The organism is Microtetraspora malaysiensis, from assembly GCF_050947145.1.
GTDB lineage: Bacteria > Actinomycetota > Actinomycetes > Streptosporangiales > Streptosporangiaceae > Microtetraspora_A > Microtetraspora_A malaysiensis.
In genome coordinates this window covers 5,589,747-5,820,432 of sequence record NZ_CP191998.1, presented here as the reverse complement: position 1 = coordinate 5,820,432, position 230,686 = coordinate 5,589,747, and the positions used below count along the sequence as shown (strand labels likewise).

At 69.3% G+C, this 230,686-nt stretch carries 201 protein-coding genes, 1 tRNA gene and 9 pseudogenes (2 of these 211 only partly in view); 104 read left to right on the top strand and 107 right to left on the bottom strand.

Annotation, left to right across the window (positions count from 1 at the left end; genetic code table 11):
* A protein-coding gene (locus tag ACQP1V_RS27450) for a hypothetical protein (protein WP_433412974.1) crosses the window boundary here: on the top strand, positions 1-1,429 show its 3' portion. The gene continues 416 nt to the left of window position 1, outside the view; 1,429 of the gene's 1,845 nt are visible here — the last part of the coding sequence; its start codon lies off the left edge, out of view; it ends in the stop codon at positions 1,427-1,429.
* A 140-nt stretch (positions 1,430-1,569) separates the two neighbouring features.
* Here ACQP1V_RS27450 and ACQP1V_RS27445 read toward each other — a convergent pair whose 3' ends face one another.
* A complete protein-coding gene (locus ACQP1V_RS27445; RefSeq protein ID WP_433412973.1) occupies positions 1,570-1,887 on the bottom strand; it encodes a hypothetical protein in 318 nt (105 codons plus the stop codon).
* A 56-nt stretch (positions 1,888-1,943) separates the two neighbouring features.
* Positions 1,944-2,201, bottom strand: coding sequence for a hypothetical protein (locus ACQP1V_RS27440; RefSeq protein ID WP_433412972.1), 258 nt, complete (start codon positions 2,199-2,201; stop codon positions 1,944-1,946).
* A gap of 88 nt (positions 2,202-2,289) precedes the next feature.
* On the opposite strand from ACQP1V_RS27440, the pseudogene ACQP1V_RS27435 reads away from it, so the two are divergent.
* Positions 2,290-3,293: pseudogene (locus ACQP1V_RS27435) on the top strand (IS5 family transposase).
* A gap of 219 nt (positions 3,294-3,512) precedes the next feature.
* Here the strand turns inward: ACQP1V_RS27435 and ACQP1V_RS27430 are convergent.
* From ACQP1V_RS27430 to ACQP1V_RS27420, 3 genes and pseudogenes are all read right to left on the bottom strand, one after another.
* On the bottom strand, positions 3,513-3,953 hold the full coding sequence (locus ACQP1V_RS27430; protein WP_433412971.1) for a hypothetical protein: 441 nt from the start codon (positions 3,951-3,953) through the stop codon (positions 3,513-3,515).
* 113 nt (positions 3,954-4,066) lie between these two features.
* Positions 4,067-5,524 (bottom strand): hypothetical protein, encoded by a 1,458-nt coding sequence (locus ACQP1V_RS27425; RefSeq protein WP_433412970.1) that lies wholly within the window; start codon positions 5,522-5,524, stop codon positions 4,067-4,069.
* A gap of 369 nt (positions 5,525-5,893) precedes the next feature.
* Positions 5,894-6,876, bottom strand: a pseudogene (locus ACQP1V_RS27420) (IS5 family transposase).
* Between the two features lie 534 nt (positions 6,877-7,410).
* Here ACQP1V_RS27420 and ACQP1V_RS27415 point away from each other — a divergent pair.
* The 3 genes from ACQP1V_RS27415 to ACQP1V_RS27405 all read left to right on the top strand — a co-directional run bounded on the left by ACQP1V_RS27415 (position 7,411) and on the right by ACQP1V_RS27405 (position 12,102).
* Positions 7,411-10,332 (top strand): protein kinase domain-containing protein, encoded by a 2,922-nt coding sequence (locus tag ACQP1V_RS27415; RefSeq protein ID WP_433412969.1) that lies wholly within the window; start codon positions 7,411-7,413, stop codon positions 10,330-10,332.
* Positions 10,333-10,632: 300 nt separating this feature from the next.
* Positions 10,633-10,950 carry a hypothetical protein gene (locus tag ACQP1V_RS27410; protein WP_433412968.1) on the top strand — a complete coding sequence of 106 codons (318 nt, stop codon included), beginning with the start codon at positions 10,633-10,635 and terminating at the stop codon, positions 10,948-10,950.
* 300 nt (positions 10,951-11,250) lie between these two features.
* Positions 11,251-12,102, top strand: coding sequence for a hypothetical protein (locus ACQP1V_RS27405; protein ID WP_433412967.1), 852 nt, complete (start codon positions 11,251-11,253; stop codon positions 12,100-12,102).
* Between the two features lie 134 nt (positions 12,103-12,236).
* On the opposite strand, the gene ACQP1V_RS27400 is transcribed toward ACQP1V_RS27405, so the two are convergent.
* Entirely contained in the window at positions 12,237-13,187 is a 951-nt protein-coding gene (locus ACQP1V_RS27400) for a hypothetical protein (RefSeq protein WP_433412966.1), read from the bottom strand.
* A 125-nt stretch (positions 13,188-13,312) separates the two neighbouring features.
* Between ACQP1V_RS27400 and ACQP1V_RS27395 the strand changes: the two genes are divergently transcribed.
* Together ACQP1V_RS27395 and ACQP1V_RS27390 are read left to right on the top strand one after the other, a co-directional pair.
* Positions 13,313-13,555: a hypothetical protein gene (locus ACQP1V_RS27395; protein WP_433412965.1), complete on the top strand. Its 243-nt coding sequence runs from the start codon at positions 13,313-13,315 to the stop codon at positions 13,553-13,555.
* Between the two features lie 535 nt (positions 13,556-14,090).
* Positions 14,091-14,696, top strand: coding sequence for a hypothetical protein (locus ACQP1V_RS27390; protein WP_433412964.1), 606 nt, complete (start codon positions 14,091-14,093; stop codon positions 14,694-14,696).
* Between the two features lie 131 nt (positions 14,697-14,827).
* On the opposite strand, the gene ACQP1V_RS27385 is transcribed toward ACQP1V_RS27390, so the two are convergent.
* Positions 14,828-18,565, bottom strand: a complete 3,738-nt coding sequence (locus ACQP1V_RS27385; protein ID WP_433412963.1) for a hypothetical protein — start codon at positions 18,563-18,565, stop codon at positions 14,828-14,830.
* A gap of 202 nt (positions 18,566-18,767) precedes the next feature.
* On the opposite strand from ACQP1V_RS27385, the gene ACQP1V_RS27380 reads away from it, so the two are divergent.
* Together ACQP1V_RS27380 and ACQP1V_RS27375 are read left to right on the top strand one after the other, a co-directional pair.
* Positions 18,768-19,199, top strand: a complete 432-nt coding sequence (locus ACQP1V_RS27380; protein ID WP_433412962.1) for a hypothetical protein — start codon at positions 18,768-18,770, stop codon at positions 19,197-19,199.
* 511 nt (positions 19,200-19,710) lie between these two features.
* Positions 19,711-20,079: a hypothetical protein gene (locus tag ACQP1V_RS27375; RefSeq protein ID WP_433412961.1), complete on the top strand. Its 369-nt coding sequence runs from the start codon at positions 19,711-19,713 to the stop codon at positions 20,077-20,079.
* A 179-nt stretch (positions 20,080-20,258) separates the two neighbouring features.
* Here the strand turns inward: ACQP1V_RS27375 and ACQP1V_RS27370 are convergent, their stop codons facing one another.
* Positions 20,259-21,548, bottom strand: coding sequence for an IS256 family transposase (locus tag ACQP1V_RS27370; protein WP_433412960.1), 1,290 nt, complete (start codon positions 21,546-21,548; stop codon positions 20,259-20,261).
* Positions 21,549-21,871: 323 nt separating this feature from the next.
* Between ACQP1V_RS27370 and ACQP1V_RS27365 the strand changes: the two genes are divergently transcribed.
* Positions 21,872-22,162 (top strand): hypothetical protein, encoded by a 291-nt coding sequence (locus ACQP1V_RS27365; RefSeq protein ID WP_433412959.1) that lies wholly within the window; start codon positions 21,872-21,874, stop codon positions 22,160-22,162.
* 217 nt (positions 22,163-22,379) lie between these two features.
* Here the strand turns inward: ACQP1V_RS27365 and ACQP1V_RS27360 are convergent, their stop codons facing one another.
* Positions 22,380-23,153, bottom strand: coding sequence for a nuclease-related domain-containing protein (locus ACQP1V_RS27360; protein WP_433412958.1), 774 nt, complete (start codon positions 23,151-23,153; stop codon positions 22,380-22,382).
* Between the two features lie 38 nt (positions 23,154-23,191).
* Here ACQP1V_RS27360 and ACQP1V_RS27355 point away from each other — a divergent pair, with 38 nt between their 5' ends.
* Entirely contained in the window at positions 23,192-23,359 is a 168-nt protein-coding gene (locus ACQP1V_RS27355) for a hypothetical protein (protein WP_433412957.1), read from the top strand.
* Between the two features lie 398 nt (positions 23,360-23,757).
* Here ACQP1V_RS27355 and ACQP1V_RS27350 read toward each other — a convergent pair whose 3' ends face one another.
* Positions 23,758-24,270, bottom strand: a complete 513-nt coding sequence (locus ACQP1V_RS27350) for an NUDIX domain-containing protein (RefSeq protein ID WP_433412956.1) — start codon at positions 24,268-24,270, stop codon at positions 23,758-23,760.
* Positions 24,271-25,756: 1,486 nt separating this feature from the next.
* Here ACQP1V_RS27350 and ACQP1V_RS27345 point away from each other — a divergent pair.
* On the top strand, positions 25,757-26,029 hold the full coding sequence (locus tag ACQP1V_RS27345) for a hypothetical protein (RefSeq protein WP_433412955.1): 273 nt from the start codon (positions 25,757-25,759) through the stop codon (positions 26,027-26,029).
* 431 nt (positions 26,030-26,460) lie between these two features.
* Positions 26,461-26,727, top strand: coding sequence for a hypothetical protein (locus tag ACQP1V_RS27340; protein ID WP_433412954.1), 267 nt, complete (start codon positions 26,461-26,463; stop codon positions 26,725-26,727).
* 473 nt (positions 26,728-27,200) lie between these two features.
* Here the strand turns inward: ACQP1V_RS27340 and ACQP1V_RS27335 are convergent, their stop codons facing one another.
* Positions 27,201-28,289 (bottom strand): serine hydrolase domain-containing protein, encoded by a 1,089-nt coding sequence (locus tag ACQP1V_RS27335; RefSeq protein WP_433412953.1) that lies wholly within the window; start codon positions 28,287-28,289, stop codon positions 27,201-27,203.
* A gap of 191 nt (positions 28,290-28,480) precedes the next feature.
* On the opposite strand from ACQP1V_RS27335, the gene ACQP1V_RS27330 reads away from it, so the two are divergent.
* Positions 28,481-29,278: a helix-turn-helix domain-containing protein gene (locus tag ACQP1V_RS27330; protein WP_433412952.1), complete on the top strand. Its 798-nt coding sequence runs from the start codon at positions 28,481-28,483 to the stop codon at positions 29,276-29,278.
* Here ACQP1V_RS27330 and ACQP1V_RS27325 read toward each other — a convergent pair.
* Positions 29,271-29,630, bottom strand: a complete 360-nt coding sequence (locus ACQP1V_RS27325) for a DUF4345 domain-containing protein (protein ID WP_387412101.1) — start codon at positions 29,628-29,630, stop codon at positions 29,271-29,273. The genes ACQP1V_RS27330 and ACQP1V_RS27325 overlap by 8 nt on opposite strands.
* Positions 29,631-30,157: 527 nt before the next feature.
* Entirely contained in the window at positions 30,158-30,316 is a 159-nt protein-coding gene (locus tag ACQP1V_RS27320; protein ID WP_387412098.1) for a hypothetical protein, read from the bottom strand.
* Positions 30,317-31,425: 1,109 nt separating this feature from the next.
* Between ACQP1V_RS27320 and ACQP1V_RS27315 the strand changes: the two genes are divergently transcribed.
* Positions 31,426-31,668, top strand: coding sequence for a hypothetical protein (locus ACQP1V_RS27315; protein ID WP_433412951.1), 243 nt, complete (start codon positions 31,426-31,428; stop codon positions 31,666-31,668).
* A gap of 269 nt (positions 31,669-31,937) precedes the next feature.
* Here the strand turns inward: ACQP1V_RS27315 and ACQP1V_RS27310 are convergent, their stop codons facing one another.
* Positions 31,938-33,827, bottom strand: a complete 1,890-nt coding sequence (locus tag ACQP1V_RS27310; protein ID WP_433412950.1) for a S9 family peptidase — start codon at positions 33,825-33,827, stop codon at positions 31,938-31,940.
* Between the two features lie 154 nt (positions 33,828-33,981).
* Between ACQP1V_RS27310 and ACQP1V_RS27305 the strand changes: the two genes are divergently transcribed.
* The gene (locus tag ACQP1V_RS27305) at positions 33,982-34,167 is read left to right on the top strand and encodes a hypothetical protein (protein ID WP_433412949.1); all 186 of its coding nucleotides are present in this window, start codon (positions 33,982-33,984) and stop codon (positions 34,165-34,167) included.
* Positions 34,168-34,283: 116 nt separating this feature from the next.
* Here ACQP1V_RS27305 and ACQP1V_RS27300 read toward each other — a convergent pair whose 3' ends face one another.
* Positions 34,284-34,499 carry a hypothetical protein gene (locus ACQP1V_RS27300; RefSeq protein WP_433412948.1) on the bottom strand — a complete coding sequence of 72 codons (216 nt, stop codon included), beginning with the start codon at positions 34,497-34,499 and terminating at the stop codon, positions 34,284-34,286.
* A gap of 185 nt (positions 34,500-34,684) precedes the next feature.
* Positions 34,685-34,946: pseudogene (locus ACQP1V_RS27295) on the bottom strand (transposase); the annotation flags it as partial.
* Positions 34,947-35,035: 89 nt separating this feature from the next.
* Here ACQP1V_RS27295 and ACQP1V_RS27290 point away from each other — a divergent pair.
* The 3 genes from ACQP1V_RS27290 (at position 35,036) to ACQP1V_RS27280 (ending at position 37,366) form a co-directional block, all read left to right on the top strand.
* Complete coding sequence (locus ACQP1V_RS27290; protein ID WP_433412947.1) at positions 35,036-35,440, top strand: helix-turn-helix domain-containing protein; 405 nt, start codon at positions 35,036-35,038, stop codon at positions 35,438-35,440.
* Positions 35,424-36,170 (top strand): transposase, encoded by a 747-nt coding sequence (locus tag ACQP1V_RS27285; protein ID WP_433412946.1) that lies wholly within the window; start codon positions 35,424-35,426, stop codon positions 36,168-36,170. The genes ACQP1V_RS27290 and ACQP1V_RS27285 overlap by 17 nt, the downstream gene beginning before the upstream one ends.
* A gap of 137 nt (positions 36,171-36,307) precedes the next feature.
* Positions 36,308-37,366: an IS630 family transposase gene (locus tag ACQP1V_RS27280; RefSeq protein WP_433425953.1), complete on the top strand. Its 1,059-nt coding sequence runs from the start codon at positions 36,308-36,310 to the stop codon at positions 37,364-37,366.
* Here ACQP1V_RS27280 and ACQP1V_RS27275 read toward each other — a convergent pair.
* Positions 37,363-37,863: pseudogene (locus ACQP1V_RS27275) on the bottom strand (IS701 family transposase); the annotation flags it as partial. The gene ACQP1V_RS27280 and the pseudogene ACQP1V_RS27275 sit on opposite strands and share 4 nt — an antisense overlap.
* A gap of 213 nt (positions 37,864-38,076) precedes the next feature.
* On the opposite strand from ACQP1V_RS27275, the gene ACQP1V_RS27270 reads away from it, so the two are divergent.
* Positions 38,077-38,409, top strand: a complete 333-nt coding sequence (locus ACQP1V_RS27270) for a type II toxin-antitoxin system PemK/MazF family toxin (protein WP_433412945.1) — start codon at positions 38,077-38,079, stop codon at positions 38,407-38,409.
* 115 nt (positions 38,410-38,524) lie between these two features.
* Here the strand turns inward: ACQP1V_RS27270 and ACQP1V_RS27265 are convergent, their stop codons facing one another.
* The 5 genes from ACQP1V_RS27265 to ACQP1V_RS27245 form a co-directional block, all read right to left on the bottom strand.
* Positions 38,525-39,520, bottom strand: coding sequence for a LacI family DNA-binding transcriptional regulator (locus ACQP1V_RS27265; RefSeq protein ID WP_387412093.1), 996 nt, complete (start codon positions 39,518-39,520; stop codon positions 38,525-38,527).
* Positions 39,517-40,977, bottom strand: coding sequence for a GH1 family beta-glucosidase (locus tag ACQP1V_RS27260; protein ID WP_433412944.1), 1,461 nt, complete (start codon positions 40,975-40,977; stop codon positions 39,517-39,519). The genes ACQP1V_RS27265 and ACQP1V_RS27260 overlap by 4 nt, the downstream gene beginning before the upstream one ends.
* Positions 40,974-41,795, bottom strand: coding sequence for a carbohydrate ABC transporter permease (locus tag ACQP1V_RS27255; RefSeq protein ID WP_387412091.1), 822 nt, complete (start codon positions 41,793-41,795; stop codon positions 40,974-40,976). The genes ACQP1V_RS27260 and ACQP1V_RS27255 overlap by 4 nt, the downstream gene beginning before the upstream one ends.
* A gap of 60 nt (positions 41,796-41,855) precedes the next feature.
* Positions 41,856-42,854: a carbohydrate ABC transporter permease gene (locus ACQP1V_RS27250; protein ID WP_433412943.1), complete on the bottom strand. Its 999-nt coding sequence runs from the start codon at positions 42,852-42,854 to the stop codon at positions 41,856-41,858.
* 125 nt (positions 42,855-42,979) lie between these two features.
* Entirely contained in the window at positions 42,980-44,287 is a 1,308-nt protein-coding gene (locus tag ACQP1V_RS27245; RefSeq protein WP_433412942.1) for an ABC transporter substrate-binding protein, read from the bottom strand.
* 589 nt (positions 44,288-44,876) lie between these two features.
* On the opposite strand from ACQP1V_RS27245, the gene ACQP1V_RS27240 reads away from it, so the two are divergent.
* The 5 genes and pseudogenes from ACQP1V_RS27240 to ACQP1V_RS27220 form a co-directional block, all read left to right on the top strand.
* Complete coding sequence (locus ACQP1V_RS27240) at positions 44,877-45,101, top strand: hypothetical protein (RefSeq protein WP_433412941.1); 225 nt, start codon at positions 44,877-44,879, stop codon at positions 45,099-45,101.
* A 329-nt stretch (positions 45,102-45,430) separates the two neighbouring features.
* Positions 45,431-46,606, top strand: a complete 1,176-nt coding sequence (locus tag ACQP1V_RS27235) for a COG4705 family protein (protein ID WP_433412940.1) — start codon at positions 45,431-45,433, stop codon at positions 46,604-46,606.
* Positions 46,607-46,665: 59 nt separating this feature from the next.
* A complete protein-coding gene (locus ACQP1V_RS27230) occupies positions 46,666-47,097 on the top strand; it encodes a BlaI/MecI/CopY family transcriptional regulator (RefSeq protein WP_433412939.1) in 432 nt (143 codons plus the stop codon).
* A gap of 3 nt (positions 47,098-47,100) precedes the next feature.
* Positions 47,101-48,156 (top strand): M48 family metalloprotease, encoded by a 1,056-nt coding sequence (locus ACQP1V_RS27225; protein ID WP_433412938.1) that lies wholly within the window; start codon positions 47,101-47,103, stop codon positions 48,154-48,156.
* Positions 48,157-48,223: 67 nt separating this feature from the next.
* Positions 48,224-48,409: pseudogene (locus tag ACQP1V_RS27220) on the top strand (fumarylacetoacetate hydrolase family protein); the annotation flags it as partial.
* 45 nt (positions 48,410-48,454) lie between these two features.
* Here the strand turns inward: ACQP1V_RS27220 and ACQP1V_RS27215 are convergent.
* Positions 48,455-48,916: a GFA family protein gene (locus ACQP1V_RS27215; protein ID WP_433412937.1), complete on the bottom strand. Its 462-nt coding sequence runs from the start codon at positions 48,914-48,916 to the stop codon at positions 48,455-48,457.
* A gap of 980 nt (positions 48,917-49,896) precedes the next feature.
* Here ACQP1V_RS27215 and ACQP1V_RS27210 point away from each other — a divergent pair.
* The 8 genes from ACQP1V_RS27210 (at position 49,897) to ACQP1V_RS27175 (ending at position 60,606) form a co-directional block, all read left to right on the top strand.
* Positions 49,897-50,388 carry a hypothetical protein gene (locus tag ACQP1V_RS27210; protein ID WP_433412936.1) on the top strand — a complete coding sequence of 164 codons (492 nt, stop codon included), beginning with the start codon at positions 49,897-49,899 and terminating at the stop codon, positions 50,386-50,388.
* 3 nt (positions 50,389-50,391) lie between these two features.
* Positions 50,392-53,268, top strand: a complete 2,877-nt coding sequence (locus ACQP1V_RS27205) for a M48 family metallopeptidase (protein WP_433412935.1) — start codon at positions 50,392-50,394, stop codon at positions 53,266-53,268.
* 224 nt (positions 53,269-53,492) lie between these two features.
* Entirely contained in the window at positions 53,493-54,107 is a 615-nt protein-coding gene (locus tag ACQP1V_RS27200; RefSeq protein ID WP_387412070.1) for a TetR/AcrR family transcriptional regulator, read from the top strand.
* Positions 54,108-54,276: 169 nt separating this feature from the next.
* Complete coding sequence (locus ACQP1V_RS27195; protein WP_433412934.1) at positions 54,277-55,137, top strand: alpha/beta fold hydrolase; 861 nt, start codon at positions 54,277-54,279, stop codon at positions 55,135-55,137.
* Between the two features lie 294 nt (positions 55,138-55,431).
* The gene (locus tag ACQP1V_RS27190) at positions 55,432-56,850 is read left to right on the top strand and encodes a S41 family peptidase (protein ID WP_433412933.1); all 1,419 of its coding nucleotides are present in this window, start codon (positions 55,432-55,434) and stop codon (positions 56,848-56,850) included.
* Positions 56,851-56,969: 119 nt separating this feature from the next.
* Positions 56,970-58,268: a sensor histidine kinase gene (locus tag ACQP1V_RS27185; RefSeq protein WP_433412932.1), complete on the top strand. Its 1,299-nt coding sequence runs from the start codon at positions 56,970-56,972 to the stop codon at positions 58,266-58,268.
* Complete coding sequence (locus ACQP1V_RS27180; protein WP_387412065.1) at positions 58,265-58,921, top strand: response regulator; 657 nt, start codon at positions 58,265-58,267, stop codon at positions 58,919-58,921. Before ACQP1V_RS27185 ends, ACQP1V_RS27180 begins: the two co-directional genes overlap by 4 nt.
* A 467-nt stretch (positions 58,922-59,388) precedes the next feature.
* A complete protein-coding gene (locus tag ACQP1V_RS27175) occupies positions 59,389-60,606 on the top strand; it encodes a DUF4041 domain-containing protein (RefSeq protein WP_433412929.1) in 1,218 nt (405 codons plus the stop codon).
* A 288-nt stretch (positions 60,607-60,894) separates the two neighbouring features.
* Here the strand turns inward: ACQP1V_RS27175 and ACQP1V_RS27170 are convergent, their stop codons facing one another.
* The gene (locus ACQP1V_RS27170) at positions 60,895-61,419 is read right to left on the bottom strand and encodes a hypothetical protein (RefSeq protein ID WP_433412927.1); all 525 of its coding nucleotides are present in this window, start codon (positions 61,417-61,419) and stop codon (positions 60,895-60,897) included.
* Positions 61,420-61,629: 210 nt separating this feature from the next.
* Between ACQP1V_RS27170 and ACQP1V_RS27165 the strand changes: the two genes are divergently transcribed.
* Positions 61,630-62,646 (top strand): PP2C family protein-serine/threonine phosphatase, encoded by a 1,017-nt coding sequence (locus ACQP1V_RS27165; protein WP_433412925.1) that lies wholly within the window; start codon positions 61,630-61,632, stop codon positions 62,644-62,646.
* Positions 62,647-62,704: 58 nt separating this feature from the next.
* On the opposite strand, the gene ACQP1V_RS27160 is transcribed toward ACQP1V_RS27165, so the two are convergent.
* The 10 genes from ACQP1V_RS27160 to ACQP1V_RS27115 form a co-directional block, all read right to left on the bottom strand.
* Positions 62,705-63,568, bottom strand: a complete 864-nt coding sequence (locus ACQP1V_RS27160; RefSeq protein ID WP_433412923.1) for an amidohydrolase family protein — start codon at positions 63,566-63,568, stop codon at positions 62,705-62,707.
* A complete protein-coding gene (locus ACQP1V_RS27155) occupies positions 63,565-64,542 on the bottom strand; it encodes an aldo/keto reductase (RefSeq protein ID WP_433412921.1) in 978 nt (325 codons plus the stop codon). The genes ACQP1V_RS27160 and ACQP1V_RS27155 overlap by 4 nt, the downstream gene beginning before the upstream one ends.
* 72 nt (positions 64,543-64,614) lie before the next feature.
* Entirely contained in the window at positions 64,615-65,361 is a 747-nt protein-coding gene (locus ACQP1V_RS27150) for an SDR family NAD(P)-dependent oxidoreductase (protein WP_433412919.1), read from the bottom strand.
* Positions 65,358-66,644: an L-fuconate dehydratase gene (locus ACQP1V_RS27145; protein ID WP_433412917.1), complete on the bottom strand. Its 1,287-nt coding sequence runs from the start codon at positions 66,642-66,644 to the stop codon at positions 65,358-65,360. Before ACQP1V_RS27145 ends, ACQP1V_RS27150 begins: the two co-directional genes overlap by 4 nt.
* Positions 66,641-67,510 carry a fumarylacetoacetate hydrolase family protein gene (locus ACQP1V_RS27140; protein WP_433412915.1) on the bottom strand — a complete coding sequence of 290 codons (870 nt, stop codon included), beginning with the start codon at positions 67,508-67,510 and terminating at the stop codon, positions 66,641-66,643. The genes ACQP1V_RS27145 and ACQP1V_RS27140 overlap by 4 nt, the downstream gene beginning before the upstream one ends.
* A 149-nt stretch (positions 67,511-67,659) precedes the next feature.
* Positions 67,660-68,331 carry a FadR/GntR family transcriptional regulator gene (locus ACQP1V_RS27135; RefSeq protein WP_387412049.1) on the bottom strand — a complete coding sequence of 224 codons (672 nt, stop codon included), beginning with the start codon at positions 68,329-68,331 and terminating at the stop codon, positions 67,660-67,662.
* Between the two features lie 109 nt (positions 68,332-68,440).
* Entirely contained in the window at positions 68,441-69,688 is a 1,248-nt protein-coding gene (locus ACQP1V_RS27130; protein ID WP_433412913.1) for an RNA polymerase sigma factor, read from the bottom strand.
* Positions 69,685-70,074 carry a YciI family protein gene (locus ACQP1V_RS27125; RefSeq protein ID WP_433412911.1) on the bottom strand — a complete coding sequence of 130 codons (390 nt, stop codon included), beginning with the start codon at positions 70,072-70,074 and terminating at the stop codon, positions 69,685-69,687. Before ACQP1V_RS27125 ends, ACQP1V_RS27130 begins: the two co-directional genes overlap by 4 nt.
* Positions 70,071-70,487, bottom strand: coding sequence for a hypothetical protein (locus ACQP1V_RS27120; RefSeq protein ID WP_387412046.1), 417 nt, complete (start codon positions 70,485-70,487; stop codon positions 70,071-70,073). Before ACQP1V_RS27120 ends, ACQP1V_RS27125 begins: the two co-directional genes overlap by 4 nt.
* Before the next feature lie 32 nt (positions 70,488-70,519).
* A complete protein-coding gene (locus ACQP1V_RS27115; RefSeq protein ID WP_433412909.1) occupies positions 70,520-70,936 on the bottom strand; it encodes a DoxX family protein in 417 nt (138 codons plus the stop codon).
* Between ACQP1V_RS27115 and ACQP1V_RS27110 the strand changes: the two genes are divergently transcribed.
* The 3 genes from ACQP1V_RS27110 (at position 70,930) to ACQP1V_RS27100 (ending at position 74,742) form a co-directional block, all read left to right on the top strand.
* The gene (locus ACQP1V_RS27110) at positions 70,930-71,709 is read left to right on the top strand and encodes an alpha-L-fucosidase (RefSeq protein ID WP_433412907.1); all 780 of its coding nucleotides are present in this window, start codon (positions 70,930-70,932) and stop codon (positions 71,707-71,709) included. The genes ACQP1V_RS27115 and ACQP1V_RS27110 overlap by 7 nt on opposite strands.
* Positions 71,709-73,400, top strand: a complete 1,692-nt coding sequence (locus tag ACQP1V_RS27105) for an aldehyde ferredoxin oxidoreductase C-terminal domain-containing protein (protein ID WP_433412905.1) — start codon at positions 71,709-71,711, stop codon at positions 73,398-73,400. The genes ACQP1V_RS27110 and ACQP1V_RS27105 overlap by 1 nt, the downstream gene beginning before the upstream one ends.
* Before the next feature lie 427 nt (positions 73,401-73,827).
* Positions 73,828-74,742: a GNAT family N-acetyltransferase gene (locus tag ACQP1V_RS27100; protein ID WP_433412903.1), complete on the top strand. Its 915-nt coding sequence runs from the start codon at positions 73,828-73,830 to the stop codon at positions 74,740-74,742.
* 312 nt (positions 74,743-75,054) lie between these two features.
* Here the strand turns inward: ACQP1V_RS27100 and ACQP1V_RS27095 are convergent, their stop codons facing one another.
* Complete coding sequence (locus ACQP1V_RS27095) at positions 75,055-75,264, bottom strand: transposase (RefSeq protein WP_433412901.1); 210 nt, start codon at positions 75,262-75,264, stop codon at positions 75,055-75,057.
* A gap of 72 nt (positions 75,265-75,336) precedes the next feature.
* On the opposite strand from ACQP1V_RS27095, the pseudogene ACQP1V_RS27090 reads away from it, so the two are divergent.
* Positions 75,337-76,487: pseudogene (locus ACQP1V_RS27090) on the top strand (RNA-guided endonuclease InsQ/TnpB family protein).
* Between the two features lie 302 nt (positions 76,488-76,789).
* Positions 76,790-77,200, top strand: a complete 411-nt coding sequence (locus tag ACQP1V_RS27085) for a hypothetical protein (RefSeq protein WP_218001952.1) — start codon at positions 76,790-76,792, stop codon at positions 77,198-77,200.
* A 161-nt stretch (positions 77,201-77,361) separates the two neighbouring features.
* Here the strand turns inward: ACQP1V_RS27085 and ACQP1V_RS27080 are convergent, their stop codons facing one another.
* Positions 77,362-78,474, bottom strand: coding sequence for a serine hydrolase domain-containing protein (locus tag ACQP1V_RS27080; RefSeq protein WP_433412899.1), 1,113 nt, complete (start codon positions 78,472-78,474; stop codon positions 77,362-77,364).
* A 272-nt stretch (positions 78,475-78,746) separates the two neighbouring features.
* Between ACQP1V_RS27080 and ACQP1V_RS27075 the strand changes: the two genes are divergently transcribed.
* The 6 genes from ACQP1V_RS27075 to ACQP1V_RS27050 all read left to right on the top strand — a co-directional run bounded on the left by ACQP1V_RS27075 (position 78,747) and on the right by ACQP1V_RS27050 (position 82,242).
* Positions 78,747-78,962: a hypothetical protein gene (locus ACQP1V_RS27075; RefSeq protein WP_433412897.1), complete on the top strand. Its 216-nt coding sequence runs from the start codon at positions 78,747-78,749 to the stop codon at positions 78,960-78,962.
* Positions 78,963-79,242: 280 nt separating this feature from the next.
* A complete protein-coding gene (locus ACQP1V_RS27070; protein WP_433412895.1) occupies positions 79,243-79,752 on the top strand; it encodes a hypothetical protein in 510 nt (169 codons plus the stop codon).
* A gap of 365 nt (positions 79,753-80,117) precedes the next feature.
* On the top strand, positions 80,118-80,759 hold the full coding sequence (locus tag ACQP1V_RS27065; protein ID WP_433412894.1) for a hypothetical protein: 642 nt from the start codon (positions 80,118-80,120) through the stop codon (positions 80,757-80,759).
* Positions 80,760-81,000: 241 nt separating this feature from the next.
* Positions 81,001-81,222: a hypothetical protein gene (locus ACQP1V_RS27060; RefSeq protein ID WP_433412892.1), complete on the top strand. Its 222-nt coding sequence runs from the start codon at positions 81,001-81,003 to the stop codon at positions 81,220-81,222.
* Between the two features lie 105 nt (positions 81,223-81,327).
* Complete coding sequence (locus ACQP1V_RS27055) at positions 81,328-81,696, top strand: ADP-ribosylation/crystallin J1 (protein WP_433425951.1); 369 nt, start codon at positions 81,328-81,330, stop codon at positions 81,694-81,696.
* A gap of 105 nt (positions 81,697-81,801) precedes the next feature.
* On the top strand, positions 81,802-82,242 hold the full coding sequence (locus ACQP1V_RS27050) for an NUDIX hydrolase (protein WP_433412890.1): 441 nt from the start codon (positions 81,802-81,804) through the stop codon (positions 82,240-82,242).
* Positions 82,243-82,370: 128 nt separating this feature from the next.
* Here ACQP1V_RS27050 and ACQP1V_RS27045 read toward each other — a convergent pair whose 3' ends face one another.
* The 5 genes from ACQP1V_RS27045 to ACQP1V_RS27025 all read right to left on the bottom strand — a co-directional run bounded on the left by ACQP1V_RS27045 (position 82,371) and on the right by ACQP1V_RS27025 (position 88,941).
* Positions 82,371-83,393 (bottom strand): ABC transporter permease, encoded by a 1,023-nt coding sequence (locus ACQP1V_RS27045; protein ID WP_433412888.1) that lies wholly within the window; start codon positions 83,391-83,393, stop codon positions 82,371-82,373.
* Positions 83,390-84,871, bottom strand: a complete 1,482-nt coding sequence (locus ACQP1V_RS27040; RefSeq protein WP_433412886.1) for a sugar ABC transporter ATP-binding protein — start codon at positions 84,869-84,871, stop codon at positions 83,390-83,392. The genes ACQP1V_RS27045 and ACQP1V_RS27040 overlap by 4 nt, the downstream gene beginning before the upstream one ends.
* Positions 84,868-85,872, bottom strand: coding sequence for a sugar ABC transporter substrate-binding protein (locus tag ACQP1V_RS27035; protein WP_433412884.1), 1,005 nt, complete (start codon positions 85,870-85,872; stop codon positions 84,868-84,870). Before ACQP1V_RS27035 ends, ACQP1V_RS27040 begins: the two co-directional genes overlap by 4 nt.
* Before the next feature lie 72 nt (positions 85,873-85,944).
* A complete protein-coding gene (locus ACQP1V_RS27030) occupies positions 85,945-86,679 on the bottom strand; it encodes an SDR family NAD(P)-dependent oxidoreductase (protein ID WP_433412882.1) in 735 nt (244 codons plus the stop codon).
* A 780-nt stretch (positions 86,680-87,459) separates the two neighbouring features.
* Positions 87,460-88,941, bottom strand: a complete 1,482-nt coding sequence (locus ACQP1V_RS27025; protein ID WP_433412880.1) for a hypothetical protein — start codon at positions 88,939-88,941, stop codon at positions 87,460-87,462.
* 294 nt (positions 88,942-89,235) lie between these two features.
* Between ACQP1V_RS27025 and ACQP1V_RS27020 the strand changes: the two genes are divergently transcribed.
* Both ACQP1V_RS27020 and ACQP1V_RS27015 read left to right on the top strand, forming a co-directional pair.
* Positions 89,236-89,568, top strand: coding sequence for a hypothetical protein (locus ACQP1V_RS27020; protein ID WP_433412878.1), 333 nt, complete (start codon positions 89,236-89,238; stop codon positions 89,566-89,568).
* The gene (locus tag ACQP1V_RS27015) at positions 89,565-90,008 is read left to right on the top strand and encodes a MerR family transcriptional regulator (RefSeq protein WP_433412876.1); all 444 of its coding nucleotides are present in this window, start codon (positions 89,565-89,567) and stop codon (positions 90,006-90,008) included. Before ACQP1V_RS27020 ends, ACQP1V_RS27015 begins: the two co-directional genes overlap by 4 nt.
* Positions 90,009-90,187: 179 nt before the next feature.
* Here ACQP1V_RS27015 and ACQP1V_RS27010 read toward each other — a convergent pair whose 3' ends face one another.
* Positions 90,188-90,961 carry a PspA/IM30 family protein gene (locus ACQP1V_RS27010; protein ID WP_433412874.1) on the bottom strand — a complete coding sequence of 258 codons (774 nt, stop codon included), beginning with the start codon at positions 90,959-90,961 and terminating at the stop codon, positions 90,188-90,190.
* A 667-nt stretch (positions 90,962-91,628) separates the two neighbouring features.
* Between ACQP1V_RS27010 and ACQP1V_RS27005 the strand changes: the two genes are divergently transcribed.
* Entirely contained in the window at positions 91,629-92,516 is an 888-nt protein-coding gene (locus ACQP1V_RS27005) for a universal stress protein (RefSeq protein ID WP_433412872.1), read from the top strand.
* A gap of 226 nt (positions 92,517-92,742) precedes the next feature.
* A complete protein-coding gene (locus tag ACQP1V_RS27000) occupies positions 92,743-93,660 on the top strand; it encodes a universal stress protein (RefSeq protein ID WP_433412870.1) in 918 nt (305 codons plus the stop codon).
* Between the two features lie 42 nt (positions 93,661-93,702).
* On the opposite strand, the pseudogene ACQP1V_RS26995 reads toward ACQP1V_RS27000, so the two are convergent.
* Positions 93,703-93,867, bottom strand: a pseudogene (locus ACQP1V_RS26995) (transposase); the annotation flags it as partial.
* Between the two features lie 113 nt (positions 93,868-93,980).
* Between ACQP1V_RS26995 and ACQP1V_RS26990 the strand changes: the two are divergent.
* On the top strand, positions 93,981-94,562 hold the full coding sequence (locus ACQP1V_RS26990) for a hypothetical protein (protein ID WP_433426143.1): 582 nt from the start codon (positions 93,981-93,983) through the stop codon (positions 94,560-94,562).
* An 18-nt stretch (positions 94,563-94,580) separates the two neighbouring features.
* Here ACQP1V_RS26990 and ACQP1V_RS26985 read toward each other — a convergent pair.
* From ACQP1V_RS26985 to ACQP1V_RS26970, 4 genes and pseudogenes are all read right to left on the bottom strand, one after another.
* A pseudogene (locus tag ACQP1V_RS26985) lies at positions 94,581-94,757 on the bottom strand (IS701 family transposase); the annotation flags it as partial.
* A 146-nt stretch (positions 94,758-94,903) separates the two neighbouring features.
* Positions 94,904-96,625 (bottom strand): ABC transporter ATP-binding protein, encoded by a 1,722-nt coding sequence (locus ACQP1V_RS26980; RefSeq protein ID WP_433412867.1) that lies wholly within the window; start codon positions 96,623-96,625, stop codon positions 94,904-94,906.
* A 104-nt stretch (positions 96,626-96,729) separates the two neighbouring features.
* Positions 96,730-98,592, bottom strand: a complete 1,863-nt coding sequence (locus ACQP1V_RS26975) for an ABC transporter ATP-binding protein (protein WP_433412865.1) — start codon at positions 98,590-98,592, stop codon at positions 96,730-96,732.
* 221 nt (positions 98,593-98,813) lie between these two features.
* Positions 98,814-99,758 carry a helix-turn-helix transcriptional regulator gene (locus ACQP1V_RS26970; protein ID WP_433412863.1) on the bottom strand — a complete coding sequence of 315 codons (945 nt, stop codon included), beginning with the start codon at positions 99,756-99,758 and terminating at the stop codon, positions 98,814-98,816.
* 86 nt (positions 99,759-99,844) lie between these two features.
* Between ACQP1V_RS26970 and ACQP1V_RS26965 the strand changes: the two genes are divergently transcribed.
* Together ACQP1V_RS26965 and ACQP1V_RS26960 are read left to right on the top strand one after the other, a co-directional pair.
* On the top strand, positions 99,845-100,543 hold the full coding sequence (locus ACQP1V_RS26965; protein WP_433412861.1) for an alpha/beta fold hydrolase: 699 nt from the start codon (positions 99,845-99,847) through the stop codon (positions 100,541-100,543).
* Positions 100,540-101,622 (top strand): epoxide hydrolase family protein, encoded by a 1,083-nt coding sequence (locus ACQP1V_RS26960; protein WP_433412859.1) that lies wholly within the window; start codon positions 100,540-100,542, stop codon positions 101,620-101,622. Before ACQP1V_RS26965 ends, ACQP1V_RS26960 begins: the two co-directional genes overlap by 4 nt.
* A 39-nt stretch (positions 101,623-101,661) precedes the next feature.
* On the opposite strand, the gene ACQP1V_RS26955 is transcribed toward ACQP1V_RS26960, so the two are convergent.
* From ACQP1V_RS26955 to ACQP1V_RS26935, 5 genes are read right to left on the bottom strand one after another with little or no spacing between them, the layout of a single operon-like run.
* Entirely contained in the window at positions 101,662-104,262 is a 2,601-nt protein-coding gene (locus ACQP1V_RS26955) for a family 78 glycoside hydrolase catalytic domain (RefSeq protein WP_433412857.1), read from the bottom strand.
* A gap of 14 nt (positions 104,263-104,276) precedes the next feature.
* Entirely contained in the window at positions 104,277-105,266 is a 990-nt protein-coding gene (locus tag ACQP1V_RS26950; protein WP_387412008.1) for a serine hydrolase domain-containing protein, read from the bottom strand.
* Complete coding sequence (locus ACQP1V_RS26945) at positions 105,263-106,081, bottom strand: carbohydrate ABC transporter permease (RefSeq protein WP_067137241.1); 819 nt, start codon at positions 106,079-106,081, stop codon at positions 105,263-105,265. The genes ACQP1V_RS26950 and ACQP1V_RS26945 overlap by 4 nt, the downstream gene beginning before the upstream one ends.
* Positions 106,078-106,932, bottom strand: a complete 855-nt coding sequence (locus ACQP1V_RS26940) for a carbohydrate ABC transporter permease (RefSeq protein WP_387412007.1) — start codon at positions 106,930-106,932, stop codon at positions 106,078-106,080. Before ACQP1V_RS26940 ends, ACQP1V_RS26945 begins: the two co-directional genes overlap by 4 nt.
* Positions 106,926-108,215 (bottom strand): ABC transporter substrate-binding protein, encoded by a 1,290-nt coding sequence (locus ACQP1V_RS26935; RefSeq protein WP_433412855.1) that lies wholly within the window; start codon positions 108,213-108,215, stop codon positions 106,926-106,928. Before ACQP1V_RS26935 ends, ACQP1V_RS26940 begins: the two co-directional genes overlap by 7 nt.
* Positions 108,216-108,382: 167 nt before the next feature.
* Here ACQP1V_RS26935 and ACQP1V_RS26930 point away from each other — a divergent pair, with 167 nt between their 5' ends.
* From ACQP1V_RS26930 to ACQP1V_RS26920, 3 genes are all read left to right on the top strand, one after another.
* Positions 108,383-109,393, top strand: coding sequence for a LacI family DNA-binding transcriptional regulator (locus tag ACQP1V_RS26930; RefSeq protein ID WP_363946801.1), 1,011 nt, complete (start codon positions 108,383-108,385; stop codon positions 109,391-109,393).
* A gap of 69 nt (positions 109,394-109,462) precedes the next feature.
* Positions 109,463-111,043 carry a hypothetical protein gene (locus tag ACQP1V_RS26925; RefSeq protein WP_433412853.1) on the top strand — a complete coding sequence of 527 codons (1,581 nt, stop codon included), beginning with the start codon at positions 109,463-109,465 and terminating at the stop codon, positions 111,041-111,043.
* Between the two features lie 20 nt (positions 111,044-111,063).
* Entirely contained in the window at positions 111,064-112,950 is a 1,887-nt protein-coding gene (locus ACQP1V_RS26920) for a hypothetical protein (protein ID WP_433412851.1), read from the top strand.
* On the opposite strand, the gene ACQP1V_RS26915 is transcribed toward ACQP1V_RS26920, so the two are convergent.
* Positions 112,920-113,606: a TetR/AcrR family transcriptional regulator gene (locus tag ACQP1V_RS26915; protein WP_433412849.1), complete on the bottom strand. Its 687-nt coding sequence runs from the start codon at positions 113,604-113,606 to the stop codon at positions 112,920-112,922. The genes ACQP1V_RS26920 and ACQP1V_RS26915 overlap by 31 nt on opposite strands.
* Positions 113,607-113,672: 66 nt before the next feature.
* On the opposite strand from ACQP1V_RS26915, the gene ACQP1V_RS26910 reads away from it, so the two are divergent.
* The 7 genes from ACQP1V_RS26910 (at position 113,673) to ACQP1V_RS26880 (ending at position 123,716) form a co-directional block, all read left to right on the top strand.
* The gene (locus ACQP1V_RS26910) at positions 113,673-114,530 is read left to right on the top strand and encodes an alpha/beta hydrolase (protein ID WP_433412847.1); all 858 of its coding nucleotides are present in this window, start codon (positions 113,673-113,675) and stop codon (positions 114,528-114,530) included.
* A 9-nt stretch (positions 114,531-114,539) separates the two neighbouring features.
* The gene (locus ACQP1V_RS26905) at positions 114,540-115,793 is read left to right on the top strand and encodes an ABC transporter substrate-binding protein (RefSeq protein ID WP_433412845.1); all 1,254 of its coding nucleotides are present in this window, start codon (positions 114,540-114,542) and stop codon (positions 115,791-115,793) included.
* The gene (locus ACQP1V_RS26900) at positions 115,790-116,671 is read left to right on the top strand and encodes a carbohydrate ABC transporter permease (RefSeq protein ID WP_433412843.1); all 882 of its coding nucleotides are present in this window, start codon (positions 115,790-115,792) and stop codon (positions 116,669-116,671) included. The genes ACQP1V_RS26905 and ACQP1V_RS26900 overlap by 4 nt, the downstream gene beginning before the upstream one ends.
* Positions 116,668-117,477, top strand: a complete 810-nt coding sequence (locus ACQP1V_RS26895) for a carbohydrate ABC transporter permease (RefSeq protein WP_433412841.1) — start codon at positions 116,668-116,670, stop codon at positions 117,475-117,477. Before ACQP1V_RS26900 ends, ACQP1V_RS26895 begins: the two co-directional genes overlap by 4 nt.
* Positions 117,478-117,485: 8 nt before the next feature.
* On the top strand, positions 117,486-118,796 hold the full coding sequence (locus ACQP1V_RS26890; protein WP_433412840.1) for a M28 family metallopeptidase: 1,311 nt from the start codon (positions 117,486-117,488) through the stop codon (positions 118,794-118,796).
* Entirely contained in the window at positions 118,793-120,151 is a 1,359-nt protein-coding gene (locus ACQP1V_RS26885; protein WP_433412838.1) for a carboxylesterase/lipase family protein, read from the top strand. The genes ACQP1V_RS26890 and ACQP1V_RS26885 overlap by 4 nt, the downstream gene beginning before the upstream one ends.
* A gap of 163 nt (positions 120,152-120,314) precedes the next feature.
* Positions 120,315-123,716 carry a BTAD domain-containing putative transcriptional regulator gene (locus tag ACQP1V_RS26880; protein ID WP_433412836.1) on the top strand — a complete coding sequence of 1,134 codons (3,402 nt, stop codon included), beginning with the start codon at positions 120,315-120,317 and terminating at the stop codon, positions 123,714-123,716.
* 84 nt (positions 123,717-123,800) lie between these two features.
* Here ACQP1V_RS26880 and ACQP1V_RS26875 read toward each other — a convergent pair whose 3' ends face one another.
* The 3 genes from ACQP1V_RS26875 to ACQP1V_RS26865 form a co-directional block, all read right to left on the bottom strand.
* Positions 123,801-124,427: a hemerythrin domain-containing protein gene (locus ACQP1V_RS26875; RefSeq protein WP_433412835.1), complete on the bottom strand. Its 627-nt coding sequence runs from the start codon at positions 124,425-124,427 to the stop codon at positions 123,801-123,803.
* Between the two features lie 190 nt (positions 124,428-124,617).
* The gene (locus tag ACQP1V_RS26870; RefSeq protein WP_433412833.1) at positions 124,618-125,625 is read right to left on the bottom strand and encodes a LacI family DNA-binding transcriptional regulator; all 1,008 of its coding nucleotides are present in this window, start codon (positions 125,623-125,625) and stop codon (positions 124,618-124,620) included.
* A 181-nt stretch (positions 125,626-125,806) separates the two neighbouring features.
* Positions 125,807-125,992 (bottom strand): hypothetical protein, encoded by a 186-nt coding sequence (locus ACQP1V_RS26865; RefSeq protein WP_387411982.1) that lies wholly within the window; start codon positions 125,990-125,992, stop codon positions 125,807-125,809.
* Here ACQP1V_RS26865 and rhaI point away from each other — a divergent pair.
* The 5 genes from rhaI (at position 125,985) to ACQP1V_RS26840 (ending at position 135,019) form a co-directional block, all read left to right on the top strand.
* Positions 125,985-127,151, top strand: a complete 1,167-nt coding sequence (gene rhaI / locus ACQP1V_RS26860; RefSeq protein ID WP_433412831.1) for an L-rhamnose isomerase — start codon at positions 125,985-125,987, stop codon at positions 127,149-127,151. The two genes, ACQP1V_RS26865 and rhaI, sit on opposite strands and share 8 nt — an antisense overlap.
* 170 nt (positions 127,152-127,321) lie before the next feature.
* Positions 127,322-129,376, top strand: coding sequence for a bifunctional aldolase/short-chain dehydrogenase (locus tag ACQP1V_RS26855; protein ID WP_433412829.1), 2,055 nt, complete (start codon positions 127,322-127,324; stop codon positions 129,374-129,376).
* Positions 129,373-130,800 carry a rhamnulokinase gene (locus tag ACQP1V_RS26850; RefSeq protein WP_433412827.1) on the top strand — a complete coding sequence of 476 codons (1,428 nt, stop codon included), beginning with the start codon at positions 129,373-129,375 and terminating at the stop codon, positions 130,798-130,800. Before ACQP1V_RS26855 ends, ACQP1V_RS26850 begins: the two co-directional genes overlap by 4 nt.
* Positions 130,801-131,275: 475 nt before the next feature.
* A complete protein-coding gene (locus ACQP1V_RS26845) occupies positions 131,276-132,736 on the top strand; it encodes a benzaldehyde dehydrogenase (protein WP_433412825.1) in 1,461 nt (486 codons plus the stop codon).
* 30 nt (positions 132,737-132,766) lie between these two features.
* A complete protein-coding gene (locus ACQP1V_RS26840; protein WP_433412823.1) occupies positions 132,767-135,019 on the top strand; it encodes a glycoside hydrolase family 3 C-terminal domain-containing protein in 2,253 nt (750 codons plus the stop codon).
* 258 nt (positions 135,020-135,277) lie between these two features.
* On the opposite strand, the gene ACQP1V_RS26835 is transcribed toward ACQP1V_RS26840, so the two are convergent.
* Positions 135,278-135,634, bottom strand: a complete 357-nt coding sequence (locus ACQP1V_RS26835) for a DUF4440 domain-containing protein (protein WP_433412821.1) — start codon at positions 135,632-135,634, stop codon at positions 135,278-135,280.
* Positions 135,631-136,476 (bottom strand): SDR family oxidoreductase, encoded by an 846-nt coding sequence (locus tag ACQP1V_RS26830; RefSeq protein WP_433412819.1) that lies wholly within the window; start codon positions 136,474-136,476, stop codon positions 135,631-135,633. The genes ACQP1V_RS26835 and ACQP1V_RS26830 overlap by 4 nt, the downstream gene beginning before the upstream one ends.
* Before the next feature lie 71 nt (positions 136,477-136,547).
* Between ACQP1V_RS26830 and ACQP1V_RS26825 the strand changes: the two genes are divergently transcribed.
* The 3 genes from ACQP1V_RS26825 to ACQP1V_RS26815 all read left to right on the top strand — a co-directional run bounded on the left by ACQP1V_RS26825 (position 136,548) and on the right by ACQP1V_RS26815 (position 140,910).
* Positions 136,548-137,513 (top strand): AraC family transcriptional regulator, encoded by a 966-nt coding sequence (locus tag ACQP1V_RS26825; RefSeq protein ID WP_433412817.1) that lies wholly within the window; start codon positions 136,548-136,550, stop codon positions 137,511-137,513.
* Between the two features lie 281 nt (positions 137,514-137,794).
* Complete coding sequence (locus tag ACQP1V_RS26820; protein WP_433412815.1) at positions 137,795-139,879, top strand: prolyl oligopeptidase family serine peptidase; 2,085 nt, start codon at positions 137,795-137,797, stop codon at positions 139,877-139,879.
* A gap of 536 nt (positions 139,880-140,415) precedes the next feature.
* Positions 140,416-140,910 carry a cupin domain-containing protein gene (locus ACQP1V_RS26815; RefSeq protein WP_433412813.1) on the top strand — a complete coding sequence of 165 codons (495 nt, stop codon included), beginning with the start codon at positions 140,416-140,418 and terminating at the stop codon, positions 140,908-140,910.
* A 262-nt stretch (positions 140,911-141,172) separates the two neighbouring features.
* Here the strand turns inward: ACQP1V_RS26815 and ACQP1V_RS26810 are convergent, their stop codons facing one another.
* From ACQP1V_RS26810 to ACQP1V_RS26800, 3 genes are read right to left on the bottom strand one after another with little or no spacing between them, the layout of a single operon-like run.
* Complete coding sequence (locus ACQP1V_RS26810; RefSeq protein ID WP_433412811.1) at positions 141,173-142,069, bottom strand: hypothetical protein; 897 nt, start codon at positions 142,067-142,069, stop codon at positions 141,173-141,175.
* On the bottom strand, positions 142,066-143,106 hold the full coding sequence (locus tag ACQP1V_RS26805) for a CU044_5270 family protein (protein ID WP_433412809.1): 1,041 nt from the start codon (positions 143,104-143,106) through the stop codon (positions 142,066-142,068). Before ACQP1V_RS26805 ends, ACQP1V_RS26810 begins: the two co-directional genes overlap by 4 nt.
* A complete protein-coding gene (locus tag ACQP1V_RS26800) occupies positions 143,099-143,716 on the bottom strand; it encodes an RNA polymerase sigma factor (protein WP_433412807.1) in 618 nt (205 codons plus the stop codon). Before ACQP1V_RS26800 ends, ACQP1V_RS26805 begins: the two co-directional genes overlap by 8 nt.
* A gap of 270 nt (positions 143,717-143,986) precedes the next feature.
* On the opposite strand from ACQP1V_RS26800, the gene ACQP1V_RS26795 reads away from it, so the two are divergent.
* Together ACQP1V_RS26795 and ACQP1V_RS26790 are read left to right on the top strand one after the other, a co-directional pair.
* Positions 143,987-144,709 carry a DUF6461 domain-containing protein gene (locus ACQP1V_RS26795; RefSeq protein WP_433412805.1) on the top strand — a complete coding sequence of 241 codons (723 nt, stop codon included), beginning with the start codon at positions 143,987-143,989 and terminating at the stop codon, positions 144,707-144,709.
* A gap of 378 nt (positions 144,710-145,087) precedes the next feature.
* Complete coding sequence (locus ACQP1V_RS26790; RefSeq protein ID WP_433412803.1) at positions 145,088-147,469, top strand: 5'-nucleotidase C-terminal domain-containing protein; 2,382 nt, start codon at positions 145,088-145,090, stop codon at positions 147,467-147,469.
* A gap of 143 nt (positions 147,470-147,612) precedes the next feature.
* On the opposite strand, the gene ACQP1V_RS26785 is transcribed toward ACQP1V_RS26790, so the two are convergent.
* From ACQP1V_RS26785 to ACQP1V_RS26775, 3 genes are all read right to left on the bottom strand, one after another.
* Positions 147,613-148,584 carry a 1-aminocyclopropane-1-carboxylate deaminase/D-cysteine desulfhydrase gene (locus tag ACQP1V_RS26785; protein WP_433412801.1) on the bottom strand — a complete coding sequence of 324 codons (972 nt, stop codon included), beginning with the start codon at positions 148,582-148,584 and terminating at the stop codon, positions 147,613-147,615.
* Complete coding sequence (locus tag ACQP1V_RS26780; RefSeq protein WP_433412799.1) at positions 148,581-149,876, bottom strand: D-arabinono-1,4-lactone oxidase; 1,296 nt, start codon at positions 149,874-149,876, stop codon at positions 148,581-148,583. The genes ACQP1V_RS26785 and ACQP1V_RS26780 overlap by 4 nt, the downstream gene beginning before the upstream one ends.
* A 123-nt stretch (positions 149,877-149,999) precedes the next feature.
* Positions 150,000-150,977 carry a LysR substrate-binding domain-containing protein gene (locus ACQP1V_RS26775; protein WP_433412797.1) on the bottom strand — a complete coding sequence of 326 codons (978 nt, stop codon included), beginning with the start codon at positions 150,975-150,977 and terminating at the stop codon, positions 150,000-150,002.
* A gap of 173 nt (positions 150,978-151,150) precedes the next feature.
* Here ACQP1V_RS26775 and ACQP1V_RS26770 point away from each other — a divergent pair, with 173 nt between their 5' ends.
* A complete protein-coding gene (locus ACQP1V_RS26770) occupies positions 151,151-151,426 on the top strand; it encodes a transposase family protein (protein ID WP_433412795.1) in 276 nt (91 codons plus the stop codon).
* Here the strand turns inward: ACQP1V_RS26770 and ACQP1V_RS26765 are convergent.
* Both ACQP1V_RS26765 and ACQP1V_RS26760 read right to left on the bottom strand, forming a co-directional pair.
* A protein-coding gene (locus ACQP1V_RS26765) for an IS3 family transposase (RefSeq protein ID WP_433412153.1) occupies positions 151,401-152,587 on the bottom strand; the annotation gives its coding sequence in 2 pieces (ribosomal slippage) (positions 151,401-152,315 and positions 152,318-152,587; 1,185 coding nt in all). The two genes, ACQP1V_RS26770 and ACQP1V_RS26765, sit on opposite strands and share 26 nt — an antisense overlap.
* Before the next feature lie 36 nt (positions 152,588-152,623).
* Positions 152,624-154,429: a BTAD domain-containing putative transcriptional regulator gene (locus ACQP1V_RS26760; protein WP_433412793.1), complete on the bottom strand. Its 1,806-nt coding sequence runs from the start codon at positions 154,427-154,429 to the stop codon at positions 152,624-152,626.
* An 80-nt stretch (positions 154,430-154,509) separates the two neighbouring features.
* Here ACQP1V_RS26760 and ACQP1V_RS26755 point away from each other — a divergent pair, with 80 nt between their 5' ends.
* The 7 genes and pseudogenes from ACQP1V_RS26755 to ACQP1V_RS26725 all read left to right on the top strand — a co-directional run bounded on the left by ACQP1V_RS26755 (position 154,510) and on the right by ACQP1V_RS26725 (position 162,826).
* Positions 154,510-154,890 (top strand): hypothetical protein, encoded by a 381-nt coding sequence (locus tag ACQP1V_RS26755; protein WP_433412791.1) that lies wholly within the window; start codon positions 154,510-154,512, stop codon positions 154,888-154,890.
* Positions 154,862-156,048 (top strand): IS3 family transposase gene (locus ACQP1V_RS26750; RefSeq protein ID WP_433412153.1). Its coding sequence is split into 2 segments (ribosomal slippage): positions 154,862-155,131 and positions 155,134-156,048, totalling 1,185 coding nucleotides; the frame shifts between segments, so codons are not numbered across the junction. Before ACQP1V_RS26755 ends, ACQP1V_RS26750 begins: the two co-directional genes overlap by 29 nt.
* 150 nt (positions 156,049-156,198) lie before the next feature.
* Positions 156,199-156,336, top strand: a complete 138-nt coding sequence (locus ACQP1V_RS26745) for a hypothetical protein (RefSeq protein ID WP_433412789.1) — start codon at positions 156,199-156,201, stop codon at positions 156,334-156,336.
* 8 nt (positions 156,337-156,344) lie between these two features.
* On the top strand, positions 156,345-157,376 hold the full coding sequence (locus tag ACQP1V_RS26740) for a GNAT family N-acetyltransferase (RefSeq protein ID WP_433412787.1): 1,032 nt from the start codon (positions 156,345-156,347) through the stop codon (positions 157,374-157,376).
* A 371-nt stretch (positions 157,377-157,747) separates the two neighbouring features.
* Positions 157,748-158,137 carry a VOC family protein gene (locus ACQP1V_RS26735; protein ID WP_433412785.1) on the top strand — a complete coding sequence of 130 codons (390 nt, stop codon included), beginning with the start codon at positions 157,748-157,750 and terminating at the stop codon, positions 158,135-158,137.
* 111 nt (positions 158,138-158,248) lie between these two features.
* Positions 158,249-159,369, top strand: a pseudogene (locus tag ACQP1V_RS26730) (ATP-binding cassette domain-containing protein); the annotation flags it as partial.
* Positions 159,370-159,655: 286 nt separating this feature from the next.
* Positions 159,656-162,826, top strand: a complete 3,171-nt coding sequence (locus tag ACQP1V_RS26725; protein WP_433412783.1) for an amidohydrolase family protein — start codon at positions 159,656-159,658, stop codon at positions 162,824-162,826.
* A gap of 211 nt (positions 162,827-163,037) precedes the next feature.
* Here ACQP1V_RS26725 and ACQP1V_RS26720 read toward each other — a convergent pair whose 3' ends face one another.
* From ACQP1V_RS26720 to ACQP1V_RS26705, 4 genes are all read right to left on the bottom strand, one after another.
* A complete protein-coding gene (locus ACQP1V_RS26720) occupies positions 163,038-164,291 on the bottom strand; it encodes an MFS transporter (RefSeq protein WP_433412781.1) in 1,254 nt (417 codons plus the stop codon).
* Between the two features lie 516 nt (positions 164,292-164,807).
* Positions 164,808-165,089, bottom strand: a complete 282-nt coding sequence (locus ACQP1V_RS26715) for a hypothetical protein (protein ID WP_433412779.1) — start codon at positions 165,087-165,089, stop codon at positions 164,808-164,810.
* A 1,098-nt stretch (positions 165,090-166,187) separates the two neighbouring features.
* Positions 166,188-166,676, bottom strand: a complete 489-nt coding sequence (locus ACQP1V_RS26710; RefSeq protein WP_387411946.1) for an NUDIX domain-containing protein — start codon at positions 166,674-166,676, stop codon at positions 166,188-166,190.
* 141 nt (positions 166,677-166,817) lie between these two features.
* Positions 166,818-167,945: a serine hydrolase domain-containing protein gene (locus ACQP1V_RS26705; RefSeq protein WP_433412777.1), complete on the bottom strand. Its 1,128-nt coding sequence runs from the start codon at positions 167,943-167,945 to the stop codon at positions 166,818-166,820.
* 248 nt (positions 167,946-168,193) lie between these two features.
* On the opposite strand from ACQP1V_RS26705, the gene ACQP1V_RS26700 reads away from it, so the two are divergent.
* The 3 genes from ACQP1V_RS26700 to ACQP1V_RS26690 all read left to right on the top strand — a co-directional run bounded on the left by ACQP1V_RS26700 (position 168,194) and on the right by ACQP1V_RS26690 (position 171,422).
* On the top strand, positions 168,194-169,315 hold the full coding sequence (locus ACQP1V_RS26700; RefSeq protein ID WP_433412775.1) for a histidine kinase: 1,122 nt from the start codon (positions 168,194-168,196) through the stop codon (positions 169,313-169,315).
* Positions 169,303-169,947, top strand: a complete 645-nt coding sequence (locus tag ACQP1V_RS26695; RefSeq protein WP_387411940.1) for a LuxR C-terminal-related transcriptional regulator — start codon at positions 169,303-169,305, stop codon at positions 169,945-169,947. Before ACQP1V_RS26700 ends, ACQP1V_RS26695 begins: the two co-directional genes overlap by 13 nt.
* A 200-nt stretch (positions 169,948-170,147) precedes the next feature.
* Positions 170,148-171,422, top strand: coding sequence for a C39 family peptidase (locus ACQP1V_RS26690; RefSeq protein ID WP_433412773.1), 1,275 nt, complete (start codon positions 170,148-170,150; stop codon positions 171,420-171,422).
* Between the two features lie 155 nt (positions 171,423-171,577).
* Here ACQP1V_RS26690 and ACQP1V_RS26685 read toward each other — a convergent pair whose 3' ends face one another.
* The 10 genes from ACQP1V_RS26685 to ACQP1V_RS26640 all read right to left on the bottom strand — a co-directional run bounded on the left by ACQP1V_RS26685 (position 171,578) and on the right by ACQP1V_RS26640 (position 184,221).
* Positions 171,578-172,225 carry a YcnI family copper-binding membrane protein gene (locus ACQP1V_RS26685; protein ID WP_433412771.1) on the bottom strand — a complete coding sequence of 216 codons (648 nt, stop codon included), beginning with the start codon at positions 172,223-172,225 and terminating at the stop codon, positions 171,578-171,580.
* Positions 172,226-172,400: 175 nt separating this feature from the next.
* Positions 172,401-173,129 carry a hypothetical protein gene (locus ACQP1V_RS26680; protein WP_433412769.1) on the bottom strand — a complete coding sequence of 243 codons (729 nt, stop codon included), beginning with the start codon at positions 173,127-173,129 and terminating at the stop codon, positions 172,401-172,403.
* Between the two features lie 46 nt (positions 173,130-173,175).
* Positions 173,176-174,384, bottom strand: coding sequence for a branched-chain amino acid ABC transporter substrate-binding protein (locus tag ACQP1V_RS26675; RefSeq protein WP_433412767.1), 1,209 nt, complete (start codon positions 174,382-174,384; stop codon positions 173,176-173,178).
* A gap of 135 nt (positions 174,385-174,519) precedes the next feature.
* A complete protein-coding gene (locus ACQP1V_RS26670) occupies positions 174,520-176,367 on the bottom strand; it encodes an LVIVD repeat-containing protein (protein ID WP_433412765.1) in 1,848 nt (615 codons plus the stop codon).
* 66 nt (positions 176,368-176,433) lie between these two features.
* On the bottom strand, positions 176,434-177,198 hold the full coding sequence (locus tag ACQP1V_RS26665; RefSeq protein ID WP_433412763.1) for a hypothetical protein: 765 nt from the start codon (positions 177,196-177,198) through the stop codon (positions 176,434-176,436).
* Between the two features lie 16 nt (positions 177,199-177,214).
* Positions 177,215-179,059: a copper resistance CopC/CopD family protein gene (locus tag ACQP1V_RS26660; RefSeq protein ID WP_433412761.1), complete on the bottom strand. Its 1,845-nt coding sequence runs from the start codon at positions 179,057-179,059 to the stop codon at positions 177,215-177,217.
* Positions 179,056-180,231 (bottom strand): branched-chain amino acid ABC transporter substrate-binding protein, encoded by a 1,176-nt coding sequence (locus ACQP1V_RS26655; protein ID WP_433412759.1) that lies wholly within the window; start codon positions 180,229-180,231, stop codon positions 179,056-179,058. Before ACQP1V_RS26655 ends, ACQP1V_RS26660 begins: the two co-directional genes overlap by 4 nt.
* A gap of 83 nt (positions 180,232-180,314) precedes the next feature.
* On the bottom strand, positions 180,315-181,793 hold the full coding sequence (locus ACQP1V_RS26650; protein ID WP_433412757.1) for an LVIVD repeat-containing protein: 1,479 nt from the start codon (positions 181,791-181,793) through the stop codon (positions 180,315-180,317).
* A 347-nt stretch (positions 181,794-182,140) separates the two neighbouring features.
* The gene (locus ACQP1V_RS26645) at positions 182,141-183,241 is read right to left on the bottom strand and encodes a winged helix DNA-binding domain-containing protein (RefSeq protein ID WP_433412755.1); all 1,101 of its coding nucleotides are present in this window, start codon (positions 183,239-183,241) and stop codon (positions 182,141-182,143) included.
* The gene (locus tag ACQP1V_RS26640; protein WP_433412753.1) at positions 183,238-184,221 is read right to left on the bottom strand and encodes a zinc-binding dehydrogenase; all 984 of its coding nucleotides are present in this window, start codon (positions 184,219-184,221) and stop codon (positions 183,238-183,240) included. Before ACQP1V_RS26640 ends, ACQP1V_RS26645 begins: the two co-directional genes overlap by 4 nt.
* A 91-nt stretch (positions 184,222-184,312) precedes the next feature.
* On the opposite strand from ACQP1V_RS26640, the gene ACQP1V_RS26635 reads away from it, so the two are divergent.
* Positions 184,313-185,284, top strand: a complete 972-nt coding sequence (locus tag ACQP1V_RS26635; protein ID WP_433412751.1) for a helix-turn-helix transcriptional regulator — start codon at positions 184,313-184,315, stop codon at positions 185,282-185,284.
* A 33-nt stretch (positions 185,285-185,317) separates the two neighbouring features.
* On the opposite strand, the gene ACQP1V_RS26630 is transcribed toward ACQP1V_RS26635, so the two are convergent.
* A complete protein-coding gene (locus tag ACQP1V_RS26630; RefSeq protein WP_433412749.1) occupies positions 185,318-186,490 on the bottom strand; it encodes a pyridoxal phosphate-dependent aminotransferase in 1,173 nt (390 codons plus the stop codon).
* 109 nt (positions 186,491-186,599) lie between these two features.
* Here ACQP1V_RS26630 and ACQP1V_RS26625 point away from each other — a divergent pair, with 109 nt between their 5' ends.
* The gene (locus ACQP1V_RS26625; protein WP_433412747.1) at positions 186,600-187,373 is read left to right on the top strand and encodes a GntR family transcriptional regulator; all 774 of its coding nucleotides are present in this window, start codon (positions 186,600-186,602) and stop codon (positions 187,371-187,373) included.
* 92 nt (positions 187,374-187,465) lie between these two features.
* The gene (locus ACQP1V_RS26620; RefSeq protein WP_433412745.1) at positions 187,466-188,437 is read left to right on the top strand and encodes a helix-turn-helix domain-containing protein; all 972 of its coding nucleotides are present in this window, start codon (positions 187,466-187,468) and stop codon (positions 188,435-188,437) included.
* A 4-nt stretch (positions 188,438-188,441) separates the two neighbouring features.
* Here the strand turns inward: ACQP1V_RS26620 and ACQP1V_RS26615 are convergent, their stop codons facing one another.
* The 9 genes from ACQP1V_RS26615 to ACQP1V_RS26575 form a co-directional block, all read right to left on the bottom strand.
* Entirely contained in the window at positions 188,442-191,975 is a 3,534-nt protein-coding gene (locus ACQP1V_RS26615; protein WP_433412743.1) for a S8 family peptidase, read from the bottom strand.
* 332 nt (positions 191,976-192,307) lie between these two features.
* On the bottom strand, positions 192,308-193,810 hold the full coding sequence (locus ACQP1V_RS26610; RefSeq protein ID WP_433425949.1) for a CoA-acylating methylmalonate-semialdehyde dehydrogenase: 1,503 nt from the start codon (positions 193,808-193,810) through the stop codon (positions 192,308-192,310).
* A gap of 106 nt (positions 193,811-193,916) precedes the next feature.
* On the bottom strand, positions 193,917-194,711 hold the full coding sequence (locus tag ACQP1V_RS26605; RefSeq protein WP_387411916.1) for an SDR family NAD(P)-dependent oxidoreductase: 795 nt from the start codon (positions 194,709-194,711) through the stop codon (positions 193,917-193,919).
* Positions 194,708-195,892 carry a glycine C-acetyltransferase gene (locus tag ACQP1V_RS26600; RefSeq protein ID WP_433412740.1) on the bottom strand — a complete coding sequence of 395 codons (1,185 nt, stop codon included), beginning with the start codon at positions 195,890-195,892 and terminating at the stop codon, positions 194,708-194,710. Before ACQP1V_RS26600 ends, ACQP1V_RS26605 begins: the two co-directional genes overlap by 4 nt.
* Positions 195,889-196,443 (bottom strand): cysteine hydrolase family protein, encoded by a 555-nt coding sequence (locus tag ACQP1V_RS26595; RefSeq protein WP_433412738.1) that lies wholly within the window; start codon positions 196,441-196,443, stop codon positions 195,889-195,891. The genes ACQP1V_RS26600 and ACQP1V_RS26595 overlap by 4 nt, the downstream gene beginning before the upstream one ends.
* The gene (locus tag ACQP1V_RS26590; protein ID WP_433412736.1) at positions 196,440-197,768 is read right to left on the bottom strand and encodes an MFS transporter; all 1,329 of its coding nucleotides are present in this window, start codon (positions 197,766-197,768) and stop codon (positions 196,440-196,442) included. The genes ACQP1V_RS26595 and ACQP1V_RS26590 overlap by 4 nt, the downstream gene beginning before the upstream one ends.
* Before the next feature lie 103 nt (positions 197,769-197,871).
* Entirely contained in the window at positions 197,872-199,587 is a 1,716-nt protein-coding gene (locus ACQP1V_RS26585; RefSeq protein ID WP_433412734.1) for a hydantoinase B/oxoprolinase family protein, read from the bottom strand.
* Positions 199,584-201,662: a hydantoinase/oxoprolinase family protein gene (locus ACQP1V_RS26580; RefSeq protein ID WP_433412732.1), complete on the bottom strand. Its 2,079-nt coding sequence runs from the start codon at positions 201,660-201,662 to the stop codon at positions 199,584-199,586. The genes ACQP1V_RS26585 and ACQP1V_RS26580 overlap by 4 nt, the downstream gene beginning before the upstream one ends.
* Before the next feature lie 194 nt (positions 201,663-201,856).
* Positions 201,857-202,696, bottom strand: a complete 840-nt coding sequence (locus tag ACQP1V_RS26575; RefSeq protein WP_433412730.1) for a sulfite exporter TauE/SafE family protein — start codon at positions 202,694-202,696, stop codon at positions 201,857-201,859.
* Positions 202,697-202,782: 86 nt separating this feature from the next.
* Here ACQP1V_RS26575 and ACQP1V_RS26570 point away from each other — a divergent pair, with 86 nt between their 5' ends.
* Positions 202,783-203,544: an AraC family transcriptional regulator gene (locus ACQP1V_RS26570; protein WP_433412728.1), complete on the top strand. Its 762-nt coding sequence runs from the start codon at positions 202,783-202,785 to the stop codon at positions 203,542-203,544.
* A 37-nt stretch (positions 203,545-203,581) separates the two neighbouring features.
* Here the strand turns inward: ACQP1V_RS26570 and ACQP1V_RS26565 are convergent, their stop codons facing one another.
* Entirely contained in the window at positions 203,582-203,956 is a 375-nt protein-coding gene (locus ACQP1V_RS26565; protein ID WP_387411903.1) for a winged helix-turn-helix transcriptional regulator, read from the bottom strand.
* A 104-nt stretch (positions 203,957-204,060) separates the two neighbouring features.
* On the opposite strand from ACQP1V_RS26565, the gene ACQP1V_RS26560 reads away from it, so the two are divergent.
* The 4 genes from ACQP1V_RS26560 to ACQP1V_RS26545 all read left to right on the top strand — a co-directional run bounded on the left by ACQP1V_RS26560 (position 204,061) and on the right by ACQP1V_RS26545 (position 208,897).
* Complete coding sequence (locus ACQP1V_RS26560) at positions 204,061-205,569, top strand: FAD-dependent monooxygenase (RefSeq protein ID WP_433412725.1); 1,509 nt, start codon at positions 204,061-204,063, stop codon at positions 205,567-205,569.
* Positions 205,570-205,993: 424 nt separating this feature from the next.
* Complete coding sequence (locus tag ACQP1V_RS26555; protein ID WP_433412723.1) at positions 205,994-206,713, top strand: hypothetical protein; 720 nt, start codon at positions 205,994-205,996, stop codon at positions 206,711-206,713.
* A 104-nt stretch (positions 206,714-206,817) separates the two neighbouring features.
* A complete protein-coding gene (locus ACQP1V_RS26550) occupies positions 206,818-207,423 on the top strand; it encodes a DUF6596 domain-containing protein (protein WP_433412721.1) in 606 nt (201 codons plus the stop codon).
* Positions 207,424-207,640: 217 nt separating this feature from the next.
* Positions 207,641-208,897: a serine hydrolase domain-containing protein gene (locus ACQP1V_RS26545; protein WP_387411898.1), complete on the top strand. Its 1,257-nt coding sequence runs from the start codon at positions 207,641-207,643 to the stop codon at positions 208,895-208,897.
* 33 nt (positions 208,898-208,930) lie between these two features.
* Here the strand turns inward: ACQP1V_RS26545 and ACQP1V_RS26540 are convergent, their stop codons facing one another.
* The 3 genes from ACQP1V_RS26540 to ACQP1V_RS26530 all read right to left on the bottom strand — a co-directional run bounded on the left by ACQP1V_RS26540 (position 208,931) and on the right by ACQP1V_RS26530 (position 211,001).
* Positions 208,931-209,059, bottom strand: coding sequence for a hypothetical protein (locus ACQP1V_RS26540; protein WP_433412719.1), 129 nt, complete (start codon positions 209,057-209,059; stop codon positions 208,931-208,933).
* A gap of 65 nt (positions 209,060-209,124) precedes the next feature.
* Positions 209,125-209,793 (bottom strand): response regulator transcription factor, encoded by a 669-nt coding sequence (locus tag ACQP1V_RS26535; protein WP_433412717.1) that lies wholly within the window; start codon positions 209,791-209,793, stop codon positions 209,125-209,127.
* Positions 209,790-211,001, bottom strand: a complete 1,212-nt coding sequence (locus tag ACQP1V_RS26530; RefSeq protein ID WP_433412715.1) for a sensor histidine kinase — start codon at positions 210,999-211,001, stop codon at positions 209,790-209,792. Before ACQP1V_RS26530 ends, ACQP1V_RS26535 begins: the two co-directional genes overlap by 4 nt.
* Positions 211,002-211,194: 193 nt before the next feature.
* On the opposite strand from ACQP1V_RS26530, the gene ACQP1V_RS26525 reads away from it, so the two are divergent.
* A complete protein-coding gene (locus ACQP1V_RS26525) occupies positions 211,195-212,460 on the top strand; it encodes an alpha/beta hydrolase family protein (protein WP_433412713.1) in 1,266 nt (421 codons plus the stop codon).
* A gap of 281 nt (positions 212,461-212,741) precedes the next feature.
* Here ACQP1V_RS26525 and ACQP1V_RS26520 read toward each other — a convergent pair whose 3' ends face one another.
* From ACQP1V_RS26520 to ACQP1V_RS26495, 6 genes are all read right to left on the bottom strand, one after another.
* Positions 212,742-213,218 (bottom strand): hypothetical protein, encoded by a 477-nt coding sequence (locus ACQP1V_RS26520; RefSeq protein ID WP_433412711.1) that lies wholly within the window; start codon positions 213,216-213,218, stop codon positions 212,742-212,744.
* 105 nt (positions 213,219-213,323) lie between these two features.
* Entirely contained in the window at positions 213,324-213,500 is a 177-nt protein-coding gene (locus ACQP1V_RS26515; protein WP_432862985.1) for a hypothetical protein, read from the bottom strand.
* A gap of 33 nt (positions 213,501-213,533) precedes the next feature.
* Entirely contained in the window at positions 213,534-213,848 is a 315-nt protein-coding gene (locus ACQP1V_RS26510; protein ID WP_433412709.1) for a hypothetical protein, read from the bottom strand.
* Positions 213,845-214,432, bottom strand: a complete 588-nt coding sequence (locus tag ACQP1V_RS26505; protein WP_433412707.1) for a hypothetical protein — start codon at positions 214,430-214,432, stop codon at positions 213,845-213,847. Before ACQP1V_RS26505 ends, ACQP1V_RS26510 begins: the two co-directional genes overlap by 4 nt.
* A gap of 49 nt (positions 214,433-214,481) precedes the next feature.
* Positions 214,482-215,042, bottom strand: a complete 561-nt coding sequence (locus ACQP1V_RS26500) for a MauE/DoxX family redox-associated membrane protein (protein ID WP_433412705.1) — start codon at positions 215,040-215,042, stop codon at positions 214,482-214,484.
* On the bottom strand, positions 215,039-215,200 hold the full coding sequence (locus ACQP1V_RS26495) for a hypothetical protein (RefSeq protein ID WP_433412703.1): 162 nt from the start codon (positions 215,198-215,200) through the stop codon (positions 215,039-215,041). Before ACQP1V_RS26495 ends, ACQP1V_RS26500 begins: the two co-directional genes overlap by 4 nt.
* Before the next feature lie 517 nt (positions 215,201-215,717).
* Here ACQP1V_RS26495 and ACQP1V_RS26490 point away from each other — a divergent pair.
* A complete protein-coding gene (locus tag ACQP1V_RS26490; protein WP_433412701.1) occupies positions 215,718-216,053 on the top strand; it encodes a hypothetical protein in 336 nt (111 codons plus the stop codon).
* A 290-nt stretch (positions 216,054-216,343) separates the two neighbouring features.
* Here ACQP1V_RS26490 and selD read toward each other — a convergent pair whose 3' ends face one another.
* The 5 genes from selD to ACQP1V_RS26465 all read right to left on the bottom strand — a co-directional run bounded on the left by selD (position 216,344) and on the right by ACQP1V_RS26465 (position 221,823).
* A complete protein-coding gene (gene selD / locus ACQP1V_RS26485; protein WP_433412699.1) occupies positions 216,344-217,354 on the bottom strand; it encodes a selenide, water dikinase SelD in 1,011 nt (336 codons plus the stop codon).
* A gap of 12 nt (positions 217,355-217,366) precedes the next feature.
* A tRNA-Sec gene (locus tag ACQP1V_RS26480) sits at positions 217,367-217,460 on the bottom strand.
* A 23-nt stretch (positions 217,461-217,483) separates the two neighbouring features.
* Positions 217,484-219,232 carry a SelB domain-containing protein gene (locus tag ACQP1V_RS26475; protein WP_433412697.1) on the bottom strand — a complete coding sequence of 583 codons (1,749 nt, stop codon included), beginning with the start codon at positions 219,230-219,232 and terminating at the stop codon, positions 217,484-217,486.
* Positions 219,223-220,497 (bottom strand): L-seryl-tRNA(Sec) selenium transferase, encoded by a 1,275-nt coding sequence (gene selA, locus ACQP1V_RS26470; RefSeq protein WP_433412695.1) that lies wholly within the window; start codon positions 220,495-220,497, stop codon positions 219,223-219,225. Before selA ends, ACQP1V_RS26475 begins: the two co-directional genes overlap by 10 nt.
* Before the next feature lie 99 nt (positions 220,498-220,596).
* On the bottom strand, positions 220,597-221,823 hold the full coding sequence (locus ACQP1V_RS26465; protein WP_433412693.1) for an IS701 family transposase: 1,227 nt from the start codon (positions 221,821-221,823) through the stop codon (positions 220,597-220,599).
* 181 nt (positions 221,824-222,004) lie between these two features.
* Between ACQP1V_RS26465 and ACQP1V_RS26460 the strand changes: the two genes are divergently transcribed.
* From ACQP1V_RS26460 to ACQP1V_RS26410, 11 genes are all read left to right on the top strand, one after another.
* On the top strand, positions 222,005-222,754 hold the full coding sequence (locus ACQP1V_RS26460) for a hypothetical protein (protein ID WP_387411883.1): 750 nt from the start codon (positions 222,005-222,007) through the stop codon (positions 222,752-222,754).
* 1 nt (position 222,755) lies between these two features.
* Positions 222,756-223,262, top strand: coding sequence for a hypothetical protein (locus ACQP1V_RS26455; protein WP_433412691.1), 507 nt, complete (start codon positions 222,756-222,758; stop codon positions 223,260-223,262).
* Positions 223,259-223,771 carry a hypothetical protein gene (locus ACQP1V_RS26450; RefSeq protein WP_433412689.1) on the top strand — a complete coding sequence of 171 codons (513 nt, stop codon included), beginning with the start codon at positions 223,259-223,261 and terminating at the stop codon, positions 223,769-223,771. The genes ACQP1V_RS26455 and ACQP1V_RS26450 overlap by 4 nt, the downstream gene beginning before the upstream one ends.
* Positions 223,772-223,780: 9 nt before the next feature.
* Positions 223,781-223,951, top strand: coding sequence for a hypothetical protein (locus ACQP1V_RS26445; protein ID WP_433412687.1), 171 nt, complete (start codon positions 223,781-223,783; stop codon positions 223,949-223,951).
* A gap of 18 nt (positions 223,952-223,969) precedes the next feature.
* Positions 223,970-224,512 (top strand): hypothetical protein, encoded by a 543-nt coding sequence (locus ACQP1V_RS26440; RefSeq protein ID WP_433412685.1) that lies wholly within the window; start codon positions 223,970-223,972, stop codon positions 224,510-224,512.
* The gene (locus ACQP1V_RS26435) at positions 224,509-224,895 is read left to right on the top strand and encodes a MauE/DoxX family redox-associated membrane protein (RefSeq protein WP_387411875.1); all 387 of its coding nucleotides are present in this window, start codon (positions 224,509-224,511) and stop codon (positions 224,893-224,895) included. The genes ACQP1V_RS26440 and ACQP1V_RS26435 overlap by 4 nt, the downstream gene beginning before the upstream one ends.
* Before the next feature lie 71 nt (positions 224,896-224,966).
* A complete protein-coding gene (locus tag ACQP1V_RS26430; RefSeq protein ID WP_387411873.1) occupies positions 224,967-225,470 on the top strand; it encodes a SigE family RNA polymerase sigma factor in 504 nt (167 codons plus the stop codon).
* Complete coding sequence (locus tag ACQP1V_RS26425) at positions 225,467-226,570, top strand: hypothetical protein (RefSeq protein ID WP_387411871.1); 1,104 nt, start codon at positions 225,467-225,469, stop codon at positions 226,568-226,570. Before ACQP1V_RS26430 ends, ACQP1V_RS26425 begins: the two co-directional genes overlap by 4 nt.
* A gap of 75 nt (positions 226,571-226,645) precedes the next feature.
* On the top strand, positions 226,646-227,005 hold the full coding sequence (locus tag ACQP1V_RS26420; protein WP_433412682.1) for a hypothetical protein: 360 nt from the start codon (positions 226,646-226,648) through the stop codon (positions 227,003-227,005).
* Between the two features lie 456 nt (positions 227,006-227,461).
* The gene (locus tag ACQP1V_RS26415; protein WP_433412680.1) at positions 227,462-228,439 is read left to right on the top strand and encodes an alpha/beta hydrolase; all 978 of its coding nucleotides are present in this window, start codon (positions 227,462-227,464) and stop codon (positions 228,437-228,439) included.
* A gap of 45 nt (positions 228,440-228,484) precedes the next feature.
* Entirely contained in the window at positions 228,485-229,510 is a 1,026-nt protein-coding gene (locus ACQP1V_RS26410) for a helix-turn-helix domain-containing protein (protein ID WP_433412678.1), read from the top strand.
* A gap of 128 nt (positions 229,511-229,638) precedes the next feature.
* Here ACQP1V_RS26410 and ACQP1V_RS26405 read toward each other — a convergent pair whose 3' ends face one another.
* Positions 229,639-230,085, bottom strand: coding sequence for a hypothetical protein (locus tag ACQP1V_RS26405; protein WP_433412676.1), 447 nt, complete (start codon positions 230,083-230,085; stop codon positions 229,639-229,641).
* A 76-nt stretch (positions 230,086-230,161) separates the two neighbouring features.
* Positions 230,162-230,686: the final stretch of a TIGR03767 family metallophosphoesterase gene (locus tag ACQP1V_RS26400; protein WP_433412675.1), read on the bottom strand. 1,152 nt of this gene lie beyond the right edge of the window; the window shows 525 of its 1,677 coding nt (coding positions 1,153-1,677); its start codon lies beyond the right edge, outside the window — the gene reads right to left on this strand; its stop codon occupies positions 230,162-230,164.

Below are 230,686 nucleotides of genomic sequence, written 5' to 3'. Positions count from 1 at the left end.
GCCCGCCTTCTGGCAGGACGCGATCATCACCATCGCACCGACGGGAAGCTTCGGTGACTCCAACTATGAGCACTACACCATCGACGGCTACCGGCTGGCGCCCAAGACGAGCACCACCGGGCCGAAGACCCGCCATCCGATGCTGTCGTTTCTTAAGGCTCCGGTCGACGACGAGGAGTTCGCCGATCCTGACACCGTGCCAGTGGAGCATGCCGGCCTGTACGACGCCCCAGAGATCGCGCGGGTCATCGGCCGCCCCATCCCGATGTGGCTGGAGGGAAGTTGCACCCCGGCCGCCGTGCAGCGTATGGAGGCATTCGGCCAAGAAGCCACCTTCACCACTCCCGATACCACGACCGACTGGCCGGCCGTGCGTGACAAGTTCCATGCCGCCCGCGCCTGGGGCATGCCCGAAAACCACCCCCAGGCGTTCGCACAGCTGGCCCGTGACACCCTGGCCACCCTGGCGAACGTGCGCCAAGGCCACGCCGCCCAGCGCGACCGCGGCGACGGCTGGTACCTGGTCGCGCGCCCGGCCCGCCCGGACTGGCCCGTTGACCTGGAACAGGCCGCCCACCGAGCGGCCAAGGTCCCGGTGGATCTGGACGCCGCGGCCGCGGAACTGGTGGATCTGCGCCAGCAGGAGGCCGAAGCGCGCTACCCGGGAACGACAGGGGAGGCCCTCAGCGACGCGGTGCGCACCTTGGGCTCGCTGCTGTACCGGCAGCGGCCGGAGGTGGTCTTCACCGCCACCGTACGCGAACTGGTCACCGGCAGCGGACCCGTGGTGGAGCAGTGGCGCCGGACCCTCACCCCCGTCGGTGAGGACGAACTGGAGCGCCTTCGCTCGACTCGCCGCTTTGCCCGGCTGCTCACCAGCGACATCTCCCCCGAGTCTGAGGCCGAGTTCGGGGCCGTAGCCCAAGCCGATCAACAGGTTGCCGGGGTGTGGCGGGATCCAGTGGGCCGGTTGACGGTGGAGTTCACCCAGGAGGAAGGCGACGATGTTGGTCCGCGCTTCGCCACCGAATGGCCGACCGGCCAGCCCGACGGATGGAACGAGTACACCGTCATCGCCGCCGATCCCTCCAGCAACGGCGCGGTCTTCGCACTGACCCCCACCCCCGACGGCGAACTGCGCGCCGACCCCCTGCCCAACCCCGGCGGTGCGCCCCGCTACTCCTGGGGCTACAGCGGGACCGGGCCGACCACGCTCTACGGCGCGCTGGCGCGATGCGCCTTCGGCCAGTGGCACCGCCTCGATGACCAGGAGTGGATCGGACAGCCCTGGCTCAGCACCCGGGCCGACAGCGAACTGTGGCGCCTAATCAGCCAGACCGAGCAGGGAGCCTCTATCCGGCTGCCGTGGCCGCAGATCCAGGCGTGGGTGAGCGACGACCACCGGCGCGTCACGGCGCTCCGCAGGTAGGCCGGCCGCATCGGGGCCGGTCCGCGGGGAGGGCCCGGGACTATGACGGACAGAACGACGACATGAACCAGTTCTTCTAACCGATATTGGCGAACGCGCGAGCCCCCGATGAGGAAGCCAGGCAACTGCCAGCACCCGCGTCACTCCATCGGCGGCGGGGAGATGCGGGCGGCCAGTTCACTTGGGGTGTCGGTCGTGTCCTCGGGGAGCAGTTCGATGGCGCGGCGGAGGTGTAGCAGGGTGGTGTGGAAGGCGTTTGCCTGGTCGAGCTCAACCGGCCCGAGTGCCCCAGAGGAAGTGACCGCCGCCGACGGCCGCGTGGCCTCCCACCACCCTCCAGCCTCATCGGTATGGGCAATTGAGTTCGCCCAGTTCAGCGATGCCCTATTGGTCGGTGGGGAGGTGCCGGACGGCGTCTTCGAGGTCGGCATGGTGGCAATGCCAAAGGGGCCGGTCATACGTGACCGGCCCCTCCGCTGCCTGGCTACTCCTCGGGATCGGCGATTTCGGCGACCTAGACGCCGTCCAGCTCCAGCTCCGACCAGCGGCCAGCATCCAGAGTGAGGATGGCCGCGCCCTCCTGCCGCGCCAGCAGAGCCGTATGCACGTCCTCCCACAGCCGCTTGCCGCCCATCTCCGCGGCCGTGTGGCCGAGCTCGAGCGCGTCGTCGAACCCGACGAGCGGCCCGTACGCCCCGTGCTCTAGGCCGGCGATGCCCCGCACCGCCGGCAGATACTTCGCCTCCCCGCTGCCGCCCATCTCCGCGGCCACCGCCGACACCACTAGGGCGCGTATCGGATTGTGATCAATCTGCGTGATTCGCCCGGATAGCGAGGCCTGATCCGATAGGCCGTCTTGTGTGACGCGAGTCCAACTAACAGACGAAGAGTGGGAGTTCATCGAGCCTTACCTGCCAATCGGCGGGTTCGGCCCGTACCCCGAGCGGCTGCGACAGCAGTTCGAGGGCGTGATCTGGCGGTTCAAGACGGGCGCGCAGTGGCGGGAGATGCCGAAGGAGTTCGGCGCCTGGCCGACCGTCCACAACCGCTTCCGCCAGTGGCGGGACGCCGGCGTCTTCGAAGCCCTGCTGGAGGGCCTGATCGCGGAAGCCGCGAAACGCGGCAAGGTGGACTTGTCCCTCGTCAGCGTGGACTCCACCACCGCCCGGGCCCACCACGACGCTGCCGGGATGTATCTCGGCCAGGACGTCGTCACCGCCCTGGAGAAGGCCGCCGAACAGGAGGAGAAGGCCCGGCAAAAAGGGGCGGCCCGGAAGGACAAGAAGAGCAGAACGCCGAAAACGACCCAAAGCGGGAAGAACGGCGACGCATCCGGCGCCGGCACAAACTCCGACTGAAAGCTGCCCTGCTCGGACGATCGAGGGGCGGTCAGACCAGCAAGATCCACCTCGCCGCCGACCGCAAGTGCCGCCCGCTGGCGTTTGTCCTGACCGCGGGGCAGGCCGCGGACAGTCCCCAGTTCATCCCCGTGCTGGAGAAGATACGAGTCCGGGGGCCCGTCGGCCGTCCTCGCACCCGGCCCGACGCGGTTGCCGGGGACAAGGCCTACTCTTCCCGCGGCAGCCGCGCCTACCTGCGGAAACGCCGCATTCAGGCTGTCATCCCAGAAAAGAAGGACCAGGCCGCCAACCGGAAGAAGAAGGGCAGCAAGGGCGGTCGGCCCGTCAGCCACGACGCCGACCTCTACAAGGAGCGGAACACCGTCGAGCGCCTGATCAACAAGCTGAAGGCCTGGCGAGGTATCGCCACCCGCTATGACAAGACCCCTGAGAGCTACCTCGCCGGCCTCCACCTTCGCGCCGCGATGATCTGGATCAGAGACCTCACCAGGACCATCCCTTGATCACAACTGAATACGCGCCCTAGCGCCGGCACTACCAGCTGCAGCCCGCGCTCGTCCACCTCGAACAGCATCGTGATCAACGGCAGGTCGCCCCGCCTCTTCGCGATCACCTGATCCTCGAATGTGACAGGCGGCTGCCCGTCATTGGCGCTGTCGTACCAGTTCCCACAGCACGCCGGGGTTCGCTGCCGCCTGCCCAGTTACTGTCCGACTTTCGGATTAGCTGACCGGGCTAATGGGGTTCACCTGGAAGATCGCAGCATTGGATGATTCGGCAATACAGGCATCGGGGGGTGTCCAGCCGGGGGGAGGATGCTTCACCCAGTCGACGAACCCTCCGCCGATCCTCACCTCGGTTCCTTCGAGCAGTGCAAGCTCCTTGTAACGCAGGATCACGCCACGCCTACCATCCTTGATGATGGGACGGGTCTCGGGCGGCCAGACAAGAGCTACCGGCGAATCAGGCTGTCCTGATGCTTCTACTGCCAGGCATTTCGTTGAGGCGTTGTAAACCAGTTGGCCCAACAGAAGAGCTTGCATCGCTGGACCAGATCCGTCGTGTATGAGGATGCGGGGGTCTTGCCCTTCGAGGGTGACGTGACCAGACTTCGGCTCTTCTGGGGTGCCCGCGCACGCGGCCGTAATCGCGAGGGTGAACACTAGCGCTCCTCGCGTCAGAATTTTCACATGGCCTCCTCAAGCGCGACGCACGCGTCCGAGAAACCTTGAAGCCTCTCGGACGCGTGGATGACAGTCTATGTGGCGGTAAGCCTCTAGGTCCCTGGCGGAGCTGTCCACACCTCCCAAGTGGCGCCTATAGCGGAAGGAATGATAAAGGCGGGAGTGAAACAGGAGTTGACCTTTGTTCCGTCCTTGGTGGAGCAGGTGCCGAGGTGGATTCCCCAGGCCGTATTGCCCTTGTACCATGGCCCGCCGCTGTCGCCGTCAACGGTGATTGTCCTGTCCATGACGATCACCCCTGCCCTGCCCGGAAACGACCGGCCGACCTCCAGGATATTGGCGCAATCAGCTCTGTCCCGCTCCGCGCCGTAGTTGCAGATGTTCTGCCCCACGGCCGGGCTGGTACCGATGTCATAGGCGTATCGCGGCTGGTTGCTGTTGAAGTAGAAAGTTCTGGTGAGGGTGAAGCTGCCACTAGTCCACGATCCGATGTCGTAGGCCGAGGAATCGGTGGCGAACTTGCTCTGGGTGCAGCCTCCCTGCGTCGGGTGGTTGCAGTACTGTCTGCTGCTGCCAGTGCAGTGCTGAGCCGTCGTCGTCCGACGCTGGCTGGGATCGTTCGGGTAGTACTGGTTGATGATGTTGAATCCTGTCGTGCAACCAGAGAATTGTCCGCCGCCCCTCATATAGGTGTCCGTGGCCTGGGGGGTGACGCTGTCGCGCTCTGTGATGCGAAGAGCGATGCTGATCTTCTTGTTGGCTGGCTGGGCTGGTTGGAGCTGCGTCGTAATCGTCTGTTGCGCGACGGCGTCCCTCGGTATGACGCGGGGCTTGACGTCGATTGTGACGACGCCGGTTTCCGGGTCGTAGCCTCCTGAGAGCGTCTCCACGAGGTCACGCCGCGAGGCTACTTCGGCGTATGCCGCGTCGCGGGCCTGGTTCAGCTCTTCATCTGAGAATCCCTTGTTGCCTACCAGTTCAACGGTGACCGGCAGGGTCTTGGCGAGATCTATCGCCTCGGCGGGGATGTCGCCCTTGAATCCGATCTGCGCTTTGCGGCCGTCGTCAAGGACTGCCAAACCGGAGGTTTCGGCAGGGAAGAGTTCTTTGAGCTTCGTGCCGATCTCGTTCAGACGCGGCTGCCAGGCGATCGTTTCGATGGCCTCTTCGAGGGTGATCTTTTTGCTCTTGGCGGCGAGCTTCAGGTCCGTCAACTCGCTCAGCCAGAGGTCGTCGATCTTCATCTCAGGCTCGGCCGCCGGGTCCAACCCATCCTCTTTCGCCCGGGCGGTGACGCTTGGATCCATGGCGACCCTGTGGGTTACGTATTCGTCGATACCTTCGGCCAGGGTTCTCCCTGCCTGGGCAGCCGATCTCTTGATCGCTTCGAGGGCGGGTCGTTGCGGAACGGGCTGCTTCTCCTTGGGCAGCACGATGACCACCCTGTCGATCTCTTTGGCAAATGCCTGCGAGGGAACAGCAACGACAGACGCAGCCAGTAGGGCGGCAGCCGCAGTGATCAGGAGCTTGCCTCTTGCCGGTAACCGCATCGAACCTCCGCATGGGATCTGACAAACTTGTCTTGATCATGGTCAAGGGCTGGAATCCCAGACACAAGAAACACACGGAGACGGTGATAACTCCGTTATCTGGTAGCTCTCCTGACCCAATACACACAGGGACGCCTGACGGGATACCGGTCTGGCATCCCTTCGTGGAGACCGACGATCCGCGAACGGGCCCGGGCTCTCAGAGCCCGCGAGTGGGCGGCGTTCAAAGGACGACGAGTTTGACCTTGACCTCGACCTTGCCTTGAAGTGACGTGTGCCTCTGCTGGCAACTGCGGCTTGACACGCAGAACGCCCCGGACTCGACGTCCGGGGCGTTCTGCTGCTAGGGCCTGTGCGGAGTTCGGATCTTCAGGCAGGCCGGAGGCTTCGGATCCACAAGATGGCTCCACGTAGATGAAGGCCGGCCAGATAGCTTTCAGGGGTCTTGTCGAACCGGAAGGCCAGCCCACGCCAGTCCTTGATCCGGTTGATACAGCGCTCAACCGTGTTGCGCTCCTTGTAGAGATCCGCGTCATGGCTGACCGGGCGGCCGCCACGCGAGCCGCGTTTCTTGCGGTTGGCCGCCTGGTCCGCCTTCTCGGGGATCACCGCCCGGATGTGGCGTCGGCGCAGGTAGGCGCGGTTGGCGCGAGAGGAGTACGCCTTGTCGGCGGCCACCGCGTCCGGGCGGGTACGCGGGCGCCCGACGCGAATGCGGACCTTGATACGGGCCAGCACGGCGTGAAACTGCGGGCTGTCTCCGGCTTGGCCCGGGGTGAGGACGAAGGACAGAGGGCGGCAGCGCCGGTCGGCGGACAGGTGGACTTTGCTGGTCAGCCCACCCCGTGAGCGGCCCAGCTTGGCTGCCGTCAGCCGGATCCGGCGCCGCAGTCGTAATCGCCGCTGTTCGCCTCGCTCCTCGTCCCCGTCGTCGCCATCTTGGGGGTTTTGCCCCTTTGACGAAGCCCCTTTTCCTGCTCGGCGGCCTCCACCAGCGCCGTGACCAGCTCGCCGTCCAGGGCCATCCCGGCGGCGTGGTGGTGGGCACGGGCCGTGGTGGAGTCCACGCTGACCAGGCCGAGGTCGGCCTGCCCCTGGGCCGCGGCTTCGGCGATCACGGCCTGCATCAGGTGCTCGAAGACGCCCGCCGTCGCCCAGGAGCGGAACCTGTCATAGACGGTGGACCACGGCCCGTACTCGGCGGGCAGATCCCGCCACGGGCTGCCGGTGCGAAACCGCCACATCACGGCGTTGAACTGCTGTCGCAGGTTCGGGATCGGGCCTCGCTCACCCAGGGGCAGGTGAGGCTCGATCAAGGGCCATTCCTCGTCGGTGAGGTCTCCACGCGCCATGGCGATGGCCTATCAGCATCAGAGACCGAGGCGCAGGCGAATCCTTCTGATCTCAACTCCGTACAGCCCCTAGAGCCGTGGAGCCGCCTTGGGGGATCGACCCCCAGACCTACGCATTACGAGGAGTAATCGAGTCGTCCGCAAGCGTCCATGGATGACACGGGGACCTATTCGGAGGGGAGCCCCTGCCTCTGGGATTTCGTCCCTGTTCACCGCCATACAGGACCGTCGCTAGCACTACCGTTAGCAAGATCAGCGGGTCGTCATGCAGACCAACAGCGATCAGCCACGGTATCCCGATGCCAAGCAGACCCAGACCGCAGGGCCGCAGGCCCGAGTGTGTCCAGCGACGCGGTCTTCTCTGGTGCCGCGATTCGCTATGACGAGACGTGCGTCCCCGACCCGATCACGTGTGATCGAAGCCATCGCCGTGCGGCCCGGATGGGGAACTCGTTGGGATAACACCCAACAAAAGGTCGATAGCGTTCATCTAAATTGTCGATCATGTCCCCCTCGCATGGAAGGGCACGGCTTGTGGCAGAGCCATTGACATCGAGCGACCCGCGCCAGCTCGGCGCGTACTGGCTGGCCGGGCGGCTGGGCTCGGGCGGGCAGGGCGTGGTGTACGAGGGGTATGACGACGCGGGCGCAAGGGTCGCTGTCAAGGCGTTGCACGCGGAGTATGTGACCGATGCCTATCGCGACCAGCTGCGGCGGGAGGTCGCGGCACTGAGCCTGGTCGCGCCTTTCTGCACCGCGCGGATCATCTCCGCCGACCTCATCCACAACCCGCCCTACCTAGTCAGCGAGTACGTGGCAGGTCCCGATCTCCAGAGTCGGGTGGACAAGGACGGGCCGTATAAGCCGCAGGCGCTGCTCCGTCTGGCCATCGGAATCGCGACCGCGCTGTCCTCCATCCATCAAGCGGGCGTAATCCACCGCGACCTGAAACCTGCGAACGTCCTCATCGGACCCGATGGCCCGCGCGTCATCGACTTCGGCATCGCCCGGACCGAGGAGATGTCCCGCAGCGCGACCGGCCAGCTCAAGGGAACGCCGCGGTGGATGGCGCCTGAATTGTTCCGCGGCGAGCGCGCCACCCCGGCGGTCGACATCTGGGCGTGGGGTGCCATCGTCCTGTTCGCCGGAACCGGCACGCCCCCGTTCCACGGGGACAACCTGCCCCGTCTGGTCTACCAGGTTCTCAACCACAGGCCTGCCCTGGATCGGCTGCCCCCGCAGCTCCAGCCACTGGTCGCTCAGGCCCTTTCCCAGGACCCGGCTGCGCGGCCGACAGCCCCCGCGCTGCTGGCCTCCTTGATCGGCCTGCCAGCGAACGCCGTGAATGCCAGCGCTGCGCTGGAGGCAGGCCAGCGCGCCGCAGATCACGACGGAACCCGAGTGGACGGAACCAGGCCCGCACTCGGCGACGCGGCCGAGAAGGTCTTCGGGCGGCTCCCAGCTGGTCAGCAGGCGCTGGTTCCCCGGATACTCCTGCGGATGATCGCGGCGTTCCCGGACGCTCAGCACACGCTCCGCAAAGTCTCGTACCCGGAATTCCACGACGGCGAGCTCGACGAGCCGACCCTCCCAAAGATCCTCGACGTGCTCTGCGACGGCGGCCTGGTCACCCGCGACGACACGACCTTCACCCTCGCGACACCCGCCCTGATCCGTGCCTGGCCCCGCCTGCGGGCCTGGGTGGACGGCGACCGCTCCTCGCTCAACGCCCACCACGAGCTCGCTGACGCCGCACGCAACTGGAGCGACCACGGCCGCAAGAACGCCGACCTGCTCCAGGGCAGCCGGCTCGATCGAGCCATCGACTGGGCCGTCACCGGCCCCCGGCACCTGACGCTCAACGTCCTGGAACGCGCCTACCTCGATGCATCAGTGGCCGCCAGCCGCCGACGCCGCCGTGCCCGCACACTGGTGGGTGCAGCCCTTGCCGTTCTGCTGGTGGTGGCGACTACGACAGCAGGCGTGGCCGTCGCGCAAGGCAACACGTTGGCGGACAGAAACGCGACGGTCACCCGGCAACTCGAGGCTTCCGAAGCGTCCAGGATCGCGAATCTGGCGACAACGATGCGCCTGCTGGACCCGGTCGCGGCCAAGCGTCTGGCGATCGCTGCGGGGAGCCTGTCCCCGCACGGCATGGAGACTCGCAGCGCGCTGATGACGCTGCACAGCCAGTGGGAGAAGGAGAACTACCAGCCGCCGGGTGTCGACGGCTCGTGGAGGTGGGGCATGGACACGACTGGGCGCCTGGCCGTTTATGCGCGCACACCCGAGGTGAAGGTCGTCGACGTCGACGCCCGGAAAGTGGTATCGACGTTCACCATTGACGGGGGCGACGCCGACTGCGTGTCGGTCTCCGGCGACGGGCGGTACGCCGCGCTGACCCAGACGGCTCAGCCTGCCGGATCTATCGCCCGGGTCTGGGACCTGGCGGCTGGGAAACCGGTCGGCGCGAGCCACGACGTGTCATGCGGCGAGCTCACCGCCACCGGTAAGTACTTGTACGGTGCCGTCGCTGGCGGAACGAATGTGTGGGAGACCGCGTCGGGCCGAAGGGTGATGACCTTCGCGGACAGCGACCGCTTGGCCGCCACTCCCGATGAGACCTCTATCTACGTTTGGCCGTTCAAACGCGCCGCACTGGAACTGTGGGATCTCGGCACCGGCAAGATGGTCATGACGATGCGGATGGGAATCAAGGGAAAGGACATCGGGTGGTCTGTCGCAAGCCCGGATGGCCGGCGGCTCGCCTTCGTCCACCGGGTCGGTCGCGTTACCAAACTGGGGATCGTCACCATGGAGACGAAAGGAATCCGCTGGCGTGATCTCCCCAGGTCCACCGGACGGATCATTCCCAGCTTCAGCTCCGACGCCTCCTATGTTCAGGCCAAGGGTGCGGTGTTCGAAGCCGAGGACGGTGATTGGGGCCCGGTCCTGCGATATCCCAGCGACGACTGCTGGCACGATCGGAGGTTCGGCCCGGGAGGCAAAACCCTCAGATGCATCGACACCGAAGGCAAGATCAACGTCATCTCCGTCGACACGGTCCTCTACAAGGACCGAAAGACCACCGAATCCGACGCGTACGACACCGCGGCCAGCGCGGACGGCTCGACTTTCGTCGCCGGAGGTTCCGACTCCCTCGAGGTCTGGCACTCCATAGGCCGGACCAGGCGCGCCACGCTACCCATCCCCTACACCGCCAGAGACAACCTCTACGCCCTGGACGCCGACGGACGGCACCTGGCCAACTGCAGAAAGAACGGAGAGATCGAAGTCTGGGACACCGCCTCCGCCACCAAGAAGCTGGCACTGAACACGCGCAGAAAGTGGAACTCCAACGACGAAGCACCGACGGTCGCGGTCTCTCCGGACGGACGAACCCTCGCCGCCCTCTATGAGAGCCGCTACGGCGGGCCGAGCGAGCTACAACTCTAGGACCTGCCGTCTGGGACACTGCGCGCCACGGCCAGAGCCGAGGCGAAGCTCACCACAAGCACGGCAGGCTCTCCCGATCCCCGAATACTGTTCGGCCCCGACAACCGCAACGTCATCTCCACTCAGGCACAGGGCATCGTCGACGTCGCCACTGGAAAGAAGATCGCAGACCTGCGCGATCTCGTCGCCCCAGCCGCGATCAACCGGGGCGGCATCATTGCCGACAACCGCGGACCAACAATCGCCTTCTGGGATATCAAAACGCGCCAGCGCCTGTTTGACCTTCGACCCGGCACCCCGATGAGCGAACTGAAGTTCTCACCAGACGGAAAGCTACTCGCCGGCGCTGACGCACGCGGCCAGATCAGGGTCTGGGACACCACCTCCAGAAGACCCTTCGGCATCCCACTGGCCGGTTACCAAAACAGAGATCTCAGAGTCGTTACCTTCGTTGCCGACGGATCGGCTGTTCTGGGCATCGACGCAGACAGCCGCGTACGCATCCACCCGGTCGACAGCGCTGAGATCAAAGCCGCACTGTGCGCTGAAGTCGGGCCACTCTCCCAAGGCGATTGGCGGCACTACATGCCCAACCTCACCTACCGCAAAACCTGCTGAGTGACTCGAACGACGGGGTCCGATCGGTCGGCCACACGTCCTACCGAAGGCCGAAACCAGCGCATCACAACCGGTGTCGGGGTTCGTTACTGGGGACGCATACCCGAGGTCCCTTATCGCCTGGCGAGCTGATCGTCAGGGCCAGAAAGCTCGAAACGATCGTCAACGGCGTGGACAGGAGGCCGCCATCATCCCCCGTGCTGCTTCCTTCCGCACAACATGTGAAGGCGACTCGGACACCCTGCAGATGGCTTCAGTGGAGATCTCGGCACGCTGATGCCCGGCGACCCCATCGCGGCCGTGACCCGCAACGCCGACGGCATCGCCACCGCCCACCCCCTGGGCACCGCGATCCCGCTTGGCGACGCCGCGACCTCACCGCCGGCGGCCCGGGCGCTTGCCGCCGCCCTGCACGTGACCACCGCCCGCGCACCCAACACCCGTGATCCCCTCAGCGCAAGGAGAGCGGGCATGCCGTTAATCCCCAGAGCTTCACGATCCGCCGTGACGGCTTGCCGCAGCGGGGGTGCCGAGCACTGCCTCTGCGCGCGCCGTGAGGCCGATTGTCCCGCCCCATGCCTGGCCATGACTATCAGCGGGCGTGTATACCTGTCCCTGACAATCGGAAAGGATATTTGTCAAATGGGAAGTCGATTTACGGTTGTGGGTGCCTTAAGCATTGCGCTGGTCAGCGCTTTCACCATCCTTGGCCCGCCGGCGGCCGCTAACACCAACCCGTGCGGGGCCGGATACACGCTGCGGGAGACGATGCCCATCGACGAGATCGACACGATCGGCAGAACGGTTCGAAGCAAGCCAGTCGAGCCGATCGGTACGATCACGACATACAGTCTGGGCGCTGCGAAGTGCGCGTTCCTCAGCGTCAATCCCACCTGGAAGCGGGTCCCCGAGATAACGCAACTAACGGTGTATCTGATCTGGGGCAGCGGCTGGGGTAAGTCCAAGAAAGTCACCGCGTACCCGAAAGACTGGAGAGGACACACGTCGCCGTCTATCGGCCCGAGCCTCGGCCCTGTCAAGGCGACCATCAAGAGTGATTGCGCGGCCGTAGTCGCAGACGTCTGGCTCGACAAGTCAGCCACCACGGGTACCCGCTACAGGCCGCGCCAGCCCATCAGCGAGTGCTTCTAGAACGGCTTTCGATGCTGGGTGCAGAAATGCCCGGTAGGGAGTTGGTCTTCGTACCGGTTCGGGCGCACGGAAAGGCGGGGGTGCCGCCCGGCCAACCGCCGAACAGCTCAGGTACGCCAGGTGAGGGCGCTGTCCTATGCCGCGGTGGCCAGCCAGGTGGTCCAGGCGCGCTCGTCGGCATAAACCTCGGGAGTGATGCCGAGGGCAGCCAGTGCCCCGGGGTAGGCGCGGTTGTAGGTGGCGGCCCAGGCGATGGCTTGCCTCGGCGTGGCCAGGAGCCAGATCGCGGCAGTTTCGTCTAGATGCAGAGTGCTCAGGGCGGGCAGATCGGGGTCTTCCTCGAGACAGCCAGCGGCCAGGCCGCGGGCCAGCAGGCCGCGCCAGCAGGCCAGCAGCTGGATGGCCTCCTCACCGCGTACACGGACCTGGTGAGGATGCACCCGCAAGGGGAGCGCCGGCTGCTCGATGGTCGCCCAGATACCGGGCAAACCGGCCAGGCGGGCCGCAGTCAGCCGGTGGGCGCCGTTGTCATCCAGCGTGTAGAGCGGCCCCGCGGGCCCGGGGATGCGATTGACGCGGATGGGGTGGCCATCCAGGTTCCAAATCCGCAGCGCGTTCTCCGCGGAGGGGTCCAGTAAGGCGGTGAGCATAGCGGGCACGGTGCCGGGCCGATGGCTGGCGAAGTCGTTCCAGACCTGGCCCACACGAGCGACGGCGACTGGGTCGATCCAGCCGCAGGTGACCGTAGTACCTAGTCCGACCTCGTCAGAAGAGTTCGGGCAGATCTCGTGGAAGTGGTTGTAAGTGGACTCGAGAAGTCGGCCGAGGTCGGGCGCGGGCGGCTGGGAGGCGTTGAGCTCGTCGGTGCGCTGCCGCAGTAAGTCGGCCACCGTGGCCTGACCCGGCCAGGCTTGCTGCACCTGGCGCATATAGGCCGCGAACCGGGCCCGGTGCAGGTTGAGATAGTCGTGCCAGAGCCCTTCGAGCGCCTCGTGGGGACTGAGCCCACAGTCAGGGGCGTCGTCGGGATGGGGCGAGCTGCCGCCGTAGGGCAGGAGCTCCCAGGTGTCTCCGGAGTTGAGCATCGCCAGGTCGCCTCGATGGGACGAGAGGCGGGCACGCTCCAGGCACGCAGCAGCGCGGGGAGGGCATCGGGCACCGGAGCCCAGCCTCCGTAGCGGGGACCGAGCCGCCCGTCTTCGTCCTGCATGTGAGCCTCGAAGACGCCGTTGGGGTCATAGCGGGTGATCTGCCAGCACGCGGGGGGCAGGTGCGGATCCCGCCGGCGCTGGGCAAGATCATTGCGGCGGTGGGCGCGTGCGATCAGCTGATCGTTAAGGATTTGATGCTGGCGGCGCTGCGACGGCCGGAACGGGCCAGGCAAGTGGGGCAGCCGAGAGAGGCAAACACACTGATTTACGGTGCCGAGCTGGGAGGCTTCTGGCAACCCTAGGATGGCCCTCGGGCGCGGGGGACGGACAGGTTCGCTGGAGCATCGGACGAGCGAGCAGGCACCCGGTGTGGATCCTGTCGTCGCCGCTGACCAGCGCGAGTAGGAGCTGCCGCGTGGACGGGCGTTCCTGCGGGTCCTTCATGAGCGCGGCGGCGGCCAGCAATCGCACGGACTCGGGCAGCACGCTCAGGCACCACCGAAGACGAGCGGCGCCGAGTAAAGCGCCGCCCGGCGTCCGCAGGTGGACTGGATCTGGCTGCCTGATCAGCTGACGGCGCTCCTGAGGGGACCGGATCTCTCGGGCCTTTCTGTGAAACGTCGGTGATCGGCGGGTTGGGGGAGAGGATTCGGAGCCACCTCAACGCGTGAAGGAGATCGCTCCTACAGGGACGAGCGATAGTTGACGTATCCGGCACTCTTGTAGTCATGTGCCCGGCCTGCCTGGTGCACTGGGATGGACGCCCCGCCGGGTTCCGTCGCAGCCGACGCTCCCCGCGGTCAGGCGAGCCGACGATCCTGGCCGTCCCCGGAGACCTTGAGACGCTCGGAGGGGGCGCGTGCGTCTGCTACTACGGCGACCTGCGGGCCGTCCGCACTCAGCGGCGCCGGCTCTGCCGGCCCGTCCGGGATGCTGCTGCGCCGCCTGCCCAAATCCGAGGTCGTCGAGTTACTTACCGAGCAGACCGGATCGGCCGCCGACCTGGCCCGGGTCGCACGGTTCCGCATCGGCCGCACCCTCGCCGCGCTCCGCCGCCGGGCCGAGGTCCCCGCCGACGAGGACGGCCAGAGCTACGCCGCAGGGATGGCGGCCCGGGCCGCCGCGGCGGCCGCGCAGCACGAAGCCACTACGACCAGCCGGCACGCGGTTCGACGCGCGCTGGAGGAAGCCCGAGCGAGGACCGCTGCCCGAGATGGACGGGACAGAGCCGACAGTCGGAGCAACACCGTGGCCCCGCCACGGTGGGCCGCCGAGCCCGAGGAAGTGTTCGCGGCGACGCTCAGCGAGTCGACCCCGAGCCGTACGGGCGCCGGTTGGGACGAGCGTGCGTGGTTGGCCAACGCCGCGGCGTTCGCCCGAGCCGTTCAACATGGGCAACACCAGGACCAGGACCACGACGACGAGGGACGCCCGCGCCGGTGAACCATCCGGAAAGGCCAAGAGCCAGCCTCGCTGGCGGGGCAGGCTCCGGGATGGGGGAGGGGCCCGCCGGGAACGATCTTGCCTGGTAATGGTGCCAGGGGTGCCCGACAGGGCGCCGGCCGATCATCTCTTCATCGGGCGTTGCCATCACAGGTGGGCTGGTAGGGATAGCCGGGGAAGTAGGTGGCCCAGTTCTCAGGCGTGAGGCCGTTCCCTGCTCGCTGGCAGACGGTAGCGGCCGCGGCCGCTGGGGTGAGGTCGAATCGCTGGTAGGGGATGTGCCTGGCCGCGACGTAGAGGGCGTTGTCGTGCAGGGCCATGGCCAAGACGATGCCGCCGGGAGTGGCGATGGGGGCTCCCATGGGCTGCCGTGTTTCCGTGTCCCATAGCTGAATCGCGCCGTTGGCCATCCCGACGGCGAGCACGCGCGCATCCGGGGAGAAGGCGAGGGCCCTGACGTCCGCGGCCGAGGTCGTGGACGTGAGGGTGCCGAGGTAGCGTCGCACTTTGCCGTCCCACAGGGCGGTCTGCCCGCTCCACTTGCCGACGGCGAGGAAGCGTCCGTCGGGGCTGAAGGCCAGCGCGCTGGCCACACCGATTCTGCTTTCGCGGCGGATCGGCACTCCCGTGGCGAGATCGGCGATGTGCCCCTGCGAGCTGACCAGCAGTCGCTCGGTGGGGTCGACGGCGAGGTGGCCGCTGATGGCGGGCACGGTCGCGGAGACGCGACCCTTGGTCGGATCCCAGACGGTGGTCGTGTTGAGGGGGGAGGCGTCGTCGCCGAAAATTGTTGCGTTGATCAGCAGGCTGTTGCCCGCGAAGGCGAGGCCCTGTCCTCCCTCCTTCAGGGGAGGCGAGGTTGCGCTGACGCGTTGGCCGTCGAGATCCCACACCCATGCCCTGAACGGGGCCTGAGCGCCGTCGCCGTAGGCAAGCACCCGGCCGTCGCGCCGGAAGGCGGCGATGGTGAAGCATCCAAGCGGCCCTGGGCTGGCCGGGCAGGGCAGCGGCGGCGGGCCGGGCAGGCGCTGCCCGCTGGTGCCGTCGCGTAGCTCGACGCGGTTGCCGTACATGATGGCAAGGCGGCGGCCGTCGGGGCTGAAGGTCGCGTAGTGGGCGAATTCGTCTTGCCAGCCACTGTCGGCGACGGCGTTGAGTTGAAGCGTGCGGACCGTGGTCATCGTCGAGGAAATCGGACCGGCGAGTGCCCCGGCCAGGTAGCGGATTCGGTCGGCGGCTGGGTCGATCCTGAGGTCGAAGGCGAGCTCGCCGCCGAGCGGGTGTCGAAACAGTGGCTCGTCGGTCTTGCTCAACCGCCATACCAGGAGCTCATCCGTGCCGGCCGTGGCCAGGAAGGAGCCGTCCTGGCTGAATCCGACCTCATACACATCCGGCGCGGCGAGGGCGGTGGCCTCCTTGCCGTCGGGCAGGTGCCACAGCCGGACCCGCCCGTCTTCGGCCAGCAGCAGTCGTTGTCCGTCCGGGGCGAGGAACAGGCGTTCTTCCCGGCACTGACGGCCCGACAGCGTCGGAGCCCAGGACGCCGTGATCCTTTGGCCGTCGTCCAGGTTCCACAGCTGGATCGGCGCGCCGGGCACGCACAGCGCCATGACCTTGCCGTTCGCGCTGATCGTGGCGTCGGGAGCGTCGGTTTCAATGCCCTCCCGCCCTCGCATGCGTGCCACTGGGCGGACCTCTGTCCCGTGGTGCGGCCCGGACTTCTTTCGGGGGGTGCTCACCTGCAGGATCTTCTGCCGGGTGGCGAGGTCCCACACGCGGACGCGGTAGCGGGAGCCGTCCGCGTGGTAGACGATGACCTGTTCCCCGCTGCGGGTGACCTTGATGCCCAGGTTGGTGGTGTCCAACGGCGAGGGGTCGTGGTGGCCGGTGGTCATGTCCCACAGCGTCACCTTCGAGTTGATGGCGCGGAGATCCAGGAGGGGTAACCAGCGGGCGTCGCCCATGCCCGCGGCGGCGTCGGGTAACCGCCCAGCGGGGCCGGGAGCGGCGGAGATCGTTCGGCGGGTGTCCAGGTCCCAGCGGGTGATGTGGGAGGCGCCGACGCTGATGAGTGAGCGGCCGTCGGTGCTGAGCCAGCGCATGGTGGCTGGGGCGGGGTCTGGGTCGGTGAAGGTGTCCTGCTGGGGTTGCCGGCTTGCGGTCAGCAGGGCGGCGCGGGTCTCGGGGAGGTCGGCCAGGTGCCAGGCGGCCAGGCTGAGCTGCATCGCCAGGCGCGGGTCGGATTGGCGCAGGCTCTCGGCGGTGCCGCTGATCCTGCGGGCGTGCGCCTCGCGCTGCTGCCGGCTGCTGACGGTGTTCTGTTGCCAGGCCAGTGACGCTGCCACCAGCGCGAGGGTGACCACGACCGACAGGACCAAGGTGCGCAGTCGGCTCCTGCGGCGTGCGCTGTGGTGGGCGGCTGTGCTGGCTTGGAGGAAGGTCCGCTCTGTGGGGGTGAGCGTGTCGAGGCGTTCGGTGAGGTGCTCGCGGGCGGTGGCGAGTTGGAGTCCGCGGTAGAGGGTGCCGGGGTCGCGGGCGTGGTCCTGCCAGGTGGTGGCCGCCTCGGTGAGGCGGCGGTGGACGCGCAGGCGTTCCCGGTCTTCCTCCACCCAGGCGCGCAGGCGCGGCCAGGCGGTCAGCAGCGCCTCGTGGGCCAGGTCGGCGGTGTCGTCGTCCAGGGTGATCAGCCGGGCGGAGGCCAACCGCTCCAGCAGGACCGGACCAGGGTCCTCAGGGTCGACAGTGAGCAACTCGGCACGCCGCACCGGGCGGCGCGTGTCCTGAGCGCCTACCTCGCCCGGAGTGACCAGGCGCAGCAACAGCTCGCGCAACCGCTGCCGCTCGGTGGGCGTGAGGCCGGCGTAGAGGTCTTCGGCGGTGTTGGCGACGGCGCCGTGGATGCCCCCCGTGGCTTCGTAGTCCGCCAGCGTGAGCGCCTTGCCGTGGTGGCGCCGCCAGGTCTCCAGCAGCGCGTGCGACATCAGCGGCAGCCCGCCGGGCTCGCCCGCCACCTCCTCGATGATGGTGGCGGTCAGTTCGCGCTGGACGATCAGCCCGGCGGCCGCGGCCGGTTTGGTGATCGCCTCACGCAGTTCGGATCGGCTCATCGGGCCGACCGGAACCGTGGAGCCCCGGACGGCTTCCATCAGTGCGGGATGGCGCGCGCAGTGGTCGAAGAAGTCCGCGCGTACGGCCAGCACCACCCGACTGCCCTGATCGCCCTCGCCTGCGGCGACCAGGGCGTCGATGAACGCCCGCCGTTCGTCCGGGTCCTGGCACAGCGTGAACGTCTCCTCGAACTGATCGACCACGATCACCTCGTCCACGGCAGCCTCAGGCAGCACCGCCCGCGGGTGGGCACCCGGTGTCACCACCCGCACCGCGCGCGGCCGCAGCGACGGCACCAGCCCCGCACGCAACAGGGAGGACTTGCCGCAGCCCGACGGGCCCACCACCACGACCAGACGATGCGCGTCCGCCAGCTCGGCCACCCGGTCGACCACCACGGTCCGGCCGAAGAAGTACGCCTGATCGGCTGTTTCGAACCTGGCCAGCCCCCGATACGGCGCCCAGGCCGCGTCGCCGCCCGAGGCGGTCGCCTCACGGACGGCGGTGAGGGTTTCCTCCCAGCGGGTCCGCCACTGCTGGGTGTCCCCGTCGCACGCTTGCACGTAGGCCAGCGTGACCGGCAGGGTCGGCAATCTGTCTCCTGCGGCGGCCTGCGCCAGCGTGGCGGCCGAGCACGGCACCCGCGCCGCCATCGCGCGATAGGACGGGCCACCCGCCTGCCGGCGTAGCTTGCGCAGCTCCACGGCGAAGGCGGCTATCGGGCCGTCCGCCGGGTCGACCGGCCGTTCACGACGCCCCACACGATCCCCCATATCCCCGATATGCGGCAAAACCAGCACAACGTACCCAGCCCTGTGGGGGTGATCAAGTTTTGTTCAGGGGGCGAATCGGGGTTCCAGACAATCCACCAGCCACCAAGACTGGCCCCTGCCTGCCGTTACCTGTTCGGCGGGCCGGCCTTTCACGACCTGGGCTTGCTCAGGCAACGAACGAGGAGATCACATGCTGAGAAGGTTCATTCCGGCTGCCGTCGCTGCCATCTCTCTGGCAGGGCTGGCGTTCACGTCACCTGCGAGCGCGGCAAGCCTTCCCGATCGCATGTACGGCTGCGCGCGAGGCGACATCTGCATGTACTCGACAGCGGTCCCCTCCGAGGCAACGAAGATCGGGATTGGGCGGGGCGAGGACTGGGAGTCCAGCATGTCCAGCCCGTCGTACCGGCCCGTCCGCTCAGTGTTCAACTACGGATTCCCGGAGTATGAGGATCATGTCGCCCTCGGTACGCACACCATAGGCGACCAGTTCACGGGGACGGTTTGCATTCACCGAGCAGAAGACGGCAACCCCGCGGCCGGCATAAGGGCTTGGTCCTACGCGCAAGAAGTCTTCAAGATCGACTGGATCAACGCCTCGAAGTACCCCTGCAACGAGTAGTCGCCATCCACCTTTGTCCCGGTCTGACGAACCTGTGGAAGATCGTCCTCTCTGGTGGCGAGGGCCCTTCCTTGGAAGAGGTAGAGCGGGCCGTGGCCAGGCTGCTCACCGTCTCGCGCGGCCTGGTCCGTCGGCCCGGGATCGCCTGGAACGACTGTCCCGCCTGAGAGACCATCTTCGCGCTGGCCGGGACTCTGGTCGTACTTTGTGGGGCCCGCCTACGCCGACCCTGAGGGCTGCTGCTCCGGGATCGTCTTCAGCGGTTACGGGGACAAGCGCCGTGGCAGAGGCCAGCTGCGCGCGCGCCATCTTGCTGACCTCGACCTTGCGTGCGCTGCGAGCCGAATACCAGCCCAAGGTGGAGGGCCCTACGCGGCCAGCCTCCGGACCCACGCCCGGCCGCTGCGCGAGGCACTCGACCGGGCGAAAGAGATCAACCACTCCACACCCTGACTTCCGCGGCACAAAGTCGCGGATCGCCCTTTAGCGAGGGCTCACGAAGGAGAGATCCATGCGCAAGATCCATCTCGCAACTGTAGCCGTGGGCTTGGCGGTCGCCGCCTCTACCCTCTTGCCGACGGCGGCCAGCGCGGCTCCCGCCGCCAGTTGCGTGGTTCCCTGGAATTCCGGCGGGTGCACCACCAATACTGTGACGGCCTACAACGGCTTCATCAGTACGCAGATCCTGGTAGACGGCCTTGGCAACAACACCACCGGCCAGCTGTACGACGCGGTGAGCGGGGTCAAAGTCGGGCCCCAATACACCTGCACTAACGCTGGTCAAACCTGCGGAAACGTCACCCGGGGACTGTCCAGCCGCTACTACTTCAAGATCTGGTGCAGTGGCCTCTGCTCTTCCAGAGCGTCGGTTTACAACTAGCAGCCAGCGCCCATGAGCGAGCTTCGGAGGTCTTCGGAGCTCGCTCCACCGCGAGTTAGGTGAGCAACAGTTCTTGAACACCATGACGGCCACACTGGAGGCCGACGCCGACACGCTGCGTGCCATGGAGGCACGGGCCACAGGTTGAGCAATCGTCAAGACCTGTGGATCACGAGTTTCTAAGCAGCTGCCGGTGAGGGCTGATCGTCGGGACGTTCGACGAGCCTGCCGTTGATGAAGGTCGCCCCGGCACGTACCAGGGCGACGAGGTGGGGAGCGTTGACCGCGCGCCAGCGGGCCTGGGCCGACTCGATCAGCTTGAACGCCATGGCCAGCCCAGCCGCCCGGGACCCAGGGCCTTTGGTGACCTTGGTGCGGTGCCGGACCGTGGCGAACGTCGACTCAATCGGGTTGGTCGTGCGCAGATGCACCCAGTGCTCTGCGGGGAAGTCGTAGAACGCCAGCAACTCGTCCAGGTCGTCGACGACCTTGGCCACGGCCTTGCCGTACTTGGCGCCGTAGGCGGCCTGGAACTCCTTCACCGCCGCGTGGGCGTGGTCCTTGTCCTCGGCGTTCCAGATCTCCGCCAAGGCCTTCTTCGCCCCTGGCTGAGCGGATTTCGGTAGAGCCGCGAGCACGTTGGCGATCTTGTGGAACCAGCAGCGCTGAGCCCTGGCCTGCGGGAACACCTCACCCAGCGCAGCCCAGAACCCGAGCGCGCCGTCCCCGACTGCTAGGACCGGGGCGCGCATTCCCCGACGCTTGCAGTCACGCAGTAGATCGGCCCAGGATTCGGTCGACTCGCGGTAGCCGTCCGATAGCGCGATCAGCTCTTTTCGGCCGTCGGCGCGCACGCCGATCATCACGAGCAGGCACAGCCGCTGCTCTTCCAGACGGACGTTGACGTGGATGCCGTCGGCCCACAGGTAGACGTAGTCCACTTCGGATAGGTCGCGGGCGGCGAAGGCGCGCTGCTCGGCCTTCCACTGCTCGGTCAACCGGGTGATCACCGGTGCCGATAGCCCGGCGGACGAGCCGAGGAACTGCCCCAGCGCCGGGACGAAGTCCCCGCTGGACAGGCCGTGCAGGTAGAGCAGCGGCAGCACCTCGGTGACCTTCGGTGTCTTGCGTGCCCAGGGCGGCAGGATCGCGGAGGAGAATCGCTTGCGTTCGCCGGTGACCTCATCGGTGCGTTTGTCGTTGACGCGTGGCGCTTGGACCTCGATCGCGCCGGCTGCGGTGAGCACTTCCCGCGGCTGGTGGTAGCCGTTGCGCACGACCAGACGGTGCCCGGCCTCGTCGCGCTGGTCGGCGAAGGCGGCGATGTAGGCGTCGACCTCGGCTTTGAGTGCTTCGGCGAGCATCCGGCGGGCGCCTTCGCGGACGATCTCGTCGATCAGCGAGGAGGAGACGGGGCCATCAGCCGGACGGCGGTCGCCGCCGGCGGGGTCAGGGACTACGGTGAGCATCGGGTGTGCCTTCCCAGCCGACGTTGGCGCGTCGGCCATGCGTGAGAGACCTCAAACGATCACCGGGAAGGTACACCCCTTCCCGGCCGATCCACAGATCTCAAGCATTGCTCCACAGGTTCGCCGCTGACGTCTCCCGCGAACTGGGGTGCCGTTAAGAAACATGCGAGGAGCCGCCAAACCTGCTCTGAGCTGGGATTTCCTTCTTGCGGAGCGCCGTCAAGCTCCCGTGATGTGGTCACCCGGTACACGTGATCTACCCGTCCGTAATGTTGGGCGGTCGCGCGCGGATGTCAGGGGGTACGGAGCGTCCGCTGCTCAGCATGGACGAACTGGACGACCACTGGACGGTGCTCAGCGATGAGGCCGGTCTGGTCAACGCCAAACAGGAAAGCACGCGCCTGGCCTTCGCGCTGCTGCTGAAGTTCTATACGAAGCACGGACGCTTCCCGGCCGACGGAGCCGAGGCCGTGCACCAGGCGCTGTGGCGGCGCCCCGACGTGGCGGTGCTGGACCTGCACATGCCGTACGTCGACGTCGATGTAGTTGAGGATGTGCAGCGACTTGAAGATCCGGCCGTAGGCGGCGATCGTCAAGGTCGCGGAGCGGGCTGAGCGGCTGCAGGCCGAGCTCGACCGGATGCGGGCCGCCGAGGAGATCCTGGCGCGTGGCCGCCGGAAGGAGTGACCGCGAACGACGCCACTCACCTGTGACGGGTGGGCGGCGTTTCGTTGTGTCCGGGGGCGCGCGAGCAGACGTCCAGCCGAGGGCATTGCAATGTGAAGGTTGAGGATAGGTGGGGCGGTGCGGCGCCTGGGCGTCGCAAAGTGGCTATCCGGCCGCTTGGGTGTAGCGCGGGAACGCTCGGTCGAGAAGCGCGGCCAGCTCGACCGCCGCGCCGTGATCGAGCACCTCGGGCGCGTTGCGGATCCACCGCCGGATCTGACGCGCTCGAAGGAGCGTTGCGCCGCCCGCGGTGAGTGGGCCGCCCCAGCTCGGCAGCTTGGCGCCGTGAACGGCTACGAGCGCGTGAACATGGATCGGTCGGCTGATGTGTGTCAGCGCAGCGGTTACGGCGCTGTGCTCGTACTGCAGGGCCCGCACGGTGGATGTGGCCGGGCGGCCTCCGATCCAGAGCGCTCCGGCTCGGCCGGAGATGCGCGTACGGCGATGCCATGCCTTGCTGTCGATGACCCAGACGCCGGAGCGGCCGATCACGAGGTGGTCGATGTTGGCTCGGCTCCCGGGGATGGCGCGGTCGTGCATGACGATGTAGCCCTCGGCCGCCAGGGGTGCGAGGATCCGCCCGGTGCGGCGTTCGCCGCCAGCGCCTTTGCGCCAGGCTGACAAGCTGCCCCGCTGGTAGGTGTGGGCCCAGTCGCCAGCGGCGACGGCCGGCGCGGCGACTAGGCCTGCGCGCCAGTCGAGCAGGATGCCGAGCGGGAGCGCTGGAACGGCCGCCTTGACTGCGCGCCAGATGAGCCGGGCGCGGCGGTTCTGTGCGAGTTCCTCGCGGTACTGCAGGAGGGCTGAGGCGCCCGCGACGTCGTCGGCGCCGATGTGGGCGCGTGCCTGGCGGGTGAGGTGCTCGTGCGGGGTGGCCATGGGGCGACTCCGAGAGTGTGGGAGGACCATCACCGTACGTGCACGCTGACGGCGTCATCCAACTACAGTCCGGTGACCCTGGCTACGATGAGCACAACGCACACGCCGTCTCGCCCGAGGAGATGCGCGGTGACCGGGCGCAGGACGCCGCGCTCATCGCGCGCTGGGACGCCATGGCAGATCCCCTCGCCCGGCTCAGCGCCTGAGTCCCTGCTACCGACACCCCGCCGCCACGTCCCAGCATCGCCCACGTCGTGCTCGGCGCATTCTCCCAACGCGACAGCCGACCGCTCCGCCCAATACACAGGCGTTGAGCGAGCGGCCAGAGCCGCTTGAGAGCCACCGGGAGTTAACCGGCAGATGCCGTCGCAGCGCCATCTGCCGCCAGCAGGTCAGGCACGGGTTCGCGGCCAGGCCCCGCCCCGAGAAATGTTGGCGTGCGGTCGCTGCCCTGTCCGTCAGTCATCGACAAACACCGCGGCAATCGGCCTGGGGAGGACGGTCCATTGCGACCATGAGCTCGAACAGGTGAGACGCAGAGGAACAGGTGCGACTCAAACCCAATAACGGGGCTGTCCAGCATCAGGAGCAGCTGGACGTTGGCCTACAGACCGAGCTGCACCGGTCTGGCTGGAGCCCCGTCGGCGATCAGCGCTGTCAGTGGTGTCGCCAGGTCGCGCGGTGAGAACAACTCAGAACCACGGTAGTTGGCGATGTCCTGTGGCTTCCACCAGCGGAAGCCGTCGATGTTCTCAGCAGCGAGCTTGTCGTCGGACATTGCACCGCGGGGCTGAAATGACGGGGTGCGGACAAGGAAATAGTCATTGACCACGCCGTCGTAACCTGACGCGAGCCCGGGGGCAACAACCTGCTGGTGCCACACATGGGGCGGGTCGGAATCGACCGCCAGCCCTACCTCTTCATGTAGCTCGCGTCGCAGCGCGGCAAGCGGCGTCTCGTCGCGCTCGATGCCTCCACCGGGAGCCGCCCACACGACCACCGTGCCGGTCGGCTTTGGAATGGCGTGGCGGCACAACAGGATGCGGTCGCCCTCGTCGAGGACGATCTTGATGGGGGAGTGGTTCTCTGACCTGCGGCCCGGCGCGGTTTCGATCATCTTATGCCGCTTCGCGGTGGGTCGTGGCTGGCGGGATGATCAGGCTTCCACCTCAGCCAGCTACGGACTCGGGCTCCTGCTTGCGGCGACCATCCCGGAGCCGAGGCCCCCGCCGGAGGCGTTACAACCGTCCGCCTCGCGGTCAGCTCAGCTTTGGGCGAATTGGTAGACCTTGATTGGTAGATCAGGCACACTTGTCCTCCCCTATGTGGAGGGTCAAATGGTATTTGGGGCAGCAGAATTGCTGATTTTGTCGGTGCTCTGGGTCGTTCCAGCAGTGGTGTTGTTCTTCCTCATCTACTGGGCGGTTCGGCTGGCGATCAGGCATGAGACACGGAGGGATGACAAGTCCGTGTGAGGTCGCCGATCCGGAACTGATGAACTGACTGCGGAGCACAAGGCTCGACGGATTGGGGACGCGCGATCGTGACCAAGATCCTCCCGGGCGCCCCCGGGTACGACAAGATCCTCTTCGCGCAGCGCAGCACAGCCCCTGGCGGTACAGGTGGGTACATGAATCTCGCTGAGCGTATGGGCACCCAAAAGGTGTCGTTCGCCAGGCTAAACTGGTAACACAATGGGATTTTCGGCTGCCTCAAGGATGCTCATCTGCAGCGTACTACTCGCGGCCATGGGTGGGTGCGCCGACTCTGCAACCGGAGTCGGCACACCCGCAACCCCGTCGGGGGTCGATTATTCGGGCGGGACGGAGAAGCAAAGGTCGACGGTTTCGCGGTTCATCCGGGGCCTACGCGATCGACAGATTGATGGCATCACGCTTGGGGATCCGTCACGCCGCCCGCTTACTCCAGACCAAAGCAAGGCCGCAGCCTGGCTCATCAACCGCTTCGGGTCGGACGTCCACCGGCCTCTGCGTGTGGAGTTCCGGTCAGGCGACGTCATTGAGCGGTCATTCGCCTGCCTGTTCATGAGGAATGGCAGCGAGCGTCTGCTGTTGACGCTCTATCGACCAGATATCGGGGGTCCTCCAGAGTACATAGATGAGGACGATCCACCTTACTGGGAGATCTCGATTATCGAGTTCGCCGGCCTTGGCTGGGGATCCAAGCCGACCGGAACCGTTGCTCGGCACGGCTTCTGCGGAGACGGCCAATACGGGCCGTTCCCCGGTGTCGTCTACTGACTCGATGACTCAGCTTGATCTTTAACCTTTGCCCTCGGTGGCTGGTTGAGCTGGCCGGGGTTTTGGCGTTTTCCGGACAGCAGAGCGGCCCTGGCGTGACCATGTGCGTTGGTAAGCATTCGTCTCCTGCGCGATAAGTGACCCTGACGAGCTGTAGTCGGGTGATCTCGCCGGGAAGGGTGGTGCCGCGACATGACAGCGGCCCGAGCTGCTGGCGGCCGACCGGCCCCAGGCCGCATGCCCGGCCGCGAGGCGGCGCGGAGCGCCGCCGCCTTGATACCTGAAAGCACAATTCGGCAACATCCGATGTACAGGTCCGGATGGTGGTCGCATCATTGCGGTATGACGAACCTAAATGAGCGCGAGGTTCTCGAGTTTGGTTCCAAGCTTCTTTGGCTACTGGGTCGACTGGAAGATATATTCAGCAAGGGGCTATTTGCAGGCATCGCCCTTATGTTTGGCGCGGCGTTCTTGGTACAACTTGCAGCATGGGCGGCCGGATTGGACAGCAAGACGTTTCCTGATGGCATTTTTAAGTATCCCGGAAACTTGCCTTACCTAGGGTATGTCGGCGTAGGGCTGGTTGGACGAACAAGCGAAGAAATAGGCCGCTGAGAAAGCAGCAGCGGCGGCTGTGAAAGCAAAGGCAAAGCATGACGCAGACAATCCAGAATTCGCGGCGCGTTTCACAAATTGGTGTCCTAATTCTGATCTGGCTGACTGCTGGTCTGCCTTGGTAGCATGGCTGGAGTATTCGCCGTGGCCGAATCTATGGAATTTGGCCCACCTGCGACTAGAGGGAATCCCGAAAATCCGCAAAGCATTGCCACTGGGGCAAGGTTAAAAGCGCAGATTGGCGGAGAGGTTGCTGTATTCATGTTCCGGTCTGACGGCATAAGAATTTCAAGATGAACATGGACGACATATCGTTCAATTAGGGGGTCTGGATGAAAGTTCGATGCATCAAGATCATAAGTTCCACCACGGGTGAGGAGCTAGACTCCAGTCCCTGGTTGACTATTGGTAAAGAGTATACAGTTCTGTCGTTGCGGGCATCTCCGGATGGTCCGGTCAGGTTTCAGCTCGTAGGAGATTCTGATGATCGACCAGGTTTGTTCGATTCTGTGATGTTCGTTACTACTTCGAAAAGAATTCCTCCAAACTGGGTGGTGACGGTTGATGGTTCGGGGATAGTGGAACTGGCGCCTAGCCGATGGCTTTCGATCGGCTTTTGGGACGGATATTTTGACGATCTGCCGGTAGAGGTGGAAATATTTGAAGAGGAGAGGCGTATTATTGAGGAGAGTTCGTGATTGAGCCTTTATTCGCTTCTTTGGCCTGGATGCACCGCGTGATTTCTTGTGATCGATTCTCGATCCGTCTTCTCCGCGAGGGCCGTTGCGCCAGGTGAAGTGCTGTATCCCGGGCATGCGGGGGCGGCTGCGCGCGGATCGCAGCCTGCGCTGCGGTATTACGTGCTGAACGGCACCGACCACCGCAGTCATGATGAGCAGAACGCGGCGACCGGTACCTATGTGCGCTGGCGTAACGCCCGAGCCGAGCCCAAGACGAACTTCGCCGTCAGTTCGCCGATGAGAAGCTGGACCAGTTACCCGGCCAAGGTTGCCGCCACCTCTCCCCGAGGCACAACCCCTCGCGCAGCTCGTGCACCGCACCGCTCGGGATGAGCAGCTCGCCGGACTCGGCATCCTTACAAGCCGGCTGGTCGGGTCGCTGTCTGGATGCCTCGGGGCTGAGCTGAAGCGGCCCGCCTCGGCACCCGGGCTCAGCGGTCGCACATCGCGGCGATGAAGGCGTCGATCAGGTGCTGCCGCTTCCCAGGGGTGTCGGCGACGCCGGTGACGTAGACGGTGCCCGCATGCCCGGCCCGATCCCGCCCGCTGAGCACCGAAGCTCCCGGCATGTCGCCGCCGTGAAAATAGGCGTAGCCACAGCTCGACTTCATCTGGGTCACGCCGTAGCCGTAGCGGGCGCCTGCGGGCCAGCCGGCCTGCTCGACCGGCACCGTCCTGGCCATCATCGTGCCCAGCGGGGCCTTGCTCCAGAACCGGTTGAGGTCTTCGGGGGTGGAGATGAGGCCGCCGCTGGGTCCGAACTCATACGTGGGCAGCTGGTCGGTCAGATCCACCTCGCCATCCTGTGGATGGCCCGGGTGTACCCCGTAGGTGTGGGCGTGCGGGCCGCGGATGCCGTAGTCGCCCTTGGCCGGCCAGTACGTGTCCCGCATCCCGTACGGCTTGAGGATCAGGTCCCGGCTCGCCTCGCGGAAGTCCTTGCCGGTCACCGCGGTCGTGATCATTCCGGCGACCAGGTAGTTGGTGTTGGCGTAGGCGAACGATCCACGGGGCGTGGGCTTGAGCGTCAGCGCTACCTGCAGGTAGTCCGGAAACGGCTCCTTCCATGGGATCGCGTTGACGTACTCGGGCAGGCCGCTGGTCTGCTGTAGCAGCATCCGGACGGTGATCTTCCGCCCGTCGATCGCGGCGCCGTCGCCGGTGCCGCGCAGGACCCCGGGCAGGTAACGCTCCACCGTGGCGTCAAGGTCGATCTTCTTCTGGTCGACCAGCCGCAGCACGGTGGCGGCCATGATCGGCTTGCTCATGCTGGCGATCCGGAACCGGCCCTTGGGACCGATCATCGGCTGCTCGGTGTCCCGCTCCGCGGTGCCGGAACGCCGGGTCACGGTCGCACCGCCCGGACTTCGCACCTGACTCAACGCGCCCGCCATGCCGTCCTCGGTGGTGAGGAGGTCAAGGCGGGACTGCGGCGAGGGCGTTCCGGCGGCGGCCAAGGCGGGGGCGACAGGAGCAACGATCAGGGCCCCGGCGACCGCAGCGGCGAGTAATTTCGTCATGCCTTTAATGTGGCAGGAAGATCGCTCACGATCAGTCATGCGTGCATGTCTCTCGAAGTGGGGTATTCCCTACCATCGAGGTGGCGGAGGCCCCCTATGTGTCCAGCAGGGCGGAGCTGAGCGGGCAGCGGAGCGCACCGTATCCTCCTTTAAACGTTCTTGGATTTCCGCTCAGCCTGCAGGAGACATTGATGCCGGAGCTTCCACGAACCCGTCGCGCCGCGGGAGCCGTGGTGTGGCTGTTGCCGGGCCGCGCCCTGTACTCCGGGCCGTCCCTGCGGTTGGGACCGCACTCCGGCGCGGTCGCGTGCCTGGCCGTGGGCGTGGACGCGCCCTTCACCGTTCGCCTGGTGCCCGGTGGCGAACGGCGTGCGCGCACCGCGCTCGTCGCTCCTCGGGTACGTCACCAGCTCACGGCGTCCGGCGACCACATAGTGTTCCTCTACCTCGACCCTCGCTCGGCGGACGACCGGGCGTGCCGCACCAGCTTCACCAGCGGCGAGGAGAAGATCCTGGCCGAGCACCGGCACGAGGACGACCTCCTCGCCGGGGCGGCGGAGCTGTCCTCGCACGCTCCCGCCCTGCAGGTCACCGCCTGGATCACCAAGGCCATCGGCCACGCCACGACGTCGTACGCCGACCCGCGGATCACGGCCGCGACCCGACGGCTCATCGACGCTGGCCAGCCGCTGCCCGCCGCGCGGCTGGCCGCCGAGCTGGGGTTGTCGGAGTCACGCTTCCTACGGCTGTTCAGGGACGGCACGGGTACGTCGTACCGCCGCTACCGGCTGTGGTCGCAGATGCACCGGGCCGCGCGGGCGCTGGCGGCGGGACACAACCTCACCCGAGCGGCGGCCGACGGCTATTTCGCCAGCCCGTCCCACCTGAGCACCGCGTTCCAGGCCATGTTCGGCCTCAGGCCCAGCGCCCTGCTCTCCCAGGACCTGGCGATCCACTGCCTGGACCCGTCACCTGACGCCGTCATGTGACATTGGCCAGCAATGTGCTTCCGGCGGCGACCTCCACCCAGAAGTAGCACCAGACGGGATAGAACGCCGCCGGCCGCTCGACCGCCCGTCCCACCAACCGCCCAATGGCCATGCCCAGCAGGGACACGGCGACGGTGACGACCACACCTGTGCGCATCCCGCCCGCGTCGGCAAGCGACATCAGCAACAGTCCGCCGACAGCCACTCCGAAACCGCCGTACACCGCCCGGACCTCACTGCGCGCCTCGGACGAGTCGGCGATCATCCGGAACGGCCTGATCAGCGTTGCGGGCGCGACCAACCCGAACAGACCCATCCCGAGAAAGAAGACCGCCACCACGACGATCACCACAGCCTGCATGAAGACGCCCCCGAATCCCACGACAGTGAACGAGGCAGCCCAGCATGCCTTCGACGCTCCGCGCACGCTTTCACGAACCTGCCGCTCGATGTAAGACCAGCCAGCTCGTCGAACCGAGCGTGGCCGTCACGAACCGTCCGGCGTCCGGCAACGACGCCCTGATGCGCGTGCCCGTCGACAAGGGCACTGCGCACTGAACCGTAGCCATCGCAGATCCGGAACACCGCGATCGCGGCCACACCCACGGATGATGTCCCCTCGGGCGGCGTGACTCCAGCCTGGTGAAGCAAGCCCCGGACATGGGTCGTGACCGGGAAATGACGGCGGTCTGGCCGCTGGGCCGAGGGCACATCCAGGGCACATGACACCGTGCTCGGGTGCGAAATACCGAGAACCATCGAGACGACCAACGCCAGGTCATCGCGGTGGTTCGGGCGTCTTCCCAAGTCATGATCATGGGCTAATCGGACGACCACAAGTGATCCCGCCGCGGGCGAGGCCCTGGCCGCGCACGGGCATCACACCAGGTTTGCGCTTATAAATTTGATCAGTTCGGTGAGGATCCAGCATGCGAAGCCGGCGGCTACCAGTTGCATGCGGAGGCGGTCATTGAAGATAGCCAGGACCAGGCAGATGAAGCCCGCCAGGAGCAGGAGCAGCAAGACTAGGGTGAGCATGGACGGATCATGATCTGCGAATCAGCCGGAGGCAAGCGCCAGCGAATGCGAGGCCCAACCCGGGACGTCCGTCCGGGCTCGGCATGACTTAGCCCCGCGTCGAGCACAGCGCGGGCCTGGAACAGCGGGGTGCTGTGCAGCGATCCTGGGGACCATCCGGGGACCACACGTCATGCGCGTAGCCGAACAACCTTCACGTCGCTAAACGTCGTGCATGGCTGCCTGAAGGCCGTTGAGCTGAGAAAACGCCTACCCCTGCGTCCTGGGGGTCAAGGGTTCGTGCGCCGTCATCTCCCGTGCCATCAGTGCGCCGCGGCCGCGTACTCGCTACACCGTCGGCCGGCGACGCGACCGCCATGGCCTGGCTCGTCAGGATCCTCCCCGACCGGGTCCTCGACCGAATGATCCGAGCGCAGATGGGTCTGCGCTGAGTCTTCCTGCCGCTGGTCTCACGATGACGTGGGGCGCCATCTGGTCGTTTCAACCGTTGGCGTCTGCGGCTCTATCGGTAGTCGGGTCCGATGGACGGCGGCGCCGTGTTCACCCCGACGAGTGGCACGGGTGCTCAAGGCCCTCGCCGGACGCCTCCTTCGCGAATGTGGAGTCGGGCTCGTCCTTCATCGAGCGAATCACCGTGAACACGGGAACCCTGTCAGAACTTTGGGTCGGATTGGGCCGAACCGCAGGGGCTGCCCGCGGGTCCTACCTACTGTTCCCGCATCCGTTGGAGGTAGGAGTGCTGAAATACCGATGGGGCCTGGGGCTCTTGTCGGCCGCGGCCGCGGGGGCGTGCGTGCTGGGCGCGCTGTATTGGTCGCCTCGGTGGATAATGTCGGTCGCGCTGTGGTACGGCGCGGCAGCCTTCATTTGGCTGGGGTTGCGGACCGCGTTGGGCAAGGTCAGGCCCACACAGGGACAGGTCCCCCCGCCGTCGGCTCCAGCCGGAACCTCGCCGCCGGTAGGACCAAGGCGCCCGGGACAACCATGGCCCCCTGGGACGGCCGCGGGCCCGCCTCCTTCTCCTCCTCCTGCCGCCGGCGGCATACCGTACGGATTCGAAGGGCGCGCGCCGCTATCTCGGTCGGAGCAGGACGCTCTCCGGGAGAGTATTGGATTCCGCGAAAGGGATCGTGGGCGGCATACGCCGCGTCGTGATCGTGCTCAGCCTCGTCGTCCTGATACCGCTCATCTTGCTGATGGTCGTGATGGCGGTCGCCCTGTTCCTCAAGGGCGATGTCCTCGGTGGGGTCGTGTCTTCCGCGGTCGTCGTCTTCATGGTGTGGTACTGCGCGCGCCCGCTACTGGGAACCTGGGAGTGGGACACCCTGTTCGGTGAGCATGACGACGGATGAAGCCGGCCGGTGGCCCAGCGGCCGCGGCGCTGGCGAGGCCGCAGCGGGCACGGCCTCGCGAGAGGGGTCGTGGCCGCGATCCTGCTGCTCGCCTCTAGGGCAATGAGCAGCCTGGGCGCCACGGCCACCGCCGACAGCGCCCAGGCCTGGGTCCGGAGACCGGACGGATTCATGCTTCCGACCTGCGGAAACGTGAGGTACGTGCCGGTGTCTGTACGTCTCTCGTACGTGATCAAGCCGCGGAGTCAGGCCGTCCGGCGTGGTAACCCCTACAGGTGCCGTCCCCACCAGTCGAGGACGGCGTCGAAGCGGGCCACCCGATGGCTGGGAAGCCCTGAGCGGGACAACTCATGTCCCTCCCCCGGGAACAGCAGCAGCTCCGTCTCCACCCCCCGCAACTGAAGCTTGACGAACAACCGCTGCGCCTGCTCCACCGGGCACCGCCAGTCATGCTCCGAGTGGATGATCATAAACGGCTTGTCGATCTTGTCGGCATGCGTGAGAGGGCTCTGCTCCACCCAGCGCGCCGGGTCTTCGCCGTACAGGTCGCGCGCGAACGACCACCCGATGTCACTACTCCCGTGGAAACTGTCGATCGCGTTGACCGCGCGCTCGCTGATCGCCGCTTTGAACCGGTCGCCGTGGTGAGCAGCCATCCACGTGGTCATGAAGCCGCCGTGCGAGCCGCCGAGCACTCCGGCGCGGGAGGCGTCCAGGCCGCCGGTGGCCAGGGCGGCGTCGAACAGCGCCAGCAGGTCGAGGGCCGACAGGCGGCCGACGTCGCCGAAGATGTGCCGGCCGTGCGCCTGTCCGTAGCCGGAGGAGCCGCGAGGGTTGCCCATGACGACCGCGTAACCGGCCGAGGCGTAGATCTGGGCCTCGTCGAAGACGTGCCAGCCGTACTGCGCGAAGGGGCCACCGTGGATCATGAGGAGCACGGGGTGCGGCCCCTCGCCGGCAGGGCGGACGATCCAGCCGTGTACGGGGTAGCCGTCCGGGGCCGTGCCGGTGACCTCCTCGACGGGGAGTACGTCGAGGCCGGGACCGAAGGAGGTGAGGGTGATCTCCTTGTCCTGGTGGAGGGCGACCAGCTCGCCGGGGGTACGGGCGTCGGCGACGGCCACGACGGTGACGTCGGCGGCGTGGGCGACGGCGTCGACCTCGCGGGGGCCGTTGATCAGGACGGTGGGTTCCGCGCCCGTGTACGGCACGTGCAGCAGGTCCTTGGCGCCCCGGTTCTCCACGGTGACGAGCACGCCGTCGGCGGTGGGGACGTACGGGGTGACGGGGAGGTGGAAGCGTTCCTCGTCGGTGAGGCGGCGGGCCGCGCCGCCGGCGAGCGGCATCAGCCAGAGCCCGAAGTTCTTGGCGACCAGGTGGCGGCCTTCGGGGCCGGCGCCGGCGCCGAGGAAGCACAGGGCGTCGCCGTCCGGGGTGAAGCGCGGTGCGGCCACCGCCAGGTCGGTGGCGGTCACGCGGCGCAGGTCCGAACCGTCGGGGGCGCTCACCCACACGTCGTTGGTGAGCGTGCTGCCGCGCTCGTCATGGCGGGCGGCCACGAACGCCAGCAGCGCGCCGTCCGGGCTCCAGGTGACCCCGTCGTGGTCGAAGTCGCCCTCGGTGATCTGCGTGGCCGAGGGCTCCTCGGCGAAGGGGTCGACGACGAAGACGTGAGAGCGCCGGTCGAGGAAGAAGCCCAGGTTGTCCCGCCGGTACTTGAAGCCGGTGATACGGCGCGGCCGTTCCTTCTCCGGCTTGTTCTCGCCGTACCGGCCCTCCTCGGGCACACGCGCGACGAAGGCCAGCCGCCGCGAGTCGGGGCTCCACACCGGCTCGCTGACGCCGAGCGGCTCGTCGGTCACCTTCCGCGGCTCGCCGCCGCCGGTGGGCATAACGTAGAGCTGCGGCTTGGCGCCGTCGCCGCCGCGGACGAAGGCCAGCCAGGCGCCGTCGGGGGAGTATGCGGGCTCTCCGTCGCGCGGACCTCTCGTCAGCCGGCGCGGCTCGGCGGAGCCGTCCGTCGGGACCAGCCAGAGGCCGCCGCGGTACTCGTCGGCCTCGAGGTCGGGCCGGGTCACGGCGACGATCGCATACTTCCCGTCGGGCGAGATCGTCGGCGCGCCGAGAGCATGCAAAAGGGAGATATCCGCAGGTTTCATGCTTGAGACCCTAGCCGTAGTGCTTCAGCGGCCACAGCAGCGCGGAGATCACGGATTCCTGTGCGCCTGCGGACGGGGCGGACGGCGTTCGTCAGCAGGACCACGGTGAGGCCATGCGCGGGGGAGACGACGAACGAGGTGCCGGTGAAGCCGAATGGCCGCGGAGGAGTTCGAGCATCTGGCCGCTCTCGATGAGTCGCTGAGGGAGCTCCACGTGCCGGTGGACCAGCACCTGCGCCATCACGGTGTGCGGGTCGGTGAGTGGCGGGTGGCGACCCCTGAGGAACTGGAGGAGCCGCCCATTGTAGGAGCCCATGATCGGTACGTGTCTGGTACGTGATCACGGGCACATGCTTGCGGGCGCAACGAGCTTGAGCCCGTCATCGGCCTGCTGGCGCTGTGCGAGAGCGTACGGTCCCCGGCCGGGAGCCCCGGCTTGCGGTCGGCATCCGCTTCTCAGCGACCGATGGAGCGGGCGCTGCCCGGGGTCAGCAGTGGGGAGTCGAGGATGCGACGCTCGATGAAGCGGACGACTTCGTGCTCCGTGACGTCCGACCGTCGGACGAAGGAGTGCAGACGGCCGGCGGTGTCCGACAGTTCTTCGAGCTCACCGGACCTGGCCGGGACCTGTTGATCCCGATCCACGCGCTCGGGCAGTGGGCCCACCGGCACGCCGACACCGTGCTGGCCAATGCGATCGAGCCGGAATCCGACTCCGATGACCCCCGCTCCTGCCCTGAGGCATGATCAGCGCGCGAGCGCGTGGTGCCGACGCTCGTAGGTCAGGTGACCGGGTCGCGCAGCCAGAGTTTCTGTCGGTTGGCGGCCTGGTCCTTCTTGATGGCCGCTCGCGTGGCGGGCCCGGTGCCCCTTGGCGCCGGCCCCTGCCGATAGCTTCTGCCAGGCCCGCTTGGGCACCTTGGCGGCCAGGGCATCCGCTCGGAACTTCCCGGCCGCGGTGGTGACTTCGTGGGAGCAGGCGACGGCGAGCACGTAGGCGACCCCGCGCTCTTTCAGCGCGGACCGCAGTTTCGGGTTGCCGCCGTAGACCTCGTCCCCCGCCACCCAGTCCGCGCGGTGCCCGGAGTCAAGGAACCGGCCGATCATGCGGGCAGCTAGTGCCGCATCAGCTTGGGTTTGCCCTGTTTCGTGGTGACACGCCGATCAAGGTCCCACCACGGTCGGCGTGATCGCTTCACACTCTGCGTGTGGCTGAACGGGTTCGCGTACGTGAGATCGATGACGATGAAGGCAACCGGCTGCTGCGGATCGTACGGCGCGGCAGTGGGTCGGTGGTGACCTGGCGGCGGGCGCAGATGGTGCTCCTGTCGGCCCAGGGCATGCCTGTCGCAAAGATCGCGCAGGTCGCGTTCACCAGCGAAGACCGGGTCCGGGACGTGATCCATAACTTCAATACCGATGGATTCGACTCCCTGTACCCCAAGTACAAGGGCGGCCGGGCACCGACGTTCACGCTGCCGCAACGCCGTGAAATCAAGAAGATCGCCAAGTCCAAGCCTGCCGAGCACGGGTTGCCGTTCTCCCGGTGGAGCCTTGCCAAGCTGGCCGACTTCCTGGTCGCCGAGGGGGTGGTCGATGGACATCAGCCATGAGGGCCTGCGCGAGCTTCTACGTGCGGAAAGTGTCTCCTTTCAAGCCATAAAGACCTGGAAGGCCTCCCGCGACCCGGACTATGCGACCAAGAAGGCCCGCATCGAGCACCTGTATGCCATCGCCGACGGCGAGGTCGTCCCCGACCCCGGCGAACCCGCTGTGATCTTCTGCATGGACGAGTTCGGGCCGCTCAACCTGCAACCCCGCCCCGGCAGGCAGTGGACCGACGTCGGCGGCAAGGGCAAGGACCCCGACCGAGATCCGCGACCGCGGATGCGCGCCACCTACACCCGCACCCAAGGCGTACGGCACCTGTTCGCCGCGTTAGACGTGGGCAAGAACAAGATGTACGGGCACATCAAGAAACGCAAGCGACGCGGCGAGTTCCTTGAGTTCTGCCGCTACCTGCGCAGCCTTCACCCGGCCGAGGTTCGCATCGCGATCGTGTGTGACAACTTCAGCCCGCACCTGACGACCAAGAAGGACAAGCGAGTCGGCCAGTGGGCGGAGGCGAACAACGTCGAGATCGCCTACACGCCCACCAACTCCTCCTACCTGAACCGGATCGAGGCGCAGTTCACCGCGTTGCGCGAGTTCACCCTCAACGGCACCGACCATGCCAGCCACCGCGAGCAGGGCAGCATGATCCGCCGCTACATCGCCTGGCGTAACCGCAACGTCGATAACCCCCGCCTACGCCGGATCGTGAAGAGGGCAAACGTGGCCTGACACGGCACTAGTGGCCCGTCACCGAATCTTGGACGGGTAATTGATCTCCGGTGGTGAACCCGTCAGGCTGGCTACCTCTTCAACGTTGGGAGGTGGTCGTGGCTCGCCGACCGGAAGTGTTCGTCCGGCCGTTAACCATGGAGGAAGGCCGCAAGCTGCAACGGATCACGCGGAGCGCTAAAGATCCGGTCAAGCTGCGGCGGGCGATCGTGGTGATGATGTCCGGCCAGGGCCAAAGCGTCCCGGACATCACCTCGTTGATGCAGGTCAGCGACGACTACGTGCGGGATGTCATCCACGCCTTCAACGAGAAGGGGTTCGACGCGCTCGACCCAAAATGGAGCGGGGGCCGTCCGCGAGCGATCAGTAGCCAGGTGCGTGAGCACATCTGCCTGATCGCCAAGACGGTCCCCGCCGAATGGGGCATCACCGGACACTCCACCTGGAGCCTGCGCACCCTGGCCGAGCACCTCATCACTCGCGGGGTGGTGGCGGCGATCAGCCGCGAGCACCTGCGGCGGATCCTCCGTAAAGGCGGGGTGAGCTGGCAGACCACCACGACGTGGAAGTCCTCCACCGACCCGCACTTCATCGCCAAGATGCAGCGCGTCCTGGACCTCTACGATCACCCGCCCGCCGATGGGCGGGTGATCTGCGTCGATGAGTTCGGGCCGTTGAACCTGATGCCTCGAAAGGGCAAGCGGTGGCGGCCGGCGGGTTCACCGGCCCGGCTGCGTGCCACCTACAACCGCTACAACGGCGTCATGCACATGATCGCCGCGCTCGACCTGGCCACCGGCAAGCTGTACTACCGGATCCGCAAGCGCAAGCGCTGGCGCGAATACCTGTCGTTCCTCAAGACGTTGCGGGCCCGCTGGCCTGGCGAGAAGCTGTATGTGATCGCCGACAACTACTCGCCGCACAAGCATCCCCAGGTCCGCACCTGGGCTGCTGACAACGATGTTGAGCTGGTGTTCCTGCCGACCTACGGCTCCTGGTTGAACTGGATCGAATCAGAGTTCGCCGCGCTGCGCTACTACGCGCTGAACGGCACCGACCACCGCACCCATGACGAGCAAAACGCGGCGATCGGCGCTTACGTGCGCTGGCGCAACGCCCGAGCCGAGCCCAAGACCAACTTCGCTGCCAGCTCACCGATCAGAAGCTGGACGAGTTACCCGGCCAAGGTTGCGTGACGGGCCACTAGCTCCGGCTTGGTCGCGAAGACGGTGTCCTCGTCCAGGCCCGCAGCCCGGCAGCGGTCCGGGTCGCATGTCCACGAGCGCGGAATGTACAGCTCGCGGTCCACTGCCGCGTGTCCGCGGCGGCCCGCGTAGACGAGATAGACGGCGACCTGGGAGTTCTCGATCCTGCCAGCGGTGCCGGTGTACTGGCGCTGCACCCCGACGGTGTGCGTGCCCTTCTTCACGTCCCCGGTCTCGTCGACGACCAGGACCGCATCTGGGTCGTGCAGATGCTCCACCACGTACTCCCGTACGTCATCGCGTACCGCATCGGCATCCCCCTTGGCCCGGCCCAGCAGGTGCTGCATGCCATCAGGACTCGCCTCCCCGGCCCACTCTGCGATTGTCCAGCAGTTCTTCCGCGGCAGGTCCGCCAGCAGCCCGCGCACGAAGTCCCGCGCCCGAAGGCGTGGTTCGACCCGCGCGAACCTCGCCGCTATCCGGCCCATCAGACCCTCGAACGCCTCCTGCCACCGGGCCGGGTCTACGCTGTGAGCTGCGGCCACCGCATGATCTTCGTTTGTCCACACAGCTCACGATGATCATCGGTAGCCGCAGCCGTCTTCTCACCGGCCCTGACCAGCCAACATTACGATCTGTGCCTGGAGTAGGCGGCGGTCGAAGGGGCGACGCAGGCGCGCCGTCCCGTATCAGGAGGACATATGCGACGTGGCGAAGTCTGGTGGGCAGATTTCAACGAGCAGCGGGCAGTCGTACTGCTGTCGGGAGAAGAGGCGTCCGGTTTCTTGGCGATGCAGGTCGTCGCTCCCGCGGGCACCGATCTCAGTGGCGTGGCCGTTGAGGTGGCAGTAGGTGCCTCCGAAGGACTGCCTCTCGAAGGCGTCCTGAGAGTCGCACTTCCACGTCCCGACCTCATCCCTTGCACTTGGCTGGTCACCCTGGCCAGGGAAGACCTGATCGGGCAGGCGGGCGTCCTGCCGTCCGCGAAGCTCAGCGAGATCGAGGATGCCCTTCGTCTCGGTGGACTCAAGTAGGCAGAGAGGGATGGACGCCGCCGATGGCGCGGCCGGTCTCGTCGAGATGGTCAATGGTGGCCGCGCCATATCAGCGGCGCCCCCACTCACAAGATCACGATCTACGGCTGGAGTACTAGGCCGACTCGCGGACGACCAGTTCGGTGGGAAGGATCACCGGGTCGGCCGGGCCGCCCTCGAACAGGCCGAGCAGGAGTTTCACCATCGCCGCCGCCTGCTCGGTGAACGGGTGCCTGATCGTGGTCAGCGGGGGCTCGGTGAACTTCGCCGCTTCGATGTCGTCGAAGCCGACCACGGCCACGTCGTCGGGAACCCGCCGGCCCGCCTGCCGGAGCGACTGCAGCGCGCCGACGGCCATCAGGTCGTTGGCCACGAAAACCGCGTCGAGATCCGGATCGTCGCGGAGGAGCTGGCGCATGGCCACCGCGCCGGACTCGCGGGTGAAGTCGCCGACGGCCACGATGGAGCGGCGGTCGGACTCCCGCAGCATGTTGCGGTATCCGGTCAGCCGGTCCTGGCCGCCGATCATGTCCTGTGGCCCGGCGATCGTCGCGATGCGGCGCCGACCCTTGTCCAGCAGGTGCCGTACGGCCTTCTCGGCGCCGCCCACGTTGTCGTTGTCCACGTACGGCAGGGGCACGGGCACGGCGGGCCTGCCGTACGAGACGATCGGCACGGACATGCGGGAGATCGCGGCGGGCAGCGGGTCGGCGCCGTGCATGGAGATGAGCATGACGCCGTCCACGTGGCCGCCGGCGATGTAGCGCTCGATCCTCGCGTGGCTCTTGGGCGAACCCGCCAGCATCAGCACCACCTGCCGGTCGGCGGCCTCGAGCTCCAGGCTGGCCGACCGGATGACCGTGGAGAACATCGGGTCCTCCGAGAACACCCTGGTCGGCGGCTCGGAGACGACCAGGGCGATCGAGTCGGTCCGCTGGGTGACCAGGCTGCGCGCGGCCGAGTTGGGCACGTATCCCAGCTCGTCGACCGCGCGCAGCACGGCCTCTCTGATCTGCGGCGTCACCGTCGCCTGTCCGTTGACGACCCGGGAGACGGTCGCGCGCGACACCCCCGCCCGCGCGGCGACCGCCTCCAGCGTGGGTCGTTTCATCTGTCCCCCTGAGAGCCGTAGGAGAGGCCGTTGCGGCCGATGACCTCGCGGTACCACAGCGCGCTCTCCTTGGGAATGCGCCGCTGGGTCGCGAAGTCGACGTACACGATCCCGAACCTCTTGTGGTATCCGTACGCCCACTCGAAGTTGTCCAGCAGCGACCATACGAGATAACCGCGCAGATCCGCACCGGCCGATATCGCCGCGTGCGCGGCGCGCAGGTGCGCGTCGAGGTATCCGACCCGCTCCGGGTCGGATACCTGTCCGTCCCGGACGACGTCGTCGAAGGCGGCGCCGTTCTCGGTGACCAGCAGGCCAACCTCGGGATAGTCGCGGGACAGCCTGAGCAGGAGCGACTCCAGCCCGGCCGGATCGATGGGCCAGTCCATCGCCGTCGTCGGCCCGGCCGGCGGGTCGAACCGGACGCCCTCGGTGCCGGGGAACGCCGGGTTAGCGGGCTCGTCGGGGGCGGAGGAGACGAAGGACGGGTTGTAGTAGTTGATCCCGAGCAGCTCCAGAGGCTGCCGGATGATCTCCAGATCGCCGTCCCGGATGTGGTCGAGGCCGCCGTGCCGGGCGGCGATCTCCAGCACGTCCTCCGGGTAGCTCCCGCGCAGCGCGGGATCGAGGAACTGCCGGTTGAGCAGTCCGTCCACCGTGGCGATGGCGGGCGCGGCGTCGCCCGGCCCGATCACGGGGGCCAAGTTGAGGGTGAGCGCGATCTCGGCGGCGCCGGCCGTACGCAGCGCGGAGGCGGCCAGCCCGTGCCCGAGCAGCAGGTGGTGCGCGGCGCGGAAGGCGGCGGCCGGGCTCTGCCGTCCCGGCGCGTGCACGCCGGAGCCGTAGCCGAGGAAGGCCGCGACCCACGGCTCGTTCAGGGTCGTCCAGGTCCGGATCCGGTCGCCGAGCCGGTCGTGTACGGCCGTCGCGTAGTCGGCGAACCGGTACGCGACGTCCCGGGAGGTCCAGCCGCCGCAGTCCTCCAGCGCCTGCGGCAGGTCCCAGTGGTAGAGCGTCGGGTAGGGCGCGATGCCGTGCGCCAGGAGGTCGTCCACGAGCCGGTCGTAGAAGTCGAGCCCGCGCGGGTTGACCGGGCCGGAACCGGTGGGACGCACCCGCGGCCAGGCGACGGAGAAACGGTAGGCCGCCAGGCCGAGCCCGGCCATGAGCCGGACGTCCTCGGCGTAGCGATGGTAGTGGTCGCAGGCGACGTCCCCGGTGTGGCCGTCGGCGACCTTGCCCGGCACGCGGGAGAAGCTGTCCCAGATGGAGCGCCCTCTGCCGTCCTCGGCGGCGGCGCCCTCGATCTGGTACGCCGCGGTCGCGGCCCCCCAGACGAAGCCGTCGGGGAACGCCAGCCGCCCGCCGGGGCATTCGTCCGTCTCGCCGCGCGTGGTCCTGGCGGACGCCGCCGTCACAGGAGGTTCCCCGGGGTGCGCGGTGGTCGTGGCGCTCATCCTTTGACCGCTCCCTGCATGATTCCTCCGATGATCTGCTTGCCGAGAAGGACGAAGATGAGCACGAGTGGCAGCGTCGCCACCGCCGTCCCGGTCAGCCCGAGTGTGAAGTCGCGGACGTACCCGCTGGCGAGCTGGGACAGCGCGACCTGCACCGTCGGGTCGTCCGGGGTGAGGACGACCAGCGGCCAGAAGTAGTCGTTCCAGGCCGTCATGAAGGTCAGCATCCCGAGCACCGCGGCGGCGGGCCGCGCCGCCGGGACGACGATGTGCCGGAACAGCCGCCAGGTGCCGCAGCCGTCGATGCGCCCGGCCTCGAGCAGCTCGGTGGGAAGCGCGCGGCTGAGGTACTGCGTCATGAAGAACACGCCGAACGCGTTGACCAGCGCGGGCACGATCACGGCGTACAGCTTCCCCGTCCACTCCAGCTTGATCATCAGCATGTAGAGCGGGATGATGCCGAGCTGCGTCGGGACCATCATGGTCACCACGGTGAGCAGCAGCAGCGCGTTCCGTCCCCGGAAGCGCAGCTTCGCGAACGCGAAACCGGCCAGCGTGGAGAAGAACGTCACCGAGACGGTGATCGTGCCGGCCACCACGAACGAGTTGACCAGCGCCAGCGCGAACGGCGTGGTGTCGAAGACCCGCGACACGTTGGCGAGGAAGTTGCCGCCGGGCAGCAGTGGCGGCGGCATCTCGGCCAGCGCCGCGTTGTCGTGCGAGGCGACGATCACGCTCCAGTAGACGGGGAAGGCGGAGAAGAACGCCACCGCCACCAGCGTGAGATAGGTGAGCGGGTGCTTGCGCAGGGCTCTCATCCGCGCACCCCGGTTCCCGCGCGCATGAGGCGGCTTTCCTCGCATGCCGGACGACTTCCGTCACACATCGAGACCTCCGCGCATCCTGCGGACCACCAGGTAGTTGAATCCGACGACGAGTACCACGAGCAGGAACATCACCCACGCGGCGGCCGAGGCGTAGCCGAACTCGAAGCTCCGGAAGCCCTTCTCGTACAGGTAGAGCGCGAGCGTCTGGAACTGGCGGTCGGTGCCGCCCGTTGTCGCCGCGCCGTTGCTCACCTGGGCGCCGAACAGCAGCGGCTCGGCGATGATCTGCATCGAGCCGATCGTGGTGACGATGACCGTGAAGATGATCGTTGGGCGGATCATCGGGATCGTGATGCCCCAGAGCTGCCGGGCCGTCGAGGCCCCGTCGATGGTCGCGGCCTCGTAGATCTCCCGGGGTACGGCCTGCATCGCGGCCAGATAGATGAGCGCGTTGTACCCCGTCCAGCGCCACATGATCATGGTGGCGATGGCGACGTGTGAGCTTGCCACGTTCGCCTGCCAGTACACGCGGTCGATCCCGACGAGGTCCAGCAGCGCGTTGACCAGGCCGAAGTCGCGACCGAAGAGCTGGCTGAAGATCACCACGACGGCGACGACGCTGGTGACGTTCGGCAGCAGCAGGGTGATGCGGAACAACGTCTGCGCCCTGAGCGGCCGGTTCAGCAGGTGGGCGAGCACCAGCGCGAGCGCCAACTGGGGAACCGCGGACAGGACCCCGATCGACAGCGTGTTGAACGCCGCGTTCCAGAAGTAGCCGTCGGAGAACAGCTCCCGGTAGTTGTCCAGGCCGATGAACGGGTTCGCGCTGCTCAGCAGGTTCCAGTCGTGCAGCGAGACCCACGCCGTGTAGATCAGCGGGAAGACGCCGAAGGCGGCGAAGAGCAGGAAGAAGGGCGCGATGTAGGCGTAGGGGGAGACCAGCCGGTCCAGCCGGTGGCGCCACGGCGAGGTCGCCGCCCGCGTACGGCTCTCGCCCGGCGGCGGGTGCGGCGGGCTCTCGGCGGCCGGCGCCCGACGGACGACAGGCATCGGGAATCCTTTCGTTCCGAGTGTTACGAGTGTTCCGGCCCTCGGTTTCCGGTCGCTCCGGGACGGTGGGCCCCAGGTGCCACCCAGGGGATCGCCGGGCGGCGGAGGGGTCACCGGGCGCCTGGTTACTTGACGTTCTCGACGTCCTTGAGGACCTGGGCCCACGCCTGCTCGGGGGTCTGCTTGCCCTGCTCCACCCGGCCGAGGCCGTTGCCGATCGCCGTGCGCACGTCACCCTCCTTCGGGCCGAGGTGCTGTGGCTTGAGGTTCTTGGCGGCGTCGGAGTAGATCTTGCCGACGGGCGCGCCGTTGAAGAAGTCCTTGGTGAAGTTCTGGATGTCCGGCTGGTCGTACAGCGCCGGGATCGAGGGGAAGTTGCCGATCGCCTTGAAGACGGCCGCCTGACTGTCGGGCGACGTCAGGAAGTCGACCAGCTCGGCCGCCTCCTTGGGATGCTTGCTCTGCTTGGGAACGGTGAGATGCGTTCCGCCGGCGTTGCCCGCGCCGCCGGGAACGGTGGCGATGTCCCACTTGCCGGACGCGTTCTTGGCCTGGTCCTGGATGTACGCCGTCATCCAGGCCGGGCAGATGATCGTGGCGAACGAGCCCTTGGCGAATCCGGTGTTCCACTCGGGCGTCCACGCGCCGATCTTGGCGGACAGGTCGTCCTGGACCATCCGGATGGACAGGTCCCAGGCGTTCTTCACGTCCGGGTTGGTGGCCACGACGATGTTGTCCTGCGCGTCGTACACGCCGACGGGGGCCTGCGCGACGATCGCCCGCATGATCTCGCCGGGGCTGTCGAAGAACTTCGTGCCCTTGGGCGCGGAGGCGGTGAACTTCTTGCCGGTCTCGATGTACTGGTCCCAGGTGGGCCACAGCGCGGATACCTCGTCGCGTTCGGTGGGCAGCCCGGTCTTCTTGAACAGGTCGGTGCGGTAGCACATGGCCAGGCCGCCGACATCGGTGCCGAGTCCCACGACGGCCCCGTTGGGGGCGACGCCCTGCTGCCACTTCCAGTCGAGGTACTCGCCCTGGCGCTTGTCCAGGCCGTACTGCTTGAGGTCCTGGAACCGGTCGGGCTGAGCGGTGAACTGGCTGATGAAGCCGACCTCGATGCCCTCGACGTCCGCGGCGCCCGCGCCGGTGGCGAGGTGCGCGGCGAGGTTGGTGTGGTGGTCGGCGTAGGCCGCCTGGCGCTCCTCGATCTCGATGTTCGGGTGCGTCTTCCTGAACTCCTCGTACAGCGGCTTGAAGCCGAAGTCACCGAAGAGGCCGACGGTCAGCTTGATCTTCTCGGCCGGGGCGGCCGTGTCTCCGCTCGCGGGGGTGGATCCGCCACCGCCACTGCACGCGGTGACGGTCAGCAGCGTGGCGGCGACCATGGGGGCGAGCAGCCGGGGGAGTCGGCGGCCGGTGCGGGGGATGCCCATGAACCCTCCTCGGGTCCCGAGTTGACGATCATGAAGAGAGCGCTCTCGCACAAGATTCGGCCGCGCTTCTCGAAGCGTCAAGGGTTGGATCAGTAACGATCCCCGTTACCTGATCACGCCGTCACCGCGTGCGAGAGCGCTTCTATCTCGCGAAACCGCAGCTCTGGCGCGGAATGGCACGTCGCCCCGATGTCTCTCCGTGCCGAGAGTTGCCCTTGAGGTGGCGAGTCCGGTCCGTACGCCCCAGGGGCGGGCGGAGGGGGCACGGTCGCTCCATCCCTGACGGCGCCACGAGAAAGAGAGCGCTCTCCTGATCTTCGAGGAACATTCTCTTCCCGTTGACAGGCGGTTGCCGCGTATCTAGCGTCAACGGCGCTGAGCGCGCTTCCAGCCCGATCCCGGTCGCCCCACTTCGCGGACGTCGCTCCACCATGAGAAGCATCGTCAAGGAGGTCGGCAAAGCCATCCCCTGTCAGACCGCGGGCGGGAAGGCGGAGCGGTGCGGGCCGCCGGCCGGGGTGGACGGCTATCCAGGAAGGGGTCGGAGGAACGTCCTCTGGCATGGAGATGAGGGACTTGGGGAACGCTGGTGGCGGATCGCGGCCGGCAGGTAGTGGTCCAGCGGCATGCCGTCACGCCGCCCGATCCCAACGAGGGCGCCAAGGAGGACGAGCAGGGCCGGGAGGCCGAGGACGGCCGGGACGACAAGGGGCAGGAGGCCGGTTCGGAGGCCCAGGAAGGCAAGCAGGGCCAGGCGGGCGACCAGCACGAGCATGAGGGCAAAGGCGACGCCGGCGAGCCCGAGGACGGCTGAGCCAAGCGCCGGGCGCCCGAGACTCGCCGTGCTCGAGTGCCCGGCTCGGCCGCATGGGTGCCGACCGTACCGCCGGGCGGCAGACGCTCGGAATGTGGTTCGGGCTGTTCATCGGGCTTATCGCGGCGGCCGCGCCGCTGCTCGCCTGGCCATGTCGAAGGCTTCCGAACTCGCCCGATTGGACATCCCCCGCTTTCTACTATTCGTACGAGTAGTATCTACTGTGGCTGGTGCTCCTGGGGCGCCAGTGACGGTGTCCCTTTCCTGTCTGGAGCGTGCGCATGGTGTCCACCTCTACCCCACCTCGGCGACGGCAGATAGCAAACAAGGTGCCCCTGGTCACAGCGACCTTCTGGGTCATCAAGATCCTCTCGACGACGGTAGGCGAGACGTTCGCGGACTACCTCACGGTCAATGTCGGGCTCGGCCCGGTGCTGACCGATGGTCTGGTGTTCGTCGTCCTGGCGGCGGCTCTCATCCTGCAGGCGTCCTCCCGCCGCCACACCCCATGGATCTACTGGCTGTCCGTCGTCTTGGTGAGCATCTCGGGAACGCAGATCACCGACTTCCTCACGGACACGCTCGGGATCAGCCTGTACGTCAGCACGACGCTGTTCGCGGTGCTTTTGGCCGTGGTCTTCGCCGTCTGGTATCGGCAGGAGATGACGCTGTCGATCACCGCGATCAACACGCCTCGGCGGGAGGCGTTCTACTGGGCGGCAATTCTGACCACGTTCGCGCTCGGCACGGCGGCAGGCGACCTGGCCACCGAGGCGTTGAGCCTCGGATTCCGCAACGGAGCGCTGCTGTTCGGCGGCGCCTTCCTCGTCACGCTGGTGCTGTGGCGGGTCGAGGCCTGGCAGGTGCCGGCGTTCTGGGCCGCCTACATCCTGACCCGCCCGCTGGGCGCCGCGGTCGGTGACCTGCTGACCCAGGACCACTCGCTCGGTGGGTTCGGCCTGGGCGCGACCAGGACCAGCATGCTGTTCTTCGCCGTCATCGTCGTGCTGGTCGCCCGCGAGCAGGTTGCCGCGACCAGGGCACTCCGCGCGGGCGCGCCCGCCGAGGGCAAGTCGGGCAGGGCAAGCCTGGGCCGGCCGGCGGACCTGGTGTGGGCGGCCGCCGGCATCGTGGTCGTCGTCGGGATCGGCAGTTGGATGTCAGCAGGCGCCGCAGGCCAACCCGCCGGTTCCGCCGCGGCGGTGAAGCAGGCATCGAGTTCCAAGCTCGGGGACCTGTCCTCCTTCGCCGTCATCATCGACGATGTCAACGCGCTCACCGCCAAAGGGGACCTGGCCGGGGCGAAGGCTCGGATCAAAGACCTCGAGGTGGCCTGGGACGTCGCCGAGGCCGGCCTCAAGCCCCGCTCGCCGAATGATTGGCACGCTCTGGACGGTGCGATCGACGGGGCGCTGACCGCGTTGCGGGCCGACTCCCCGAGCCAGGCGCGATGTGGTGCGGCGATGAAGACCCTCGAGAAGACCCTGAAGCACCCGCAGGTCTGAGCCCACACCTCGCGACGGTCAAGCTACGATCGAGATCTGTAGTAGATCTGGGGGTGGGAATGACCGAGTCGCCGCGAAAGTCAGGCAGGCGCCCCCCGGGTGCCCTGGAGCAGGAGATCCTGGACTGCCTGACCGAGGCCGATCGACCGCTGACCCCCGGTGAGGTGCAAACCCAGCTAGGGGGCGAACTCGCCTACACCACCGTCATGACCACCCTCGCCCGGCTGCACAAGCGAGGGCTGGCCGAGCGCGAGCCCGCCGGCCGCGCCTACGCCTACCGGGTGGCCTCCGACGCCGAGGCGGCGCAGTCGATCGCCGTGGCCACGCAGATGAGCCGGCTGCTCGGGAAGGGCAGCGACCGTGCCGGTGTTCTTGCGCACTTCGTCGCCGACCTCGATCCCGAGGACGAGCAGCTGCTCACCGAGCTGCTGCTCGGCCTCGAAGACGGTCGCCAGGGGCGGGGCAGTGCCCGCCGGACAACGGGCGAGTGAGCGGTGGCGTGGCTGGTGTGGTCCCCGCTGGTGGCCAATCTCGTGCTCGGCCTTCTCGGTCCGTGGATCACGCGAACGCTGCCGCCCGGGATGGCTGTCCGGCTGGTCCCGATCGCGATGGTGGCCATGGCCATGGGCACGGGGACGGTGCTGACCACGCTCGGGTTCCTGTCATTCGCGCAGGTACCCGAGGTGGCGCGGCTCGGCAGCTGGTCCGCGAGCCGGCTCGGCGCCCACCAGCCGTGGCCGGTGGCGGCCGAGGCGACGGCTGGGATATGCGCCGCACTGCTGCTCGCCGCAGGTTTGCACACGACCGCGCGGGTGGTTCGCGAGCTGGTCAGAGTCGCGGGCACGGCCCGGCGACTGGTACCGGGCCCCGACGGGGTGGTCATCGTGCCCGGTGCCGTGCCGGACGCCTATACGCTTCCAGCCCTGCCCGGAACTCCCGCACGTGTTGTCGTGACGACCGCCATGCTGAGCGCTCTGGACGGTGAGGAAAGCCGTGTGCTGTTCGCCCACGAGGCAGCTCACGCCTCCGGCCGACACCACCTCTACATCCAAGTGGCGCACCTCGCCTCCGCGACCAACCCCCTCCTGCGCGCCACCGCCCGCACGGTGCGGTTCGCAGTCGAGCGAGCCGCCGATGAAGCCGCGGCGCGCCGGCTCGGCGACCGCCGGCTGGTCGCCCGCGCGCTGGCTCGTGCGGCACTTGCCAAGGCCGCCGCGCTGCGCGCCGATGACCTCGGCCAAGGATCCACCGGCACCTCCTCCGTCAGCCTGTCGGCCACCGGGGGACAGGTCGCCCAGCGTGCGGCCGCCCTGCTGGCACCGGCACCACGCCCGCGCCGCGCCATCGCCGCGGGACTGCTGGCGCTGACCACCATCACGCTCCTGGGCTCCTCGGTGGCAGTGGACCAACTCGACGATCGGCTCGACCAAGCCGAGCTGCCCGCGCCAGTTCTGTCATCCTCCCCATACGGGAGTTCTCAGACGATCCTGTCGGGTCTGTCGAAAATCCCACCTCAGTCAGGCAGGCGGCAGCGGACCCCAGCGGAATGATCAACATTGGAGGCGGGCGCGCTACCTCGACACACCTGAGCAGGCACTCGAGCACGTCGCGGGATACGTGGTCTCCAACGACGTGTCGGAGCGGGATTTCCAGATCGCCCATTCCGGCGGCCAGTGGTCCAAGGGAAAGAGCTGCGAGACCTTCAACCCTTTCGGGCCCTGGCTGGTCACCTCGGATGAGGTCGGGGACCCGCAGAAGCTGGGCCTGCGCTCGTGGGTGAACGGCGAGCCTCGCCGGGACTCCACCACCGCTGACATGATCTTCAGCGTGGCGTACCTGATCTGGCCCCTATCCCAGTACACCGTGTCTCGGGCGCGTCAGTCCGACGGGGCTGTTCTGGGTGTCGGGGACCTGGGGCAGCCAATGCACAGCGTTGTCGCGGAAGGACTGGTTGACCGGGACGAGGTCGGGGCCGCTGGTGTCGTCGAGGGCCGTGACGACGATGCCGAGATCCGGGACGTCGCTGTCGATCGCCGCGAGGCGGCTGCCGCAGTGGGGGCAGAAGCCGCGCTTGGCCTCGCCCTCGAACGTCTCGAACCAGGTCGGCTCGCTCTCGCCGGTCCAGGTGACATCCTTCGGGGCGAAGCCCGCCCACCACATCATCGGCCCGCCGCCGAGCTTCTGGCAGTGGGGGCAGCTGCACGTGTGAGGGTAGGCGGCCTTGCCCTTGACGGTGAAACGGATCCGTCCGCACAGGCATCCGCCGGAGCGTTCCTGGGTTGCGGCGACCGTGTCGGCGGTGCGATTCATCAGTTCATCTCCCGGGCACGGTGGGTGAGTTGAGCCCACCAGTGTGTCATCCCTTCGGCGATCGTCAGTTCAGGCGGGCGTACCGGACTTTGTTCGACATCATGTTCGGGCAAGAGTGCATCGGCGGAGAGGGAAATGTTCCAGATTGGCCGGAATGTCGATCCCTGGGGCTCCGGTGACGCGCCTGGCCGTAGTTGCGCCAATATGCCCCTAAACATCGACAATCGCGACAAACGCGCACCGGCTTGCGTTCACAGTCGCGCGTTTCTAGGGTTATTTCGCAAGGGTTAGTAGTTGCACCGATGCACTTCATCACGGGTTGTGTTTCACCGTCTCTTGATCTCGAGAGAGGGATCGCTCAACAGTGGTGTGGAGAGCGCTGAGGGCTCGGAGCTGACTGCGGCGATTCCGAGTCCTTCTACGAGGTAGGACGCCGGATCTGATCGTGGAGTCCAAGCGCTAAATACCTGTACAGCACATTTAGCGTCGCCAGTGCTTGCCTCCCGGGTAATCCGGACCCGGTGCCGACCGGCGGATCGCCAAGGTGACCTGCCACAACACCCGAGGAAGCGCATGAACAACAACCAAGGACTATGGGTGGCGGTCATCGTTACCGCCGGAGTCCTCGTCGCCATTTTGGAAGGACGTCCTCGCCTGGCCGGGAGGCGCACCCACGGCGCTCGCGATCCTTGTCGGAGCAACTGGTTCGCCGGCTTCGTTGGCCTTGATCTGGCGATCGCCAACTTTCTGACACGCCCGCAGTCGTAACATGCCGGGGGCGGTCGGATGTCAGGGACTATTGACCGCCGTACCCGCCCGCCACCATAGGGTGGGCGGGGCATGAATGGGAGCAAACGCCAGGTGTTGAAGCCCCGTCGGGCTGCTGCGTATCGGCAAGGCCACGTGCAATACGACGTATCGACGGGTTGCTCAATCGGCCTTTACTAGATGCAAAAGGTGCGTACTTCCAAGGAGGAGCGGTGGCGTTGGCCGCAGTGCGGGATGTCGTACGGGACGTGGTGGCGGAGCTTGCCCCCGAGGAGTTGCCGCTGGTGGACGGGTTGGCGGCGTACGACGACTCCGTCGTCGTACGGAAACTGCGCCGTTCCGGGCCACGACGTGAGCCGCTCGGCTTCAGCTGGGGCGAGGTCGTCGGTCTGATGACGCCGGTGGTCTGGCTGGTGCTTGACCAGGTGGCGGAGCGGCTCGCGGACGCCGCAGTCGAGCGTGCCGCCAGGAAAGCCAGAGGGCTGCGCCGCTGGCTCCGGCGCGGCCGCCGGGCGGCCGCCGCGACCATCCCGCCGCTGACCGAGGATCAGCTCGCGGCACTCCGCCAAGACATTCTTGACCAGCTGCAACGGGAATTGGAGGAACGGACTGCGGAGCAGATCGCCGACGCGATCGTCCGCAGGCTGGCCCGAGGAGCTGATCCAGGCCCCGCCGGCCCAGAGGGGCCGAGTCCGGCGAGCTAGCCGATGGAGAGCACCTCGCCCCGTATCGACGAGCGGGCGTTGGGAGCGGGCACGACGGTGCGGTTCGCGCTCCTGGTCGCCCTGCTGGTGGCCACCAGCAGCCTGATGGTGATCTACGTGACCATCGCGCTGTCCACGTACGACGGCTTCGGCTGTTCGCTGGCGGCCGGGGTAGCCCCGGACAGCGATCCGGCGTCGGCGGTGATAGCGAAACGCGCGGTCCAGTGGGAGGCATACTTCGCCTGCACCAAGCGCTATGCCCCGTCGCCGCCGTGGTGGGTACTGGCCGGCTGGTGGGCGATCTTGGCTCTGTTCACGGCCGCGCTGTTCTGGGCGTTGCCGGCGTGGAAGGCCCGCCGTAGTCGGGTGGTGCCGCTGGCCACGATGGACCTCGACGGCGAGATCGCGGGCACCGTGGCCGAGCTGTCCACGGTCGCGGGCCTGGCCCGTCCGCCCCGGGTGTTGGTCGATCCGGCCTCGGCGTCGGACGGGGCGGTCGTGTTCGGCCGATCCGGGCGGGCAACGGTGCGCCTGGACGGTGGCCTGATCGCCACGCGGAGGGCTGATCCGCGCCGGTTCCGGGCGATCCTGTTGCACGAATTCGCCCACATCGCCAACCGGGACGTGACCATCACCTACCTGACGGTGGCCATGTGGCGGGTGTACACCGTGGTCGCCCTTCCACCCTTTCTGGCCTGGTGCGCCTGGATGTTCCGGGGCGCCTCGGACTCGGTGGTGTGGTCCAGCGAGGCACCGATCGTCACTCGCGGCCTGCTGATCACCGGTCTGCTCACCGTACTGGTCTATCTGGCCCGGTCGGACGTGCTACGCAGCCGGGAGATCTATGCCGACCTCGCCGCCGTGCGCTGGGGCGCCGATCCGGCGGGCTGGTCTGCGGCCGGCCCCGCGCCGGTCATCGGCCCCGGGCGGCGCGCGCTGCGCTCGTTCGTCGAACTATGGCGGCTGCACCCGCGATGGGACACCCGGCAGACCGCGCTGACCAACCCCGCCGTGCTGTTCGGCGTACGCGCGCTTCCGCTGCTGCTGACCGGCATGACCGGGGCGATCGTGCACGCCCACATGATGTACGCCATCACCCAGTACATCCTGTTGACCCCGTGGATGCAGCACTTGGCGGCGCTGGTCTCGGCCGGTCTGGTCGCGGGCGTGGTGGGCATCGCGCTGTGGCGCGCCGTGGTGTTTGCGGCGCTGACCGGTCAGCCGGCTCCATCCAGCGCACGAGCGGGTCTGTGGCTCGGGCTCGGCATGGCGGCGGGCGGGTTGGCCGCAGGCCAAGGGACAGTCAACGATTGGCTGCCCGCCAGACCGTGGCTGCTGGCGCTCGTCGTGCTGGCCGGGATGGCGTTCACCTGGTGGCTGACCCGGTGCGCACAGTTGTGGGTGGCCGCCTGGCACGGCCGGTCGCTGCGGCCGGTGGCGCTGTTGAACGCGTCCACCGCGGCCCTGGCACTGTCACTCTGGTTGCTCTGGTGGCAGACCCAGGGGGTCGCGTTCGCGGCGGGGTGGTCGATCGACATCGCCGATGTCCGGGACTACATGGCGTCCTCCATGGTGGGCCGGGAATCGGACCCTCCGCCCGTGTCGTGGCTCGACGTCATCCTCGTCGCAATCATGACCGCGGCGGGCGCCGTGACCACCGCACCGCTCGCCCTGGTGGCGGTTGCCGGCCTGTGGGTCGTGCCGTTGCTGGCGTGGTTGCCACGCCCCGGCACCGGCCCACCCCGCTGGTTGCGCGCCGCGGCATCCGGCGACGGCGACGCCCCGCTCGGCCCGCCGCCCCCGGGCCTACGCCGGGTGCTCGTCCCGGTCCTGATCGGCGGCGCGTTCGGTTGCGCTGCGGCGGTGGCGTTGTTCGCCTGGCTGCACGCGCGCAAGCAGGTCGAGTCATCGCCCACCACCTTCCTGGTGACGACCCTGGCCGGAACGCTCCTGGTCTTGCTGGCCTCGGCTGCGCTGGCGGCGTACGCCGGTCGGACAGCGGTGCCCACGCACCGGCTGCCGGCCGCTCTGATCGGCGCGGGCGGCGCCACCCTGCTCAGCTTCGCGGCCATTGTCACGTTGCGCGCTGCCGATGGATGCGTGCCCGCGCTGGCCATCGACGCGGGGACATGCTCCTGGAACCCCGCCGTGGCGAAGCAACTGTTCGCCGGCGTCCTCGTTCCCGCCTCCCCGTTCACGGTGTTGGTGGCGGGCGTGATCGCCCTCCCCGGGGCGCGTACCGCGAGGCGGCCCGGACCGACGCAATCGACAGGACCGACGCGGCCGGGATCGCCGGCATCGACGGTGCTCGGCCGGGTCTGCGCGCTGGCCCTGGTCGCTGCCGCGCTGGCGGTGGCCACGGTGGCCGCCGTCCAGCGGTCGCCACAGGCATCCCGGCTACCCCCACCTGCGGAGGTCCAGCGGGTTGCCCGCAATGGGGCAGCCATGGTGGACGAGGATGCCCCGGTGTCGGCCCAGTCGAGAGCGTTGCAAGTGCAGGCGTGGCGCGATCGTGGCGGTGGCCGGCTGATGGACAGCTTCTACCACCATCGCCGCGAACTGTTCGCGATGGTCGCGGCCGAGGTCAACGCCGGGAAGAGCATCGCCGACCTCGACAGCGTCCGACCGCTGTGCCTCGACATCGCGAACGATGCCCGCGCCGCGTACCGCTTTTTCCGGGTCCCCGACTCCAAGGCCCAAGGACTGTGGGAAAGCTTCTACGAGAACGCCGTGCTGGGCGGGACGTACTGCCAGCGGTCCCTCGACGTGGACGACGCCGACAGGTTCAACGCCGCCATGCGCCGACTCGCCACCGCCCAGGACACCAGCCACGCCATCGATGACCGTATCGACGCTTTGATCCGTGCGGGCGGGCCGTGAGCCCCGGCAACTTGAGCCCGTCGGCGTCGCGTGCCGCGGTGAACAACTACTTGGCCACCGTCGCCACGGTTGACCTGGGTCTGCCGGATGACCCGGGTCCACACGACGGTGGCCAAGCGCATCACGGAGTCCGGCTCTCGGACTCCGCCGCATCACGACTGTTTCCTACCGGAACCCCGATATGTTAACCGTAGTTCCCGTTTTTCTCTCAGAGAGGTACGCCAGTGGCCGAGTCCGATGAGCTGGAATCGCTCATCTCCCAGGGGCGCAAACATGGGGTGCGCAAGCGCATCATCCTGTTGCAGGCTGCTCGGCTCTTCGTGGAGCGAGGTTACGCCGACACCGGAATCGACGACATAGGGGCCGCGGTGGGCATCACCGGGCCTGCGGTCTACCGGCACTTCCCCGGCAAGCAGGCCATCCTCCTCGCCCTGATCGAGCTGTCGCTGGAACGCCTGCGGGAGGGGACGCAAGCCGCGCTGGCCGACCAGGACCGGGAGCCGCAGGAGGCGCTGATCGCCCTGGTGGACTGGTTCTCCCGGTCTTCCGTCGAGAATCAGAATCTGACTTTGGTCATGCAGGCCGAGCTGCTGTGGCTGCCGGAGCAGGATCGGCGGCGGCTCAATCGCCAGATGCGGCAGCTACGTGAGGAGTGGGTCGGACTACTGATCGAGGTGCGGCCGGAGCTGTCCGACCTCGCGGCGCGAATCGCCGTCACATCCGTCATGGGGATGGTGACGTCGGTGCTCGCCGCTCGGCTGACCAATGACGCCCAAGCGCTGAGCGCGCACCTGCGGGCCCAGATGCTCGCCGTACTGCATGTGCCGGCTGGGCTCTGACGGCTCTGGTTCACGTAAAAAGTTAATATGCATATACTTTTTATGTGGAAGGGCGCTGTGGGAAGGAAGCGCGGACTCGGTGGACGGTCCGTGAGCGCTCGTCCTCGCGCGGGACGCCGTAGCGCCAGTCGTCGCAACTGGTCCGAGCCAGAACGAAGGGCAGAACACAATGGAACGCATAGTCGAGGCCAATGGGATCCGTCTGTGGTGCGAGACGTTCGGGGATCCGGCCGATCCTGCGCTGCTGCTCGTGATGGGTCTCGGTGCCCGAGGCGCCACCTGGCCCGATGAGCTCTGCCGGCTTCTCCAGGAGGGAGGGCGGTACGTCATCCGCTACGACAACCGGGACACCGGGCGGTCCAGCGGTGTTGATTTCGAGGCCAAGCCGTACACCATGATCGACCTTGCCCAGGACGCGGTCGGCTTGCTCGACGGCTTGGGCATCGCCGCGGCGGACGTGGCCGGCGCGTCGATGGGTGGCATGATCGCCCAGGAGATCGCGCTCGAACACGCTGACCGGCTGCGCAGCCTAACGGTCATCATGTCGAGCGCCGAGCCTCTCGATCCCGTGACCAACACCTTCCGGGGCACACAACGGGATCCACGGCTGGCCGCCTGGGACGCCGAGCAGATCGCCAATCCGCCCAGCACCCGAGAGGAGCACGTTGAGGCACATCTCAAGCTGGCTCGCATTCTCGCCGGACAGTTGACGGAGTTCGACGAGGCCGCCACGCGTGCGATCATCGAGCGGGAGATCGAAAGTGCCACCGATGCGGCGCCCGCCTCGAAGAACCACATCCTCGCGGCCTTCGCCTCTCGCGACCGCTCCGGGCTTGTCGGCTCGATCACTGCCCCGACTCTGGTGATTCACGGGTCGGACGATCCGATGGCGCCCATCGCCCATGGCGAGGCACTGGCAGCGGCGATTCCCAACAGCGAGTTCCTGCCCATCGAGGGAATGGGGCACGGGTTCCCGGCGCCGGTGCTTCCTCGTATCTCCGCCGCGATCCTCCGGCACATCGGGCGATAGCCAACCACCGTCGACCGCGGGATCGACCCGTGTACGGCAGGCCGTACATCCCCAATGTTCCGGTGGTAACGGTGGCGAAGCAACGTCAACGCCGGTCGCCGGCCCCCTCCACATTGGAAGCCGCAAAGAGAGATCAAGCAGGCACAGATCGTAGCCATGTCGACCGGCGTTTCCGCCGCGACCGCGAACCCCGGCCGGGCCGGCCCGCCGGATCGGGTCACTCCCAGGAGGGAGCCGCGGGATGGTCCCCCAGGGTGACGCCGGTTACGGGACCGTGTTCATACCGTCGGCGCCATGAAAAAGAGCGGAACACGAATCGCGGTCACGGTTCTGGCGGCCGTCACGGCTCTGGCGGCGGCGCCCGCCGCGACGGCGGTCGCGAGCGCGCGGGACGCCGCCCTGGACGGCGTGTGGCAGACCGACGGCTACGGCACGATCATCACCGTCCAGGGGGACCGGCTCCGGTACTTCGACACGACGGCGATCAGCTGCCTGGCGGGCGTCATGGCGGCCAAACGGAAGGGTGCCCCGGGGTCGTTCGTCGCCGACGACGGCTCCCGCCAGATGACGATCAGGCTCCAGGGCCGGCAGCGGGCACGGCTACGCTACGTGGGCGCCGTGGGGGAGATCGGCCTGCGCCGGCTGCCCGCCCTTCCCACCCGCTGTTCGGTGAAGGCCCCCGCCGCGGAACCGGTCAGGGTGTTCGACGTCTTCTGGACCACGTTCGCGGAGAACTACCCGTTCTTCGCGACGAAGGGCGTCGACTGGCAGGCGGTACGCGACCGGTACCGTCCCCGGATCGGCCCGAACACCACCGACGCCGAGCTGTTCGGTGTGCTGCGCGACATCCTCAAGGATCTCGGCGACGCCCACACCGCGCTGCGCGCCGGAAAGGACGAGTTCGCGAGGCCGCTGCGCCCCGGCACGAGACAGTTGGACGGCCTGCCGGCCTTCATGGCCCTGAACAAGCGGGTCCTCGATCTCGTGGAGAAGCACGATGTCAAGAAGCCGCTGACGACATGGGGCCGGGGCGTGATCGGGTACGCCGATTTGCCGGGCGGGATCGGCTACCTGCGGCTGGCCGCCTTCGACGGGTACGCCGACGGCGGCTTCGCGGCCAACGCGACGGAGCTGGACCGCGCGCTGGACGAGATCTTCACCCCCGACCGGACGTCGCGCCTGAAGGGCCTCGTCCTCGACGTCCGCCTCAACTTCGGCGGGTACGACGCCCTCGGCATCCAGCTCGCCTCCCGCCTCACCGGCCGGCCGTACACGGCCTACGCCAAGCAGGCGCGCAACGCCCCCTCCGACCCCACCCGGTTCACGCGGGCGCTGCCGACCTGGGTGCGTCCGGCCGCGGGTTCTCGCTACACCGGGCCGATCGCCCTGCTGACCAGCCCGTTGACCATCAGCGCCGGGGAGACGTTCAGCCAGGCCATGACGGCCCGCACCCCCGCCCCTCGGCGGATCGGGGACGCCACCCAGGGCGCGTTCTCCGACTTCCTCTGGCGCACGCTGCCCAACGGCTGGACCTTCGCCCTGCCCAACGAGCGGTTCCTCACCCGGCAGGGGACCAGCTTCGACCTCGCCGGCATCCCTCCGCAGGACCGGATCGCCGAAACGCTCAGCGACGAGGAGCTCGCCGCCGGCCGCGACGCCGCCTTCGATCGGGCGCTGGCCTACCTGCGCACGACCGGAAGATCCGGCCGGTGACCCGCGTCGCGGCTGCCCGGTACGCCCCGCGACGGCGAGGCGGCCTCCCGTCACAGGTGGACGCGAAGGTCGCCCATGAGGACGATGTGACCCGCCCGGCACGTCCATAGGCTGAGCAAATGATCCATCAGGAGCCGATCGCGAAGCCGGCGCCGCTCCTGCGGGCCGTGGCGCGGGCGTTGCTGCGGGCGGTCGTCACCGGCACGGCCGACCCGCCGCCTGCGCCGCGGCGTGGGCAGGTGCGGGTGCCGTGGCCGCGCGGCCGGCGGAGCGCCACCCTGGATCTCGTCCGGCTCGGCGACGCGGCGCTGGCGTTCGTGGCGTTCGCGGGCGGGGTCGCGTACATGGAGGGCCCCGCGGCCGCCGCGCGGTGGCCGCACGACGAGGCGTACCTCGTGATCATGTCGGCGACCTTCTCGCTGCCGCTGGTGCTGCGCGACCGGTGGCCGCTGGCGGCCTGGCGGTGCGCGCTGCTGGCGCTTGCGGCCGGCGCGGCGGTCGTCGGCGCGTTCCTCAACCCGCCGTACCCGCCGGGCGCGGCGATCGCCTGCCTGCTGGTGGCGTACTCCGTCGCGGTCCGCTGCGACGGCGCGATCGCGGCGGGGGTGTGGCTGGTCTCCTGCCTCACGGCGGTGGCCGTCGACGTCGGCACGGCGGTCCCCGCGGTGACCGGGATCACCGTCGCCGTGTTGTTCGGCCACAACGTACGGGCACGGCGGCTGGCGACCGGGAGGCTGGCCGAGGAGGAGCGGCGGGCCGAGGACGCTCTGGCCGCGCGGGCGGCGCTGGCCGAGCGAGCCAGGATCGCGCGCGAACTGCACGACGTGGTCGCCCACCACATGTCGGTGATCGCCATCCAGGCCGAGGCGGTCCCGCTGCGGGCGGGGGGCGACGCGGCCCGGCTGGCGCAGGGGCTCGCCGAGATCCGCGCGCTGTCGCTGAAGACGCTGGCCGAGATGCGCCAAGTCGTCGGCGTGCTGCGCGGCGCGGAGGGCGCGGACACCGCGCCCCAGCCCGGCCTCCACCAGCTCGACGAGCTGGTCGCGACCGCGTCCCGCGCCGGGGTGACCTTGAGGGTGTCCGGTTCGGGCGAACTGGGTGACCTGCCGGGCACGGTGGGGCTGACGGCGTACCGGATCGTGCAAGAGTCATTGAGCAACGCGATGCGGCACGGGTCGGGATCGGACGTCACCGCGGAGCTGGTCCGCGACGGCGACGAGCTGCGGATCCGCGTGGTCAACGGCCTGCCCGCCGATCTCGAAGGCACGCCGGGCGGACTCCCGGGGAAGCGGCCGGGCCACGGGCTGGCCGGCATGGGGGAGCGGGCGGCGATGCTCGGCGGCATGTTCCGTGCGGGCCGGATCGGCGCGGAGTTCGTCGTGACCGCGACCCTGCCGATCAAAGGGGACACCGGATGACCATCAGGGTGCTCGTCGCCGACGACCAGGGCATGGTGCGGACCGGGTTCACCGCGTTCCTGAGCGCGCAGCCGGACATCGACGTGGTGGGCGAGGCGGCCGACGGCGAGGAGGCCGTTCGCCGCGTCGCGGAACTCTCACCCGACGTGGTGCTCATGGACGTCAGGATGCCGGTGCTGGACGGCCTGCAGGCCACCCGGCGGATCCTGTCCTCCGGCGGCCGTCCCCCGAAGGTGCTGATCCTGACCACGTTCGACCTGGACGACTACGTGTACGAGGCCCTCCGGGCGGGCGCCAGCGGCTTCCTGCTGAAGGACGCCTCCGCCGGGCAGCTCGCCGAGGCGGTCCGGGTGGTCGCGGACGGCGAGGCCCTGCTCGCGCCCTCCGTCACCCGGCGGCTGATCTCCGAGTTCGCCCGGCTCGGCCCGCGCCGGCCCCGCGCCACCCTGGACGGGGTCACCGAACGCGAGGCGGAGGTGCTCACCCTGGTCGCCCACGGCCTGTCCAACCAGGAGATCGCCGAACGGCTCGTCCTGTCCGAGCAGACGGTGAAGACCCATGTGGGCCGGGTTCTGGCGAAGCTCGGCCTCCGCGACCGGGCCCAGGCGATCGTCCACGCGTACGAGACGGGCCTGGTGCGCCCGGGTGAGTGAACCCGGCGGCGTCGCCGGATTTCCGTGCTCGTAGCGGCCGGAGAATGGAACATCCCTGCAGGAGAACGTGAGTTTGCCGCTCTTGTCGGACGCTTGAGCGGTGCTCACGGTTTGATCACGGTTACATGCGGCCGTGGGGTGTATGTGCACCGCCGCCATCAGGCGGCCGTCCTCCTCCTCAGCCGGCATGACCAGCCGGGCTGACGCTAGGGAGGGCGCTGATGACGGAGTACCGGTTCAACACGCCGCCAGGGTGGCCGGTCCCACCTCCTGGATGGCGGCCTCCTCCAGGATGGCAACCGGACCCGGCCTGGCCTCCGCCCCCGGCGGGCTGGCAACTCTGGGTGGCCGACGCCCCACTCGCTCACACACCCGTTCCTCCTCCTGCTCCGGAACCGATCGGCCGTCATGCCGAGGCGGCCCGTGAGGCTCCCGTTGTTCCGGTTCCGGAACGTTCCGGCGGCGGGTTGTTCGGCGGCAAGAAGCGGCTGGAGGCGGAGAACGCCCAGCTACGGGAGTGGGTTGAGCGGCTCGGCGGCCTGGACGCGATGCAGATCACCGCCGTGACCGAGGCTCTGCGCGCGGAGCAGGCCCGGTTGCAAGGAGCGATCGAGGACGCGACCCGGCGGCTGCGGGAGATCGAGGCTCAGGTAGTGCAGACCGAGGACGTCGCACTGCTGCAGGAGGTCGGCGTCTATGAGTACCAGCATCCGCTGAGCGACGCGGTCGCGTACAAGGCGAAACTGGCCGAGGTCAAGGACCAGATCAAGAGCATGGCCCGCAGCGGGCGGGCTGTGCTGGGCGCGACGAACTGGACGGTCAACGGCTCGGCCGCCGAGGGGCGGCGCATGGTGCGGGACTTCTCCAAGCTGATGTTGCGCGCCTACAACGCCGAGGCCGACAACTGCGTGCGCACGATGCGGCCGTACAAGCTGCAGTCAGCCATCGACCGGCTGAAGAAGGCAGGCGATGCCATCGTCAAGCTCGGCAAGACGATGCACATCCACGTCAGCGACGACTACCACCGCTTACGGGTGTATGAGTTACAGCTGACCGCCGACTACCTGGCCAAGGTTGAAGAGGAAAAGGAACTCATCCGCGCCCAACGGGAGCGGCAGCGTGAGGAGGAGGCCGCGCGCCGGGAGTTCGAGCGCGAAAAGGCTCGCCTGCGCAAGGAGGAGTCCCACTACCGCACCGCGTTGGCCAAGCTGCTGGCGAACGGTGACACGGCGGGCGCGGGGGAGCTGAAAGCGAAGCTGGAGGAAATCGGCGCTGCGGTCGCCGATGTGGAGGCGCGCGAGGCGAACATCCGGGCCGGCTATGTGTATGTGATCTCCAACATCGGCGCTTTCGGGGAGAATGTCGTGAAGATCGGCATGACCCGGCGGCTGGAGCCGGAAGATCGGGTTCGAGAGCTGGGCGACGCCTCAGTGCCGTTCAGGTTCGACACCCACGCGCTGATCTTCAGCGAGGACGCGGTCTCCCTCGAAGGGCGCCTCCATGACGAGCTGTGCGAGCGGCGTGTGAACAAGGTCAACCTCCGCCGCGAGTTCTTCTACGCCACGCCCGCCGATGTACGCAGCCTGCTGGAGAAGATCGCCGGCCAGCACCTGCTGGAGTACCGCGACGTCCCGGAAGCGTTGGAATGGCGGCAGTCGGCACACGATGCCGCAGCGACCGCCTGAGGCCCGCAGGGCAGGCGTACCCGCATTCCGGCCGCTTCCAGCCAGCGGAGGAGCTCCTCTTTCATCCCACTCCGCCGCAGCAGTGCCCACATGCCGTCGCAGCGCCGCGCGAGGAGTCTCCGCCCATCGCCGCCTGCTGGCCTGCTCGGTGCGGCGCATCGCCGCCGAAGAGGCCGTACGGGTTCTGGCCGGGCAACCGGCGCGTTCCCCTGCCAACGGCATGACCGCCAGTTCCCGCCCGTGAAGGGGAGGTAGCGGGGGCAGGGCGTCCTGCCCCCGCTACGGCGGTCACTTCACGAGGTAGGCGTCGGAGAGGATCTGCTGGACGGAGTTGCGGTCCTTGTCCTTCGCCTCGACCTTGATCGAGATGCTGCCCGGGCCCTTGGGGTTGGGCACGTGCACCTTGTCGCCGGACAGCGCCGTGGCCGCTGCCCAGTGCGCGCCCTTGTCGTCGGAGATCCAGACTCCCTGCAGCGACGGCGACCTGCCGCCCTCGGGCGTGACGGTGAAGGTGAACGGCTTGCCGGCCTGGACTGTGTCGTTCTCCGGCAGTCTGAGCCCGTACTTGAGGCGGATCAGTGGCGCCTCGGCGCAGGGCTGCTTGTCACCCCACAGCACCGCGTCCAGGCAGGCCTGCGGGGCGCTGTCGGCTGTCGGGCGGGCGGAGTGGAATGTCCAGGCTTGCGGGCCAGGCTGGCCCGGCGGGCGGTGGACGTGGTTCGGGGATGCCTGTTTCTGCCCGTCGGCGCCCCTAGCAAGATCGTTCTCAGCCTCGTGCCACGACCTGCTGCGGGCTGCGGAACGCCTTCGCACGGCCATACTCCTGTGCTACCCCGCCTTCGGCACCCCAGCCCACTGGGCCGACCGGTTCGGTCCCCGCCGACCGAGCGGCTCGGCACAGCCCGGGCCATCACCGGGCTGAGGAAGCCACCGGACAGCCGTTGCGGCCGTTCCGCTCGCGCCATCGCGATCACCGTCGTCAACCTGGCCACACCCAGTCACCTGCACCTCGGGCCGCTCCTGGTGGCCGCGCCGGCGCTCGCCGCGGTGATCCTGGGGCGGTGGCTGACCGCGTTGACCGGTGTACTGGCCCTGGTCGGCCAGGTGGCCATCGGCGTCATTCTCAGGGACCTCTCCACGACGGACCGCATTGCGCAGATGGCCTCCGTGGTGCTGGTCTCCGTCTTTTCAGCGCTCCTTTCCGCTCTGCGTCAGCGGCAGGTGAGGGAGCTGACGCAGGTGCGCCAGGTCGCCGAGATCGCCCAGGGCCTGGTTCTACGCCCGCTGCCCCCACGGATCGGACCACTGCGTGTGGCCGCGGTGTACCTGGCGGCGGAGACCGAGATGCAGATCGGCGGCGACCTGTACGCGGTGGCCCGGACTACCTCCGGCACCAGGCTGATCGTTGGCGACGTCCGCGGCAAGGGCCTCACCGCCGTGGGCGACGCGGCGCTGCTGCTGGGTGCCTTCCGAGCGGCCGCGCATCTGCAAGCTGGCCTGGCGGAACTCGCCGCCCACCTGGAAGCGGGCGTTGCCTGGCACCTGGCCGAGTCCTGTGCGCACGAGCAGGCGGAGGAAGGCTTCATCACCGCGGTACTCATCGATATTCCCGACCGCACGCCCACGATCCGGATGGTCCACTGCGGCCACCCTCCACCGCTCCTGCTGCGGCGCAAGCAGATCACCGCACTCTGCGCCCGCAGCCCGGGCCCCCCTCTCGGCCTGCAACTGGGATTGCCCTGCCGCCAGGTCGACACCTTCGATTTCAAGGCCGGCGACATGCTCCTCGTGTACACCGACGGAGTCATTGAAGCCCGCAACTCCCAGGGCGTCTTCTACCCACTCGCCGAGCGCGCCGCCGCCTGGACCGGGAAACGCCCGCAAGTCCTCGTAGAGCACCTCCGCATGGATCTACTCGCATACGCCGGCGGACATCTGGGCGACGACGCCGCCGTGATCGCCATCGAACGCTCAGGTCCCGTCTCAGCTCCGCGGGAGGCACCCCACTACGGACGCCCGCCCGCGCCGTACCCGGATTGAGGGTCGTCGTCGCTCAGGGTCCACACCGTAAGCGAATCAAGACCTTGGTCAAGTGGGATCACCGCAGGTCAGAGGCTGGAGCCAGATCCAAGCGATACGTACGGATCGCGGTGCCGGCGGTGACGGCGGCCCGCTCGTCCGCCGACAGCTCCCGCAGGCAGGCGTCGAGCGTCCCCAGCGCCTCGGAGTAGGAGGCGACCAGCTCGCACACCGGCCAGTCGGAGCCGATCATGAGCCGTTCCGCGCCGAACAGTTCCAGGGCGGTGTCGACGTACGGCCGGACGAGGGAGACGTCCCACCCGGGTCCGGCCTCGACCAGCAGGCCGGACAGCTTCGCGACGACATTGCCGCAGGCGGCCAGGGGGGCGACGGCGGCACGCCACTCGGCGAACCCCTCCGCTCCCGCGCCGATCCGCGGTTTGCCGAGGTGGTCGAGGACGAAGACCGTGCCCGGGGTGGCGCGCGCCGCCTCGGCACACGCGGCCAGCTGCCGGACGTGGACGACGAGGTCGTAGGCCAGCCCCGTGCCGCCGATGGTGGCCATCGCCGCCCGCACGTCCGGGCGGGCGAGGTACTCCGGGTCGTCGACGCCCTGCAGCTGGTCGCGGACGCCGACCAGCGTGGCCCCGCCGGGCAGGTCGCGATAGGCCGCCAGGGTGGCGGGCAGGTCCGGGTCGGTCAGCGACGCCCACCCCACCACGCCCGCGATGCGGGGCGCCGTGGCGGCCAGCGCGAGGAACTCGGCGGTTTCCGCCGCGTCGCAGCGACCCGCCTCGACCAGCACGGTCGCCGTGACCCCCGCCGCCTCCAGCTGGGGCGTGAGATCGGCCAGGGTGTAGTCACGCCGGATCGGCGCCAGATCCGGCGCGGACAGCCATGGGTAGTCCGCGGTCCAAACGTGGTGGTGGGCGTCGACGATCACGGCGTCGGCACCTCCTCCGGCAGCAGGCCGTCCTTCTTCAGGTCGGCCCACAACGCGCCGGGGATGTCCCACTCGAACATCGCGATGTTGTCGGCGATCTGCCCGGGATCCTGCGCGCCGATCACGACGGCGGCGACGGCGGGGTGGCCCAGCGGGAACTGGATCGCCGCGGCCCGCAGGGGCACCCCGTGCCGCTCGCACACGGCCCGGATCGCCACGGCCCGCTCGACCAGCGCCGTACTGGCCGGGGCGTAGTCGTAGCGGGCACCCGGCTTCGGGTCGGCGAGGAGGCCCGAGTTGTACACCCCGGCGGCGATGATCGAGATGCCCCTCTCCAGGCACAGCGGCAGCAACTCGTCCTGCCCCGACTGATCCAGGAGGGTGTAGCGCCCGGCGAGCATGAAGCAGTCGAAGTCACCGGCCCGGGCGAGCTCCGTCAGCATGGCCGTCTGGTTCATGCCCGCGCCGACCGCGCCGACCTCTCCCCGGGCCCGCAACTCGGCCAGCGCCGGAAAGGCCCCGCTCACCGCCTCCGCGAAGTGGTCGTCGGGGTCGTGGATGTGGGCGATGTCGACCCGGTCTACACCCAATCGCCGCAGGCTCTCCGCGTGCGAGCGGAGTGCCCCCACGTAGGAGAAGTCGAAGACCGGGGCGAGATCGCTCGGCTCCGCCCAGAACTGCTGCCCGGCGTCTCCGCCTGGCACGAGCAGCCGGCCGACCTTGGTCGACAGCGCGAACTCCTCTCGCGGCTTGCCCGACAGCACCGCCCCGGCCCGGCGTTCGGAGAGCCCGTAGCCGTATAGCGGGGCGGTGTCGAAATAGCGCAGCCCGAGGTCCCAGGCCGCCTCGACCGTCGCCCGCGCGACCTCGTCCCCTACCGGGGTGAACAGGCCGCCGATCGGCGCGAGCCCGAGCCCGAGCCGAGTCACCTCTACATCGGTGCGCCCGAGTCGCACCCTCTCCGTCGCCTTCACGCAGCCTCCAGGGAACCGTGGATCAGGCGGTGCGGCACCGCCCGGCTCGATGACATCGACTCTCCCGCCGGGTTACGAGACGGGTCGCAGCCGCAGACCCTGCATGCCACCGTCCACGGCCAGCACCGTTCCCGTGGTCGCACCGGCGAGCGGACCGGCCAGGTAGGCGATGGCCGCCGCGACCTCCGCCGCCGTCACCAGCCGGCCCATCGGCTGGCGGGCGTCGAGCGCGGCGCGCTCGGCCTCCGGATCGTCGGCCGCGTCCAGCAGGCGGCCGACCCACGGGGTGTCGGCGGTCCCGGGGGTGACGCAGTTGACCCGGATCCCCTCACGCACGTGGTCGGCCGCCATGGCCAGGGTGAGCGAGAGCACCGCGCCCTTGGACGCGCTGTAGAGCGCCCGCTGCGGCAGTCCGGCGGTGGCCGCGATCGAGCAGGTGTTGACGATCGCCGCGTGCGAGGAACCGCGCAGGTACGGCAGGGCCGCCCGGGTGACCCGGACCATGCCGACCACGTTGACGTCCAGCACCCGGGCCCACTCGGCGTCGTTGTTGTCCTCGGCGGTGCCGACCGCGCCGATCCCGGCGTTGTTCACCAGGATGTCCAGGCCGCCCAGGGCGTCCGCCGCCGCGTCGACCGCGGCCCGCACGGCGGCGGCGTCGGTCACGTCCGCCGTCACGCCGACGAACGGACGGCCCGGCGGGTTGAGGTCCAGGCACGCCACCGAGGCTCCCCGGGCGGCCAGGAACTCGGCGGTCGCCAGGCCGATCCCGGAGCCGCCCCCGGTCACCAGCGCCTTCAGTCCGGCGAATTCGTTCATGAGGCCCTCCAGGCGAGGCCGTCCGGATAACTGAACCTCGCGATCGACTCGGGAAGCATCGTGGAGCTGAAGCCGGGGGACGACGGGGCGCGGTAGGCGCCGTCCTCGATCACGACGGGGTCGACGAAGTGCTCGTGCAGGTGGTCCACGTACTCGATCACCCGGTCCCGCTGCGTGCCGCTGACCGCCACGTAATCGAACATGGACAGGTGCTGGACCATCTCGCACAGGCCGACGCCGCCCGCGTGCGGGCAGACCGGTACGCCGAACTTCGCGGCGAGCAGCAGGATGGCGATGTTCTCGTTGACCCCGCCGACCCGCGCCGAGTCGATCTGGAGCACCGACAGCGCGCCGGCCTGCAGAAGCTGCTTGAAGACCACCCGGTTGGCCACGTGCTCGCCGGTGGCGACCTTGATCGGCGCGATGGCGCGGGCGACCGTGGCGTGGCCGAGCGCGTCGTCGGGGCTGGTGGGCTCCTCCACCCAGTACGGGTCGAACGGGGCCAGCTCGTTCACCCAGCGGATCGCCGGGCCCACGTCCCAGCGCTGGTTGGCGTCGACCGCGATCCGGAACCCTTCTCCGCAGACCTCCCGCGCGATCCGCATCCGCCGGACGTCGTCCCGCAGGTCGGCGCCGACCTTCAGCTTGATCTGCCGGAAGCCCTGCTCGACGGCCTCCTGGCAGAGCCGGCGCAGCTTGTCGTCGTCGTACCCGAGCCATCCGGGCGAGGTGGTGTACGCGGGATAGCCGGACGTCCGCAGCCGCTCGATCCGCTCGCGGCGGCCGGGCTCGGCGGCGCGCAGGATCTCGAGCGCCTCTTCCGGGGTGAGCGCGTCGGTCAGGTAGCGGAAGTCCACCAGGTCGACGATCCGCTCCGGCGGCAGCTCCCCGAGCAGCAGCCAGAGCGGCTTGCCCTCGATCTTGGCCGTGAGGTCCCAGAGCGCGTTGACCACTGCGGAGATCGCCATGTGCATGACGCCCTTCTCCGGCCCGAGCCAGCGGAGCTGGGAGTCATAGACCATCTCCCGATACAGGTCACCCAGATCCGTGACGTCGCGGCCCACCACGTACGGAGCGAGCGCCTGAATGGCGGCGGTCTGGATGTCGTTCCCCCGGCCGATGGTGAACGCGAAGCCGTGGCCCTCGTGCGGGCCGTCGGTCCGCAGCACGACGTACGCGGCCGAGTAATCGGGGTCGGGATTCATCGCATCCGAGCCGTCCAGCTCGCGCGAGGTTGGGAACCGGATATCGCGCGTTTCCAGCGCGGTGACGGTCACGCTCACGCCTGACCCACCGTCTGCCGCTGCCGGCCCAGGCCGTCGATCTCCAGCTCCATCACGTCGCCCGCGCGCAGGTACGGCGTGCCGGGCAGGCCGAGCGCCACTCCCGCCGGTGTGCCGGTGTTGATCACGTCACCCGGCTCCAGCACCATGAAGCGGCTCAGATAGCGGATCACCTCGGCCACGGGGAAGATCTGGTCCCTGGTGTTCCCGTCCTGGCGGAGGTCACCGTTGACCCAGAGCCGCAGGCCGAGGGCTCCGGGGTCGCCGACCTCGTCCGGGGTCACCAGCCAGGGGCCCAGCGGGTTGAACGTCTCGCACGACTTGCCCTTGTCCCACTGCCCGCCGCGCTCAAGCTGGAACTCCCGCTCGGACACGTCGTTGGAGATCGCGTACCCGGCGACGCAGGCCAGGGCCTCCTCGTCGGTCTCCACGTAGCGGGCCGTGCGCCCGATGACGACGGCCAACTCCACCTCCCAGTCGGTCTTCACGCTCTCCCGCGGGATGAGCACCTCGTCGTACGGACCGACCACGGTGTTCGGGGCCTTCATGAAAACGACGGGCTCGGCCGGGATCGCGGCGCCGGTCTCCTCGGCGTGGTCCCGATAGTTGAGCCCGATACAGACGATCTTGCCCGGACGAGCTACCGGGGGGCCAATACGCAGGTCCGTACCGCGTGTCAGGGCCTGGTCCGCGGGGTGCACAACGGGCAGGTCACCCCATTCGAGGGCCGATCTGATCCGGGCCATCCCTCCCGAGTCGAGGAAGGCGCCGTCGATCTCGCGCTCCCCGATGTCGCACAAGTTGCCGGCTCCGTCCAGCACCACCGGCCGTTCCTGCCCGACAGGCCCCACTCGCAGCAGCTTCACATCGCATCCCTGAAAGAAAGACATCGGATGTATGACTGGCAGATTGGGGTCACGAGCGCCTGATGTCAAGTTAAAATGGGGGTATACATCCGATCTCTTTTCCCGCGGGGGCGGGAGAGTGTCCGGACCGGCCGGCCCCTGCCGAGCGTTCAGAGCGCCCGGCGCAGCCACTCCTCGACCCCGGCCACGTGAACGGTGGCCCAGGCCCTGGCCACCTCGGGCTGGCGGGCGGCGATCGCGTCGCAGATCGCCGCATGCTGCTCCCGAGTCTTGGCGATGGCACCCTCCTGGGTGAGGCCACGCCAGACGCGCGCCCGGGTCGTCGGCCCGGACAGGCTCTCGACGAGCGAGCAGAGCACGGGGTTGCCGGACCCGGCGGCGATGTGCCGGTGGAACCGCAGGTCGTTGGCGACCAGTTCCTCGACGCTCGGCGCCTCCGGCAGCGAGGCGAGGATCTCTCGGAGTTCCTCGATCTCCTCGTCCGCCATGTGGATCGCGGCCAGCGCCGTCGCCGCGGGCTCCAGGATCTGCCGCACCTGCATGAACTGCAGCACCGTGTCGTCGCGGTGAAAGTCGACGACGAACGACATCGCGTCGAGCAGCAGCCGGGGTTCGAGACTGGTGACGTAGGTGCCGTCGCCCTGCCGCACGTCCAGGACGTTGATCAGGGCGAGCGCGCGAACCGCCTCCCGCAGCGAGTTGCGCGACAGGCCGAGCCGCTCGGCCAGCTCGGCCTCCTTCGGCAGCCGGTCGCCGGGCGCCAGCGCACCGGAAAGGATCATCTCCTTGATCCTGTCGATCGCCGCGTCCGTCACCGCCACGGAACCACGTCCTCCAGCTCGTGCGGCGGCTGGGCACCGCAGACATCGGATGTATCAGTGTAGAACCGCGTCCGACCTTCCGCCGCCCCGTGTCCTCCTCGACGGCGTGTCAGCGCATGTCCAGTCGGGCGGCGCGGGTCAGTAGGTAGCGGCGCTCGGGAAGGCTGGTCGTGAGCCGGGCCGCGGTACGGTACTCCGCGATCGCGGCCGTCTTCTCGCCGGCCTCCTCAAGCAGGTGCCCGCGCACCGCGTGCAGCCGGTGATGGCCGACCATCCGCTGGTCGCGGGCCACCGTCTCCAGGACGGCCAGTCCGGCCGCGGGGCCGCTCAGCATCGCCACCGCCACGGCGCGGTTCAACGTGACCACGGGGTTGTCGGCGAGCCGGTCGAGCACCTGGTACAGGGCGACGATCTGCGCCCAGTCGGTGTCTTCGAACCGTCCCGCCTCGGCGTGCACGGCGGCGATCGCGGCCTGCAACTGGTAAGGACCCGGCCGCTTGCGCGGCAACGCGGCGGTCAGCAGCGCGATGCCTTCATCGATCATCGCCCGGTTCCACCGGCCACGGTCCTGCTCCGCGAGCGGGACCAGTTCGCCGTCCTGGCCGGTGCGGGCCGGACGGCGGGCGTCGGTGAGCAGCATCTCGGCGAGCAACCCGCTCACCTCAGGCACATCAGGCAGCAGCCGGTGCACCATCCGGGCCAAGCGGATCGCCTCGGTACACAACTCGCCGCGATGCAGCGATTCGCCTGCCGTGGCGGTGTAGCCCTCGTTGAAGATGAGGTACAGCACATGTAGGACGACGTCGAGGCGACGTACGCGATCCCGGTCATCGGGCATCCGGAACCGGCCGCCCGCTTCCAGAATGCGTTTCTTGGCGCGGCTGATCCGCTGCGCGAGCGTCGCCTCGGGCAGCAGGAGCGCGCGGGCGATCTCGGCGGTGGTCAGGCCGCCGACAGCCCGCAGGGTGAGCGCGACCTGCGCGGGGGGATTCAGCGCTGGATGGCAGCACAGGAACAGCAGCAGCAGGGTGTCGTCGGAGTCCCCGGCGGGCGGTACGTCGGCCGCCGGTAACAGCAGGTCGGCGGGCAGCGCGCGGAACGCCTCTTGCTGCTCTCGTCGGCGGCGGGCCTGCTCGCTGCGCAGCAGGTCGGTCATGCGGCGGGTGGCGACGGTGGTGATCCAGCCCGGCGGGTTGTCCGGCAGTCCCTGGTCCGGCCACTGGGTCGCGGCCGCGAGCAGCGCCTCCTGAACGGCCTCCTCAGCGAGATCGAAGTGGCCGTAACGGCGGGTGAGCAGGGCGAGGACCTGCGGCGCGAGCTCGCGCAGCAGGTCCTCCATCCGCTGAGGTACGGTCACATCTCCCGGCCGGTGTCGTCCATGATCGGCCGCAGCTCCACCCGGCTCCGCACGATCGCGGCGAAGCGCGCGGCCAGCTCGACCGCCCGGTCGTGTGAGGCCACGTCGACGATCCCGAACCCGGCGAGTACCTCCTTGGCCTCGGCATGTGGTCCGTCGGAGGCGACGGGCCGTCCGTCGCGGATCTCCACCGTCATGGTGTGCGAGGGGTCGGCCAGCCCGAAACCGGTGACCATCTCGCCGGAGGATGCCAGGTCGGCGTAGAACTCCGACATGGCGCGGAAGTGCTCGGCGACCTCTTCTGGGGACCAGGTCGCCTCCTCGGCGCCGAGGCCGAGGGTGTCCCACGCCGACGCGTCGCCGAAGGTCATGATCATGTATTTCATCGTGCAGGTTCCTCCACCCGCGTCATGTTCGACTCGTAGCCTCCGCCCGGCCACTGCCAGGCACCGGTGTTGCGCCCGCCATCGGCGTCGAACCTGCCCACGAACTTGGCCGGGGAGTCGACGCCGCCGTACCAGATCGTCAAAGTATCGCCGACGAGCTCGTATACGTACTCGAGAATCTCCCCGTTCTCGCCGAAGAAGTGCGACCGCAACTGGCCGCTTTCGGCGTGGAAGCCGATGTACTCGACCCCGCGGGTGACCTCGTCATCGTTGACGAGGTCGACGTGCTGCACCAGGAAGCCGCCGCCGTCCATCCACTCGTAGCGGGCCGTACCCGACATGCCGGGTCCGTCGATGGCCCAGGTGCCGACGAGCGGCTCCAGGCTGCACAGATTGTTCGCTGTCGCGTTCATCGTGTTCTCCTGTGATGTGGAAGGTGCCGGGATCAGCGGTGGTCGCGCCGCATTACCGCGACCGCGGCCGCGAGCGTCAGGAGCAGCAGCGGCAGTGCCGGGCTGGTGCCGAGCACTGTGACGTTGGTGACGGTGGCGCCGATCATCAGCGCGGCAAGCCCGGCCGCGGCAGCGCGGGCCAGCCGCGGGAGGAGTAGTCCGGCGGCGCCCGCGAGCTCGAGTGCGCCGACGACGATCCGCAGCCACTGGCCGGCGCCGATCTCGGCGAACATGGCCGTCATCTGCGTGGCGCCGAACAGCTTCAGCACCCCGCCGGAAGCGAACTGCAGGGCGAGTGCGAGCTGGACGACCCAGGACAGTGCGGTACGGATGCGGCTGCGCCTCGAGGTAGCGGTCGTCGCGGCTGACATGGTGGTGGCGGTCACGGTGGCCTCCCTGGTGTGTGCCATGCTTCACCCCATCTGTCGGAGACGTACGGGCGGTCTCGACAAGTCAGCCAAAATTTCTTCAGCCTTCGCTGGGACGACGTCGAGGCCCGGCTCTGCCGCGGCGGTGGTGTCGGCGCTGCTCGACCCGGGAGCGGTCGTGCTGGGCGGCCGCTACGCGCGGCTGGCCCCGAGGACTACTTCGCCAGCTCCCGCTGGCCCCGCCGGACCGGCTCTGGGAGACCTGCCTCACCATGAACGAGTCGTGGGGGTACGTCACCGACGAGGAGTGGAAGGACGCCGGCGAGCTGCTGCGCACGCTGGTCGAGGCCGTGGCGATGGGCGGAAATCTGCTGCTCAACGTGGGACCCACCGGGATGGGGGAATTTCCCGCCGAGGCGACGGCCCGGCTCGAGGCGTTCGCGACCTGGATGGAGCGGCACGAGGAAAGCATCCGCGGCGTGCGGACGGGGCTGGAACTGTGGCAGTTTCCCGGGCCTTCCACGCGCCGCTCCCTTCCCGAGGGCGGGGAGCGGCTCTACCTGCACCTGGTCATGCGGCCCTACGAACGGCTGACCGTGCGCGGACGGGCGGCTCGCCTGGTCGGTGCTGCCCTGGCTCAAGGAGGTCCACTCCGGAACAGGGGACCCGCTCGGCGATCTGCGCGTGGAGATCCCGTCCGCCCTGCTGGACCCCATGTGCAGCGTCGTCGTGGTGGACCTCGGCTGAGGTCATACAGGACGATCGCCGGTACTGATTACCTGGTCATGTCTGAGCCGGAGGTGCTGGGAAAGTAATGGCGCTCTTCTCTGTCGATCTGGGTAGCGGGACCGTCCATCGTTCCGAGGAGAGCGGGGGCTCGATCCTTGGGCTCCGGCTGCTGCTGGAACGGACGCCCGGGGGGCTTGAGCCGTACGCGCCAGAGGCGCTGCTGTACGTCGCGGCAGGACCTCTGGGCGGTACGGCGGCGCCCGGCCTGGCCAAGGCCGTCTTCCTCGCGAAGTCGCCCCTCATGGGGATCGCCGGCGAATCACACGCGCTCGGACCGTTCGCGTCCGGGTTGCACAGAACGTCGCTGGCCATCACGGGCCGGGCCGAGGTGCTCTCATACCTGCTGGTCCGCGATGGCCGAATCTCCCTCCATCGGGCGCCCGACCTGCGCGGGCTGGGCGTCGCCGCGGTGACCGACATGCTCAGGCAGCGGTACGGCGACGCCGCTCACGTGGCCGCGATCGGACCGGCGGGCGAGAGCCTCGTCCGCTACGCGAGCGTGGTGACCGACTACGCCTTCCCCGCCATGAGATACGGCCTGGGAGCGGTGTTCGGCGCCAAGAACCTCAAGGCGATCGTCTGCGTGGGCTCACCACCTCCGGTCTCCGACCCCGCGGGGGTGGAGACGATCGCGCGCTTCTACCGGGAGGCGATCCCGCACAACCCGCTCACCGTCGTGCAGCACGACCCGCCGGGGTACGGCGCGTGGGCGGGTGCCAGGCTCGACCCCGGCTACGCGGCCGTGCGCAACTTCTCCTATACCGGCGACAGCACCCTCCGCCTGCCGACCGCCGCCTCCTACCTCGGCAGGGAGGTCGCGCTGACGGGCAACTGCCCCGGCTGCCCCACCGACTGCCTCAAGATCTACGGCCCAGGCAGAACGGGCGGACTCGGGCAGGAGGCGTTCCTCTCGCTCGGCTGGAACCTCGGCATCGACGACCTCGACGCGGTGCTGGAGGCCAACGCGCTCTGCAACGACCTCGGGCTCGACCAGGTATCGCTGGGTGGCACGCTCGCCTTCGCCATGGAGGCCGCACTTCCGCCCACGTTCGGCGACCCGCTTCCCGACCTGATCCACGCCATCGCGCACCGCAGCGGCAAGGCGGGCGACCTGCTCGCCGAGGGCTCCGCCAGGGCCGCCCGCACGCTCGGCGTATCGTGCGCGATGACGGTCAAAAGCGCCGAGATTCCACCCTTCGACCCGCGAATCCAGCCGGGAATCGGGCTCGGCTACGCCCTGTCGCCCAGCGGACCCCGCTACGACGCGCTGGAGCACGACCTCGACTTCGACCCAGAGCACGGCCTGCCGTACAGCTGGCCCCAGGCGGGCCTCATCGGTGTGGAACCCGCACCGGCCGGAGAGCTCAACGCGGAACGAGGCCGCAGAACGGCCCGTCTCCTGCGCCTGTGGAGCGCCTTCGACGCCCTGAACATCTGCGTCTTCGCCGCCGCCCCGACCAGGCCACTGACCATCGACTATGTGAACGCCCTGGTCACCGCCGTCTCCGGCCATCCCGTCGACCTGCTGCGAACGGGCCAGACGCGGCTGGACCTCATGCGCGCGTACGCCCAGCGGGAAGGCGGCGGTCCCGACACTCTGCCTGACCGCCTGCACGACGAGCCCGTGGCGGCCGGGCCGCACCAGGGCGCCGTCCTGTCGAGAGCGGGCTTCGCCGAGGCCCGCACGGCGTTCATGCACGAACTCGGGTGGAGCTAGGAAGTGTACGGAGTGTCAGCCTCGACCCTTGGCGCATCGGGAAGATCGTTCAGGCCGCACTCGTCCTGCTCAACCACGAGCACAACTGGACCATGTCAGCGTCACACAACGTGATCTTCAGTTACTGACAATGGCTCATTGACGCATTCAGCACGAGGCGGTGCCGACGCCCTCGGCAGCCTTGCTGTACCGAACATCGCCATGAATTCACACAGATCCTCAGCTGAACCCTGAAGGCTCGGCACTCGGCAAGGGGCCGCGAAAAGGGATTGATCGGACGTCCGCCGTGTGCTTAGGTCAGATCACGCCCTCGATCACGGAGGAGGTGAGAGCCATGTCGATCCGACCGTTCATGCGCTCCCTCCCCGCTCGGGCGTTCACGCGGGTCTGAACCGGGGAGCGCACATCTCCCCGAAGGAAGACTTCCATGACCGATCTGGTCGTCCGACCGCTCCACCCCGGCGAAGAACACCTGTTCCTGTCCCTGTCCGCCCCGGCCACAGTCGGCATGGCGTGGGCCGGCCGCGACTACCTGGAGACCGTGAAGGCCGCGCAGTACCGTCCCGAGTGGACCTGGGTGGCGCTGCGCGGCGGTGAGGTCGTCGGCAGGGCCGCCTGGTGGGGCGGCCCTGCTGACCGGCGGCCCTTGACCCTCGACTGGCTCGACTTCGGAACGGACATCGAGGTGGGGGCCGCGCTCCTGCGAGCCGCTCCGTTCACCGCCGACTACTGCCTCGTCCTGCCGCCAGGATGGCGGGAGGATCCCGAGGTTCGCGCCGCGGCAGACCTCCGCGTCGCGGCGGCCACACGGGCCGGCATGGAGCTGCTGGTCGAGCGTCTCAACTACCTCTGGACCCCTGCCGCGGGCCTGTCGCCGCGGCCGAGGCGGCTGGAGTTCCGGCCGGAACCGGACGACGAGGTGATCCTCGACGTGATCCGCCGGACGCATGTCGGCACCTTCGACGCCCACGCCCGGGCCGAGATGGCACGCGGAGGCGTGGACGCCTCGGCCAGAGACGAGCTGGAGTTCCTGCACTGGATGCCGTCCCCACGCACGTGGTGGCACCTGGCCTTCACCGGTGACGGGCGCCTGGTTGGTCTCGCGGTCCCCGGGCGGAACCATGCCCGCCCGACCATCGGTTACATCGGCGTCGTCCCCGAGCAGCGCGGCCACGGCTACGGGTACGACCTGCTGGCCGAGGCGACGCACATCCTGGCGGACGCCGGGGCCCTCGAGATCGGCGCGGACACCGACGTCGGCAACACCCCGATGGCCGCCGCCTTCGCCCGCGCCGGCTACCCCGTCGTCCAGGAGCGCGTGTTCCTCCGCCGCCCCTCCTAGAACGGCTTCCCCGTGCTGTACGGCCTCGCCGGGCCGTACAGCACGCCGCCGGGCGCCTCCCTCCGCGGCTCTCGTGTCATCACCGAGCTCGCGATCCGGCAGGCGAGTGAGCGCCATCCCGCTCTGGACGGCCTGCTGAATCGATACCGCCGACAGCAACCGCTACATGCGCGCCATCAACCACAGGTTGGGCTACGCGCCGACTCATCAGGCTTACGGGCTTGCAAATCGGTCTGATCTTCAGCGGTATATAGCGAGGAACCCCGGGCGTTGACGCCCGGGAGGAATCGCGTCCCTCTCCTCGCCCGGACGCTAGTCCGCCGGGTGGCCCCGAGGTGAGATCCCTCCGGGCCACCCGGCACGCTGGTCCGGGCGTTTCTGGTTCTCGATGTACTCCTTGATGATCGACAGTGAACCGTCGCCGCAGGACGCCGCGAAGTGCGACGGTGACCAGGAATGGCCGCCTCCGGCACTTGGTAGGGAAGACCGAATGCGTGTGGAGGCCGTAGACCTGTAGACCACACTGCGACGTCCGCGGATATCCGGATTCGGTTTCCATCACGGCGACATGAACCAACCGATAATGTGTTCGATGTGAAGCTGGTGGTGCAGGTGAGACTCCTGCCCACGCCCAAGCAGGCGGCGGCGCTGGAGGCGACCCTGCGCGCTTGCAACGACGCGGCGAACTTCGCCTCGGCGACCGCGTTCACGACCGGGGACCGGCGTGAGTACGCGTTGCGCAAGCACACCTACCGCGAGATGAAAGCACGCGGACTGGGGGCGCAAGCCGCCCAGCATGTGATCAAGAAGGTCGCCGATGCCTACAACCCTGAAAGCCAACGCACGGGCGGGGAACCTGGGACCGCAAGGCTGTGCGCGCCGCATCCGAGCCGAGAGCAAACCGATCGCCTTCCGCGCCGATGCCGCGCAGCCCGTTCGACAACCGGTGCCTGTCCTGGGACCACACCGCCCACACGGTGTCGATCTGGAGCACGACCGGCTGGCTGAAGAATGTCGCGTTCACCGGCTCACCCGGCCAACTCCAAACACTCGCGGAGTACCGGAAAGGCGAATCCGACCTGGTCCGCCGGGACGGCATGTGGTTTCTGTACGCGACCTGCGAGATCCCCGACGTCGTGATCACTGAGCCGGACGGGTTCGTAGGGGTGGATCTGGGGATCGCCAACATCGCCACCACCAGCGATGGCGCCCGCCACTGCGGCAAGGGCCTGAACGCGGTCCGCCACCGCAACCGGGAATTGCGCCGCAGGTTGCAGGCCAAGGCCACCAAGTCCGCCAAACGGCTGCTGAAGAAGCGCCGCCGCGCGGAGGCACGGTTCGCCGCCGACACCAACCACCGCATCGCCAAACGCATCGTGACCGAGGCAGAACGCACCGGACGCGGCATCGCCCTGGAAGATCTGGGCGGGATCCGTGACCGGGTACGGCTCCGCAAGCCCCAGCGGGTCACGCTGCATTCGTGGAGTTTCCACCAGCTCGGGTCGTTCATCGCTTACAAGGCGGCCCGGCACGGGGTCGCGGTGATCCATGTGGATCCGGCCTACACCTCCCAGACCTGCTCGGCCTGCGGGCACGTGGACAAGGCCAACCGGCCGAGCCAGGCAACCTTCTCCTGTACGTCGTGCGGCTTCGCTGAGCACGCCGACGTCAACGCAGCCCGCAACATCGCCTCGCGCGGTGTCACGGGCTGGGCAGTGAGTCACGCTGCCGACGACGCGGCCTGACCCGTACCCGCCAGGTACGGCGAGGAGCTGCAAGCTCGGCCCTTTCAGGGCCGAGAAGCTGACGGAAAACGGCTTCGACCTGGACGAGCGGCAGTCCGCGAGTGACCATGACTACCCCGTGATGACCGCCCTTAATGGCACGCTAATGGCACGGCGATCAGGCTCAGCGTGCCAGTGTCCATGGTTGTCCTCCGGATCGGTGACAGGCGTCCACGTGCTGATTGCTCGGCGCCGTCGGGGCGTTTCGTCTACTCTTGATCGCCACAGTGAAGATCATGAAGATAGTGAGGAGGCATCCCCGAATGGGCGGTATCAAGCGAAGCGCGACCCTCGCACTCGGCATGGCGGCCACGCTGGCGGCGTCCGTCGCTTTTACCAGTCCGGCCATGGCGGCGTCGTCGCCGATTGAGGCCTGCGGTGGCGGCAGCTACCACGTCATCGACAGCAAGGCGCTGGGTTCGTACGCCACCATTTACCTGCTCTACAACGGCTCCACTAACTGCGTGGTCACCTGGAAAAAGGGATCCTACGTGGGCAACAGCGCCTGGGTGCGTGCGGTGGTGCAGGCGTACGGCTCTCCGGGCGTGGTGGATGCGGATTACTACCACTATTACGCCGGCCCGGTAAAGGTCAAGGCGCCGGGCAAGTGCATCATGTGGGGCGGCTCCTACGGCAACCAGTGGTGGGAGAGCCCCTTCGAGCACTGCGGCTGACCCCAACGCCTCCTGGCATCCTGCTTGCAAATCGGCCTGATCGCCAAGGGGGGGCGGCCGCGACCTGGGCAGGGGCAGACCGCGAGTGACCGTGACTGCCCCCTGTTGACCGCCCTTGATGGCCCGACGATCACGTCCGTGATCGTCGGGCCATTAGCGGCTTAAGTCGCGGGGCAGAACACCGATTTGAGGGCGTTGGTGATGCGTTGGTCCGCGGTCATGCGCTCGTCATTGTCCATGGCCAGTGTCATGGACACGGCGAACTGTAGGCGGCCATCCGAGGATGTATAGGTCGAGGCGAAGAAGCCGGGGGCGCTGCCTCCACCTCCTGGGGCGAACTCGGGGTTGCCGGCGCACGGGCCGCCCGAGGGCTGCTGCGGCGGCATGCCAGGCGGCGGGTCGGTGAGCAGTCTGTTCAGGGACTCCGGCAGGAGCCTGCCCTGGCGGAGGGCGCGCTTGAAGGCGCTGACGTCGTGCGCGGTGGAGACCACGCCGCCGGCGCCGAGCATGGTGGTGGCGTTGATCTTGTCGGCATCGCGCAGCGTGCCCGTCTCGTCCGGGGCGTAGCCGTGCCCGTGCGGGCCCTTGATGCCCTCGGTCGCCTTTGTGGGCAGGTAGGTATCGCGCATTCCGAGCGCGGCGAAGAGGCTCCGGTTGAGTTCGGCCGCCAGTGACCTTCCGGACAGTTTCTCGATGATCATGCCGAGCAGGATGTAGTCGGTGTTGGAGTGGTTGAAGGTCCCGACCTCCACAGGACGAGGGTTCTTGCGCGAGGCCACCAGCAGGTCGGTCGGGCGGTAGTTACGCGTGGGGTCCATGGTGTCCGGGCCCATGTACTCGGGGATGCCCGAGGTCATCTCGATCAGGTTGAGTACCGTGATCTCGTCGGCCCGCTCCACCAGGTCCTTTTTCGCCACCTCCGGCAGGACCGTGCTGAGTTTGTCGTTCAGGCTCAGCTTGCCCTCCTTGACCAGTTGCAGCACCACGGCGGCGGTCATGCTCTTGGTCTGCGAGCCGATCCGGTAGCGGGCGTTCGATGGGATCGCGCCGCCCTTGCCGTCGAGCAGACGGGACCCGGACGATCCCTTCCCGACCCGCTTGCCGTCTACGTACACCTCGCCGATGGCGCCCACAACGTGGCCCGTCTTCACCAAATATTCCATCGCCTTCTGCACATCCCCGACCTTGACGGGGGCGGCAGATATCGAGGCGGCGGCGGGTGCGACCGCGCTCAGGACCAGCGCCGCGCACGCCAGCGAGGCGACGCCGGTCAATGTCGCTTGACGCAAAACCATGAAGTCTCCCTCTTCGAAGTCCGAATGCTCGGCTGTTGAGCCACAAGTTCTAGTGAGGGCAGAGCTAACTCGGCATAAACCCTCAGACCCCTACCTCAGCTACCTACGGCCCCGGATGGGGCACGACAGCGACCGGGCGGCGCTGATCTACCAGCACGCCACCCGCGACGCTGACCAGAAGATCGCCGACCGCCGATCAGGCCGACGCGACCATCACACTTCCTGACGGCACTCAGCGCTATGCCACCTTCATGACCCTCGAGGCCATCGCCGGGATCATGGATCGCTGGCAAGGTACGGGCGAATGCCTCAACGGCCGGTACTTCTGGTGCTCGGACCTGGTCATCATCCGCAAGCCTGGCTTCGTCTCGATGGCCGACGCCGTACGAGACATGATCGCGATTGGAGAGTTCGAAAGCACGTGCAGTGCGCTGCCAATCAACGACAACGATCAATATGCGGATTAAAAGCTCGGACGATCATAGTTCCAGACAGTGCAAACGCAGGTCAGCGGGCATAAGCGGTCCGGCCTGAACGGCCCTGGATCCCCTTGAACTGAAACCAAACTGCAACCCGCAACCGTACGTGGGCCTCCTTAGGACCGCCTGCCTGCAAAACGCGGCGGATTCATTCTCCGTGACTCACCGCCGTTACCCTTGATCACCGGTCCATCAGGCACGAAAGAACATCCTTGGGCCGGCCGGCAGCGGTATGGTCGTGCATCCGCACAGGAATTCGAGGGTTGATGTGTACAGCTTCTACGCGTTCGAGGGCTCGTTCTCGCAAGGCGGCGGTGGTTGGGAACATCTTGAGGTGTGCAGCAGTTTCCAGGAGCTTGACGCCTCGGTCGCCTACTACGTGCGTACGGGATCGTGGGCGGCTGGTGGTGCGTTCGTGATCAGGGTTTACCGTCATGGGAAACTGCTCGCTGAAAGGGGTTTGGATCCGTTCCTGACGGTGAAGGTCCCCGGGCTTACGGCGATGCAGTTCAGCGAGGATCTGCGGGCCAGTGGTGGTGTACCAGAGCCTGGCGGGCGATACGACGGCATGAACGAAGGCGGCATCTGGGAAGTCCTACCTCAAGATATGTATGAGCTTGCATTGGAATCTCCCGAGGACATCCAGGTAAGCATCGCCTGGGACGGCCTCGCTCTGCCGGAACTGGCCTCTCCAACGCTTCCGCCGGGAGTTAGGGTGATCCTCGACGGGCGTGAACTGGAGTACGGCCGCAACTCCACCTTGGACGGATGTATCTGATCCGCTCGAAGGGCCGTTGGTCACTGAGCCATTGCCGGTAATGGCTTGTTGCGCTGGGTGACGAGTGGGGGTGACGACGGACAGGTGATCAGAATGACATCTTTTCCAACATTCACTACGGGTTTATCATGACTGCCCTCAACTGGCCTTTGGATCTGATTCAGAGGGCTCCACGGTTAAATGGGCGACAGGACATAGGAGACAACATCTCCCAAGCCTTGGGAGTTGGCCTCTATCAAACCTTGGTTCAGGTGGGAGAGATCCGAGGGCTCTGACTGTGGGGGATGTCGTGAGCAAGATAAACGAATATATGCCCATTTACTGTCATGAAATGGCCGAACAAGTCAGGGGCTGTGGGAGATAGTGTGAGAGTTTGGAAGTCGTTCCTGGCCTTCGGCGCGACCGCCGCGGTGGTCCTGGTGTCCGTGCTGGCATTCACACGGGAGCCATCGGCAGTGGAGGCGTCCTTCGTGGCCGTGTCCGTGCCAGCGGAAAGGCTGCTCATCGGCGATCGTGACCTTCCCCGGCCCTCTTCGATATCTGATTCGGTCGCTGCCCTACAGGAAGACGTGACTGGGGATCACCGGCTTTCCCATTTCGGCGCCCGCGACGAGGTCATACGCTCCTGGGGGAGAACGCGTAAGGGCGACTCCGCGCTGATCGAGAGAATCCTGACCTACGAGACCCCGGAGGAGGCTCAGGCGGAGTTCGACGCCGCACCTCAGGGCAGGCAGTTCAACGACTCTGACCTGGGGCCGATAGGGCGCGAGGACATATCGGATCTACGCCTGAGAGCGCCGGCGGCCGCCGTTTCGTGTATCGGCGCCTCGCGTGTCCCCGCCGACACCTGCAGGCGCTGGGTGTTCAGAGGTCGTTATGCGCAGTTCATTGTAGAGCTGACCTTCAAGGACGCTATCGATGACGGAAAATGGTTAAACGCTCCAAGGGAAGCTTTTCTGGAAATCGCCCGCGCCTTGGACGCGCACATTGTCAATGTTCTGAGGTAAAATGACGAACTCGCCGAAATTAACCTCGATCTTTCGTGCCTATCTGGTGGCTGGCTGATCAGTTCGGCTGGAGTTTGAAATCGGGGCCGTGGTCAACCTGGCAGCCCGGCTGTCATGCCGGGTGGGCGGGGTTCCACGGGCCCGCAATGTGTACTTTCCTGGTCGTCGGGACGGCTTTGTGCTAGTCAGGTGAGAGCTTGGAACGGTGGCGGCCACCCCGGGGCGATCCATGATCCGGGCAATGATCATCGCAGATCTGGCCATGAGCCTCGCCCTCGACGGAGACAGTCTGGCTGACATCGCGATGCTGCGCTCCGAGCCCGAACTCTTCGGCCATGTGGCCGTCCACGCGTCGCAGGCGGCGTGGACGACATCGGGGGTGGGCGCCATCCGGGCGCTCCACAGGTCCGCGGCGATCTGCAGCTTCACGGCGGCGGCTTCGAGTCCCGTCACATCCAGATGATCGCTCAGCGGGATCGCGATCACGTCAGTGCGAGAGAAACCGTTCGCGGGCGCCCTGCCCGTTCATGGAGGATGACCGTCCAGTGAGAAGAGGGAGGCAGTGGCGATGGAGACGGCCGAGCTGACGACGTTGTGGCGACCGGCCGGGCCGGAGGAGCTTGAGCTGGTCGAGCGGTTGGGCTGGCGGGAGTGGCCGCCTCGCTTGCCCGAGCAGCCGATCTTCTATCCGGTGCTGAACGAGGACTATGCGATCAAGATCGCACGCGACTGGAACGTCCCGCACTCCGGTGTCGGGTACGTCACGCGTTTCCAGGTCGACAGCGCCTTCCTCGCCCGCTTTCCCGTACGGCAGGTGGGCGGCAGGGACATCCTCGAACTGTGGGTCCCCGCCGAGGAGTTGGCAGAGTTCAACGCCCATATCGTCGGGCTGATCGAAGTCGTGCACGAGTTCCGGCACAACGGCGAAGGTGCGTGACCGGCCACCGGGTCCCGCCTGCGCCACGGGCCAACTCCTCAACTCGTAGATACGTGTAGGGCCGAGGATAGCCAGCTGTGGAGGTCTGGGATGGATCATCCGAACATGCACTCGGTCAGTGTGTCCGGCGTGATCCTCGACGGGCATGGCCGGGCTCTGCTGATCCAGCGCCGCGACATCGGCCGCTGGGAGGCGCCCGGTGGGGTCCTGGAACGCGACGAGGACATCATCTCCGGCCTGCTACGCGAGGTCCGCGAAGAGACCGGCCTTGACGTGACCCCTCAGGCGATGACGGGCGTGTACAAGAACATGACCCGCGGCATCATCGCCCTCGTCTTCCGCTGCGAGGCCGTCGGCGGACAGTTGAGCGTGAACGATGAGGCCTGCGCGTTCCGCTGGGCCACCGCCGACGAGGTACGCGACCTGGCCGCCGAGGCCTACGCCGTCCGGGTCCTGGACGCCATCCAGCCCCTGTCATCGCCCGCTGTACGAGCCCACGATGGCGTCCGCATCATCATCGGTGACTGTGCTCCGTTTCCGAGGTGAACGACCAAGGGCCCTGATGTTGTGCGGCAGTCACACTGTCGTCCTCTCGCGGGGCAATGAGGACCGGAGCCTAGGTGGTCGCATCTTGGTCGCCGCGCCCCGGGCCGCGGCGGGCCGCGGGGCGGTCATCAGTCCTGCGCCTTCCCGCCGGCCACCCGGCTGATCATGAGGGCGACGAGGATGATGCCGCCGTAGACGAGCTGCTTCCACTCGCCCGGCACGCCCTTCAGCGTGAGGACGTTCTCGACCAGGCCGATGACCAGGACGCCGGTGAGCGCCCCGAGGACCGTGCCCTTGCCGCCGTCCATGCTGACGCCGCCGATGACGGACGCTGCGAACACCATGAAGATCCAGCCGACGCCCTGGTTGGCGCTGATGCCGCCGAGACGGCCGGTCTCCAGGACGCCCGCGAGCGCGGCGAGCGCGCCGCCGATGACGAACACCGTCCACAACACCCGGTCCACGCGGATGCCCGCCGCCCGCGCCGCGTCCGGGTTCCCGCCGATCGCGTACAGCGCGCGCCCCGCCCTGAAGTAGCGCAGCCCGACGATCCCGGCGGCGAACAGCACGGCGGCGATCCAGATCGACGCGGGCACGCCGAGCCAGGTGGCGCCGCCCAGATACATGATCGACTCTGGCAGCTCGAACAGGCTCTTGCCGCCGGTCAGGCCGAGGTGCAGCCCGTGGACCACGATCATCATGGCGAGCGTGACGACGAACGCCGAAAGCTGGAACTTGAGGATCAGGAAGCCGTTGAACGCGCCGATCGCGGCCCCGATGAGCAGGCACAGCGGGATCGCGAGCAGGCCCGAGCCGCCCGCCGTCGCCGGGGTCACCAGCACGGTGATGGCGGGAGCCATGCCGACGGTCGACTCGAGGGACAGGTCGAACTTGCCCGCGATGAGGATCATCGCCTCGGCCAGCACGACCAGGGCCAGCGCGGACTGCTGCTGGAGCACGTTCGTGAGGTTGCCCACGGTGAGGAACACCGGGTCCACGAACGCGCCCACCACCAGAAGGACGACGATGACCGGCACCAGCGTCAGGTCGCGGAAGCGGCCGAGCCGCAGCCCCGCGCCCGCGCGGAGACGTCCCGCCGGGGCCGCCGGCGGCGGCGGGGACGGTGTTGCCGAGGGGGTCGCTGTACTCACTCTTCCATGCCTTCCATCACGGCCACGAGCTGCTGGTCGGACCAGCCGCGCGGCACGTCCCTGACCACCCTGCCGTGGAACATCACCAGCACCCGGTCGCAGATCCGCAGGTCGTCGAGCTCGTCGGAGACCAGCAGTGCGCCGGCGCCCCGCCCGACCGCGTCCTCGACCGCGCCGAGCAGGGACTGTTTCGCCTTCACGTCGACCCCGGCGGTCGGGTTGATCACCACCAGCGCGGCGGGGGAGTCGGACAGCGCCCTGGCGAGCACGACCTTCTGTGCGTTGCCGCCGGACAGGTCGCCGACGGGCTGCTCCGGCCCCTCGGTCTTGATGTCCAGATCCTCGATCATCCGTACGGCGCGGGCCCGTCGCCGGGACGGGAACACGGTGCCGAACCTGCCGAGCTTGTGCGCGATCGGCAGGGTGGCGTTCTCGGCGATCGACAACAGCGGCACGAACCCCTCGCGGTGCCGATCCTGGGGGACGAACCCGAGACCCGCCCGCAGCGCGGACGGCACGTCCCCCGGCCTGACGGCGACGCCGTTGATCCTGATCGTGCCGCTGTCGGCCCGGCGGAGCCCGACCAGCGTCTCGGCCAGCCCGACCTTGCCGCTGCTGCCCGACCCGGCGAGGCCGACCAGTTCGCCCGCCCGCACGTCGAGCGCCACGTCCTGGTAGCGGTCCCGCAGGGACAGCCCGGCCGCGGAGATCGCGACCGAGTCGCCCGCCGTACGGGACCTGGGCTCGTAGGCGGCGGTGGCCTCGCCGGTCATCGCGGCGACCAGTTCGTCGTGCGGCAGCTCGGCCACCGGCCGGGTCAGGACGTGCCGGGCGTCGCGGAAGACCGTGACGCTCTGGCAGATCTCGTACACCTCGTCCAGGTGGTGGGAGATGTACATCATCGTGACGCCCTGCTCGCGCAGCGCGCGCATGCGCTCGAAGAGCCGCTCGATGGCCGGGCCGTCGAGCTGGGCGGTCGGCTCGTCGAGGATGATGAACCGCGCGCCGAACGACAGCGCGCGGGCGATCTCGACGAGCTGACGCTGCTCGACCCCGAGGTCGCCGGCGAGCGCGCCCGCGTCGACGTCCACGCCGTACCGTTCGAGGACCTCGCGGGCCTCGCGGCGCACGGCGCCCCAGCTGATGAGCCTGCCGGACGTCCGCTGCCGGTTGAGGAAGAGGTTCTCCGCGACGGTCAGCGTGGGGATGATCGTCGACTTCTGGTAGACGCAGGCGACCCGCCGCCGCCACGCGTCCCGGTCGGCGAGGGCGGGCGCCGCCTCTCCCGAGAACAGCACCTCGCCCTCGTCCGGAGCCTGCAGCCCGGTCAGGATCGACACCAGGGTGGACTTGCCCGCGCCGTTCCTGCCGAGGAGTGCGTGCGTCTCGCCCTCGGCGATGGAGATGCCCGCGCCGTTCAGCGCGACGGTGGGCCCGAACCGCTTGACGACGTTCCTGGCTTCGACGTGAACGCTCATTTGACCTGGTTGCCCCAGAGGTTCTGGTCGTCCACGTTGTCCTTGGTGACCAGGGGAGCGGGGAGCTGGTCCTCCAGGCCGTTCGGCAGCGAGATGATCGTGCTGTCGTGGTCGGTCGGGCCGGGCTGGAACGTCGTGCCCTCGGCGGCGGCCTTGGCGTAGAAGAGCGCGTACTTCGCGTACAGGTCGGCGGGCTGGGAGACAGTCGCGTCGATCTCGCCCTTGCGGATCGCGTCGAACTCCTGCGGGATGCCGTCGTTGGACACGACGAACACGTGCTTGGGGTCGTCCGGCTGGACGAGCAGGCCCTTGGCCTTGAGCACCTGCAGCGTCGGGGCCAGGTGGACGCCGCCCGCGTGCATGTACACGCCCCTGATGTCGGGATTCTGCTCCAGACGGGTCTGCAGCATGGACGCGGCCTTGCTGCCCTCCCACTCGGTCGGCTCGTCGAAGACGGTGATCCCGGGGAACTTCGTCTTCATGCACTCGCGGAACGCCTCGGCCCGGTCGCGGCCGTTGATCGAGCTGAGCGCGCCCATGAGCTGGACGACCTTGCCCTTGCCGCCGAGCTTCTCGCCGAGGAACTCGCACGCCTTGGTGCCGTACGCCTTGTTGTCGGCGCGTACGACCATGTAAACCTTGCCCTTGTCGGGGCGGGTGTCGACGGAGACGACCGGGATCTTCTTGTTCTCGAGCTGCTGGAGGGTGGAGGCGATGGCCCCGGTGTCCTGGGGGGCCATGACGATCACCTTGGCGCCCTGGCTGATCAGCGCCTGGGTGTTGGCGACCAGCTTGGCCACGTCGTTCTGCGAATTGGTCGGGTTCATCAGCTCGACCTTGAGCTCGCCCGCCATCTGCGGCACGTACTTGCTGTAGGAGTTCCAGAAGTCGGAGTCCGCCCGGGGGAAGTCGATGCCGACCTTCCCCCCCGAGGCCGTGCCACTGCCACCGCCCGTAGCGGCGTCGTCGCCGGCGGAGCCGCACGCGGTGATAATCGTCAAGAGGGCCGCTCCTGCGACCACGGGGCCGAACCTCATCGTTTCGCCTCTGCTTCCTCAGGGGGTGGGGGTGTTTCAGTTTCCGGGCCGGAGCCGGAGGCCGTGCATGCCGCCGTCGACGGCGAGGACGGTTCCGGTGGTGGAGCGGGCGTCGGGACCGGCCAGGTAGGCGATCGCCGCGGCCACCTCGTCGGCGGTGACCAGGCGGCCCATCGGCTGGCGGGCGGCCAGCGCGCGGCGCTCGGCCTCGGGGTCGGCCGCCGCCGACAGCAGCCGGCCGATCCACGGGGTGTCGGCGGTGCCCGGGGTGACGCAGTTGACGCGGATGCCCTCGCGCACGTGGTCGGCGGCCATGGCGAGCGTGAGCGACATCACCGCTCCCTTGCTCGCGCTGTAGAGGGCGCGTTGCGGCAGGCCGGCGGTCGCGGCGATCGAGCAGGTGTTGACGATCGACGCGTGCCCCGACGCGCGCAGGTACGGCAGCGCCGCCCGGGTCACCCGCACCATCCCGACCACGTTGACGTCGAGGACACGGGCCCATTCGCCGTCCGGGTTGTCCTCGACCGTGCCCTGCGCGCCGATGCCGGCGTTGTTGACCAGGACGTCCAGGCCGCCGAGCCGTTCCGCCGCCTCGGCGACGGCGGTGCGGACCGCCGCGTCGTCGGTGACGTCGGCGGTGACGCCGATGAACGGGTCGCCGGGCGGCGCGACGTCGAGGCAGGCCACCCGCCACCCGCGCGCGGCGAACGCGTGGGCGGTGGCCAGGCCGATGCCGGAGCCGCCTCCGGTGACGAGCGCCCTGAGCGTCATGACGTCACCACCGGCCTCTCCTGCCCGGCAGGTCCCACTCGCAGCAGCTTCACACCGCATCCCTCGATATGTACACAGCCATACATCGGATGTCTTGGTCGAGATGCTCATGTGTGCCGCGGGTTCGTGTCAATATTTAGGCACCAGGTAGCCCGATCTGTGATCTAGATATATGGCGAAATGTCCGGTTGATGCCATGGAATGCGGTCCGTGTATCCGATAACTGCTCGCACGGACCTCCGGTCGTGCGGTGGAAAACATCGGATGGCGAGCGTTGTTGCCTCCATGGTTCCGGTGTATGAACGGGACCGGAACGACGATCGTCGGAGGTCTCCGTGCATGTCCGTCGCCAGCGACGCTTGGCCCCCGCCCTGCGGGGACGTGGCCCTCGGGCCGGATGCGGCGAGGACCCGGCGGGCTACCGCTGCCGCGGCGTACGTCGTCGTCGCGGTCCACGAAGCAAGGTGGCAGCAGCCTCGGTGTCCCCCTGCGGGTTCTCTCCGTTGCCGTTGCGCGCAAGCAGGCCTCCTGCCAGCTCCCGTGTACGGCCGGCGCGTCGACATCGAGCCGGCCGTACGCCTCGGCCCAGGACCAGGTCGCGCCGCTGGGCAGCGGCAGGTGCTCCAGCTGGGTCCTGGCGAGCCCGTCCCACCCGGATATGACTTCCGCATGTTCGAACCCGCATGAGCGGAGGCTGTGGGGCTCTACCGCGCGGATCCCCACAGCCGCCGAGCCGGTCTGGGCGGAAGACCTTGATGCCGTTGTCGCCAGAACCGGAGCCTAGGTGGTCGCATCTCGGTCGCCGGGCTTCGGCTCCGCGCCGATGGGCAAACGGGGGGCGGCCCGCATGTCGGGGAAACCACGTCCGGGCGAGGCGAATGCCGTGATCAGCACGGTGAGCATGGGCAATCCGGCAGCGAGGACGGCGATCGGCGGCCATGGAACGACGAAGTCCGGACGAGGGGCGGGATCCCAGTCGAACGGGGCGGTCATAGGCCACACGAGCGTCAGGCCGATCAGGCATCCGGCGGCCACGCCCGGCACCGTTCCGCAGGCGGCGAGGAATGCCGTACGCGACGCGATGAGCCGGCGGGCCGACGAGCATGAGCGGGCGCCGACCCTCAGCAGCACGCGTCGCGACCGCGAACCGGACGGGGCCGGCCAGGTGGCGACCAGCGCGCCGCCGAGGGCGAGCAGGGCTGTCGCCGCGGCGAACGGGATCCATCCGGTCGGAGCCTGGAAACCCCGCTCAACGTAGACGGTCGCGTCGTCGCCGAGCCGGTCGGAGATCCGCTCCTGCTCGGCGGGCGACGTTCGATGGAGGGACGGGTCCACGATGAACTCGTCCGGCTCCGGCCGGAGGCCGAGGTTCTGGATGGCCTTCGCGGGCACGAAGACCCCCTCCACACCGGGGCCGGGTGCCTTGACGGTGATCGCCGGGAAGACCTTCCCCGTGAGCGACGAGCCGGTGACGGTGGGGGAGTACCGGAGCCCCACCGAGGTGGCGCCGATGTCGTCCGAAGTGATCATCACTGCCGTGCCCTCGTCGTACGGCGTGGCGGGGTCGGCCGTGAGGTAGCGGAGCAGAACCTGGTCACCGATGTGACTCCTGTAATCCCTGTACGGGCCGGGGACGTCGACATAGAGGAGACCGTTCGCCCGATAGCGGTCGATCAGCGGAACGGCGGGTAACTCCCGCTGGAGAGCGGCACGCGCGGCCGGGCCGCGCTCGGCGGTGAAGATCTTCACGCGGAGGGCGCCGGACCTGGCCTGCGGCACATATCCGGCTCTGTCCGTCGCCGTGACGCCGGAGGCGATGATCATCGTGGCGACGGTGACGGCGGTGCCCGTCATGGTGATCGCGACCCCGGCGGCGGTGCGGCCACGGCGATCGCTCAGGCGGTGGGTTGTCAGGCGAAGCGGTCCCGGCAGCCGCACGGTGTGCCGCTCGGCCGCCCGCAACAGCCATGGGACGAACGGGCCCAGTCCGAGTAGCAGGATCAGGCCGCCCAGCATGCCCGCCAGGGTGGTCATGACCGACCCGAAATCGTCATAGTGAACGTCTTCACGGGTAGCGAGCGCGGTGAGCGCGATCACCACCGTTCCGGCGACGCAGAGCCCTGCTCCCCGAGCCAGGTGGCGGCGGGAAACCGGCGACCGGCGGTCGCGAGGGGCCGAGCTCGCCGCCCACGCCACCGAGCCGCAGATGAACGCTAACGGGATGGCGAATATCACCGATAACACCCAGTCCGTCATGGTCATGTCCGTGATGGTAGTCAGTTGGACACCGGGCGGCCGGGTTCCCGGAGAGGTTCGTAGGAGGACGTGACGAGCTCGGTTTCGTACGCGTAGCAGGGCTCGAGCGTTCTCCGCTGCGGCTGCGGCTGCGGCTGCGGCTACGGCTACGGCCCGGCTGGCGCGCGGGCAATCATCCCGGAGCCGAGGCTCCCGCAGGAGGCGTGCTTTGGGGGTTGCATCCTGTACCCCGGTACGGGCTTACCGTCGGGCTGTAGGCCGCTCTGGCGAGAGACGGGCGGCGTGGCACCTGGAGGTCTCATGGAGTGGGCGCCGGCGGAATGCACTCTTCCGACCGAGGAGCGGCCGTTGCGGGTGGCGGAGTTCGACGAGCTGTTCGCCTTCGCTTTGTACGGCTTGGAGCGAGTGGGGCCGACTCATCTACGACTCATGCTGGACGGTGGGGCGCAGGTGGAGGAGACCGTACGTGACTTGACGGCTCGTGAGACGAGCTGCTGTTCGTTCTTCTCCTTCGGCCTGACGCCGGGGGTTGAGGGACTGGCCCTGGATATCGAGGTGCCGGCCGTGCATGCCCGGGTGCTGGATGGGCTGGCGGCTCGGGCGATGGCGGCGGCTCCCCAGGTGGCGTCGTGACTGCTGGGTGGTTACGTACCGGAGAGGTCGCCGAGGCGGCCGGGGTCAACGTTCAAACCCTGCGCTATTACCACCGGCGCGGGCTGCTGGAGGAGCCGCAGCGAAGCAATGGGGGGCACCGGCTGTATCCGCGGGAGACGGTGACCGTTCTTCGGGTGATCAAGGCGGCGCAACGGCTGGGCTTCACGCTGGACGAGGTCGCCGACCTGGTTGAGGCCGCTTCGCATCGTCACGGCCGCGACAGGGGTTTGCAGGTGAGGGCCACGGCCAAGCTCGCCGAGGTGGAACGGAAGATCGCCGACCTTGAGGCGATCCGTCAAACGCTGATCCAGGCGCTGGATGCCGGGTGCGATGACCTGGCGGCGTGCGCGGGCAGCCCGTGTTGTCCGTTGCCGTTCTCGGAGCTCGCGGGAGGGGAGCGGCATGTCGACGTCAAGTGATCGCGGTGGGTGTAGACGCCGTCATCGATCGCGTCATGAACAGCATCAAGATCGGGTAGCCCGGCACCAACACCACGACGAGTGCGGTGGCAGGAGGAGCCCCTGCCCGGACGGCCGCCGCCGCAATCACGATCGCGAACAGGACCAGGTGCTGTCTCCGCATTACTCCTCAGCTCCGATCAGGGGCTGTCCCTACCGCCCGCCTGCTTATCTGTGACCGGTTTGTCGGAGGGGGCCGACGGGGCGGGCGCCGCCTCCAGCTGCCGCTTCATCTGGGCGAGCTGCTCGTCGATGTCGCCTTGCGTGGAGATCTCCGCCAACTGTGTCTGCAGTTCGTCATGTCCGGCGAGCTGTGTGGCGTCCTCCAGGACGCCGGAGGCGAGGAGTTCGTCCAAGGCTCCGGCGCGGGCCTCCAGCTGAGCGGTTTTGTCTTGGGCGCGCTGGATGGCCAGTCCGATGTCTCCCATCTCCTCGGAGATGCCGGTGACGGATTCGCTGATCCGGGTCCGCGCCTCCGCCGCGGTGTAGCTCGCTTTGACCATCTCTTTGTGCGTACGGAACGCCTCCACCTTGGCCTGCAGTCGCTGGCTCGCCAGCGTGAGCCGTTCCTCCTCGGCCTGGAGCGAGGTGCGCTGGTTCTGCAGGTCGCTCAGCTGGGACAAGGCAGCCGCGCGACGGGTCAACGCCGTGCGAGCGATCTCCTCCCTCCCCGCGGACAGCGCCTGTTGCGCCTGCGCTTCCAGCTTGGTGGCGGAGTCCTGCATCTCGGTCAGCTGCAGCTCGACGCGCTTGCGACTTGTGGCCACGTCGGCCAGGCCCCGGCGAACCTTGTTCAACAGCTCCAGCTGTTGCGAGTAGGAGTAGTCGAGCATCTCCCGGGGATCTTCCGCGCTGTCCAGCGCTTTGTCCACCTTGGTACGAAACAGGGCCGCGATGCGGCGGGACAGACCCATCCCATTTCCCTCCTACGCGGATCGGCGGCTTCTCACCTGGCTTGTCGGCTACCGCTCGCCCCCGAGAAGAGGGCGACAAAGGTGCCGCTGCCGGCGCTCAGGCCGAGTGCCGCGACGACCACGCCCGCTTGGCCCAGGGGCCGACGAGCTCGCGGTAGGCGCAAGCCGTGACACCGACCTGCGAGCCCAGCGTTCTCTGCCCATTTATTCCTTTTCCTCACCTATGCTTCCTCGTCTGTGCGTGGGCGGCGTCCAGCCGAACGAGCATGTCCTCGACATTGGTCGACCCATCGGCAACCTCAGCGCTGCGACGATCTTCGCGACTCGCATCGCGTGCCGGAATCCGCCAGCACCTCCAGCTCATCCGGGTACGCCCGCGGCAGCGCCGAGGTGCTCATGCCCGCACGCCGCTGGGGCACGGTATGAGTCTCGCGACCGGCATTGCATCTTCCCTGGCCTGGTCGGAACGGCGAATCGCTCGCTTGCCGACGCGGTCGCGGCGGCCCTCTACGTACCTGATCCAGCCAAGGCCACCTGTGAACGATCACGTGATTGAGCTCCCGCTGCTTCTGGACGCGTGTCGAGGGGACCGTACGGTTGGAAGGCACTCACGACGTCAGCCGGGGGCGTATGCCCTCTTGGTTTCCGAGGCACTGGGGCATAGCTGATGGCCAACCCGATCGTTGTCGGCGCTGACGGCTCGCCGTCTGCGGCAGCCGCTGTGGAGTGGGCGGCTGACGAAGCGGTGCGCAAGGAGCTGCCGCTGAAAGTGGTGCACGCCGTCTATCACCTGCCGTACGTCGGAGCGACGCACGTGGTTCCCGGGCTGGAGGACGCCCTGACGCGCGCGGGCCGTCGGTTCCTCGAGGAGGCCGAACGGCTCGCGTGGGCCCGGCACCCCGATATGGACACATCTGTCGCACTGCTCGACGGGCCCCCCGGGCGCGTCCTGGCTGCTCAGTCCGCTCAGGCCTCCGAGCTTGTGGTCGGCGGCCGCGGCCGAGGCGGTTTCGTCGGGATGTTGCTCGGCTCGGTGAGCGCGTACGTCGCCGGCCACGCGGCCGCGCCTGTCGTCGTGGTGCGCCCTGACTACACGCCGATACGTGCTGAGGTGGTCGTCGGCATCGACGGATCGGCCGAGTGCGAGCCCGCGCTCGGCTACGCGTTCGAGCAGGCGCGGCTGCTGGGTTGCCCGCTACGTGCCGTGTACGGATGGCAGCTGCCTTCGGAGATCTCCAGCGGCTGGTTCGTCCGCGATTCCGAAGTCGTGCAGCGGATGCGGGATCGGCTCGTAATGGGCGCGCTCGCCACCTGGCGGGCGACGTACCCGGACGTACCCGCAGACGTCAAGGTGATCCACGATCATCCCGTCACGGCGCTGGTCGAGGCGTCCAGGGATGCGGCCCTGCTCGTGGTCGGCTCCCGTGGGCGCGGCGCGGTCGGCTCGGCGGTTCTCGGCTCCGTGAGCCGCGGCGTCCTGCACCACGCCCGGTGCCCTGTCGCGGTGGTGCGTCACCCACCCGCAGCGGACACCACGACTCCGGCGGTGCACTGACGGCACGAAACCGTCGAGTTGTACGAGGAGGGCAAGGACGTCCGACGCCATGGCGGGCGTTCGTTCAGGCGCCGCGCTGCCGGTGAGCGAGTACTGGGGGAGCTGATTGTGGGCAAGAGAATCGGGAATCACCAGCCGATATCTGGTTCCAGCTGTCGCGCGAACACTCCGATGGCCCTCTGGCGCGCGACGGCGTCACGAGCTTCTCCTGTGTGAGGAGGACGGGGTGTCCGCTGACCGTCATGATGCCGGCCCGCGTCTGGCCAAGCCCATCGTGGTCGGCGTGGACGGATCGGCACAAGCTCTACGCGCTGTGGACTGGGCCGCCGCCGAAGCCGGGCGCAGACGCCTGCCGTTGCGCATCGTGCACATCGCGGTCCGCTGGGAGTACAGCATCGCGATCCAGGAACCAGGCTTGGAGGCCCCACGGCCGCAGGCTGCGGGGCTGGAGGTCCTCGAGATCGCCGAGGAACGCGCCCGGACCTTCGCATCCGTCGATGTCAGTTGCCGGCTCGGCATCGGCCCCGTCCCCGCCACGCTCCTTCAGGAGACGGCCGACGCCGCCCTGCTGGTGCTGGGCCCGCATGGAACCGGAGCGTTTCCTCGACTACTGCTCGGCTCGGTGAGCCGCCAAGCGGCAGAACACGCCTCGTGCCCCGTCGTCATCGTGCCCCAGGAATCCGACACCCGACCCGGCCGATCGGGGATCATCGTCGGCATCGACGGCTCTGCCGCCTCCCTCGAGGCCGTGGGCTTCGCGTTCGAGGAGTCGTCCCTGCGCTCGGTCGGCCTGCGCGCCATCCACGCCTGGGATCACCCGGCTTACCCACCGGAGATGCGCGCCGCACGCTACGACACGACGGCGGTCGAACAGGAAGGTGCCAGGCTCCTCTCGGAGTCCCTGGCGGGATGGAAGGCCGAGTACCCCGACGTCCCAGTCGTCGAGCAGGTGGTCGAAGGCGCTCCTGTGCCGATTCTGGTCGACGCTTCCGGCAACGCGGAACTCCTCGTCGTCGGCGCCCGAGGGCGCGGCGGTTTCCCTGGGCTCCGCCTCGGCTCGATCAGCCATGCCGTCCTCCACCATGCAAAAGGGCCGGTGGCCGTCGTACGCGGTCCCCAGGCGACGTCGACCGCGGGAAAGTGATGATCAGCCGCTACCAGCGGTATCGGTGAAGATTTCGAACACTCCGAACTCCTTCGGCATCTCCCGCCACTGCGCGCCCGTCTTGAACCGCCAGATCACGCCCTCGAACTGCTGTCGCAGCCGCTCGGGGTACGGGCCGAACCCGCCGATTGGCAGGTAGGGCTCGATGAACTCCCACTCTTCGTCTGTCAGTTGGGCTCGCGTCACACAAGACGCCCTATCGGATCAGGCCTCGCTATCCGGGCGAATCCCGCAGATTGATCACAATCCGATACGCGCCCTAATGCTCGCCGCTGCCAGTGGATCTCTATGCTCCTAGCATGGACACGGCGGAGACCGTCCCCGACACCTGGCGGCCTGGGCGGGCGGTGGCGATCGTGCCTACGCTCGTCGCGGCCCTGGCGACCGTATGGGCAACGAGCGTTCCAGGTTGGTACCTGATGTGGCTGGCGTTGATCGCCAATGTCTGGGTCTTCATCGGTCTCATATGGCTGCTCACGTTGGGCCGCATGCTGTTCAGACGTGAACCTTTAGCGCGGTTGCGTCGCGAATGGCCGGTGTGGTCACTGCCGCCCCTGATCGTGCTGCTTGTTTGCGGCCTGCTCTACGTGGGTGCGCCCCTGGAGGCGCGCTTCGCCCTGTCACGCCCCGCCCTCGACGGCCGCGCCCAGGCCATCTCACACGGCACTCCACTGCCCGCAGACGACGAATGGATAGGACTGTTCCCGGTCGAACGGGCCGAGAGGATCCCTGGCGGAGTGCGCTTCGCCATCGACGGCACCGGGTTTCTCGGTACCACCGGATTCGCCTGGAGCCCTGAAGGCGAGCCGCCTGAGCCCGAGGGCGAGGACCTCTACGAACACTGGCACGGCCCCTGGTACCTCTGGAGCGAGTCCGACTAGGTACTCCAGTGGCACATATCGATCTTTGAGTCGTTGTCGCTGGTAGTGAGATCGACGGGCCTGAGCTTGATGCCGCCGTCGCCACCGAGACCAGTGGTGGATGTGGCATTTGCCCAGACTTGGCCGGGTCAGCAGTGCGAACAGGCGGCGGATCTCGTTGGCGGAGATCGGAATGGCGGGCGGGATCGGGGGCGGCGTCGGGTTCATCTATATTTCGCGGTCGAGAGCAGCCGCGACCTGTCGCGAACCGTCGGCTGAGCTGAACGCCACCGCGAGGAAGCCGGGGTCGCCGCCGGTGATGACCCCACCCGCATCTTGAAGATCGAATCCCATACTCGAAATCATTCCGGTGGGTTGCCCTTTCCTACCTGGACGTCATAGGCCTCCGCCTGCGCCGTGTAGAGCTCCGAGTAGCGGCCGCCTGATTCGAGCAGGTCTTCGTGGCTGCCCGACTCGATGATCCCTCCGTTTGCGATGACGAGCACGTGGTCGGTCATGCTCACCGTTGAGAATCGGTGCGATACGAGAACGGTGACCGCGCCTGTTCGAGCGGCGGCTTCGCGTGCGTGGTGCGCGAAGTTCTCGAACAGGTCGTGTTCGGCCTGGGGGTCGAGCGCTGCCGTGGGTTCGTCGAGAATGAGCAGCAGTGGTGCGGTGCGCATCATCCCGCGCGCGAGAGCGAGCCGCTGCCATTGTCCTCCGGACAGGCCGACGCCGCCGAAGATCGTGCCGAGCTGGGTGTCAAGGCCGTCGGGCAGTTTGCCGACAAGCTTCGCCGCGCCCGCGGCTTCAATCGCGCGGGTGATCGCGTGTGTGTCATCGAGCGCCGAGAGGTCACCCACGCCGATGGACTCCCGTACGGGCAGTTGCAAGCGGGCGAAGTCCTGGAACACGCCGCACGACGCGGCCGCCCACGACCGCGGATCGAGGTCGTTCAACGGCTGCCCGTCGGCGAGAATCCGCCCGGATGTGGGCTGGTAGAGACCTGTCAGGAGTTTCACGAGCGTTGACTTGCCCGCGCCGTTGATGCCGACCAGTCCGACGACCGATCCGGCGGGCAGATGCGTGCTGAGCGAACGCAGCACCGGCGCGTCGCCCTCGGCGTAGCCGAACGTGACGTTCTCCAGCGTGATGCCGTCGGCGAGCCGTTCGGGCGCGCGCGTCGCGATGTCATCGAACGTCGACACATAGTCGCGTAACCAGAGGTAGTGGACCGCGGCGCGTCCGGCCTCGGCTGCTCTGCCGTAGTTGTCGCGCAACGCCCACAGCTGCAGGCGCAACTGGGCGGCCAGGGAAACGACGAGCACCAGCGCACCCGTCCCGATCCGCCCCGCGATCACCTCGTTGGCGACCAGCGCCAACCCGCCGGCCAGGCCGAGCAGGTAGCACAGCCAGCCCCCCGCCTCCAGGAGGGCGCCGCGGATCAGCGCCTTGCGTTGGGCGCCGGTGACCTCACGCCACAGCCGGGAGGCCCGGGCCGACAGTTCGGGCCCTGACTCGCTGATCCGGATTTCCTTGGCGGCGTCCTGGTCGAGACACAGGCTGTGCAGGTTCGATTCGAGCCGGGTCGTCTCGGCGCACGCGTCATTGACCCGGCGCAGTGCGGACTGTCCGCGACTTGCGAGCAGCAGCAGCGGAAGCGTGGTCAGCCCGAGCAGCAGCAGGGCCGGGTGCACGAGTACGAGCAGCCAGACGTTCAGGCCGATCATCAGCACGCAGGTGCCGGTTTCCGCGATCGACCAGCCGTAGGAGGCCAGCGCCGCGCTGCCCTTGGCGGCGAGATAGACGCGGTTGAGGTAGTCGGCGCGCTCGAGGTGCTCGATCGTGGGGACGCGCGCCACGTAGCCGAGGACCTCCTGCGACAGTTCCACCTCGACCTTCTGCACGAGGTTCACGCGTAGGTGCGCCGCGACGCGGGTGGCGATGGTAGATGCGGCATGCGCGAACGCGACGACGATCACCGGAACGATCAGCCAGGTCAGGCCGGGGTCGTGGGCATGCCGGCGCAGTCCGTCGATGACCCAACGCTGGCTCTGGGCCACGCCCGCGCTGCCGAACGCCACACCGAAGAACACCACCGCGGTGACGATCGATCCTGCCCGGCTGACCTGCCATGACAGCCCGGCGAGATGGCGGATCAGCGCGATGGTCTGCCTTGTCCGGCGAATCATGCCTCTGCCTTCGCGAATCGTGCGGCCTGCAAGCGGAACAGCGCGGCGTAGCTGCCGTCCGCGTCCATCAGCTGCTCGTGTGTGCCGGACTCGGTGATCCGGCCGCCGTCGAGCACGACGATCCGATCCGCGCCGCGGACGTTGGACAGCCGATGGGAGATCAGGACGATCGACGCCCCGCCGGCCCCGGCGGTCACCCGGTCGTTGAACTCCTGCTCTGCTTCGACGTCGAGATGGGCGGTCGGCTCATCGAGGACGAGCACGTCACGTGCGTGAGCCGCGGCGAACAACGCACGGGCGATCGCCAGCTTCTGCCATTGCCCGCCGGACAGGTCGACGCCGTGCTCACCGCCGTGCCACAGCGCGGTGTCGATCCCATCGGGCAGTTCGGCGATGAACTGCTCGGCGCCGGCCGCCGCGATCGCGCCGTTGATGCCGGCGACGTCGCTGAGGTGTTCGGGTGCCGAGAAGGCCACGTTGTCGGCGACGGTCGTCCCGTAGTGGACGAAGTCCTGGAACAGTGCGGTCATCCGGGCACGCCACGCCTGGAGGTCGAGCTCACGAAGGTCGGCACCGTCGATCGTGATGCGCCCGGAATCGGGATGGTAGAGCCCGGCCAGCAGTTTCATCAGGGTCGTCTTGCCCGCGCCGTTGATGCCGACGACGGCCAGCGTCTCGCCGGGCGAAACCTCCAACGAGAGGTCGTCCAGAACGGGGCGGTCGGCTCCCCGGTAGGTGAAGGTGACGTTCTCGAAGCGCACGTGTGGCGGTCGACCGGTCGAGGCAGGGCAGCTGGAGTCGCGTGCCGGCGGCAGGTGCCGGGAGGTGACCCGATCGAGAGCGCGTACGGTCGCCACGCCGTAGTCGATGTCGAACGCCTCCTGACCGAGCCAGGACAGGCCCATGACGGCCCAGGCGGCGACCATGCAGCGCGCCACCGTCGCAGGGCTCTGCCCCGAAGCGCCGAGCACGATCAATGTGACGGCGGCGCTGGCGGCCGCGATGGTGAACGTCAGGCCTTGACGCCGCAGCACAAACGTACGGACCTCCCACAACGGACGATGCGCCGTGAGCTGCGCGTCTCGAAAACGGGTGAGCAGCCAATCCGCCAGCCCGAACAACCGCACGTCCTTGGCCGGTGCGGCCTCGCCGAGCAGCCCGGCGAAGTACTGCGCCTTGCGGTGCTCGCTCATCCGGACGTCGCTCATGGCCGACATCCACATCCACTGCCGGCGGGTGAGCATCCGCATCAGCAGAGACAGCACGAGCAGGCCGGCCGCGAGCAGCGGGAAGCGCATGGCGATGACCGCGGCCGCCGCCAGCCCGGCGACGACCTGGAAGAGGAGCGTCAGCTGGCCGACCGCCGCGTTGCCGGGAGATCGGGTCCGCCAGCCGAGTCCGAGGTCGCAGGCACGCTCGACGTCGTCACGGAACTCCGCATCGTCGAGGTGGCCGATTCCCTCCGGCGCCAGGGCGATCTCGCGCACCATTGAGCGCACCGCTCCGTCCACGCGACGCGCCGCGACGGCGGAGGGCAGCGCCAGCACGACCTGAGCTATGCGGTCGATCAGGACAATCCCCACCAACACCAGGAGCGGTCCCAGCACAGTGAACCGATGAGCGGATCCGACCGTCCCGACCAGCCAACCCGTCGAGACGGCGCTCAACGCGGTCGTCGCCACGCTGACCGCTTGCGGAGCGACCAGCGCCGCGATCGTCCCGCCGCCCGCGTGCCGCAACAATCGCAGCAGCTTGACCCGCTCGGCGGCCATTTCGCGAAGTGCGGACGGGCGGAAGGCGCCGAGCACGAATCGCGGATCAACCGGGCCGTCCGTCGCCATTGTGTTCTCGTTCGCCACGGCGGTTCTCCCATGGGTGGCCGATTCCACCGCCACCCCTTCAAGACCCATCGGACGGGTCGTGTCGTTGACCGAGTTCGCGGCGCCCAACGACGATCGCCCAGAATTCGTCCTGATCGACATGCGACCAGAAGCCGGTCACCAGCAAGATCAGATCTGATCTGATCAAATCAGAGGTCTGGGGTCAACGGACTTTCCGGGCGCCGCCCGTACGATGACAACTACGGTGCGACCTGAGAGCGGGCGACAGCCAGGGTGAGCGCGGTGACGTGCTCGGCGAGCGCCGTGACCAGCGCGGGCGGACTGCGGACGGTGAACGGCCAGGGCAGACCGGCGAGGATGCGCGCCATGGCCGGCAGGTTCTCCGCGCCGCTGACCAGGAGCACGCCGCCGCCGGGGCAGGCGTGCAGGTCGCCGAAGGTGGCCGGCAGCTGGTCGCGGGCGGTCCGCAGGTCGGTGTCGAGCCACACCTCGGTGCGGTGGGTCCAGGCGCCGAGCGTCAACGTGCGCAGCACGTGGGCGACGGGGTCGAAACCTTCGGGCGGAGTGAACCGGCCGAGCAGTTCGGTGGCCCCGCTGATCCTGTCCAGGCGGTACATGCGGATGGCGGCGCGGAGATGGTCGTGTCCGACCAGGTACCAGCGGCGTGCGTGCACGACGAGCCCGTACGGGTCCACCTCGCGTGCGCCGCGGGTGTGCTCGATCCGGACGGTGTGGCGGGCGTGGACGGCCGCGGCCAGCGTCAGCGCCAGGTGTGGTTCGGGGGTCAGCGGACCTGCCGTCGCCGAAGTGGCGGCGACCAACGCGGTGACGCGCCGGCGCAGCGACGCGGGCAGGACGCGGTTGAGCTTGACCAGCGCCCGGTCGGCCGGGCCGGGCTCGCCCGCCCGCTGATCCTTGCCGCTGGCCAGCGCGACCGCGACGGCGACCGCTTCGTCGTCGGTGAGCATCAGGGGTGGCAGGCGTACGCCGTAGGCCAGCCGGTAGCCGCCGTAGCGTCCGCGGACAGACTCGACGGGGATGTCCATGTCGCGCAGGGCGGTGATGTAGCGGCGGACGGCGCGGGCGTCGACGTCCAGGCGCCGGGCCAGTTCATCGGCGGGCACCAGGCCGCGCTCTTGCAGGATCTCCAGCAGTGCCAGGACGCGGGTCACGGGACGGGACACGGCCGCGATCCTAATGAGGGCAGAAAGCGTCCACAATCCTCCCTAGCCTTGCGCCGGTAAGAGATCGATTGAAAGGAGTCGACCCGATGTCGACCATCGTCCTTGTCGGCGGTTCGTTCCTCGGCGCATGGGCCTGGGAGCGCGTCACGCCGCTGCTGACCGCGTACGGGCACCAGGTGCACCCGCTGACACTCACCGGCTTCGGCGACCGCACGCATCTGGGCTCGCCGGACACGACGCTCACCACGCATGCCCGCGACATCACGGCCGCGATCGAGTACGCCGGGTTGCGCGAGGTGGTGCTCGTGGCGCACTCCTACGGCGGAGCCCCGGCCACGATCGCCGCCAACACGATTCCCGAACGAATCTCCCACGTGGTCTACCTCGCCGCGCTGCTGCCCGAGCCGGGCAAGAGCCTGTTCGACAGCACGCCCGCGCCCATCGTCGAAGCGATCATGGAAACCGTCCGGGGCGGGCGGATCCCGATGATGAGTGACGAGGTCATCGACGCCAACTTCGGCGCGCACGGGCTCACCTCCGAGGACCGGGCCTGGCTGCGGGCACGCGGCGCCGGCCAGCCCATCGGCACCTACCAGGACCCGGCGCCGGCCGACCTGCGCGCCGCGCAGGGGCTGCCCCGCACCTACATCGCATGCGCGGCCGATCCGGGCGGCCCACCCCGCCTGCCGGGCCTGGAAGTGATCACGCTGGACGCCGGGCACTGGCCGATGATCACTGAACCGGAGCTGCTGGCCCGGGCGCTGGACGAGGTGGCCCGGTCATGATGCGCCCGTACCTGGTTCAGATTCCGCAAGAGACCCTGGACGACCTGGCCGCCCGGCTGGCCGCGACCCGCTTCACCCGCCCGCTGCCCGGCCGCGACCTCGGCGTGCCCGCCGACCGCGTCCGGCGCCTGGTCGAGTACTGGCGCGACGGCTACGACTGGCGCGCCTGGGAGCGGCGGATCAACGTTTATCCGCAGTTCATGACCGAGATCGACGGGCTTGACGTGCACTTCCTGCACATCCGTTCGGCCCGACCGGACGCCCTGCCGCTCATTCTCACCCACGGCTGGCCCATGTCGGTCGTGGAGTTCCTTCCGCTGATCGACCGGTTGAGCGACGCCTTCCACCTCGTCATCCCCTCAGTGCCCGGCTTCGGGTTCTCCGGCGTACCGCGTGAGCCGGGCTGGAACCGCCACCGCGTCGCCGCGGCGTGGGCGGAGCTGATGCGCCGGCTCGGTTACGAGCGTTACGGCGCGCACGGCAACGACGTCGGCTCCATGATCTCCATCGAGCTCGGACGCCTGGACCCGCACCGCGTCGTCGGGGTGCACGTCACCCAGATCTTCTCCCTGCCCTCCGCCGATCCGGCGGAGCGCGCCCTGCTGGGACCGGACGACCGGGCGAAACTGGCCGCCCTGGAACGCTTCATGACCGGCCGGAGCGCCTACCTCAGCCTCCAGTCCACCCAGCCCCAGACCCTCGCGCACGCGCTCGCCGACTCCCCGGCCGGCCAGCTGGCCTGGAACCTGCAGCTGTTCGGTGACGCGGTGAGCGACGACTACATCCTCACCAACGCCGCCATCTACTGGCTGACCGACGCTGCTGGCAGCTCGGCCCTGATCGGCTATCACGGCAACAGGCCGCCTGCCGGGCCGTCATCGTTCCCGCTGGGCCTCGCCTGCTTCGCCGACGACTTCTTCCCCTCCATCCGCCCGCTCGCCGAACGCGACCACAGCGCCATCGTGCACTGGAACACCTACGACAAGGGCGGACACCATGCCGCGCAAGAGGAACCCCAGCTTCTCGCCGACGACCTTCGCACGTTCTTCACCGCCACACCCGAAGTCACCACTCGGTGACGAAAAGCCGACACGAGTGGTGACCGCAAGCCTCACTCCCTAACCCAGGTCGTCCCACTCCTGGAGTAGGTGGGCCGTGGCCGCCGCAGGGGCCGTGAACGACCAGCGGCCCGGCGGCAGGTTCAGGGCGCAGCCCCCGTCGGCCAGCCTGGTGGTCGGCAGCTGCTCGCTGAGGCCCATGAGGAAGGTGCCGTTGACGGCCATCCCGTCCCACGCGCCGCGCACGGGCAGCACCGCGCGGGCGGTCACGCCCTCCGGGACGGCGAACGTGAACTGGACCCCGTCGGGCCCGGCCCGCCAGCCCGACTCGACGGTCCCCGACGCGCTCTCGTAGCGGGCGTGCGCCTGGCGCAGCAGCGGGACGGGGCCGGGACGCAGCAGCAGCTCGCCGAAGCCGCCACCCGTCCCGCGCGGGTCGTCGCCCAGGCCCGCCACGTGCCGGAACAGCCAGTCGCCCACGCAGCCGTAGGCGTAGTGGTTGAAGGAGTTCATGGACGGTGTCTGCAGGCCGTGCCGGTGGTGCCAGGCGTCCCAGCGCTCCCACATGGTCGTCGCCCCGGCGCGGAGCTGGTAGCGCCAGGACGGATAACCTTCTTGGTTGAAGATCCGGCACGCCAGGTCGTGGTGGCCGGTCTCCGACAGCACGGGCAGCAGCAGGGGGGTGCCGACGAAGCCCGTCATGAGCCGGTGCCCGTCGGCGCGGACCAGCTCGGCCAGCGCCTGCGCCGACGCGGCCCGGTCCTCGGGCGGGACCAGGTCCCAGGCGAGGGCGACGGCGTAGCCGGTCTGCGTCTCGGTGTGCAGCCTCGGCCCGTTGAGGAAGGCCCGCTGGAAGGCGCCCGACACGCGGGTGAACGCCTCGCCGTACTCCGGCGCGTGCGGCTCGCCGAGCACGTCGGCCACGTGCGCGACCAGGCGGAGGCTGCGGGCGAGGGCGGCGGTGGCGATGAGGCTCTTGGGCGTCTCGACCGTGCCGGGGGCCAGCCAGTCGCCCAGGGCCCGGCCCGGTCTGATGTCGTCCTCGGCCTGGGCCAGGCAGTAGTCGGCCCACCGCCGCATCGGGTCGTACGCGCGGCGCAGCGTGCGGTCGTCGCCGTAGCGCCGCCACAGCAGCCACGGCACCTCGACCAGCGCGTCGGACCACACGGGGGAGTCGTATCCGTACTCGGGCAGGACCGGCGCGACATGCGGGACCGCGCCGTCGGCCCGCTGCCCGTCGATCAGCGTCGTCACCCAGCCGGACAGGAACGCCTGCGTGTGCCGCAGGAAGCTGAGCGTCGAGCCGAACACCGAGATGTCGGCCGTCCAGCCGGTCCGCTCGTCGCGCTGCGGGCAGTCGGTCGGCACGCTCACCAGATTGCCGTCCGCCGACGCGCCGATGTTGGCGACGAGTTGCCGTACGGCGGGATCGCTCACGGTCAGCGAGCCGGTGACGGCGAGTGCGGAGGACAGCAGCACCGCCTCCAGGTCGTCCGGCGTCAGCGCGCCCGGCCAGCCGGTGACCTCCGCGTAGCGGAACCCGTGCAGGGTGAACGCGGGCTCCACGACGTGCGATCCGGGGCCGAGGACGAACTCGTCACGCTGGTCCGCGGTGCGCAGGTTGTCGGTGTAGAGCCGCCCGGTCGCGGTCAGCTCCTCCCCGTGCCGCACCACGATCCGTACCGGGCCCGGCGCGTCGACGCGCAACCGTACGCGCCCGACGACGTTCCGCCCGAAGTCGGCCACCTGGACGCCCGGCGCGGGTTCGGTCACGGACACGGCGGGCGCCGTGCCGATCACCCGTACCGGGGGCGCGGGGTCGGCCTCCACCAGGATCTCCGAGGCGGCCGTCGTCTCGGCGGGTCCGGCCTGCGGGGAAGGGGCCTGGACGGTCTCGCCCATCACCAGGTCGGCGCGCGGGCGGCCGAGATCCCGCCAGGTCCAGGCCGCGTCCGTGGCGAACACGCGGCGGACCCCGTCGTCGTCCCGCACGAGCACCTGGGCGCTGGCGGCGGGCCGGTCGCCGTAGCGGCGCGGACCTCCGCCGGCGATGTGACCCGCGTACCAGCCGGGAGCGAGCCACAGCTCCAGCTCGTTCTCGCCGGGTACGAGCAACTCCGTGAGCTCCAGCAGCCGATAGCGCGTCCGGTGGCCGTAGTCGGTCCAGCCAGGGGCCAGCTCCTCCTCGCCCAGCCGTACTCCGTTGAGCAGCGCCCGGTAGACGCCCAGCGCGGTGGCGGCCAGCCAGGCGCGCCCGGGAGTGGGACTCCATGTGAACGACCCGCGCAGGCTCACCGCCGCCTGAGGGTCGCCCGCCAGCCAGGGGGCGTCCCACTCACCGCGCGCCCGCAGGCCCGTGGTGAACGCGCCGGTCGCGTACCCTTCCACACTCCACGTGTACGGCGTCAGCGGCGCCAGCCACTCATCCGGCACGTCCACGCCGTGCGATCCGGCAGGCACGGACGACCGCCCCACCTCGCGCCCGTCCGAGGACACCACCACGGTGGCATCCTTGGACAGCCGGGCGTCCCACGACAGCCGGGGCGACGGCTCGTCCACGCCCACCGGATCCGCCAGACCGCACGTCAGGCCCGCCCGTGAACCGGACGGGGCCGAACGGATGAACGGCGCCTGCGCGCCTGAGACCTGCACTCCGAGCACCCCCGAATCCCGGTTCACGCATCGAGCCCGGTGGTGAAGGCGTTGTGCAGACCGTCGACGTCGACGCCGAACAGGCTCGGCGCCATCACGTTGATCAGCAGCACGAAGCACGCGTCCTGCTCCGGGTACATCCACCACTGGCACCCCGAGGCGCCGCCGTGCCCGTACAGCCGCCGGTCGAGCAGCCCGGGAGCCGAGTGGCGCAGGTTCCAGGTGAGGCCCCAGTCCTGCCCGGCGTTGACCGGGTCGGGCTGCAGCTTGACCAGGCCCGTCGTCTGCGGGGTCGTCATGGCGGCCAGGGTGGTCGGGTGGATCAGCTTGCGGTCGCCGCGCAGCAGCGCCCCGCCCAGCGCCAGGAGGTCCTCGGCGCGGGAGAACAGCGCCCCCGCCGGGTGGCGGAGCCGTACGAACTTGTCGAAGTCGAAGCCGGGCCCGAGCAGTTCGAGGCCGTGGACCTCGGCCGCGTCGCACGCCGGGTCGAACGTGATCCGCCCGCCGCCCGGCACCAGCGTGTTCAGGTCGGAGTCGATCACGTCGGCCACGTCGCGGCCCGTGACGTCGCGGACCATCTCCGCGATCCCGGCGAAGGCCAGGTTGGAGTACTGGCTGAGCGTGCCTGCCTCGAACATCGACGGCGCGGTGACGAGGTGCTCCAGCAGGTCGTCGGGCGTGAGCGTCTGTTCGGCGATGCCGCTGGTGTGGGTGAGCAGGTGCCAGAGCGTCACGTCGGGCCGCGCGAAGTTCGGCAGTACGTCCCGCAGCGGGCGGCGCAGCGACAGCAGCCCGCGCTCGACCTGGCGCAGGGCGACCAGCCCCGTCAGCGGCTTGGTCACCGAGAACAGCGCGAAGTGGTCCTCGGTCCTGGTCTCGCGGCCGTCGTGCTCGCCGAACGCCTCCAGCACCTGGATCCCGTCGGAGGTGGCGGCGCCGAACACCGCGCACGGCAGCCGCCCCTCCTTGATCTCGCGCCTGACCCAGTCGAGCGCGATTTCGTGAGTGGTCATCCCTTGAGTGCACCTTCCGTAAGGCCGGCCAGGACGCGCTTCTGCGCGACGACGTACACCGCCACGAGGGGCAGCGTGGTGAGCAGGACGTGGGCGAAGACGAGGTTCCAGTTCAGGCTCTGCAAGGTGCCGGAGGCGAACTGGAACAGGCTCAGCGGCAGCGTGGCGTTCGCACTGCCCTGGAGCAGGAAGAGCGCGAAGAAGAAGTCGTTCCAGACGTTGATGATCAGGATCACGCCGCCGACGAACAGCACCGGCCGCAGCAGGGGCAGCAGGATGCGGACGAAGACCTGCGGGCGGGAGGCGCCGTCGATGGCGGCGGCGTCCTCCAGGTCGCGGGGGAACGCCCGGACGAATCCCGTCGCCAGGAAGATCACGATGCCCAGGCGGCAGCCGGTCATCGCCAGCACGTAGCCGAGCGAGCCGCCGTCCAGCGACAGGGCGCGCAGCAGGTAGACGGTCGGGATGATCGACGGCGGCAGCAGGATCGACAGCCCCATCACGAAGTAGGCCGCCTGCAGCCACCGCGACCGGCTGCGCCCGAACGCCCACGCCGCCGCCGCGCCGAGGAACACCACGGCCACCACGATCGGCACGGTCACCTTGAGGCTGTTGACCAGCCCCGTCAGGTAGCCGCCCCGGTCGAGCACGATGCCGTAGTTCTCGGCGATCGCCCACGTCCTGGGCAGGCCGAGGCCCAGCTCGGCGGCCTCGCCCGCGGGTTTGAACGAGTTGACGACCACGAGCCAGATGGGCACGAGCACCCACGGGATCGCGAAGAGCGTCAGCGCCGTGTACTTGAGGACCGCTCTCATCCCGCCACCTCCCTGCGCCGCAGCCACCAGACGAGGGGCACGGCGGTGGCGATCACCAGCAGCGTCACGGTGAACCCCAGCGCGCTGGCGGAGCCGAAGAAGCCCTGCCCCCACTGCTGGCGCATCACCACGTTCAGGGCCCGCGTGTGGTCGCCGGGCCCGCCGCCGGTGGTGGCGGCGATCACGTCGTACGCGCTGAGCGCGCCCACCAGCGTGACCGCCACGTTGAAGGTCAGCGCCGGGGCGAGCATCGGGAACACCACCCGCCGGAACCGGGTCCACGGCCCGGCCCCGTCGACGGTCGCCGACTCCAGCAGCGACTTCGGGATGGAGTTGAGGCCCGCGATGTAGACGAGGGTGATCAGCCCGCTCCACTTCCACGCGTCGATGAACGCGACCACCGCCAGCGCGGTGGACGGTTCGCCCAGCCACGCCCACTCGATGCCGAGGAAGGAGTTGACCGCCCCGTCGGGGGCGAGCAGCCCGCGCCAGATGTATCCGGCGGCCAGCGGCGAGATGAGCGTCGGCAGGAAGAACGCCGAGCGGAAGACGGTGTTGATCCGGCTGGTCCGCTGGAGGGCCAGGGCCAGCGAGAGGCTGACCGTGTTCTGGATCGCCATGCACAGGATCGCGTACAGCACGGTCACGGTGACCGCGTTGGCCAGCAGGTCCTGGTCGATCAGCGTGCGGAAGTTCTCCAGCCCGTTCCAGGTGATCTCGGCTCGGAAGCTCGTCCAGGAGGAGAACGCGAACCGGACGTTGAGCAGGAACGGGGCGAGGAAGAAGACCGTGACCAGCACGATCGCGGGCAGTGCCCAGGGCAGCCAGGCCGCCCTGTTCCGCATCACCATCCGGGCATCCCTGCCGCCTTGGCCGCCTGCTCGACCTGGCCCTGTAGCTGGGTCGCCGCCTTCTGCGGATCCTTCTGCCCGGCGATCAGCTCGGACATGAGCTGGGCCAGCCCGCCCATGCCGGGGATGTCGGAGTTGAAGGCGATGACCGCGCCGGTGTCGTACGCCTTCTTGACGTCCTGCAGCACGGACGAGACGCCCTGCGGGTTGGGCACGTCCTTGAACACGGGGAAGGTCTTGGACGCGTTGATGTACTCGGCGTAGGCCGGCCCGGTCATGAAGCGCACGAAGTCGAGCGACGCCTTCTCCCGCGCCGCGTCACCGGTCTTGGGCAGGTAGAACGTGCCGATCGGGCCGGGCGCGTAGGTCACGAGCGGCTTGTCGCTCGACAGGCCGACGAAGCCGACGGACTCGTCGACGGTCTTCTGGTCGCCGCCCGCGGCCGCGAGGAGGGCCGGGAGCATGTCGGAGTGCTGGGCGACCATGGCGGCCTTGCCGGTCACGAGGGCCTTCATGGAGTCCTCGAACTTGGCGGTGACGATGTCCTTGTTGAAGCAGCCGTCGGCCTGCAGCTTGGCGTAGGCGGTCAGGCCGGAGACGAAGGGCGAGCCCGCGTCGGCCAGCGTGCTGCTGTGGCCCGCGATGGCCTTGCCGTACGCGTTGGACTGGTTGGCGCCGGCCAGGTAGAGGATGGGCAGGATCTGCACCGGCCAGATCGACCCGCCCGACTCGAAGACCGGCGTGACCCCGGCGGCCTTGAGCTTGGGGCAGGTGGCGGCGAGCTCGGCGAAGTTCGTGGGCGGGGTCAGCCCGGCCGCGGTGAAGACCTTCTTGTTGTAGTAGAGGCCGAAGACCTGGGGGAAGCCGGTGATGGCGGCGTAGACCTTGCCGTTGACGGCCCCGGCGCTCTGGTAGAGGTCGCCGGACCTGGCGATGTACGCCTCGCCGGTCAGGTCGCGCAGGTTCTCGGCCGGGTTGAGGGCGAGCAGGCCGCTCACCGTCGCGTGGTACTCCAGGATGTCCGGGCGGTCGCCGGTGGCCCACTTGGTCTGGGTGGTGTCCTCGAAGCCGTCGGACGGGATCGATATGAGCTCGATCTTGTGGCCGGACTGCTTCTCGAACTTCTTGTACATCTCAAGCAGCGGCGCCGGGTCCGCGCTGTTGTGCCAAAGGGTCAGCTTCACCTGACCGGTGCCCTCCGGGGCGGACGACCCGCAGCCGGAGAGGGACAGGGCGAGGACGGCGCCGATCGCCGAGCCGAGCAGACGAGATGGTGCTCTCACGCCCGTGCTCCTGTTCATGTGAGGGGGTATTGTGTAGAACGTTCTCCATTGTTAGGGCACGAGAGAATCGCCCGTCAAGAGGTAGACCTGAGGATCAGTGACGGGCTAGCCTCCCTCTTCAGAAAAGCGTGTAGTTCGTTCTACGAAAACTCGATGAAGGACGGCGTGTGACGAGCGGACGGGTGACGATCGCCGATGTGGCCAGGCGGGCCGGGGTTTCCACGGCCGCCGTGTCCAAGGTGGTGCGCGGTGCCTACGGCGTGAGCGCGGAGATGCAGGCCAAGGTGACGCAGGCCATCGACGAGCTGGGCTACCGCCCGCACGCCGCGGCCCGCGCCCTGCGCGGACGCACCTACACCCTCGGCGTCATGCTCTCGGACACCCGCAACCCGTTCTTCCCCGACATCATCGAGGGCGTCACCGGCCGGCTGGGCGACACCGAGTACCAGGTGCTGCTCGGACCTGGCGGGATCGAGCCCAAGACGCAGGCCAGGATGACCGACGCCATGATCGACCGGAGCATGGACGGGCTCATCCTGATCTCGCCGGTCATGACGGACGCCGAACTCGCCGCCATCGCGACGGCCATCCCGGTCGTCGTGGTGGGTCGGCACGGCGGCGCCGCGGCCTACGACGCGGTCGTCGACGACGACGTGATGGGGGCGGGGCTCGTGGTCGACCACCTGGTCGGGCTCGGGCACACCCGGATCGCGCACATCACCCACCTGGAGCGGGCCCGCGCCCAGGGACTGCCGCACACGGTGCGCGCCGAAGGCTACCGCCAGGCGATGCGCGCCCACGGACTCGCCGACGACGTGCTGGCCACCTCCTTCACCGAGGAGGGCGGCTTCGAGGGCGCGCGGGAACTGCTCGCGCGCGACGACCGGCCCACCGCGATCTTCGCCGGGGCCGACATCGCGGCGCTCGGCGTGCTGCGCGCCGCCGACGAGGCGGGCCTGTCGGTGCCGGAGGACCTCTCCGTCGCCGGATACGACAACATCGGCATCGCCTCGCTCAAGCGCATCTCGCTCACCAGCGTCGACCAGGACGGGCACGTGATCGGGGCGACCGCCGCGCAACTGCTCGTCGAACGCATCGAGGGACGCTCACGATCGGTGACGTCGTCGGTGTCGCCCACGCTGATCGTCCGCGGAACCACCGGACCGCCTCGCCCCTGAGAAGCGACCGCACGTCGGGGGACTGTCGCGGACCACATATTGAAACGATTCAATGGAAGGACCCCCCACGTGAGACGACTCGCTCTCCTCGCGCTCCTCCTCCCGCTGGTCGCGCCCGCGCAACCGGCCTTCGCCCAGGCGGCCGCTCTGTCCTGCCCGGTCAGGGTCGACCCCGCCGCGTTCGCCTCCGAGGCCCGCCTGAGCACCCTGGCCCAGCGGCAGGAGGCGTTCGGCCCCAGGCCGACCGGCTCCGCCGCGCACGCCGACTACGTCGACTGGCTGGAGGACGAGATGGCGGCCATCCCCGGCCTCCAGTTCTCCTCCCTGCCCTACGCCATCGACCGCTGGGACAACCTCGGCACCGGCCTGACCGTCGGCGGTACGGCCGTGCAGGTGGCGGCCCCCGTGCCGTTCTCCTCCTCGACCGGCGCGGGCGGCGTCTCGGCGCCGCTCGTCCACCTGGCCGCAGGGACGAACATCACCGCGGCCAACGCCGCCGGGAAGATCGTCGTCAGGGACCTGCCGTGGACCAACGTGCCCAACCTGCTGTTCTATCCGCTCGGTCTCGGCTACTCCATGTACGACCCGGCCAACACGATCAACCTGCTCGGCTCGGAGTCGATGGAGGCCCCGGCCGCTGCCGACGCCGACCTCAAGGCGGCCGCCGCCGCGGGCGCGGTGGGCGTGATCGAGGTCAGCCAGCTCCCGCATGCCCAGATCCAGGGCATGTACGCGCCCTACGAGGGCCTGCCGTACAGCGTGCCGGGCGCGTACGTCGGCGCCGACCAGGGCAAGCAGATCAAGGACGCGCTGGCCGCCGGGCAGCCGGTCCAGGCCGCGCTGACCGTGAACGCCGCCTGGACGCCGACGACGACCCGCACCCTGCTCGCGACGCTTCCCGGCGGGAGCGCCCAGAAGATCGTCGTGGAGAGCCACACCGACGGCATGAGCCCGGTGTGGGACAACGGCCCGCTCACCATGATCGAGATGGCCCGCTACCTGTCGTCGCTACCGGTGGAGTGCCGTCCGCGCACCGTGCAGTTCGCGTTCGTGACCGGCCACCTCTACCAGCACCTGACCGGCCCCAACGTCCGCGAGGGCGGCGCGGGTCAGCTCGCCGCCCAGCTCGACGCCGAGTACGACCAGGGCGGGGTCTCCTCCGTCGTCGTGCTTGAGCACCTCGGCGCCAAGCGCTACGACGCGGTCGCCAGGCCGAACGGCCTGCCCGGCAAGCAGCTCGTCGCCAACCCCACCCTCACCGAACTGCTGATGGTCCCCGTCAGCGAGAGCACGCCGCTGCGCGAACTGGTCAAGGGCCACATCCAGTACCGGGACGTGAAGCGCACCGCGGTCCTCAAGGGCCTGTCGGCGGCGGATCTCACCACGGTTCCGCACCACTGCGGCTTCGGCGGCGAGGGCACGCCGTACAACCAGCACCTGCTGCCCGTCATCTCGCCCATCGCCTCGCCCAAGACGCTGTTCTCGCCGCAGTTCGGCACCGAGGCGATCGACCTGCCGGCGATGCGCAAGGCGTCGCTCGCCTTCACCGACGTCGTGCTCGGCCTCGGCCCGATGGCCCAGTCGGCCGTCGCGGGCGACGTGACCGCCATGCGCCAGCAGCGCGCCTCCGGCACGCCGGGGTGTGCGTGACCATCGACAGGAGGACGCTCGTGCGTCGGCACACCATCGCCGACGCCGGGTGTCCGCTCACCGTCGGCAACGGGGAGTTCGCCTTCACCGCCGACGCCACCGGGCTGCAGACCTTCGCGCCGCTTGGCACGCAGGCGCAGTGGGGCTGGCACACGATGCCCAACCCCAAGGGCCACGTGCTGGAGGACGCGTTCACCGACTACGACGGCGTCGGCTATCCGGACCTGTACCCGGCCACCGAAGCGGGCGGCTGGCTGCACGTGAACCCGCACCGCCTGCATCTCGGCCGGATCGGCCTCGACGTCGACGAGGCCGCCCCGCTCGGCCGGTCGGCGCAGACCCTCGACCTGTGGACCGGCACGCTGTCCAGCTCCTTCGAGCTGGGCGGCCTGTCGTACGAGGTGGAGACGGTCTGTCACCCCGAGCGCGACCTGCTGGCCATCCGTGTCGTGGGCGGCGCGGGGATCAGGATCGCCTTCCCCTACGCCAGCGACGGCTGGCACACCACCGCCGATTGGGACAAACCCGACAGGCACACCACCACGCACGCGCTCACGCGCACGCCGTACGGCTCGCGCTGCGACTTCACCCGCGTCCTGGACGCGGACCGATACCACGTGGCCGCCGAGTGGGCGGGGCCGGCGCGGCTCACGTCGCCCGGCGGTCACGTGTACCTGATCCAGGGCGACGAGCTGGAGCTCGTCGTCGAGTTCGCCCGCCACCCCGTCGGCGCCGCCCTCCCGTCCTTCTCCCAGGTCCGTACGGCCGCCGCCGCCCACTGGGAGAGGTTCTGGACGAGCGGGGGAGCGGTGAGCTTCGACGGCAGCACCGACCCGCGAGCGCCCGAGCTCGAACGCCGGGTCGTGCTCTCGCAGTACCTCACCGCGGTCAACTGCGCGGGTTCCACCCCGCCGCAGGAGACCGGGCTGGCCGTCAACTCCTGGAGCGGCAAGTTCCACCTGGAGATGCACTGGTGGCACGCCGCCCACTTCGCCCTGTGGGGCAGGCCCGAGCTGCTGGAGCGGAGCCTGCCGTGGTACCGCTCGATCCTGCCGCGGGCCAGGGCCACGGCCGCACGGCAGGGTTTCCGCGGCGCCCGCTGGCCCAAGCAGGTGGGGCCGGAGGGCAGGGAGAGCCCGAGCGAGATCGGCGCCTTCATCGTCTGGCAGCAGCCGCACCTGATCTACTTCGCCGAGCTGCTCCGCCGGATCCGCCCGGGGGCGCTGGAGGACTACCGGGACCTGGTGTTCGAGACGGCCGAGTTCATGGCCTCCTTCGCGGGCGGCGGGCATCTGGGGCCGCCGCTGGTCCCGGCGCAGGAGTCCTACTACGAGTCCAGGCGGCTGGTGCGCGATCCCACGTTCGAGCTGGCCTACTGGTGGTGGGGGCTGGAGACGGCCCAGCGGTGGCGGGGCCTGCTCGGCCGGGGCCCCGACCCGGAGTGGGCGCGGGTCCTGCACGGCCTGGCCCGGCCGCTGGTGCGCGACGGCGTCTACGCGGCCATCGGTGTGGAGCCGTACACGATCAGGACCGACCACCCCTCGATGACCGGCGCGCTCGGGTTCGTGCCGCCCACCCCGCTGATCGACCCCGAGACCATGCGGGCCACCCTGCACGACGTGCTCTCCAACTGGGATCTGGAGAGCACCTGGGGCTGGGACTATCCGATGCTCGCCATGTGCGCGGCCAGGCTCGGCGAGCCTGACACCGCCGTGGACGCGCTGCTGATGGACGCCCCGAAGAACACCTACCTGGCCAGCGGCCACAACCACCAGTGGCCCGGCCTGCTGCCCCTCTACCTGCCGGGCAACGGCGGCCTGCTGGCCGCCGTCGCCCACATGGCGGCGGAGGGGTGCTTCCCCGAAGGCTGGCTGGTTCAGGCGGAAGGGGTGGTCGGGATGCCGTGATCGGGGCCGGCGAGCAGGGCGACCGTGTAGTGGTACAAGTCGCCGGCCGACGACGTCAGAGTGGCGACGCGGCCCGCACGCACCTCCGAGGCGATGAACTCGGTGGTCCCGTAGACGATCAGGCGGGGCACCGCGGCGCGCAGCGGGGGCAGCGAGGGATCCTCCAGCCTGGCCCGCGCGGCCAGCGCCCCGAGCATGTCGAGGAAGGGCCGGTAGGCGGCGTCACGCTGCTCGACGGCCCGCTCGCCCGCCCTCGGCAACTCCACGAAGTACGCCTGCGCGTACTCCGGGCGCTCCTGCCACCACCGCAGGTAGGCGGCCATCCCCAGCCGGAGCGCCTCGCTCCAGCGGTCGCCCGCCCCCGACGCGGCCGCGTGGATCGAGTCGATCATCGCGGGCAGGTCGCGCTCGCATCCGGCGAGGAAGCACGCCTCCTTGTCGGCGAACTGGGCGTAGAAGGCGTTGCGCGAGACCCGCGCGGCGGCGATCACGTCCGGCACGCTCGTGGCGGCGTATCCACGCCTCGCGACGAGCCTCAGCATGGCCTCCACGAGGCGCTCTCGCTGGGAGCTGCGCACCGTGTCTGGGGAGAGTCCGTGCCGCCCCCTGGGCAGTGGCCGGGCCGCCGGAACTTCCTTCTGTTCATGTCTTGACATCGCCCACCGATCGTACTTCCCTCTCTTAGGAGACGTTCACGTCTCCAAATAACCTACGAGGTGACCATGGAGAACTTCACCCGTCGGCAGGCGTTGCGGGCAGGGGCGCTCGGCCTCATGTCGGCCGGATTCCTGTCGTGGACCACCGAGGCCAACGCCGCCTCCACCATCGAGACGATCTACAAGGCGCCGGGTCCGTGGCCGGTCGCCACCGGCACCTCGGGCGGCCACCGGCTCTACTACCCGCAGACCCTGGGCTCGGGCGGCGTCACCCACCCGATCGTCACATGGGGCAACGGCTCGTGGGCCACCCCCGACAACTATCCGGGGCTGCTCAACCACCTCGCCTCGTGGGGCTTCGCGGTGGTCGCCTCCACCAGCACGACCACGGGTACCGGCGCCGAGATCCTCGCCGCCGCCCAGCACCTCATCGGCCTCAACACCGACCCCGCCAGCGTCTTCCACGGCAAGCTGGACACCGCCCAGGTCGCCGCCGTCGGCCACTCCCAGGGCGCGGGCGGATCCATCAACGCGACCAACCACTCCGCCGGGCTGATCAAGACCGTCGTGCCGATCTCCGTGCCCGCGCAGTGGATGGCCAGCCCAGGAGACGAGTTCTCCGTCGCCGACCTGACCTGCCCGGTGCTCCTCCTCAGCGGCGCGAACGACTGGCTGATCTCCTCGGCCGCGACCGTGCAGGGCTACTACGACCAGGCCACCGCCGGAGCGGGCCGGGCGCTGCTCAAGGGCGCGGGGCACAACGACATCCAGAACACCGGCGGGGCCTTCCTCGGCTACGTGACCGCCTGGCTGAGGTACCGCCTCCAGGCCGACGCCCAGGCCCGCGGGGCGTTCGCCGGCAGCACCCCCGAGCTCCCCACCAACACCGCCTGGCAGAACCAGGCTCTCAAGAACCTCACCTAGGAGACCCCCATGGCGGATCTGACGCGGCGTGGGCTACTCGCCGTCGGCGCGCTCGCCCTGCTCGCCGGATGCGGCAAGGACCAGCCTCGGCAGCAGGCCGCGGACGGCAGGCCGAACGGCGAGGTCACCGTCTGGCTGCACGGCTCGCAGGACACCGGCCAGCAGTTCCAGGAGCTCGTGCACCGCTACATCGCCGAGTTCAAGGTCGACGTGAAGCTGCTCTACCTGCCCGTGGGCCAGCTCGACGCCAAACTGCTGACCGCCTTCAGCGGCGGCGCCCCGCCCGACGTCTTCAAGATCGGCCACTGGAGCTTCCCCGCGCACGCCAAGAAGAAGCGGCTCGCGCCCGTCGACACCAGGGCGCTCTCGCTCCAGGACTACGAGCCGGGCACGACCGCCCCGCTCACCTACCAGGACGTGCCCTACGGCGTGCCCATCGACTTCAACCCCTGCATGCTCTACTACCGCAAGGACCGGTTCGAGGAGGCCGGACTCGACCCCGACAAGCCCCCGGTGACCTGGGAGGAGGTCGCCGAGTACAGCGCCAAGCTCACCTCCAAGGACCGCAGGCGGGTCGGCCTGCAGTGGCTCTACGGCGACCCGCAGTGGGCCCTCATGATGCTGACCGCCCTCATCCAGGGCAAGGGCGGCGAGCTCGTCTCGGCGGGCGGCGCGAAGGCGTCGCTGGCCACCGAGCAGGGCCTCAACGCCCTGACGTACATGTCGGGGATCGGCAACCCCACGCTCTCCAACCCGCTGGGCGCGCTCGGCCTGTTCTACTCCGGCGAGGCCGCCATGGTCGTCAGCGGCGCCTTCCTCGGCCCGGCGCTGGAGAAACTGGGCAAGGACACGCTCACCTTCGGCAAGCAGTACGGCGTCGCGCCCATGCCCACCTGGGCCGGCGGCCCGCCCGTCGTTCCCGCCTACACCTGGGGCTGGGGCGTGGCCAAGGACTCGCCCAACCAGTTCACCGCCTGGCACCTCGTCAACTACCTGCAGGGCGCCCCGTCGGTGACCGCCAACCTCGACAACGGCATCATCATCCCGACCAAGGGCTGGCGCGACGCCGGGCCGCGCGGCAAGTCCGAGATCATGCAGATCGTCGCCGACAGCATCCCGCACGTCGACTTCGGCCCGATCATCCCCGGCACCCTCGAACTGGCGAAGGCCGCGGCCGGCGCCGTCGACTCCGTCGCCTACGGCAAGTCGACCCCCGCCCAGGCCGCGGCGACCTTCGACTCCACCGTGCGACTGGCCCTGTGAGCGTACTCGGCAGGGTCAGAGCCCGGCCCCAGGCCACGGCGGGCGTGGCGCTGACCCTCCCGGTGGCCGTCTTCTTCGTCGTGTTCTGGCTCGTCCCGTTCCTGGCCGCCATCTATCTCAGCTTCACCGACTACGAGATGGCAGGGACGCCCAACTGGATCGGCCTCGCCAACTACGAGCGCATGTTCGCCGACCCCGGCTTCCTCAACTCGGCGTGGATCACCGTCGTCTACACGGTCTGCACGGTCGTCCCGACGATCGTGCTGGCCCTGCTGGTGGCCGTGCCCCTGAGCAAGCCGGGACGGCTCAACCGCTGGCTCAGAGCGCTCGTCATGATTCCGGCCGTGATGCCGCTCGCCGCCACGTCCATGGTCTGGGTGATCATCTACTCCGACCGCGGCCTGGCCAACACCCTCCTCGGCCTGGTCGGGATCGATCCGCAGTCCTGGCTGACCAGCTCCGACCTGGCCATCTGGGCCCTGGTCGTGATGGTCGTCTGGAAGAGCATGGGGCTGTTCGTGATCATCCTGACCGCCGGGCTGCAGGCGCTGCCCGGCGAGGTGTACGAGGCCGCCGCCATCGACGGCTCAGGCGCGGTGACCACGTTCACCCGGATCACGCTCCCGCTGCTGCGCCGGACCCTGCTGTTCGTCCTGGTCATCTCGGTGGCCGGATCGATGCAGGCGTTCGTGCCCGCCTTCCTGCTCACCGGCGGCGGGCCCGCCGACGCCACCCAGGTGCTGCCGTACTACATCTGGGCCAACGCCTTCCCTTACGAGCACATGGGCTACGCCGCCGCGATGGGCATGGTGCTGCTCGCCGCCATGGTGATCGTCTCGGCGCTGCAGTTCGGGTTCCTGAAGGGAGGCGACGAATGAGAGCGGGAACGATCCTGCGCGCCGTCTGGCTGATCGCCGCGGTCGGGTTCATGCTGCTGCCGGTCTACGCCATGCTCGTCGTCGCCTCGGCGCCCGACGACACCGACCTGCGCGGGCTGGTCTTCAACGGCTTCCACCTGCCCGAGAACGTCGGGCAGCTGTTCGGCGAGGGCAACCTGCCCACCTACCTGCGCAACAGCCTCATCCTGTGCGTCGGCACCGGCGTCCTGGACGTGATCTTCTCGGCCGCCGCCGGATACGCGATGGCCCAGCTGTCCTTCCCCGGCCGCCGCGTCCTGTTCGCGCTGGTGATCGGCACGCTCGCGCTCACCCCGATGGTCCTGGTCATCCCCGTCTTCCTCATCGTGAAGGAGCTCGGCTGGGTCAACACCTTCCAGGGCATGATGGTGCCCGGCATGATCAGCGCGTTCGGCGTCTTCCTGGTGCGGCAGTTCGCCCTCGGCATTCCGAAGGAGCTGCTCATGGCCGCACGGGTCGACGGCGCGGGGGAGTTCCGCATCTTCGCGCGCATCGCCGCGCCGCTGCTCAAGCCCGCGCTCATCACCCTGTTCCTCGTGCATTTCCTGGCACAGTGGGACAACCTGCTGTGGCCGCTGATCGTGGCCAACGAGCAGGAGCTGTGGCCGTTGCCGGTGGGGTTGGCCAACTTCCAGAGCGAGGTCGGCATCACCTATCACCTGACCACCACCGCGGCACTGGTCACCGCCGTGCCGCCGTTCATCCTGATGGTGGCGCTGCAGCGCTACTACGTGGCGGGGCTCACCTTCGGAGGGCTGAAACGATGATCCCGGACATGATCCCCGACGCCGCGCGGATGATGGAGTGGATCGAGACGGTCACCTCGCGGGGCATCAGGCGTCCCGGCTACCCGGCCGACGACTGGACCGCCGCGTGGGCCGCCGAGCGCTTCACCGAGTTCGGGCTGCACGACGTACGGCTGGCGCCGGTCGAGCTGCCCGTCTGGCGGCCGGTGACGGCGGCCCTGGTGGTGCGCCTGGACGCCGACCCGTCGAGAGTCGTACGGGTGGCGGCGTCCGCCCTGCCGTACACCACGCCGAAGGCGATCGTGAGCGCGCCGGTCAGCCGCGAGGTCGTGCCGGGCGCGATCGTCGTGCCCGAGTACACCTTCACCGAGCTGCCGCAGTCCTACGTCAGGGACCTGGCGACGGCAGTGCACGACCCCGAGGGCGTCTTCGACGAGCTGGTCCAGACGCTGCCGTTCCAGCTCGACTACCTCGACATCATCCAGGGCGTCATGGACGGCGGCGCCGCCGCCTTCGCGGGGGCGCTGACCGGGGTGCCGTGGGAGACACGCGACTACTACGTGCCCTACGACGCCGTGCACCGCGACCTCCCGGCCGTCTGGCTGTCGGGCGGCGACTCGCGGCGGGTGCTCGACCTGGTCGACGAGGGCCCCTGCACGGGCACGCTCACCGTCGAGTCGGAGACGGGCCCGGCCGTCTCGCACAACGTGATCGGCACGCTCCCCGGCCGCTCCGACCAGTGGGTGATCATCGGCTCGCACCACGACGCGCCCTGGGCCTCGGCCGTCGAGGACGCCTCGGGGATCGCGCTGGTGCTCGCCGCCGCCCAGTACTGGGCCGGCGTGCCCGAGCGGGACCGGCCGCACAACCTGGTCTTCCTGCTGACCGCGGGTCACATGGCGCACGCCGCGGGCACCCGGGCCTTCATCGAGGAGAACCGCGGCCTGCTGGGCGACGTCGTACTCCAGCTCCACCTGGAGCACGCCGCCCGGCGGTGCGTGGCCGTGGACGACGAGCTGGTGCCCACCGGCGACCCCGAACCCGGCTGGTGGTTCACCACCAGGAAGCCGGAGCTGGAGAGCCTGGTGGCGGCGGCCCTCGTCGCGGAGGACCTGAGACGCTCGTTCGTGCTGCCGCCGGACGTGTTCTCCCCGATGCCGCCCACCGACGGGGCCTTCTTCCACCCCGAAGGGGTGCCGCTCGTGCACTTCCTGTCGGCTCCCATGTACCTGTTCGACTCGGCCGACACCCTCGACAAGGTGCACGAGGCCAGCCTTGAGCCGCTCACCCGGGCGGCGATCAGAATCGTCGAAGGGACGGCCGGATGGCGTCGCGCATGATCGTACGAACGACTGCCGGGCTGGTCGAGGGCAGGGCCGAGGAGGGCGTGCTCGCCTTCCTCGGCGTGCCGTACGCCGCCCCGCCCTTCGGCGAGCACCGTTTCGGCGCGCCCGTCCCGCCCCCCGCGTGGGACGGCGTACGGCCCGCCGTCACGCGGGGCCCGGCCGCCCCGCAGGCGGCCGGTGAGGACATCGGCCTGTACGCGCCCGACGTCTTCGAGGTCGGCGAGGACTGCCTCAACCTCGACGTGCGCACCCCTGAGACCGGCCCGGCCGGGCTTCCCGTCCTGGTCTGGATCCACGGCGGCGCGTTCTCCATCGGCGGCAACGGGGCGGCCTGGCACCAGGGCTCCCGCTTCGCCCGCGACGGCGTGGTCTGCGTGGCCATCAACTACCGGCTCGGCTTCGAGGGCTTCCTGGCCCTGGAGGACGCCCCGCTCAACCGGGGCGTCCTCGACTGGCTGGCCGCGCTGGAATGGGTACGCGACAACATCGCGGCCTTCGGCGGAGACCCCGGCAACGTGACCATCGCGGGGCAGTCGGCGGGCGCCGCCGCCGTCGCCACTCTGCTGACGATGCCCCGCGCCGAAGGGCTGTTCCGGCGCGCGATCGTGATGAGCGGCTCGGCCAACCTGGTCGCGACCGAGCAGGAGGCGCGCGACTACGCCAAGACGCTCGCCGCCCGGCTGGGGATCGACCCGACCAGGTCCGCCTTCGCCGGGCTGTCCCCCGAGGCGCTCGTCGCCGAACAGCCGCCGCCGCTGGCCGGCGACTCCGGCGGGCTGAACGAGTCGGTGCCGGTCAAGCCGGTCGTCGACGGCGACCTGATCCCGGCCGTCCCGCTGGCCGCCCTGCGCGCGGGCGCGAGCGGGCACGTTCCACTGCTGGTCGGCTGCACCTCCCAGGAGGCCGACGTGTTCGTCCGCCGCCTGGTCGCCGACCTCGACGAGGCCGCCGCGCAGGCCGTGCTCGACCACCTCGGCGTCCAGGCCGACGAACCCGGCCTCACGCCGGCCGAGCGCGTCGGACGCGCCTTCACCCAGCACCTGTTCACCCGGGAGACGCGCTGGATCCGCGAGGCCAGGCCCGCCTACGGCTACGAGTTCCGGTGGGAGTCGCCCGTCGAGAGCCCGGTCGGCGGCGGACGCGTGGGCGCGGTGCACAACCTCGACCTGCCCTTCGTCTTCGACGTGCTCGACGCGCCCGGGGTCGAACGCACCGCGGGGCCCGGCGCGCCGCAGGCCGTGGCCGACGCGATGCACGCCGCCTGGGTGCGCTTCGCCCGCACCGGCGACCCCGGCTGGCCACTCGGGCACACCATGGTCTTCGGTGCACCCACCGACCGGGGGTTGTGACCTGCGGTCCCACACGAGCGCGGTGGCGCCGCGTAGTCGCACGCGATAAACCCGGCGATGTCGGCGGTTATCCCGCGATAATGGTCGACGTGGAGGAGGTCAAGGTCGTCGTCGCCCATCACGAGCGCGCGACCCTGCGCGTCGGCGGCGTGTTCTGCCCGGCATGCGGGACGTCATGGTGAGGTTGCGGGTTCTCGGGCAGTGCCGTGCCGAGGTGGCGGGCCGCCCGGTCGACCTCGGCGCGTCGCTCCAGCGTGCCGTCATGACGAGGCTCGTCTGCGCCCAGGGGCATGTCGTCTCCACCGACCGGTTCATCGACGACCTCTGGCAGGAGCAGGCGCCGCCCCGGGCCCTGGCCGCGCTGCAGGTCTACATCTCCAACCTGCGGCGCGTCCTCGAACCCGGCCGGCCTCCCCGGAGCTCCACTCGGAGTCCTGACCGCGTGATCGTCAGCGCTCCGCCCGGGTACCGGCTGAACCTGGAGGCCGACGCCGTGGACGCGTGGCGGTTCCCCCGGCTGGTCGACGCCGCGGTCGCCGTGTTCAACGCGGGACGGCCCACCGAGGCCATGGAGACGCTCGACGAGGCGCTCAGGCTGTGGACCGGTCCGGCCTACGCCGAGTTCGCCGACGAGGAGTGGGCGGCCCCGGAGGTGTCCCGGCTCGACGAGATCCGCACCGTCGCCGTCGACTACCGTGCCGAGGCGGCGCTCGCTCTCGGCCGCCACGCCGAGATCGTGCCGGAGCTCGAACGTCACGTTTACACTCATCCGTTCCGCGAGAACGGCGTACGCCTGCTCGCCCTCGCCCTCTACCGGGCGGGACGCCAGGGGGAGGCGCTGGCCGTGATCCGCCGGACGCGGCACGGCCTGGCCGAGGAACTGGGCGTGGACCTCGGGCCCCACCTGCGCGCCCTGGAGGCGGACATCCTCGCCCAGGCCGACTCCCTCCGCCTGGACCCGGCCCGGATCCCGCCGGTCGTGTCCGCCGCTCCTGCGGCGTCGGCGGATCCGGCCGCTTCTGTCGCGTCCGCCGCTGGTTCCGTACCGGCTCCCGGCCCGGTCCGGTTCCCTCCCGCGCCCGCCGCCGACCCCGCGCCCATGATCGGCCGTACGGCGGAGCTCGACCGCCTGGTCGCCGCCGCCGCCCAGGCGCGGCACGGGCTCCGGGTGGCTTGGCTGGGCGGCGACGCGGGCTCGGGCAAGAGCACGCTGGCCGACGCGCTGGTAGGCAGGCTCGCGGCCGACGGCTGGCGGGCCGCGGTGGGCCGGTGCCCGGAGACCGTCGGCGGCGTGCCGCCCGCGTGGGCCTGGAGCGAGGTCCTGGGTCATCTCTCCATCGCCTCCCCGCCCACTCCGGAGGCCGTCGTACGGCTCGCGCCCCTCCTGGAGCCCGAGACCGACCAAACCGTCGGCCAGTTCTGGCTGGCCCAGGCGGCGGGGGAGTACCTGGAGGGCGTGCCCGGCCCCCTGCTGATCGTGATCGAGGACGTCCACCGCGCCGACGAGGAGACCCTCCAGCTGCTCCGGCACCTGGCGGTACGCCTCGCCCGGACGCCCGTCCTCGTGCTGCTGACCCACCGGCCCGCGGAGGCCGCCGTCGACCTGCTGACCACCCGGGCGGCCCTCGCCGTCCAGGCCGCCGAGAACGTGACGCTGGACGGCCTGACCGAGCAGGACGTGGCCCTGCTGCTACGGGAACGGTCCGGCATGGAGGTCGACCCGGCCACGGCCCGCACCGTCACCGAGCGGACCGGTGGCAACCCGCTGTTCGTGACCGAGATCGCGCGGCTGCTCGCCGTCGACGGGCCGGCCGCCGTTCACGCGTTGCCGCCCGGCGTTCGCGATCTGATCCGCAGGCGGGTGGCCCGCCTGCCCGCGACGGCCCAGCTGACGTTGCGCAACGCCGCCGTCCTCGGCCGGGATGCCGACGCCGACGTGCTGATCGCCATGTCCGGCGGCGACGAGGAGACCGTGCTCGATGGCCTGGAGGCAGGCGTGCTCTCCGGGCTGCTGACAGAGCCGCTGCCGGGTCACGTCCGCTTCGCCCACGCACTCGTACGCGAGACGTTGTACGAGGACATCCCCCGGCTTCGCCGTACCCGCCTGCACGGGAGGTCGCTTGCGGCGCTGGAGCGGCTCAGACCGGGAGACGTGGGGGCGCTCGGGCACCATGCCCTGGCCGCGGCGACCACCGCCACGGCGCGCAGAGCCACGGAGTACGCCGCGCGGGCGGCGGACACGGCGTCCGGTCTCTACGCGCACAAGGAGGCGGCCGCCCTGCTCCAGGGCGCGCTCGACGCGCTCGATCTCGCCGCGGGCCCCGATCTGGAAACCCGGGTGGATCTGCTGTGCCGCCTGGTCTCCGCGAAGGCCCACGCGGGGGACGTCGTGTCCGCCCTCGCGGCGCAGGCGACGGCGCTCTCACTCGCCCGCCGGACCACCGACCCGGTGCTCATCGCCCGTGCGGCCGCCGCGTTCGACGCGCCGGTCATCTGGACGATCCAGCTGGACCGGCAGCCCGACCAGGACGTCATACGGGCGGCCCATGAGGCGATGCCCGAGGAACCGGGGGAGGCGCGCTGCCGCGTCCTGGTGGCGCTGGCCCACCAGCTCGAAGGGAACGACCCCGAGCTTCTCGAGACGGTGAGCGCCGAAGCGCTGCGGATCGCCCGTGACCTGGACGATCCGCGGCTGCTCTGCATGGCGCTCAACGCCCGATACTGGGCCTGCGTCGAGCCGGGGCGGCGCGACGAACTGGAGCGGCTCGGCCAGGACCTGCTGGAGGCGTCGGCGTCCGGCGGCCTGCTCGGCTACCAGACGCTCGGCCACTTCGCCCTGTGCATGGTGGCGCTCGGCCGCAACGACTGGGCCGGGGCCCGGAGCCACGCCGACCGGGCGGTCGAGCTCTCCACGAGCGGCCAGCTCGGTCTCGCCCTCGGCATCCTCGCCGTCCTCGACGCCCTCCACTTCCTGCTCAGGGGAGACTTCGAACGGGCCGAGGCCGCCTACACCTCGGTGGCCGAGCGGATGGCCCAGGCGGGCGCCATCAACGCGGCTTCGTTCGGCGCGCTGGGCAGGTTGACGGTTCGCATGTGCTCCGGGCGCGGCCACGACTCGCTGGCCGAGATCGCCGCGTTGCGGGAGCGCGTCCCTGACCAGGTGGACGAGCACTACACCTACGCGCTGATCGCCGCGGGCCGCATCGAGGAAGCCAGGGAGGTGTGGCCGGCCGGGCGAGCACCGCGGCGGGACTACTACTGGCTGTTCATGATGGCGATCCGGGCGGCCAACGCGATCGCCCTCGGGGCCCGTGAAGTGGCCGGCGACTGCTACCGGCTGCTCCTGCCCTCCCGCGAAGAGCTGGCCGGGCTGCACAGCGGCTCGATCACGCTGTGGCCGGTCGCCCAGACGCTGGGGGAACTCGCGGAGCTCCTCGACGACCCGGAGGCCGCCGAAGGGCACTTTGCCGTCGCCGCCGAGGTGGCGGAGCGGGTCGGCTCCCCTCACTGGCGGGAGCGGGCCCTGCTCGCGCTGGCGTCCGTAACCGGCCGAGCCGTCCGCTGAGCCGCGTATCCAGCCGTTGCGGACCTCGGTTCGCGTACGCACGGGTGACCGGATCGGGGAGCGTCGTCCGGCCGGGCGACGGGGTCAGGCGGCGCCGAAGATCAGCCGCTGGCGTCGCCGGTGGCCGCCGCGCATCAGCGCGAGCAGCACCACGAGCACCGGTCCCGCGAGCTTGCGCAGCTCCGCCATCTCCGACGGCAGGGCGTACTGCTCGATCCGGGGCAGTTCGAAGGAGATCTTGCCGCCCTTCCTGGCCACCTTCTCCACCGCGTTCCAGTCCGCGGCGGAGATCTGCCGCTCGATGATGGGGAAGATCACGCGCTCCTCCTCCTCGATGTGCTCGTCGAGCAGGTCGGCCAGCCGGGCCAGGGGCTTGGCCGCCTGGGCCGGGTCGGCCATCGCCGCGCGGACCTCGTCCAGAAGGGGGTCCAGCTCGGAGTGGTCGTCGCTCAGGTCGGTGAGGTCCACCTCCGGGCCCGCCGACCGTACGAGCAGGGGCCAGAGCGCCTCGTCCTCGACGCTGTGGTGGTGGTGGATGCCGGCGCAGAGCTGGACGGTGAAGTCACGGATCGCCGCGGCGCGGCGCGCGTCGCAGGACTGCCGCCCCGCGGCGATCTCCTGAGTCACCTTGGCGAGGCGGCGCGCGTCGCCGCGCATGGCCCGGTGGGTGATGCGGAAGCCCAGCACGTTCGGGACATTCGGGGAAGTCATCGGATTCTCCTTGGTCGGTTTCCTGACCAAAGCGTGTACTGGGCCCCTTGGTGTTCTTTAGGGCTGCGCTTAAGCAGGGCTGCGCTTAAGCGGATCCACCGCGACCGGCCCGCTGTGTGGCCCGCGACCTAACTGCCCGCCGAGCACGCGGGAAGGCGAGACACCCGCGTGCATTGGAGTGGAGGTTGAATCAGGCTTGCGTTGAAGCTCGCTCCACGAGTTCGGGACGGAAGACGACTTGGCGGAGTTCTTTCATTCCGCGGCCTGACGCCTCCTGGAGCAGGAGATCGACCGCCGTCTGACCGAGCAGAGCAGCCGGCTGCCTGATCGATGTGAATGGCACGATCGCCGTGGCAGCGAAATCGATGTCGTCGTATCCGATCAGTGCCATGTCCTCCGGCACTCGTAGCTTTCCTCGCAGCATAAGCGCCTGCAACAGCCCCATCGCCAGCAGATCGTTGGCAGCGAACACCGCGTCGGGGCGCTCCGCCGGGGTTCTCGCTTGCAGGGCCTCGCCGGCGGTACGACCCTCCAACACCGTCGGGCTCTCAGTCGGAACCACCTCGATCGCCGCGCCCGCGACCTCGGCGACAGCGCGGCGAGCACCCTCAAGACGATCGGAGACTTGCCGGATGCCGAGTGGCCCGCCCACGAAAGCGATCCGGCGGCGGCCCCGCTCAAGCAAGTGCTGAGCGGCGAGGAACCCGCCGGCGACGTCGTCAACCGCCACTGAAGAGAAGCTGCGAGGAGGAGCCTGCCGGTCGACAAGCACGACCGGGGTACCGCGGCGGCGCAACCGCTCAAGCCTTGCGAGTTCCTCGTTGAGCGGCGTGATCAGCAAGCCGTGAACCCGCTGCTCCTCGAAGAGATCGAGATACGCCGCTTCTCGGGCGCTGTTCGCGCCGCTGTTGCCGAGCAGCACGGTCAGGCCTTCCGCGGCCGCACGCTCTTCGGCGCCACGGGCGACCTCGGTGAAGAAGGGGTTGCGCACGTCAAGTACCACCAACCCGATCGAACGACTTCTCCCGGCTCGCAACTGTCGAGCCGCGTCGTTCCGGACAAAGCCCAGTTCTTCGATCGCGGAGAGCACGCGTTCGACGGTCGCCGGGGCGACCTTGTCCGGGTGGTTCAGGACATTGGAGACGGTACCCACCGAGACTGACGCCGCGGCTGCGACATCGCGAACGCTCACCGTCATCAGTTCTCCCCTTGGCGCGTCAGCCTGGCCGCCGGCTTCTCGCTCGCCGCAAGCATCGCCGCGCACACCGCATTCTGAAGGCGGCGACCTCTCGGATCGCCGAGGTACTCCGAGAACATAGCGCGTCGCGACTGGCATGACTTGCTTGCACCCGGCCGTTGTAACTACGCTTTGAAACGATTCAATCGTACATCGCTCGCCTGCGACTGAGCCGAGACTCTCGGGCATGGGCGCGCTCGACGACGATCGGCCCGACCGGGGCGCCCGGCGCCTGACCGAGATCTTCCACCTCGAAGCCCAGTTCGCCGCGCTCGGCGACGAACCCGACCGCGGCATCCGACCGACAGAAAGAAGCGATCGTGACCACGCTCTCCCCAGACATCCTGGCCGAGCTCGAGCGGCAGGCCATCGAGTTGCCGAGCTGGGCGTTCGGCAACTCGGGCACCCGCTTCAAGGTCTTCTCGACGCCGGGCACGCCGCGCGACCCGTACGAGAAGATCGCGGATGCCGCGCAGGTGCACGCGTACACGGCCCTCGCGCCGACCGTGGCCCTGCACATCCCGTGGGACAGGGTCGACTCCTACGACGACCTGCGCCGGCACGCCGAGGACCTCGGCGTCGCGCTCGGCACGATCAACTCGAACACTTTCCAGGACGACGACTACAAGTTCGGCGCCCTCACCCACGAGGATCCGCGGGTTCGGCGGAAGGCGATCGACCACCACTTCGCGTGCATCGACGTCATGCACGCCACCGGCAGCCGCGACCTGAAGATCTGGCTCGCCGAGGGCTCGAACTACCCGGGTCAGGCCGACCTGCGCGGCCGTCAAGATCGCCTGCACGAGTCGCTGAGGACGATCTACGACCGGCTCGGCGACGGGCAGCGCCTCGTGCTCGAGTACAAGTTCTTCGAGCCGGCGTTCTACCACACCGACGTGCCCGACTGGGGCACGAGCTACGCCCAGGTCGCCGCGCTCGGCGACAAGGCCATGGTCTGCCTCGACACCGGCCACCACGCGCCCGGCACCAACATCGAGTTCATCGTCATGCAGCTGCTGCGCCTCGGCAAACTCGGCTCCTTCGACTTCAACTCGCGCTTCTACGCCGACGACGACCTCATCGTCGGCGCGGCCGACCCGTTCCAGCTGTTCCGTATCCTCTTCGAAGTCATCCGCGGCGGCGGCCTCAACCACCCCGACGTCGCGTTCATGCTCGACCAGTGCCACAACGTCGAGGACAAGATCCCCGGCCAGATCCGCTCGGTGCTCAACGTGCAGGAGATGACCGCGCGCGCCCTGCTCGTCGACCGCGAGGCCCTCGCCGCCGCCCAGCGCGGCGGCGACGTGCTCGAGGCGAACCGCGTCTTCATGGACGCGTTCCACACCGACGTGCGCCCGGCCCTCGCGGAGTGGCGCGAGTCGCGGGGCCTGCCCGCCGACCCGATGACGGCCTTCGCCGGGTCGGGCTACCTTGCCCGGACCGCCGATGAGCGCGTCGGCGGCACGCAGGCCGGCTGGGGCGCGTGAGCCCATCGAGTCGCCGAGACTCGACCGCTCCCGCCCGGAGCGCGTCGATCTCCGGAGACTCGTCGGAGATCGAGGGACTCTCCGACCCCCGGTACCACGACGGTCTCGACGCGGCCTGTCCGGCCGACGGGGGAACAGACCACCATCCGCCACACCGAAGGATCCCGCTCATGACGAACCAGGCAGCCGCCGACCTCATCGCGCGGTCGAACCGCCTCGGCGCCGACCCGAAGAACACGAACTACGCCGGCGGCAACACGTCGGCGAAGGGCACCGAGACCGACCCGGTTACCGGCGAGCCCGTCGAACTGCTCTGGGTGAAGGGCTCGGGCGGCGACCTCGGCACGCTCACCGAGGCCGGGCTCGCGGTGCTGCGCCTCGACCGGCTCCGCGACCTCGTGAAGGTGTACCCGGGCGTCGAGCGCGAGGACGAGATGGTCGCCGCGTTCGACCATTGCCTGTTCGGGCTGGGCGGGCCGCACGGCAGAGGTGGCGCCGCGCCGTCGATCGACACGGCCATGCACGGCCTCGTCGACGCCGCGCACGTCGACCACCTGCACCCGGATTCGGGCATCGCCATCGCGACCGCCGCCGCCGGCGAGGAGCTCACGAAGAGGATCTTCGGGGACCGGGTCGTATGGGTGCCATGGCGCCGCCCGGGCTTCCAGCTCGGCCTCGACATCGCGGAGATCAAGGCGAAGAACCCGCAGGCGGTCGGCTGCATCCTCGGCGGCCACGGCATCACCGCGTGGGGCGACACCTCCGAGGAGAGCGAGAGGAACTCGCTCTGGATCATCGACACCGCCGCGGCGTACCTCACCGAGCACGGCAAGCCGGAGCCGTTCGGCGCGGTCGTGCCGGGCTACGAGCCGCTGCCCGAGGCCGAGCGGCGCGCGAGGGCCGCCGCGCTCGCGCCGACGATCCGCGGGCTCGCGTCGCACGACAGGCCGCAGCTCGGCCACTTCACCGACAGCGAGGTGGTGCTCGAGTTTCTCTCCCGCGAGAAGCTGCGGCCGCTCGCGGCGCTCGGCACGAGCTGCCCCGACCACTTCCTGCGCACGAAGGTGAAGCCGCTCGTGCTCGACCTACCGGCGTCGGCGAGCGTCGAGGAGAGCATCGCGCGCCTCAAGGAGCTGCACGAGCAGTACCGCGCCGACTATCGGGCGTACTACGACGCCTACGCGACCGAGGACTCTCCCGCGATCCGCGGCGCCGACCCGGCGATCGTGCTCGTGCCCGGCGTCGGCATGTTCTCGTTCGGCAGGGACAAGCAGACCGCGCGCGTGGCCGGCGAGTTCTACGTGAACGCGATCAACGTGATGCGCGGCGCCGAGGCGCTGTCGACCTATGCCCCCATCTCCGACGAGGAGAAGTTCCGCATCGAGTACTGGGCGCTCGAAGAGGCCAAGCTGCAGCGCATGCCGAAGCCCAAGACGCACGCGACGCGCATCGCGCTCGTTACCGGCGCGGCCTCCGGCATCGGCAAGGCCGTCGCCACCCGGCTCGCGGCCGAGGGCGCCTGCGTCGTCGTCGCCGACCTCGACCTCGAGAAGGCGCAGGCGGCGGCGTCCGAGCTCGGCGGTACGGATGTCGCGATCGGCGTGCAGGCGAACGTGACGGACGCCGCGCAGGTGGGGGCCGCGATCAACGAGGCGGTGCTTGCCTTCGGCGGCCTCGACCTCGTGGTGAACAACGCCGGCCTCTCGCTGTCGAAGCCGCTTCTCGAGACCACCGAGGCCGACTGGGACCTGCAGCACGATGTCATGGCCAAGGGCTCGTTCCTCGTGTCGAAGGCTGCCGCGCGGGTGCTCATCGAGCAGGGCCTCGGCGGCGACATCGTCTACATCTCCTCGAAGAACTCGGTGTTCGCCGGCCCGAACAACATCGCCTACTCGGCGACGAAGGCCGACCAGGCCCACCAGGTGCGCCTGCTCGCGGTCGAGCTCGGCGAGCACGGCGTCAGGGTCAACGGCGTCAACCCCGACGGCGTCGTGCGCGGCTCGGGCATCTTCGCCTCGGGCTGGGGCGCCAACCGGGCGAAGACCTACGGCATCCCCGAGGAGGACCTCGGCAGGTTCTACGCCCAGCGCACGATCCTGAAGCGCGAGGTGCTGCCCGAGCACGTCGCGAACGCGGTGTTCGTGCTCACCGGCCCCGAGCTCAGCCACACCACCGGCCTGCACGTCCCGGTCGACGCGGGGGTCGCCACCGCGTTCCTGCGATGACCGCCGGGGCGGTCGCCGCGGTCGACCTTGGGGCCACGAGCGGCCGGGTCGTCGTCGGGCACGTCGACCAGGCGGCCGGCACGCTCCGGCTCGACCACGTCGCGCGGTTCCCGAACATTCCCGTGCGCCTGGCGTCGGGCCTGCACTGGGATCTCACGGGCCTGTACCGCGACCTCACGCGCGGGCTCGCGGACGCGTTCCGCCGCGAGCCCGGCGTCGCGTCGATCGGCGTGGACTCCTGGGCCGTCGACTACGCGCTGCTGCGCGGCGACCGCGTCCTCGGCGAGCCGTTCCACTACCGCGACGAACGCAACGAGGCCGCGGTCGAGGCAGTGCACGCGCGGGTGCCGTTCGAGGAGCTCTACCGCCGCAACGGCCTGCAGTTCCTGCCGTTCAACACCGTGTACCAGCTCGCGGCCGAGCGGACGGGCGGATGCCTCGGGCTCGCCGATTCACTCCTGCTCATCCCCGACCTCGTCGGCTTCCAGCTCACGGGCGCGAAGGTCGCCGAGCGCACCAACGCCTCGACGACCGGGCTGCTGGACGTCGAGACGGGCGGGTGGGACCGCGAGCTCGTCGAACGGCTCGGACTCGAGGCGTCCGTGCTGCCCCGCCTCGTCTCGCCGGGTACCTCGCTCGGCGGCCTGCGGCCCGGAGTCGCCGCCGAACTCGGCGCTCCCGCCGGGATGCAGGTCGTGGCCGTCGGCTCGCACGACACGGCCTCGGCGGTCGTGGCCGTGCCGATGCGCCCCGAGTCCGCCGCCTACATCTCTTGCGGCACCTGGGGCCTCGTCGGCGTCGAGCTCGAGCGGCCGGTGACCACGGACGCCGCGCGCGAGGCGAACTTCACGAACGAGGGCGGCGTCGACGGCCGGGTGCGCTTCCTGCACAACGTCATGGGGCTCTGGCTGCTGTCGGAGTCGGTGCGCTGGTGGGAGCGCGACGGGTCGTCGATCGACCTGCCCGAGCTTCTCGCACAGGCGGCCGCGGTCACGACCGCGGTGCCCGTGTTCGACGCGAACGACCCGCGGTTTCTCGCCCCGGGCGACCTGCCGGGGCGCATCGCGGAGTGGTGCGCCGAGCGCGGGGTCGCCGCGCCGCGGAGCCGCGCGGAGTTCGCCCGATCGATCGTCGAGAGCCTGGCCGAGGCGTTCGCGAGAGCCGTGCGCACGGCGTCGGCCCTCTCGGGCGTCGGCGTCGAGACGATCCACATCGTGGGCGGCGGCGCGCTCAACGCCCTGCTCTGCCAGCGCACGGCCGACCGCTCGGGCCTCCCGGTGCTCGCGGGACCCGTGGAGGCGACGGCCATCGGCAACGTGCTCGTGCAGGCCCGCTCCGCGGGCTTCGCCGAAGGCGGCCTCGAGGCACTCCGCTCGCTCGTCGCCCGGGCCTTCAGCCCGATGCGCCATGATCCGGCCGGCTGAACGCCGGCCGCGAAGAAGAAGGACGAAACATGGTGCGACGCCCGCTGCCGAAGACGAGCTGTCGCTCGCCCGCGCCAGGCAGGCGGATGGTCCCGGTGGCCGATCTGACCACGCGTACCGCGTCAAGATACCGCCACGACGGCTCTGACCTGTGGCTTGACGGGGTCCGTTCCCGCAGGGAAGATCACGTTTTGTGCTTGTCCGGAACCCGGCAATTTGATCGAGGCAGCTGAGCTGGGCTGATTCTGTGTCGGCTTCTCTGTCGTGTCCTGCCGTTCGGTCGGGTGACGGGTTCGGGTTTGCAGATCCATGCCGGGCCGGGCAGCGCGGAAGGGAGCAGGCGATCGAGGCAGTGCGGAAGTTCCTGGCCCGAATCGACCCCTGATCCACCCGCCTGGCCCCGGAACCTCGGCGGCCACCCACGACGCGGACGTCGTCCGCGGTACCCATCCCCACAGCAGGAAAGGACTTCGCGGTGTTTCTCGACGCGGCACAGTGGCAGGACAAGATCTTCATCGGCGGTTCGTGGCAGGCGGGCTCCGGCGGCAGCGCCGACGTGATCGAACCCGCAACGGGCGTTTCGCTCGGCCGGATCGGCCGGGCCGGCGTCGACGATCTGGCGCGGGCTGCCGAGAACGCCGCCGAGGCGCAGCGTGAGTGGGCCGCGACCCCGCATCCGGTCCGCGCCGCGGTGCTCCGGCGCGCCGGTCAGTTATGGGCCGAGCACGCCGACGACATCGCCTGGTGGAACATCCGTGAGGTCGGCGCCGTCCCCGGCATGGCGGGCTTCGCCGTGCACACCGCGGAACAGGAATGCTACGAGGCCGCCACGCTGCCCGGCCGCTCGTACGGAGAGGTGATCCCCAGCGAGCAGCCCCGGCTGTCCCTGGCGACCAGGGGGCCGGTCGGCGTGGTGGGCGTGATCTCGCCGTTCAACGTGCCGATCATCCTGGGCATCCGCTCGGTGGCGCCGGCCCTGGCGCTGGGCAACGCGGTGATCCTCAAGCCGGACCCGCGTACCGCCGTCACGGGCGGCGTCACGATAGCGCGCATCTTTGAAGAGGCCGGGCTGCCGCCGGGTGTGCTGCAGATGCTGCCCGGCGGGGCCGACGTCGGCGAGGCACTGGTCACGCACCCCCTGGTACGGGTCATCTCCTTCACCGGCTCCACCCCTGTGGGTCGCCACATCGGCGAGCTGGCCGGCCGCCACCTCAAGCGAGCCCACTTGGAGCTCGGCGGCAACTCGGCCCTGATCGTGCTGGACGACGCCGACCTGGACGCCGCGGTCAACCTGGCGGCCTGGGGGGCGTTCTTCCACCAGGGGCAGATCTGCATGACCACCGGCCGCCACCTGGTCCACGAGCGGCTCTACGACGACTTCGTCGAGCGGCTGGCCGTCAAGGCCCGGCAGCTCACCGCCGGAGACCCGGCCGGCGGCCAGGCCGCCCTCGGCCCGATCATCGACGCCGGGCAGCTCGACAAGATTCACAAGCTGGTCGTCGACAGCGTCGACCAGGGCGCGCGACTCGCCACCGGCGGCACCTACGACAACCTGTTCTACTCCGCCACCGTCCTGGCTGACGTCACCCCGGACACTCCGGCGTTCGCCCGGGAGGTCTTCGGCCCGGTCGCCCCCGTCGCCCGCTTCTCCAGCCTCGATGAGGCCGTCAAGCTGGCCACCGCCACTGAGTACGGCCTGTCGCTGGGCATCGTCACGCGCGACGCGATGAAGGGCTTGGAACTGGCGCAGCGGATCCCGACCGGCATCGTGCACATCAATGACCAGACGGTCAACGACGAGGCCAACGCCCCGTTCGGCGGCGTCGGCGCCTCCGGCACCGGCTCCCGCTTCGGTGGCGCGATGGCCAACATCGAGGCGTTCACCGAGACCCGCTGGATCACGATGCGCGGGCAGGCTCCCACCTACCCGTTCTGACCGGGGGCCGAGAGCAGAAAGGCAGACACCATGACCGACAACGCCACCGAGGTGAACGAGACACCGGCCGGCCTCACCCTGGAGGAGAAGGCGTCGCTGACCAGCGGCGCGGACTTCTGGACGACCAAGGCGATCGAGCGGGCCGGCGTCCCGTCGATCATGATGACCGACGGCCCGCACGGCCTGCGCAAGCAGCGCGGCGGAAACGACCATCTCGGCATCGCCGACAGCGTGCCCGCGACGTGTTTCCCGCCCGCGGCCGGCCTCGGCTCGTCCTTCGACCCGGAGCTGGCGCGGCGCGTCGGGGAGGCGCTGGGCGTGGAGTCGGCCATCGGGGACGTCGCCGTGCTCCTCGGACCGGGCGTCAACATCAAGCGGTCGCCGCTGTGCGGCCGCAACTTCGAGTACTTCTCCGAGGACCCGATCGTGTCCGGCGTCATGGGTGCGGCGCTCGTACGCGGGATCCAGTCCACGGGCGCGGGCGCGTCGCTGAAGCACTTCGCCGCGAACAACCAGGAAACCGACCGCATGCGCGTCTCCAGCGACGTCGATCCGCGACCGCTGCGCGAGATCTACCTGCGCGGCTTCCAGCGGGTGGTCGAGGACGCGCGGCCCTGGACGGTCATGTGCGCCTACAACCGGATCAACGGCGTGTACGCCTCGGAGAATCCGTGGTTGCTGACGCGGGTGCTGCGCGAGGAGTGGGGCTTCACCGGCCTCGTCGTCTCCGACTGGGGGGCGGTCGCCGACCGCGTGGCGAGCCTGAAGGCCGGGCTCGACCTGGAGATGCCCTCAAGCGGAGGCCGCACCGACGCCCAGGTGGTCGCCGCGGTGCGGGACGGCTCGCTCGACGAGGACACACTCGACACCGCCGCCGCCCGGGTACTCGACCTCGTACGAAAGGCGCAGGCCCGCCCCGCGGTCGCCGGGCCGCTCGACGTGGAGGCGCACCACGCGCTTGCCCGCGAGGCCGCCGGCCGATCGATCGTGCTGCTGAAGAACGACGGCGTGCTGCCCCTCGCCCGGGACACCCGCGTGGCCGTGATCGGCGCGTTCGCGGCGCGACCGCGCTACCAGGGCGCCGGATCGAGCCTGATCAACCCGACGCGGCTCGACACCGCCATCGACGAGATCCGCACGCTGTCGGCGGGCGAGGTGATGTACGCGGAGGGCTTCACGCTCGACGGCACGGGCGACGCCGCCGCGCTGCGGGACGAGGCCGTCGCCGCGGCCTCCTCGGCCGAGGTCGCCGTCGTCTTCCTCGGTCTGCCGGCCGCGGAGGAGTCCGAGGGGTACGACCGCGACCACATCGATCTGCCCGCCGCCCAGCTCCACCTGCTTGACGCTGTCGTCGCGGCCAACCCGCGCACCGTCGTCGTGCTGTCCAACGGCGGTGTGGTTGCGCTGCCGTTCCGCGACCGGGTGCCCACGATCGTTGAAGGCTGGCTCCTCGGTCAGGCCGGTGGCGGGGCCACCGCCGACGTGCTGTTCGGCGTCGTCAACCCCTCCGGCAAGCTGACCGAGACCATCCCGCTGCGCCTGGCGGACACCCCGTCGTACGGCAACTTCCCCGGCGAGTCCGGCCACGTGCGCTACGGAGAGGGACTGCTCGTGGGCTACCGCTGGTACGACGCGAGGTCGGTCGAGGTCGCCTACCCGTTCGGCCACGGCCTGTCGTACACGACGTTCCGCTACGGCGACGCCTCGGTCTCCGTCCGGGCCGACGGCGACGTCGCCGTCACCGTGCCCGTCACGAACACGGGCCAGGTCACGGGCCGGGAGGTCGTGCAGGTGTACACCTCCCTGCCCGGCTCGGCGGTCCAACGGGCTCCCCGGGAGCTCAAGGCATTCGCCTCGGTCGCGCTGGAGCCGGGCGAGACGGCGGTCGCCGAGCTGGTGGTGCGCCGCGCCGACCTCGCGTACTGGGACGTCCGTGTGGACCGCTGGATCGTCGAGGGCGGCGAGTACGTCGTCGAGGTCGCCGCGTCCAGCCGCGACGTGCGCTCGGCCGTCACCGTGGCCGTCACCGGCGACGACGTGCGCCTGCCGCTCACCATGGACTCCTCGATCGGCGAGCTGCTCGCCCACCCGGTCGCCGGGCCGATCGTACGGCAGGCGATGTCCGGCACGGACGGGGGCGGCGCGTCGATGATGGCCAATGACGAGGGACTGCGGAAGATACTCGAATCGTTCCCGATCGGCCGGCTCACGGCCTTCCCTGGCGCGCCCGTGTCGCGGGAGCAGATCGAGGGGCTCATCGCGATCGCGAACGCGCAGGGCTGACCGCCGCTCGTCGCCGGGACGACGGCCCCGGTCGTCGTCCCGGTCCGTTTGTCGCCTTGCTGGATCCAGGAGATCTCCCACTGCTCCGGCTCGACGAAACCGAGGAAGAGCGAGCGCAGCCGGGGCAGCCGGTGGGCGTGGGCGGCGAGCACCTCGGGGGCCTTACGCAGATTCTCTCCGGCGACCACGAGGGCCCGGATCTGAGAGCCGTCGACCCTGCGAAGCAGGTCCCTCAGTTCATCCGCGAACGCGCCGCCGTCACGGTAGCCAGGTCTCGTGCAGGTGTAACCACGTGGCGGCCTGGAGGATCACCGTGGACTGCCGGGTCCGATCCGGCTGGACCTCCTGGTAGGTGGCCACGAGGAGGGCGCCGTCGGAGGCGACGATCCGCACATGGCGGATCTCGACGGTCAGCCCCGGTGCCCTGCCGTAGAGTGCCTCGACCTCGGCGAGGACCTGGTCGCGGGAGAGCGTCTGGCCGTCGGGGGTGATGAGCGTGAAGCCGGGGGCGTGGGCGTCGGCGAAGTGGGCGAACTCCTCCCGCGCGGCGGCGCCGGTCAGCCAGCGTTCGATGACCTCGTGGTGGCGGACGATCTCCGCCTCGGCGCCGTTCACCGGGTCGCCCAGGGCTGGGCGGCGATCCAGGTGCGTAGCGGCGTCAGCCGTAGGCCCAGCAGATCGGCCACTGCGGGGTCGGCCGCGAACAGGTCGCGGTCGGCGGCGGCCCAGCGGTAGGTGGCCGCCACCACGGCGGCCGTCGGCGCGCCCAGCGCCATCGCCAGGCCCGACTCGAACTCGGCCAGATCCTGCGCGGAGTAGCGGGCGCCGAAGGCGGCCGCCAGCTCGTCGCCGGTCACCACGTCGGGCCCGCCGAGCTTCAGCATGGCGCCCTCCAGATCGTCACGCACGAGCGCGGCGTGCGTGGCGGCGCCCAGGTCGTCATGCGAAAGCCAGGGCACCGGCAGGTCGGCGGGCAGCGGGTAGCGCAGCACGCCCTCGGCCGCCAGCGGACCTGCCACCCACGACGCGGCCAGGTTGTCCAGGTAGACCGGCGGGCACAGCACCACGACCGGCAGACCGGCCGACTGCAGCGTCCGCACCGCCCACCGGCGCGTCTCGAAGGCCGCCACCTGCGTGGTGGCCTCGGGCAGCCGGTTGGCGGTGTTGAACACCAGCCGCCGCACCCCGGCCGCCAGCGCGGCGTCGCGCACATGGTGGACGTAATCGGCCACCGTGTCCGGCTCGTAGACCAGGGGCAGCGTCACCGAGGCGTGCGTCACCCCGGCGAAGGCCGCCTTCACCGCCCCGGCGTCGCCGAGGTCGCCGGCGACCGGCTCCACTCCGTGCGGCACTCGGCCGCTCCTGGTCAGGCCGCGCACCGTGTGCCCCTCGGCGACGAGCCGCCGCGCGACCGCGCCGCCCTGGGCGCCTGCCGCGCCGATCACAAGAAAGGTCATGCCGGACAGCCTCGACCGAATCCGCGATACGCTCGATAAAGCGAAATATCGGGTTATTTAAGGATCGTCCGGTGGATGGTGATCTGCTGAGCGCTCTGCTGGCCCCGCTGCGGCTGGAGGGAGTCTTCCACAGCCGCTGGCAGGCTGGGTCGCCCTGGGGCATCGCGGGCGAGGGCGAGGACTGCGCGCTGCTGCACTATGTGCACGAGGGCACCTGTGCCGTCGAGTTGCCCGGCGCCGAGCCTGTCCTGCTGCGCGCCGGGGACCTGGCCGTCTTCCCGCACGGCAGCGCCCACCGGCTGGGCGACCGGCCGGGGCGCCCCGCCGTGCCGCTCGCCGCTGTGCTACCCGAGCGGCCGCCGGGCGGCATGAGCACCGTCGAGCTCGGCGGGCCCGGCGAGCAGACCGTCCTGCTCTGCGGCGGGCTCCACTACGACCGGGCCGCCATCTCGCCGATCTACCGGGCGCTGCCGCCCATCCTGGTGCTCGACCAGGCCACGCTGGAAGGTCACGGGCTGCTCGGCGACACCCTCGGGCGACTGGCGGGCGAGTGGGACCTGGCCGAACCCGGCGCGACGCTGGTCGCCCTGCGCGCCTTCGAGCTGGTTTTCGTGCTGGCGCTGCGGGCCGCGGTGGGCGAGCTGGCCGAGGGCTCGCCGGTCCTGCGGGCGTTGCGTCACCCGGCGATCGGGACGGCGCTGCACGCCGTACAGACGAGGTTCGCCGAGTCCTGGACGGTGGAGTCACTGGCAGCACAGGCCGGGATGTCGCGCTCGGCGTTCGCGGCGACCTTCCGCGAGCTGGTCGGCGAGGCGCCGATCCGGCACCTGACCGCCCGCCGCATGCAGGAGGCCGCACGCCTGCTGAGCGAGACCATGCTCGCCCACAGCCGGATCAGCGAGCGCGTCGGCTACCACTCGACGGTCGGCTTCCACCTGGCCTTCCGCCAGTGGTACGGGACCACCCCTGGCGAGTACCGCCGCCGCTGGGCTCAGGACACCGCACTCAGAACAGTGGACGTGATGCGGGGAGCGTGATGCGGTCGCCGGCCTCGCGGCGGGCCTTCTCAGGGGCGCCGGTCGTAGCGGGCCGTCGTCGCCGCCGTGCTGTTGCACAGCCCGGCCGTAGCCCGGGCTAATCGAACTGGAGAAGGCAAGAAGTCGCAGGTCCCAGGCCACAGCAGCGCAGTCCGCGTCGATAGGGGCCCACCGGGAACTCAGGGGTCATTTCTTACATGGCCGTAAGGCGCGCCCGGCGGAGGGACGCGTGACCTAGTGCCCGACATGTCGCCGGATCTCCGGCCTATGATCATGCGCATATGAGCGACATCACCGAACCCCCGATCGCCCGGGTGGACGTCGTGCGCGAGACCCTCCACGGCATCACACTCGAGGACCCCTACCGGTGGATGGAAGCCGAAGGCGAGGAGTTCCACCACTGGCTGGACGGCCAGGCCAGGCACGCCCGCGAGCACCTGGACGCCCTGCCGCACCGCGCCGGCCTGCTGACCCGGATCCGCGAACTGGGCAGCGCGCTCACGCGGTACTTCGGCCTCGCGATGGCGGCCGACAGGGTCTTCGCCCTGGTACGCGAGCCGGACGCCCGCGTGCCGGTGCTGACGGTGACCGAGGCCGACGGAGCGAGCAGGCTCCTGTTCGACCCCGGCACGGTGCCCGGCGACGGGCACCACGCCATCGACTGGTACGTGCCCTCCCCCGACGGCCGCCACGTCGCCTGCGCCGTCTCCGCCTCCGGGTCGGAGAACAGCTCCATCCACGTGATCGACGCCGACTCCGGCGCCCTCCGGGAGACGATCCCGCCCACGACGCGCTTCGCCTTCCTGAGCTGGCTGGAGGACAGCCGGTCGTTCGTCTATCACCGCTACGCAGAGCAGCACCTCCTGGACAGCCGTACCTTCCTGCACCACCTGGGCGCCGACCCGGCACAGGACACGGTGGTGCTGGCCCGCGACCTCAACCCCCACATCGAGCTGACCCCGCGCGACCGGCCTTTCCTGGTGGTGCCGCCACACGGCGAGTGGATGCTGGCGATCATCTCCCACGAGGCGCTCAGCCCCTGGCCCTGGACCAGCGAGCAGCTGAGCGACTGCACGATATACGTGGCGCCGCGCGCCGGGCTGGCCGACCCGGCCACCTGCCCGTGGCGGAAGGTCGCGGACGTGGCCGACGGCGTGACCACCTTCGCCACCAGCCACGACACCCTCTACCTGGTCTCCCATCGGGACGCGCCGCGCTCCCGCGTGCTGGCCGTTCCGCTTGCCGCACCCGATCTGTCCCGAGCCCGGGTGGTCGTGCCCGCGGGCGAGCGCGTGGTGGAGTCGGTGCGGGTGGTGGGCGACCGGCTGCTGGTGCGCGATCTCGACGGCAGCGTCAGCCGGATACGGCACGTACCCCTGTCCGGTGGCGAGCCCGCCGACCTCCCGATGCCGGTGGACGGCACCATCCTGGAGTGGACCACCCACCCCGAGCGCCCCGAAGCCCTGCTGCTGGTGGCCGGCTGGACCGACGCGCCACGGCTCTACCGCTACGACGGCCAGTCCCTCCAGGACACCGGGCTGGCGCCCCGCTCACCGGTGGACTTCGGCGACGTGCACGTCCGTACCCTGCACGTGCCCGCGAGGGACGGGACGCCGATCCCGCTCACGGTCATCCACCACAAGGACCTGGAGCTGAACGGCGACAACCCGGCCGTGCTCACCGGCTACGGCTCCCACGGGTTCATCGACCTGCCGGAGTTCCGTCCCGAGATGCTCGCCTGGTACGAGCGTGGCGGCGTCTACGCCGTCACGCACCTGCGCGGCGGCGGCGCCTACGGCCGGGAATGGCACGAGGCCGGGCGCGGCGAGCGCAAGGAGGCCACCATCACGGACTTCATCGACTGCGCCGAGCATCTCATCGCCCTCGGCTACACCCGCCCGGGGCGACTGGCTGCCGAGGGCGCCAGCAGCGGCGGCATCCCCACCGGCGGCGCGCTGGTGCGCCGCCCCGATCTGTGGGCGGCCATGGCGATGCACGTGCCGACGGTGAACGCCACGCGCAACGAGTTCGGCGAGAGCGGGCCGATCAACGTGCCCGAGTTCGGCAGCGTCACCACCGAGGAGGGCCTGCGTGCCCTGCTGATCATCGACGCCTACCTGCGGGTTCGGGACGGCGTGCCGTACCCGGCGGTGCTGCTGACCACCGGCCTGCGCGACGCGCGGGTGCCGCCGTGGCAGCCGGCGAAGCTGGCTGCCCGCCTGCAGGCGGCCACGGCCTCCGGCCGGCCGGTGCTGATGCGCGTCGAGGAGCACGGTTGGCATGGCGCCGGCTCGACCAGAGACCAGGAGCAGGCACTGCTCGCCGATGTGCTGGCCTTCCTGTTGCACGCGTCCGACGGGTCATGATGACGACAGACATGCCGGGTACGGCACACGCACGCGCCCTCAGCCACCTCACAGCCCGGTCGATCCCGGCCTGCGTGTGACGCTCAACCTCCATCCCGACCGCCTGGTGGGCGAGCCGGCGATCCTCGAGCGGCTGGCAAGGACGGCGTCTACCTGTCCCAGTTCGGGCGGCCTGACCGCCCATCCCGGCGGGGACAGGTGGCTCTGGGAGAGCCGCATCTTCGGCGGCGCGTCGTCACGACGTCGTCTACCGCGGCAAAGCCGTCAAAGGGTCGTGGTGGCGGGCGCTCGCGACCAGAATCGAAGCGCACACCGATGAGAGGTCGGGGTCGGCGACGGGCAGTCCGGCGAAGGTCTCGCGGTGGGAGCGGTCGATCTTGGCCATGGCTTGTCTGGCCGCCGGACAGGAGGCGTTGCACCCTTGGGCGCGAGATCTTGGCTCTATCAAACAGGCGTGAATTGGATCTGCCGACGGAGCCACTTCGTCGCCTAGGGTCATGCCGCTCAGATCGATCCACCGCTAGGAGCCGGTAACGATGTCCTATCCGCCGCCGCGATACTTGAAGGATCACGGGATCGCCAGCGCAGCCTTCCGGTCGGCCGACGTGCCGCCGGACCTCACGATCGGGGTCAAGTCCCGGGTCGGCTATCTGGCCACCGGGGCGAGCACGGATGGCCAGTTCGGTCTCTACCGCTGGGACATGGCCGCGATCCCGAACGGCCCCGGCGCCCATTTTCACCGGACGATTTCCGAGTCGTTCTTCGTCCTGGAGGGCACCGTCTCGCTGTACAACGGCGAGCGATGGCTGGACGCGACACCGGGCGACTTCCTGTACGTGCCGCCGGGCGGGATCCACGCTTTCAGCAACAATTCCGATGCACCTGCTTCCATGCTGGTGCTGTTCACCCCGGGTGCACCCCGGGAGGCGTACTTCCAGGAACTCGCCGAAATCGCCGCTTCCGGCCGCCGGCTCACCGAGGAGGAATGGACTGAGCTGTATGCCAAGCACGACCAGTACGTCGCACCGTGAATAACTCTTGAGTAATAATCCGGACGGCGTTATGGCCGAGATCTCATCGTCATGAATCGGAACAGCACTTTTGACTCGAGTTCGGCCATCTCCGCGATCTTGAATTCGGGTATGTAGGCCGTGAGCGGGTCGCGGCGGGCCCGAGTAAGGCCTCTTCCGATCTCTGTCAGATCTCGGAAGAGGCCCTTCCAGCTGCTGAAACACGACGGCCCCGGTACCCGCAGCCCTGACGCCGACATCAGGGCTGCGGCGAAGGCTCAGGTCAGCTCACGCCTGGAACGGCGGGCTTGTCGTTCGTCCAACCGGCCTTGAACGTCTGCACGCCGGACGTGCCGAGCATCGGCTTTCCGCCATCCTTCAGGTCGGTGTATTCGGCCAACAGCGTCATGGCCGTGGTGTCCACAAGGAGCTGCTGTTTGAGCACCGACCCCTGGCTGGACGAGACGGGCAGGGCGAGTTTCTGGCCGGAGCGGCCCAGCGGGTCCTTGCTCCGGCCGAGGTCGCTGACGCCCTTGGTGGTCTTGAGGACCTGGTAGGCGGCGGCCCTGACCTTGTCGGGCACCGGGTTCACGTACAGCAGCTCGCTCGCCCCCCTGGCCACGTACCGGTCGAGGTCGACCAGCCAGTCCTCCTTCTTGGACTTCGGGCTGGTGGTCTTGGCCTCCTCCGCGGCCTCGTCGATCCAGGCGTTGATGTCCGCGAGGAGGTGCTTCCTGAGCGCCTCGGTATCCGTGGGCAGCGACTGGAGCTGCTGGTAGGTCACGTACTTCTCACCCAAGTAGAGGAACCCGTCAGGCTTCTTGGTCACCCCGATGGTGCCCTTGCCCGGCTTGACGGACAGGCGGATCTTCATGCCTTCCGTGCGGTAGGCCCAGGTGGTCGGAGATCCGTCGGCGCGCCAGGCCGCCTCGTCCTTCTTGGTCGCGGGCTTGGCTCCCAGCTCACGGAAGCCGAACCAGCTCCTGCCCTCTGGCGACAGCCACTCGGTCTCGACGCTGCGCTGGGTCAGGTAGTAGCCGCTGCCGACGGCGTGGTCATGCGTCCTGGTGAAGGTCGTCTCGACCCGCCAGTACGCCGCCTTCGGCGCGTCGGCGGACGCCGGAACAGCGGCCACATCAGCGAACAGCAGCCCAGCGGCAACGGCAAGAGTGAATCTCATTTCGTCTCCTTCAACGGGTTGTCGTCCGCCCAGCGGCTGTCCTGAATCGCGGTGTACGTCAGGAGCAGGCCGTCCGCGACGGAACGGGTTTCGATGGAAAGCGGTCTGCCGGAGGCGGGGTCGATCACCAGCCGGGTCCTGGTCGCCCCCGCGTAGTTCGGCGGGGCGAACTCCCCGGACTCGTACTCGACCGCCTGCCCGGCACGGCCCAGCGCGTCGGTCACCTGCCCGACGGCGGCGACCCCGGGCATGGAAGCGAGCAGCCGGTACGCGGCGGCCCTGGTCTCGCTCGTCACCGGCGCGAAGAACAGCAGCCGCGCCGCGGCATCGATGGTCGCACGGTCATCGGCGCCGAAGAACGCCTTCAGCCCCTCGGGGGTGTCGGGCACCTCGCTCATCTTGGTCAGCGGCTTGCCCGCCAGGAGGATGCGGAAGTCCCAGTCCTCGGTCGACCAGGTCCGCTGCTCACCGGGTTCGGAGCGCACGACATCGAAGCGGCCGGCTTCCGAGCGCTTGTCGTATGTCCAGGACGTCGGTGAGCCGTCGGCGCGCCAGGCCGCCTCGTCCTGGGGCGTCGCGGGCTTGATCCCCTGAGGGGTCTCGCGGTACCAGGTGCGCCCTTCGGGGTCCACGGGGATCCAGGTCTCAATCGACTCGCTCTCACGCAGGACGTACCGTCCGCCGGGCTCGTGGAACTGCCGGCCGCGGACCTCCGTGCTGCCCCACCACGCGCCTTCGTCGGGCATGGCAGCCACCGAGGCGGCCGCGACCAGTAGGAACCGCTTGCCGTCCGCCTGGGCGGCCGCGCCATGAGGGGCGGGCACGCCGGCGGGCGCGATGTGCGCGACGACGATCGCCGCCGCCGCGGCGGCCCCGGCCAGGCCGAGCGCCAGCGCACTCCACCTGGCGCCCCTGCGGCCACGCCGTACCCGCTCCTGGGCGAAGGCGGCGGCCAGCCGTTCGCGCCCGGCCCGCTCGACCTCGGGCGACAACGGCGGTGTGGGCAGCAGGTCCCGCACCGCCCGGTAGTCATCCATCAGAGCCTCCAAGCAATGGATTGACGCCGCCCAGGGCGGCACGAAGCTTCCTGCGCACCCGGGACAGGCGGGATCCGACGGTGCCGTACGGGATGTCGAGCGCCTGGGCCACCTCTTGATGGCTCAGCTCGCCCAGTGCGCTCAGCAGCAGCACGTCCCTGTCGCCGTCGGACAGCGCGCGCAGTTCGGCCGCGAGCCGCCCCTGTGTGCTCACGGCGTCCACGCGGGTGACCACGCGATCCTCGTGGCCGTGCTCCCGGTCGTCGTCCGCGCCGGCGTTGCGCTGCAGCGCCGCCAGCCGCCGGGCTTCGGCGCGCCGGTGTAGCGCGATCATGTTGCCGGCGAAGCCGTACAGCCAGGGACGGACCGAGCCACGCCGGGGATCGAACGTCTCGCGTTTCCTGAACGCGGCCAGGAACACCTCGGCCGTGAGATCGTCCGCGGCCTGCCGGTCGAGTCGCCTGCCCAGGTAGGCGTGGATCTCGCTCACGTGCCGGTCGTAGATCTCACCGAACCGTTCGGGTGTCCGGCGCGACAGCTCCACCAGAGCCTCGTCGCTGATCATCTCCCGTGGATCGGCGAGATCCATAGCCGTCGAATTGGCAGTCACATCCCCTACTCATCCGATGAGGCGTTCTGCTTTCACGCCCCGTGAAAGCCGTCGGTTTTTCCGGCGGAGTACAGGTGATCCGCCATTCGCGTCGGACCACAGGGCTACCGGCTGGAAGAGGATGGGTCCATGCGGACGGCTTCGTCGCGCCCGGACGTGAGGTCGAGGCGGTCCACATCAGCGAGCGATCACTAGTAGGTTCCGATCATGTCAGACGCCGGATTCATCCAGCTCCGTGTCACCCAACGTGTGTTCGGACGTGACATCAGCGTGGCGATCCGGGAGTGGGCGAAGGCCAACGGATACCCGGTCAGTGAGCGGGGCCGGGTCGCTGACAAGCTCGTCGACGCCTTCTTTACCGCCAACCCGGAAGCGGACGAGCAGGTTGAGAAGATCGAGCTGGTACGTGCCACGGCCCGTACGCCTGGTGTCTCGCCGGAGGACTATGCGTGGCAGGACGAGGGTCCGCTGGGACCGATCTACACCATTGTCTTCGTCAGGGGAGTCGATGAGCATGAGGCGCTCGGCCGCCTTGGTGCCGCTCCTGAGAACATCCGCGTGATCGACGGGGACGAGCACTCCGATGCCCACACTGAGATCGTCACCGCGCATCGGGCGGGGGACTGGGCCATCTTGATCGAGAACTGTGGCTGGCGTGGCGTACGACGCGACGTCATCGGCGAACTGTCCCGTGATGGCGGCGAGGCCCTCGGGGTGATGCGACATGATTATGCGGCCCGGCATGATTTCGCCTACGGCCTCGACGGCGAACTCGTCACCGGCCTCGATCCCTCATCTCCGGGTAGGCGGTGGGGGACCAGCCCCGACCGGCTCAACCAGCATCTTCGCGAGCTCGGCATCGATCCGGCCGCCGACGACTGGATCGACAACCCCATCCCGGCCGTCCTTGCGCTCGCCGGTCGGATCTCCGGTGTCGTGATCACGCCCGAGCTTGCCGAGCGTCCCGTTCTCGGTGCCGCGATTCCCCGTTGACGTCGGCTCTGCCCCTCCGTGGACAGCGGCGGGACCGTATCAGCGGGGAAACGGCACCCGCGCCGGCGGCCGCTGGTCGGTGGCGGACCGGCTGGTCTGGAGTGGCCGGCCTGCTCCGCTGGGCGCCCCTTGAGCGATTCGTCGTGCAGCCGTTCCTTCGCCACCTGCAGGTCGGCACCACCGGCGAGTAGCCAGGAGGTGTGGGCGTGGTGTAAATCGTGCATCTTGCCCTTGAACTCCAGGACCGCCAACTGGCCCTTTTGCCGCCGCTTGGCAATGCTATGCCTTATGTTTGCGTTTGCTAGATCTGTCCAAACTCACGGGGGACCCCGTACGCGCCTGCGGAGGCGTCTGGCTCCGTTGGTCGCCATAGCCACGATGGCGGGGGGCCTGGTCGGCGCCCCGGCGGCCTTCGCCGATGACTCTGTCGAGATCGACATCCTTGGGATCAACGACTTCCATGGCCGGCTGGAGGCGAACGGTCAGGAAGCGGGAGCCGCGGCGCTGGCGACCGCGGTCAAGCAGATGAGGGCGGACAACCCCAATACCGTCTTCGCCGCGGCGGGGGACCTGATCGGTGCTTCGACGTTCACCTCGTTCATCCAGCAGGACAACCCGACCATCGACGCGCTCAACGCGGCCGGGCTCGAGGTCAGCGCGGTCGGCAACCACGAGTTCGACCGGGGCTACGACGACCTGATGAACCGGGTCATCCCGCGGGCCACATGGGAATACATCGGCGCCAATGTCAGGGTCAAGAAGGAGCTCCAGGACAAGTACAAGGAGCTCACCGAGTCCTGGGTCAAGGAGGTCGACGGGGTCAAGGTCGGCTTCGTCGGCGCGGTGACCGAGCACCTCGACGAACTCGTCACCCCCGCGGGCATCTCCATGCTCGACATCCTGGACATCCCGAGCGCGGTCAACCAGGTCGCCGACGAGCTGAAGGCCAAGGAGGGGGCCGACATCGTCGTGCTGCTCGTCCACGAAGGTGCCTCCACCACGCAATACGGGTCGGCAACCGACCCGACGAGCGACTTCGGCAAGATCGTGAACGGGCTCGACAAGAACTTCGACGCGATCATCTCCGGCCACACCCACCTGGCGTACGCCCACAAGATCCCGGTCAAGGAGTGGCAGGACGAGAAGCGCCCGGTGACCGTGCGCCCGGTCGTGTCGGCGGGCCAGTACGGCTACAACCTCAACAAGATCACGTTCACGTACGACAAGACCAAGAAGCAGGCGGTCAACGTCGACTCGAAGATCGTCCCGCTGACCGAGAAGCAGGCGGACGGCTCGTGGAAGCCCCTCTACGGCCCGGACCCGACGGCCAAGGGAATCGTGGATGGCGCTGTCGAGGTGGCGAAGAGGGAGGGCGCGCGCAAGCTCGGTGAGATCACCGCGGACTTCAACCGGGCCCGCCAGTCCAACGGCACGACCGAGAACCGCGGCGGTGAGTCGACCCTGGGCAACGTCGTCGCCGACGCGCAACTCGCGGGTGCTCGCACCACCGACCCATCCACTGAGATCGCTTTCATGAACCCCGGCGGGCTCCGTACGGACATGAAGTACCGGGCCGCAGGCAAGGTCGACGGCACCGTCACCTACAAGGAGGCGGCCGAGGTCCAGCCGTTCGCCAACACCCTGGTCACGATGACTCTGACCGGTGAGCAGATCGCCCGGGTGCTCGAGGAGCAGTGGCAGCCCGAGGGGGCCAGCCGGCCGTTCCTCAAGCTCGGCGTGTCCAAGGGACTCTTCTACACCTACGACCCGACCGCGCCCAAGGGCCGGCACATCACCTCGGTCACCCTCGGCGGGAAGCCGCTGGACCCGGCCAAGTCCTACCGCGTGGTCGTGAACTCGTTCCTCGCCTCGGGAGGGGACAACTTCAGCACCCTGAGCGAAGGGGCGGACATGCGGGACACCGGCCAGGTCGACCTTCAGTCCATGGTCGCCTACCTGGGCGAGAAGTCCCCTGTCGCTCCGGATTACGCGCAGCGCGCGGTCGGTGTGCGGTTCGACGCGCCGAAGGATGGCTTCAAGGCGGGAGACACGGTGACGGTCGACCTGTCGTCGCTGGTGTTCAGCAGCAACGAGCCGAAGGATGAGAAGGTCACGGCTACGTTCGCCGGCCAAGGGGTCGGTACGTTCGCGGTCGACGCCACGGCCGGCGCGAACACCGACAACACCGACGAGGCCGGCCGTGCGACCGTCGGGTTCGCGGTGCCCGCTGACACGGCGCAAGGGGGCGCGACGAGCGCGGACCTCGTCATCACCGGCGAGACGACCGGCACGGCAGTCACCGTAGGGATCCCGCTGGCCGCTGACACCGGGCCCGCGTGCACGGTCACGATCACCGGCCGCCACGCCGGACCCCTCAAGGTGAGTTCCGGCGCCACCTGCCTGGACGGAGCAGTAGTCTCCGGGCCGGTCACGGTGCAGAAGGGTGCGAGCCTCTACGCGACCGGCGCCAATGTCAGCGGGCCGATCAGCGCCTCGCAGGCCGCCGGTGTCTCGCTGACCCAGACGACTGTCAGTGGTCCGGTGACGGTCAACGACGCCACCGACAAGCTCACCATCCTGGACTCCACGGTGAGCGGTCCGGTCAGCTTGACCGACAACCGGGTGACCGACGCACCGGTCGTGTCCGGTAACCGGATCAGCGGGAAGTTGAGCTGCAGCGGAAACTCCCCGGCGCCGACGAATAACGGCAAGGTCAACACCGTGTCCGGTCCCAAGACCGGCCAGTGCAAGGGGCTTTGACCCGCTGATGCGGTAGTCCAAGTCGGATCAGGGGCGGTGGCGCGGACAACGGTCTGCGCCGCCGCCCCTCGCCGGTGGACCGGAGGGGGTGAGAAGCTCTCTCGCTGTGAGCGCGGTGGCCGACCGTCCGGTGATGCGCATGACTACTCTCTCGGGCCGTAGGTGTTCAGGAACAGCACCGGGCCGTCCAGGTCGGCCGCCAGCGCTGCCGCGAACGCCTTGGCGGTGTACACGGATTCCAGCCGCAATCCGGCGGACGCGGCAACCCGTGCCGCGGCGGCGGCTTCGGGCGTGGGGTGACCGTAACCGCGGCCCAAGTATTCACGGGTGGTCGTGAGCCGTAGAGGCGGCACGTCGAATTCCGCTCCGCGTTCCCGCAAGACGGTCGCGGTCCGGTCGGCGAGCCGGACGAGATCACGCACACCGAGCGGCAGCGTGTCATTGACCACCACTCCCAGCACCTGCGATTGCAGCCCGGCCAGCGCACAACCCAGCGCGAGTCCCGCAACGGTCCCGCCCGAGCCGACGGCCGTAACGATGTGCCGGGGCTGCGGCAGTTCACCCGCCGCCACCTGCGCGGCGAGCTCCAGCCCCGTCTCGACATAGCCGAGCACACCGATCGGCGCTGAGCCGCCTGCGGGCAGGTAGTACGGCAGCTTCAATCCACGCGTGTGGCGCAGCAGCAACCACGGTGCGGCGGCGATCGTCAGCGGTTTGCTGTGGGTGAAGTGCATGGTCGCGCCGGATTGCCGCAATCTGCGCAGCTGCTCGCGGACATGGTCGTCCTCGGGCTGATCGATCAGTGCCAGGACGGTGTCGATGCCGAGGTCGCGCGCATACACCGCCGCCGCCAGGCCCCAGTTTGTCCCGGTCGCGCCGACGGTGAAGATCGTGCTCGCCCCGCGCCGGCGCACCTCGGGCAGCAGCCATTCCAGCTTGCGTACCTTGTTGCCGCCCCAGCCGCCGTAGCCGTATCCGCTTTCGTCCTTGCACCACAGGTTGTTTCGCGTGAGCCCGGTGAGCTCCCGCACCGGTGTCGGGCCGTCGCCGAGCCGGGCGAACGGCAGCGTTCGCTCGAGCGCGGGAAATCGCCTGTGCAACAGTGCAGTGCTCATACCGTGCCCAGAACTCGATCGACATAGGAGTTCGCGAACTGCCGGTCGGGGTCGAGTCGTTTGCGCACGATCGCGAAGCTGTCCCATTCGGGGTAGCGTGGACGCAGCGTTTCCGGGGTCTGGAAGTGTTGCTTGCCCCAATGTGGCCGACCGCCGAAGGAATCGAAGATCGCTTCGGCTGCACGGAAATACAGCTCAGATGCAAGCTTGTGGTACTGGTGCAGCGCGATATAGCAGGTGTCGCGCCCGGCGGCCGGTGACAGATAGGCGTCGTCGGCGGCGACCCACCGAACCTCGATCGGGAAGGTCACATTGAATTCGGGACGCCCCGCCAGTTCACGAACCGCACGGACCGCTTCGGCGGTGTGCTCGCGCGGGATGGCGTATTCCATCTCGACGAACCGGACCCGCAACGGTGTCGCGAAGATTCTGTCGGAGCGGTCGATTCGGTGCGAGTAACCCGCGAGGTGGGAGCCCAGGCGCTGCAGCGGCGAATTCACCCGCGGAGCGACCCGGGCAAGTTCGCACGCCGCGTGTAACAGATGGTTCTGCACGAGCTCGTCCTCCACCCACTCGCGGGCACGCGAGATCGGCTGTGGCGCGAGGTCGACCCGATTGCGCGCGGATGTCATCGCCAGCGGGCTGTGCGCGAAGGTGAACAGCTGGAAGTGCTCATTGGCCGCGAGCAGTTCGTCGAGATCGACGAGTACGTCCTCGACTGCCATCGGGCGATCGACTGCTTCGAGCGTGAACGCGGGTACCGCCTGGATTGTGACCGCGGTGACGATACCGAGGGCGCCGATGCTTACCCGCGCGGCACGCCAGACATCCGGATCCTGTTCGGCGTTCACCTCGATCGTCGCGCCGTTCGCCGTGACGAGTTCCATCGACACCAGACAGGCCGAGAGGTTCTGCAGGCGTGCGCCGGTCCCGTGTGTACCTGTGGCGGTAGCGCCCGCGATCGACTGCGCGTCGATATCGCCGAGGTTCGGGAAGGCCAAACCGTTCTCGGCCATCACCCGATTCAGTTCACGCAGAGTTATCCCGGCCTCGACCCGGATCCGGTGTGTGGCGTGGTCGATGTCCAGCACACGGTTGCAATGCCGCAGCGAGAGCAGCATGCCGTCGGTGGCGACCGCATCGGTGAACGAATGCGATGCTCCCGCGACACGGACCACATGATTCGCCACCGACGCCTGCTCGACAGCCTGCGCCACTTCGGTTCTCGTCGGAGGGCTGGCCATGACCGCTGGTCGGCACGTCTGGTTGCCTGCCCAGTTACGCCACACCATGCGAGGCTCCGATCCGGTCAAGCTCAATCGGGTAGGCGGACATTGTGTGGACGATCAATTTGTGCATGGGCCGACTGTAAGAACCTGGGCACCGCCGGCGGAAACACTCAATCTGCGCGGGATTCACCGACTTGGGTTGTGAATCACGCCGGGCACCGGCGGTACCGTCCGGTCGCTCATGTCCGGATGCTCCAGCGCGTACACGGCCTCGGGGTTTGCGTCGCGGACAGAGTGGGCGACAGCGGCGAACGAGCTGATCAAATCGGTTTCTTGATCGGCGCGCCAGCCGACCGCGAGCTCGCTGCCGCGAGCGCCGGCAAGCGGCACCAGTGTCACGCCCACCAACGGCACAAGCCGTGCTGACGCGACGGTAACGACACACCCCATGCCTGCTCCGACGCACTGCAATTCCTCGAGCACCGACGATGCCCTGCCTACGAAGTTCGCGGGCTTCCCGTCTCGATGCTCGGCCAGCGACCAAAAGTCGATCCATGCCTGGTCGTCGCAGAAGTGCCCGACGATCGGCTCGTCGACCAGCTCGGCCGCCGCTATCACGCTGCACGCAGCGAGCCGGTGCGAAGCCGGCAACATCACCACGCGCGGCTCGACGAGCAGTGTTTCGCTGCGCAGCCAGTCCCCACCGTCAATCGGCAACCGCAGGTAGGCGACATCGACCGAACCATCAGCGAGCCCTGCGGACGGGTCGGCGTAGCTGTACACCTTGACATCGACCTGCACGCCTGGATGACGCGCCCGGAACTCGGAAAGAATCGACTCGGTGAGAGTCAGCGCCCCGCCCTCGCCGGTACCGATCGTCAGCACACCCGATTCGTTGGCCTCGATCCGCCGCGCGGTGCGGACGGAACGGTCGAGAGCGACCGGCACCGAACGAGCCTCACTGAGGAACGCCGCGCCAGCGGAGGTGAGCTCGACCCTCCGAGTCGTCCGCCGAAACAGCGTCACACCGACAGCTTTCTCCAGCTGCCTGATCTGAGTGCTCAGCGCCTGCTGCGCAATGTGCAGCCGCGCAGCGGCGCGAGTGAAGTTCAGCTCCTCGGCGACAGCGACGAAGTACCGCAATTGCCTGGTATTCACATCCACCCACGCGATCGTAGCTTTCTACAACCTGCATCGGTCAATCGACGGATACCTGGCACATCTCGCTGGTCAGGGAACGACGCACAACGGGAAGCCCGCGCCGACGGGACTGTAAAAACAACGGCTCTGTCGCAGATTCGGTGGTGACGGAGCGCCCCGGCACGTAACGGTAAGCCGTGCATGATCTCGACGAGCTTGTGAATGTAGTGTTCTCCGGGTTATCGCCACTGGTCGTGGAGGACGTGGCGGACGAGGGCGAGTGGATCCAGGTGCGGGCGCGGACCCCGGACCGGCCGGTCGCCTGTCCGGGCTGCGGCGCTGAGACGGCGCGCGTGCACGGCGAGCGGAGCGTTGCCGATGTCCTGGTCGATGCACGCCGTGTGCTGGTGGTGGTTGGGCTTCCCCCCGGGGCGTGGACACCCGGTTTCATGCAGCCAGTTCGGCCACTCTAACAAGCCGATCTTCATAGACGGCCGGGGGTAGGTTCCCGGTCGCCGAGTGCCTTCTCCGGTGGTTGTACCAGGCGATCCAGCGGAAGATCTCGGTACGGGCCTCTACCTCGCTCGACCAGCGGCGCCTGCCCCGGCCGTGCAGCAGTTCACGCTTGAGCGTGGCGTTGAATGCCTCCGCCAGGGCGTTGTCCAGGCACGTCCCGGTCCTGCCCACCGATCGGCGGATCTCGTACTTCTCACACAACTTCGCGAACTCGGCCGAGGTGTACTGACAGCCGCGGTCACCATGAAAGATCACCCCGTCGACCTGGCCGCCTCGCGCTCCGACCGCCGCCGTCAACGCGTCGCTGACCAGCTCGGTCCGCAGATGGTCGGCGATCGACCAGCCGACCAGCCGCCGCGACCCAATATCGATCACCGTCGCGAGATACAGCCACGCGTCACCGACCGGCAGATAGGTGATGTCCCCGCACCACCTCCGGTTGACCTCACCGGCCGTGAAGTCGCGTTTGAGCAGGTCAGGGACCGGCGGAGCGAGCTCGTCAGGGATCGTGGTCCGCCTGCCCTTACGCAGATGCAGCCCGACGATGCCGTTCACGCGCATCAACCGGGCCACCCGCTTGGCGTTGACGCGCTCACCGTCATCACGCAGGTCCGCCGTGATCCGCGGGGAGCCGTTCGTCCCACCCGAGGCGCCATGAAAGCGCCGGATCTTCTCCACGATCCGCTCGTCCTCAACGACACGCGCCGCTCGGGCCGGCTCCCGCCCCAGCCAGGCATAGAAGGCGCTACGCGCCACGTTCAGCACCCGGCACAGCCGCTTGACCCCGTAGACGAGGCGGTGGACGGAGATGAACTGCAAGCGGCCGATCAACGATCCATCTCCTTCGCAAAATACGCGGCTGCCTTGCGGAGGATCTCCTTTTCGATCTCCAGCTCGGCCACCCGCTTACGCAGCCGCGCCAGTTCCTCGCGTTCACTGCGGGCCAGCCCGACTCCGGCATCGGACTCTTGCTGTTCGGCCTCGCGCACCCACACGCGCAGGGTCTCGCGGTTCATCCCCAGTTCCCGCGCGACATCCGCGCAGGTCCGGCGCGACTCGCGGACCAGCTTTACCGCGTCCTTCTTGAACTCATCGCCGTACTTCGACGGACGTGCCACCCGACAGTCTCCCCTTCATGGAACGAGGTCCAATTGTCAGGGGTGTCCACGCCGAAGGGGGAACCTCAGGGCGCTTTGGGGTTCTTGGGCGGCTGCGGTGGCCAGGGCGTGTTCACGCAGCAGGTCGTGAAAGGTGTAGCGGCCGGGCTGGTACTGGGCCAGGACGTGGGCATCCAGAAGGTCTTCCAGGAGCATCTCGGCCCGCTCGAGCGGAAGATGGGCCAGCGCGGCGGCCGCGTCGGGACCGATGTCACGGCCCGGCTGCAGCCCCAGAAGCCGGAACATGCGTTGCTGGTCGGGATCCAACTGCTGATAGGACAGGGTGAACGCGGCTGCTACACCTCTTTCCGAGGTGGCCAGCTCGGAAAGCCTGCGGCGTTGGTTGCGGAGCCGGTCGGCCAGATATTCGACGGTCCAGCGGGGGCGATGGTGCAGGCGGGCGGCGGCGATGCGGACGGCCAGGGGCAGGAAACCGCACAACTGCAGCACGTCGAGGACCGCAACCGGTTCGGCGGCCGCTCGCTCGCCCACGATCGCCGTGAACAACTCCACGGCGTCCGCGGCAGGCAGCACATCCAGGGACAGGGCGTGCGCCCCGTCCAAGTCGGTCAACCGTCGGCGACTGGTGATCAGGATGAGTGCGCTGGAGGTGCCGGTCAGCAACGGCCGCACATGATCGGCGCCGAGGGCGTTGTCCAGCACGGCCAGCACTCGACGGCCGGACAGTTCAGACCGCCACACCGCGGCGCGATCGGCGACCGACGCTGGGATGCGTTCCGCGGGCACGCCGAGTTGGCCCAGGAGGACCTCCAGCGCGGAGCCGGCATTGAGCGGCGCCTGACCGGCAGCGTGCGCCTGCAGATCGACGAAGAGTTGCCCATCAGGGAAGTGGTCCGCGAGAAGGTGTCCTGCATGGACCGCGAGTGCCGTTTTGCCGATCCCGGCCATCCCGTCGATCGCCGAGATCGTCACAACTCCACCGTTGCCGCTCGTCCACGAGCGGGAGAGCCTGTCGAGCTCGCCTTCTCGTCCAGTGAAATCCGGGACGTCGTAGGGCAGGAAGTTCACCCGCTGTGACTTCGTCGGCGCGGCGGCCGGCACCCGCAGGCCGGGGTCGTCACGCAGGATGGCCTGTTCGAGCTTGCTGAACGCGTGGCCGGGGTCCAGCCCCTGCTGTTCGGCAAGGGCCTCCCGGAACGTTCTTGCCACGTGCAACGCGTCGGGTTGGCGTCCAGCGCGGTGCAGGGCGAGCATCAGCTGGCCGCAGAGCCGTTCCCGCAGCGGATTGGCCGCCACGTGGACGGTCAGTTCGTCGATGAGGTCGTCCTGGTGGCCCAGTGACAGCTCTAATTCGGCCAGGCGTTCAATGGCGGTCAGTCGCTTCCCGTTCAGTCGTGCCCTAGCACCATGGACGTAATCGGCGGTGATATCGGCCAATGGCTCTCCCCGCCACAGCGCAAGAGCGGCACGGATCTGGTCCGCGGTGTCCTGCGGGTCGCTGGAGGTGGCCTGTGCCTTGGCGATCAGGTTGGTGAACTCGTCCAGATCAAGTTGGCCGGGCGCGGGGGTGATCATGTACCCGGCCGGATGAGTGGCCAGCATCTGGTCGGCTCCCGAAGCGCGCAGTATCCGGCGGATCGCGGCGATCGTGGTTTGGATCTGCGCGCGGGCGGAATCCGGCGGCAGCGGCCCCCACATCGCGTCAATCAGCCGGTCCGTACTGATCACGACCCCGGCGTGCAGCAACAGATAGGCGAGCACCGCCCGATGCCGGGGTGCCAGCCTGGGCGGCTGGCGACCCGGTGCCACGGCCTCCACCGGGCCGAGGACCGTGAACCGCATGCCGTCACTCCTAAGGCCGCCAGCGCTTGCATCGAGAACGCATCGGAAATCTATCAAGGCCTAACTGCAGGATTGCCGGCATGCACATCGTTGATCCGGAGATCGCCACCGGTGAAGCCGCACAACTGTTCACCGCCACGCACCATGCCCTCGGGGTCATCCCCAACCTGGCCAAGGTGATGGCTAACAATCTGGCCGTGTTAAAGGGGTACCTGGGCGTCGTCGGCATCCTGGGTGCGGAGGGAACCCTGTCGGCGGACGTGCTCGAGCGCATCGCTTTGCTGGTGGCGCAGGAGAACGAGTCTGACTACTGCCTGTCGGTGCACTCGTTCCGCGGAACCAAGGTGGCCGGGCTGACCGTGGTTGAGGTTCCCCCTTCGGCGTGGACACCCCTGACAATTGGACCTCGTTCCATGAAGGGGAGACTGTCGGGTGGCACGTCCGTCGAAGTACGGCGATGAGTTCAAGAAGGACGCGGTAAAGCTGGTCCGCGAGTCGCGCCGGACCTGCGCGGATGTCGCGCGGGAACTGGGGATGAACCGCGAGACCCTGCGCGTGTGGGTGCGTGAGGCCGAACAGCAGGAGTCCGATGCCGGAGTCGGGCTGGCCCGCAGTGAACGCGAGGAACTGGCGCGGCTGCGTAAGCGGGTGGCCGAGCTGGAGATCGAAAAGGAGATCCTCCGCAAGGCAGCCGCGTATTTTGCGAAGGAGATGGATCGTTGATCGGCCGCTTGCAGTTCATCTCCGTCCACCGCCTCGTCTACGGGGTCAAGCGGCTGTGCCGGGTGCTGAACGTGGCGCGTAGCGCCTTCTATGCCTGGCTGGGGCGGGAGCCGGCCCGAGCGGCGCGTGTCGTTGAGGACGAGCGGATCGTGGAGAAGATCCGGCGCTTTCATGGCGCCTCGGGTGGGACGAACGGCTCCCCGCGGATCACGGCGGACCTGCGTGATGACGGTGAGCGCGTCAACGCCAAGCGGGTGGCCCGGTTGATGCGCGTGAACGGCATCGTCGGGCTGCATCTGCGTAAGGGCAGGCGGACCACGATCCCTGACGAGCTCGCTCCGCCGGTCCCTGACCTGCTCAAACGCGACTTCACGGCCGGTGAGGTCAACCGGAGGTGGTGCGGGGACATCACCTATCTGCCGGTCGGTGACGCGTGGCTGTATCTCGCGACGGTGATCGATATCGGGTCACGGCGGCTGGTCGGCTGGTCGATCGCCGACCATCTGCGGACCGAGCTGGTCAGCGACGCGTTGACGGCGGCGGTCGGAGCGCGAGGCGGCCAGGTCGACGGGGTGATCTTTCATGGTGACCGCGGCTGTCAGTACACCTCGGCCGAGTTCGCGAAGTTGTGTGAGAAGTACGAGATCCGCCGATCGGTGGGCAGGACCGGGACGTGCCTGGACAACGCCCTGGCGGAGGCATTCAACGCCACGCTCAAGCGTGAACTGCTGCACGGCCGGGGCAGGCGCCGCTGGTCGAGCGAGGTAGAGGCCCGTACCGAGATCTTCCGCTGGATCGCCTGGTACAACCACCGGAGAAGGCACTCGGCGACCGGGAACCTACCCCCGGCCGTCTATGAAGATCGGCTTGTTAGAGTGGCCGAACTGGCTGCATGAAACCGGGTGTCCACGCCCCGGGGGGAAGCCCAGGTCGAGGCCGGCCGCGCGAGGAGGGGCGAAGCCGGCGACTCCTGGGCTGTCGCGGTCTTGGGATTGGCCTCCGCCGTGGTCCGACACCGCGGGGCTGTTTCCGACGATCAGCTGGCCATGGTCCGGCACGCCGGTCTGTCCGACGGGCAGATCGTCGAGGTCATCGCCCACGTGGCGCTCAATGTGTTCACCAACTACCTCGCCAAGACGGCCCGCGTTGACATCGACTGGCCGCTCGTGCGCCACACCGACTGAAGGAGGCAATGACACAAGTCATGACCGGCGTCCAAGGCATCCCTACCAAGGAGTTTCCGCGCATGACCCGTATTGTCCCTATGTATCGGGTTTCGGCCGAGAATGCCACTGCCTGGCATGCGGTTGTAGTGGCCTCGCTCGCCAGCGATCTGTCTGATGAGCCCCGGCCCACGTCCAAGCAGGTCCATGCCCAACTCACTGCTGGCGGGCTGGACAGCCGCCGACTGTTCTGGCTGGCCACCGAGACCGGCGGCGCGGTGGTCGGTGTAGCCGGGCTGCGGCTGTTCACCTCGCCCGGCCAAGATCACCTGGCGGAACTGGAGCTGCACGTCGACCCGGACCGGCGGCGCTCAGGGGTCGGCTCGCAACTGCTGGCCACAGCCGTGTTGGCAGCAGAGGTAGAGCAGCGCCGAAGCCTGATTACCGCCGCGGCCAGCGGGGGGCCGGGTGAGGCCTTCTGCACCGCGCGCGGCTTCCGCCGGGTGCTGACGCTGGACCATCTACTGCTCGACGTCGCGCAGGCCGACGATACCGAGGCCGACATCGAGCATCCCGGCTACGAGCTGGTCGGTTGGACCGGCACGGTTCCCAACGAGCTAGCCGAAGCCTTCGCCGCGGCCAAGAACGCGATGAACGAGATGCCCACCGGCGACATGGACTACGGCAACCAGACCTGGACCGCCGACCGGGTCCGTGCCATGGCCAAAGTGCTGGCCGACCGCGGTGATCTGCTGCTGACGACCGCTGCGCTTGGCAAGGGAGAGATGGCCGGATACACCGAGATCGTCATCCGGGCCGGGGAGACCCGCCGGGCACTGCAGTACGACACCGCCGTGGTGCCCGCGCACCGCGGCCGCGGGCTCGGGCTATGGGTCAAGGCCGCAATGGTGTGCAGGCTGCGTGCCGAGCACCCCGGCATCGTTGAGATCGAGACCGACAACGCCCAGGACAACACCCACATGCTCGCCGTCAACCGGCGGCTGGGCTTCCGCTTCCACTGCCGCACCCACGAATACCAGCTCGACCTACCCACAACCTGACCACTTCGCAAGGAGAGCCTCCGCATGTCCCTCACCCTTACCGATCAGGACAAGCTGACCCTACGGACCGCCGCGTACGGCGCCGTGTTCGGAACGAAGGAGAGTGCCCATGGGCAACCTCGACCCCGCCCCCGAGCACGCCATCCCCGCGATCGACCGCACCGACGTGCTGACCGTACAGCTGAGCCACAACCGGCCGGAGCGGCCCTCACGCCTCCTCAAGCGCGGCGGCGACCTCCGCCACCTGCCTCCGCTCGGGCCGTCCGCGGGCGACCCGAGCCCCGCGTCGCCCGCAACATCCCCCGCCGCCGCGGCTACTGACCCGCGGCCGACACCTCGCGCCCCGTCCCGACCCCAACAGGGAGACCTTCATGCAGTTCACCGCGTCCACCGTCTCGCTCACGATCGACGACGTCACCGCCTCCCAAGCGTTCTTCACCACTCACCTGGGCTACACCGTCCAGGCTGCCGCCGACGGCTTCGTCTCCCTCACCCGCACCGACGCGATGGACATCGTCCTGCTCGCCCGCGGCACCCAGGTCCTGCCGCCCGAGCAGCGCGATCAGCACGCCACCGGGCTGATCCTGGCGCTCACCCTCGCCACCGGCATCCAGGACCAGGAGAAGCGGCTGCGTGACGCCGGAGTCGAGATCACCATGCCGCTGCGTGAAGAGCCCTGGGGCGAACGCCTGTTCCAGGTCACCGACCCCAACGGCGTGATCATCCAGTTCGTCGAATGGGCCACACCCGACAACGCCTGAAGATGCGGCGCCGCCCCGTGCACAACCGTCCCGGGCTGCGTCGCGCGGGGCGGCCCCTGGAGCAGGCGACCACCCTTTCGTTTGTTCGCACCGACAAGAGGAGGTGGGCCTTTGCGTACTGCTGCCCAACTGACACTCACCGAGACCACCAAGCGTTACGGCACCCGCGTCGTCCTGGACCGAGTGTCACTCACCGTCAAACCCGGCGAGCGGATCGGCGTGATCGGCGACCACGGATCGGGCAAGTCCACGCTGCTCAAGCTCATGGCGGACGCCGAGCGACCGGACAACGGCGAGATCGTGGTCGTGGCGCCCGGCGGCGTCGGATATCTGCCGCAGTCGCTCGCGCTGCCTCCGCACGCGACGGTGGCCGACGCGATCGACCTGGCGCTCACCGATCTGCGCGAGCTGGAAGCCCGGATGCGGGCGGCCGAACAGTCGCCCGGCGAGACCGGCACACCGGATCGCGCGGGGCTGGATGCCTACGCGGGGCTGGTGGCGGAGTTCGAGGCGCGGGGCGGCTACGAGGCCGACGCCCGTGTGGACGTCGCGCTGCACGGACTCGGGCTGCCCGGGCTGGAGCGCAGCCGCCGGCTGGGCACGCTGTCGGGTGGCGAACGTTCCAGGCTCGCCCTGGCCGCCACGCTGGCCTCGGCTCCCGAGCTGCTGCTGCTCGACGAGCCCACCAACGACCTGGACGACCAGGCCGTGGCCTGGTTGGAGCGCCGCCTGCGCGCCCACCGGGGCACCGTTGTGGCGATCACGCATGACCGGGTGTTCCTGGAACGGGTGACTACCGCCATCCTGGAGGTCGCCGACGGGCAGGTGCGCCGCTACGGCGACGGGTACGCCGGATATTTGGCGGCCAAGGCCGCCGAACACGCCGCCCAGGCGCGAGCCCACGGCAGGCCTGCCGGGTCGGGTTCTTCAGGCAGGACGAGGTGGGCAGCGGCGACGGGCAAGGGGACGGCCGGGTCGGGATCCTCCAGCGAGACGGGGCGATCGGGTCGGCGGACCGGACCGTGCTGGGGGCCTACGCGCACGGGCGTCCCGGGAGCCTGGACGAGCACGCGGACGCACTGCTCGCCCTGGGGCTGTTCCAGCCGTCCGACCTGGGGCTGCGCTTGAGGGAGCTCTCCTACGGGCAGCGGCGCCGGATCGAGCTGGCGCGGCTGGTGAGCGAGCCCGTGGACCTGCTGCTGCTCGACGAGCCGACCAACCATCTGTCGCCGACGAACACGCCGAAGCGATCTGACAGGTAGTCGGCGGGCCTAGCGTGTCCGCCGATCCGGTAACGCAACAACGCCGGGGTTCGAATCCCTTCGGGCGCGTACGCGGTGCCTGCCGCCCACCGGCTTGGATCAACCGTTCGACGCGCTTGCTGTGCCGTTGGGCGGCCACCGACGTCCACTCGTCGAACCGAGCACCTCCGGGCCCTATGGGACTTCCTTTCCGTGGTCATGATCCGAGGACTGCCACAAATCGTTCGACGATGCGTAAAGCAGGAGGAAAGCCCTAATGCCCCCCACGCCGATCTCTCCTGATGCACCCGTCCCCTCTCCGGCGTTCCGTCCGTCCCGCCGCGCCGTCTTGGCCGGCGGCGCCGGAGCCGCCCTTGCCGCCGCGCTCATCCCCACCACCCCCGGACGCGCCCGGGCCGACGATGCCCGCGACGGCGGCAACACCTCCGTCGCTTCCGGCACCGACTTCGCCGTCGCGCCCTCACCCGACGGCCGCATGCTCGCCCTCGACATGCTCGGCGTCCTATGGGTCTGCTCCGCATCCGGTGGCACCGCCCGCCGGCTCACCAGCGACCTGTACGACATCGCCCAGCCCGACTGGTCCCCGGACGGGTCCACCATCGTGTTCCAGTCGTACCGGGATGGTGTCTTCAACCTGTGGACGATCCGTCCCGACGGGTCCGCTGTCACCCAGTTGACCACCGGCCCGTTCGACCACCGCGAGCCCCGCTACAGCCCGGACGGGCGCACCATCGCCTACTCATCCGATGCCGGCGGCAGCTACGGCATCCACCTGCTCGACGTCGCCACCGGCGGCACCCGCGTCCTGGCCGACACCGCCGAGGAGGAGTACGAGCCGGCCTGGTCACCCGACGGGACCAAAGTCGCGTTCGTCGTCGCCGACACCAAGGTCGACGTCGTCGACGTGGCCACCGGCGCCCGCAGCACCGCAGTCACCGTCCCCGCCGGTCAGGTCATCCACCAGCCGTCCTGGATGCCGAACGGAACCGACATCGCCTACCACCACTTTCACGACGGCGCGAACGACCTGGCCGGCACCGGGGGCGCGCTCGTCACCGGCGAGGAGGTCTTCCCGTTCCGAGCCCGGTTCGCCTCGGACGGGCGCTACTTCTACACCTCCGCCGGCACCATCCGGACCCGCCACCTCGGCTCCACATCCGCCGGTACGGTCGGCTTCACGGCCGCACTGACCGCGACCACCCCGAAGTACAAGAAGAGCGTCCGGGTGTTCGACGCGCCCGGATCGTTCCCCGTCGTCGGCATCGGCAGCCCGACCGTGTCCCCGGACGGGTCCACCATCGCGTTCCGCGCCCTCAATGACATCTACACGATGCGGATCGGGGACAAGCCGATCCCGTTGTTCCGCGACCGATGGTGGAAGGCCGACCCGGACTTCTCCCCGGACGGGCAGCGACTGGCATTCGTCACCGACCGCACCGGAACCCTCAACATCTGGGTCCGCGACCTGGCCACCGGCACCGACCGGCAGCTGACCCACCTGACCGACTCCGCCGCCCTGTCGGTCCGGTGGTCACCGGACGGGAAGGAGATGGCCTACCTGGACCAAGACGGCGCGCTGTGGGTCCTCGACGTCGCCACCGGCGACATCCAGAAGGTCTTCGACGCCACCTTCGAGCCCGGCCGGCCGACCTGGTCACCCGATGGCAAGACGATCGCCTTGGCCGCGGTCGTGCCGTACTCACGACGCTACCGCGAAGGCCTGTCCAAGATCCTTCTCGTCGACCGGGCCACCGGTGCCGGCGCCTACGTCGACCCGGCCCCGCACCGGTCCCTGCAGACCCGTGGCGACGACGGGCCCGTCTGGTCACCGGACGGCACCATGCTCGCCTTCGCCATGGAGTCGCTTCTGTGGGTCCTGCCGGTCGACAAGACCGGACGACCCACCGGCCCTGCCCGTCAGGTCACCCGAGAGCTGTCCGACGCCCCGACCTGGGCCGGCGACTCCGCCACCCTGCTCTACCTGAACGGCGGGCGACTGAAGACCGTCCGCGTCGACGGCAAGTCCGGCCGCTCCATCCCGGTCCAGCTGACCTGGCGCAACGACCCCGGCCCCGACCAGGTCGTCATCCACGCCGGCCGCATGTGGGACGGCGTCTCCGCGGCCGTCGCCCGCGACGTCGACATCATCGTGCGCGGCCAGCGCATCACCGCGGTCGAGCCGCATCGGGACGGACGGCCCGGCACCCTGATCGACGCCGGCGACAAGTTCGTCATGCCCGGCCTGATCGACATCCACCACCACCGCGAGATGCAGGGCTACGCCTACGGGTCCCGGCAGGGGCCGCTGTGGCTCGCCCTCGGCATCACAATGACCCGCTCACCCGGGTCGCCCGCCTATCACATGGTCGAGGAGCGCGAGTCGGTCCAGTCCGGCGCCCGGCTCGCACCGCGCTATCTGGGCACCGGTGAGGCCGTCGACGGGCCGCGCATCTACTACAACTTCATGCGCCCGACGTTCTCCCACGACCAGCTGCGGCTCGAGCTCGAGCGGGCCGCCAGCCTCGACTACGACTTGATGAAGTGCTACGTGCGGCTGCCGGTCGTCTGGCACAAGGAGGTCATCGACTGGGCCCACCGCAACGGCAAACCGGTCACGTCCCACTACCACTATCCGGCGATCGCGATGGGCGGCGACCAAACCGAGCATGTCGGCGCGACCAACCGATTCGGCTACTCACGCACCGTCACCAACGTCGGCTCCGCCTACTCCGACGTCATCTCCATGTTCAACACGTCGAAGATGGCCCGAACTCCTACCCTGTTCGGCTCCAGCACCCTCTACAAGGAGGACACCTCCCTGGTCACTGACGAACGGGTTCGCCGGCTCTACCCGAACTGGCGGCTGGCCAAGCTCCGGGAGTCGGTCACCTCCGCGCAGACCACCGACCAGACCGCGGCCCGGGGCAACCTGGCCAACCAAGTCGCGCAGCTCGTGGCGATGGTCCGCGGCGGCGGCGTGGTCACCGCCGGCACCGACGCGCCGATCGATCACCTCGCGGTCAGCCTGCACATGAACATGCGGGCCATGGTCAAGTACGGCCTGACCCCGCTGGAGACGCTCACCACCGCGACCAGTACGTCCGGGGCGTACCTCGGCCTGCCACTGGGCAGGATCGGCAAGGGCATGTACGCCGACCTGGCCATCGTCGACGGCGATCCGCTATCCCGCATCGAGGACACCGCGAACGTCACCGGCGTCGTCGTCGGCGGGAGGCATCACACGGTCGAGCAACTGCTCGCGCCGTACCCGTCCTCCACGGCCACCGACCAAGCCGCGCCCCTTGCCCCCGCACCCCGCGGCAAGGTCAAGGCCCGCGTCCCCGCCCACCCGAGCACCGCGGGCTTCTGGTGGAACAACCCCGCCGAGCTGGAGAGGGCCCGCGTGTCCTGCGACCACGACCACTAGGGAGTGTCTGACACGACCTAGGCCGTCCCGAGGGTTCGGTGCGGGCTCCACGTCCGCACCGAACCCGATCGGGAAAGCGAACTCAGCCCGTGGCGAGGAATCGTTCGTGGCCGAGTCGATCACCGCTGCGCGGGCAGATCACGCTGTCTTCACCGACAGCCCGTTCCGCCTGGTCCAGGCCGGGGAACAGCGAGGACCAGATCGTAAGTCGTCACGCGAACTCCTTCGTTGCGAGGCTGAACTGCTCAGGGCGCTGGGGCACGATCAACGCGATCAGCGCGCCGAGGACGGTGGTGGCGATGAGCAGGCCGAAAGCGACGGTGTAGGAGAACCTGTCGACCAGGAAGCCCATGAGGACGGGGGCGAGGACGCCGGCGATCTGGCCGCCGACGTTGACGACGCTCATGCCGGATCCGATGACGGCGGGCGGCAGGGCGCGCACGGGCATGCCGAGGATGCCCATCGAGGAAAGGCCCGCCACACCCATGGCGAGGGTTTGGTAGACGGTGAACCCGACAGCGGAGTCGGCCATCAGCATGAGCACCAGAAGCACGGCGGTGACCAGGAGCAGGGGGATGACGAAGAGCCGGGCCCTGTCGTGGAAGAAGCGGTCGAACAGCCAGCCGCCGAGGAAGACGGTCGCGCACATGACCAGGCCGGGGATGGCGGACATCACGCCGGTGTTGATGAGAGAGATGCCGCGCTCCTCCAGCAGGTAGCTGGGCACCCAAGTGATCAAGCCGTAGCCGAGCATGTTGGTGGCGCAGAAGAGGGCGGCGAACTTCCAGACCGACGACGAGCGCATAACGGTGCCGAGGCCGAGACCCTTGTCGTGGACGATGTCGGAGCCGTTGAGGTGAGCGGGCAGCGCCTTGGGCAGCAGCTTCCAGAGCAGAACGCCGATGGCGACGCCGGCGGCGGCGGTGACCCAGAAGGTGTGGCGCCAGCCGAGAACGAGGATGAGCGGCGCGACGATGAGCGGGGCGACGCCGGCACCGAGCTGGTTGGACGCGAGCATGGCTCCGGCGGCGGTGGCGCGGACGGTGGGGGTGGTGCGTTCCGCGATGGCCTTGAAGGACGCGCCGGGGAAGAGGCCCTGGCCGACGCCGAAGAGGGCGCGGATGACGAGGAGGGATGCCAGGCCCCAGGCGATACCGGTGAGGGCGGTGAAGACCGACCAGAGCAGCAGGGAGACCATGAGCTGGCGTCGGGCGCCGAACCTGTCGGCGAGGATGCCGCCCGGTATCTGGCACAGCAGATAGACCAGGGAAAAGGCGGTGATCAGCCAGCCCTGCTCGGTCTTGGTGAGCGCGAAGTCCTCGCCGATGAACGGCAACGCGACGGCCATCATCACCCGATCGACGTAGTCGATCACCCAGACACCCATGAGCAGACCGACGGTGACGGTCGCCGTTCTGCGTATCTGCGCGGGCGCCAGAGTGGGGGTGTCTTCGGCGAGTCCCATTCACAGACCTCCGGAGCTTTCAGATCAATGTTCCAGCAACCCTCCATCACGTCACCCGGGAGTGCTTCGTGCAGGGGCATGAAGTCGGGGCCGCCGGCGGTGCGATCGCACGAAGATCTGTTCGCCGGCGTTGCTGACCGGGACCGCAGCCGCCTTCTTCCAGCCCGCGATGAAGGGGCTGTCGCCGCGGCCGTCGACCGGCTGGGCGACGGCTGCGGTCACGGGGCTTTGAGTTGAACGGCGGTGACCGGACCGTAGGAAGCGATCTTCTGACGTGTCCGTTCTGCCAGGTCACACGCCCTCGTGAACACCCTAGGTTCGGGCTCTCGTGAAGGGAAGGGGCGCGACGGTACAGGGGTACGGAAGCGTTGCCCGTACCGTCGCGCCTGGCCTGTCCGCGCGTGGAGCGTCACACGCGCCATCAGGCCCACATAGCGGTCCCCGCCCACCCCAGAGAGGGGACCGCTCTCCCGTGCCGCCATCAGGGACCGCATCAAGCGGCACGGAGCTTGTCGATCATTGCGGGTGGAGAGGCCAGGTGATGCTGCCGGGCGGGCCGGTGATGTCCCGCCGCCCCTCGTCGGAGACCGGCGGGATACCCATCAGCTCGGTCGCGACGTCCATCCCGTCCCGGGTAAGGCGGCCATCGCTGATCAGTCCTTGTGGGTGGCGCTGCTCCCGGCGGGCGATCTCCGCCGTCACCTCCAATGCTCGGGCGATCGTCTCGCGCGTCGCGCGCAGTTCCTCGTCGGACAGCTCTTGCCGGCTACTGAAGTCGGGCATAGGGAACACGCTCACGCTGCACCTCCCGTACAAGGTGACGAAAGCGGCATGGCATGGGTTGACGTGGGTCGTCTGCCTATGCGGAACCGGACGGCATTGCCTGCCTCGTCATCCTGATGAACTCCCCAGGCGTCGGCCATGACGTTCACCATCCACAGGCCTCGCCCGCTGCCGTCTTCTGCGCCGTCTCCATCGACGCGATCCACGAGAAGACCCGTGATGGGCAGGCCGCCAACCGGGCCGTCTACGTCGCCTTGGCGGTCACTCTGACAGGGCGGAGAGGAGGGTGTCGGTGTGGTTGGCTCTTGGGTCTGCCAGGGCCAGCCAGAGGGAGCGGGCCTGGTTCAGCGCCATCTAGCCAGGAACCTCGGGCGTTCACGCCCGAGAGGAATGGCTTCCCTCTTCGTGGTTTTGTTGTTACGGTTCGTGTTGCGGTGGCGGGACTGAACGCACCCGGTATGCCGGGGAACGGCTCTCTGGTCTGTTATCGACATCGCAACGCGGCGTGGTTCGCCACGCTGGGCAGTGAGTCACGCTGCCGTACGCGGCCTGAACCGTCGAATCCATCGATGGCGAGGAGCTGCAAGCTCGGTCGTTTACGGCCGAGAAGCTGACATGGTGTCGGGCTTCCTCGGGGCGGTTGAGTCCGGCCAGCGTTTCGCCGAGGTGGGTGAGGGTCTCTGCTTCGTTGATCCGGTTGCCGACGGCGCGGGCCCCACAGGCTTACGGACGGGGAGCAGGAGGCCGGCAACCTCATGCCATGCGGGCCTAACGGAGAACCGTTAGAAACACCTGCACGGGCGGCCGGCCTGGCCATAGCTGTTGCACGACGACGCGCAGGTGCTGCCCGCCGTAGCACTGCGCTGCCCTATAGGCCCGGAGGGCGAAGGGTCCCACAGGATCTCGATGTCCATATCGAACATATCCTCCGTGCCGGTTTCCGCTTCCATGATGCTCATGACGAAACCTCCCGGTGCCACTCGGAGATTGGACTGTCGGATGAGCCTAGATGGACGCCTCTAACCGCACGCCAACGTGGACTAACACACAGCCAATGGATCACCGAATCGCCGGCACGACGTGCGCTGAGCGTGGAGCCACGGCGCGAATTCGTCATCTCGAACGGAAGAACTCCGCCACGACCTGAGTGTGCAGGGGGAAGGCGAGTTCCCGCGGCCCGTCGATCAGCAGCCATTCCGAAGTCTCGGCCGTGGAGACGACCGGCGGAAGGTCGGCCGAGTCGGTACGCGGCCCCAGAGCGAAGACCAGCAGCGTGCCGTCAGGAGCGCTGAGCACGTCGAAGAGCCGTACGTCACCGGCGTCGACGAGAACACCGGTCTCCTCGCGTAGCTCTCGGACGGCCGCCTGCTGCCAGGATTCGCCGACGTCGATGAAGCCGCCGGGCAGAGCGAGCCCACCACGGTGCGGTTCGACGTCCCGGCGCACCACCAGCAGACCGTCGTCGACCGGCAGCACCATCACCGCGACCGGCAGCGGGTTGAGATAGCTGGTGTTCGCGCAGCCCGGGCAGGTGCGCGGCCACGCCTGGTCGCGGGCGAAGGCCGCACCGCAGAAGGAGCAGTGCGAGTTCCTGATCACCATGACCGTGAGACTAAACCAGCCCGCAACAAAGGGTGCCGGACCAGGAGGCCGGGTCGAGCAGCCCGGGACCGTTGAACGCGCGGGCGAAGTCGAGCAGCCGCCACCCGGCCTCTGTCCCGCACCGGCTCCACGTGGGAGATCTCAATGCCGCATACGGCCGGCGTTCGGGGCCGGGCACAGCGCGTCGTCGATCAGCTTGCTCTCGGCCTGTACCACGCGCAGGACCTGGTCCGCCGATTCGGCGATCGCGCCCGACAACGAGACCGTGACGCTGCGCCGGCCGTCGGCGGTGACGCCGACGGCGCTGATCCAGCCAGAATCGCCGCCCTCGTGGCCCCAGTATCTGCCGCCGCACGACAGTGGGCGTGAGAAGAGTCCCAGCCCGTCACGGGCGCCCGGCATGAGCGGCTCGAACTCCTTGCCGACTGGAATGGTGTGTTTCATCTGCGTCAGCTGCGCCGGGGGCAGGAGCCGACCGCCGAGCAGGGCGCGGAAGAATCGGTTGAGATCGGCGGTGGTGGAGACGAGCCCGGCTTCCCCATTGCCGGCCAGGCTGACCTGCTTGGTGACGTCCACGAGTGGTTCGCCGGGCTTGAACCTCTGGTAAGTCTCGGCGTGTGGCTGGGGCAGCGTGGGTGAAGTGCCCGGCCAGAAGGTGTGATGGAGGCCGAGCGGCCGGACGATCCGATCCTTCACCTCCTCATGCCAGGGGTGCCCGGTGACCCGTTGGATGATCATGCCGAGCAGGGCGTAGCCGGTGTTGGAGTATCTCCATTCCTTTCCGGGCTGGAAGTCCGGGCGGTGGCGCATGGCCCGGGCGACGATCTGCTCGGGTGTGTAGGTGTCGTATCGGTGCCGGTAGAAGTCCTCCGCCGAGGTGTAGTCGGGGTAGTCGTCGTGGATGCCGCTGGTGTGCTGGAGCAGTTGGCGGATGGTGATCGCGCGGCCGTCGTTGCCGTTTCCGTGCACCACGCCGGGCAGCCATCGCTCGACTGTGTCGTCCAAGGAGATCCGGCCGTCGCCGGCCAGTTGCAGGATCACGGTGGCGACGAACGCCTTGGTGACGCTGGCGATCCGGAAGTGGCCATTCCGAGGGACCGGCCGCCGGGTCGCCACGCTGGCGACGCCGCTGGTGGCGGTCAGGTTCCGGCCGTCGGAGGTGACCAGGCGGGCCTGCACTCCCGTCACGCCGAGTGCGGTGATCGCATCGGCGTCGCGCCGGAGCTGGGTTTGGTCGTCATGCTGGACGGCGGCGCTCGCACCGGACACAAAACTAGTGGAAAGGGTTCCGGCCACGATCGCGGCCAGGGCCAGGTTGCGTCGGATGGACCGGCCGTGCCGCCGCGGTGAACAAATCGGTGAACTCGTCATGGGCGTTGACGCTAGATCTGGCGGGGGGAAGCGGACGATACAGCTCACCAGTGAGAAAAAGGGGTAGTGGGCTGTAGTGCCAGGCGCGGTCGCCATGGCTCAGACTTGTGCGGATGAACCACCATGGGGCCAGTCGGTTTTCGGCGATGTGGCGCGGTCTGGGCTATCTGCTGGGCAGTCTGTCGACTGCTGCGGTCGCCCTGTTCGTGCTGCCCGTACTCGTCGTTCCGGCGGCGGCCCGCTCCTGGGCGTCCTGGCATCGTCGCCGCGCCGACCGGCTGCTGCTTTCTCCGCGCTCCGGTCCGGTCCGTGTCGGTGCGTGGCGTGTTCTCGGGTGGCTGTGTACGTGGCTCGTGACGAGTCTGGTGTTCGGGATCGTCGTGGTGGTGTGCGCCGGCAACACGGTCACTACGGCCATCACGGTGCCCTTGTGGTGGGCGTTTCCCGCCGGCACCCGCGCGGGCGGCTTCGCCGCCGGTGTTCCACTGTCCGGGTGGGGCACGGCGTTGACCCTGGGGACCGTACAAGTCATCATCTTCGCGGCCCTGAGCTACTGGCTGGCTCCTCGCCTGGCGCGCCTGCACGCCCGGATCTGTGTGGCGCTGCTGTCCCCCTCGGCCGCGGAGCAGTTGGCAGAGCGTGTGGAGACGCTGACCGAGACGCGGGCCGGCGCCATGAACGCGCACGGCGCCGAACTCCGCCGGATCGAACGTGACCTGCACGACGGCACCCAGGCCCGGCTGGTGGCCATCGCGATGCGGCTGGGCGTGGCCCGTGAGTCGCTGGGCGAGGACCCGGAGATGGTGGACAGACTCCTGCGGGAAGCGCACGAGAATACCGAGGAGGCCATGGTGGAGCTTCGTGCGGTGATTCGGACGATCTATCCGCCGATCCTCGCCGATCGCGGCCTCGCCGGGGCGCTGGCGGCGCTGGGGACCCGATCGGTGATCGACACCAGGCTCGATATCGGCGACCTCGGGACGGTCCCTGCCGCGGTCGAGGCCGTGGCCTATTTCACGATCGCCGAGGCGCTGACGAACGCTGCCAAGCACAGCCGGGCCACCCGGACCACCGTCCGCGTCGCACGCGTCGGTGACCGGCTGTCGATCGAGGTCACCGACGACGGAGTCGGCGGCGTCGACGAGACGCTGGGCACCGGCATCGCCGGAATCCGCCACCGTGTCCTGGCGCTCGACGGCACCGTCGACATTCACAGCCCCAGCGGCGGCCCGACCACGATCACTGTGAGCCTGCTGTGCGGGTCGTGATCGCCGAGGACAACGTCCTGCTGTCCAGTGGGCTGGAACTCCTGCTGACCGCCAAGGGCTTTCACGTCGCCGCGATCACCCAGGACGCACCCGGCTTCGTCGCCGCCGTCGCCGAACACCGGCCGGACGTCACCATCGTCGACGTGCGGCTACCGCCGGCCTTCCGCGACGAGGGAATCCACGCCGCCCTCCAGGCTCGCCGCCGGCATCCCGGCCTGCCCGTGCTCGTACTCTCCCAGTACGTCGAGCAGCAGTACGCCGGCGAGCTGATCTCCGATGGACGCGGCGGCGTCGGCTACCTTCTCAAGGACCGGGTGAGCCGGGTGAGCGAGTTCATCGACGCGCTGCGGCGGGTCGCCGCCGGCGGTACCGTCATGGACCCCGAGGTGATCGCGCAGCTCCTCACCCGTCACGCCCACGACCCGATCGCCGCCCTCACGCCACGCGAACGCGAAGTTCTCGCCCTGATGGCCGAAGGAAAGGACAACGCCACAATCGCGGCCCGGCTCGTCATCACCGAGAACGCCGTCCACAAGCACATCGGCAACATCTTCGCCAAGCTCGGCCTCTCGCCGGCTGACAGCGGCCACCGCCGCGTGCTCGCCGTCCTCACCTACCTCAGCAGCCGGTGAGGTCGCAGTCCGTCGTATCCGGCGCCCGCGGATCACGCGGGCGGCGACAGGGCGCGCCGCACGTGCCGGATCTGCCGGGGTACGCGCACGCGAGATACCCGAAGGCCGCCCAAAGGTGTGCGTAATACGTATTCCTGCCGATGTGCGGGCGGGCGGAGATCTCTAGCGTCGAGGACGCCGACAACCCCCCGAGGTGAGCTATGCGCGTGCCAAGCGTGTTCCTGCCCGTGTTCCTGTCCGCAGTCCTGATGACATCCGCCCTCACCGTCACATCCGCTGCCGCCGAGGTCGAGGGCAAACCCCCGCCCGCCGCCGTCGACGTCGTCTACGAGCGGGCCAACTTCGGCCCCGGCACCCGCGAGGGCGTCAAGGGGGGCAACACCCTGTCCTTCGACGCCCCCGTAGGCACGATCTCCTACACCGACGAGCTCGGCACGAAGAACTGGGAGTACGCCCGGTGGACCGGCCGCGAGCAGCCGATCGGGTTCGCGGCCACCGAGCTGGTCGCCTCCTGGAACGCCGACGTGCCGACCGGAAGCTGGCTGCAGGTCGAGATGCGCGGCCGCAACGCTGCCGGGCTGACGAAGTGGTACGTGCTCGGCCGCTGGGCGTACGGCGACGAGGACATCCGCCGCACGTCGCTGCCGGGGCAGCGTGACGCCGACGGCACGGTCTCGGTCGACACGTTCGTGGCCGCGGCCGGCAAGGAGATCACCGCGTACCAGTTGCGCGCCACGCTGTACCGTACGCCGGGCTCGTCCGTGACGCCGGTCGTGCGCACGCTCGGCGCGATGGCCTCCGCCGTGCCCGACCGGGCTACCGTCCCGGTCAGCCCCGGCGGCGTCGCCTGGGGCGTCGAGTTGCCCGTGCCGCGCCGTTCGCAGAACGTCCACGAGGGCCACTACCCCGAGTGGGACGGCGGGGGAGAGGCGTGGTGCAGCCCGACCTCGACCACCATGGTCCTCGGCTACTGGGGCCAGTGGCCCAGCAAGCAGGACACCTCCTGGGTGGACTCCTCCGATCCCAACCCCGAGGTCGACTACGCCGCCCGGTACGCCTACGACTACGCCTACGAGGGAGCGGGCAACTGGCCGTTCAACGCGGCCTACGCGGGACGGTACGGGTTGGAGGGGTTCGTCACCCGGCTCCGATCGCTGACCGAGCTGGAGCGGCTGATCCGCGCCGGCATCCCGGTCGTCACCTCCCAGTCGTTCAAGGCGGCGGAACTGCCCGGCGCCGGGTACAGCACCAACGGCCACCTCATGGTCATCATCGGCTTCACCGCCACCGGCGACGTGATCGCCAACGACCCCGCCTCGCCGGACAACGACGCGGTGCGCCGGGTCTACCCGCGGGCGAACTTCGAGAACGTCTGGCTGCGCAGCACCGGCAGCGGCGGGATCGTGTACGTCATCCACCCGAAGGCTGGTAACCCGCTGCCTCCCACCACGCCGGGGCTGCCGGCCAACTGGTGACGGCCGGCGGCACCGGCGGGTCTCACCGGGCGAGGGGAGGCGAGCGCGTCCAGCGTCGCTTCGCCTCGGAACGGCGGAGAACGCGCAGGGGCTGATTCCATCATCGAACCGGGCGCAGGGGATCAGTGCCCTGCGCCCGGTTTCCGCCGTGGCGGTTATCGCGTCCGGCGGGTCCGCACGATCATCGTCGCAGCGCACGCGAGGGAGATCACCAGCGAGGCCGCAGACAGCCCGATCGCCCACGAACTCCCCACACCCGACTCGGCCGCGGGCGTGCTGTCCACGGCCAGAGACACCCGGTCGGTTCCGGTCGACGGGGACGACGCCGCGTCGTCCTTGGGCACGAGCCGGAGTACCGGCGCGGGCCGCTCCGGCTCGTCGCCGTCGGTGGACGGATCCTGGATCCAGCGCACGATCTCGCCGTCGCTGTAATGCTGGAGCGTCTTGAACACCATCCGGTCGGTAGCGGGCAGCGGTCCGGCGCTCACGGAGAACTCCTCGTACTCACCCGGCTGGACTCCTGACTTCGAATCCGTCGCGGTCCAGGTGATCTGGCCGACGACCTCGCTGATCTGCGCGCCGTGCGCCTCGATCGGCGCGGCCAGCTTGGTCTTGGTGATCTCGTACGACCAACCCGGGTGCGGCTTCACCGAGACCGAGGCGAGCGGGGCGTCGGTCGGCAGCTGAACCTCGATCTTGGTCGTGCTCGCGTCGTCGCGCTCGTTGGGGACGCGGAACGTCAAGGCGGCGTAGCCGCCCTGGACGGCCGAGTCCGTGGTCACTTTCACGTGTGCGGACGCCACCGCCGGCATGATGCCGATCAGGCAGGCCGCCAACCCTACGGTTACGAGGCCACGTATCGTGCGGCGCAGCATATGCATTCTCCTTGTCGTGCTGGCGATCAGGAATCGCGACTGTGCTGTTCGGTGGAATAGAGCTCGCGTGCGGCGGGCCGCGGCCCGGCCCGCCGGTCTCGGATCAGCCCAGTCTTCGCAGCACCTTCTCCATGGCGCCCCTGGCCTTGTCCGCGGAGTCGGCGCGGTCTCCGACGATCTTTGTCTGGGTGAGGTCGAGATAGAGGATGAGATTCGCCCGGCGGAGCACCACGATGGCGATGTCCTCGTAGTAGACGTCGTCCATCCCCGGGGGGAAGGTGTGGGCGAGTTGCTGCACGTACCCCTTCCACCCGAACACCTCGAGCGGGCGGCTGGTCACGCTGTAGGCGCCGAGGATGATCGGCGGCCCCCCGTTCACCGCATACGATCCGGGGCACTTGGCCAGCCCGGAGGCGACCTCCTCCATCGCGCCGTCGGTGATGGCGCTCGAGCCGAAGACGAGGGCGTTCTGGGTCACGTACGGGACGCGCGAGTCGGTCGAGCGAGCGGGCTCCACGGCGAACTGCCCCACGGGCTCGCCGCCGACCGGCTCCACCACGTTGGACGGCGCGTTGGCCGCATCCGAACGCTGGACGTACGGGCAGGTCTGTATGGCGCTCGGCGGCACGTAGTTGGTGTGCGAGTGGAAGTTCCGGTCGTACCAGTAGTCACGCGCGCCTTCGCCGGCGTCCTTGGCGGTGTAGTACGCGGCCTTGACATCGTCGGCCGTGTAGTGCGGCTTGGTCGCTGTGGCGGCCGCGGAGCCGGAGCAGCCGGTGAGGGCGGCGCAGATGGCGGCCAGCGCGAGGGCGACAGGGGGGCGCAGGGTCACGGATGGGCTCACTTCGTCGGGGGAGGCTGCGATCGACCACGGGCCGTCACGTGTCGTTGTCCGGACGCAGCGTGCTGGCGAGGGTGAAGGCACCGCTTTTGACGGTCAGCACGAGGTGGTTGTCGTATTTGACCGTGTGGTCGGGAGCGAACCTCAGCGCGCCCATGAACGTGGTGAAGGTGTCCTCGAGCTTGGTCAGCTGCTCGCTGTTCAGCGCGCGGTCCACCTTTCCCGCCTGCGTCACGGCCTGCCCCAGGGCGCGCAGCGCGTCATAGGCCTGCAGCGCGTCCCGCCCCGGCGCGCGGCCGAAGGCCTTGGTGAAACGCTTGGTCCACGCCTCGGTGGCGGGGAGGTTCTGCGGGCTGGCCGTGGTGATCACGTATGCGCCCTCGGCGCCGTCAGTGCCGGCGGCCGACCGGAAATCGGGGCTCTCCGACTGCGCGGAGGCGATGTACATGCCCTTGTATCCGGCCTTCCGTAGCGCTGCGGCGAGCCGGCCGGATTCCCGGGCCGAGCCGGCCCAGTACACGACGTCGGGGTCGGCGGCCAGCGCGGTGGCAGCGGCCGCGGCGATGTCCTGCCGCCCGGCCGTCAGGGTCTGCTTGCTGACCACCTTGGGGACGGGTGAGGCCACGGAGATCACCTGTTTGACCAGGTATGCGGACTCAGGGGCGTCGTCAGCGACCACCGCGAGCCGCTGCGCGGTGTTGTAGGCCATCCAGTGCACGGTCGCCAGCGCTTCCTGATACGGCGTGCCGTTGGTGAGATAGGCCGTAGGAGTGTCCTCCGCGCTGACCAGAGCGGGTGAGTTGGCGGAGCTGATGAGGAACGGCAGTCCGTTGCCGCCGAGCACCCGCGCCGCGGCCTCGGCGGCGTCGTCGCAGACGCCTCCGACCGCGCCGGCGACGCTCTCGGTGAGGTGGAGCCGCTTCGCCGCCTCCTTGCCGCTGTCGTCGAGGCACTCGTCGTCGACGGTGACCAGGGAGACGTGCAGCCCGATGACCCCGCCCCGGACGTTGAGGTCGTTCGCGGCCATCTGCGCCCCATCCACCAGGTCCTGCCCGCGCGCGCTTTCCGGTCCGGACAGCGGGGCGATCACACCGAAGGCGATGTCCCCCCTGGGGGCGGCCGGCGTGGCGCCGTCTGAGCTGCACCCGCCTGCGGCCGGGAGCGTGAGGACGGTGAGGGCCAACGGCACGAGCCAGCGGATGCGGCGGGTCCGGCCACGGCGGTCGAGGTTCGTCGGAAGCTGCATGGGGTGCTTCTCGCTCCGGTACGTGTTGAAGGGGGGCGGGGCCCAGCGAACGGGAAGGGAGCCCCGGGTGCCCGCTCACGGGCTCGCGCCGTGGTGACGCGAGCCCGCGAGCGGGCGGAGGTGCCTGCCGGGGTCCTACTTCTCGCAGGAGTTCCAGCAGACCTTCTTCTCCCGCTTGCCGGGAATGTCGCCGGTGAACTTCAGGATGTCGACGCCACGGCCGTAGTCGGGGACGTAGACGTACCCGTTGTGCCAGTAGGCCGAGGAGGCGTTGCTCCCGATGATCGCCGGGCCGTCGGGGCCGCCGTTTCGGTCGGGCACCCGGAACCAGCCGACCTGCTGCGGGTTCCTCGGGTCGGAGATGTCCAGGAAGCGGACGCCCTGCTCGTAGTAGCCGCCGACGACGATGTTGCCGTTCACCGTGAACCAGTGCGCGGAGCAGTCGCCGGCCTTACCCGTCGGGTCGACGTAGTGGCCGGGCTTGCCCCCGGGGCTGTACGTGGCGAGCCGCGTCATCTTGACCGGGTTCTCCGGAGTGGAGGTGATCCCGTCGGCGTCGTGTGTCCCTTCGAGCGACGCCAGGATGAACACGCCGGCCTTCGAGCAGTTCTGGTTGTTGTTCTCGTTGGTGATGAGGAGCACGTCGCCCTTGGGACGATCTCCAAGGGCGTTCGGGAAGCGGTAGGCGTTGTGCAGGAAGGAGCTCTCCGAGCCGCCGATGCTCCCGCCCGCGTACGGGATCGGGTCATAGGCCGTCGCGTAGCGCTTGGTCTGCGTTGCCGGGTCGACGTGCTTCCCGTCCGTCCAGTAGCCGCGCACGCCGCCGCTGCCCGAGACCCAGACGACGCCGTCGAAGTCGACGTCGACGCTGTGCGTGGAGCCGCTCGTCGCACCGGTGCGCCGGACGTCGGAGACGACGGCCTGGCTGTAGGTGAACGGGTGGTTGACGTCACGGACGTCGGTCACATAGACGGGGGAGCTCACGCCGCGCACGCCCGACCCCACCGACCAGATGAAACGGCAGTCGTTGATGCAGGTCGCGGTGTGGCCGAGCGGGACCGGGTGGAAGCCCAGCAGCGCCGGGTGCCACGGGTCCTTGATGTCGATGATGAACAGGCCCTTCTGACCCGAGTCGCGGGTCATGAAGACGAGCTTGCGCCTGCTGTCGACCGTGAGGTTCTCGCCCTCCCAGAACTGGGTCATGGTCTCGCCCGGCTGCTTCAGCTGGCCGACGGTGACCTCAGAGATGTACGTCGGGTGCTCGGGGTCCTTCAGCGACCAGATGGCCAGGCCGCCGGTGCCGTTGGCGACCATGACGTCGTAGCCGAGCTTCTCGTAGTGCACGAAGTTCAGCGACGAGAACGCGGGGCACTTCGCCGACTTGAAGGCGGGGCAGTTCGGGTTGCCGGACAGCACCCCGCGCACGTGGCCGACGACCTCGACGTTGTCGCTGTGCGTGGCGTTGTCGGGGAACACCCCGGTGTCCGGGAGGGTCTGTGTCCCCTCGGCGCCGATGCCGTCGGTGACACCGGCCAGCGACGCGGCCTCACGCTCGGCGTTGTTCGCCGCCGCTTCCGCTGCCGCGGCCGCCGCCGCCGACGCGGCTGCCTTCTCGTTGTACTCCAGCTGCGCCTGCGCCGCCTTGGCGGATGCTTGCGCGGCCTTCGCGGCGGCAGCCTCCGCCTTGTTCTTGTCGGAGATCGTGCCCGACTCCTCAGCCGTGGCGGCGGCGTCGGCGGCCTTCTGCGCCTCCTCCTCAGCCGTGGCCTTGGCCTCGTCCAGACGAGCGGCCGCCCTGGCGGCGTCCTTCGCGGCCGCGTCCGCCCGGTTCCGCAGGCTGGTCGCCTCGGCATTGGCGGACCCGACCGTGCCGGGGTTGACCGGACCGGACGGGTCCGCGTATGCCGGGCCGAGGCTCGCCGTCTGCAGCACGACCGCCGTGACGAGCGCGGCCGTGCCAGTCAGAAGGGCTCTGCCCTTCAACGCTCTTCCAACAGGTAAGAATCTCACCGTTCCGCAAACCTCCAATAGGATCTTGTGGATGCGGCGCTAGCCGAGGCGGGCCAGCGTCGTCTTCATCAACGCCTTGACCTTCTCGTCGGAGTCGGCGCGCTGGCCCACTGCCTTGATCTGCGCATAGCCGACGTAGATGATGGCGTTGGCCTTGTGCACCACGACGGTGACCAGATCGTCGTAGGTGTCCGGGTTCACCTCCGGGGGCGAGGTGTGCACGAGATGTTGGGCGAACCCCTTCCATCCCTCCATCTCGATCTGCCGGCTGCCGACCTTGTAATCGCCCACGACGGTCGGCGGTCCGCCGAGCACACCGAACGTCTCCGGACACTTGGCCGACTCGGCCACGACGGTGTCCATCGTGTTGTCGGCGAGCGAGGAGCTCGTGAAGACCGCCGCGCCCTGTGTGACGACCGGAAGCGACGATGTACCCGCGAGTTGCGGGCCGACGATGAACCGCCCGGTCGGCATCCCGCCCACCGGCTCGACCGCCGGCCGCACATCGACCTCGACATCCTCGGAGCGCTGGACGTACGGACAGGTCGGGATGCTGTTCGGGGGCGTGTAGACGACGTGCGAGGCGTGGCCGTTGTCCTTGAACTCGGTCGCGCCTTCGCCCAGGTCGCCGGGGCTGACGAGGCCGGACCGGATGGAGTCCAGGGTGTAGGGCGGCTTGGTCGACGCCTGCGGAGCCCCGCCGGAGCAGCCCGTCAGGACGCCGAGGGCGAGCATGCCGGCGGCGGCCCCGCTCACCCGGCGGGCCACCCGGCGCCGGGACGCTTTCCGGTCAACGCCTTGCATGCGTGCCACCAGCCTTTCAGCGTGCCGTGAACGGGACACGCACGGGCGTCTCGTCGAAGTCGGAGACGCGGATGTCCAGTCGCAGCACCCACGCCCCCGGGTAGGGGATGGACATCGAGTTCGCCACGTAGTGGCCCGGCTCGGCTGCGGAGATCTTGACGGGGAACGCCGGGACACTGCGGTCGCCCGACTCGAGCTCACCGGAGACCTCGGGCACCGCGACCAACGAGCCGTCCCGGCCGGTGAGGTAGATGTCGGCCACGTTGCCGCCCGGCCTCGCCGGCTCGATCTTCACCTCGACCGAGCCGCCCCGCAGCCCGGTGGCCGGGCCGGCCCCGTCCGCGGCGGCGGGAACAGGGACCTTGGTGTGCACCGGCGGCGCGTAGCTGGTGCGGGCCGGGGCGGTGTCGACCAGGACGGCCGTGATCGACACGACGGCGATCCCGAGCACGACTTCGGCCATGACCGAGCGGCGCAGCCGGCGCACCGCGGCGGAGGGCGCGGCGTCGAGGCCGAGGGGCTCGCGGCCGTGTTCGCGGCCGTGCTCGCGACTGTGTTCGCGGCTGTGCCGCCGCACGAACCGCCGCGCTCCGGCGGCAAGACCCACCACGGCGAGGACGGCGGCGAGCTTACCGAGAAGCAGCCGCCCGAAGTCGGTCCCGCCGAGCGCACCCCACGTGCCCACCTGCCGCCAGGACAGGTATACGCCGGTCACCGCGATCACGGCGAAGCAGATCTGCGCGAGCCGGGAGAACCTCGGGAGCGCGGGCTCCAGGGAGATGGCGCGGGTGGGCTCCCGCCTCCCCTCCGGGATGAGCACGCAGGCCGCGAGCACGATCAGGCCGCCCAGCCACAGGGCCATGGCGAGCAGGTGCAGGCTCGTCGCCGGAACGGCCAGCCAGGTCTGCACGCCGGTCTGCGCGTGATCTGCCAGCGTCCAGGTCAACGTCACGGCGACGGCGCCGGCCGCGGCGACCGCGGGCAGGACGATCCGGCGGGGGACGCCGGCTGCCCCGGCGTGGGCGGTCCCGGCGCCGGCAGGGGGCGGGGAGGGGCGTACGGCGACCCCGAAGGCCACACCGAGGGCGAGCACGATCACCAGCCGCACCAGCAGCGCCTGGCCCAACCGCGTGGACAGCGTCGCGCCGAGCAGTTCAGGGTCGAACACCCCTGTCAGCGACGTGCCGGCGGCGTACGGCCCCTGTACGAGCAGGACCACCACGGTGCCGGCCGTCAGCGCGGCGAAGCCGGACCACACGATGCGCCGGCCGCGGCGGTCATCGCGGCCCGCGGGCCAGAGCACGGCGAGGAACAGCGCGCCACCGAGGGCGAGGGCCACACCGAGAAAGGCAAGGCCGCGGCCGACCGCGTCGACGACGGGGACGGCGGGATCGGCATCCTGCTCCACCGGGGCGGCCAGCGCGCTCGGGTGGCCGACGCTGAAGCTGAGCGCACCCGACACCACGTGCGAGTCAGCGGACGTGACTCGCCAGGCCAGGACGTAGGTTCCCTCGGCCAGATCCGTGGGCAGGCTCACCCTCGCCGTGTTGGCCTTCCCGTCCACGTGTCCCGGGGTACCGATCGCCAGCTTCTTCGCGGTCACGTCGAGCAGCTGAATCGACCGCTGGTTGAAGCTCACCGCCTCGTTGAAGCGGAGCCGGACCTCAGCCGGGGGAGAGGCCAGCACCTCGCCGTCGACAGGCGAGGTCTCCAGCAGGTAGGCATGCGCGTACGCCGGATGGGTGGCCACGACGGAGATGAGGTCCGCGACGAGGCCGCCGGCCACGAGGAACGCGACCACCGCCAGCCGCGCGATCAGCCGGACCCGGCGATGTCCCGCGGGGCGCATACCGCGCGTCATCCGACCGGGTCCGTACGAAGCTTGCTGGCCAGGGTGAACGTGCCGCCCTTGACCTGGGCGATGACGTAGTTGTCGTACGCCAGCGAGTGATCGGCGGCGAAGCGGAGCGCCCCGGTGAAGGTGGTGAAGTCCTCGAGCCGCGGGAGGTTGTCGACGATCTTCGAGGGAGTCGTGTCCCCCGCCTGGCGCACCGCCTGCGCCAGCGCGCGGAGCCCGTCGTAGGCCTGCATCGCGTCACGGCCCGGGTCCCGCCGGTAGCGGACCTTGAAGCGCGCAGCCCAGTCTGCCGCTGCCGGGAGAAGTCGTGGGCCCGCGGACGCGGTGAGGAACGCGTCCTCGGCCGCTCCTCCCGCCGCCTGGAGGAACTCGGGGCTGTCCGACTCCGAGGAGGCCATGAAATAGCCGGTGTAGCCGGCTTGACGTAGTGCGCCCACGAGCCGTCCACCCGGTTCCGCCGCCCCCGTCCAGTAGACGAAGTCCGCCGTGAAACCGGTGACGGTGCGGGCGAGCTTCGCGAGATCAGGATCCTTCGTGGCGGAGGTTCGCCTGCTCACCTTCAGGCCGTCGGCCTTGACCCGGTCGGTCACCAGGCCGGACAGCCGCTGCGAGGCCGGCGAGCCGTCACCGAGCACCGCCACCCGCTGGGGGCTCCGGTAGCCCATCCAGTGCACCGCGGCCAGCGCCTCCTGGTAGACCGTGCCCTCCATCGGGAACACCGACGGCAACCCGGCCCCGACCAGCCGGTCGGCGCGGGCGGAGGAGACCAGGAACGGCGTGCCTTCCGCGGCCACGGTTTTCGCCGCCGTCACCGCCGCGTCCTCGCACAGCCCGCCGACCACCCCCACGACGCTCTTGGCGGCCAGCTCCGTCGCCGCCTGCTCGCCGGTCGCCGACGCGCAGCCGCCGTCCTCGACGGCCAGTCGCACCTGCCGCCCCAGAACCCCGCCCTGTTCGTTGATCTCGGCGGCGGCCAACTGCGCCCCGTCGACGAGGTCGTGCCCACGTTCGGCCATGTCGCCCGAGAGCGGGGCCAGTACCCCGAACGTGATCTCGCCCTGCGGCTTCGGGGCGCCGCCGCCCTCATCCGAGGCAGAGCACGCGTCGAGCAGACCGCTCACCACCAGTGCGGTCGCGCCCAGCGCGACCGCGCGCACGGCACTTCTGCGTCGCACCCTCTACCTCCACGCCGTCACCATCGAGAGCCGGTCCGAGCGCGGCGGTCGCCACGCTCGAGCCGGTGTTCTCGCTCAAACGGTTACTTGTCGCACGAGTTCCAGCAGATCTTCTTGTCCGGGTCTCCGGCCAGCTTGCCGTCGAACCGCAGGACGTCGACGCCCCGGTTGTAGTCCGCGACGTAGACCAGCCCGTCGTGCCAGTAGGCGGCCGACGCCGAGCCGCCGGTCACGCCCTGCCCCGACGGCACGCGGAAGTAGCCGACCTGGGTCGGGTTCCTCGGGTCGGACACGTCGATGAAGCGGGTGCCCTGCCCGTACCACGCCTGCGCCAGGATGTTGCCGTTCACCGTGAACCAGTGCGCGGAGCAGCTACCGCTGGTGGCCGACCCTTCCTTGCCCCACGGAGACCAGTGGCTGATCAGTTCCAGCCGGAACGGCTTCTCCGGCGTGGAACGCCAGCCTTCACCGTCGTAGCTGCCCTTCAGCGAGGCGATCTTGAACTCGCCCGCCTCTGAACAGGTCCTGATGTTCTCGTTGGTGATGTAGAGCAGTTCGCCCTTGTCGAAGGAGCCGGGCTTCTCGGTGTTGTGGTAGGCGTTGTGATCGAAGTAGTCGAAGAAGTCGGTGCCCGCCGGGTTGGTGGCGACGACGGTCCCGCCCGCGTACGGCACCGGGTCGTACGCCGTCGCGACGCGGTTGCGCTTCTGCACCGGGTCGTAGTGGTTGCCCTCGGTCCAGTAGCCGCGTACGCCGCCCTCACCGGAGGCCCAGGCGATGCCGTTCTTGTCGACGTCGACGCTGTGCACGTAGTCCGTGACCCCGTCGTGCCGGTCGAGATCGACCGCCCGGTCGAAGGTGTACGGGTGCTTGATGTCGTGGATGTCGGTCACCCGCACCGGTACGCCGTTCCAGGAGGGGTCCTGGCCTGGCGTGCCCGTGTTGGCCGGACCGACCGACCACAGGTACTTGCAGTCGTTGATGCAGGTGGCTGTGTGCCCGGCCGGGACCGGGTGGAAGATGACCGTCTCCGGCTTCCACGGATTCTTGACGTCGATGATGTAGACGCCGGACTGACCGGTTTTGACGGTGCCGCCGAAGCCGCGCGGGTCCCGGGTGAGGAAGACCAGCTTGCGCTTCGGGTCGACGGTCATGTTCTCGCCTTCCCAGAACCTGTCCTGGGTGTCCCCCGGAAGGCGCAGCTCGGCTGCCGTGATCTTCGAGATCAGGGCCGGGTGCTCGGGGTCCTTCAGCGACCAGACGGCGAGCCCGCCGGTGCCGTTGGCGAACATGAAGTCGTGGCCGTACTTGTCGTAGCGGATGAAGTTCAGCGCCGAGTAGCCGCTGACCCCCCTGACGTTGTCGATGAACGTGACGTTGCCTGCGACAGCGGTCGTCGGGGCGTTGTGGACGTCATCGAGGATCGGACCGCCATGGGCGGAGTTGTCCGACGGGCTCGAGTCGGACGGTGTGTCGGCGAATGCTGCGCCAACTCCCGACAGCTGTAATAACACAGCCGTGGCAAGAGCGGCCGCACCCGCCATGAGGGACGTCGTTTTCACTACACCCTCCCTTAAGGGGCCCTCAGTGCAGGTTGCAACCATGCGACCGAAAAGTCGCACTTGGCCATGACTTTAGAAGCGGCATTAGTGGCCGTCATGGTGCAAATGTCGAAAATGTCACCCCCTCGGCGTCCGTCATTCGTCGTGATCGCGCCCTGACATGCCCGTACGGCCCTGGCCGGCCGCCGGTTGGCCGGCTTTCCGGACCGTCGGAGCCGGACGTCGAAAAGGTGGTGGAGGTACTGTCCGGAACCCGGTTCGCGATGGTGATCACCTCACCGGCGTCGGCGGGGCCCGTGCTTACCGTGCCTGGCATGGTTCCAGCGGGTCGATGCCGGGGTGGACGCTCAGGACAACCGGGTCGCGATCGGGCTGCGGTAGGACACGTTCTTGCCTCCCGTGAACGGCAGCAGGCGCTCCGCCTCCTGCTCCACGGCCGCCTGATCGGTCGCGGACAGCGGGCGGAACGGAGTGAGGTGCAGGGTGTCGCCTTCGAGGGACCAGCTTCCGTGGACTTGGCCGTCCACGAGGAAGGTGGGCCGTACTTGTGCCTGGCCGGGCATCACGCGTTTTCGGTCCTCGTGGCTGATGATGCGGGTCCGGTCGGCGTGGCCGAGCAGGGCGTTGTCGAAGGCGGGCAGCATTCGCACGGGGGCGGGTGTGTCGGGGTCGGGCAGTTCCGCGTCGGCCACGTCGATCAGTTCCCTGCCGTCGGGGTCGCGGTAGTGGCGCAGTTCGGCGCGCATGTCGGAGACGATCTCGCCGAGGCGGGTCAGCCCGGACCAGGCCTGTACGTCCATGATCCCCGCTGGGCCGAACGCTGCCAGATAGCGGCGGATGAGGTCCTTGGCGGTCGCCGGAACCATGGGCCGGCCGAGCCAGGTCTCGGCGGGCGTGACGGAGACGGCCGATCGGGTGCCCCAGGAGCCCCATGTGCCGGTGGCCGGGTTGTGGATGAGGGGGGTTCTGAGCTCGACCTCTCCGGCGAGGACGCGCCCGTCGCGGCCTGGGTGGCGTTCGGCCAGCCGTCGGGCCAGCTCCTTTCGCGGTGTCGTCCCGCCCGCCAGCAGCTCAAGCCCGGTGGCGACCAGCGAGGCGGTGTCCAGGCCCGCGCTGTTGCGGGCGAAGTACGCCGAGCGGGCGGTGCGGTCGAGGACGGGCTGCAGCAGCGGCCGCAGCCGGCGGAAGTCGTCGGCCGCGGTGAGGTGCTGGGTGCTGCGGAGAAGGCCGGAGCGGACCACCTTCCGGTCCTGCAGCAGTGTGGTGAGCTGGGAATGAGTGAAGCCGTGGATCCTGCTCCACAGCCCGACGTAGGGCCAGTTGGGCTCTTGCGCCTGCAGCGCGACCAGGCGCCCGATCACCTCCAGCGGGGTGTGATCGGTGCGGGCCAGCAGGAACTGGCGGCCCAGCAGGGCCCGGTTCAGGGCCCTGCTCGAAAGAGTCGTCATGACAGCCGCACCGAGACATTGCCCCGGTAGGAGCCCTGGAGCAGGGACAAGAACGCCTGCGGCACGTCGTCGACCTCGCCCTTGATGACCGTCTGCGGGTAGACGAAGCGGCCCTCGCCCAGCCAGGTGCTGAAGTGTTCCCGCCAGGCGGCGATCTGGTCGGGGGTGTGGTAGCAGGAGAACGGCAGCAGCTCGACACCCCTGCCCCGGGCCGCGGCACGGTCCGGCGTGGGGAAGCGCTCCGCCGCATCGCCGAGCTGGCTGGACAGCGAGCCGCACAGCGCGAAGCGGGCGCCGGGCCTGGCCGCCTGCAGCGCGGCCTGATACTGCTCGCCGCCCACGACGTCGAAGAACACCGAAATGCCGTCGGGTGCGAGCTCTCGAAGCCGGTCGACCGGCGAGCCGTCGTGATAGTCGAACGCGGCGTCGTAGCCGAGCTCGTTCACCAGATAGTCGACCTTGGCCGGGCTGCCGGCGCTGCCGATCACCCGTGTCGCGCCCAGGCACTTGGCGATCTGCCCGGCCAGTGAGCCGACCCCACCCGCCGCGCCGGAGACGAACACCACGTCGCCCTCGCCGACGCCCGCCACGTCGGCCATCCCGTAGTAGGCCGTCGGCCCCTGTCCGAGGTAGTAGCCGGGGTCGGCGATGGGGTCAAGCTCGGTGTACTGGGCGGCCGGGCCCGCCGAGTACTCGCTCCAGCCGGTCATCGACTGGACCAGGTCGCCAACCGCGAGCTCGGGGCTGTCAGACCGGACGACGGTGCCGATGGCGGCCACGCCCACCCGCTGGCCCGGCTGCCAGGCCGGTACCGGGAGGGTGCAGTCCGCGCGCATCAGCTCCAGGTAGGTCGCGGCGAGCCCGACCTGGTCAGTCCGCACCAGAACCTCGCCGTCCACCTCGGTGGTGGCGACCGTGAAGTGGTCGAGCGTGGGGGTGCCGGCGATCTGTGCGGTCAGCTGGATCTCACGGGTGATCATTTCTTGGTCCTTCTGTCGGTACGGCCTTCGAGATCGACTCTAAAGAGGCTTCCGGTCACTTCTTGGCCGGAAGTCGGGCGAGGATGGCGGTATGGCCAACACCAGCTCACGGACCCTCCGACTGCTCTCGCTGCTGCAGACCCACCGCCACTGGCCCGGCATGGAACTGGCCGAGCGGCTCGGAGTATCCGAGCGGACCCTGCGCCGCGACGTCGACCGGCTGCGCGAGCTCGGCTATCCGGTCAGCGCGGCCCGGGGGACCGACGGCGGCTACCAGCTCGCGCCCGGCGCGGTCCTGCCGCCGCTGCTGCTGGACGACGAGGAGGCGGTGGCCCTCGCGGTGGGCATCGGTGACGCGGCGCAGAGCGGGATCGCCGGGATGCAGGAGGCGTCGCTGCGTGCGCTCACCAAGGTGATTCGGGTCCTGCCGCCCCGGCTGCGGGCCAGGGTGGACGCCCTGCGGGAGATGACCTTCTCCGTCGCCGCGTCCGGGCCGGTCGTGGCCGCGGGGGTGCTCACCGCGGTCGCCCAGGCTTGCCGGGACCAGGAGCGGCTGCGCTTCGGCTACACCGCCAGAGGCTCCGTCCCCACCGAGCGCGAGGTCGAGCCGCACCGGGTGGTCGCCCTCGGCGGACGCTGGTACCTGGTCGCCTACGACCTGACCCGGCACGACTGGCGCAGCTTCCGCCTCGACCGGCTGACCGGGCCGGCCGGGACCGGCATGCGCTTCCGGCCGCGTCCGCTCCCGGCCGGGGGCGCCGCGGCCTTCGTCCGGGCGGCGAGCGGAGCCCCGGCGCAGTACACGGTCGAGGCGCTCGTCCACGCCCCCGCGGCCCGGGTACGGCAGGTGGTCGGCCAGTGGGGCACGATCGAACCGCTCAGCCACGACACCTGCCGGATCACCATGACCTCGACCTCTCTCGATTGGCCGACCCAGGCGCTGGGCAATGTGGGCGCCGAGTTCGAGGTGCTGGGGCCGCCGGAGTTCGCCGCGCACGTCCAGGAGTGGGGCGCCCGCTTCATCCGGGCCACCAGCGCGCCCGACAGGCCGTCCCAGCCGTAGCCAGATCGCGACGATGGCGCGGCGTCCGTCTCGCTAGGACTCTCGACAGGCCTGCCCGAGGCCCCGGATCAGCTCGCCGAGCACGTGCTCGTCCGAACCGAACGTGATGCGGACATGCGTGCCGGGGGCGTGCATGTCGGCGCCGCGTACCGTCGCGATGCCGTTCGCCAGGAGTACGCGGTCGATGTCGTCCGGTGTGTCGCCGAGGCGGGAGCAGTCGACGAGCAGGAAAGCGCCGGCCCCGGGCCGCACGGGCTCGGGGAGGCCGCTCGCGGCGATGCCGTCGCATACGAGGTCGAGCTTCGCCTGGTACGTGGAAAGCGCCCGGTCGAGCCAGTCGCGAGGCCCGGTGAGGGCGGCGGCCGCGGCACGCTGCGGAACCACTCCGCAGCACACCGCCTCCCACTGGAAACGGCGTTCGAGCGCGTCGAGGATCGGCGGCGGCGCCAGGACGTAGCCGAGCCGCCAGCTCGCGAGCGCGTAGTACTTGCTGAGGCTGGTGACGGTGACCAGGTGCGGCCAGCGATCGGCAAGGGCCTCCACCGGGTGGTGCCGACGGCCGTCGAACGTGAAGTGCTGCCATGAGTCGTCGGAGATGACGAGTAGCCCGTGGCGCGCGGCGATGTCCACCACGGCCGCGATGGTCGCGGCGTCGGGCAGGTAGCCCGTCGGGTTGTTCGGGTTGCACAGGAGTATGGCGCGGCTGCGGGGTGTGACGGCGGCTTCCAGGCCGGCGAGGTCGAGGGCCCAGCCATCGCACTCGCGGGACGGGACGTAGGCGGGCGTCGCGCCGGCCTCGCGGATGGCGCCGTCGAAGAAGTAGGTGGGGGTCGGCACGATCACCTCGTCGCCGGGAGCGAGCACCGTGCGGAGCACGAGGGAGAGGCCGTGCATCGCTCCGTGGGTGATCAGGAGACGACGCTCGGGATCGATGCGCAGGCCGTGTTCGCGCTCCAGTTCGGCGGCGATCGCGGCTCGGAGTTCAGGGAGGCCGCGGCTGTCTCGCGGGTCGGGCTGGTCTATCGCCTGTGCGACCGCCCGCCTCACGTGCTCGGGCATGGGAAGGATCGGGGCGCCCACGAGCGGGAGGACCCGCACGCCGTCGCGTGCGCTCCGCGCCGCGCGGTCGCGCGTGCTCATCGCGCCCAGAGCCGGAAGGTCGCTCGCGGTGGGGAGGGTCCAAGAATTCGAGGTGGATCGCTGCATGGGGGAAGCATGCCACGCTGAGATATCAACGACAATGATAAATATCTCTATCAGCGCCCAACCGGCGGCATTCTGCTGTATCAACGCTTCGCGTTGGTATCCTGACGAGGTGTCCGATATCCATAGCGTGGTCACCGGAACGCCGCATATCCCCGCGCTGCTGTTGGTCGGCAGGGATGAGACCGGCCTCGACCGCACGAGCCAGGCCTACCGGGCGATCAGGCGGCAGATCATCGACCTGACGCTTCCGCCCGGCAGCAGCTTCACTGAGACGTCGCTCGCGCAGCAATGGCGCACCAGCAAGACGCCCGTACGCGAGGCGCTCGCGCGGTTGAGGCGCGACGGGCTCGTGACCGCGCTTCCGCGCGCAGGCTACGTCGTCAGCCCGATCACACTCCAGGACACCGACGACCTCTGTGCCTTGCGGTCGCTGCTGTCCGGTGAGGCCGCTGGCGCCGCGGCGCGCCTGGGCGTCGCGGCGCCGGCGCTCGGGCGGCTCGAAGCGCTGTCCAAGGTGCCCTTCGCGCTCGCGGCGGGCGAAGTGGAACAAGAGGAGTCGCTTCAGGCGGGGATCGAGTTCGAGGGCATCATCGCCAACTTCAGCGGCAACAGCCGTCTCGGCAAGGCGATCGTCGACGTGCTCGACGAGCTGGAGCGCGTCCTGCGGATGGCCGCGTTGATCGCTCCCGGCATCGCGAGCCCGCCCGGAGAACTGGAGGCCATCGTCGAGCGACTGCGCGCGCGGGATGCGGACGGCACCCAGGACGCGATGCGCGCGCGGTGCGAGCGCGTGCGTCGCGACGTGCTTCAGGTTCTGGCGAAGAGTGCGTCCGTGAGCAGGGCGCACATTGAGCTGCCGGCGCCGCCGCTCCCGCCGGCCTGACCGGCAACAGCACCGGCACCGAGGCGGGGCTGCCCCGGCCATCACCTGGCAGCTCCTCTCTACAATGGCCGGGTGAATCTGGATCGGGCCGTGTGCGGCACGTGCTGAGCGCGGCAGGGCTGGGCGCGGAGGAGGAAGCCGCCTACCGGCTACTGGTCAGGACCACCGAGGTCGAGTCCGACGCCCTGGCCGAGGAACTGGGCGTGGCGGCCGAGGTCGCGCGGCAGGCGCTCGGCTCGCTGCTGGCCAAGGGGCTGGCGCGAGTCGTGCCGGGAGATCCCGGCCGGTTCACGGCGGTCGCGCCCGACGTCGCGCTCGCGGCCCGGCTGCACCGGCGGCAGGCCGAGGTCGACCGGGCGCGGCATGCCATGGAGCAGCTCACGGGGGAGTACCTCGCGCACGCGCGGCGCCGCGAGGCGGCACAGCTCATCGAGGTGATCACCAGCCGCACGGCGCTGCGCGAGCAGCTCCGGCTGCTGCAGGACGGAGCCCGGCACGAGGTGCTCAGCTTCTGCCGGGCCGGGCACGTGGCGATGACGTCGCAGGAGAACACCGAGGAGCTCGCGGCGCTGCGGCGCGGCGTCGGCTTCCGCGTCATCTACGAAGGGGCGTTGCTGGAGGAACCCGGCATGCTGGTCAACCTCGCCGACGGCATCACCCTGGGGGAGCAGGCTCGCGCGCTGCCCGTCCTGCCGGTGCGGATGATCATCGCGGACGGCGAGCTCGGGGTGCTCCCGCTCATCCAGCACACTGACGGCCTGACCCAGCTCACCGCCGCGCTGATCAGGCCCAGCAGCCTGCTCGACGCCCTCAAGGCCCTGTTCGAGAGCCTGTGGGAGCGAGCCACGCCGGTCAGCCTCACCAGTCCGGGCAGTCCGCTCGACGCCGACCATCTCTACCTGCTGTCGCTGCTGGTCGCGGGCGTTCCGGACAAATCGATCGCCACCCAGCTCAAGATCTCGCATCGCACGGTACAGCGCAGGATCGCCTACCTGATGGAGCGGGCGGGTGCGCAGACCCGGATGCAACTGGCCTGGCACGCCGCCCGCGAGAACTGGCTCTAACCGATCAATAGGCCCTGATCACCGTCTGCCTGACCGTGTTGCCGGCCGAGTCGGTGGCGGTGACCCGCAGCGACGGGTGCGGACGCAGGACGGGCGCGCTGTAGCGTCCGCCGCCGAGCTCGATCACCGGCTGCTCGCGCCACGTCGCGCCGTCGTCGTACGACAGCTCCAGCTTCAGGTCCTTCGCGCGCACCCCGCTCACGCCCTCCTGATGCCGTACGGCGAAGCCCACCTGACCGGGGCGCTCCGGGCGCACGTCATAGTCGACCTGCAGCAGCGGCAGCACCCGATCGCCCGGCTTGGAGCGGAACGTCCAGGCCGTCTCGGTCGCGGTCGCCGTGGTCCACTCGTCCGAGGTGCGCGTGGTGGAGAGTTCCAGCCGGTAGGTGGCCTCCTGCGGCGACGCGGGGAACGCGCCCCAGGCGGCGTCGCGCTCCGCCACCAGCGTGCCGTCGCGGAAGAACCGGGCCGACGCGGTGTCGTTGTCGACGCCCGTGCGGGAGACGTGACCGGAGGAGTCCACGAACTCGGGGATCCGGATCTCCATCGTGTCGCCCTCCCGGGTGGAGGGCTTGATCCAGGCGGGGATCGCCGGGCGGACCACCGGGGCGTGCCAGCTCTCGCTGGTCCGCGTGCCGGGCTGGTAGGTGCGCGGCTGCTCGGTCATGCCGTCGAGCAGCCGGCCCATGTCGTCCCAGACGTACTGGTGGTTGACGAGGTGCTGCCAGAAGGAGCCGTTGGCGCTGACGTATTCGGTGCGGCTCAGCGGGGTCTTCACGATCCGCTGGGTCTCCATCTGCTGGCCGAGCGAGTAGGACTGCCAGGGGCGCCAGCCGAAGCGCTGCTCCTTGGCCCAGGCGAAGCCCCCGTTGTCGGCATATGTCGTGGCAACACGCGCGGTGTTGCTGTCGTTCACCTCATACACGACCTTGTCCGGCACGCGGCCATCGGAGACCTGCATGACGTCGTAGAGGTAGGGAGAGCTCATCATCCCCGTGACCTGAAGCTTCGCGTTGCCCTTCTTGATCCGCTCCAGCATCGGCTGCCCGTCGTCGCTGGCGACCACCAGGGCCGGGATCGGCAGGTCGGCGCCGACCGGCTTCCAGCCACGCCCGAACGGGTCGTCGGGGGCCATCACCAGGATCACGGCGACCGCTCCCGCCTTGATCGCGGCCGCGGACGGGTCGGCCCAGTCGATGTCCTCGCTGCGGATGACCGCGGCCTTGCCCTTGGACCCGGCCGCCCCGTCGGCGAGCGACCACATGTGCCGCCCCTCCACGCCCGGCGACCCGCCCAGGAACCCCATCGAGTACGGCTGCCCCGTACCGGGCACGTGGGCGGTGAGCTTCGGCGCGACGAGCTGCCAGCGCGACGCGAACTCGAACGAGCCGTCACGCACCGGCTGGGTCGGTGAGACGTTGAGCCCCTCGATGACGTCGAAGTTCATGACGCCCTGGGAGATCTTGCGCGAGCCGAACGCGCGATAGGTGAAGTAGGTGTAGATGCCCACCTGCTCGGCGGGTTCCTTGGTCTTGATGGTCACCGGGGTGGTTTTGCGGAAGTCGAGCAGCACGTCCAGGTCGCGGTCGACCTTGAGCTCGGGGATGACGACCATGCCGTCACGCGGGTGCGTCCGGCCCCAGCCGCCGCCCAGGTTGAGCGACTGCGTCATGTAGGTGCCCTCGGGCACCTCCACGGTCAGTCCTTCCTCGGGCAGCCAGGTGAAGACGTCGTCCAGCTGCGACGCGCCGAACATCGACAGCGTGTCGGTGCCGGTCGGCTTGCCCGCGGCGTCGACGGCGGTGAAGTGGACCTTGTGCTGCGGCCCCTTCCAGGTCAGCGCCAGCGTGGTGTGTACCTGCTCCGCGCCCGCCGTGGCAGTGACCAGCCCGCTGTACCGGCCGAAGGAGAGCGTGGCCAGGTCCACCGTGACCTTGACGTCGGCGGTGCCGCCCGCCGCGACCGACACGGTCGTGGCGCTGAGCTCGGCCCCGTCGAGGGTGCCGGCCAGCTCCAGCGTGACCGGGGCGGCCGTTCCGTTGGTGTAGGTGATGGTGCCCTCGGCCGTGGCCGGGCCCTCGCCCTGCTGGTGCTTGCCGAGGTCGACCACGCCGGTCGCGGTCACGCCCTGGCGCACCGCGCGGGCCACGTCCAGGCGGCCCGCGCCGGCGTCGTCGATCTGCTGGCCGGCGATGGGCTTGGCCGAGCCGACCAGCGCGTTCTTGATCTGCTTCGCCGTCCAGTCGGGGTGGCGCTGCTTGACGATCGCGGCGGCCCCGGCCACATGCGGCGTGGCCATCGAGGTGCCGGAGGCGGCCGTGTAACGCTCGTCGACCGGCTCACCCATGGTGGTGCCCGCCGCGCGGGCCGCGACGATGGCCACGCCAGGGGCGGTGAGGTCGGGCTTGGGCGCGTCGTCCAGGCGCGGGCCCCGGCTGGAGAACGGCGCGAGTGCGTCCGTGCCGTCGACCGCGCCGACGGTCAGCGCCGAGGTCGCCGCGCCGGGAGTGCCGATGGAGTAGGCCGCGCCGTCGTTGCCTGCCGCGACCACGAACAGGGCGCCGGTGCGCTCGGTGAGGGTGTCGACGGCGAGGCTGAGCGGGTCGGTGCCGTCGGTGGCGCCGCCGCCGAGGCTCATGTTGATCACCGACGCGCCTTCGGCGGCGGCCCACTCCATGCCCTCGATGACGCCGGACAGGGTGCCCGAGCCGTCGTTGTCGAGCACCTTGCCGACCATCAGCTCGGCGCCGGGAGCGACGCCCTTCCTGCCGTCGCCGCCCGCGATGGTGGCGGCCACGTGGGTGCCGTGCCCGTTGCCGTCCTGGACGCTCGGCTCATCGGTGAACACCTTGGTCTGCTTGACGCGCCCGGCCAGGTCGGGGTGGGTGGCGTCGACGCCGGTGTCCAGCACGGCGACCTTGACGCCCTTGCCGTCGAACCCGGCCTGCCACGCCTCCGGCGCGCCCACCTGCGGCACACTGTGGTCGAGCGTGGCCTTGACCTTGGCGTCCAGCCAGATCTTCGTCACGCCCTGCGACAGCGTGGCGGCCCCCCGCTTGTCGAGCGACTTCCACAGCTGGCCGATCGTGCGCTTGTCGGCGGCGAGGACCCGGCCGTTGACGCTCTCCAGCTCGGGCCCGGTCGCGCTCTTCGGCGCGGAGCCGTCGTAGAGGAAGAGCAGCGGCAGCTTGTCCGCCTTCGCGTCGTCGTACCCCTGGGCGATCAGCCGGGTGACCGAGAACAGGCCGGGGTCCAGCCGCTTGGCCGCCAGGAGGGGGACGATGTCGTTGGGCAGGACCCGCAGCTCGCCGTTCTCCTCGGTGGTGGTGAACGCCATCCGCTCACGGCCCGGCCCCGGCTTCACCTCGACCGCGTGCCTGCCCGGTTCGGCCTGCCTGACGGTCACCACGTCCCCGGTGATCAGCGTGACCCGGTGGACGCCCTCGCCGGCGGGCTCGGCCGCGGCTGCGGGTAACGGGGAGCTCAACAGGGCGGCGGTGGTGACTCCTGCCACCATCACATGGGCGGACCAGTGCATGGGGGTGAAACCTCTCGTAGCAACAACAAGTGGTCACGAGAGTGGGTGATGGCGTGCCTGGTGCGCCAGGTGTCGCGCGTGCCGTTTGTCCGCCATGTCGTGATTGCGACACCCGGAACCACGCGATCAATGCCGCGACCGGGGAAGTTGGCGAGGGCAGGCACGGTCGTCGACCGTGCCTGCCCTCATTCACCGGTTGTCCGTCCGCGAGCGCGGTGCCGACGACCGCCTTGATGTACCCGAGGTCGGAGCCGTTCCCCGTCGGGTTCGGGGAGTACACCGGCGGTGCCTGAGAAGTCGCGAAAGCCCGATCCGGGGGCCCGGTCGTCCGGTCAGACCGCCGTGGGGAAGTGGAGGTGGCTGCGGTCGTGCGGGCCGTCCTTCGTCTCCTCGGGCCAGCGGCTGGTGACGGCCTTCGCGCGCGTGTAGAACGCGACGCCCTCGGGGCCGTGCATGTGATGGGCGCCGAACAGTGACTGCTTCCAGCCGCCGAACGAGTAGAAGGCCATGGGCACCGGGATCGGGACGTTGACGCCGATCATCCCGACCTGCACGGAGCGCTGGAAGAGGCGGGCCGCCTGGCCGCCCGCGGTGAAGATCGCCGTGCCGTTGGCCCAGGTGTTGTCGTTGATGAGGTCGATCGCCTCCTCCAGCGAATCGACGCGCACGACGACGAGCACAGGACCGAAGATCTCGTCGCGGTAGACGTCCATCTCGGGCGTGACGTGGTCGAACAACGTCGGGCCGACGAAGAAGCCGCCGCCCTGGACGTCGATTTCGCGCCCGTCGACCACGAGTTCGGCGCCCGCGTCGACGCCGGAGCCGATGTAACCCCTGATCCGCTCGAGCGCCTCCGGCGATACGACCGGGCCCATCTCGGACCCGGCCTCCAGCCCTGGCCCGACCTTGATCGCCCGCGCCTTGTCGCGCATGAGCTTGACGAGCGGCTCGGCCACGTCGCCGACCGCGACGGCGACCGAGATCGCCATACAGCGCTGGCCCGCCGAGCCGTACCCGGCCGCGATCAGATGGTCGGCGGCGTAGTCGAGGTCGGCGTCGGGCAGCACGACGGCGTGGTTCTTGGCGCCACCGAGCGCCTGCACGCGCTTGCCGCTCGCGGTCGCGCGCTCGTGTACGTACCGCGCGATCGGCGTCGAGCCGACGAACGACACCGCGGCGATGTCCGGGTGGTCGAGGATCGCGTCGACCGCGACCTTGTCGCCGTGGACGACGTTGAAGACGCCGTCGGGCAGGCCCGCTTCGGCGTAGAGCTCGGCGACGAAGTTGGCCGCCGACGGGTCGCGCTCGGAGGGCTTGAGCACGAACGTGTTGCCGGTCGCGATCGCGATCGGGTGCATCCACATCGGGACCATCGCGGGGAAGTTGAACGGCGTGATCCCGGCGCAGACGCCGAGTGGCTGGCGAAACGAGAAGAGGTCGACGTCGGTCGAGACCTGGTCGGAGTACTCGCCCTTCAGGAGGTGCGGGATCCCGCAGGCGAAGTCGATCACCTCCAGGCCGCGGATGAGCTCGCCTCTGGCGTCATCGAGGACCTTGCCGTGCTCGGCGGAGACGATCCGCGCGAGGTCGTCGAGGTGCTTCTCGACGAGATTGCGGAAGGCGAACATCAACCGCGACCGGCGCATGACGGAGGTGTCGGCCCAGCCCGGCAGGGCGGCCCGCGCCGCTTGCACCGCGGCGTCGACGTCCGCGGGCTCGGCCAGCAGCACGTTGGCCTGGTGTTCGCCGGTCGCGGGGTTCCACACCGGCGCGGTGCGGCTCGACTCGCCGGCGGTCTCGTGGCCGCCGATTCGGTGCTGGACCGTCCTGACTATCCCTGTGCTCACAGAGAGCTCACCTTTCTCGTCGGGGTGCTCGGTAGGTCTGGTGGCGGTGTTTCGCGTGCTCGTACTCGCGTGCACCGGCCCGCGTGCTGTCGCATCAGACGATCAGGTCGCCGCCGTTGATGTCGATGGCCGCACCCGTGATGTACGCCGCGCGGTCGGAGGCGAGGAACGCGACGAGTTCGGCGACCTCCCAGGGCTGCCCGACGCGGGGCACCGGGAACGACCGGGTGGCGCGTTCGAGCGCCTCTTCGGGCAGCAGGGCGCGGGCCATCGGCGTGTCGATGAGGCCGGGGCAGACGGCGTTCACCGTGACCCCGTCGGGTCCGTAGGCCTTCGCCAGGTGCCGGGTGAGCCCGAGGACGCCGTGCTTCGCCGTCGTGTAATGGGCGCCACCGGCGGTGCTGATGGTCTTGCCGGCGGTGGAGGAGAAGTTGACGATGCGGCCCCAGCGGCCGCCGCGCATCGCGGGAAGCCCCTGCTGACAGCACAGGAACGTCCCGTGCACGTTGACCGCGAGCACGCGGTTCCATTCGGCCTCGCTGATGTCCTCGAACGCGGTCGGCGGAGCGATGCCGGCCGCGTTGACCAGGATGTCGAGCCGTGATCGCTCCGCCAGCAGCGCGGCGAACGCACGGTGGACCTGGTCGCCGTCCGTGACGTCCACCGCGACCGACCGGACGCGGTCCGCCGCCACCCCCAGCGTCGACGCCAGCTCGCTGGCACCGGGCGCGGCGAGATCGAACACCGCGACGGTCGCTCCGCGGCGGGCCAGGGCGTGCGCGGCCGCCAGGCCCATGCCGCGCGCGCCGCCGGTCACGATCGCGACCCGGCCCTCGAGTTCGCGACTGTCGGCACTGGTGGGCGCCCGGAGCCCCTCGGCGGCGGTCATGAGCCGGCCAGGACGGCGCGCGCGCGACCGAAGGCGGCTGCCGCGAGTTCGAGCTGGCCGGCCGTGTGCGACGCCGAGACCTGCACCCGGATCCGCTCCTCTCCGGCCGGGACGACCGGATGCGAAAGCGCGAAGACGAGGACGCCCTCGCGGCGGAGCACCGCCGCCACGTCACGGGCCAGCGTGCCGCCGCGCAGCATCACGGGGATGATCGGGTGTTCCCCGGGCAACACCTCGTAGCCGAGGTCGCGCAACGCCCCACGGAGCCAGGCGGTGTTGGCGGCCAGGCGCTCCCGCAGCTCGGGACGCCCCCGCGCGATGCGGATCGCCGCCAGCGCGGCCATGGCCAGCGGGGGAGCCATCGCGTTGGTGAAGATATAGGGACGCGAGACCTGGCGCAGCGTCTCCACGACCGCACGGGAGCCGGCCACGAAACCCCCGGCCCCGCCGCCCAGCGCCTTGCCGAGCGTCCCCGTCAGCACGTCGACGCGGCCCTCCAGCCCGTAGTGCTCGGCGGTGCCCGCGCCGGTCGCGCCCAGCACGCCCGTGGCGTGCGAGTCGTCGACCATGAGCGCCGCGTCGTAGCGCTGCGCCAGCGCGGAGAGCCGGGGCAGCGCGGCGACGTCGCCGTCCATGCTGAAGACGCCGTCGGTGACGATGAGCCGGTGGCGCGCCTCCGCGCTCTCGGCGAGGAGCCGCTCGAGTTCGTCGAGGTCGGCGTGCGCGAAGACGCGCCGCCGGGCCCGCGTCAGACGGATGCCGTCGATCAGGCTGGCGTGATTGAGCGCGTCACTGAGGACGACGTCGTCCGGGCCGAGCAGGGCGTCGAAGACACCGAGGTTCGCGTCGAAGCACGAGTTGTAGAGCACGGCGTCCTCGGCTCCGACCAGCTCGGCGATGCCCGCCTCGAGCTCGCCGTGGATCGCCCGCGTGCCGCAGAGCACGCGTCCCGCTGACACCCCGAGCCCCATGTCGCGCAGCGCCCGCCGCGCCGAATCGAGGACCTCCGGATCGCCGGCGAGCCCGAGGTAGTCGTTGGAGGCGAAGTTCACGAGCGTCTCGCCGGCCACGCCGAGCGTCGGCCCCTGGGCGCCCGAGACCACGAGGTCGCGGCGCAGCCCAGCGGTCACCCGGCGTTCGTCGAGCTCCGTCCGGAGCCGGTCCAGCAACGCGGCGTTCACGCCTTCCCTCCCTGCCACCCGGCGCAGGGCACGACCTCGAATCCCCGGCTGGGGAAGACGGTGTCCATGAAGAAGTCGTGCATCGCCGGATCGCCGTCGGCGCAACCGTCACGCAGCACGGTCACGTGGTAGCCACGGTCCGCCGCGTCGTAGCACGTCGCAGTCACCATCGCGCTGGTCGCGACTCCGGCGATCGCGAGAGTGTCGACGCCGCGGGCGCGGAGCACGAGGTCGAGATCCGTGCCGGCGAACGCGCTGGCGCGGCGCTTCAGCACGATGACGTCCTCGTCGGCGACCGGCAGATCGATCTCGGGTCCGGCCGACCCCTCGTGGAAGGCGTCCCCGGCGTCGTAGAACGACCGGTACAACGCGTTGTCCGGCGGCAGGTCGGCCCCGTTGTCCCGGAAGGCGAAGTGCACGAACACAACGAGCACACCGGCGGCGCGGGCGCGCGGGAGCAGTTCGGTGAGCGGCGGCAGGACCTGCCTGGCGAACGGGTAGCTGCCCGTGATGCCCTGTTGGACGTCGCCGATGATCAATGCAGTGGTCATGAGATGCTCCAGTCCAGCCGCTCCATCCGGCGCCCCGCGGTGAGCAGGACAGCCAGTCCGGCGGCCATGATGATTGCGATGGCCAGCAGCGCGTAGGTGAAGCTGCCGGTCGCGGACGCGATGGTCCCGGTGAAGTAGGGACCGACGAATCCGCTGATATTACTGACAGAGTTGATCAGTGCGATGCCGGAGGCGGCGGCCGCTTCGGTCAGGCCGATCGCCGGTATCCGCCAGAACTGGGGCATCGCGGTGATGATCCCGGCGACACTCAGGCAGACCGCGAGCACGAACAGCGTGCCGCTGCTGGTGAAGGTCGCCAGCAGCAGCCCCACCACACCGAGGGCCATCGGCACGACCGTGGCCGTGACCGCCGTCCGGCGCGCGGCGAAGCGAGCCCAGGTGAGCAGGGCGACCACCGCCACCGCGTAGGGGATCGCGGACAGCAGCACACTGCTGACGTCGGCGGAGTCACCCATGCTGTGCGTGATGGACCTGATCATCGTGGGCAGGAAGAACTGCAGCGGATAGAGCCCGAACGCGATCGCGAACCACGTCACGGCCATCGCCCAGACCCGGCCGCTGGTCAACGCCTGGCGCAGCCCGGTGAGTGCCCCGTGGGCGCGCTGTTCGGCGGCCTCGGCGGCGAGGATGTTCTGGATGGCGGCCTTCTCCTCGTCATCGAGCCAGCGCGCGTCTCCCGGGCGGTTGGGCAGGAAGAAGAAGATCAGGATGCTGACGACGATCGTCAGGACGCCCTCGACGAGGAACAGCGCCCGCCAGCCTGGGATCCCGAACAGTCGCTGGCCCCACTCGAGCAGCGCGGCGGCCAGCGGAGAGCCGACGATCGAGGACAGTGGGATCATCATGATGAAGGTCGACAGCGCCCAGGAACGCTGGCGGCGTGGGAACCAGAACGTCAGGTAGAGCAGGATCCCGGCGGCCAGACCGGCTTCGGCGAACCCGAGCAGGAGCCGCGCGATGTACAGCGTGGCCGGGGAGTTCACGGCCGCGGTCGCCGCCGTGACCAGTCCCCACGTGATCATGATCCGGGCGATCCATTTCCGTGCGCCGAACCGGCTCAGCATCATGTTGCTCGGCACTTCGAACAGGACGTAGCCGATGAAGAACAGTCCGGCGGCGAGGCCGATCTGGCTGCTGCCGAGGTGCATGTCACGCGACATGGGGGCAGCGATGTAGCCGACGTTGGCGCGGTCGATGTAGCTCGCCACGTAGGCGAGGCCGACCAGCGGGATGATCCGGATGCCAACCTTGCGCCAGGTGCGGGGTGTGACCGCGCTCTGGGTGGTCGCGACGTTTGAACTCATGGGGGGAGAAAGTCCAATCGGTCAGTACGGATGGGATCACGGCGCGGACCCGAGCTCGACCAGGTGCTGGACCGCGCATGTCTTTTTGGACCGGTAGTAGCCTTTACCGCGCCTGGCCACGCAACCTGGCGGTGGCGCTCGCGTCGATCACGCCGTCTTCGGTGATCACGACGCCGTAGTCCCGTTCGGCTCCCTCGTGGGTTACCTTGCCGTCGAGGACGTCTTCGAGGACCCGTTCCGGGACGCGCTCGAAGGGGATACCGTGGCCACCCCCGCCGGCGGTCACATGCCGGTGACGGGTTCCCGCGGTCATCACGAAGTGCGGTTTGGACTCCAGCACGCGTTCACCGGGTCCGCCGAGGTCGAGCACGTTGAGCGAGGGGGTCCCCTGCGCACCGCCGGCCAGCCCGTAGGGCAGGAACTTCCGCCGGTCGGACCTGATCTGCACGCTGGCCTCGGGCGCCAGCACCGTCATGTCCCGGAAGGTCGCCAGGCCACCGCGCCAGCGACCCGCTCCGCCGCTGTCGGGGAGGTAGCCGTAACCGTCGATGCGGATGTGACCGGAGCGTTCCAGCTCCTCGACCGGCGTATTGGTCAGGTTCGCGCCCAGCGAGCTGATCCCGTCCACGCCGTCGCGGTCGGGACGGGCACCCCACGCTCCGGCCAGGGGATCCCACAGGACCATGGACTCCCCGTCCGGCCCGACAAGGCCGATCGCGATCCCGTCGGGTCCGCCTTCGCCGGCGGCGGGCACCCGGGTGGGGAACACCGGGGCGAGCGCCCCGAGAACCGCGTCGATGATCCGGAAGCCGACGAGCCCGCGGGCGCCGCGCGCGGCAGGCCGCTGCCCGTTGAGGATGGAGGCTTCCGGGATGACGAAACTGAACGGCCGGTAGAAGCCGCTGTTGGCCGGGATGTCCGAGGCGAGGACACCCTGCAGGGCGGCGTAGACGGCGGAGCGGGTGAACGAGGCCGTCGCGTTGAGCGCGGAGTCGACCTGCGGTGAGGAGCCGGTGAAGTCGATCTCTATCCCGGACTCGGACAGCGTGGCCTTCACGTGGATCGGGATCGGCCCGGACCCGAGGCCGTCGTCGTCGATGTGGTCGATGAACTCGTACGTGCCGGGGACGGCCTCGGCGAGCGCGGCGCGCAGCAGGGTTTCGGAGTAGTCGAGCAGCTCGTCGACGAGGCCGGTGAGGCGTTCGACACCGTGTCGCGCCGCGAGGGCGCGCAGGCCTTCGGCCCCGGTGTGGCAGGCCGCCAGCTGGGATTCGAGGTCGCCGCGCAGCAGCTCGGGTTCGCGGACGTTGCGCAGGATCAGCCGCAGGAACGTCTCGTTCATGGTGCCGGCCTCGATCAGGCGCGACGGCGGGATCTGCACCCCTTCGGCGAAGATGCTCGTCGACTGCACGGCCATCGAACCGGCCGCCCAGCCGCCGACGTCGGTGTGGTTGACGACCGTCACCGCGAAGCCCAGGAGGTCTTCTCCGGCGAACACCGGGGCGACCGCGAAGATGTCGGGCAGGTGCATGCCGCCCAGGGACGGGTCATTGAGCAGGTAGACGTCTCCCGGCCGGATCCGGTCGCCGAACTCGTCGAAGATCGCCTCCATCGCGTCCGGAATGGAACCCAGGTGTACGGGCAGGGTGTTGGCCTGGGCGATCACCCTGCCGTGGGCGTCGCACAGAGCGGCGGAGAAGTCCATGCTGGACGCGACGAGCTGCGAGTGCGCCGTGCGCAGGATCGTGATCGCCATCTCGTCGGCGATCCCGGTGACGGCATTGCGGAAGACCTCGAAGGTCACGGCATCGCGGATCATGAGGCACCCCAGGTGATGACGATGTTGTTGAACCGGTCGCGGTGTGCCCGGGCACCGGGTGGGACGAGGGTGGTGGCGTCCATGTCCTCGATGACCATCGGTCCCTCGACGGGCTCGGCGCCGAGGTCGGACCGCCCCACGACGGGCGTGGGCACGGTCTCGGCGAACCGGCATTCGCGGGTGGTGGCCTCGTCGCCGCCGACGACGGGAAGGCTCAGCACGTCCTCGATGGACACCGAGGTGAGCAGCCGGCCGCGTACCCGGAGGTTGACCAGCTCTACCAGTTCGTCCGTGCCGGCCCGGCCGTAGGTGCGCTTGTGCTCGGCGTGGAACCGCGCCCGCGTCTCGGCGAGCAGGTCGTCGGTGAGGTCGCCGTCGGGCACCCGGATCCGCAGTTCGAATCGCTGGCCGCGGTAGCGCATGTCCAGGAGCCGATCCACGACGGCGTCCGCTCCCAGCTCTCCGCTCACCTTCGCGGACAGCCGCGCGAACTCCGCGGCGAGCGCGCTCACCTCGGCGTACTCGGGCCGGTACGGGGTGAGTTCGTGGCGTTCGGTGTCGGCCACGAGCAGGCCCAGGCTGCTGAACAGGCCCGGATGCACCGGCACGATCACGGTCGAGATGCCCAGCTCGCGGGCCAGCGCGGCGGCGTAGAGAGGGCCCGCGCCACCGAAAGCGACCATGGTGGCCTCCCGCGGGTCACGGCCCCGTTCGCTGGTCACTGCCTTGACCGCGGTCGTCATGTTCGACACCGCCACCTGGTACGCGCCGCGCGCGGTACCCGGCACGTCGTCACCAAGCTGCTCGGCCACCGGTGACAGCGCCTTCGCGGCCAGACTCGGATGAATCGCCACGCGGCCACCGGCGAGCGCCTGCGGGCTGAGGTATCCGAGGGTCACATTGGCGTCGGTCAGGGTCGGCAGCTCACCGCCCTGGCCGTAACAGGCAGGGCCAGGGCGCGAACCCGCGCTGGCAGGCCCCACATGGAGCGCGCCCGCCGCGTCGACGGAGATGATGCTGCCGCCTCCGGAACCGACCTCGGCGATGTCGATCGACGGTGCCCGAACCGGATACCCGGCGCCGGAGCTGAGGCCACGGGCGCCGTTCATGCCGCCCCCGACCTCGTAGTCGGCCGAGACGAACGGTTCGCCGTGCTCGATCAGGGACGCCTTCGCCGTGGTCCCTCCCATGTCGAACGCGACCACTGTGGACAGGCCCATCAGCTGAGCGAGCTTCTGCACGGCGGTGACACCGGCCGCGGGACCGGACTCGATGATCTGCACCGGCCGTTGCGCGACCGAGGCCGCATCGAGCAGCCCTCCGCTGGATTGCATGACCAGCAGCGGCGCGCTCACCTTCTCGGCCCGCAACCCTGCTTCCAGACGGGTGAGGTAACCGTGCACGGCGGGGCCGACATAGGCATTGACCGTCGCGGTGCTCGTGCGCTCGAACTCGTGCGGCTGCGGAGAAACGTCGACCGACGCCGTGACGTACACACCGGGCAGTTCGGCTCGCAACAGCTCGGCGACGCGCCGCTCCTCATCAGGGCGGACATAGGAGTTGAGCAGGCACACGGCCACCGCTTCGATTCCGTCCGCACGCAGCCGCGCGGCCACCGTGCGAACCTCGTCTTCACCGGCCGGCGGGTCGAGACGTCCGTCGGCCGTGATCCGCTGGTCGAGCTCGTACCGATTCCGCCGTCGGGCGAGGGGCTCGGGCTTGGACCATGACAGGTCGTAGAGCACCGGCCGGCGCAGGCGCCCGATCTCCAGCACGTCGCGGAAACCGCGGGTCGTGACCACCGCGGTGCGGACGCCGCTCATCGACAGGATCGCGTTGGTGGCCACGGTCGTGCCATGCAGCATCGCGACCACGTCCTCCGGCTGGGCCCCGGCCGAGGAAAGCACGGCGGTAGTCGCCGTCACCACGCCCGCGCCGTAATCGGGCGGGGTGGACGGAACCTTCATCGGGACGACCTCTCCGGCCGGACCCAGCGCGATGACATCGGTGAACGTGCCGCCGATGTCGGCGCCGACTCGCCAGCCGGCCGGTCGAGGATCGTGACTGGGGGGCACTGCGATCTCCTTCGTTCGACGAGCGACTGGGATCACAGTAAGAGGGAGTTAAGATATCAGCAACCCTCCGTTGCTGTTTTTTATTGAGCCTCATGATGGGGCAGCGTGTGTGACTCGGGCGGGGCGCTGACCAGTGCGGGTACTCACCGCACGTCCCCGTGCGCCGGCGCACCCAAGCCCTCGGGGTGCCTCCGTCAGGCGTCGCCGAGGGAGAGGACGGCCATCGTGGCGGTGACGAGAACGAGAAGCGCCAGGTAGCTCCATGCGTGGAGCCGGTCGGAGATTCGCGGCGGACGACGGCGCATGACGACGATCACCGGCAGGGCGCCGGCGAGGAGCGCCGCGGCGGCGCCGAGGTCGACCGGGCCATAGAGGAAGACGCCCGCGAACGCGGGGCTCCCCGCGTTCGCCGCGCCGAAGTTCTCCGCGCCGAAGAGGACGAGCGCCGGCATCGCGACGGCGAGTGTCAGCGGGTTGGCCAGCGTGGTGGCCGTGCGCATGTCATGGCCCAGCCGGCGAAGCAGGGGAACGGTCATGACGCTGCCCCCGACACCGAGGAACGACGCCGTCGCGCCGATGGGAATGCCGAGCGCGGCACGGATACGACCGGCCTCCTCTCCGCGGCCGGAGCCCGTGACCGCGCTTTCCGCCCGGCGGTGCAGGAAGCCGGGCCGCACGAGTACGTCGACGATCGTGGCGACGAGGTAGGCGACGAAGGCCCACTGCGTCACGAACGCGGGGGTCCATCGGGTCGCGAGGGCGCCGATCGCGCCACCGGCGGCGAGGAGGGCCAGCAGGGGCTTGCTCCGGCGCAGCAGACTCAGGACGGCGCGGTCGGTCGCGACGGTCGCGACGCACGCGTTGAAGATCATGACCACGGCGGATGTCGCGACCGCGACATGGGCCGCGTCGGCGCCAAGACGTGCGTCGGCCCACACGATGACCGGAACGGTGACGAACCCGCCGCCGAATCCGAACAGCACGGTGGTCAGGCCGGTGAGAAGGCCGATCCCGGCCAGCACGAGGACGCTCACGAGTCACGAGTCAAGCAACGTCTGCTCCTGGCGGACAATCGAAGCACGGCCCATATATTTCGATAGTCAGCCACTAAGCTGGGCGGGTGCGGAACGTTCAACTCGCCGACGTCGATCGGGTCGCGAGGGCCGTGCTGCCCATCGGGACGGACTACGCCCCGGGACAGGTTCTCGACTGGCATCGGCATCGGCGCGCGCAGTTCCTGTACGGCGCCAGGGGAGTGATGATCGTCGAGACCGACGACGGGACGTGGACGGTGCCGACCGACCGCGCCGTCCTCATCCCGGCGGACACCCGCCACCGCGTCAGGATGCTCGACGTCAGCACCCGCAGCCTCTACATCGAGCCGGACGCGGCGCCCTGGTGGCCCCACGTGTGCACCGTCGTCGACGTCACCCCTCTTCTCCGTGAGCTGTTGCTCGTCGCCGTCGACTTCGAGGCCGAGTACGACCTCGCCGGCCGCGAGGGGGCGATCGCGGCACTGTTGCTGCACGAGATCACCCGCCTGAGCCCGGTGCCGCTCCACGTCGGGCTGCCCTCGTCGCCGGACCTGACGGACCTCTGCCGCGAGTACCTCGCCGACCCTGATGTCCAGATCACCAATGAGGACTGGGCGCGCCGCCTGGTCATGAGCGAGCGCGCCTTCACCCGCCGCTTCCGTCGTGAGACGGGCATCAGTCCGGCCGCCTGGCGGACGCGCGCTCGGCTTGTCGCCTCGGTGCCGCTGCTCCGCACGTCCACGATCACTCAGGTCGCGAGCCGCCTGGGCTACTCCTCGCCGGCGTCGTTCACCGCGGCCTTCTCGCGCACGTTCGGATTCGCTCCTTCCACGCTGGCCGCGAAATAGATCAGTTGCCCGCTTCGCCCCCGCTCCTGGAGCGGGGTCAGGAAAGCGCGGCGCCGGCGTCGTGGGTCGCGCGCGCGGCGATCAGGTCGGGCAGGTGCGCGCTGGTCCACTCGCAGGCTGCGGCCAACGGACGGAACAGCGTGCGGCCGAGCGAGGTGAGCTCGTACTCCACGCGGGGCGGGTTCTCGGCGTAGGCGGTGCGGGAGACCAGGCCGTCGCGCTCCATCGAGCGCAGCGAGGCGGCCAGCGTCTTCGGTGTGATGCCCCGCAACGGCACCTGGAGCTCCGAGAAGCGCCGGGGACCTTCGGCGAGACAGGCGATGATCTTCACGGTCCACTTACCGCCGATCTGGATCAGCGGCCTGACAGGGGCACATCCCGCGAACATGTCGGGTTCCAGCGGCCGGGTCACCGGTCCATCGTAGGCAACTATCGTTGCGGAAACCGGCACCCCCCGATCTACCGTCTGCGCAGCGGCCGGCGACCTCACCGCCGGCCCTGTCGAACGGAGCATCCGTGACGAACGTCGATGTGATCGTTGTCGGAGCCGGGCCGACCGGGCTCATGCTCGCCGCAGAGCTGGGCCTCGCCGGAGTGCGGGCCGTGGTCGTCGAACGGCTGACGCAGCGCAGCGGACAGTCCAAGGCGCTCGGCATCCAGCCCCGCTCCGCGGAGGCGCTCGAACTGCGCGGCCTCCTGGAACCGCTCATGGACCGGGCGATCCAGCGGGTGCCCGGCGGGCACTTCGCCGGACTTCGGCTGGACTTCACCGCCTGGGACACCCGGCATCCGTACATGATCGGCATCCCCCAGGGGCGCGTCGAGGCGCTGCTCGAGGAACGGCTCGGCGAGCTGGGCGTCCAGGTCCTGCGTGGGCACGAGGTAACCGCGCTCTCGCAGGATCCCGACGGGGTCGAGGCGACTCTGCTCGGGCCCGGCGGCGAGTCACGGCTCACGGCCCGTTTCCTGGTGGGCTGCGACGGCGGGCACAGCACCGTCCGCGAGCTGCTGGGCATCGGCTTTCCCGGCCTGGACGGGAAGCTGTCCTCGGTGGTCTGCGACATCACGATCTCCGACCCGGACGGGGCCGTGTCGGAGACCTGGAGCCTGCCCGTCATGACGCCCGACCGGAACGGCAAGGGCTACATCGCTCCCATCGGCGGCGGCGTCCACCGCTTCCTGTTCTACGGGGCCGAGCAGCAGGGGCTCTCCCGCGACACCCCGATCACCGAGGAGGAGGTGGACCGGGCCCTGCGCAACGCGTTCGGACCCGGGGTTCGGGTCACGGGCATCCGGTGGGCCTCCCGGTTCACCGACGCCTCGCGGCAGATCGAGCGGTACCGCCACGGGCGGATCCTGCTCGCCGGAGACGCCGCGCACATCCACTCGCCCATGGGCGGGCAGGGGCTCAACCTCGGCCTGCAGGACGCGTTCAACCTGGGGTGGAAGCTCGCGGCGGAGATCGGTGGGTGGGCGCACGAGGGGCTACTCGACACCTACCACGCCGAACGGCATCCGGTCGCCGCGCGCGTCCTCGCCAACACCCGTGCCCAGGCCGTCCTGCTCGTCCACGACGCGGAGAACCTGGCCCTGCGCGACATCGTCGAGGAACTGCTGCGGGTGCCGGACGCCAACCGGATCGTCGCCGGGAAGATCTCGGGGCTGGATATCCGTTACGACCTGCCCGGCCGCTTCCACCACCTGCTCGGGCGCCACCTTCCCGACCTCGACCTGGTGACGCCGTCCGGGTCCGACCGTGTGGCGCGGCTGCTGCGCGACGGCCGCACCCTGCTGCTGACGACGGCCGACGAGGCGGTGTTCGCCGAGGCCGCCGAGCCGTGGTCGGCCCGGATCGGCCGGGCGCACGTGAAGGGCGAGCTCGGTGCGGACGCGGTGCTGGTACGGCCCGACGGCTATGTCGCCTGGGCCGGTTCCGCCGCCGACGTCTCCGGCCTCGCCGACGCCTTGGCACTGTGGGCGGGCGCGCCCGCGCGGTCGCCCTCGCCGGTGGACATCCCTGAGTGATCCAGGAACAATCTGTCAGCTTCTCGGCCGTAAACGACCGAGCTTGCAGCTCCTCGCCATCGATGGATTCGACGGTTCAGGCCGCGTACGGCAGCGTGACTCACTGCCCAGCGTGGCGAACCACGCCGCGTTGCGATGTCGATAACAGACCAGAGAGCCGTTCCCCGGCATACCGGGTGCGTTCAGTCCCGCCACCACAACACGAACCGTAACAACAAAACCACGAAGAGTGAAGTCATAACCTCGTACGCGGTAGCCCTCCGGTGCGTAATCGCCATTCGGACCACTTTGAGCTACCGCTCATCTTCCTCTTGGCAACGGCTGCCGAGACACTTACGATCAACCAGCGCTATTTACCTCGTTGAGCTTTGTGCCCCGTTTCGGGGATGTGACCTCGGATGCCGAAGCCAAGGGAGAGCCCACGATGACCGTGATCATGCTGTGGGCGCACACGCGCTCCATCTCGACGGCGTTCCTCCGCATGATGATCGAGCGCGGCGACGTGCTGGTCCTGCACGAGCCCTTGATCGCCCTCGCCGAACTGGGCGAGGTGCCGGTTCCCACCCCCGAAGGGGGCTCGGTTCCCGCCCGCACGGAGAAGGAGTTCCTGGAGCTCGTGACCAACCTGAGCCGGGTCCGCCCGGTGTTCGTCAAGGACGTGTTCGACTACCGGTACGAGTACTTGTACGACCATCCAGACGCGATCGCCGGGATCACGCACACGTTCCTGGTGCGGCATCCGCGCCAGACGATCAGCTCCCACTACGCGATGAAGCCGACGGTGACCAGCCAGGAGATCGGCTACGAGCGGCAGTACGAACTGTTCGGGGCGGCATGGGCGGCCACCGGACGCAAGCCCCTCGTGATCCGCTCCGAGCGGCTGGTCAGCGATCCGGTCTCGGTGGTCGAGAGCTTCTGCGCCTACGCCGGGCTGCCCTTCCTACCGCACTCGCTCAGGTGGAGCCCCGGCGAACGGCCCGAGTGGCAGCGGTATCGCGCCTGGCACATCGACGCCATCCACAGCACGGGTTTCAGCGGCCACCGCAACGACTACGCCGTCACGGTCGACAACAACGCCCTGCTGAAGTCCTACTACGACCACCACTATCCGTTCTACGAATTGCTCGTCCAGCACGCCGACTGATCGGAGCCGGGCGGAGGGCTCTCTTGCCGATGTCGGCCAGGTGAGGAGCTGGGACGGCCGGAACCGGCCGTCCCGACTCAACGCGTGCGTGCGAGAGCCGGCCCGTGCTCGCCGTCCTGTACCTCGTCTTCAACGAGGGATACCTCGCGACCGGCCCCGACACCGGTCCCGTACGTCACGACCTGACCGCCGAGGCGATCCGGCTCACCCGCCTGATCCGCGCGCTCCTGCCGCCGGACGGAGAAGTGGCCGGGCTGCTGGCGCTGATGCTGCTCACCGAGGCCCGCCGCACCGCCCGGGTCTCGGCCAGCGGCGTACTGATCGCTTTCAACGAGCAGGACCGTGGGGCCTGGGACGCGGCGCTGATCGCCGAGGGTCATCGACTGGTGCGCGAGCGCCTCGCCGCTTACTCCGGGACGAACGTCAGCCTCTGGGCGCTGGCCCCGGCGTTCTTCGTCATCGGCGTCGGCATCGGCCTCAGCTTCGCCACGATCCCCGTCGTCGCTCTCGGCGATGCGAAACCTGACGAAGCCGGCAGCGCCGGCGGCTCGTTCAGCTCGATCCAGCAACTCGCATCAGCGGTCTGCTCGGCCGCGGTCACGTCGATCTTCTTCCAAGCCGCGACCTCCGGACTGGGCCACGCCATGAAAGTCAGTCTCCCGGCCATCGCCCTGATGCCCCGCAAGGCACGGTCAGAACCCCAGCGGTGAGCAACCGGCCATCCTCACGGCGAGGGCGGCCAGATCGAGGCCGCGGCCGCCGGGGATTCGGTGTATCGCGGGCGTATCGAAAATCGCATACGCCACCGCAACGGTCTTCCGTCTTCAGTGGAGGCACGGGGACCGCATGGGTGGGGGATCGGTTGCCGATAGCGGTCGCCGGTAGACCTGCAACGGTCGATTTGTCGATCAGGAAAGGACCGTGATCATGGACTCGGATTCCGTACGTGGTATCAATCGGCGGCGGCTGCTCGGGTGGGGCGGGTTGGCGGCCGCCGGCGTGGTGGCGGCCGGCGCGCCGCTGGTGGGCGCCCGATCCGGGCATGCCGTAGCCGCGGGACACCGTCCGGCACCAACCGACCCCGACATCCCACCGGCCACCCGTCCCGGCGGAGCCTACGACCGGTACGTGGCGAAGCTGGCCGCCGAGGGCAAGTTCTCCGGCGTGGTGCTGTTGTCGCACAAGGGTCGGACGGTGCTGTCCCGCAGCTACGGCATGGCCGACAAGGAGAAGGGGATCCACAATCACGAAGGCACCGCGTTCAGCCTCAGCTCGGCGGGCAAGCCGTTCGGCGCGGTGGCCATCTTGCAGCTGGCACAGCAGGGCAAGCTGAGCCTGTCGGACACGGTGGGCACCCACCTGAAGGGCTACGCCAAGGACATCGCCGAGCAGGTGACCATCCACCACCTGCTCTCCGGCACCTCCGGGCTGAACACCCCGGATGAGGACGTGCAACGCATCTTCCAGAGCCGGAAGGAGGTGCACGAGTATCACAAGCAGTGGGCCCGGCAGTCGAAGGTGGTGGCCCCGCCTGGCACTCCCACCGGCCACTCCGGTGCCGATGTCGCCATCCCCGCGCAGATCGTGGAGGCCGTGACCGGCATGACGTACTGGGACTACGTCCAGGAGAGCATCTTCAAGCGCTGCGGCATGACCGGCTCGGCGTTCTACACCCGGCCGCAGTGGCTCACCGACAAGCACATCGCACACCCGTACATGAAGGTGGCCGACGGCAGCGTGGTGGACGCCGTCCGCAACCTGGACCAGGGCAGCCCGTACCCGTACGTACTCGGCAAGAACCCGGGCCGCAGCTTCATCGATGCCCCCGGGGACGGTGGCTTCGCCACCGCGCCGGATCTGGTCCGGTTCGCGCACGCGCTGGGCGACGGCACGGTGCTGGACCGGCCCTGGGCCGACGTGCTCACCGGGGCCAAGATCCCCCATGGCAGTGCGTCGTTCGGGGCGTACGGGATTCCGGTCTCCATCGTCAACGGCCAGTGGGTGTTCGGGCGCGCCGGTGGCAACCCCGGTGTCGGCGCCAACTGGAGCATCTACCCGTACACCGGCTGGGTCGGTGTCATCCTCAGCAACCGCGATTCGGACGGCGTGTCGCTGCAGGAGATCATCGGGCGGCAGACGCAGGCCATCACCGGAGCTTCGCCCGGCGACGGGGGTGGTGGCTGAAACGGACCGGCGGCAGACGGGTCCGCACTGTTATCAGTCGGCCGCGACGGCCCCGCTCGCCGGCGCTGTGGGCACCAGCCGCACCATGACGGTGATGCCGTACATGCGGGCGACCTCGAACAGCGCGGTGAGGGCGCTGCTGTAGGGCCCGCTGCTCGCCATCGTCACCGTCGCCTACCACCGCAGACGCCGCGGCTGACATCACGGCCGGCGGGAGTGTGGGGCGGTCAGAGGTCGGGGGCGGCAGGGCGGATGAGGCCGCTTTCGTAGGCGAAGACCACCACCTGGGCGCGATCACGCAGCCCGAGCTTGACCAGCACGCGGCTCAGATGCGTCTTGACCGTCGCCTCGGCCAGATGCAACGCCGCGGCGACCTCGGCATTGGACAGCCCGCGCGCCACCTGCACCAGCACCTCGTGCTCGCGCGCGGTCAGCCGCGCCAGCCGTTCGTGCCGTTCGGCGGGTCCCGGCGTCATCTGCGGCGCGAACCTCTCCAGCACGCGGCGGGTGACGCGCGGCGACAGCGCCGCCTCTCCCGCCGCGACGTCGCGGATCGCGCTCAGCAGCTCCTGCGGTCGCGTGTTCTTCGGCAGGAACCCGGCCGCTCCGGCCTGCAGCCCGGCGAAGGCGTACTCGTCCAGATCGAAGGTGGTCAGGATGAGCACGCGCGAGCGCGGGCTGTCGCGCGCGATCCGGCGGGTGGCCTCGATGCCGTCCAGGCCGGGCATGCGCACGTCCATCAGCACCACGTCCGGACGCAGGTGCCGCGCCAGCCGGGCCGCCTGCTCGCCGTCGTCCGCTTCCCCGGCCACCTCCATGTCCGGCTCGGCCTCGAAGACCATGCGGAAGGCCATCCGCAGCAGCGACTCGTCGTCGGCGATCAGCAGCCGGATCATCGTGGCGCTCCCAGGTCCAGCACGGCCAGCACCCGCCATCCGCCGCCCGTCACCGGCCCGGCGTCCAGGGTCCCGCCATAGGCGGCCACCCGTTCCCGCATGCCCGTGATCCCGCGCCCATCACCCCGGAGCCCAGAGCGGGGCTCGGGCACCCCGGTCTCGGTGTCGAGGGGCCCAGGGGTGCCGAGCACAACCGGGTCGCGAACGTCGGTGATCTCCACCTCGGCACGGCGTGACGACACTTCGACCCGCACATCGGCGCGGGCCCCGGGCGCGTGCCGCAGTGTGTTCGTCAGCGCCTCCTGAACCAGCCGGTAGATCGTCAGCTGGGCGGCGGCGGGAACCGCCTCGGTGTCACCGGCCACCCGGACACACGTCGCCAGCCCGGCTGCACGCGTCCGCTCGGCCAGCGGACCGAGCTCGGCGATCCCGGGCGCAGGCTGGAGCATCTCGTCAAGGCGGTCCTCGCCCGAAGTGGCGCGGCTCCGTCCGGTGCTCAGGGAGCGGCGCATGTCCTGCAGGGCTTGGCGTCCCGTCGCGGCGATGTGCTCCACCGCCGCCGCGGCCCGGTCCGGCGCGCTGTGGCGGACGTAGCCGGCGCTGTCGGCCAGCGCCACCATGACCGACAGGTTGTGGGTGACGATGTCGTGCATGTCGCGGGTCATCCGCGCGCGTTCCTCGGCGACGGCCAGCCGTGCCCGCTGCTCGCGGTCGTGCTCCAGGGAGGTCACGTATGCCCGCCGTACCCGCATCCACAGGCCGGCCATGAGGGCGGCGGCCGCCATCGCGCTCAGCGCGGCCGCCGTGAAGGGGAACTGGCCGGGCGGCGCCCAGCGGGCGGCGGCCAGCAGCACCCCTGCCTGCAGCGCGAGCGCCGCCGGCAGGGTGTGGCGCCACGGGCGGTGCGCGGCGACCGTGTACAGGGCCACCAGGAGGGCGGCGTCGGCGGGAAGCTGCACGTCCAGCGCCCACTGGACGGCGGCGGCGAGGCCGATCACGCCCAGGACCGTCATCGGGGCGCGCCGCCTCCAGGCCAGCGGTGCCACCAGCGCCGTCTGCAGCGCGAGCAGCCATGGGGGACCGGACAGCACCCGGCCGGGCCCGAGCGTGGCCAGGAACAGTGCGGCGGCCGACAGCGCGTCGGCGGGCACGGTCGACCATCGGCTCAGCGCGGTGAGGTGGGCCGCCAGACGGTCGGCTGGTCTCATGCGTTTCACCCTAGATGTCCTGCGGGTTCGCTCCCGCTCCTCCCCGGGGATGACCGTCATCCGAAAGTCGCATGCGCGCGTGCGACCTCCGCCGCTGGCCCGCGGGCGTTCCGGGCTGCCAGCCTCGCCGGACATCCTTTTCCGGTTGAGGAGCTTTCGCATGTCCTTTGTTACGAAAAATACGGATCTGGCCATGGGGGCAAAGGCCACCGGTTCGTCCACTATCTCCGAGAGCCCGGCGTCCGCCGTCCGGAAATCCGCGGGCAAGGTCGCGGGGATGGCCGCGGGGATGGCCGTGCTAATGCTGGCGGTCTCCCTGCCCGTGGCCGGCGCCGACGCCGGGAGCCCGATCGGGGTGAGCCTGCCCGCGCCCGGCGGCCCGTATCCGGTCGGGACCGTGGCCATGCGGCTGGTCGACCGCTCGCGGCCCGATCCGCTGATGGCGGCCAAGCCGTACCGGGAACTGATGATCAGCCTGTGGTACCCGGCGGTGGCGGGCGGCGGACCGCTCGCACCGCACATGGCGCCGCTGGCCGCCGCCGACTGGGATCGGCACTCGGCGCCGCCCCTGGGCATCGCCAAGGGCGCCGTCACCTGGGGCGCCACGCGCACCCATGCCCGCGTGGGCGCGCCGGTCGAGCCGCGTGCGGGCAAGCTGCCGGTGGTGCTGTTCGGTTCGGGGGACGGCGGGCCGCGCACGCTGGGCACCACCCTGGTCGAAGACCTGGCCTCGCGCGGCTACCTGGTCGTCACCGTCGACCACACCTATGAGGCCGACCAGGTGGAGTTTCCCGGCCGACGCCTGGCGCGTGCCCGGCCGCTGCCGGCGAAGCTGACGCCGAAGGTCATCGCCAAGCTGCTGGCCAAGCACGCGCGGGCGCGCCTGGCGGACATGCGCTACGTCCTGGACCAGGTCACCGCCCTGGCCCACGGCCGCCCGATCGGGGGCAAGCTGCCCGAGGGGATGCTCGGCGCGCCCGACGCCTCACGGGTGGGGGCGCTGGGACAGTCGCTGGGTGGGTCGGTCGCCGCGCAGCTGACCCGCGACGACGCCCGCGTGGACGCGGGCGTCAACCTTGACGGCGCCTACGTCGGCCCGGTGGCCACCCGCGGCGTGACCAGGCCGTTCCTGCAACTGGCGGCCGAGACCCACACGCGTGCCAGCGAGCCGAGCTGGAAGTCGTTCTGGCAGGCCTCGACCGGATGGAAGCGGGAGCTGCGCGTCAAGGGCGGGGCCCACGGCTCGTTCACCGACCTGCAGCCGCTGCTGCCGCAGATCGCGGCCAAGCTCCCCAAGGTGCCGCTCGCGGACTACGTGGGCACGATCGAGCCCGGCCGTTCGGTGGCGGCCCAGCGCGCCTACGTCGGGGCCTTCTTCGACCTGCACCTGCGAGGCAAGCCGACCCACCTGTTCGAGGGCCCCGACACTCGCTTCCCCGAGGTCTCCCTCATCCCCTGACCCCGTGCGGTCCCCGGCTCCCCGCTCACGCGGCCGGCTCCAGGTCGCCGACCGCGGTCATCCAGGCCAGGCGGGCCGGCCTCGGCAACACACCGTCACCAGGACGACCGGCGGCCCGCAGATCGCTGACCCCGGTGCCCACTACTGCTTGCGCGGCAGAGCCACCGGGATCCTGCTCGCCATTCGTCGCGACGATCTTCCACCTGCCGGTCGGAGAAGCGTCATCGTGACGCTTCTCCGACCGGCGCTGAGGCGGCGAGCCGTACCCTCGGCAGCGGGTTTCACCCCCCGATCCACATCACCGCCAGGATGATGAGAATCACCGTCTCGGCAATGTCCAGCCGCCCGGCCCACCGGGAGAACCGGCGCAGGTCGGCGGAGGGATGCCTGCCGCGGCTGAAGGATCGCGCCGACATCAGCACCAGGGGAAAGGCCCGCCCCGCCGCGACACCCAGGAAGGGAATAACGGCCAGCAACCAGTTCGGCGCACCCAGTGGCCACAACACCACCAGATAGAGGCCCGGCGATGACAGGGCGGTGGCGAGCCCGGTGCCGAGCGCCACCCCGAAGACTCCCGCGTAGGGGACGGGGCCGAGCGCCGCCCAGTGCCGTGGCACCCGCCACGGGCTGCCCTCCAGCCGCACCGGCACGAACCCGCCGGCCACCAGCGCGAGGGCCAGGGCCACGCCGCCGAGCGCCCACGCCGGAGGCTCGCCTGCGACCTCGCCCAGCAGGTATCCCACGGTCGCGGTCGCCATCGCTCCCAAGGGAAGACCGGCGGCATAGGCCGAGACCGCGAACGCCTTCAGTTGCTCTCTCCCCCGGACCGGAGGAGATGCGATCACGTGGACCGCGTTACCGCCTCAAGGCGTCTGCAGTCCCTGGATGCCGCTCAGGATGCCGAGCAGCGCGAGCAGTGGAATCTCCCAGCCGTCGGCGGTCCTGGGGACGGACAACATCACGGCGGTGACGCCGATGCCTGCAGCGAGAGCGGGACCGGCGACTGACCACCTGGGGCTCAGCGGAACCGTCAACCGCATGAGATCACTCCTGGTTAGTTTCAATCAAGCCAGTCATCGGCCGTTGCAGTAGCAGTAGCTTCCCCCGCACTTGCAGTCGCAGCAGTAGTAACCGGGCGAATACGACCAGCACGCCCCTCCGCCGCAGCCGTTGTAGTAGCTGCACCCCGCGCTGCTGAGGCAGTCGCTTCCCGAGCATCTGCTCGATCCGCAGTGGCCGCTCCCGTACGGCCCGGTGCACACCGCCGCCTGGACGGGTGACTGGCCGACGGCCAGCCCGGCAAGCGTTCCGAAAGCGGTCGCGGTGGCCCCACGCAGCACCTGGCGGCGGTTGACCCTCGACGCGGTCCAGGTGAGCAGTCGTTTCATCGGGAAGTTCTCCTCTCCTCTGTGGGGGCGGACAAAACTGTGAGCTGGTTGGCCGCCTCGTGGGCGGCCAGTTCCAGACCGTCGAGGCCATTGACGATCCCTCGTGACCGCACCCGGCCGTCATGGCTGACCGCGACCGAAAACGGGGTCAGGCCGATCTCATACCGGGCGGCGATGCGGCCTCTAGGGTCGGGGATGACGCGGATCACGGAGGCCAGGTCACCGGCCCATTCGCGGACCGCGCGGGGATGGCCGTCGCAGATGACCACGACCAGGACGTCGGGATGCTCTGCCGCGAATTTCCGCAGCACCGATCGCAGGGCACCGCACAGGGTGCATCCGGTGGAGGCGAACACTGCTATGAAGGGCCGGTCCTGAGCGGGAAGCGTCACGACTTCGCCGTCTAGATCCTTTGTGTCCAGGGCCGGGAAGAGGCTCCCCTCCTCGGGACCGTGCGTGACCCGCCCCTCCGGACTGGTCATATACATCTGCCCGAAATGGTGGTAGAGGGCGAATACCGCGCCCGCCAACACAACGACCAGAATCCACAGAACGACATAGGAAATTACGAACAACGTACTCATATGCACCTCGTGCTCAATCCGCCCACAGCGCGGGCGGAAATCCCGTGGCTCACCTGCTCCCTCTGAGCGTCGAGCGGAATCTTTCGAACTGGATCGTCCGCCCCAGCAATGCGAAACAGGCGATGCAGGCCACCCCGAGCAGCACGCCGGTCAACGCGGCTGGCAGGGCTGTTGCGTCAGTGATCGGCGATGTCGTTCCCGGCCCGCCCGCCGACAGAGCGAGAAGAACGAGACTCCCCGTTAGAAGAACGGCCGCCCGGACAGCGCTGACCGATGTCGGGACACCGGAGTCCAGAGCTCCGAAACAGCGGCAACTCTCAGAGACACCCATACGGGTGGCGTTCACCAGGATGGCGGTGAATCCCAGGGAAAGTCCGGCCGCTCCGAGGGCCGCCCACCATCCCGTTCCGGCGATGAGGCAGGTGCCCAGGGCTCCCTCGCAGAGGGGAACCGCCACCCGTGAAATCCGCACCAGGACAGGAGGGATCGCCATGGCTTCGAGAAAAGGGGACAGCGAGGCACCCCCTCCCGCCTTCATGAGAGCGGCGAAGACCAGCTGGATGCCGATCGCCGTCTGGAGGACGACAACCCACTGCCCCGAGCCGCTCAAGGCGAGACCAGCTCCGGGAGGGACCGGGCTACCTTGACGAGTTCGTCTGCCCCGACGTCGCGCGGCGCTCTGAGCGCGTAGGTGCTGCCCCGGGTGTTGACCGTCACCGAGTGCGCGTTGGGCGCCCAATATCGGTCGCCGTCGGGTCCGGTGAACATCCATATTCCATCGTGGTAAACGGCGCTCACCCCGGGAATCCTCAGGTCCACAGGAATTCCCTGCCGGTTCTCGGTGCCCTCCAAAGTCCTGCTCGGCTCGGCGACGAAACAGACCACCAGCGGTGAGGCATGCTCCTCGTGACCGGAGCCACGCGTGTAAACGAGTGCTATCTGATTTTCCAGGGTGCCGAACCCGGGGGACTCAGGCCCTTCCGTCCGGAATCGGAACTTGAATCCTTGGAGGACATACGAAGGCTGGAGATTTCTAGTTTCCACAGGTCACCTAACTCTATGGAGACGATTGACGGAACCGCCTCTGAGCGGCGAATCGATAACCATCCCGATGGGAACATGTGGTTGAATCTCTGTCAACCTTGAAAGTCAACGTAGTTTTATGAGAGCGTTGTTTGGGAAGATCATCGTCCTCCGCGGTAGGGGTCGATTCGTTCTCAATTGGTGGGACTGATCGGCTGAAGGCCCTGGTGGGGATGGGGTCTGTCCAGTCAACGGCTCCGGCATGAATCCGGCGGTGACGGAGCGTGGTCGAGGAAGGCGGAATTCGCACCTTCGGCCGGGTGAAGCCGGCGCGGTCATTGTCATCAACCTCGTGGGAATCGGCGATGCCGGCGCTATGGTCGGCTTACCGCTGGTAGCGACCATAGGGGTCGCTTCGCGACATCGCGTTCATGAGGTCGATGCGGACGATCGAATGATCAAGCCGACTGTCGGCATAGGAGTCGCCATGGCTCAAGCCCAAAACAACTGGAGGCTCACCTTTCGGTACGTCACTTTCCGCCACTGGCGCAAGCATTCACGTCATGCGCGTTCGGTGACCGAGGGCTTGCTGGTGTGACGTTGCTCAGCCTGGATGCGCCGCGTGATTTCTCGTGATCGATTCCTGGTCCGATTCCGTCGCGAGGATCGATTCGCCAGGTGAAGCGCTGTTTCCGGGCAGGTGAGAGCCGCTGCGCTGGTCGCAGCTTGCCCACAAGTCCGCAGGGCTCGGGGTCGGGGATTCATGCGCCGATAGCGCGGGTGACCGGCGCGGTCGTGGTGGTGCGGGCGGCGGTCAAGGGCGTTCAGGGCTGGTCAGACCGCTTGCGTCGGCGGTGGGTCGTGAACGGCGGAAAGTCTCCAGCAGGATCAGCCGTGGACGACGACGGAATGCGGGCCGCGCGGGACCAGTTCGCCGATGACGGGCGCGCCCGGGATCTCTCCCGCGATCAACAGCCCTCCGGATGTCTGGGCATCGGCGAGCAGAATCATCGTTTCGTCGTCGATCCCCGCCGCGTGCATCTGCGGCATCACCCAATCCAGGTTCCGCCGAGAGCCGCCTGGCACGAAGCCGGCCCGCACCGCCTCGCGCGCCCCTTCCAGCACCGGTACGGCCGCGGCGTCGATGACGGCGGTCACGCCGGACGCCCTGGCGAGCTTGAACGCGTGTCCCAGCAGACCGAATCCGGTGACATCCGTCGCGCACCGCACCCCGGCGGTGAGCGCCGCCGCGGAAGCTTTCGCGTTGAGCGCGGTCATGGTGGCGATGGCCTGTGGGAACACCTCGCCTGTGACCTTGTGCCGGTTGTTCAGCACCCCGAGGCCCAGCGGCTTGGTCAGCGAGAGCGGCAGACCGGCACGGCCGGAGTCGTTGCGGAGCAATCGGTCAGGGTCGGCCAGCCCGGTCACGGCCATGCCGTATTTGGGCTCCGGGCCGGTGACGCTGTGCCCGCCGGCGAGGTGGCACCCCGCATGGGCGGTGATCTCCGCGCCGCCGCGCAGCACCTCGCGCGCCAGATCGTACGGCAGGACGTCCCGCGGCCAGCACAAGAGGTTGAGCGCCACGATGGGCCGGCCGCCCATCGCGTAGACGTCGGAGAGAGCATTGGCGGCGGCGATCCTGCCCCAGTCATAGGGGTCGTCCACGACCGGGGTGAAGAAGTCGGCGGTGCTGACGACCGAGGCGCCGCCCCCGACGCGCACCACGGCGGCGTCGTCACCGGTCTCCACCCCGACCAGCAGGTCCGCCGCCGGGTCGTCGGGAGTGGCGAACCCGGCGCCGGACAGCAGTTCCTCCAGCTCACCCGCGGGGATCTTGCATGCGCACCCACCGCCGGCGGCGTACTGCGTTAATCTCTGCACGGCCCCATCATGATCCATGGAGCGTGAGAAGCGGAGGCGGACGGGAATCGAACCCGCCGCGCCGAGTTGCTCGGCGCCACCGGTTTTGAAGACCGGGAGGGCCACCAGGCACCCAGTCGCCTCCATGCGCCACTGTAGCGGCTCGGCTCACCGGATGATCACCCGATGAGTGTCGTCCACCCGCCGGGTACGTCCCGCCCGATCCAGATACTCCAGCAAGGGGATCGCCACGCGCCGCGACGTGCTGAGCGCCTCGCGGGCCTCGGCCGCAGTGAACGGCTGCGGCAGCCCGGCCAGGACCGACACCGCCTTGCCCGGGGCGTCGGGGAGCAGGACCACGCCCGGTGCCAGCCGTACCAGCTCACCGGCCTGCTCGGCGGCGGCCAGCGCGGCGGTGTCCAGGCCGAGCGCGGCCAGCCGGTTGGCGTCCGGCGCGCGGAAGGGGCTGCGGTCCAGCTCGCTGCGGACGGCGGCGACCGCCGTGCGCAGCGGCGCGGCGAGTACGGCGGGTGCGGCGGCGATACGGCCGCGCACGCGGTGCAACGCGGTGCCTTCCGTCAGCGCCGTCACCAGCGCCCGGTCCGGCAGGTCGAGCGCCTGTCGGAGTTCCTCGGCGCCCAGCCCGGGGTCGCTCGGGCTGGCCGCCGTGTGCTCGGCCACCAGCCGCACCAGCCGTTCGCGTAGTGCACTCCAGTGGGCCGGGTCGGCCAGCCAGTCGCCCGCCACCGGCGGACCGGGCGGCGCCGCGCCCATCGCCAGCAGCTCATCGCGCCGTAGGAGGCCGCGCCGCCGCAGCTCGGCCGCGCCGTCGGGCACGCCGTCGAACTGGGCCAGCTCGGTGGCGCGATCCCTGGCCGCTCCCCGGCGTCGTAACGCGGGCGGGCGCACGTCGAGCACGATCACACCGCAGATCGCGCCGCTGCCCGGATCGCGCAGCAGCGCCCGGTCGCCCAGCCGCAGGGGGAGCGGGCGCGCGAGCGTGATCCGGGCGCTGTCCTGGCCGAGGGGCCTGAGCCTGGCGGGTACGGCAGCCGATCCGATGTGCCAGACAAGCCGCTCGGGCAGCGGTCGCTCCGGCTCCGGGCGTACGGTCAGCCGCACGTCCGTCTCCTCCACCGCCAGCCAGCGGCCGGGCGTCACGAGCGCGTCGCCACGCCGCAGCCCGGAGGCCGCCCGGCCGCGCAGATTCACCGCGACCCTGGCGGGCCCCGCGAGCTCCTGCCGGGCCACCTGCAGGCTGTGCAGGCCGCGGACGTACACGGGCTCGCCGGCCCTGGTCGCCTCGAACGTGTCGGAAACCCGGATCGTCCCCGCGCCGAGTGTCCCGGTGACGACCACGCCTCGCCCGTCGACGGTGAACGCCCGGTCGACCCAGAGCCGTACGTCGGCGTCAGGCTCGCCTGCGGGGATCGCCGCGGCCAGTCGGCCCAGTGCCTCCCGCAGACCGGACAGGCCCTGCCCCGTGACCGCGCTGACCGCCACCGACTCGACCGGGCCGAGGCTGCTGCGGGCCAGCCGCTCGGCGGCCTCGCGCATCGCGGGTTCCGGATCGGCCAGATCGGACCGCGTCACCGCCAGCACCCCGTGTCGGATCCCCAGCGCGTCGATCACCTCCAGGTGCTCCTGCGACTGAGCCTGCCAGCCGCCATCGGCGGCGACGACGAACAGCACGGCCGGGACCGCCGCCACCCCCGTCAGCATGTTGGTGACGAAGCGCTCATGGCCGGGGACGTCCACGAACGCCATCTCGGGCGTACTGGTCCAGACGAAGCCGAGGTCGATGGTGAGCCCTCGGCGTCTCTCCTCCGCCCACCGGTCGGGCTCCATGCCGGTCAGGGCACGCAGCAGCGACGACTTGCCGTGGTCCACATGACCGGCGGTCGCGATCACCCGCATGCGGCCACCGCGCTCAACAGCTCCTTGTCCAGCTCTTCCGGCACGGCACGCAGATCGAGCAGGAGGTGCCCGCGCTCGACCCGGCCGAGCACGGCCGGGTCTCCCGAGCGCAATTGCGCCGCGAGCACGGGAGCCACAGCCAGCGCCGCGCTCGGCAACGTCACGCCGGGAGCTCCGCCGCCGCCGACCCGTGCCTCGGTGCGCACCGCCGCGGCGTCGACACCGGCGTCGGCCAGGCGTTCGGCCAATGCTTGGGCCCGGACATACAGGGCCTCTGGATCGGCGTGGAGCGCGGCGGCGACCGGGGTGGCCGGGGCGGCGAGGGTCGCCTCCAGCGCGGCAAGGGTCAGCTTGTCCACGCGGAGCGCGCGGGCGAGCGGGTGTCTGCGTAGGCGTTCGACGAGGTCGGCGCGGCCCAGGAGGAGGCCGCACTGAGGGCCGCCGAGCAGCTTGTCGCCGCTGGCCGTGACCAGGTGGGCCCCGGCGTTCAGCCACGTCGCGGCGTCAGGTTCGGCGGGCAGGAGGGGGTCGGGACGCAGCAGGCCGGAGCCGGCGTCGGCGACCAGGGGCACTCCGAGTGTGCTCAGCTCGGCCACTTCCGGAGTGGCGGTGAAGCCCTCGATCCGGTAGTTGGAGGGATGCACCTTGAGCACGAAACCGGTCTCCGGCCCGACCGCCTCGGCATAGTCGCGGAGCGTGGTCCTGTTGGTGGTGCCGACCTCCCGCAGCCGGGCACCCGTGGAGACCAGCAGGTCGGGCAGGCGGAACCCGTCACCGATCTCCACCAGCTCGCCCCGGCTGACGAGGATCTCCTTGCCGCCGGCCAGCGCGGTCGCCGCCAGCACCAGCGCGGCGGCGTTGTTGTTGACCACGTGCACCGCTTCCGCGGCCGGTACGGCGGCGGCGAGCGTGGCCAGCGCGCTCCGGCCGCGTCTCCCGCGCCTGCCGGTCTCCAGGTCGAGCTCGATGTCGGTGACCCCCGCCGCGTCGGCGATTGCCCGGACGGCGAGGGGCGAGAGGGGCGCCCGTCCCAGATTCGTGTGGAGTAACACGCCGGTGGCGTTGATGACCCGACGTAACGGGGTGAGGGCGGCCAGAGCCGCCCGTTTGACCGCGTCGGGCGCGAGCTCGCCGGTGCGGGCACGCTGCTGGGCTTGCTGGATCGCGGCTTTCACCCGGTCACGCCCGGCCTGTGCGACAGCCGGGGCGAGATCGGGATCGGCGAGCAGGTCATCGGTGCGGGGGATGGAACGCCGTGAGTCCACGTGATCCAGAGTGCCGCATACCGTGCGATCGGCGCATCAGGCGGACGCCGCGGCCAGGGCCGGGAGGGGACCGACTCCGGCACTCTGTCTCACCTTCTCCTACATTCGTAGGTCGGTTGGTGGTGGGTGCCGATCTGTTCCCTGACCGCGCTCCGCTGGGATGCTGTGGGTGAGGTGAGCGCGGGTGACCGTGAGGAAGGCCAGCGCGAGCATGACAGTGGTGACGTGGCGGTGCCAGGGCGTCCACTTGCGAACCTGGTACTGGGTCAGCCCGAGCAGGTCCTTGCCGTACTCGTTGTACTCCTCGATCTTCCAACGCATCCCAGCGATCTGGATCAGCTTGCTGATCGCGGTGCCCTCGATGGCGTGGGCCAGGAAGAATTCGATCTCGGCCGGGTCGGCGACGCTGCGCCGCGTCAGCAGCGTGTGAGCGTGGCCGGGGGCAGGGGCCTGGTCCTTGATGGCCACGGTGATGCTGGCCCAGTCGTACGAGCGGATGCCCTTGGTTCCGGTTCCGCACGCGCGGTGTTCCCGTACGAGCGGCCGGCCGGGCGCGAGCAGCCGGTCGAGCGCGTGGCCGACCGGTTCGCCGCCGCCGTCCGGCGTGCGCACCGGCAGATCGACCGGGACGGCCATCACGTAGGTGATCGGCCGCTCGGCACGGTGACAGAATGCGCGCAGGTCGGGATCGCGGCCGTAGCCGGCATCCGCGGTCAGGTACGCGAACGGCGTCGCGGCGGCCACCTCCTGTTCCAGCATCTCGATCACCAGGTGCGGCCTGGTGGTGAACGCCACGTGCTCGGGGACCCCAGCCAGGGCCCGACGGTCGGGGTCGCCGGCCCAGGACTCGGGCAGATACAGCCGCCGGTTGATGAACGCGTGCCCCGCACGGGAGGCGTAGGTGAGCATCGGCATGACCTGGCAGTTCTCCACCTGTCCAGTGGCGCCGCAGTACTGTCGGGCGACTCCGACTGACCGGTCGCCCTTCTTGATGGCCTGGGTGTCGTCGGCGATCAGCACGGCGTCCGGGCTGCCCAGATGCTCCACCACGTAGTCGCGTACCTGGTCGCGTAGCGCTTCGACGTCCCATTTCGCCCGGTCCAGCAGATGCTCGAACCGGTTGGCGGTGCTGTGCCCGATGTGATCGGACAGCTGCCAGGAGTTCTTGCGGGGGACGTCGGCCAGCAGGCCGCGGACCAGGTCGGTGAAGCTCGCTCTGGGTTCGGGCCGGGCGAACAACGGGGCAGCGATCCGTGTGGTCAACGCGGTCAGCTCGGCATCCCAGGACATGACGAGATCGTAGGAGAGCAAGGCCGCTCGCACCATCACGCATTCGATGCCGCTGAATCCGTCAAACCCGAATTCGATCTACGAATGTAGTTGATTGATCTACGAATGTAGTGCTTGATATGGCGGAAACTTCATCTCTTGACCCGGATACCCGATCATGTCAAGCTTCGTGCGAAATGATCGATTTCCCGATAGCTGCCGCGAAAGGCGAGGCTTAATGGGGCATTTATCCACTCTCCGCACCATTTCCAACTCCTTTCTTAATCTCGAGGTCGACGACGCGGAAGCCGGCTCGCTGGCCTCGTGGACCGGCCACGTGCGCTACACCCCGAAGTACGGGTCGCGGAACACCACCGTGGAGACCTGGGGGCTCGAACTGGCTCCCAAGTCCTCCCTGACCGCGGGCGTCAACTCGGTCCGCGGGCGCGAGCGCGAGCGCTTCTCGCTGGCCGGCGGCGAAGTCATCGTCTACGACTGCGAGGACCCGGCCGACGCCAGGTGGGCCGTGTGGCTGGGCCCGTGGCACATGGCGCATGGGCTCTTCTACACCCCCGAGTGGGAATCGGCCGACATCGTCGACACCTTCAGCCGCGTGACGTGGCAGGACACCCCCGAAGGCATGACGGCTGCCGGGGGCGGGCGCTTCGACGTCTCCATGGAGCTCTACGCGATCTCGATCGCGGGAATCGGCACCATGACGGTCGAGCCCAAGCAGGCGGGAATCAACCGGATTCCCAAGTGGCGAGGGTACGGCGCACAGTCGGGCGAGCTGTGGCGGCTGCCCGCGCCGCCCTCGGACCAGGCGACGCCATTCCTTCTGGCCACCGAGACCGCCATCGCGACTCTGTATCCCTGGGACGCCCCGGGCTCCAACAGGGCAGGCGTGTCGGCCCGCGCGGCGGCGGGCACCCCTGAGACCGCCGCCGACTTCCTGAACAAGGTCAAGCGCGTCGAGTGGCGGGCCTGACGTGGAGCCGTTGACCGCGGTGGTCATCATCCTGGCCGTGCTCGTCGCCCTGCTGTTCGCGGCGGGCGCCGGGCTCTTTCGGCGGGTGCGCGAACTGGAACTGGCCACCTACAGCGGCGTCGGCCTGAGTATGGCCACCGGCCCCGACGCGCAGGCGAGCGGGCTGGCCGTTCCCGGTGGCACGACCATGGTCATCAAGGTCAACCGGCGCTGCCCCATCTGCGACGAAGTCATGCTCGCGGCCGCCGCGCTGACGGCCACCCTCCCCGCGGACATGTCGTTCACCGTGCTGTCCGACGACCCCGGGTTCGACAAGGCCCTGCCCGACTCCATCCGCGTGATCAAGGATCCGGCGATCTGGCGCGCGGCCAGAGTGCCGTACACCCCGGCTCTGCTCGTCGTGGAGGAGAACGGCGTCGTGGTGTTCACGGCCCCGGTGGGGTCAGGAGAGGCGCTCACGGAGATCGTCGAGCGAGCGGTAGCAACCAGAAAGGAAGTGAAGCTGTGAAGGCCGAGAAGCGGACCTCGATACTCGATCAGATACCCAGCGCCGAGGAGATGCCCGAGCAGGCGATGCCGACGCTCATGTCCGCCAAGCGGGAAGGCTGGAGCAGGCGGCGCGTGCTCGGCATCGCCACCGGAGCCGCCGTGGCGACGGGGCTGGGCGTTCTCGACCTCCTGCCCTGGTCGAAGCCGCGCAGCGCCGCGGCCGCCACCTACACCGCGTGGGAGAGCTGCCACGGGTACGCCAACGCCAGCAGCGTCTGCGTGCCCTCGAGCGCGCTGTACTCGGGCAACTGCTCCGGCTCGTGGCACCGCAACGACGGCGCGTCCGGCACCTGCTACAACCTTCGCTACACCCACTACGCCTCCACCTGCGACGGCAACAACGCGTGGAAGTGGTACGGCGGCAGCACCACCGCCACCCGCCGCAAGTGCTCCGACGGCTGGTATGAGTACCACGACTGCGGCGGAGGCAACGTCTCGCGTTTCTCCATCTGCCGCACGGCGATCTGACCTGGATCCATGAGCCACTCCTCGACCGCGTCCGTCCGCCTGTTGGCGCCCGGCCTGGCATTGATCGTGGCGGCGGAGGCGCTGGTGGTGTCCCTGAACCTGACAGGTGCGAGCACCAGAGGCTTCACCTGGCTGGTGGCGGCTCTCGTCGCCGGGTTCTCCCTCTCCGGCTCCGTTTGAAGCCTGAACAGCGCCTGGGTGCTGTCCTCGTCGGTCCGGCGGGGTATTGACATAGCCGGCTTCATCGCCGGGTTGTTCGTGGGAGCGGGCGCCGTCACGTTCGTGCTGGTGGTCGTCGGATCTGTGCTCCGAGCTCCGTTCCCGATGCTGGTTCTGCAGATCCTGGTCGCGGCGGCGGCGGTTGTCTTCCTGCTTCGCGAGCTGGATGTGCTCTCTTTCCCGTTGCTTCAGAACGCGCGGCTGGTGCCGCAGTTCGTCACCAAGATTCCGTTCTGGGGCGCCGTGCAGTTCGGCGTCGAAATGGGCACGGGAATGCGCACCTATTCTCCGACCGGGCTGCCGCACATCATGGCAGTCTCGATCATGTTCCTGGCGTCCTGGGAGGAAGCGCTCCTGGCGGGCGTCGGCTTCGCGGCGGCGCGGGCGTTGATGCTCCTGACCTTCGCCGCGGCCCGGGACAAGATGGAGGCGGACACGGCGTTCTACTTCACCCTGCCGAAGCTGAAAGTCCTGTTCGCCGCTCTCGCGGTGCCCGTGGTGGCGATGCTGGTGATCGGGTGATCGTCGTCGTCGCCCGCTACGGGCTGGGCATCGTCCTGGCGCTGGCCGTATTCGGGAAGGCGGGTAACTTCGCCGCCTTCCGGAGCAGCCTGGCGACCTTCGGACTCCGAGGACGACTTGCCCAGGTGGGCGCCTTCACGGTGGTGACCGTGGAGGCGCTCGCCGCGCTTATGGTGGTCTCTCCCGTCGCCGACGTGGTCGTGGGCGTGACGGGGACCTGTCTGGGCGCATGCTTCACAGTGGCGCAGACGTACCTCCTGGCGGTGGGGGAGCAAGCTCCCTGCCTCTGCTTCGGCTCCAAGGAGCGGGCATCGATCCGCACGTGGGCACGAGCGGCGCTGGTCCTGCTCATGGGGCTGGCTCTCTGGGGCGCCGCGGCCTGAGAAGCCACTCAACCTTCCGCCGCTATTGGTGAGTGTTGTAGGTGAGGCGTCCACGACGGAGGGTTGGGCTGGTGACGGATGACGGGTTCCGCGAATTCGTGGCCGCGCGTGGTCTGGCGCTGTCGCGCATGGCCTACCTGGTCACGGGAGACCACGGCCTGGCCGAAGACCTGGTGCAGGAGGCCCTGGTCAAGGTCGCGGCACGATGGCGGAAGCTGACGAAGAAGGGCGATCCAGAGCCGTACGTCCGCAAGGTCATGATCAATCAGCTGCGTACGTGGAGGCGTCCCCGCCGACTGACGTTCGTACCGACCGCGGACCTTCCCGAGTCATTGCCGTCCACGGACGAGTCCGAGCAGGCGGAACTGAAGGTCGCGCTGGCGCGGGCGCTGAGCGTGCTCGCGCCGAAGCAGCGGATCGTGCTCTATCTCAGGTTCTACGAGGATCTCTCCGAACGCGCGGTCGCCGCTGAGCTGGGATGCTCCGTCGGGACGGTCAAGCGTCACACACATGATGCGCTCAAGCGCCTCCGGCAAGTGGCTCCTCAACTACTCGAAGCGGAGGTGCGCTCATGAACCGGCCACTCGGTGAGGCCTATCACCACCTCGCCCAGGACGTACGCGACTACGCCGATGCCGACCGGGCGCTTGTCACACTGCGACCCCGCAGAACCCGCCGGGCGCTGATCGTCGGCTCGGCCGCCCTCATGGTGATCGTCGGCGGTGTCGTCGCCGTCCAGCAGTTCCTGCCCGGTCCTCCGGACACCGTCGCGACAGTGGCGTCGCCGACGCAAGTCGTGCGGGTCGTGGAGCCACCTGCCGAGGCGCCGACCCTACCCTCCGCCGGCCCTGTCGGGCGGGGCGCCATGGTCTACACCGCCTGCCAGTCGGAGTGCCCCACCTTCCTGCTGCTCACAGACGGCCGGCAGTACCTGCTGGGCGAGCGGACCGTCAATCCGCCGGGCAACATCACGCTCTCCCCTGACGGGCGATGGCTTGGGCAGCCCGTCGGCGGTGGATACGAGGTCAGGGATCTGCTGGGCGTCACAGTGCACAGACTCGCCCCTCCGGCCGGCGGCAACGCGGACAGCGCGTACAGCCCGTGGGCGTGGTCCGAGGACTCACGACGGCTGATCGCCGGCTATCACGCCAGCGGGGACGTCAGCTTCTATACGTCGCTGGAGCTGCCCGGCGGTCGCACCAGCGAACTCCAACTGCCTCCTCAGCAGGAGCCGGTCGGCCTGCTGCCCTCGGGCGAACTTCTCCTTCTCGATCAGAGCCAGTACGGCAAGCTGCCGCTCGAACGCGTCACGCTCAAGCACGCGAACTCCGGCCACACCGTTACCCTCACGTCAGGAGCGGGTCTCCTCGCTGACACGGACCACGGGTTGTGGATCCAGGTGAAGAGCAAGCGCGTCTTCACCCTGGAGTACTCCGGTGACCGGACCACGGTCCTGGAGTTCGACCTCGCGGGCAAGCAGGTGGCTCGCCTACCGCTGTCGGCCGATCAGTTCCCGATCGGACCTGTGGACGGCGGATTCGCCGTCATGCGGATCCCCCAGGACCAGGCCAACGGCCGGCAGAAGCTGGAGTCCATCTCCCCCGTGGGACGTCGGCCGCTGTTCGACGTCCCCGGCCTGGCCGCCGTGGTCCTGCCGGGAGGAGCGCGACACTAGCCTCTGGGCGGCCGGGGCCCCGGCCCGGTCGCGGTCGAGTTCGCTCGGTCCGATGGCGTGTCTTCCGCCGGGAGCTTGAACGTCGCGGCCGCCGGCAAGCATCGGCTGACTCTTGTGCATCGATGTCGCCGCCTGCTCTCGGCCCCTGCCGTCATGATCGCCGGCCCGCCGCCGAATTTCGCCGTTATCGTTGGCCGGGCATGTGATCATCCGCGCCTGATCAGCCGGCACCTCGGGCGTCAGATCACTTACCAGCAGGTCGCCGGCGAGGAACTGAACCTGAGTGAGGACGCCTCGCGGGCCTTCACCGCCCGGCGCGGCCTGTGGCGCGCCGACATCCCTGCCCTGCGCCGCTGCCACCCCGACCTGCTTGACTTCCCCACTTGGCTGAATCAAGGCGGCGCCGACGCCGTCGCCGCGCTCCTCGATGGCTGACCCGAAGCCCCGTCCCGCTAGCCCTGACGGGCTCTTGAGGGACAGCCGATGCGGGCGAGCCGGTAGGAGCCGGTGCCGGTGTCGTTGATCCTGCACCATGGTCAGAAGCCTTGGGCGCCTGCTGGACGACGAGCATCCCACCCCCCTCAGGCCCCTCTGGAGAGCGCCCGGCGTCCGGGACGCTCCATGGGCACCCTCGCTCGGCTCCTGGAGGACTACTTCACCGAGCACGGGCCGGCGCTGCCAGCCGACCAAGTGGCGCGCCCATGGCCGGGAGGTCCGGCTCCCCTGCCTGATGCGCGCGGCCACGCCCCCTTCGCGCGCGTGGCGCTTCGGGCCCGCCAGCCGGCGGGCAGCACCCGCCGTGTGGCGCTCGAAAGGCGGGCGGCGATGGATCACGATGCTGGCAGGCGGCGATGTCAGCCGCCCGTAACCTCGGCGACATCGGGAGTTCTGATGAGCACGACCACACCGCCTCCACCGCCCTTCGACCCGGAGCTGGCCGCGGCCCTCGCGGTGCTGGGGGAGTGGCTGCCCCCGTCGTTCACTCCGGACGTGATCCCGGCCCTGCGGCAGGCGCCTCTGGCCGATCTTGAAGAGGACCTCAGCAGGGGCGGAGCGATCGAGGTTGCGGAGCTCGCCGTTTCCGGCCCTGTGGGGGAGCCCGACATATCCCTGCTGGTGTGCCGCCCCTCGAACACCAGCCCCACGACGCCGCTCCCGGCGATCTATCACATCCACGGCGGCGGGATGATCGCGGGCAACAACCGCGTCGGGCTGGCCGACGTCCTCGACTGGGCGATGGAACTGCAGCTCGTGGTCGTCTCGGTGGAGTACCGGCTGGCGCCCGAGCATCCGCATCCGGCGCCGGTCGAGGACTGCTACGCGGGCCTGGTCTGGACCGCGGAGCACGCCGACGAACTGGGTATCGACCCCGGCCGGATCCTGGTGGCGGGCGCGAGCGCGGGCGGCGGGCTGTCCGCGGCGGTGGCCCTGGCGGCCCGCGATCGGGGTGGCCCCGGCCTCATCGGGCAGATGCTGCTCTGCCCGATGCTCGACGACCGCAACGACACGCCCTCCGCCGAGCAGATGGCCGGACTGGGTGTCTGGGACCGTACATCGAACGAAACGGGCTGGACGGCGTTGCTCGGTGAGAAGCGGGGCGGCCCCGACGTCTCGCCCTACGCTGCCCCGGCGCGGGCCACGGACCTGTCCGGGCTGCCGCCGGCCTTCATCGACGTCGGCTCCGCGGAGACGTTCCGCGACGAGGACGTCACGTACGCCAGCCGCATCTGGCAGGCCGGAGGCCAGGCCGAGCTGCACGTTTGGCCCGGCGGATTCCACGGGTTCGACATGATGGCGCCGCAGGCCGCGGTCTCTCAGGACGCCAAGGCGGCCCGGGTGCGCTGGTTGCGGCGGCTGCTCGGCGCCTGAGCTTCCGATCTGGCCCGTGACGTCGCGCTGGGGCAGGATGGCCTGGTGAGAGAGCTCGTCGGGAGGCTCGCCGCGCTCGACCCCGACGCCGGCGCCGCGGTCCAGGTCATCGCCTACTTCGACCGGCTGGTGGAGTCGCGCGCGGGCCTGGAAGCGATCGTCCGCGGCGCGGCGGTGCTCGCCGGGTGCCCCGCCCGGCTGGTCGACGGCGAACGCCGTGTGCGCGTCCGCGTGCTGGCCGACGGGCGGCGCGAGGACGTCGGCACACCCCCGGACCCGGCGTGGTCCAGCACGCCGCTGCCGAGCGCCGGGACGGGAACTTTGTGGCTGGAACGCCCAGGCCCCGCCGGGCCGGTCGACGCCATGGTGCTCGAACGGGCCGCCGTGGCGGCCAGGGACGTCCTGGACCGGACCCGCGGCCGGGCGCCGGCCGGGCGGCCGGGTGACGATCCCGCGCTGATCGAGCTGGTGCTCGACGGGGCGGCGCCGGAGCCGGTCCGGCTACGGGCCGCCCGCCTCCTGGGGCTGCGCGACGCCGGCCTCGCCCGGGTGCTGGCGGTCGAGGGGGGCGCGGCCGTGATCGAACCTGTCGGCCCCTCGTCCGCGCGGTCTCCCCAGCAGGTACGGAGGGCGGGGGTCGGCCCCGCCGTACCGGTACTCGATCTGCCCGCGTCGTGGGCCGCGGCGAGGACGGCGCTGCGCCTGACCGCCGACGGCACCGAACAGGACCCCGGCCCCCGCGTGGTCCACGCCGACGAGCTGGGCGGGCTTGCCGTGCTCGCCGCCGCCGTCGGCCCCGACACCGAACCCGTTCCGGACGTGCGGGCACTCGACCGTGCGGCTTCGGTAGCGCCGTGGATGCTCGCCACGCTCCACGCGGTGGCCGTCGAGCCGAGCCTGCGCACCGCCGCCGCCGCACTGAACCTCCACCATTCGACGCTCCAGGACCGGCTGACCCGCGCCGAGCGCCTGCTCGGCTGGAACGTCCGCGATCCGCAGGGCCGGCTGCGGCTGCAGCTCGCGTTCGCGCTGCGGCGGATGCACCGGCATCCCGAGTCTCCGCCACGATGACCCGTCCCTCCGACCGTCACCACCGATGGCGATCAGGAGCCAGCAGGGACTGCCTGCGTCCATTCCGCGATCCGGACGCGGTCCAGCTGAACGCTCCTCGCGGTGGCGCCCTCATCGTTGCCGGGTCGTCAGCGACGGAAGTCGTTGGCGTGGTCTCGCGCCCATTCCGCGAACATCTGGGCAGGCCGCCCAGTGAGCTTTTCGACGATGGCGGAGGTCTCGGGGACGATCTCGGTGCCCGCCACCCACGCGCGCATGATCGCCTCCACTCCCATCGCGGGCATCGTCCTGCCCAGGTCGGACCGCGCCTGTTCAGGTGCGACCGTCTCGATCGGGATCCGCCTGCCGATGGCTGCGCCGATGTGCCCGACCTGCTCGCGCAGGGTGAGCGCCTGCGGCCCGTACAACGTGTACGCCTGTCGTCCGTGCCCCCGCTCGGTCAGCGCCGTCACCGCGAGCGCGGCCATGTCCCGCTCGCTGACGGGAGCCGTCAGCGCCTCCGGGTACGGCAGCCGCACGGCTTCCCCACCCTTGATCGCCCGCGTCCACCACCATCGGGTGTTGGTCGCGAACATCCCCGGTCGGATGAAGGTCCAGGACAGCGCGTTGATTCTGGGGGAGCGGCCGACCGTCCCCGCGCACGACACGCTGTCAGCGCCTCTTCAGCAGGAGCTCGGTGTTGCGGTCGCCCGGCAGGCCCGCCAGCGCGCTCTGCAGGCCCGGCGCGTTGAACGACAGTTCCCGGTAGAGCGCGGCCAGCCCGTTTTGCGACAGATCGGTCAAATCGGTGCGGTACGGCGCGGCCGACTCCACCAGCGTGGTGAACAGGGAAAGCGTTCCGTCGCGGTTGTCGGCCAGCTCGATCACCCTGGCCAGCTGCGGGTAGTCGACGTGGGATGCGGTGGAGACCTCCCAGAAGCCGCCATGCGGGACGATCTTGTTGCGGTGGGAGTGGCCGTTGATCCACGCGGCCACGTTGCGGTGCTTCTTCAGCACCGCCAGCAGCTCCTGCCCGCTGTGGCGCTTGTCGTGCGGGCGGGCCGGGGCCGGGATGAGGTTGGTCATGGCCCAGCTCGGGTGGTGACTGAAGATCAGCACGATGTCGTCTGCGTGGGTCTTCAGGGTCTGCTCCAGCCAGGCCAGCTGCCGGCTGCCGACCGATCCGCGGTAGTCGCC

Excerpts from the sequence above, each read along its gene's own strand:
- ACQP1V_RS26745 (WP_433412789.1), top strand. The coding sequence starts at position 156,199 with ATGGTCCGGCACGCCGGTCTGTCCGACGGGCAGATCGTCGAGGTCATC.
- ACQP1V_RS27075 (WP_433412897.1), top strand. The coding sequence starts at position 78,747 with ATGACCCTCGAGGCCATCGCCGGGATCATGGATCGCTGGCAAGGTACG.
- ACQP1V_RS27010 (WP_433412874.1), bottom strand. The coding sequence starts at position 90,961 with ATGGGTCTGTCCCGCCGCATCGCGGCCCTGTTTCGTACCAAGGTGGAC.
- ACQP1V_RS26780 (WP_433412799.1), bottom strand. The coding sequence starts at position 149,876 with ATGGTGTGGCGTAACTGGGCAGGCAACCAGACGTGCCGACCAGCGGTC.
- ACQP1V_RS27190 (WP_433412933.1), top strand. The coding sequence starts at position 55,432 with ATGAAAAAGAGCGGAACACGAATCGCGGTCACGGTTCTGGCGGCCGTC.
- ACQP1V_RS27260 (WP_433412944.1), bottom strand. The coding sequence starts at position 40,977 with ATGAGCGCCACGACCACCGCGCACCCCGGGGAACCTCCTGTGACGGCG.
- ACQP1V_RS27040 (WP_433412886.1), bottom strand. The coding sequence starts at position 84,871 with ATGAGCGTTCACGTCGAAGCCAGGAACGTCGTCAAGCGGTTCGGGCCC.
- ACQP1V_RS26675 (WP_433412767.1), bottom strand. The coding sequence starts at position 174,384 with ATGCAGCTTCCGACGAACCTCGACCGCCGTGGCCGGACCCGCCGCATC.
- ACQP1V_RS26905 (WP_433412845.1), top strand. The coding sequence starts at position 114,540 with ATGGCGGATCTGACGCGGCGTGGGCTACTCGCCGTCGGCGCGCTCGCC.
- ACQP1V_RS26910 (WP_433412847.1), top strand. The coding sequence starts at position 113,673 with ATGGAGAACTTCACCCGTCGGCAGGCGTTGCGGGCAGGGGCGCTCGGC.
- ACQP1V_RS26690 (WP_433412773.1), top strand. The coding sequence starts at position 170,148 with ATGCGCGTGCCAAGCGTGTTCCTGCCCGTGTTCCTGTCCGCAGTCCTG.
- ACQP1V_RS26505 (WP_433412707.1), bottom strand. The coding sequence starts at position 214,432 with ATGAGTACGTTGTTCGTAATTTCCTATGTCGTTCTGTGGATTCTGGTC.
- ACQP1V_RS26950 (WP_387412008.1), bottom strand. The coding sequence starts at position 105,266 with ATGACCACTCACGAAATCGCGCTCGACTGGGTCAGGCGCGAGATCAAG.
- ACQP1V_RS26820 (WP_433412815.1), top strand. The coding sequence starts at position 137,795 with ATGAGCGACATCACCGAACCCCCGATCGCCCGGGTGGACGTCGTGCGC.
- ACQP1V_RS26515 (WP_432862985.1), bottom strand. The coding sequence starts at position 213,500 with ATGCGGTTGACGGTTCCGCTGAGCCCCAGGTGGTCAGTCGCCGGTCCC.
- ACQP1V_RS27085 (WP_218001952.1), top strand. The coding sequence starts at position 76,790 with ATGGGCGGTATCAAGCGAAGCGCGACCCTCGCACTCGGCATGGCGGCC.
- ACQP1V_RS27270 (WP_433412945.1), top strand. The coding sequence starts at position 38,077 with ATGCGACGTGGCGAAGTCTGGTGGGCAGATTTCAACGAGCAGCGGGCA.
- ACQP1V_RS27410 (WP_433412968.1), top strand. The coding sequence starts at position 10,633 with ATGAGCGAACTGAAGTTCTCACCAGACGGAAAGCTACTCGCCGGCGCT.
- ACQP1V_RS27230 (WP_433412939.1), top strand. The coding sequence starts at position 46,666 with ATGACCGAGTCGCCGCGAAAGTCAGGCAGGCGCCCCCCGGGTGCCCTG.
- ACQP1V_RS27335 (WP_433412953.1), bottom strand. The coding sequence starts at position 28,289 with ATGACGAAATTACTCGCCGCTGCGGTCGCCGGGGCCCTGATCGTTGCT.
- ACQP1V_RS26740 (WP_433412787.1), top strand. The coding sequence starts at position 156,345 with ATGACACAAGTCATGACCGGCGTCCAAGGCATCCCTACCAAGGAGTTT.
- ACQP1V_RS27265 (WP_387412093.1), bottom strand. The coding sequence starts at position 39,520 with ATGAAACGACCCACGCTGGAGGCGGTCGCCGCGCGGGCGGGGGTGTCG.
- ACQP1V_RS26725 (WP_433412783.1), top strand. The coding sequence starts at position 159,656 with ATGCCCCCCACGCCGATCTCTCCTGATGCACCCGTCCCCTCTCCGGCG.
- ACQP1V_RS26890 (WP_433412840.1), top strand. The coding sequence starts at position 117,486 with ATGATCCCCGACGCCGCGCGGATGATGGAGTGGATCGAGACGGTCACC.
- ACQP1V_RS26755 (WP_433412791.1), top strand. The coding sequence starts at position 154,510 with ATGCACATCGTTGATCCGGAGATCGCCACCGGTGAAGCCGCACAACTG.
- ACQP1V_RS27380 (WP_433412962.1), top strand. The coding sequence starts at position 18,768 with ATGCTGAGAAGGTTCATTCCGGCTGCCGTCGCTGCCATCTCTCTGGCA.
- ACQP1V_RS26595 (WP_433412738.1), bottom strand. The coding sequence starts at position 196,443 with ATGACCACTGCATTGATCATCGGCGACGTCCAACAGGGCATCACGGGC.
- ACQP1V_RS27345 (WP_433412955.1), top strand. The coding sequence starts at position 25,757 with ATGACGAACCTAAATGAGCGCGAGGTTCTCGAGTTTGGTTCCAAGCTT.
- ACQP1V_RS27020 (WP_433412878.1), top strand. The coding sequence starts at position 89,236 with ATGGAGTGGGCGCCGGCGGAATGCACTCTTCCGACCGAGGAGCGGCCG.
- ACQP1V_RS27055 (WP_433425951.1), top strand. The coding sequence starts at position 81,328 with ATGGAGACGGCCGAGCTGACGACGTTGTGGCGACCGGCCGGGCCGGAG.
- ACQP1V_RS26415 (WP_433412680.1), top strand. The coding sequence starts at position 227,462 with ATGAGCACGACCACACCGCCTCCACCGCCCTTCGACCCGGAGCTGGCC.
- ACQP1V_RS26615 (WP_433412743.1), bottom strand. The coding sequence starts at position 191,975 with ATGCACTGGTCCGCCCATGTGATGGTGGCAGGAGTCACCACCGCCGCC.
- ACQP1V_RS26545 (WP_387411898.1), top strand. The coding sequence starts at position 207,641 with ATGGACTCGGATTCCGTACGTGGTATCAATCGGCGGCGGCTGCTCGGG.
- ACQP1V_RS26945 (WP_067137241.1), bottom strand. The coding sequence starts at position 106,081 with ATGAGAGCGGTCCTCAAGTACACGGCGCTGACGCTCTTCGCGATCCCG.
- ACQP1V_RS26640 (WP_433412753.1), bottom strand. The coding sequence starts at position 184,221 with ATGATCACCCGTGAGATCCAGCTGACCGCACAGATCGCCGGCACCCCC.
- ACQP1V_RS27030 (WP_433412882.1), bottom strand. The coding sequence starts at position 86,679 with ATGACGCTCAGGGCGCTCGTCACCGGAGGCGGCTCCGGCATCGGCCTG.
- ACQP1V_RS27305 (WP_433412949.1), top strand. The coding sequence starts at position 33,982 with ATGGCCGCGGAGGAGTTCGAGCATCTGGCCGCTCTCGATGAGTCGCTG.
- ACQP1V_RS27350 (WP_433412956.1), bottom strand. The coding sequence starts at position 24,270 with ATGATCGAAACCGCGCCGGGCCGCAGGTCAGAGAACCACTCCCCCATC.
- ACQP1V_RS26520 (WP_433412711.1), bottom strand. The coding sequence starts at position 213,218 with ATGGCGACCGCGACCGTGGGATACCTGCTGGGCGAGGTCGCAGGCGAG.
- ACQP1V_RS27025 (WP_433412880.1), bottom strand. The coding sequence starts at position 88,941 with ATGACCATGACGGACTGGGTGTTATCGGTGATATTCGCCATCCCGTTA.
- ACQP1V_RS26475 (WP_433412697.1), bottom strand. The coding sequence starts at position 219,232 with ATGCGGGTGATCGCGACCGCCGGTCATGTGGACCACGGCAAGTCGTCG.
- ACQP1V_RS26510 (WP_433412709.1), bottom strand. The coding sequence starts at position 213,848 with ATGAAACGACTGCTCACCTGGACCGCGTCGAGGGTCAACCGCCGCCAG.
- ACQP1V_RS26590 (WP_433412736.1), bottom strand. The coding sequence starts at position 197,768 with ATGAGTTCAAACGTCGCGACCACCCAGAGCGCGGTCACACCCCGCACC.
- ACQP1V_RS26790 (WP_433412803.1), top strand. The coding sequence starts at position 145,088 with ATGGCGGGGGGCCTGGTCGGCGCCCCGGCGGCCTTCGCCGATGACTCT.
- ACQP1V_RS26830 (WP_433412819.1), bottom strand. The coding sequence starts at position 136,476 with ATGACCTTTCTTGTGATCGGCGCGGCAGGCGCCCAGGGCGGCGCGGTC.
- ACQP1V_RS26540 (WP_433412719.1), bottom strand. The coding sequence starts at position 209,059 with ATGGCGAGCAGCGGGCCCTACAGCAGCGCCCTCACCGCGCTGTTCGAG.
- ACQP1V_RS26960 (WP_433412859.1), top strand. The coding sequence starts at position 100,540 with ATGATGCGCCCGTACCTGGTTCAGATTCCGCAAGAGACCCTGGACGAC.
- ACQP1V_RS27255 (WP_387412091.1), bottom strand. The coding sequence starts at position 41,795 with ATGAGAGCCCTGCGCAAGCACCCGCTCACCTATCTCACGCTGGTGGCG.
- ACQP1V_RS26495 (WP_433412703.1), bottom strand. The coding sequence starts at position 215,200 with ATGTTCACCGGACCCGACGGCGACCGATATTGGGCGCCCAACGCGCAC.
- ACQP1V_RS27050 (WP_433412890.1), top strand. The coding sequence starts at position 81,802 with ATGCACTCGGTCAGTGTGTCCGGCGTGATCCTCGACGGGCATGGCCGG.
- ACQP1V_RS26530 (WP_433412715.1), bottom strand. The coding sequence starts at position 211,001 with ATGAGACCAGCCGACCGTCTGGCGGCCCACCTCACCGCGCTGAGCCGA.
- ACQP1V_RS27425 (WP_433412970.1), bottom strand. The coding sequence starts at position 5,524 with ATGCGGTTACCGGCAAGAGGCAAGCTCCTGATCACTGCGGCTGCCGCC.
- ACQP1V_RS27005 (WP_433412872.1), top strand. The coding sequence starts at position 91,629 with ATGGCCAACCCGATCGTTGTCGGCGCTGACGGCTCGCCGTCTGCGGCA.
- ACQP1V_RS26585 (WP_433412734.1), bottom strand. The coding sequence starts at position 199,587 with ATGATCCGCGATGCCGTGACCTTCGAGGTCTTCCGCAATGCCGTCACC.
- ACQP1V_RS26815 (WP_433412813.1), top strand. The coding sequence starts at position 140,416 with ATGTCCTATCCGCCGCCGCGATACTTGAAGGATCACGGGATCGCCAGC.
- ACQP1V_RS26850 (WP_433412827.1), top strand. The coding sequence starts at position 129,373 with ATGACCGCCGGGGCGGTCGCCGCGGTCGACCTTGGGGCCACGAGCGGC.
- ACQP1V_RS27310 (WP_433412950.1), bottom strand. The coding sequence starts at position 33,827 with ATGAAACCTGCGGATATCTCCCTTTTGCATGCTCTCGGCGCGCCGACG.
- ACQP1V_RS26870 (WP_433412833.1), bottom strand. The coding sequence starts at position 125,625 with ATGACGGTGAGCGTTCGCGATGTCGCAGCCGCGGCGTCAGTCTCGGTG.
- selD (WP_433412699.1), bottom strand. The coding sequence starts at position 217,354 with ATGGATCATGATGGGGCCGTGCAGAGATTAACGCAGTACGCCGCCGGC.
- ACQP1V_RS27285 (WP_433412946.1), top strand. The coding sequence starts at position 35,424 with ATGGACATCAGCCATGAGGGCCTGCGCGAGCTTCTACGTGCGGAAAGT.
- ACQP1V_RS26490 (WP_433412701.1), top strand. The coding sequence starts at position 215,718 with ATGAATCCGGCGGTGACGGAGCGTGGTCGAGGAAGGCGGAATTCGCAC.
- ACQP1V_RS26525 (WP_433412713.1), top strand. The coding sequence starts at position 211,195 with ATGGGGGCAAAGGCCACCGGTTCGTCCACTATCTCCGAGAGCCCGGCG.
- ACQP1V_RS26895 (WP_433412841.1), top strand. The coding sequence starts at position 116,668 with ATGAGAGCGGGAACGATCCTGCGCGCCGTCTGGCTGATCGCCGCGGTC.
- ACQP1V_RS26875 (WP_433412835.1), bottom strand. The coding sequence starts at position 124,427 with ATGACTTCCCCGAATGTCCCGAACGTGCTGGGCTTCCGCATCACCCAC.
- ACQP1V_RS26805 (WP_433412809.1), bottom strand. The coding sequence starts at position 143,106 with ATGGATGACTACCGGGCGGTGCGGGACCTGCTGCCCACACCGCCGTTG.
- ACQP1V_RS27185 (WP_433412932.1), top strand. The coding sequence starts at position 56,970 with ATGATCCATCAGGAGCCGATCGCGAAGCCGGCGCCGCTCCTGCGGGCC.
- ACQP1V_RS27180 (WP_387412065.1), top strand. The coding sequence starts at position 58,265 with ATGACCATCAGGGTGCTCGTCGCCGACGACCAGGGCATGGTGCGGACC.
- ACQP1V_RS26855 (WP_433412829.1), top strand. The coding sequence starts at position 127,322 with ATGACGAACCAGGCAGCCGCCGACCTCATCGCGCGGTCGAACCGCCTC.
- ACQP1V_RS26965 (WP_433412861.1), top strand. The coding sequence starts at position 99,845 with ATGTCGACCATCGTCCTTGTCGGCGGTTCGTTCCTCGGCGCATGGGCC.
- ACQP1V_RS26445 (WP_433412687.1), top strand. The coding sequence starts at position 223,781 with ATGAGCCACTCCTCGACCGCGTCCGTCCGCCTGTTGGCGCCCGGCCTG.
- ACQP1V_RS27330 (WP_433412952.1), top strand. The coding sequence starts at position 28,481 with ATGCCGGAGCTTCCACGAACCCGTCGCGCCGCGGGAGCCGTGGTGTGG.
- ACQP1V_RS27195 (WP_433412934.1), top strand. The coding sequence starts at position 54,277 with ATGGAACGCATAGTCGAGGCCAATGGGATCCGTCTGTGGTGCGAGACG.
- ACQP1V_RS26645 (WP_433412755.1), bottom strand. The coding sequence starts at position 183,241 with ATGACGACTCTTTCGAGCAGGGCCCTGAACCGGGCCCTGCTGGGCCGC.
- ACQP1V_RS26810 (WP_433412811.1), bottom strand. The coding sequence starts at position 142,069 with ATGAGATTCACTCTTGCCGTTGCCGCTGGGCTGCTGTTCGCTGATGTG.
- ACQP1V_RS27125 (WP_433412911.1), bottom strand. The coding sequence starts at position 70,074 with ATGAAATACATGATCATGACCTTCGGCGACGCGTCGGCGTGGGACACC.
- ACQP1V_RS26660 (WP_433412761.1), bottom strand. The coding sequence starts at position 179,059 with ATGACGCGCGGTATGCGCCCCGCGGGACATCGCCGGGTCCGGCTGATC.
- ACQP1V_RS26700 (WP_433412775.1), top strand. The coding sequence starts at position 168,194 with ATGTGGCGCGGTCTGGGCTATCTGCTGGGCAGTCTGTCGACTGCTGCG.
- ACQP1V_RS27150 (WP_433412919.1), bottom strand. The coding sequence starts at position 65,361 with ATGAACGAATTCGCCGGACTGAAGGCGCTGGTGACCGGGGGCGGCTCC.
- ACQP1V_RS27115 (WP_433412909.1), bottom strand. The coding sequence starts at position 70,936 with ATGGCACACACCAGGGAGGCCACCGTGACCGCCACCACCATGTCAGCC.
- ACQP1V_RS26425 (WP_387411871.1), top strand. The coding sequence starts at position 225,467 with ATGAACCGGCCACTCGGTGAGGCCTATCACCACCTCGCCCAGGACGTA.
- ACQP1V_RS26760 (WP_433412793.1), bottom strand. The coding sequence starts at position 154,429 with ATGCGGTTCACGGTCCTCGGCCCGGTGGAGGCCGTGGCACCGGGTCGC.
- ACQP1V_RS26885 (WP_433412838.1), top strand. The coding sequence starts at position 118,793 with ATGATCGTACGAACGACTGCCGGGCTGGTCGAGGGCAGGGCCGAGGAG.
- ACQP1V_RS26840 (WP_433412823.1), top strand. The coding sequence starts at position 132,767 with ATGACCGACAACGCCACCGAGGTGAACGAGACACCGGCCGGCCTCACC.
- ACQP1V_RS26605 (WP_387411916.1), bottom strand. The coding sequence starts at position 194,711 with ATGACCGCCGCCGAGGGGCTCCGGGCGCCCACCAGTGCCGACAGTCGC.
- ACQP1V_RS26735 (WP_433412785.1), top strand. The coding sequence starts at position 157,748 with ATGCAGTTCACCGCGTCCACCGTCTCGCTCACGATCGACGACGTCACC.
- ACQP1V_RS26915 (WP_433412849.1), bottom strand. The coding sequence starts at position 113,606 with ATGTCAAGACATGAACAGAAGGAAGTTCCGGCGGCCCGGCCACTGCCC.
- ACQP1V_RS27120 (WP_387412046.1), bottom strand. The coding sequence starts at position 70,487 with ATGAACGCGACAGCGAACAATCTGTGCAGCCTGGAGCCGCTCGTCGGC.
- ACQP1V_RS26555 (WP_433412723.1), top strand. The coding sequence starts at position 205,994 with ATGACCGTGATCATGCTGTGGGCGCACACGCGCTCCATCTCGACGGCG.
- ACQP1V_RS27060 (WP_433412892.1), top strand. The coding sequence starts at position 81,001 with ATGATCATCGCAGATCTGGCCATGAGCCTCGCCCTCGACGGAGACAGT.
- ACQP1V_RS27370 (WP_433412960.1), bottom strand. The coding sequence starts at position 21,548 with ATGCTCACCGTAGTCCCTGACCCCGCCGGCGGCGACCGCCGTCCGGCT.
- ACQP1V_RS26460 (WP_387411883.1), top strand. The coding sequence starts at position 222,005 with ATGGGGCATTTATCCACTCTCCGCACCATTTCCAACTCCTTTCTTAAT.
- ACQP1V_RS26535 (WP_433412717.1), bottom strand. The coding sequence starts at position 209,793 with ATGATCCGGCTGCTGATCGCCGACGACGAGTCGCTGCTGCGGATGGCC.
- ACQP1V_RS27105 (WP_433412905.1), top strand. The coding sequence starts at position 71,709 with ATGGCGCTCTTCTCTGTCGATCTGGGTAGCGGGACCGTCCATCGTTCC.
- ACQP1V_RS26785 (WP_433412801.1), bottom strand. The coding sequence starts at position 148,584 with ATGAGCACTGCACTGTTGCACAGGCGATTTCCCGCGCTCGAGCGAACG.
- ACQP1V_RS26710 (WP_387411946.1), bottom strand. The coding sequence starts at position 166,676 with ATGGTGATCAGGAACTCGCACTGCTCCTTCTGCGGTGCGGCCTTCGCC.
- ACQP1V_RS27320 (WP_387412098.1), bottom strand. The coding sequence starts at position 30,316 with ATGCTCACCCTAGTCTTGCTGCTCCTGCTCCTGGCGGGCTTCATCTGC.
- ACQP1V_RS26465 (WP_433412693.1), bottom strand. The coding sequence starts at position 221,823 with ATGGTGCGAGCGGCCTTGCTCTCCTACGATCTCGTCATGTCCTGGGAT.
- ACQP1V_RS26635 (WP_433412751.1), top strand. The coding sequence starts at position 184,313 with ATGGCCAACACCAGCTCACGGACCCTCCGACTGCTCTCGCTGCTGCAG.
- ACQP1V_RS26720 (WP_433412781.1), bottom strand. The coding sequence starts at position 164,291 with ATGGGACTCGCCGAAGACACCCCCACTCTGGCGCCCGCGCAGATACGC.
- ACQP1V_RS26665 (WP_433412763.1), bottom strand. The coding sequence starts at position 177,198 with ATGCAAGGCGTTGACCGGAAAGCGTCCCGGCGCCGGGTGGCCCGCCGG.
- ACQP1V_RS27215 (WP_433412937.1), bottom strand. The coding sequence starts at position 48,916 with ATGAATCGCACCGCCGACACGGTCGCCGCAACCCAGGAACGCTCCGGC.
- ACQP1V_RS26880 (WP_433412836.1), top strand. The coding sequence starts at position 120,315 with ATGCGGGACGTCATGGTGAGGTTGCGGGTTCTCGGGCAGTGCCGTGCC.
- ACQP1V_RS27205 (WP_433412935.1), top strand. The coding sequence starts at position 50,392 with ATGGAGAGCACCTCGCCCCGTATCGACGAGCGGGCGTTGGGAGCGGGC.
- ACQP1V_RS26940 (WP_387412007.1), bottom strand. The coding sequence starts at position 106,932 with ATGGTGATGCGGAACAGGGCGGCCTGGCTGCCCTGGGCACTGCCCGCG.
- ACQP1V_RS27400 (WP_433412966.1), bottom strand. The coding sequence starts at position 13,187 with ATGCTCAACTCCGGAGACACCTGGGAGCTCCTGCCCTACGGCGGCAGC.
- ACQP1V_RS27360 (WP_433412958.1), bottom strand. The coding sequence starts at position 23,153 with ATGGCCACCCCGCACGAGCACCTCACCCGCCAGGCACGCGCCCACATC.
- ACQP1V_RS27100 (WP_433412903.1), top strand. The coding sequence starts at position 73,828 with ATGACCGATCTGGTCGTCCGACCGCTCCACCCCGGCGAAGAACACCTG.
- ACQP1V_RS27280 (WP_433425953.1), top strand. The coding sequence starts at position 36,308 with ATGGAGGAAGGCCGCAAGCTGCAACGGATCACGCGGAGCGCTAAAGAT.
- ACQP1V_RS27365 (WP_433412959.1), top strand. The coding sequence starts at position 21,872 with ATGGACGAACTGGACGACCACTGGACGGTGCTCAGCGATGAGGCCGGT.
- ACQP1V_RS26630 (WP_433412749.1), bottom strand. The coding sequence starts at position 186,490 with ATGCAGCGATCCACCTCGAATTCTTGGACCCTCCCCACCGCGAGCGAC.
- ACQP1V_RS26405 (WP_433412676.1), bottom strand. The coding sequence starts at position 230,085 with ATGTTCGCGACCAACACCCGATGGTGGTGGACGCGGGCGATCAAGGGT.
- ACQP1V_RS26990 (WP_433426143.1), top strand. The coding sequence starts at position 93,981 with ATGGACACGGCGGAGACCGTCCCCGACACCTGGCGGCCTGGGCGGGCG.
- ACQP1V_RS27250 (WP_433412943.1), bottom strand. The coding sequence starts at position 42,854 with ATGCCTGTCGTCCGTCGGGCGCCGGCCGCCGAGAGCCCGCCGCACCCG.
- ACQP1V_RS27445 (WP_433412973.1), bottom strand. The coding sequence starts at position 1,887 with ATGACCGGCCCCTTTGGCATTGCCACCATGCCGACCTCGAAGACGCCG.
- ACQP1V_RS27375 (WP_433412961.1), top strand. The coding sequence starts at position 19,711 with ATGCGCAAGATCCATCTCGCAACTGTAGCCGTGGGCTTGGCGGTCGCC.
- ACQP1V_RS27245 (WP_433412942.1), bottom strand. The coding sequence starts at position 44,287 with ATGGGCATCCCCCGCACCGGCCGCCGACTCCCCCGGCTGCTCGCCCCC.